The organism is Pelistega sp. MC2 (genome assembly GCF_900099475.1).
Classification (GTDB): Bacteria; Pseudomonadota; Gammaproteobacteria; order Burkholderiales; family Burkholderiaceae_B; genus Taylorella; species Taylorella indica.
This window is the reverse complement of the sequence record NZ_LT628275.1, coordinates 731,062-961,747: the sequence shown is the minus strand read 5'-3', so window position 1 is coordinate 961,747 and position 230,686 is coordinate 731,062. Positions and strand designations below refer to the sequence as shown.

At 38.7% G+C, this 230,686-nt stretch carries 240 protein-coding genes, 4 tRNA genes, 3 pseudogenes, 1 CRISPR repeat array and 1 riboswitch (1 of these 249 cut by a window edge); of the genes and pseudogenes, 68 read left to right on the top strand and 179 right to left on the bottom strand.

All coding sequences use genetic code 11. The annotated features are described in order from the left end of the window. Window positions 1-2,031: the 3' portion of a RelA/SpoT family protein gene (locus tag BQ4443_RS10190; protein WP_071058879.1), read on the top strand. Its footprint begins 237 nt before the window's first position; the window shows 2,031 of its 2,268 coding nt (coding positions 238-2,268); its start codon lies beyond the left edge, outside the window; its stop codon occupies window positions 2,029-2,031. Between the two features lie 171 nt (window positions 2,032-2,202). On the opposite strand, the gene BQ4443_RS10185 is transcribed toward BQ4443_RS10190, so the two are convergent. From BQ4443_RS10185 to rpmI, 6 genes are all read right to left on the bottom strand, one after another. Then, window positions 2,203-2,595 carry a MerR family transcriptional regulator gene (locus BQ4443_RS10185; RefSeq protein ID WP_071058877.1) on the bottom strand — a complete coding sequence of 131 codons (393 nt, stop codon included), beginning with the start codon at window positions 2,593-2,595 and terminating at the stop codon, window positions 2,203-2,205. Between the two features lie 58 nt (window positions 2,596-2,653). Further along, window positions 2,654-2,965 (bottom strand): integration host factor subunit alpha, encoded by a 312-nt coding sequence (locus BQ4443_RS10180; RefSeq protein WP_023952486.1) that lies wholly within the window; start codon window positions 2,963-2,965, stop codon window positions 2,654-2,656. A gap of 19 nt (window positions 2,966-2,984) precedes the next feature. Further along, on the bottom strand, window positions 2,985-5,393 hold the full coding sequence (gene pheT / locus BQ4443_RS10175; protein WP_071058875.1) for a phenylalanine--tRNA ligase subunit beta: 2,409 nt from the start codon (window positions 5,391-5,393) through the stop codon (window positions 2,985-2,987). A 30-nt stretch (window positions 5,394-5,423) separates the two neighbouring features. Beyond that, entirely contained in the window at window positions 5,424-6,446 is a 1,023-nt protein-coding gene (gene pheS / locus BQ4443_RS10170) for a phenylalanine--tRNA ligase subunit alpha (protein ID WP_071058988.1), read from the bottom strand. Window positions 6,447-6,541: 95 nt separating this feature from the next. Further along, on the bottom strand, window positions 6,542-6,901 hold the full coding sequence (gene rplT, locus BQ4443_RS10165) for a 50S ribosomal protein L20 (RefSeq protein ID WP_023952490.1): 360 nt from the start codon (window positions 6,899-6,901) through the stop codon (window positions 6,542-6,544). Between the two features lie 12 nt (window positions 6,902-6,913). Further along, a complete protein-coding gene (gene rpmI / locus BQ4443_RS10160; RefSeq protein WP_023952492.1) occupies window positions 6,914-7,111 on the bottom strand; it encodes a 50S ribosomal protein L35 in 198 nt (65 codons plus the stop codon). A 407-nt stretch (window positions 7,112-7,518) separates the two neighbouring features. Here rpmI and BQ4443_RS10155 point away from each other — a divergent pair, with 407 nt between their 5' ends. Next, the gene (locus tag BQ4443_RS10155) at window positions 7,519-8,682 is read left to right on the top strand and encodes an NAD(P)H-dependent flavin oxidoreductase (RefSeq protein ID WP_071058874.1); all 1,164 of its coding nucleotides are present in this window, start codon (window positions 7,519-7,521) and stop codon (window positions 8,680-8,682) included. A 159-nt stretch (window positions 8,683-8,841) separates the two neighbouring features. On the opposite strand, the gene BQ4443_RS10150 is transcribed toward BQ4443_RS10155, so the two are convergent. The 6 genes from BQ4443_RS10150 to BQ4443_RS10125 all read right to left on the bottom strand — a co-directional run bounded on the left by BQ4443_RS10150 (window position 8,842) and on the right by BQ4443_RS10125 (window position 13,407). Beyond that, window positions 8,842-9,543, bottom strand: coding sequence for a glutamine amidotransferase (locus BQ4443_RS10150; protein ID WP_071058872.1), 702 nt, complete (start codon window positions 9,541-9,543; stop codon window positions 8,842-8,844). 10 nt (window positions 9,544-9,553) lie between these two features. Beyond that, on the bottom strand, window positions 9,554-10,324 hold the full coding sequence (locus BQ4443_RS10145; protein WP_071058869.1) for a YggS family pyridoxal phosphate-dependent enzyme: 771 nt from the start codon (window positions 10,322-10,324) through the stop codon (window positions 9,554-9,556). A gap of 5 nt (window positions 10,325-10,329) precedes the next feature. Continuing rightward, window positions 10,330-10,770 carry a GNAT family N-acetyltransferase gene (locus tag BQ4443_RS10140; protein WP_071058867.1) on the bottom strand — a complete coding sequence of 147 codons (441 nt, stop codon included), beginning with the start codon at window positions 10,768-10,770 and terminating at the stop codon, window positions 10,330-10,332. A gap of 49 nt (window positions 10,771-10,819) precedes the next feature. Then, the gene (locus BQ4443_RS10135; protein ID WP_071058866.1) at window positions 10,820-11,674 is read right to left on the bottom strand and encodes a M23 family metallopeptidase; all 855 of its coding nucleotides are present in this window, start codon (window positions 11,672-11,674) and stop codon (window positions 10,820-10,822) included. 453 nt (window positions 11,675-12,127) lie between these two features. Beyond that, window positions 12,128-12,682, bottom strand: a complete 555-nt coding sequence (locus tag BQ4443_RS10130) for a hypothetical protein (protein WP_071058865.1) — start codon at window positions 12,680-12,682, stop codon at window positions 12,128-12,130. A gap of 386 nt (window positions 12,683-13,068) precedes the next feature. Then, the gene (locus tag BQ4443_RS10125) at window positions 13,069-13,407 is read right to left on the bottom strand and encodes a hypothetical protein (RefSeq protein WP_071058864.1); all 339 of its coding nucleotides are present in this window, start codon (window positions 13,405-13,407) and stop codon (window positions 13,069-13,071) included. Window positions 13,408-13,779: 372 nt separating this feature from the next. Between BQ4443_RS10125 and BQ4443_RS12475 the strand changes: the two genes are divergently transcribed. The 3 genes from BQ4443_RS12475 (at window position 13,780) to BQ4443_RS12340 (ending at window position 14,675) form a co-directional block, all read left to right on the top strand. After that, window positions 13,780-13,926 carry a hypothetical protein gene (locus tag BQ4443_RS12475; protein WP_155805784.1) on the top strand — a complete coding sequence of 49 codons (147 nt, stop codon included), beginning with the start codon at window positions 13,780-13,782 and terminating at the stop codon, window positions 13,924-13,926. A gap of 273 nt (window positions 13,927-14,199) precedes the next feature. Next, the gene (locus BQ4443_RS12695; protein ID WP_023949619.1) at window positions 14,200-14,331 is read left to right on the top strand and encodes a hypothetical protein; all 132 of its coding nucleotides are present in this window, start codon (window positions 14,200-14,202) and stop codon (window positions 14,329-14,331) included. Window positions 14,332-14,474: 143 nt separating this feature from the next. Beyond that, on the top strand, window positions 14,475-14,675 hold the full coding sequence (locus tag BQ4443_RS12340; protein ID WP_143000593.1) for a hypothetical protein: 201 nt from the start codon (window positions 14,475-14,477) through the stop codon (window positions 14,673-14,675). Window positions 14,676-15,026: 351 nt separating this feature from the next. Here the strand turns inward: BQ4443_RS12340 and BQ4443_RS10120 are convergent, their stop codons facing one another. Further along, on the bottom strand, window positions 15,027-15,356 hold the full coding sequence (locus BQ4443_RS10120) for a hypothetical protein (protein WP_071058863.1): 330 nt from the start codon (window positions 15,354-15,356) through the stop codon (window positions 15,027-15,029). Window positions 15,357-15,830: 474 nt separating this feature from the next. Beyond that, a complete protein-coding gene (locus BQ4443_RS10115; protein ID WP_083331914.1) occupies window positions 15,831-16,169 on the bottom strand; it encodes a hypothetical protein in 339 nt (112 codons plus the stop codon). A gap of 256 nt (window positions 16,170-16,425) precedes the next feature. On the opposite strand from BQ4443_RS10115, the gene BQ4443_RS10110 reads away from it, so the two are divergent. The 3 genes from BQ4443_RS10110 (at window position 16,426) to BQ4443_RS10095 (ending at window position 22,532) form a co-directional block, all read left to right on the top strand. Further along, window positions 16,426-18,669: an McrB family protein gene (locus BQ4443_RS10110; protein WP_071058862.1), complete on the top strand. Its 2,244-nt coding sequence runs from the start codon at window positions 16,426-16,428 to the stop codon at window positions 18,667-18,669. A gap of 11 nt (window positions 18,670-18,680) precedes the next feature. Continuing rightward, window positions 18,681-21,407, top strand: coding sequence for a nuclease domain-containing protein (locus tag BQ4443_RS10105; RefSeq protein ID WP_071058860.1), 2,727 nt, complete (start codon window positions 18,681-18,683; stop codon window positions 21,405-21,407). Between the two features lie 46 nt (window positions 21,408-21,453). Further along, window positions 21,454-22,532 (top strand): IS3 family transposase gene (locus BQ4443_RS10095; protein WP_176752467.1). Its coding sequence is split into 2 segments (ribosomal slippage): window positions 21,454-21,715 and window positions 21,715-22,532, totalling 1,080 coding nucleotides; the frame shifts between segments, so codons are not numbered across the junction. A gap of 319 nt (window positions 22,533-22,851) precedes the next feature. Here the strand turns inward: BQ4443_RS10095 and BQ4443_RS12240 are convergent. The 32 genes and pseudogenes from BQ4443_RS12240 to parE all read right to left on the bottom strand — a co-directional run. Further along, window positions 22,852-22,977 (bottom strand): annotated as a pseudogene (locus BQ4443_RS12240) (helix-turn-helix domain-containing protein); the annotation flags it as partial. A 126-nt stretch (window positions 22,978-23,103) separates the two neighbouring features. Further along, window positions 23,104-23,505: a hypothetical protein gene (locus tag BQ4443_RS10090; protein ID WP_071058856.1), complete on the bottom strand. Its 402-nt coding sequence runs from the start codon at window positions 23,503-23,505 to the stop codon at window positions 23,104-23,106. A 120-nt stretch (window positions 23,506-23,625) separates the two neighbouring features. Further along, a complete protein-coding gene (locus BQ4443_RS10085; RefSeq protein ID WP_071058854.1) occupies window positions 23,626-24,804 on the bottom strand; it encodes a Card1-like endonuclease domain-containing protein in 1,179 nt (392 codons plus the stop codon). A gap of 45 nt (window positions 24,805-24,849) precedes the next feature. Beyond that, window positions 24,850-25,143 carry a CRISPR-associated protein Csx16 gene (gene csx16 / locus BQ4443_RS10080; protein WP_071058852.1) on the bottom strand — a complete coding sequence of 98 codons (294 nt, stop codon included), beginning with the start codon at window positions 25,141-25,143 and terminating at the stop codon, window positions 24,850-24,852. Between the two features lie 30 nt (window positions 25,144-25,173). Next, window positions 25,174-26,286, bottom strand: a complete 1,113-nt coding sequence (csm6, locus tag BQ4443_RS10075) for a CRISPR-associated ring nuclease Csm6 (RefSeq protein ID WP_071058851.1) — start codon at window positions 26,284-26,286, stop codon at window positions 25,174-25,176. Window positions 26,287-26,535: 249 nt separating this feature from the next. Further along, window positions 26,536-26,955, bottom strand: a complete 420-nt coding sequence (locus BQ4443_RS10070) for a hypothetical protein (RefSeq protein WP_071058849.1) — start codon at window positions 26,953-26,955, stop codon at window positions 26,536-26,538. A 180-nt stretch (window positions 26,956-27,135) separates the two neighbouring features. Further along, entirely contained in the window at window positions 27,136-27,327 is a 192-nt protein-coding gene (locus BQ4443_RS10065) for a hypothetical protein (RefSeq protein WP_071058848.1), read from the bottom strand. A 556-nt stretch (window positions 27,328-27,883) separates the two neighbouring features. Then, window positions 27,884-29,323: a CRISPR direct-repeat array (repeat unit 36 nt; unit sequence GTCGTAATCCTCTTATGTTGAGGAATTTTCTTCCAC). Window positions 29,324-29,754: 431 nt separating this feature from the next. Next, the gene (gene cmr6, locus BQ4443_RS10060; RefSeq protein WP_071058846.1) at window positions 29,755-30,942 is read right to left on the bottom strand and encodes a type III-B CRISPR module RAMP protein Cmr6; all 1,188 of its coding nucleotides are present in this window, start codon (window positions 30,940-30,942) and stop codon (window positions 29,755-29,757) included. Then, on the bottom strand, window positions 30,935-31,324 hold the full coding sequence (gene cmr5 / locus BQ4443_RS10055) for a type III-B CRISPR module-associated protein Cmr5 (RefSeq protein WP_071058843.1): 390 nt from the start codon (window positions 31,322-31,324) through the stop codon (window positions 30,935-30,937). Before cmr5 ends, cmr6 begins: the two co-directional genes overlap by 8 nt. 10 nt (window positions 31,325-31,334) lie before the next feature. Next, window positions 31,335-32,198, bottom strand: coding sequence for a type III-B CRISPR module RAMP protein Cmr4 (cmr4, locus tag BQ4443_RS10050; protein ID WP_071058841.1), 864 nt, complete (start codon window positions 32,196-32,198; stop codon window positions 31,335-31,337). Between the two features lie 9 nt (window positions 32,199-32,207). Next, a complete protein-coding gene (locus tag BQ4443_RS10045) occupies window positions 32,208-33,365 on the bottom strand; it encodes a type III-B CRISPR module-associated Cmr3 family protein (RefSeq protein ID WP_071058840.1) in 1,158 nt (385 codons plus the stop codon). Window position 33,366: 1 nt separating this feature from the next. After that, entirely contained in the window at window positions 33,367-35,268 is a 1,902-nt protein-coding gene (cas10, locus tag BQ4443_RS10040) for a type III-B CRISPR-associated protein Cas10/Cmr2 (protein WP_071058838.1), read from the bottom strand. After that, complete coding sequence (cmr1, locus tag BQ4443_RS10035; RefSeq protein WP_071058836.1) at window positions 35,265-36,314, bottom strand: type III-B CRISPR module RAMP protein Cmr1; 1,050 nt, start codon at window positions 36,312-36,314, stop codon at window positions 35,265-35,267. Before cmr1 ends, cas10 begins: the two co-directional genes overlap by 4 nt. 470 nt (window positions 36,315-36,784) lie before the next feature. Beyond that, on the bottom strand, window positions 36,785-37,126 hold the full coding sequence (fdx, locus tag BQ4443_RS10030) for an ISC system 2Fe-2S type ferredoxin (RefSeq protein WP_071058833.1): 342 nt from the start codon (window positions 37,124-37,126) through the stop codon (window positions 36,785-36,787). 70 nt (window positions 37,127-37,196) lie between these two features. Beyond that, on the bottom strand, window positions 37,197-39,056 hold the full coding sequence (gene hscA, locus BQ4443_RS10025) for a Fe-S protein assembly chaperone HscA (protein WP_071058831.1): 1,860 nt from the start codon (window positions 39,054-39,056) through the stop codon (window positions 37,197-37,199). 42 nt (window positions 39,057-39,098) lie between these two features. Next, entirely contained in the window at window positions 39,099-39,608 is a 510-nt protein-coding gene (gene hscB, locus BQ4443_RS10020) for a Fe-S protein assembly co-chaperone HscB (RefSeq protein ID WP_071058829.1), read from the bottom strand. 9 nt (window positions 39,609-39,617) lie between these two features. Beyond that, on the bottom strand, window positions 39,618-39,941 hold the full coding sequence (gene iscA / locus BQ4443_RS10015; protein ID WP_023948921.1) for an iron-sulfur cluster assembly protein IscA: 324 nt from the start codon (window positions 39,939-39,941) through the stop codon (window positions 39,618-39,620). A gap of 12 nt (window positions 39,942-39,953) precedes the next feature. Then, the gene (iscU, locus tag BQ4443_RS10010; protein ID WP_023948923.1) at window positions 39,954-40,331 is read right to left on the bottom strand and encodes a Fe-S cluster assembly scaffold IscU; all 378 of its coding nucleotides are present in this window, start codon (window positions 40,329-40,331) and stop codon (window positions 39,954-39,956) included. Window positions 40,332-40,357: 26 nt separating this feature from the next. Continuing rightward, on the bottom strand, window positions 40,358-41,569 hold the full coding sequence (locus tag BQ4443_RS10005) for an IscS subfamily cysteine desulfurase (protein WP_071058827.1): 1,212 nt from the start codon (window positions 41,567-41,569) through the stop codon (window positions 40,358-40,360). Between the two features lie 18 nt (window positions 41,570-41,587). Further along, a complete protein-coding gene (locus BQ4443_RS10000; RefSeq protein WP_023948926.1) occupies window positions 41,588-42,091 on the bottom strand; it encodes a Fe-S cluster assembly transcription factor in 504 nt (167 codons plus the stop codon). Window positions 42,092-42,272: 181 nt separating this feature from the next. Beyond that, window positions 42,273-42,764 carry a low molecular weight protein-tyrosine-phosphatase gene (locus BQ4443_RS09995; RefSeq protein WP_031273978.1) on the bottom strand — a complete coding sequence of 164 codons (492 nt, stop codon included), beginning with the start codon at window positions 42,762-42,764 and terminating at the stop codon, window positions 42,273-42,275. A gap of 45 nt (window positions 42,765-42,809) precedes the next feature. Further along, the gene (trmD, locus tag BQ4443_RS09990) at window positions 42,810-43,583 is read right to left on the bottom strand and encodes a tRNA (guanosine(37)-N1)-methyltransferase TrmD (protein ID WP_071058825.1); all 774 of its coding nucleotides are present in this window, start codon (window positions 43,581-43,583) and stop codon (window positions 42,810-42,812) included. A 9-nt stretch (window positions 43,584-43,592) separates the two neighbouring features. Next, entirely contained in the window at window positions 43,593-44,189 is a 597-nt protein-coding gene (gene rimM / locus BQ4443_RS09985; protein WP_023948932.1) for a ribosome maturation factor RimM, read from the bottom strand. Between the two features lie 118 nt (window positions 44,190-44,307). Continuing rightward, window positions 44,308-44,553 (bottom strand): 30S ribosomal protein S16, encoded by a 246-nt coding sequence (rpsP, locus tag BQ4443_RS09980; protein WP_023948934.1) that lies wholly within the window; start codon window positions 44,551-44,553, stop codon window positions 44,308-44,310. Between the two features lie 128 nt (window positions 44,554-44,681). Next, window positions 44,682-44,924 carry a sulfurtransferase TusA family protein gene (locus BQ4443_RS09975; protein ID WP_023948936.1) on the bottom strand — a complete coding sequence of 81 codons (243 nt, stop codon included), beginning with the start codon at window positions 44,922-44,924 and terminating at the stop codon, window positions 44,682-44,684. 18 nt (window positions 44,925-44,942) lie between these two features. Beyond that, a complete protein-coding gene (gene alaS / locus BQ4443_RS09970; protein ID WP_071058823.1) occupies window positions 44,943-47,558 on the bottom strand; it encodes an alanine--tRNA ligase in 2,616 nt (871 codons plus the stop codon). 69 nt (window positions 47,559-47,627) lie between these two features. Beyond that, window positions 47,628-48,026 carry a TrbG/VirB9 family P-type conjugative transfer protein gene (locus BQ4443_RS09965; protein WP_071058821.1) on the bottom strand — a complete coding sequence of 133 codons (399 nt, stop codon included), beginning with the start codon at window positions 48,024-48,026 and terminating at the stop codon, window positions 47,628-47,630. A gap of 205 nt (window positions 48,027-48,231) precedes the next feature. Continuing rightward, the gene (locus BQ4443_RS09960; protein ID WP_031273980.1) at window positions 48,232-48,582 is read right to left on the bottom strand and encodes a helix-turn-helix domain-containing protein; all 351 of its coding nucleotides are present in this window, start codon (window positions 48,580-48,582) and stop codon (window positions 48,232-48,234) included. Next, window positions 48,572-48,874, bottom strand: coding sequence for a type II toxin-antitoxin system HigB family toxin (locus tag BQ4443_RS09955; RefSeq protein WP_023948942.1), 303 nt, complete (start codon window positions 48,872-48,874; stop codon window positions 48,572-48,574). Before BQ4443_RS09955 ends, BQ4443_RS09960 begins: the two co-directional genes overlap by 11 nt. A 175-nt stretch (window positions 48,875-49,049) precedes the next feature. Then, window positions 49,050-50,090 (bottom strand): CDP-6-deoxy-delta-3,4-glucoseen reductase, encoded by a 1,041-nt coding sequence (locus BQ4443_RS09950; RefSeq protein ID WP_071058819.1) that lies wholly within the window; start codon window positions 50,088-50,090, stop codon window positions 49,050-49,052. 125 nt (window positions 50,091-50,215) lie between these two features. Beyond that, window positions 50,216-52,519, bottom strand: coding sequence for a DNA topoisomerase IV subunit A (parC, locus tag BQ4443_RS09945; protein WP_071058817.1), 2,304 nt, complete (start codon window positions 52,517-52,519; stop codon window positions 50,216-50,218). After that, window positions 52,519-54,489: a DNA topoisomerase IV subunit B gene (parE, locus tag BQ4443_RS09940; RefSeq protein ID WP_071058815.1), complete on the bottom strand. Its 1,971-nt coding sequence runs from the start codon at window positions 54,487-54,489 to the stop codon at window positions 52,519-52,521. The genes parC and parE overlap by 1 nt, the downstream gene beginning before the upstream one ends. Before the next feature lie 343 nt (window positions 54,490-54,832). On the opposite strand from parE, the gene trxA reads away from it, so the two are divergent. Together trxA and rho are read left to right on the top strand one after the other, a co-directional pair. Continuing rightward, a complete protein-coding gene (gene trxA / locus BQ4443_RS09935; RefSeq protein ID WP_071058813.1) occupies window positions 54,833-55,159 on the top strand; it encodes a thioredoxin TrxA in 327 nt (108 codons plus the stop codon). A gap of 67 nt (window positions 55,160-55,226) precedes the next feature. Next, window positions 55,227-56,483, top strand: coding sequence for a transcription termination factor Rho (gene rho, locus BQ4443_RS09930; RefSeq protein WP_023951327.1), 1,257 nt, complete (start codon window positions 55,227-55,229; stop codon window positions 56,481-56,483). A 117-nt stretch (window positions 56,484-56,600) separates the two neighbouring features. Here rho and BQ4443_RS09925 read toward each other — a convergent pair. From BQ4443_RS09925 to BQ4443_RS09900, 6 genes and pseudogenes are all read right to left on the bottom strand, one after another. Then, a pseudogene (locus tag BQ4443_RS09925) lies at window positions 56,601-57,635 on the bottom strand (IS481 family transposase). 343 nt (window positions 57,636-57,978) lie between these two features. Further along, window positions 57,979-58,944, bottom strand: coding sequence for a Bug family tripartite tricarboxylate transporter substrate binding protein (locus tag BQ4443_RS09920; RefSeq protein WP_071058811.1), 966 nt, complete (start codon window positions 58,942-58,944; stop codon window positions 57,979-57,981). A gap of 114 nt (window positions 58,945-59,058) precedes the next feature. After that, on the bottom strand, window positions 59,059-59,982 hold the full coding sequence (locus BQ4443_RS09915) for a hydroxymethylglutaryl-CoA lyase (RefSeq protein WP_023951331.1): 924 nt from the start codon (window positions 59,980-59,982) through the stop codon (window positions 59,059-59,061). A gap of 30 nt (window positions 59,983-60,012) precedes the next feature. Next, the gene (locus tag BQ4443_RS09910; RefSeq protein ID WP_023951333.1) at window positions 60,013-61,203 is read right to left on the bottom strand and encodes a CaiB/BaiF CoA transferase family protein; all 1,191 of its coding nucleotides are present in this window, start codon (window positions 61,201-61,203) and stop codon (window positions 60,013-60,015) included. A 143-nt stretch (window positions 61,204-61,346) separates the two neighbouring features. Then, a complete protein-coding gene (locus BQ4443_RS09905; protein WP_071058809.1) occupies window positions 61,347-62,252 on the bottom strand; it encodes a LysR family transcriptional regulator in 906 nt (301 codons plus the stop codon). Between the two features lie 98 nt (window positions 62,253-62,350). Next, the gene (locus BQ4443_RS09900; RefSeq protein ID WP_071058808.1) at window positions 62,351-63,223 is read right to left on the bottom strand and encodes a DMT family transporter; all 873 of its coding nucleotides are present in this window, start codon (window positions 63,221-63,223) and stop codon (window positions 62,351-62,353) included. A 114-nt stretch (window positions 63,224-63,337) separates the two neighbouring features. Here BQ4443_RS09900 and BQ4443_RS09895 point away from each other — a divergent pair, with 114 nt between their 5' ends. After that, entirely contained in the window at window positions 63,338-63,820 is a 483-nt protein-coding gene (locus BQ4443_RS09895) for a YbaK/prolyl-tRNA synthetase associated domain-containing protein (RefSeq protein ID WP_071058806.1), read from the top strand. Between the two features lie 151 nt (window positions 63,821-63,971). On the opposite strand, the gene BQ4443_RS09890 is transcribed toward BQ4443_RS09895, so the two are convergent. Beyond that, window positions 63,972-64,214, bottom strand: coding sequence for an accessory factor UbiK family protein (locus tag BQ4443_RS09890; protein ID WP_023951339.1), 243 nt, complete (start codon window positions 64,212-64,214; stop codon window positions 63,972-63,974). Window positions 64,215-64,275: 61 nt separating this feature from the next. Beyond that, window positions 64,276-66,849, bottom strand: coding sequence for an ATP-dependent chaperone ClpB (gene clpB / locus BQ4443_RS09885; RefSeq protein ID WP_071058804.1), 2,574 nt, complete (start codon window positions 66,847-66,849; stop codon window positions 64,276-64,278). 168 nt (window positions 66,850-67,017) lie between these two features. Here clpB and BQ4443_RS09880 point away from each other — a divergent pair, with 168 nt between their 5' ends. Continuing rightward, entirely contained in the window at window positions 67,018-67,620 is a 603-nt protein-coding gene (locus tag BQ4443_RS09880; protein WP_071058801.1) for a PIN domain-containing protein, read from the top strand. Window positions 67,621-67,654: 34 nt separating this feature from the next. Here the strand turns inward: BQ4443_RS09880 and ftsB are convergent, their stop codons facing one another. The 8 genes from ftsB to BQ4443_RS09840 form a co-directional block, all read right to left on the bottom strand. Continuing rightward, window positions 67,655-68,095, bottom strand: coding sequence for a cell division protein FtsB (ftsB, locus tag BQ4443_RS09875; RefSeq protein ID WP_071058799.1), 441 nt, complete (start codon window positions 68,093-68,095; stop codon window positions 67,655-67,657). 3 nt (window positions 68,096-68,098) lie between these two features. After that, a complete protein-coding gene (eno, locus tag BQ4443_RS09870) occupies window positions 68,099-69,385 on the bottom strand; it encodes a phosphopyruvate hydratase (protein WP_071058797.1) in 1,287 nt (428 codons plus the stop codon). 46 nt (window positions 69,386-69,431) lie between these two features. Then, the gene (locus tag BQ4443_RS09865) at window positions 69,432-69,716 is read right to left on the bottom strand and encodes a DUF1330 domain-containing protein (RefSeq protein WP_023951350.1); all 285 of its coding nucleotides are present in this window, start codon (window positions 69,714-69,716) and stop codon (window positions 69,432-69,434) included. Window positions 69,717-69,742: 26 nt separating this feature from the next. Next, window positions 69,743-70,600 (bottom strand): 3-deoxy-8-phosphooctulonate synthase, encoded by an 858-nt coding sequence (gene kdsA, locus BQ4443_RS09860; RefSeq protein ID WP_071058795.1) that lies wholly within the window; start codon window positions 70,598-70,600, stop codon window positions 69,743-69,745. Next, window positions 70,600-72,243: a CTP synthase gene (locus BQ4443_RS09855; protein ID WP_071058793.1), complete on the bottom strand. Its 1,644-nt coding sequence runs from the start codon at window positions 72,241-72,243 to the stop codon at window positions 70,600-70,602. Before BQ4443_RS09855 ends, kdsA begins: the two co-directional genes overlap by 1 nt. Before the next feature lie 77 nt (window positions 72,244-72,320). Next, complete coding sequence (locus BQ4443_RS09850) at window positions 72,321-73,277, bottom strand: phosphatidate cytidylyltransferase (protein ID WP_023951354.1); 957 nt, start codon at window positions 73,275-73,277, stop codon at window positions 72,321-72,323. Beyond that, a complete protein-coding gene (locus tag BQ4443_RS12795; protein WP_023951356.1) occupies window positions 73,270-74,208 on the bottom strand; it encodes a lysophospholipid acyltransferase family protein in 939 nt (312 codons plus the stop codon). Before BQ4443_RS12795 ends, BQ4443_RS09850 begins: the two co-directional genes overlap by 8 nt. 3 nt (window positions 74,209-74,211) lie before the next feature. Next, window positions 74,212-74,862, bottom strand: coding sequence for a CDP-alcohol phosphatidyltransferase family protein (locus BQ4443_RS09840; protein WP_023951358.1), 651 nt, complete (start codon window positions 74,860-74,862; stop codon window positions 74,212-74,214). 151 nt (window positions 74,863-75,013) lie between these two features. On the opposite strand from BQ4443_RS09840, the gene BQ4443_RS09835 reads away from it, so the two are divergent. The 3 genes from BQ4443_RS09835 (at window position 75,014) to BQ4443_RS09825 (ending at window position 77,258) form a co-directional block, all read left to right on the top strand. Further along, entirely contained in the window at window positions 75,014-75,232 is a 219-nt protein-coding gene (locus BQ4443_RS09835) for an HP1242/YdcH family protein (protein WP_071058791.1), read from the top strand. Window positions 75,233-75,326: 94 nt separating this feature from the next. After that, complete coding sequence (locus tag BQ4443_RS09830; protein WP_071058790.1) at window positions 75,327-76,190, top strand: LysR family transcriptional regulator; 864 nt, start codon at window positions 75,327-75,329, stop codon at window positions 76,188-76,190. Window positions 76,191-76,199: 9 nt separating this feature from the next. Further along, window positions 76,200-77,258 (top strand): NAD(P)-dependent alcohol dehydrogenase, encoded by a 1,059-nt coding sequence (locus BQ4443_RS09825; protein ID WP_023951364.1) that lies wholly within the window; start codon window positions 76,200-76,202, stop codon window positions 77,256-77,258. A 57-nt stretch (window positions 77,259-77,315) separates the two neighbouring features. On the opposite strand, the gene BQ4443_RS09820 is transcribed toward BQ4443_RS09825, so the two are convergent. Continuing rightward, window positions 77,316-77,564, bottom strand: coding sequence for a DUF2798 domain-containing protein (locus BQ4443_RS09820; RefSeq protein WP_023951366.1), 249 nt, complete (start codon window positions 77,562-77,564; stop codon window positions 77,316-77,318). 168 nt (window positions 77,565-77,732) lie between these two features. Here BQ4443_RS09820 and BQ4443_RS09815 point away from each other — a divergent pair, with 168 nt between their 5' ends. After that, window positions 77,733-79,556 carry a monovalent cation:proton antiporter-2 (CPA2) family protein gene (locus tag BQ4443_RS09815; RefSeq protein ID WP_071058788.1) on the top strand — a complete coding sequence of 608 codons (1,824 nt, stop codon included), beginning with the start codon at window positions 77,733-77,735 and terminating at the stop codon, window positions 79,554-79,556. On the opposite strand, the gene BQ4443_RS09810 is transcribed toward BQ4443_RS09815, so the two are convergent. Further along, window positions 79,553-81,391 carry a Na/Pi cotransporter family protein gene (locus tag BQ4443_RS09810; protein WP_071058786.1) on the bottom strand — a complete coding sequence of 613 codons (1,839 nt, stop codon included), beginning with the start codon at window positions 81,389-81,391 and terminating at the stop codon, window positions 79,553-79,555. The two genes, BQ4443_RS09815 and BQ4443_RS09810, sit on opposite strands and share 4 nt — an antisense overlap. Before the next feature lie 111 nt (window positions 81,392-81,502). Here BQ4443_RS09810 and tnpB point away from each other — a divergent pair, with 111 nt between their 5' ends. Further along, a complete protein-coding gene (gene tnpB, locus BQ4443_RS09805; RefSeq protein ID WP_083331814.1) occupies window positions 81,503-81,895 on the top strand; it encodes an IS66 family insertion sequence element accessory protein TnpB in 393 nt (130 codons plus the stop codon). A gap of 86 nt (window positions 81,896-81,981) precedes the next feature. Continuing rightward, a complete protein-coding gene (locus tag BQ4443_RS09800) occupies window positions 81,982-83,595 on the top strand; it encodes an IS66 family transposase (RefSeq protein WP_143000591.1) in 1,614 nt (537 codons plus the stop codon). 154 nt (window positions 83,596-83,749) lie between these two features. Here the strand turns inward: BQ4443_RS09800 and BQ4443_RS09795 are convergent. The 12 genes from BQ4443_RS09795 to scpB form a co-directional block, all read right to left on the bottom strand. Beyond that, a tRNA-Asn gene (locus BQ4443_RS09795) sits at window positions 83,750-83,825 on the bottom strand. 21 nt (window positions 83,826-83,846) lie between these two features. Next, window positions 83,847-83,922: transfer RNA gene (locus tag BQ4443_RS09790), tRNA-Asn, on the bottom strand. A 169-nt stretch (window positions 83,923-84,091) separates the two neighbouring features. Beyond that, a complete protein-coding gene (locus BQ4443_RS09785; RefSeq protein WP_083331911.1) occupies window positions 84,092-85,201 on the bottom strand; it encodes a PPK2 family polyphosphate kinase in 1,110 nt (369 codons plus the stop codon). An 81-nt stretch (window positions 85,202-85,282) separates the two neighbouring features. Beyond that, window positions 85,283-85,822 (bottom strand): hypothetical protein, encoded by a 540-nt coding sequence (locus BQ4443_RS09780; protein WP_023951373.1) that lies wholly within the window; start codon window positions 85,820-85,822, stop codon window positions 85,283-85,285. A gap of 234 nt (window positions 85,823-86,056) precedes the next feature. Beyond that, a complete protein-coding gene (gene typA / locus BQ4443_RS09775) occupies window positions 86,057-87,880 on the bottom strand; it encodes a translational GTPase TypA (RefSeq protein ID WP_023951376.1) in 1,824 nt (607 codons plus the stop codon). Further along, window positions 87,877-88,629 (bottom strand): tRNA pseudouridine(55) synthase TruB, encoded by a 753-nt coding sequence (truB, locus tag BQ4443_RS09770; RefSeq protein ID WP_071058784.1) that lies wholly within the window; start codon window positions 88,627-88,629, stop codon window positions 87,877-87,879. Before truB ends, typA begins: the two co-directional genes overlap by 4 nt. Before the next feature lie 39 nt (window positions 88,630-88,668). Next, window positions 88,669-89,082 carry a 30S ribosome-binding factor RbfA gene (rbfA, locus tag BQ4443_RS09765; protein ID WP_023951380.1) on the bottom strand — a complete coding sequence of 138 codons (414 nt, stop codon included), beginning with the start codon at window positions 89,080-89,082 and terminating at the stop codon, window positions 88,669-88,671. A 7-nt stretch (window positions 89,083-89,089) separates the two neighbouring features. Beyond that, window positions 89,090-92,020 (bottom strand): translation initiation factor IF-2, encoded by a 2,931-nt coding sequence (infB, locus tag BQ4443_RS09760; RefSeq protein WP_083331910.1) that lies wholly within the window; start codon window positions 92,018-92,020, stop codon window positions 89,090-89,092. A 52-nt stretch (window positions 92,021-92,072) separates the two neighbouring features. Continuing rightward, on the bottom strand, window positions 92,073-93,545 hold the full coding sequence (nusA, locus tag BQ4443_RS09755; RefSeq protein WP_023951382.1) for a transcription termination factor NusA: 1,473 nt from the start codon (window positions 93,543-93,545) through the stop codon (window positions 92,073-92,075). Beyond that, window positions 93,542-94,012, bottom strand: a complete 471-nt coding sequence (rimP, locus tag BQ4443_RS09750; protein ID WP_023951384.1) for a ribosome maturation factor RimP — start codon at window positions 94,010-94,012, stop codon at window positions 93,542-93,544. The genes nusA and rimP overlap by 4 nt, the downstream gene beginning before the upstream one ends. A 239-nt stretch (window positions 94,013-94,251) precedes the next feature. After that, complete coding sequence (gene rluB, locus BQ4443_RS09745; protein WP_023951386.1) at window positions 94,252-95,880, bottom strand: 23S rRNA pseudouridine(2605) synthase RluB; 1,629 nt, start codon at window positions 95,878-95,880, stop codon at window positions 94,252-94,254. A 37-nt stretch (window positions 95,881-95,917) separates the two neighbouring features. Further along, window positions 95,918-96,700 (bottom strand): SMC-Scp complex subunit ScpB, encoded by a 783-nt coding sequence (gene scpB, locus BQ4443_RS09740; RefSeq protein WP_023951388.1) that lies wholly within the window; start codon window positions 96,698-96,700, stop codon window positions 95,918-95,920. Between the two features lie 75 nt (window positions 96,701-96,775). Between scpB and BQ4443_RS09735 the strand changes: the two genes are divergently transcribed. Continuing rightward, window positions 96,776-96,852: transfer RNA gene (locus BQ4443_RS09735), tRNA-Met, on the top strand. Here the strand turns inward: BQ4443_RS09735 and BQ4443_RS12230 are convergent. The 8 genes from BQ4443_RS12230 to BQ4443_RS12335 form a co-directional block, all read right to left on the bottom strand. After that, complete coding sequence (locus BQ4443_RS12230; protein ID WP_083331909.1) at window positions 96,831-98,408, bottom strand: recombinase family protein; 1,578 nt, start codon at window positions 98,406-98,408, stop codon at window positions 96,831-96,833. The genes BQ4443_RS09735 and BQ4443_RS12230 overlap by 22 nt on opposite strands. A 60-nt stretch (window positions 98,409-98,468) precedes the next feature. Continuing rightward, on the bottom strand, window positions 98,469-98,732 hold the full coding sequence (locus BQ4443_RS09725; RefSeq protein WP_071058780.1) for a hypothetical protein: 264 nt from the start codon (window positions 98,730-98,732) through the stop codon (window positions 98,469-98,471). 1 nt (window position 98,733) lies between these two features. Then, window positions 98,734-98,928 (bottom strand): hypothetical protein, encoded by a 195-nt coding sequence (locus BQ4443_RS09720; RefSeq protein WP_071058778.1) that lies wholly within the window; start codon window positions 98,926-98,928, stop codon window positions 98,734-98,736. 12 nt (window positions 98,929-98,940) lie between these two features. Beyond that, window positions 98,941-99,327: a single-stranded DNA-binding protein gene (gene ssb / locus BQ4443_RS09715; protein WP_071058775.1), complete on the bottom strand. Its 387-nt coding sequence runs from the start codon at window positions 99,325-99,327 to the stop codon at window positions 98,941-98,943. Between the two features lie 88 nt (window positions 99,328-99,415). Continuing rightward, window positions 99,416-102,103: a toprim domain-containing protein gene (locus BQ4443_RS09710; protein ID WP_071058773.1), complete on the bottom strand. Its 2,688-nt coding sequence runs from the start codon at window positions 102,101-102,103 to the stop codon at window positions 99,416-99,418. A 10-nt stretch (window positions 102,104-102,113) separates the two neighbouring features. Then, the gene (locus tag BQ4443_RS09705; RefSeq protein ID WP_071058771.1) at window positions 102,114-102,446 is read right to left on the bottom strand and encodes a hypothetical protein; all 333 of its coding nucleotides are present in this window, start codon (window positions 102,444-102,446) and stop codon (window positions 102,114-102,116) included. Beyond that, window positions 102,430-102,759, bottom strand: coding sequence for an Ogr/Delta-like zinc finger protein (locus BQ4443_RS12225; RefSeq protein WP_143000590.1), 330 nt, complete (start codon window positions 102,757-102,759; stop codon window positions 102,430-102,432). Before BQ4443_RS12225 ends, BQ4443_RS09705 begins: the two co-directional genes overlap by 17 nt. Next, the gene (locus tag BQ4443_RS12335) at window positions 102,752-102,925 is read right to left on the bottom strand and encodes a ribbon-helix-helix protein, CopG family (protein ID WP_143000589.1); all 174 of its coding nucleotides are present in this window, start codon (window positions 102,923-102,925) and stop codon (window positions 102,752-102,754) included. Before BQ4443_RS12335 ends, BQ4443_RS12225 begins: the two co-directional genes overlap by 8 nt. 107 nt (window positions 102,926-103,032) lie before the next feature. Here BQ4443_RS12335 and BQ4443_RS09695 point away from each other — a divergent pair, with 107 nt between their 5' ends. From BQ4443_RS09695 to BQ4443_RS09670, 7 genes are all read left to right on the top strand, one after another. Next, window positions 103,033-103,425, top strand: a complete 393-nt coding sequence (locus tag BQ4443_RS09695; protein WP_071058768.1) for a helix-turn-helix domain-containing protein — start codon at window positions 103,033-103,035, stop codon at window positions 103,423-103,425. 33 nt (window positions 103,426-103,458) lie between these two features. Next, on the top strand, window positions 103,459-103,647 hold the full coding sequence (locus BQ4443_RS09690; protein WP_071058765.1) for a YdcA family protein: 189 nt from the start codon (window positions 103,459-103,461) through the stop codon (window positions 103,645-103,647). Window positions 103,648-103,663: 16 nt separating this feature from the next. After that, window positions 103,664-103,801, top strand: coding sequence for a hypothetical protein (locus BQ4443_RS12470; RefSeq protein ID WP_176752465.1), 138 nt, complete (start codon window positions 103,664-103,666; stop codon window positions 103,799-103,801). Between the two features lie 39 nt (window positions 103,802-103,840). Continuing rightward, window positions 103,841-104,359 carry a BRCT domain-containing protein gene (locus BQ4443_RS09685; protein ID WP_071058763.1) on the top strand — a complete coding sequence of 173 codons (519 nt, stop codon included), beginning with the start codon at window positions 103,841-103,843 and terminating at the stop codon, window positions 104,357-104,359. 29 nt (window positions 104,360-104,388) lie between these two features. Then, window positions 104,389-105,372 carry a hypothetical protein gene (locus tag BQ4443_RS09680; RefSeq protein ID WP_071058762.1) on the top strand — a complete coding sequence of 328 codons (984 nt, stop codon included), beginning with the start codon at window positions 104,389-104,391 and terminating at the stop codon, window positions 105,370-105,372. Window positions 105,373-105,376: 4 nt separating this feature from the next. Further along, a complete protein-coding gene (locus BQ4443_RS09675; protein ID WP_071058761.1) occupies window positions 105,377-105,955 on the top strand; it encodes a hypothetical protein in 579 nt (192 codons plus the stop codon). A gap of 92 nt (window positions 105,956-106,047) precedes the next feature. Continuing rightward, window positions 106,048-106,269: a hypothetical protein gene (locus BQ4443_RS09670; protein ID WP_143000588.1), complete on the top strand. Its 222-nt coding sequence runs from the start codon at window positions 106,048-106,050 to the stop codon at window positions 106,267-106,269. Here the strand turns inward: BQ4443_RS09670 and BQ4443_RS09665 are convergent. Genes BQ4443_RS09665 through BQ4443_RS09640 form a run of 7 tightly spaced genes read right to left on the bottom strand, consistent with a single transcriptional unit; the run spans window position 106,266 to window position 112,772 of the window. Further along, the gene (locus BQ4443_RS09665; protein WP_071058757.1) at window positions 106,266-107,273 is read right to left on the bottom strand and encodes a contractile injection system protein, VgrG/Pvc8 family; all 1,008 of its coding nucleotides are present in this window, start codon (window positions 107,271-107,273) and stop codon (window positions 106,266-106,268) included. The genes BQ4443_RS09670 and BQ4443_RS09665 overlap by 4 nt on opposite strands. Further along, window positions 107,273-107,701: a phage tail protein gene (locus BQ4443_RS09660; protein ID WP_256331005.1), complete on the bottom strand. Its 429-nt coding sequence runs from the start codon at window positions 107,699-107,701 to the stop codon at window positions 107,273-107,275. Before BQ4443_RS09660 ends, BQ4443_RS09665 begins: the two co-directional genes overlap by 1 nt. An 11-nt stretch (window positions 107,702-107,712) precedes the next feature. Beyond that, entirely contained in the window at window positions 107,713-110,631 is a 2,919-nt protein-coding gene (locus tag BQ4443_RS09655; RefSeq protein ID WP_071058754.1) for a phage tail tape measure protein, read from the bottom strand. Continuing rightward, complete coding sequence (locus tag BQ4443_RS12220) at window positions 110,632-110,751, bottom strand: GpE family phage tail protein (protein WP_083331908.1); 120 nt, start codon at window positions 110,749-110,751, stop codon at window positions 110,632-110,634. Between the two features lie 14 nt (window positions 110,752-110,765). Then, window positions 110,766-111,068 (bottom strand): phage tail assembly protein, encoded by a 303-nt coding sequence (locus tag BQ4443_RS09650; RefSeq protein ID WP_071058752.1) that lies wholly within the window; start codon window positions 111,066-111,068, stop codon window positions 110,766-110,768. Between the two features lie 12 nt (window positions 111,069-111,080). Next, window positions 111,081-111,593 carry a phage major tail tube protein gene (locus BQ4443_RS09645; protein ID WP_256330983.1) on the bottom strand — a complete coding sequence of 171 codons (513 nt, stop codon included), beginning with the start codon at window positions 111,591-111,593 and terminating at the stop codon, window positions 111,081-111,083. Between the two features lie 6 nt (window positions 111,594-111,599). Next, complete coding sequence (locus tag BQ4443_RS09640; RefSeq protein WP_071058748.1) at window positions 111,600-112,772, bottom strand: phage tail sheath protein; 1,173 nt, start codon at window positions 112,770-112,772, stop codon at window positions 111,600-111,602. A 286-nt stretch (window positions 112,773-113,058) separates the two neighbouring features. On the opposite strand from BQ4443_RS09640, the gene BQ4443_RS12790 reads away from it, so the two are divergent. Next, the gene (locus BQ4443_RS12790) at window positions 113,059-113,949 is read left to right on the top strand and encodes a site-specific integrase (protein ID WP_083331907.1); all 891 of its coding nucleotides are present in this window, start codon (window positions 113,059-113,061) and stop codon (window positions 113,947-113,949) included. 179 nt (window positions 113,950-114,128) lie between these two features. Next, complete coding sequence (locus BQ4443_RS12330; RefSeq protein ID WP_143000587.1) at window positions 114,129-114,311, top strand: hypothetical protein; 183 nt, start codon at window positions 114,129-114,131, stop codon at window positions 114,309-114,311. Here the strand turns inward: BQ4443_RS12330 and BQ4443_RS09630 are convergent. The 27 genes from BQ4443_RS09630 to BQ4443_RS09500 all read right to left on the bottom strand — a co-directional run bounded on the left by BQ4443_RS09630 (window position 114,308) and on the right by BQ4443_RS09500 (window position 135,922). After that, window positions 114,308-115,309 (bottom strand): hypothetical protein, encoded by a 1,002-nt coding sequence (locus BQ4443_RS09630; RefSeq protein WP_083331906.1) that lies wholly within the window; start codon window positions 115,307-115,309, stop codon window positions 114,308-114,310. The genes BQ4443_RS12330 and BQ4443_RS09630 overlap by 4 nt on opposite strands. A gap of 2 nt (window positions 115,310-115,311) precedes the next feature. Next, window positions 115,312-115,995, bottom strand: coding sequence for a baseplate wedge 1 family protein (locus BQ4443_RS09625; RefSeq protein ID WP_071058746.1), 684 nt, complete (start codon window positions 115,993-115,995; stop codon window positions 115,312-115,314). Next, a complete protein-coding gene (locus BQ4443_RS09620; RefSeq protein ID WP_071058745.1) occupies window positions 115,995-117,137 on the bottom strand; it encodes a baseplate J/gp47 family protein in 1,143 nt (380 codons plus the stop codon). Before BQ4443_RS09620 ends, BQ4443_RS09625 begins: the two co-directional genes overlap by 1 nt. 39 nt (window positions 117,138-117,176) lie before the next feature. Continuing rightward, a complete protein-coding gene (locus BQ4443_RS09615) occupies window positions 117,177-117,524 on the bottom strand; it encodes a contractile injection system sheath initiator (RefSeq protein WP_071058743.1) in 348 nt (115 codons plus the stop codon). A 9-nt stretch (window positions 117,525-117,533) separates the two neighbouring features. Continuing rightward, on the bottom strand, window positions 117,534-118,151 hold the full coding sequence (locus BQ4443_RS09610) for a Gp138 family membrane-puncturing spike protein (protein ID WP_023949033.1): 618 nt from the start codon (window positions 118,149-118,151) through the stop codon (window positions 117,534-117,536). After that, window positions 118,148-118,990: a phage protein gene (locus BQ4443_RS09605; protein ID WP_071058741.1), complete on the bottom strand. Its 843-nt coding sequence runs from the start codon at window positions 118,988-118,990 to the stop codon at window positions 118,148-118,150. Before BQ4443_RS09605 ends, BQ4443_RS09610 begins: the two co-directional genes overlap by 4 nt. Further along, the gene (locus tag BQ4443_RS09600) at window positions 118,987-119,301 is read right to left on the bottom strand and encodes a phage baseplate plug family protein (RefSeq protein WP_071058739.1); all 315 of its coding nucleotides are present in this window, start codon (window positions 119,299-119,301) and stop codon (window positions 118,987-118,989) included. Before BQ4443_RS09600 ends, BQ4443_RS09605 begins: the two co-directional genes overlap by 4 nt. After that, window positions 119,301-120,107, bottom strand: a complete 807-nt coding sequence (locus BQ4443_RS09595) for a phage baseplate protein (protein WP_071058737.1) — start codon at window positions 120,105-120,107, stop codon at window positions 119,301-119,303. The genes BQ4443_RS09600 and BQ4443_RS09595 overlap by 1 nt, the downstream gene beginning before the upstream one ends. An 8-nt stretch (window positions 120,108-120,115) precedes the next feature. Further along, complete coding sequence (locus tag BQ4443_RS09590; protein ID WP_071058735.1) at window positions 120,116-122,650, bottom strand: phage tail protein; 2,535 nt, start codon at window positions 122,648-122,650, stop codon at window positions 120,116-120,118. Window positions 122,651-122,806: 156 nt separating this feature from the next. Then, window positions 122,807-123,271 (bottom strand): phage tail assembly chaperone, encoded by a 465-nt coding sequence (locus BQ4443_RS09585; protein ID WP_071058733.1) that lies wholly within the window; start codon window positions 123,269-123,271, stop codon window positions 122,807-122,809. Next, window positions 123,268-123,702: a phage structural protein gene (locus BQ4443_RS09580; RefSeq protein WP_071058731.1), complete on the bottom strand. Its 435-nt coding sequence runs from the start codon at window positions 123,700-123,702 to the stop codon at window positions 123,268-123,270. The genes BQ4443_RS09585 and BQ4443_RS09580 overlap by 4 nt, the downstream gene beginning before the upstream one ends. A 9-nt stretch (window positions 123,703-123,711) precedes the next feature. Then, window positions 123,712-125,220 (bottom strand): DUF3383 domain-containing protein, encoded by a 1,509-nt coding sequence (locus BQ4443_RS09575; RefSeq protein WP_071058729.1) that lies wholly within the window; start codon window positions 125,218-125,220, stop codon window positions 123,712-123,714. A 2-nt stretch (window positions 125,221-125,222) separates the two neighbouring features. After that, a complete protein-coding gene (locus BQ4443_RS09570; RefSeq protein ID WP_083331905.1) occupies window positions 125,223-125,669 on the bottom strand; it encodes a phage neck terminator protein in 447 nt (148 codons plus the stop codon). Next, window positions 125,656-126,027, bottom strand: coding sequence for a hypothetical protein (locus BQ4443_RS09565; protein ID WP_143000586.1), 372 nt, complete (start codon window positions 126,025-126,027; stop codon window positions 125,656-125,658). Before BQ4443_RS09565 ends, BQ4443_RS09570 begins: the two co-directional genes overlap by 14 nt. Continuing rightward, the gene (locus tag BQ4443_RS09560; protein ID WP_071058725.1) at window positions 126,014-126,442 is read right to left on the bottom strand and encodes a hypothetical protein; all 429 of its coding nucleotides are present in this window, start codon (window positions 126,440-126,442) and stop codon (window positions 126,014-126,016) included. Before BQ4443_RS09560 ends, BQ4443_RS09565 begins: the two co-directional genes overlap by 14 nt. Then, complete coding sequence (locus BQ4443_RS09555; RefSeq protein WP_071058723.1) at window positions 126,443-126,799, bottom strand: DUF4054 domain-containing protein; 357 nt, start codon at window positions 126,797-126,799, stop codon at window positions 126,443-126,445. It abuts the gene before it with no gap. A 10-nt stretch (window positions 126,800-126,809) separates the two neighbouring features. Then, window positions 126,810-127,721, bottom strand: coding sequence for a major capsid family protein (locus tag BQ4443_RS09550; protein WP_023949014.1), 912 nt, complete (start codon window positions 127,719-127,721; stop codon window positions 126,810-126,812). Between the two features lie 22 nt (window positions 127,722-127,743). After that, window positions 127,744-128,187, bottom strand: a complete 444-nt coding sequence (locus BQ4443_RS09545) for a structural cement protein Gp24 (RefSeq protein ID WP_071058721.1) — start codon at window positions 128,185-128,187, stop codon at window positions 127,744-127,746. Beyond that, window positions 128,187-129,308, bottom strand: a complete 1,122-nt coding sequence (locus BQ4443_RS09540) for a DUF2213 domain-containing protein (RefSeq protein WP_071058719.1) — start codon at window positions 129,306-129,308, stop codon at window positions 128,187-128,189. The genes BQ4443_RS09545 and BQ4443_RS09540 overlap by 1 nt, the downstream gene beginning before the upstream one ends. A gap of 95 nt (window positions 129,309-129,403) precedes the next feature. Next, entirely contained in the window at window positions 129,404-129,760 is a 357-nt protein-coding gene (locus BQ4443_RS09535; protein ID WP_023949008.1) for a DUF2513 domain-containing protein, read from the bottom strand. Between the two features lie 49 nt (window positions 129,761-129,809). Beyond that, window positions 129,810-130,109 (bottom strand): hypothetical protein, encoded by a 300-nt coding sequence (locus BQ4443_RS09530; RefSeq protein ID WP_071058717.1) that lies wholly within the window; start codon window positions 130,107-130,109, stop codon window positions 129,810-129,812. Beyond that, window positions 130,109-131,386: a phage minor head protein gene (locus tag BQ4443_RS12465; RefSeq protein WP_176752464.1), complete on the bottom strand. Its 1,278-nt coding sequence runs from the start codon at window positions 131,384-131,386 to the stop codon at window positions 130,109-130,111. The genes BQ4443_RS09530 and BQ4443_RS12465 overlap by 1 nt, the downstream gene beginning before the upstream one ends. A gap of 61 nt (window positions 131,387-131,447) precedes the next feature. Further along, window positions 131,448-132,791, bottom strand: a complete 1,344-nt coding sequence (locus tag BQ4443_RS09520) for an anti-CBASS protein Acb1 family protein (RefSeq protein WP_071058713.1) — start codon at window positions 132,789-132,791, stop codon at window positions 131,448-131,450. Between the two features lie 11 nt (window positions 132,792-132,802). After that, window positions 132,803-134,149, bottom strand: coding sequence for a PBSX family phage terminase large subunit (locus tag BQ4443_RS09515; protein ID WP_071058711.1), 1,347 nt, complete (start codon window positions 134,147-134,149; stop codon window positions 132,803-132,805). Then, window positions 134,136-134,576, bottom strand: a complete 441-nt coding sequence (locus BQ4443_RS09510; protein ID WP_256330978.1) for a terminase small subunit — start codon at window positions 134,574-134,576, stop codon at window positions 134,136-134,138. The genes BQ4443_RS09515 and BQ4443_RS09510 overlap by 14 nt, the downstream gene beginning before the upstream one ends. A gap of 86 nt (window positions 134,577-134,662) precedes the next feature. Next, complete coding sequence (locus tag BQ4443_RS09505; protein WP_071058709.1) at window positions 134,663-134,929, bottom strand: hypothetical protein; 267 nt, start codon at window positions 134,927-134,929, stop codon at window positions 134,663-134,665. Between the two features lie 192 nt (window positions 134,930-135,121). Continuing rightward, complete coding sequence (locus tag BQ4443_RS09500; protein WP_071058707.1) at window positions 135,122-135,922, bottom strand: OB-fold protein; 801 nt, start codon at window positions 135,920-135,922, stop codon at window positions 135,122-135,124. 85 nt (window positions 135,923-136,007) lie between these two features. Here BQ4443_RS09500 and BQ4443_RS12460 point away from each other — a divergent pair, with 85 nt between their 5' ends. Beyond that, window positions 136,008-136,148 carry a hypothetical protein gene (locus BQ4443_RS12460; protein WP_176752463.1) on the top strand — a complete coding sequence of 47 codons (141 nt, stop codon included), beginning with the start codon at window positions 136,008-136,010 and terminating at the stop codon, window positions 136,146-136,148. 140 nt (window positions 136,149-136,288) lie between these two features. Here BQ4443_RS12460 and BQ4443_RS12455 read toward each other — a convergent pair whose 3' ends face one another. From BQ4443_RS12455 to BQ4443_RS09460, 7 genes are all read right to left on the bottom strand, one after another. Further along, on the bottom strand, window positions 136,289-137,041 hold the full coding sequence (locus BQ4443_RS12455) for a BRO family protein (protein WP_071058705.1): 753 nt from the start codon (window positions 137,039-137,041) through the stop codon (window positions 136,289-136,291). Between the two features lie 276 nt (window positions 137,042-137,317). Further along, window positions 137,318-137,536 (bottom strand): hypothetical protein, encoded by a 219-nt coding sequence (locus tag BQ4443_RS09490; protein WP_071058703.1) that lies wholly within the window; start codon window positions 137,534-137,536, stop codon window positions 137,318-137,320. Next, window positions 137,533-137,967 carry a hypothetical protein gene (locus BQ4443_RS09485; protein ID WP_071058701.1) on the bottom strand — a complete coding sequence of 145 codons (435 nt, stop codon included), beginning with the start codon at window positions 137,965-137,967 and terminating at the stop codon, window positions 137,533-137,535. Before BQ4443_RS09485 ends, BQ4443_RS09490 begins: the two co-directional genes overlap by 4 nt. Continuing rightward, entirely contained in the window at window positions 137,954-138,319 is a 366-nt protein-coding gene (locus tag BQ4443_RS09480) for a RusA family crossover junction endodeoxyribonuclease (protein WP_071058699.1), read from the bottom strand. The genes BQ4443_RS09485 and BQ4443_RS09480 overlap by 14 nt, the downstream gene beginning before the upstream one ends. Continuing rightward, window positions 138,316-138,723, bottom strand: coding sequence for a replication protein P (locus tag BQ4443_RS09475; protein ID WP_071058697.1), 408 nt, complete (start codon window positions 138,721-138,723; stop codon window positions 138,316-138,318). The genes BQ4443_RS09480 and BQ4443_RS09475 overlap by 4 nt, the downstream gene beginning before the upstream one ends. After that, a complete protein-coding gene (locus tag BQ4443_RS09470; protein WP_083331904.1) occupies window positions 138,713-139,597 on the bottom strand; it encodes a YdaU family protein in 885 nt (294 codons plus the stop codon). Before BQ4443_RS09470 ends, BQ4443_RS09475 begins: the two co-directional genes overlap by 11 nt. 216 nt (window positions 139,598-139,813) lie before the next feature. Further along, entirely contained in the window at window positions 139,814-140,035 is a 222-nt protein-coding gene (locus BQ4443_RS09460) for a transcriptional regulator (protein ID WP_071058691.1), read from the bottom strand. 110 nt (window positions 140,036-140,145) lie between these two features. On the opposite strand from BQ4443_RS09460, the gene BQ4443_RS09455 reads away from it, so the two are divergent. From BQ4443_RS09455 to BQ4443_RS09445, 3 genes are all read left to right on the top strand, one after another. Then, window positions 140,146-140,832, top strand: coding sequence for a LexA family transcriptional regulator (locus BQ4443_RS09455; protein WP_071058689.1), 687 nt, complete (start codon window positions 140,146-140,148; stop codon window positions 140,830-140,832). 80 nt (window positions 140,833-140,912) lie between these two features. Continuing rightward, the gene (locus BQ4443_RS09450; protein WP_071058687.1) at window positions 140,913-142,550 is read left to right on the top strand and encodes an AAA family ATPase; all 1,638 of its coding nucleotides are present in this window, start codon (window positions 140,913-140,915) and stop codon (window positions 142,548-142,550) included. 5 nt (window positions 142,551-142,555) lie between these two features. Continuing rightward, window positions 142,556-143,413, top strand: coding sequence for a DNA adenine methylase (locus tag BQ4443_RS09445; RefSeq protein WP_071058684.1), 858 nt, complete (start codon window positions 142,556-142,558; stop codon window positions 143,411-143,413). 32 nt (window positions 143,414-143,445) lie between these two features. Here BQ4443_RS09445 and BQ4443_RS09440 read toward each other — a convergent pair whose 3' ends face one another. The 4 genes from BQ4443_RS09440 to BQ4443_RS09430 form a co-directional block, all read right to left on the bottom strand. Then, a complete protein-coding gene (locus tag BQ4443_RS09440; protein ID WP_071058683.1) occupies window positions 143,446-143,748 on the bottom strand; it encodes a HigA family addiction module antitoxin in 303 nt (100 codons plus the stop codon). 9 nt (window positions 143,749-143,757) lie between these two features. After that, the gene (locus BQ4443_RS09435; RefSeq protein ID WP_071058681.1) at window positions 143,758-144,036 is read right to left on the bottom strand and encodes a type II toxin-antitoxin system RelE/ParE family toxin; all 279 of its coding nucleotides are present in this window, start codon (window positions 144,034-144,036) and stop codon (window positions 143,758-143,760) included. 126 nt (window positions 144,037-144,162) lie between these two features. Beyond that, window positions 144,163-144,300 carry a YHYH domain-containing protein gene (locus BQ4443_RS12325; RefSeq protein WP_143000585.1) on the bottom strand — a complete coding sequence of 46 codons (138 nt, stop codon included), beginning with the start codon at window positions 144,298-144,300 and terminating at the stop codon, window positions 144,163-144,165. A 1-nt stretch (window position 144,301) separates the two neighbouring features. After that, a complete protein-coding gene (locus tag BQ4443_RS09430) occupies window positions 144,302-144,892 on the bottom strand; it encodes a hypothetical protein (protein ID WP_143000584.1) in 591 nt (196 codons plus the stop codon). Between the two features lie 328 nt (window positions 144,893-145,220). On the opposite strand from BQ4443_RS09430, the gene BQ4443_RS12450 reads away from it, so the two are divergent. From BQ4443_RS12450 to BQ4443_RS09380, 11 genes are all read left to right on the top strand, one after another. Continuing rightward, a complete protein-coding gene (locus BQ4443_RS12450) occupies window positions 145,221-145,532 on the top strand; it encodes a hypothetical protein (RefSeq protein ID WP_071058677.1) in 312 nt (103 codons plus the stop codon). 214 nt (window positions 145,533-145,746) lie between these two features. Next, the gene (locus tag BQ4443_RS09420; RefSeq protein WP_071058675.1) at window positions 145,747-146,115 is read left to right on the top strand and encodes a hypothetical protein; all 369 of its coding nucleotides are present in this window, start codon (window positions 145,747-145,749) and stop codon (window positions 146,113-146,115) included. After that, window positions 146,112-146,294 (top strand): hypothetical protein, encoded by a 183-nt coding sequence (locus BQ4443_RS09415; protein WP_071058673.1) that lies wholly within the window; start codon window positions 146,112-146,114, stop codon window positions 146,292-146,294. Before BQ4443_RS09420 ends, BQ4443_RS09415 begins: the two co-directional genes overlap by 4 nt. 6 nt (window positions 146,295-146,300) lie before the next feature. After that, complete coding sequence (locus BQ4443_RS09410) at window positions 146,301-147,281, top strand: YqaJ viral recombinase family nuclease (RefSeq protein WP_071058671.1); 981 nt, start codon at window positions 146,301-146,303, stop codon at window positions 147,279-147,281. Window positions 147,282-147,295: 14 nt separating this feature from the next. Next, window positions 147,296-148,180 carry a hypothetical protein gene (locus BQ4443_RS12445; protein ID WP_071058669.1) on the top strand — a complete coding sequence of 295 codons (885 nt, stop codon included), beginning with the start codon at window positions 147,296-147,298 and terminating at the stop codon, window positions 148,178-148,180. An 83-nt stretch (window positions 148,181-148,263) separates the two neighbouring features. Further along, window positions 148,264-149,193 (top strand): recombination-associated protein RdgC, encoded by a 930-nt coding sequence (locus BQ4443_RS09400; RefSeq protein ID WP_083331903.1) that lies wholly within the window; start codon window positions 148,264-148,266, stop codon window positions 149,191-149,193. Continuing rightward, window positions 149,193-149,669, top strand: coding sequence for a single-stranded DNA-binding protein (gene ssb / locus BQ4443_RS09395; RefSeq protein ID WP_071058666.1), 477 nt, complete (start codon window positions 149,193-149,195; stop codon window positions 149,667-149,669). Before BQ4443_RS09400 ends, ssb (BQ4443_RS09395) begins: the two co-directional genes overlap by 1 nt. A gap of 334 nt (window positions 149,670-150,003) precedes the next feature. Further along, complete coding sequence (locus BQ4443_RS09390) at window positions 150,004-151,029, top strand: RelA/SpoT domain-containing protein (protein WP_071058663.1); 1,026 nt, start codon at window positions 150,004-150,006, stop codon at window positions 151,027-151,029. Between the two features lie 161 nt (window positions 151,030-151,190). Then, a complete protein-coding gene (locus tag BQ4443_RS09385; protein ID WP_071058661.1) occupies window positions 151,191-151,385 on the top strand; it encodes a hypothetical protein in 195 nt (64 codons plus the stop codon). 52 nt (window positions 151,386-151,437) lie between these two features. Beyond that, window positions 151,438-151,701: a hypothetical protein gene (locus BQ4443_RS12205; RefSeq protein WP_083331902.1), complete on the top strand. Its 264-nt coding sequence runs from the start codon at window positions 151,438-151,440 to the stop codon at window positions 151,699-151,701. Next, on the top strand, window positions 151,590-152,729 hold the full coding sequence (locus BQ4443_RS09380) for an Arm DNA-binding domain-containing protein (protein WP_071058659.1): 1,140 nt from the start codon (window positions 151,590-151,592) through the stop codon (window positions 152,727-152,729). The genes BQ4443_RS12205 and BQ4443_RS09380 overlap by 112 nt, the downstream gene beginning before the upstream one ends. Window positions 152,730-152,831: 102 nt before the next feature. Here the strand turns inward: BQ4443_RS09380 and BQ4443_RS09375 are convergent, their stop codons facing one another. Then, complete coding sequence (locus BQ4443_RS09375) at window positions 152,832-153,950, bottom strand: Fic family protein (protein ID WP_071058658.1); 1,119 nt, start codon at window positions 153,948-153,950, stop codon at window positions 152,832-152,834. Window positions 153,951-154,313: 363 nt separating this feature from the next. Here BQ4443_RS09375 and BQ4443_RS09370 point away from each other — a divergent pair, with 363 nt between their 5' ends. After that, on the top strand, window positions 154,314-155,477 hold the full coding sequence (locus BQ4443_RS09370) for an alpha-hydroxy acid oxidase (protein WP_071058655.1): 1,164 nt from the start codon (window positions 154,314-154,316) through the stop codon (window positions 155,475-155,477). Between the two features lie 155 nt (window positions 155,478-155,632). Here BQ4443_RS09370 and phnP read toward each other — a convergent pair whose 3' ends face one another. The 15 genes and pseudogenes from phnP to BQ4443_RS09295 form a co-directional block, all read right to left on the bottom strand. Next, entirely contained in the window at window positions 155,633-156,391 is a 759-nt protein-coding gene (gene phnP, locus BQ4443_RS09365) for a phosphonate metabolism protein PhnP (protein ID WP_071058653.1), read from the bottom strand. Further along, window positions 156,388-156,948 carry a phosphonate metabolism protein/1,5-bisphosphokinase (PRPP-forming) PhnN gene (gene phnN / locus BQ4443_RS09360; protein ID WP_071058650.1) on the bottom strand — a complete coding sequence of 187 codons (561 nt, stop codon included), beginning with the start codon at window positions 156,946-156,948 and terminating at the stop codon, window positions 156,388-156,390. Before phnN ends, phnP begins: the two co-directional genes overlap by 4 nt. After that, window positions 156,948-158,093 carry an alpha-D-ribose 1-methylphosphonate 5-triphosphate diphosphatase gene (locus tag BQ4443_RS09355; protein WP_071058648.1) on the bottom strand — a complete coding sequence of 382 codons (1,146 nt, stop codon included), beginning with the start codon at window positions 158,091-158,093 and terminating at the stop codon, window positions 156,948-156,950. The genes phnN and BQ4443_RS09355 overlap by 1 nt, the downstream gene beginning before the upstream one ends. Continuing rightward, on the bottom strand, window positions 158,083-158,787 hold the full coding sequence (phnL, locus tag BQ4443_RS09350) for a phosphonate C-P lyase system protein PhnL (protein WP_071058647.1): 705 nt from the start codon (window positions 158,785-158,787) through the stop codon (window positions 158,083-158,085). Before phnL ends, BQ4443_RS09355 begins: the two co-directional genes overlap by 11 nt. A 21-nt stretch (window positions 158,788-158,808) precedes the next feature. Then, complete coding sequence (gene phnK, locus BQ4443_RS09345; protein WP_071058645.1) at window positions 158,809-159,594, bottom strand: phosphonate C-P lyase system protein PhnK; 786 nt, start codon at window positions 159,592-159,594, stop codon at window positions 158,809-158,811. Window positions 159,595-159,596: 2 nt separating this feature from the next. After that, window positions 159,597-160,478: an alpha-D-ribose 1-methylphosphonate 5-phosphate C-P-lyase PhnJ gene (locus BQ4443_RS09340; protein WP_023950121.1), complete on the bottom strand. Its 882-nt coding sequence runs from the start codon at window positions 160,476-160,478 to the stop codon at window positions 159,597-159,599. Then, complete coding sequence (locus tag BQ4443_RS09335) at window positions 160,471-161,562, bottom strand: carbon-phosphorus lyase complex subunit (RefSeq protein ID WP_071058644.1); 1,092 nt, start codon at window positions 161,560-161,562, stop codon at window positions 160,471-160,473. Before BQ4443_RS09335 ends, BQ4443_RS09340 begins: the two co-directional genes overlap by 8 nt. 2 nt (window positions 161,563-161,564) lie before the next feature. Then, on the bottom strand, window positions 161,565-162,161 hold the full coding sequence (gene phnH / locus BQ4443_RS09330; RefSeq protein ID WP_023950123.1) for a phosphonate C-P lyase system protein PhnH: 597 nt from the start codon (window positions 162,159-162,161) through the stop codon (window positions 161,565-161,567). After that, the gene (gene phnG / locus BQ4443_RS09325; protein WP_023950124.1) at window positions 162,158-162,604 is read right to left on the bottom strand and encodes a phosphonate C-P lyase system protein PhnG; all 447 of its coding nucleotides are present in this window, start codon (window positions 162,602-162,604) and stop codon (window positions 162,158-162,160) included. The genes phnH and phnG overlap by 4 nt, the downstream gene beginning before the upstream one ends. Next, window positions 162,601-163,353 (bottom strand): GntR family transcriptional regulator, encoded by a 753-nt coding sequence (locus BQ4443_RS09320; RefSeq protein ID WP_071058643.1) that lies wholly within the window; start codon window positions 163,351-163,353, stop codon window positions 162,601-162,603. Before BQ4443_RS09320 ends, phnG begins: the two co-directional genes overlap by 4 nt. Window positions 163,354-163,381: 28 nt before the next feature. Then, complete coding sequence (gene phnE, locus BQ4443_RS09315) at window positions 163,382-164,209, bottom strand: phosphonate ABC transporter, permease protein PhnE (RefSeq protein WP_371128783.1); 828 nt, start codon at window positions 164,207-164,209, stop codon at window positions 163,382-163,384. A 49-nt stretch (window positions 164,210-164,258) separates the two neighbouring features. Further along, the gene (phnD, locus tag BQ4443_RS09310; RefSeq protein ID WP_071058642.1) at window positions 164,259-165,233 is read right to left on the bottom strand and encodes a phosphonate ABC transporter substrate-binding protein; all 975 of its coding nucleotides are present in this window, start codon (window positions 165,231-165,233) and stop codon (window positions 164,259-164,261) included. A 25-nt stretch (window positions 165,234-165,258) separates the two neighbouring features. Beyond that, window positions 165,259-166,119: pseudogene (phnC, locus tag BQ4443_RS09305) on the bottom strand (phosphonate ABC transporter ATP-binding protein). Between the two features lie 301 nt (window positions 166,120-166,420). After that, entirely contained in the window at window positions 166,421-167,932 is a 1,512-nt protein-coding gene (locus BQ4443_RS09300) for a YifB family Mg chelatase-like AAA ATPase (RefSeq protein ID WP_023953294.1), read from the bottom strand. A 156-nt stretch (window positions 167,933-168,088) separates the two neighbouring features. Further along, on the bottom strand, window positions 168,089-168,505 hold the full coding sequence (locus tag BQ4443_RS09295) for a DUF805 domain-containing protein (RefSeq protein WP_071058641.1): 417 nt from the start codon (window positions 168,503-168,505) through the stop codon (window positions 168,089-168,091). Between the two features lie 241 nt (window positions 168,506-168,746). Between BQ4443_RS09295 and argE the strand changes: the two genes are divergently transcribed. Then, complete coding sequence (gene argE, locus BQ4443_RS09290; RefSeq protein ID WP_071058639.1) at window positions 168,747-169,898, top strand: acetylornithine deacetylase; 1,152 nt, start codon at window positions 168,747-168,749, stop codon at window positions 169,896-169,898. Between the two features lie 75 nt (window positions 169,899-169,973). Here argE and BQ4443_RS09285 read toward each other — a convergent pair whose 3' ends face one another. The 8 genes from BQ4443_RS09285 to BQ4443_RS09250 all read right to left on the bottom strand — a co-directional run bounded on the left by BQ4443_RS09285 (window position 169,974) and on the right by BQ4443_RS09250 (window position 180,600). Then, entirely contained in the window at window positions 169,974-171,017 is a 1,044-nt protein-coding gene (locus BQ4443_RS09285) for an MJ1255/VC2487 family glycosyltransferase (RefSeq protein ID WP_071058638.1), read from the bottom strand. Between the two features lie 13 nt (window positions 171,018-171,030). Continuing rightward, entirely contained in the window at window positions 171,031-171,555 is a 525-nt protein-coding gene (locus BQ4443_RS09280; protein ID WP_023950517.1) for a phosphatase PAP2 family protein, read from the bottom strand. A 151-nt stretch (window positions 171,556-171,706) separates the two neighbouring features. Then, the gene (ddpX, locus tag BQ4443_RS09275; RefSeq protein ID WP_071058635.1) at window positions 171,707-172,258 is read right to left on the bottom strand and encodes a D-alanyl-D-alanine dipeptidase; all 552 of its coding nucleotides are present in this window, start codon (window positions 172,256-172,258) and stop codon (window positions 171,707-171,709) included. 3 nt (window positions 172,259-172,261) lie between these two features. Further along, entirely contained in the window at window positions 172,262-173,623 is a 1,362-nt protein-coding gene (locus tag BQ4443_RS09270; RefSeq protein ID WP_071058634.1) for a tryptophan--tRNA ligase, read from the bottom strand. Window positions 173,624-173,633: 10 nt separating this feature from the next. Beyond that, entirely contained in the window at window positions 173,634-174,737 is a 1,104-nt protein-coding gene (zapE, locus tag BQ4443_RS09265; RefSeq protein ID WP_071058633.1) for a cell division protein ZapE, read from the bottom strand. Window positions 174,738-174,960: 223 nt separating this feature from the next. Next, the gene (gene lpdA / locus BQ4443_RS09260; RefSeq protein WP_071058632.1) at window positions 174,961-176,391 is read right to left on the bottom strand and encodes a dihydrolipoyl dehydrogenase; all 1,431 of its coding nucleotides are present in this window, start codon (window positions 176,389-176,391) and stop codon (window positions 174,961-174,963) included. A gap of 93 nt (window positions 176,392-176,484) precedes the next feature. After that, entirely contained in the window at window positions 176,485-177,711 is a 1,227-nt protein-coding gene (gene odhB, locus BQ4443_RS09255) for a 2-oxoglutarate dehydrogenase complex dihydrolipoyllysine-residue succinyltransferase (RefSeq protein WP_071058630.1), read from the bottom strand. A 27-nt stretch (window positions 177,712-177,738) separates the two neighbouring features. Continuing rightward, window positions 177,739-180,600 carry a 2-oxoglutarate dehydrogenase E1 component gene (locus BQ4443_RS09250; protein WP_071058628.1) on the bottom strand — a complete coding sequence of 954 codons (2,862 nt, stop codon included), beginning with the start codon at window positions 180,598-180,600 and terminating at the stop codon, window positions 177,739-177,741. A gap of 315 nt (window positions 180,601-180,915) precedes the next feature. Here BQ4443_RS09250 and BQ4443_RS09245 point away from each other — a divergent pair, with 315 nt between their 5' ends. After that, entirely contained in the window at window positions 180,916-183,192 is a 2,277-nt protein-coding gene (locus BQ4443_RS09245; RefSeq protein WP_071058626.1) for an NADP-dependent malic enzyme, read from the top strand. 93 nt (window positions 183,193-183,285) lie between these two features. Then, the gene (gene fic, locus BQ4443_RS09240; RefSeq protein WP_023950531.1) at window positions 183,286-183,846 is read left to right on the top strand and encodes a protein adenylyltransferase Fic; all 561 of its coding nucleotides are present in this window, start codon (window positions 183,286-183,288) and stop codon (window positions 183,844-183,846) included. Window positions 183,847-184,093: 247 nt separating this feature from the next. Here fic and BQ4443_RS09235 read toward each other — a convergent pair whose 3' ends face one another. The 7 genes from BQ4443_RS09235 to BQ4443_RS09205 form a co-directional block, all read right to left on the bottom strand. Continuing rightward, the gene (locus BQ4443_RS09235) at window positions 184,094-185,401 is read right to left on the bottom strand and encodes a citrate synthase (protein WP_023950533.1); all 1,308 of its coding nucleotides are present in this window, start codon (window positions 185,399-185,401) and stop codon (window positions 184,094-184,096) included. Between the two features lie 39 nt (window positions 185,402-185,440). Next, on the bottom strand, window positions 185,441-185,707 hold the full coding sequence (locus BQ4443_RS09230; protein ID WP_023950535.1) for an FAD assembly factor SdhE: 267 nt from the start codon (window positions 185,705-185,707) through the stop codon (window positions 185,441-185,443). A gap of 3 nt (window positions 185,708-185,710) precedes the next feature. After that, window positions 185,711-186,427, bottom strand: coding sequence for a succinate dehydrogenase iron-sulfur subunit (locus BQ4443_RS09225; RefSeq protein WP_031274432.1), 717 nt, complete (start codon window positions 186,425-186,427; stop codon window positions 185,711-185,713). Window positions 186,428-186,434: 7 nt separating this feature from the next. Then, window positions 186,435-188,219 (bottom strand): succinate dehydrogenase flavoprotein subunit, encoded by a 1,785-nt coding sequence (gene sdhA, locus BQ4443_RS09220; protein ID WP_023950538.1) that lies wholly within the window; start codon window positions 188,217-188,219, stop codon window positions 186,435-186,437. A gap of 2 nt (window positions 188,220-188,221) precedes the next feature. Then, a complete protein-coding gene (sdhD, locus tag BQ4443_RS09215; protein WP_162146567.1) occupies window positions 188,222-188,602 on the bottom strand; it encodes a succinate dehydrogenase, hydrophobic membrane anchor protein in 381 nt (126 codons plus the stop codon). Further along, entirely contained in the window at window positions 188,599-189,012 is a 414-nt protein-coding gene (sdhC, locus tag BQ4443_RS09210) for a succinate dehydrogenase, cytochrome b556 subunit (protein WP_023950542.1), read from the bottom strand. The genes sdhD and sdhC overlap by 4 nt, the downstream gene beginning before the upstream one ends. 101 nt (window positions 189,013-189,113) lie before the next feature. Next, complete coding sequence (locus BQ4443_RS09205) at window positions 189,114-189,878, bottom strand: GntR family transcriptional regulator (RefSeq protein WP_023950544.1); 765 nt, start codon at window positions 189,876-189,878, stop codon at window positions 189,114-189,116. 196 nt (window positions 189,879-190,074) lie between these two features. Here BQ4443_RS09205 and BQ4443_RS09200 point away from each other — a divergent pair, with 196 nt between their 5' ends. The 5 genes from BQ4443_RS09200 to BQ4443_RS09180 all read left to right on the top strand — a co-directional run bounded on the left by BQ4443_RS09200 (window position 190,075) and on the right by BQ4443_RS09180 (window position 194,262). After that, window positions 190,075-191,064, top strand: coding sequence for a malate dehydrogenase (locus BQ4443_RS09200; RefSeq protein WP_023950546.1), 990 nt, complete (start codon window positions 190,075-190,077; stop codon window positions 191,062-191,064). Window positions 191,065-191,327: 263 nt separating this feature from the next. After that, a complete protein-coding gene (gene prpB, locus BQ4443_RS09195; protein ID WP_023950548.1) occupies window positions 191,328-192,212 on the top strand; it encodes a methylisocitrate lyase in 885 nt (294 codons plus the stop codon). 32 nt (window positions 192,213-192,244) lie between these two features. Continuing rightward, window positions 192,245-193,396 (top strand): bifunctional 2-methylcitrate synthase/citrate synthase, encoded by a 1,152-nt coding sequence (gene prpC, locus BQ4443_RS09190; protein ID WP_023950550.1) that lies wholly within the window; start codon window positions 192,245-192,247, stop codon window positions 193,394-193,396. A gap of 197 nt (window positions 193,397-193,593) precedes the next feature. Then, a complete protein-coding gene (locus tag BQ4443_RS09185; protein WP_031274811.1) occupies window positions 193,594-193,980 on the top strand; it encodes a hypothetical protein in 387 nt (128 codons plus the stop codon). 9 nt (window positions 193,981-193,989) lie between these two features. After that, window positions 193,990-194,262: a GNAT family N-acetyltransferase gene (locus BQ4443_RS09180; protein WP_023952555.1), complete on the top strand. Its 273-nt coding sequence runs from the start codon at window positions 193,990-193,992 to the stop codon at window positions 194,260-194,262. 84 nt (window positions 194,263-194,346) lie between these two features. Here BQ4443_RS09180 and BQ4443_RS09175 read toward each other — a convergent pair whose 3' ends face one another. Further along, entirely contained in the window at window positions 194,347-195,252 is a 906-nt protein-coding gene (locus tag BQ4443_RS09175; protein WP_071058623.1) for a hypothetical protein, read from the bottom strand. Window positions 195,253-195,353: 101 nt separating this feature from the next. Next, complete coding sequence (gene thiC, locus BQ4443_RS09170) at window positions 195,354-197,225, bottom strand: phosphomethylpyrimidine synthase ThiC (RefSeq protein ID WP_071058621.1); 1,872 nt, start codon at window positions 197,223-197,225, stop codon at window positions 195,354-195,356. Between the two features lie 70 nt (window positions 197,226-197,295). Next, a riboswitch (TPP riboswitch) is annotated at window positions 197,296-197,401 on the bottom strand. Window positions 197,402-197,568: 167 nt separating this feature from the next. On the opposite strand from thiC, the gene acnB reads away from it, so the two are divergent. The 8 genes from acnB (at window position 197,569) to BQ4443_RS09130 (ending at window position 208,755) form a co-directional block, all read left to right on the top strand. Further along, the gene (acnB, locus tag BQ4443_RS09165; protein WP_023952549.1) at window positions 197,569-200,163 is read left to right on the top strand and encodes a bifunctional aconitate hydratase 2/2-methylisocitrate dehydratase; all 2,595 of its coding nucleotides are present in this window, start codon (window positions 197,569-197,571) and stop codon (window positions 200,161-200,163) included. A gap of 136 nt (window positions 200,164-200,299) precedes the next feature. Then, window positions 200,300-200,566: a BolA family protein gene (locus tag BQ4443_RS09160; RefSeq protein WP_023952547.1), complete on the top strand. Its 267-nt coding sequence runs from the start codon at window positions 200,300-200,302 to the stop codon at window positions 200,564-200,566. Between the two features lie 21 nt (window positions 200,567-200,587). Further along, window positions 200,588-201,373: a peptidylprolyl isomerase gene (locus BQ4443_RS09155; RefSeq protein WP_071058619.1), complete on the top strand. Its 786-nt coding sequence runs from the start codon at window positions 200,588-200,590 to the stop codon at window positions 201,371-201,373. A gap of 281 nt (window positions 201,374-201,654) precedes the next feature. Next, window positions 201,655-202,848 carry an aminotransferase-like domain-containing protein gene (locus tag BQ4443_RS09150; protein WP_071058617.1) on the top strand — a complete coding sequence of 398 codons (1,194 nt, stop codon included), beginning with the start codon at window positions 201,655-201,657 and terminating at the stop codon, window positions 202,846-202,848. Between the two features lie 568 nt (window positions 202,849-203,416). Continuing rightward, window positions 203,417-206,113: an aconitate hydratase AcnA gene (gene acnA, locus BQ4443_RS09145; protein WP_143000583.1), complete on the top strand. Its 2,697-nt coding sequence runs from the start codon at window positions 203,417-203,419 to the stop codon at window positions 206,111-206,113. Window positions 206,114-206,329: 216 nt separating this feature from the next. Beyond that, a complete protein-coding gene (locus BQ4443_RS09140) occupies window positions 206,330-207,613 on the top strand; it encodes an elongation factor P maturation arginine rhamnosyltransferase EarP (RefSeq protein ID WP_071058613.1) in 1,284 nt (427 codons plus the stop codon). Between the two features lie 134 nt (window positions 207,614-207,747). Then, a complete protein-coding gene (efp, locus tag BQ4443_RS09135; protein ID WP_023952284.1) occupies window positions 207,748-208,305 on the top strand; it encodes an elongation factor P in 558 nt (185 codons plus the stop codon). Between the two features lie 66 nt (window positions 208,306-208,371). After that, a complete protein-coding gene (locus BQ4443_RS09130) occupies window positions 208,372-208,755 on the top strand; it encodes a hypothetical protein (RefSeq protein ID WP_143000582.1) in 384 nt (127 codons plus the stop codon). 93 nt (window positions 208,756-208,848) lie between these two features. Here BQ4443_RS09130 and BQ4443_RS09125 read toward each other — a convergent pair whose 3' ends face one another. Next, on the bottom strand, window positions 208,849-209,427 hold the full coding sequence (locus BQ4443_RS09125; protein ID WP_071058612.1) for a DJ-1/PfpI family protein: 579 nt from the start codon (window positions 209,425-209,427) through the stop codon (window positions 208,849-208,851). A gap of 189 nt (window positions 209,428-209,616) precedes the next feature. Continuing rightward, a complete protein-coding gene (locus BQ4443_RS09120) occupies window positions 209,617-210,102 on the bottom strand; it encodes a YajQ family cyclic di-GMP-binding protein (RefSeq protein WP_023952280.1) in 486 nt (161 codons plus the stop codon). 374 nt (window positions 210,103-210,476) lie between these two features. On the opposite strand from BQ4443_RS09120, the gene BQ4443_RS09115 reads away from it, so the two are divergent. Continuing rightward, the gene (locus tag BQ4443_RS09115) at window positions 210,477-211,283 is read left to right on the top strand and encodes a tellurite resistance TerB family protein (RefSeq protein WP_256330969.1); all 807 of its coding nucleotides are present in this window, start codon (window positions 210,477-210,479) and stop codon (window positions 211,281-211,283) included. A gap of 152 nt (window positions 211,284-211,435) precedes the next feature. Here BQ4443_RS09115 and BQ4443_RS09110 read toward each other — a convergent pair whose 3' ends face one another. The 7 genes from BQ4443_RS09110 to mmsB form a co-directional block, all read right to left on the bottom strand. Beyond that, window positions 211,436-212,368, bottom strand: a complete 933-nt coding sequence (locus BQ4443_RS09110; RefSeq protein WP_023952448.1) for a hypothetical protein — start codon at window positions 212,366-212,368, stop codon at window positions 211,436-211,438. A 25-nt stretch (window positions 212,369-212,393) separates the two neighbouring features. Beyond that, window positions 212,394-214,250, bottom strand: coding sequence for a hypothetical protein (locus BQ4443_RS09105; protein WP_071058611.1), 1,857 nt, complete (start codon window positions 214,248-214,250; stop codon window positions 212,394-212,396). 69 nt (window positions 214,251-214,319) lie between these two features. Next, the gene (locus tag BQ4443_RS09100) at window positions 214,320-214,844 is read right to left on the bottom strand and encodes an SH3 domain-containing protein (RefSeq protein WP_071058610.1); all 525 of its coding nucleotides are present in this window, start codon (window positions 214,842-214,844) and stop codon (window positions 214,320-214,322) included. Window positions 214,845-215,047: 203 nt separating this feature from the next. After that, complete coding sequence (locus tag BQ4443_RS09095; RefSeq protein WP_023952455.1) at window positions 215,048-215,515, bottom strand: DUF1178 family protein; 468 nt, start codon at window positions 215,513-215,515, stop codon at window positions 215,048-215,050. A gap of 31 nt (window positions 215,516-215,546) precedes the next feature. Next, window positions 215,547-216,836 (bottom strand): CorA family divalent cation transporter, encoded by a 1,290-nt coding sequence (locus tag BQ4443_RS09090; RefSeq protein WP_371128782.1) that lies wholly within the window; start codon window positions 216,834-216,836, stop codon window positions 215,547-215,549. A gap of 284 nt (window positions 216,837-217,120) precedes the next feature. After that, the gene (locus BQ4443_RS09085) at window positions 217,121-218,272 is read right to left on the bottom strand and encodes an acyl-CoA dehydrogenase family protein (protein ID WP_071058609.1); all 1,152 of its coding nucleotides are present in this window, start codon (window positions 218,270-218,272) and stop codon (window positions 217,121-217,123) included. A 13-nt stretch (window positions 218,273-218,285) separates the two neighbouring features. Then, window positions 218,286-219,173, bottom strand: coding sequence for a 3-hydroxyisobutyrate dehydrogenase (mmsB, locus tag BQ4443_RS09080; RefSeq protein WP_023952459.1), 888 nt, complete (start codon window positions 219,171-219,173; stop codon window positions 218,286-218,288). Window positions 219,174-219,387: 214 nt separating this feature from the next. Here mmsB and BQ4443_RS09075 point away from each other — a divergent pair, with 214 nt between their 5' ends. Beyond that, the gene (locus BQ4443_RS09075; RefSeq protein ID WP_023952461.1) at window positions 219,388-219,906 is read left to right on the top strand and encodes a thermonuclease family protein; all 519 of its coding nucleotides are present in this window, start codon (window positions 219,388-219,390) and stop codon (window positions 219,904-219,906) included. Here BQ4443_RS09075 and BQ4443_RS09070 read toward each other — a convergent pair. Further along, on the bottom strand, window positions 219,890-220,831 hold the full coding sequence (locus BQ4443_RS09070) for a 2-hydroxyacid dehydrogenase (protein ID WP_023952463.1): 942 nt from the start codon (window positions 220,829-220,831) through the stop codon (window positions 219,890-219,892). The two genes, BQ4443_RS09075 and BQ4443_RS09070, sit on opposite strands and share 17 nt — an antisense overlap. 165 nt (window positions 220,832-220,996) lie before the next feature. Here BQ4443_RS09070 and BQ4443_RS09065 point away from each other — a divergent pair, with 165 nt between their 5' ends. The 3 genes from BQ4443_RS09065 (at window position 220,997) to BQ4443_RS09055 (ending at window position 223,644) form a co-directional block, all read left to right on the top strand. Next, complete coding sequence (locus tag BQ4443_RS09065) at window positions 220,997-222,262, top strand: aspartate kinase (protein WP_071058608.1); 1,266 nt, start codon at window positions 220,997-220,999, stop codon at window positions 222,260-222,262. Between the two features lie 149 nt (window positions 222,263-222,411). Then, window positions 222,412-222,505 (top strand) — tRNA-Ser (locus tag BQ4443_RS09060). A gap of 197 nt (window positions 222,506-222,702) precedes the next feature. Beyond that, window positions 222,703-223,644, top strand: a complete 942-nt coding sequence (locus BQ4443_RS09055; protein WP_023952465.1) for a tyrosine-type recombinase/integrase — start codon at window positions 222,703-222,705, stop codon at window positions 223,642-223,644. A gap of 58 nt (window positions 223,645-223,702) precedes the next feature. Here BQ4443_RS09055 and BQ4443_RS09050 read toward each other — a convergent pair whose 3' ends face one another. The 7 genes from BQ4443_RS09050 to BQ4443_RS09020 all read right to left on the bottom strand — a co-directional run bounded on the left by BQ4443_RS09050 (window position 223,703) and on the right by BQ4443_RS09020 (window position 228,078). Then, window positions 223,703-224,737, bottom strand: coding sequence for an IS481 family transposase (locus tag BQ4443_RS09050; RefSeq protein WP_071057811.1), 1,035 nt, complete (start codon window positions 224,735-224,737; stop codon window positions 223,703-223,705). A 145-nt stretch (window positions 224,738-224,882) separates the two neighbouring features. Continuing rightward, window positions 224,883-225,212 (bottom strand): hypothetical protein, encoded by a 330-nt coding sequence (locus BQ4443_RS09045; RefSeq protein ID WP_176752462.1) that lies wholly within the window; start codon window positions 225,210-225,212, stop codon window positions 224,883-224,885. A 51-nt stretch (window positions 225,213-225,263) separates the two neighbouring features. Beyond that, window positions 225,264-225,890 carry an ATPase gene (locus BQ4443_RS09040; RefSeq protein WP_023952753.1) on the bottom strand — a complete coding sequence of 209 codons (627 nt, stop codon included), beginning with the start codon at window positions 225,888-225,890 and terminating at the stop codon, window positions 225,264-225,266. After that, window positions 225,868-226,080: a hypothetical protein gene (locus BQ4443_RS09035; RefSeq protein WP_023952751.1), complete on the bottom strand. Its 213-nt coding sequence runs from the start codon at window positions 226,078-226,080 to the stop codon at window positions 225,868-225,870. The genes BQ4443_RS09040 and BQ4443_RS09035 overlap by 23 nt, the downstream gene beginning before the upstream one ends. A 58-nt stretch (window positions 226,081-226,138) precedes the next feature. Beyond that, window positions 226,139-226,888, bottom strand: coding sequence for a Fic family protein (locus BQ4443_RS09030; protein ID WP_023952749.1), 750 nt, complete (start codon window positions 226,886-226,888; stop codon window positions 226,139-226,141). Between the two features lie 49 nt (window positions 226,889-226,937). Continuing rightward, the gene (locus tag BQ4443_RS09025) at window positions 226,938-227,231 is read right to left on the bottom strand and encodes a nucleotidyltransferase family protein (RefSeq protein WP_071058606.1); all 294 of its coding nucleotides are present in this window, start codon (window positions 227,229-227,231) and stop codon (window positions 226,938-226,940) included. A gap of 499 nt (window positions 227,232-227,730) precedes the next feature. Further along, entirely contained in the window at window positions 227,731-228,078 is a 348-nt protein-coding gene (locus tag BQ4443_RS09020) for a hypothetical protein (protein ID WP_071058605.1), read from the bottom strand. Window positions 228,079-228,334: 256 nt separating this feature from the next. Here BQ4443_RS09020 and BQ4443_RS09015 point away from each other — a divergent pair, with 256 nt between their 5' ends. The 3 genes from BQ4443_RS09015 to BQ4443_RS09005 are packed head-to-tail and all read left to right on the top strand — an operon-like array spanning window position 228,335 to window position 230,570. Then, complete coding sequence (locus tag BQ4443_RS09015) at window positions 228,335-229,231, top strand: replication protein RepA (RefSeq protein ID WP_083331901.1); 897 nt, start codon at window positions 228,335-228,337, stop codon at window positions 229,229-229,231. 15 nt (window positions 229,232-229,246) lie between these two features. Next, window positions 229,247-229,828: a hypothetical protein gene (locus BQ4443_RS09010; protein ID WP_023952745.1), complete on the top strand. Its 582-nt coding sequence runs from the start codon at window positions 229,247-229,249 to the stop codon at window positions 229,826-229,828. 58 nt (window positions 229,829-229,886) lie between these two features. After that, window positions 229,887-230,570, top strand: coding sequence for a DUF6710 family protein (locus BQ4443_RS09005; RefSeq protein ID WP_023952743.1), 684 nt, complete (start codon window positions 229,887-229,889; stop codon window positions 230,568-230,570). The last annotated feature ends 116 nt before the right edge of the window (window positions 230,571-230,686 follow it).

Here is a 230,686-nt window from a genome sequence, read left to right as displayed (position 1 = left end):
ATGCGCTCTAGTGGTGATCCTTACATTACTCACCCTGTCGCCGTTACCGAAATTTGTGCCCATTGGAAACTAGACCCTAATGCGTTGATGGCAGCGCTATTGCATGATGTCATTGAAGATCAAGATATCAAAAAATCTGAAATAGCTGAACGTTTTAACGAAGATGTCGCTGATTTAGTCGATGGCTTAACCAAGTTAGAGCGTATTAATTTTGCGAGCAAAGCCGAGCAACAAGCCGAAAGCTTTCGCAAAATGTTGCTAGCCACAGCTAAAGATGTTCGTGTTATTTTGGTGAAATTAGCAGATCGCTTGCATAATATGCGCACGCTGGACGGCGTGGATGCTACTAAAGCAAGAAGGGTCGCTAATGAAACATTAGAGATTTATGCTCCTATCGCCAATCGTTTAGGTTTAAACAATCTCGTCCGTGAGTTTGAAGATTTAGCTTTCGCTGCGTATTATCCCAATCGTTATCGTGTACTAAAAAAAGCACTAGAAAATGCCCATGGCACTCGTCGTAATCTCTTAGGCAAGATTACCGATAATATCCGTGCAGCCCTCCCAGCCTATGGTATTGAGGGCAAAATTGCCAGCCGTGAAAAAACACTCTATAGCATCCATAAGAAAATGAAAGAACAAAAAAAATCATTTTCAGATGTATTGGATATTTATGGATTTAGAATTATTGTAAATACCCTCACAGAATGCTATATCGTGCTAGGTGTATTACATCAACTTTATCGCCCTGTTCCGGGAAAGTTCAAAGACTATATTGCTATACCAAAAATCAATGGTTACCAGTCTCTACATACAACACTTGTAGGTCCTTACGGTACGCCTATTGAGTTCCAAATTCGTACTATACATATGGACCATATTGCAGAAGAAGGTGTGGCTTCTCATTGGCTATATAAGAGCGATGATATGACCTTGAGTGATTTGCAAAAGCAAACTCATCGTTGGTTGCAATCATTATTGGATATCCAAAGTCAAACAGGTGACTCCTCAGAGTTCCTAGATAACGTCAAAGTGGATTTATTCCCTGACTCTGTTTATGTGCTTACACCAAGAGGAAAAATTATTTCTCTACCACGTGGAGCTACACCAATTGATTTTGCTTACTCAATTCATACCAAAATTGGTACACATGCCGTATCCGCTATTATTAATGGTCAAGCGGCACCACTCAAAACTACCTTAGTGAGTGGAGATACGGTCGAAATTATCACCTCAGACTCAGCCACACCTAACCTACAATGGCTCAATTATGCTCGTACAGGCAAGGCTCGTTCTGAGATTCGTCATTATCTCAAAACAGTTAATTTACAAGAATCCATTCTTTTTGGTGAAAAACTCTTAATTCAAGCGCTTAAAGATTTGAATATCACTATGCCATCTAGAGATGATCCTCTATGGGCAAAACTGGCTAAAGAATCTGGTGCTTCTAGTATTGATGACATTCTCACTGATATTGGCTTGGGTCGTCGCTTAGCGTCTGTAGTGGCTAGACGCTTTGTTATTGATTCTCCAATGATTGCTACGAGTGCAACTGACCTAGATGAATTAAATGCTGCTCACTCAACTCAAATCCTTATCCAAGGTAACGAGGGACAATCTGTAACCCTTTCTCGATGTTGCTCTCCTCTACCTGGCGATAGTCTAATCGCTGTTGTACGCCCTGGCTATGGACTTGTCGTTCATACAGATGACTGCCCTGTTGCACTTAATCAACGCAAAAAAGAACCAGAACGTTGGGTTTCTGTTGGTTGGGATGATGAACCAAGTAAATTACTCACTACTCGACTAACAATTACCTTTGATAATGAAAAAGGTGTTCTAGGTAAAATTGCTGCTCAAATTGCTGCAGCGGATTCAAATATTGTCTACCTTAGCATGAGTGATGAAGCGTCGAAAATCGCCACATTAAATATCACTTTACAAGCAGAAAATCGTAAGCATTTAGCGCAAATCATTCGCTCAATACGTCAAGTATCTCAAGTACGTAATATTGTACGTACAAAAGGCTTCTAATCAGTTACATAATTTATACATCCCGATACTTTCCAAAAGCCTGGCGATTTAGCCGTACCAATAAAAAAGCTCATCAAATACTGATGAGCTTTTTTTATTAACTAACTCTCTCTCATAGGCTAGTTTTTTAAAATGATATTGTGGCAATTTCAGGGCTTAATAATTAACGAATTAACGAAACGATAATGCACTATCTAAGTCTTCAAGAATTTGTGTCAAATCGCCACGCAACTGCTGAATTTCTTTAGCACTTAGTCGTACCGCACTATCCGTTCCTGCCGTATCTCTCACTTCTCCAAGGCGATTACGTGCACCACTAATAGTGAAACCTTGATCATAAAGTAACTCACGAATCTTACGAATTAATAACACTTCATGATGTTGATAGTACCGACGATTGCCACGACGTTTAACAGGGCTTAGCTGTGTAAACTCCTGTTCCCAATAACGTAAAACATGAGGTTTTACATTACAAAGTTCTGATACTTCACCAATTGTGAAATAACGCTTTGCCGGAATTGGTGGCAAACTTTCTGTAGATATCAATTCTGTCTGTATTGTCATAATTCTTTTCTAATACGGTTTGAAGTTCCCTTATTTTACACGATTTTAAACCAATATTTTAAAGTACAGTATTAGGGTCTTCGATAATCGCTTTTAGTTTCTGACTGGCATGAAATGTCACCACACGACGAGCTTCGATAGGAATCACTTCTCCTGTCTTGGGATTACGACCTGGTCGAGCAGGTTTATCACGCACCTGAAAGTTACCAAACCCAGACAGTTTAACTGAATCACCCTGAGCCAAAGACTCTTTGATTTGATCAAAAAACGTATCCACAATATCCTTTGCCTCACGTTTATTTAACCCTACAAAATCAAACAGCATTTCAGCTAAATCAGCTTTAGTTAGTGTTTTATTGTCAGCTTGCATTGTTTAACTTCCTTTTTTATTAACGTTGACGAACACCAAATTGTTCTATCCAAATAGCCAAAACCTTTGCCATACATTGCTCTACACGTGCATCTTCCAAAGTAACAGCAGGATCTTGTAAGGTAAAGCGGAATGCTAGACTACGCTCAGCAACCTCACTTTTAGCATCTTTCCAAATATCAAATAAATTAATATCTTGAATAATTGAGAGCTCAGGTACTTTACGACTTGCTTGCTGAATACTATCAATCAAAGACTGTACTGCGAGCGTATTTGGCGCCCATACAGCTAAGTCACGAATCACGATTGGTTGTTTTGATAGTTCTTTTGGCTGATACAATGCTTGTGCTTTTAACGATGAAACTGTCACCTCAAACACAACTGGCGCATGATTAAGCTCATATTTTTGTACCCATACAGGATGAAGCTCACCCACAAAACCAACTACTTTACCCTCTAACACAATCTCTGCACTACGCCCCGGGTGCAACGCAGGGTGATTAGTTAAAGGCACAAATGTTAATTGTGCAGCTGCACGACCATAAAGGTTTTCAACATCTTTTTTGACATCGAAGAAATCGACCTGACGAGCAGCCAGTCCCCATTGTTCGGGATATGCCAATCCCCAAGAAGCACCGGCAAGGTGTAAGGGTTGATCAACATTAGCCACGGTCAAATCACCGTCATGTACTGAAGCATTACGACTAAATATACGTCCCAACTCGAATACTTTCACTCTGTTTTGTTTGCGTTTAGCATTGTAAACAATATTCGCAATTAACCCTGCCGTCAAACCTGAACGCATCACAGCTAATTGGCTAGCAATTGGATTTAATAAGGCAATAGGATCTTTATTCCCCATAAAGTCCTCTTCCCAAGTTCGCTCCACAAAACTGAAATTCACCACTTCTTGATAACCTTGAGCAGCCATCACTTGGCGCATAGTATGTTCACTACGCACAGTTTCATCCGTTGGTAGCATGATTGCCGGAACAATTGGTGCTACATCAGGAATATTGTCAAAGCCATAGATACGCGCCACCTCTTCAATCAAGTCCTCTTCGATTTCAATATCGAAACGGTATGACGGAGGCGTTACCGTAAACACATCATTTGCTTCTGTAAATACCAAACCTAATTGAGTAAAAATACTAGCGACCTGCTCTTTGCTAACAGCAATACCTAGAATTTTTTGGCAACGTGCTAAACGTAATTGTACGGGTTTACGCTCAGGCAAATTTAAAATTTGGTCATCAATAGGACCAGCTTGACCACCACATAGCTCAAGTACTAAGCGAGTGATGTATTCCATATGCTCTGTGACATGATGAAAATCTACACCTCGTTCAAAACGATGGCTTGCCTCAGATGAGAATTTAAAGCGACGAGCACGACCAGCAATAGCATCAGGATACCAGAAAGCACCTTCTAGATAGACATTTTTTGTCTCATCTGAAACAGCAGTTGCCTCACCACCCATAATACCAGCAAGACCTTCGATCGTATTGCCTGCAACAATAACACCTACTTCAGCATCTAATTCCACTGTTTGACCATTGAGTAACTCCAAACTTTCGCCCTCTTTTGCCCAACGAACACTAATATCACCATTAATTTTATCCAAGTCGAACATATGTGTAGGACGACCTAACTCAAGCATTACATAGTTAGAGATATCAACTAGAATAGAAACTGAACGCTGTCCTGCCGCTTCCAAACGTGCTTTCATCCAATCAGGTGTGGCTGCCTTAGCATTCACCCCACGAATCACACGACCAGCAAAACGACCACATAAATCAGTCGCTTGTACATTAACTTTTAGCGTATCCTGAATTGTCACAGGGACAGGTGTAAAATCAAATGTTTTTAATGGTGCATCAGTTAATGCAGCTACTTCACGAGCAACACCATAAATAGATAAACAGTCTGCACGGTTAGGCGTTAATTTGATTTCAATAACATTGTCATCAAGTTTTAAGGCATCACGAATATTTTGTCCTACAGCTAATGTTTCATCTAACACTAATAGACCTGAGCTTTCTTCTGAAATACCTAATTCTTTGGCTGAGCAAAGCATACCAAAAGATTCTTCACCTCTTAGTTTGCCTTTGGAAATCTTAAAATTTCCTGGTAATACCGCACCAATCGTTGCTAAAGGAACTTTGATACCTTTGGCGGCATTCGGTGCACCACATACAATTTGTAAAAGCTCACCAGTACCTGCATCAACCTGACAAATACGTAATTTATCCGCATTTGGATGCTGTGCGATCTCTTTGATTTCAGCGACAACAACACCACTAAAAGGAGGAGCAATAGGCTCAACTCCCTCTACCTCAAGCCCAGCCATTGTTAGGCGATGAGTTAATTCTTCTGTGTTTAAATTTGGGTTAGCAACTTCACGTAACCAAGACTCTAAAACTAACATGATTAATTATCCAAATAAGAAGTTACACGGTTAAACATTGAATTGCTTTAAAAAACGCAAATCACCTTCGTAAAACTGGCGTAAATCATTAATGCCATAACGTAACATTGTCAAACGCTCAATACCCGAACCAAACGCAAAGCCTACATATTTTTCGGGATCTAATCCATAATGGCGAATAACCACAGGATGCACTTGACCAGAGCCAGAAATCTCTAACCAGCGACCTTTATTGGGACCTGACGTAAACATCATATCAATTTCGGCTGATGGCTCTGTAAAGGGGAAGAATGATGGACGGAAACGCACGCATAAATCATCTGTTTCAAAAAATGCGCGTAAGAAATTCGTATAAACACCTTTTAAGTCTGCAAAGGAAATGTTTTCATCAATCCATAACCCTTCAACTTGATGGAACATCGGTGAGTGAGTAGCATCAGAGTCTACACGATACGTGCGACCGGGTGCGATGACCTTAATAGGTGGTTTGTGCATACGTGCATAGCGCACCTGCATCGGACTTGTGTGGGTACGAAGCAATAAAGGCAAGCCTTTTGCATCTTTCATATCCACATAAAATGTATCTTGCATGGAACGTGCAGGATGGTTTTCTGGATTATTGAGGGCGGTAAAATTTGTCCAATCATCCTCAATCTCTGGACCATCTGCCACAGCAAAACCAATTGATTTAAAGATTTGTTCAATACGTTGCCATGTTTGAATCACTGGGTGAATACCACCCATGTCAATTCCTCTACCTTGTAGAGTCACATCAATCGTTTCTGCGGCTAGACGAGCATTTAATTCCGCTTGCGCAAACGCTTCGCGACGATCTTTTAGCAACTGTTCAATAGCCTGCTTAGCCTGATTAATACGTGCACCTTCTTCACGTTTTTCTTCTGGTGATAATTGGGCTAAACCTTTCATTAACGCCGTGATACTACCACTTTTACCTAGAAACTTGGCTTTTTCATTTTCCAAAGAAGCAGCATCAGGTGCATTTTCAAAACTGTGTTTTGCTTGTTGAATTAAATCATCGAGAGTCTGTGACATGACATTACCATACATTAAAAAAACAAACGGAGCCCAAATTTGAGCCCCGCCTGCAAGGGTTTTACAATCAATTTTTTAATAAATTAAAACACTGATTAAGCACCTAGGGCCGATTTAGCTTGTTTAACAATAGCAGCAAAACCTGCTTTGTCATTAACAGCCATATCAGCTAATACTTTGCGGTCTAACTCAATAGCTGCTTTTTTCAAGCCAGCGATAAATGCACTGTAAGTTAAACCTTGATCACGAACAGCAGCATTGATACGAGTAATCCATAAAGCACGGAAAGTGCGTTTTTTGTTGCGACGGTCACGGTAAGCATACTGACCGGCACGCATTACCGCTTGCTTAGCAACACGGAACACGTTACCGCGACGACCACGATAACCTTTAGCAGCATTAATAACTTTTTTGTGACGAGCACGTGCGGTTACACCGCGTTTTACGCGAGGCATAGTATTCTCCTATTAAGCAAAAGGCATCATCGCGCGAACTGAAGCCACGTTAGACTCGTGAACTGCAGCTGAACCGCGTAATTGACGTTTATTTTTTGTGGTTTTCTTAGTTAGAATGTGGCGTTTGAACGCTTGACCACGCTTAATTGAACCGCTACCGCGTACCTGAAAGCGCTTAGCAGCACTTTTCTTGGTTTTCATTTTAGGCATAATAAATAGTACTCTTAAAATGTTAACTTTAGGTGGTTAATCAAAAACACTAACTCTTGTAAGACCCAAGTTAATCGCTTGCCCCAAATTCGTTCGAACTTTAAAAAGCCTAAGATTGGAACAAGCTGATAATATTAACAGTTATTTCAAATTTTGTCTATAAACATAACAAAATCAATATTTTAACTGTTGTAATAATATCGTGCCATCAGCCTCTAAGTAATATGCTTACTAATAAAATCATATCCCCTTAATGGCAAAACCCTATCTCAATTCAATAGCAAAAATCATCTTATTTTGCACTAAGGATTAACAAACTCTATAGACCTTGTTTTTTACTGTGGTATTTCATACGATGTTTGAAATTAAGGTAAAATAGTCATGTTTATTTTCTGGGTGGAAGCATTATGCACACTATTTACGATCCTCTTGTTATTCGTTCCAAATCACTACTTCCTATCGTCCAAGGCGGTATGGGTGTAGGTATTTCTGCTAGCCAGCTTGCTAGTGCTGTCGCCAGAGAAAATGGTGTAGGAACTATTGCCAGTATTGATTTACGTCATTTACATCCTGATTTACTGGCTGAATCCAAAGCCAACCCCACCCAAGAAAATTACGATAGACTCAACCATATTGCCTTAGACCGTGAAATTAAAAAAGCCCTCGCTCAAGCTGATGGTAAGGGCATTATCGCAGTCAATGTCATGAAAGCGGTGACTGACTATCCTAATTTAGTAAAACAAGCCTGCGAATCAGGTGCTCAAGCTATTGTGATGGGCGCAGGTTTACCTCTTGAATTACCTGATTTGACTGCCGACCACCCCGATGTTGCACTATTACCTATTTTGTCTGAGTCACGAGGAATTCAAGTTGTCTTAAAACGGTGGATGAAAAAAAATCGCTTACCTGATGCAATCGTGATTGAACACCCTAATCATGCTGGCGGTCATCTCGGTGCTCAACAAATTTCAGATTTAAATAATGAACGTTTTAGCTTCCGTCGAGTGATTGAAGAAACGCAAGAAGTCTTTAAACAATTAGGACTAGAAAGCGAAAAAATTCCTCTTATTCTGGCTGGTGGTATGGCTCATGTTAAAAAAATCCGTACAGCTATCCAAGAATGGGGAGCAAATGCTGTTCAAATCGGCACCGCCTTTGCTGTAACTAAAGAAGGGGATGCACATATTAATTTTAAGAAAACACTGTCAGAAGCCAAGCCTGAAGATATTGTTGAATTTATGTCTGTTGCTGGTTTACCTGCACGAGGCGTGTTAACACCTTTCCTAAAAAAATACTTACAAACAGAAGCAAAGCTACAAGCCAATGCCAAAGCTGACCCACGTCGTTGCGTACAAGCATTAAATTGCTTACAAACGTGCGGGCTACGTGATGGGATTAGTAAAATTGGACAATTTTGCATTGACCAGCGCCTAACCGATGCTTTAAATGGCGATGTGAGAAAAGGTTTATTCTTCCGCGGTAAAGACCCTCTCCCATTTGGTGATCAAATTCGCTCTGTTTATGAAACAATGTACTATTTGCTTACAGGCAAAGAAGCAAGCGTTGCATAAGTGTTGAAGTAAGATGATGCGTATTATGAAGAGCACTACCTAGGTGCTTTATAACGCATCATTAAGTAATGCATTATTAAGGCTTATAAATATCTAATTTCTAGCCAACTAAACCATTAGCCAAATAGCAACAACACGACTATTTGGCTTTTTATTTTTTTAGAGCCCTACTTCTTGTTGCCATGCTCTAAATACAGCAATTCCAGCTTTTTTCAACGCTTCACCATATGTTTTCGCTTGCTCCCTGATTTCAGCAATATTGATTTTTGCCTGTGCTAACTCACATGCATGTCCAACTAGCCACAATTCAATTGCTTCAGCATCAGCCTCTAAATGAAATTGCAACCCTAATGCAAATTGTTGGTATTGAAATGCTTGATAATCACACACTGTCGTTTTTGCCAAATGCTGTGCCCCAGCAGGGATTTCAAATTGATCGCCATGCCAATGCAATACAGGCGTTTCATTCAATAACGAAAGCACACTTTTTTGTCCTTGCTCCGTCAAAATCAGCGGTGCATAACCAATTTCTTTTTTGCCTGTCGCATAGACCTTAGCACCCAAGACCCTTGCCATTAATTGAGCCCCCAAGCAAATACCTAAAATAGGTTTTTTACTCGCCAATCTTGTTTGGATAAACTGTAATTCTGATTGTAAAAAAGGATAGATAGCCTCTTCATGTACTCCAATCGGCCCACCTAAGACAATTAATAAATCTGGCTCAATAGCATCCAATTGCGAAAAATTAGCTAGAGGAGCTTCGACATACTCAATCGTATAGCCTTGATGTATCAACTCTTGTTCTAAAATACCTAAATTTTCAAACTGTAAATGACGTAATACTAAAACGGTTTTATTCATTACTTTCTACCTACACAGGCGTGTTATTTTCTGGCCAATAATGCGAGTCAGGAATATTTCTCGCGCCAAAAATAGCTTGACCAATCCGTACAATGGTGGCTCCCTCTTCAATAGCTATTTCAAAATCGCCTGACATACCCATTGAAAGTTCTTCCAGTGACATCCCCTCTGGTAAATTATCTCGTAGAGAATCTCTTAATTGGCGTAAAAGAATAAAGCAATCGCGTACCTTTTGTTGGTCCGCTGAAAATAATGCCAGTGTCATTAACCCTTTGACGTTTAACTGTTCAAAGGGTGCCAACTTTTTTATAAACGTAGCGACTTCCTGAGGTACTAGCCCATACTTGCTCTCTTCCCCTGACGTATTGACTTGAATCAATACATCAAGTGTACGATTGTGCTGTTGTAATCGTTCATTTAATTGCTCAGCCACTTTCAAACTATCCAATGCTTGGAACTCATCGGCAAAACGTGCTACATATTTAATTTTATTCGTCTGCAAATGACCAATGATTGACCATTTAATGGCTAGATCCTGCATCGCTTCATATTTGGCTAATGCCTCTTGAACCTTATTTTCTCCCATTGTCGTACAACCAAGTTGATACGCCATACGCAAGCGTTCTTCATCCACCGTCTTAGTCACTGGCAATAAACGTACAGATTGCTTATCTCGCCCCACACGCTCACAAGCAAGCGCTATTCGTGCTTGAATAGTCGCTAAGTTTTCTGCTAATTCTTCTATCGTATTGGCTTTACGGTATAGTGGTTTATTTAACATGTTGTTTACTCTACGACTTTTCGATACTGAATCATATCCATCTTAGTCGCTAATGTCGAATATAGCCCTTGTGCTTGGATGTTATTCGCCCCTGTCACCCAATACACTCGGTGGCATTGATGTTCTTTAGCGTATGCATAGACAGTTTCAATGAGTTGACGTGCAATACCTTGTCGGCGAGCAGAAGCTACGACAAATAAATCCTCAATATAGATACAATGCCTATCACTCCACGTATGTGGATGCTTCACAATATGAATAAACGCAAGTAACTCACCTGTATTACTAAACGCACCCCACGCCTTTAATACCTCACTTTGCGTTAAATTTTTCCAAGTATGTTGTGTAATAGATAGAGCCAATGTTTGATGATTAAATGCTAAATAATCCTGCCATAAGGACAACCACTGAGGATAATCCTCTTCACAGAGTAAACGAATCATCATGCTCCTACCACTTCCCTACAACTATCTAATAGACATAAGATTTTCTTCATTAAGGCTGAAACGCACCTACAAAAATAGCGGGATCCACTCGTACATTATTTAAACTAACATTCCAATGAAGATGTGGGCCAGTAGAACGTCCTGTAGAGCCAACCTTACCTAATGACTCACCTCTTTTTACGACTTGCCCTTTTTTCACATCAATGGCGGATAAATGACAATACATGGTTACCATACCCTGCCCATGATCGACAAAAACCGTTTTTCCATTAAAGAAATAATCTGCCACAATGGTTACCACCCCATCCGCAGCAGCCTTAACCGGTGTACCTTGAGGAACAGCAATATCCAAGCCAGAATGAGGATTACGCTCCTGTCCATTAAAAAAACGACGCAAGCCAAATGGACTAGAATAATGTCCACCATCAACAGGTCTATCTAGCACAATATTACTTGGTTTTACTTCACGAAAATTCTTATAAGCGGCTAATTGCTCATTGAGTTCACGCTTAAAACGCGCTTCATCTTCAGCAGAAGGATTAACATGCTTATTACTTGAAAGCTTAATATGTTGCTCTTTGTATTTCTTACTTCCAACATTAAAACTCACTTGCGACTCTTTACCCTGACTACTTACTACCAGTGTTTGAGCTCCAGCAGAGGTTTTTAACGGAATACCAACAATTGCCAAGATATTTTGATCCGATTTAACCACTAAAACACGATTACCTTGATAACGAACTGTAGGTAATACCCCACCTTGACTATATGCATCAAGATTAACTACCGCTACCCCACCCGGCACAGGCTTATTGAGTCGATTTTCAATATAAGTATTTGCCCATGCCAATTGACTAATCACTAAACCACTCAATGTAGAAAAAAGAAAACGAGAGAATTTCATATAACGACAATAAACCTTTGTATAAAATGAATAATACCTAAAGTAAAACTGGTATATGCTCACTACAGCCACCAAAAGATGGACAACTCGAATAGATAGAAGCTTATTGTAGCGTAGAAATGGAGGTGGTAAATTTATTCTATTCACTAAGATCTATTATTACCCCACTACTTCCACTAATCACAAACACACCACGATCAACACAAGGCACGTATTGAGCATAATCAGAAAAATTTTATCGAATAAATGCAGACTCAGTATAGGCTTCCAAAAACAATTAGCCCTCCAATCAAGGAGGGCTAACGATTGAATGCCCCATCCTCACGGTGCAGGCCTTACATCAATGAATTAAGTCTAACAAGCCAATGAAAAAATATCAACTCTTAAATCTTAGGCTACATTATTGAGTGATTTAATAGCTGATGTATAGCTTACATGAGTGATAATAATCCACTAATCCACGATAGAAAACATCCCTCCCTCTCTTCGTTTCATAATAGCTTTTTGTTTATCACGCACAGGTTTGAGTGTTGCCAATAAGTCATTTAACACAGCTGCTTGCGTTGGTAAGTGCTTCTTGACTTCAGTCATAGTTACCTCAGCGCCTTCAGGAACATCTTTAAATGTTAAGTACTTTTCCCATCCATAATATACAGGATAGTAGGTTGGTGTAACATGCGTTACAATCTTAGGTAACATAACATTAGCCATACGCAAGGCTCTTGCTGTTGGGTGTCCTTTGATTTTATGAATGGTGATTGAGTCATCAATCTCAGGCAAGAACTGCCCTTCATCAACGATGCCTGCTGGTATCAGCATCCATTTACGTCGCAGTTTATAGTCAGCCATAAACGCACCACCCATTAGCCTATTCACTATTTCGGCTAGCGTATTACGTTCAGCTACTAGTTTCCTCATCGATTCCTCAAGGTCATTCGTGTGTGCCAACAACTGGGTAATGGTGGCTCTTAACTTTTCTGGCGTTGCATCTGTTATATCAATAAGCATGATAAGTCCTTTTAATTTGTCATTAATATCTTTCTAATATCCCCTACTATTCGTATTCGGAGAGCTGCATGATTATCTGTATACCCAGAACTCATAGAGGCAGGCAGCACATCGCTGCATTAAGTTTTTTGACACAGACAATCGTACTGAGCGTATTTCTATTAATAAAAATACACATCAGTAAAATTCACTAATCATTGAATAATTTATATGGGTTTTATTTGGTGTTAATGCATGAGATAGAGATGGAAATCTTTCCTACATAATAGGAAACATACAACATGTGTATAGGTAATAAACATGTATAGGTGTAAATATAAATAAGTAAAAAATAAAGGCTGGTATTACCAGCCTCTCTGTATTACAGTTATCGTATCAGACGATACCTAGCAACTCGCATCAAGTAGCAAACTGCCATACTTGCCATCCTCAACGATATTGAAGTCAACTATCTGCGTATTGATAAACGTTTCCTCACTCACTACACCATCATAAAAGTCAAGATAAAGCTTGTTATCTTCCCCTGCATGGAAATACATCCAACACTCGTTATCTTTCTCATAAAACATTCCCGATACCCCTATGGAACTGTCAGGGATACCTGCCATCGAAAAGAATATATTGTACATCGCTTGCCCAAGTGCCCCTAGGTAGGGGCTTTGTGTAGAGCAAGGGTAAATAACTTCAGGCAGTTCGGGAACGTCTCGTATTTTTTCTTGTGTCATAAATTCTCCTCATTATTCTAATCAATTGTTGAGAAAATAGTCTGCACTTTTTATGGTTATATTATACTTCTTTCGATACCTATAGAGAGGCATTTTATATTATCCTCCATTCAAAATAACCCTTGCAGTTTGCCAAAGAATCTACTTGCCATTCATCTACATATAGACGTGACCATTAAACGCTTTTGGTTAAATTTTTTTGCTAAGATAAAGAAGGGAAATTCTCTAGGGTTTATAGATTATAGATTTTCTGTCCATTATAAAAACTAGAAACTTCTAGTTTTTGTCGTGGTCATTTCACTACCGAGACTGTTTCTAATAGTAACTTTAATCAGAAATAAAGGTAATAATAACGCTCTACCAATACTGGTTATGTTGTACCAACACGGTGTAAGCAGAGTAGGATTTGATACTTCTGCTACTACGCATACCCTGCCTACACCTGCGCGTCAGAGTATGGGAGCGTCTGATACACTGATTAATGTACGTCAAAACTCTGATGTTGTCAATAGTCTTTAAACCCTCTCACCTCTGCACAAAATTTTAAACAAACCTTACCACCTCATCTACTAGCATCTTGTAAGGCTCGTTAGTCCGTGGGGATAATGGCTCAGATGATACTACAACAGCGCTTAAAAATGGATCCTAGAAAAACAAGACAACTATTTTAGACAAAACTGATGTGAACCGATCAATGTACCGTCAAAACGTAGGTTGGGTAGACTTTGTTGGAGGAACATTGGTGGAAAAATACGTAGTGCTATAGAACTAGCAGATATTATCTCCAAGCGAATGTCTGTCGATAGTATGATATATGGTGATGTTATTGAAATATTTATCGAACGTACTGTTGCTACTATCGCCAAAGGTACTATAAATCAGCAAACAGATACTGCGAAAGTATCGTTTGAATATCAAGCATAAGAGACATTCTGTTCGTTTGCCCAAAACAAAGGCAGTAACAGCTAAGAGCTGTTTGCCTATGATGGGTGCCGGACGATGAATCAGGTGCGGGGTGCGACGCATTCTGACCTACGCATACTGACCCTATACGTTCTCGTGACAGTATGGGAGCGTCCAGTACGATTACTAATGTACGCCAAAACTCTGATGTTGTCAACGGACAGGTATCTCCTATCACCTCTGAACAGAAGTTCAAACAAGCACTACCACCTCAGCTACAAGTATCCTTTGATACTCGGGTAGCTCATAGTGCTAACGGTAAGGCAGGGAACACTCATGCGTTATGTGGAAAGACATTCCCTTAATGTAGCAAAAACTATCTACCGTACTGTAGCTAATTAATCATCCCCTACATCGGTGCTTTTTTCTACATTGCTTATCGCGATTTATATGTTTACGAAGGATTACAGGAAAAAGAAAAAACGAAATATATTGATCCTGACTACGTCTATTCTGCCGCTATTCATACTCAACAATACGATATGCGGGAAGTATGTGTCTTAACCGAAATAGAATTAACGGATAGACGTAAAATTCGTATTTATTTTAATAAGAAAATTTCTTCATACGAAGAGAATTTCTTAGTGAAATACGAATATTTAGATTAAAAATAAAAAAATAAGTTGTTACTAAAAACAGCTTATTTTTGTTGTCAATTAAAATAAGTCAAATGCATAAGGACCCATATCAATGTATTTATTATAATTAAGTATCACTATTTTATCATTACGATACTTAATAAATACGAGAGCAAATTCTGTTTTTTGTTCAATGATTTCCTTTACGGCTTGCTTTAAACCTTTTTCTTTGTCGTAATGATTGACAGGGTTATCAAATTTTTCGGCATCAATGTGAATATCGTTAAAGTATAACGAAAATATGTTGAATCGATAGTCTTCATATAAGTCGTTATCATAAACAGCAACAATATTATCTGATTGAAACTGATCTAATAAATCAAAATCAATATCATCGATCGTTGGCAATTGAGTATCGTATTCATTATGAAAGCGAATATAACTCCTAATTCGACCGTATTTTAAATTTGAAATGGCTCTTCCGAGTGAGAATAAGGGCGAACGTAATGCTTTTGTCCATTTTTAATAATACCCATAATAAGTTCCTTTTTAACTAATGACTGAAATAAAAAATAAATTCACAATAATTTATTTCTCACATCAGAATTAAGCAGCAAATATATCAACATCACTCATTTTATTTTTCTAAAACAGCAGATTACTTTTCTATCATACAACAACCTACGTTCTTCAATATTAAGCAAGGCTCATTTATCAGTGAGGTTTACGCTCAATAATACAATAATACCCCTACTATAAAGTAGGGGTATATAAACGTATAAAATTCTTAACAGAACCTGATAATCAATTGACGTAGCTAATTCTAATTAAATTTACTTACTATTAGCACTATTTAATTCTAATCAGATTACATTAGCGATATTAATAGCATTGCACTGTATTCCCCATTTGTGTGCAATAGGTGCCATTTGATCCATAGGTTGTATTACCACTTCGTTGATACATATTACCATCAGAATCTATTGTGAGATTCCCATGATGATAATACGATTGGCCTGTTGAACTAGTAGTCACATTTCCATGGTGATAATAAGTATCACCGTTTGAACCCATAGTAATATTCCCATGTCTCGTATAACTATCGCCATTGCTCATAAAAGTCGTACTAGAGCCCCCTCCTGTCTCTACCGGCACCCATGAATATGCCATAGCCGTTTGTGATACAACAATACTTGCTAATATAACTATCTTTTTACACATATAAACACTCCCTAAAAAATACTCTTAACTTGTAATAGATTTCTAACAATAAACAATACAAGAAACACAACATAATCGCATCTATAACAAATTTGTTAGCAACAAAAGAGAATTTGTTATCGTGATAAATAATGTAATATATGTAATAATATGTACGCCACAAATAGTCTAAAGAAAATATGTTGCCACCCATAATATACTTGCAGCAAAAAAGTAGACATTCTCTGATACACGACATAAGATTACTAGAGCTACCATGACTAACACCTTGTATTCTTATACTGACCTTATACAACGTAGTAATAGTGAGCTTCTGTCTTTATTAAAAGAGGCATGGGAATTACCACCTGACAAACCCTTTGAAATTATTGGTTGTTTGAGTACTCACGCCATCTCAATAAATAATGACAAGGATGCTTCCTTTTATGTTTTACATGATTTGAGGCATCCTAAAACAGGGGAACCCTTACTTTATCCTATTGATGCCAATAGCTTACCCAACAAAATCCGTAAGCATTATCGTGGCATATGGCATATTGTTTATCTAGGAAACAATCAATCTACCTTTTTAACTGATTTCAACGAACTATCAAAAGAAAAATCTGTTTGGCTCAAGGCTATTGTGAGATTATCTCCTCCTCATGAAAGAGAGAAACACGCAAATCCTTTTGCCTTAGAAGTAGTACCTGAAACATTACAACAATTAATTCGTCTACCTAACGACTTCAAGATACAAAATTTTTCACATGAGATTGAAAATAATCAATTTTTGGATGAATGGGTAGTTTCCATCATCACAGAAAAAAATACACAACAAATTCAAGAGCAGATAACACATATCCAAAAAAATCTACAAGATTTATCACAAGAAAAAGAATCTCTGACCCTTGACAATGCTAATTTAAATGACAAAGTCAGCAATAAAAAAAATCAACTCACCGACTTAGAAAATCATATCAAACAACAACAAAACTCCTTAAAAGAGCTTGAAGAACACTATATAGAGCAAGAACAATTTTTTAATCAAAAACTGCTTACCCTACAAAAAAACTTGGAGCAAGAATTGAAAAAACTAAATCAATTTATTGAAAGTAAAGCCAAACTCTTACTTGATTTAGAATTAATTGAACAAGACACTGTCAATGAAATTCTCGGGATTGTTCCTGAAACTGTTCAACAAATAGGACACAATCATGCTGACGTTTTCGATAAAAACCCTATTCGTACTGTTCAATATATCCAAGCCTATTTATACAATAAAAACATTATCTATCGCCAAGATGTTCTTGCTGATTACTATGCCTTGATAACCACTCATGATTTAATCGTCTTAGCTGGTGATTCTGGTTCGGGCAAAACTAATCTTGTTAAATCATTTGCTGAGGCTGTAGGCGGAAAAGCGATTATTATTCCAGTTAAACCAAATTGGACTAGTGCCGAAGATTTACTAGGGTATTACAATCCTATTGAGAAAAAATATCAATCTTCTCCTTTCTTAGAGGCTATTTTTGAAGCCTCCGTCAACCCCACTATTCCTTATTTTATTTGTTTAGATGAAATGAATTTGGCACGAGTGGAATATTATTTTGCTGATTTTCTTAGCTTAATGGAAGAGCGTAAACAACTCCCTACTCTGAGTCTTTATTCCGAGACAGAGGCTTCTGATGTGATTAAAGAGGCACAAAATTTCCTTGCTTTGGTTGAAGAAACAAAACAATCTTTTCCTAATAAAGAATTAACAAGTTTTCTAGATTTACTTAAAGACGAAGAATCTAATCAAAAACTACATGATTTATGTGGTTTTAAAGAAGGCGATTCATTACTAAAATATCATACTAATTTGCGTAAATTGATGAATAGTTATTTTCGTACTCGTGCAAAAATAGAACTCCCGTCAAATGTTCGCATCATTGGTGCTATCAATGTTGATGATACCACTCATTACTTATCACCTAAAATACTTGATAGAGCACATATTATGCGTTTCTCAAGTCCTCTACTCACTGATTGGGATAGTATAGAAACAGAGATTAATAATTTCTCTATTGATATTAGTTCACCTGTCCTTATTAAACCAGAAGATTTAGGTACCCGAAAAGACTATCCTGCCTTTGATAACGAACAACCATTAGTCCAACAACTTATTTTTATTGTGAGAAACTACTTGGATCCTTTAGGGATTGAATTTGGTTTGAGAACAGTACGTCAAGCATTGCAATACCAAGAATCTCTTAGTGTATTTAATTATTCACCTCAGCACTTACTCAACAATATTGTTCTGCATAAAATATTACCTAAACTTGTTTTTGATGGGGAAAAAACAGTTGGAAATACAGAACAAAAACGCAAAGATGTCTTACTACAGTTTAGAAATTATCTGGCTGAGGAGCTAGATACATTGGCAGTAGAAGATGCTCAACTAGATGCCTTAAAAGAGCTTGATAGAGTAATTGCAAATGCAGAAGTTAATGACTGGGTCGTTAATTACTGGTCTCGCTAAAGTAATAAATAATGTTAAATATTGACGTATCCTATTTAGAGCTAACTTGGCATCCGAACCGTACGCTGAAATCCATTTCAGTGAGTGATACATTAACTCTTAACCCCTCTGAGATAAAGAAGTCTGCCTTTGAGGTTGAGACAATGACGTTTAGAGGGGTTGATAACTACATTGGATTTCATATTAAGGATATCTCAATTGAGCATCCACCCTACTTTATTCGCCATAATCAACTACATCAGGAATTAATGCCTATTGAGGATCCTCACACTGGCAAAACATGGTGGATTGAATGCAATGCTTGGGATGATTCACCGACAAAAACAAGAGTGCTAAGTGAACTTATGCGTACCGCTGGGCGATATGAGCTTATCATTCAAAACAGTCATTTATATGTACTAAATCACAGTCATCATTTTAGCCTTGAAGATTTACAACATATGTTGGCAGATTTTCAACATAATTTATGGATGCTTGTTTTAGATAATAACAGTACAGCACAAACCAATGTATCCCAACAAGTCCCTTTCTTTAGCCATAAAACGCTTCATTATTTTAAGCATTTAATTGAGGATGCAGAAGAACTTATCCAAAAACCTCACATTGTATTAAGTGAAGTACAAACGACTAAACCATTACGAGAAGTCAGACCAACACCTAGAACCTTTAGAGAATATGCGATAGCTCCTTTTTCTCGTGAGTATACAAGCCGTGATTTCTATGAGAGTCTAAATACTCCTGAAAATCAATATATCCATTACTGTCTCAAACGAGCACTTGTTTTACTTGAACACTCAGAGTCTATACAACAGATACAACATCATAAATTCAATGAGATTATTAAGGATCAAGAATTATGGTTAACTCAAAATGAGGGTCGTAAAACAAAAACTATCGATAAAGTGGTATTGGAACAAGAGATTAATCGTTTAAAAGCACAGCAAGAACAAATTAATGACTTATTGATTAATGATGAGGATAATAAAGAAGTTTTACGCCGTCATCTACACTCCAGAACATATACGATTCAATTAAAAGGAGTATACGGCAAGAGAAAAAATGAATTCTTTTTTGAATTTAAAGAGAACTTTGACTATGATAAAAAAGACCAATTGAGTTATTTAGTCTTCAGGTTTTCTCCTTTAATTTGGGATAAGATTCAGGGGGCTCATGGTGTTTTTCCGTACTCAACATTTGAAATAGCAGGAGTATTTGATTGGAATACCAATCATTACTCATCTCAAAAGAAAAATTTTGCGGTTCTTACCTTAAAAGCTTTCGAACACATTACCTTTATTCAAAACACTATCATCCAATCTGTAGAAAGACGACAATCTTCCTATCAGCAATATGCCGAAAATAATTGGCAAGCACCTTTAAGCAGAGATGAATTAGACGATATTGCGATTGAAAGTAAAATGCTTAGGAATAATATTCAAAAGCACAGGGAAAACCAATCACTACTAAAAGAGTTTGAAAAAATCATCCCTCCTCTTATCAAACGCTTAAAAAAAGTATTGCAATACCTACAGCATCATAAAGTAGGAGTCAAAAATAGTTGTCCCAATAGCATGGTATTTATTCAAAATCCTCATTATGCGGGGATTAAGTCTGCGTATAGAAATATTCTGTTATCGGGTGGGCTTAATGAGCATATGCTAGATACGCTAACAAAAGTTGACTCTATTGGATTAATTAATACCGCCTCCCTGTATGAGTATTGGTGTTTACTAAAAATTATTGATGTCTTAAATCAACATTTTTACTTTGAATTAATCGGTGACTGGCAACAACGTCTAATTGATGCGGTTGCTAAAAAAGAAAAAAACATTTCTTTTGAGTTTTACAGCCAAGAAACCTGTCAGCGTATTACCCTGTATTTCCAAAAAGAATTAGCGAATGGTAATAGACCTGATTTTGTATTGTTCATAGAGAATCTTTTTGATGAGAAAACAATTCCATCAACAGAGCAAATCAATTTTGAGATTAATGAGAGTAGTCCTAGTCATCAATACTTAATTATGGATGCCAAATTTAAAACATCTACAAATGAAAACTTTTTCTATAATGAAATCGACAAGCTCCTCGATAAAGGATACCAACTTGAGCAAAATAACGCACGTGTGTTTATTCTCCACCCTAATATTGATTTACAAATTCATCATGATAAATCTCCACTAGAAGCTTGGGGTAATCACTGCCAATATGGGCAGTGGCATAATCATCGTACAGGTTTTATTCCTCTCAGCCCCACATCCCAGCAGCTACGTAATGATGAGCATCTACATAGATTAGTTGGCTTATTCCTACAATCTAATACCCATATTATTGGGGGAAACAATAAAATACTCTGGCACAATATCCATTGTATGAATTGTGGTAACCATGATAAAAACAAACTAACACTCTCTCATAATCAGACAAAAGGTGGGCATCCTAGAATTGTCAGCATTTGTCTACAATGTACATTAGAAAGTATTTATACCATTTGCTTTAGCTGCGATACACGTTTATATAAAAATAGTTCTCGCTGGACCTACCATCAAACACGACCAGAACAACTTACCAATATCGTTTGTCCAGCGTGTAACGAAATTCTTGATAAATTCTTTAACGCTTACAAAGAGTTTGATGATGAATATGATGAAAATATAAACAGGAAAAAAGGACACTACTTATTTAATAACCGTAATAAGCGTTCTTATGGTAATACTCCTCTAAAATCGAAACACCGATGAGTGGAAAATTTCGTTAAACTATTTGTTAAATTTAAAGGAATTTTTCATGCGTAGAAAACAATTTACCGAGCGACAAATCTTATCTATTCTTAAACAGCATGAGAGCGGCGTGAGCGTTGCTGATTTGTGTCGTGAGCACGGCATGAGCCAATCTGCTTTTTACAAATGGCGTAGCAAATATGCCGGCATGGACTCGTCAATGCTCAATGAGCTAAAACGCCTACAGGAAGAGAATGCGAAGCTTAAGAAGCTTTATGCTGAGGAGCGGCTAGTTTCCGAGGCGCGAAAGGAGCTACTTGAGGGAAAGTGGTAAAGCCATCGCTACGAAAAGCGATGACAAGAACACTTGTATCACGTCAAGGCTTTGCTGTCAGGTTAGCTTGCCGAACGGTGGGTATTAGCACATCAAGTTATTACTATCAAAGTAAAGGAAAGGCTGAGGACGAGCAGATTGCCGATTGCTTGATTAAACTTACCCAAGCCAATAAGCGTTGGGGCTTTAAGCTATGCTTTTTCTATCTTAGAAATGTCCAAGGCGCTGTTTGGAATCATAAGCGTGTTTACCGCATCTACAAGGAGTTAGCATTGAACTTACCTATTAAACCTCGTCTACGCCTTCAACGAAAGCAGCCAGCGCCACTGGCTGTGCCCACAGCTGCTAATCAGGTATGGTCAATGGATTTTATGAGTGATGCACTAGCCGATGGCCGTAGACTACGTTTATTGAACGTCATTGATGATTTCAACCGAGAAGCGTTAGCCATGGATGTTGCCTTATCTATTCCGAGCGAGCAGGTGATTCGATACCTAGAGCGCACAATTGAGCAGCGTGGAAAGCCTAAAGAGATACGAGTTGACAATGGTCCTGAGTATATCTCAGAACGACTGATCTCATGGACTGAAAGTCAAGGCATTCGTCTGAACTACATTCAGCCAGGCAAGCCCTATCAAAATGCCTATATTGAGCGATTTAACCGAACTGTCAGGGAGGAGCTTTTAAATATGTATATCTTTGACTCATTGGAGCAAGCTGAGTTGCTAGTCACCCAATGGCAATGGCAGTATAATAACGTACGGCCTAACATGGCTATAGGAGGTGTACCCCCGCGACTTAAAGCGGCTTAAAATCCATATCATTCCACTAAAAGGTGTTCCTAAAAATGGGGGTCATACATTTATTGTCGCAGCAATAATCAAATTCAGCATAGTTTGGATAATATAATTTGTTATATTGGGATAATAAAAAAGGACTGAGTTTTTTTAATACCTTTGGGCTTCAATTGCCCGCATATGTACTAAAAAATCAGTCCATTTCTGATAGTATTAGAATAGAATCGGACTTATGGCAATACCAAAAGCAAAAAAACACCCAATAATATAGGCAATAGTACAACTATCACCTCCGAAGAGGAGTTTAAACAAGCCTTATCACTTCACCTATANTATAGCGATAAAATGTATCCCTCGATACGCCCATAATTTTGCATGCTTGCGACACATTTTTTAATTGCTCTGCTAAATTAAGCAGTCCTGCTTTATGTTTAATCACATTATTGGTAGTATGTAACATGAGAGTTTCCTTTTGTTTGTTTAAAAGATTCGCACCTCTTATTCAAACGGGAAACTCTCTTTTTTGCAACTCATTTGTCAGATTTGGTCTGAACTTCTACACCTATAAGCTCTGGAATTTTTGTACTTACTCTGAGAGTGGCATATCCATAGGAGCGGTTTTAAAATCGGCAATTAATGAGTTAGGCTCAGATAACTCTATTTCCACGCTATCTGTTTTTCCTTGTTGTGCAAGGCGTAAGGAATTAGAAAATTTTCCATCACCTAAATACGGAATATCATAACTCCTATTAGCTCCTCTGTAGCAATCACTTAGACACCCTTTTAATTCTGCACGGCTTAAATGTTTACGCATAACTCTTTGGGATAATAAAACTTTGGTTTCAGGGGTTTCTTTGTTGTAAAGTAAAACACTAATTAATTTTTTATTTTTATAATGATTGCAAACAGTCATTCCCCAACCACATATTGTTAGCAGCATAATAATAAAAGCAAATACAATCGTAATCTTATCTAATATTTCTATCATTTATTCTTTATCCTTTAAAGCATTTACTCATTTATAACTCATTGTGCCAAAGCAAACCTAAGTTTTATATTTTTTATCATTCTACCGTTTAAAACTAATCACTAAAAACAAATCGTCAGACTATTTCCCATTAGCCCATTCCAACAGCATTTTGCTCAAATCATGGACATCTTTACCTGAAATAATTTTAATATTCAAGCTTTTTGCTCTTTCCAAAATAGATTCTCTGTCTATAGATCTAGCAGAGACTAACCAAGCTTCTCCATATAAGCCTTTTAAGCTATCACTAACACTATCAAGCTTATACAAAATATCGTTATCGCTATCGTCTTGGTTGCTAAATCGAATTGTTTTGCACTCAACAACTAACAAACGGTTATTATGTACCATAACCACGTCTAATTCATTATCCGTTTTTTGTAGACGAACTTTTTGTCCACATCGATAATCATTCAACTGGTGTTTACCGGCTAAATGATAGACTAATTCTTCTAGCCACATCCCTCCTAAATACAAAGCATCTTGAGGGGTATTAAACGTGATGCTTTTTTGACTCTCATCAAATGATAAAAGCTGATGTTTCTGGCAATCTTTTAAAAACTCTCGATTTTCAGGACTTAAATAGTCAAATACTTGAGTTGGTTTTACTAGAATGACTTTATATTCACCATTAGGCTGTAACTTATTATCTAGTGCTTGAGAACAACGATAATTTAACGCCCCTATGAATCCTCTTTTTCTCTCATCACTTGCAAATTTAGCTAGCTTCATCGTCAAAGCATGTCTATTCTTCACACGTTCTCGCCATGCTTCTCCTCCACTATTATGCCCACTTGTTTGTACACCATAAGCAGAAAGAGACTCATCAATGTTTAATAAACTTTCTAATTTAACCGCTGGCTGTTGATTATTTTCAAGAAACTCAATATTGCCCTGACTTGTATTTGTATAGATATAGGCTGAACATTCATCATGCAATTCATGATATGCCGATAAGGTCATCAACTTATTACCGCCTGTCAAATTGAGTGTGATATCCGTTTCCCCTAACTGACGAATATAGTCCTGACACTCCATAAAGAATAATTGAATATCCACATAGCTTTCTGTAGGAACATTGTGCGGGTAATCAATGCACTCCACACCCAGTTTTTCAACCATACGCTTAAATCGCTGATCTAGCTGATGCTTTCGAATGTAGCTAGTACTCAGCATCAAGACTTTTGACGGCTTAAATTGCTTAATAGGTAGGTAATTCGCTAATAATTGATCAGATAATAAACAAATATGTAAACTCATTTCCCCTTCCTCTATCCCTATATATCTAATATCTACTCTATATGATTATTCTACTTTGGTTGCTTGATATTCTTGCAAATAAGCATTGATTTGCTTCATTTCCTCTGGACTTAGTTCTTTACCTCGCATACTCTCAGGCATATTTAAAGTGAGATGTAAATAACGTACCCCCAACTCTGTTAATTCAGCCACTAAATTAATGGGTAATGTACCCACAACGGTATCACCTCTCTTTAAAATATTCATGTCTAGATGCGTTAGCATTTGATCAATCTCTAGTCCCTGCTCTTGGATCCAAGAGGCAGCCCCTTGATGGCGAGAAATAAAATAGCATGTCATTGTTATATGCCTTTCCTTTTTGTTATAAATCTATGTTGTCACGATTGAAATAGCGGAACTATCAAGTCCTAGCATATATAATTTTTGATGATTTTTCCCCTTACTTTCAATATAGTATTGCTCTGCACTTGTACCTAATGTCATATCTAATTTTTTATGGATTTTAGAACGACACTCTTGAAGAATACGCCAAATATCTGCTCGCATTCTTTTCTGAACAATTTCTATATCATCTTGACACTCTTGTCTGGCCTTTGCTGAGGAAAAATAGCATTTAATATATTGATTAGCAAGGATCTTTTCATCCTCTGGCATACTCACACTTTTAGTAATCTGTTTATTCTGTAATCGTAGTTCAGCCATTGCCCAATACACCGCAAATTGTTGCCAAGTTAATCTAATCTCCATCCCTGCACACATAATTTTTTGTTCTGATGGATAGATTTTTAACTCACTCACCGTCAAATCTTTTTGTGTCTGAGCAACAATATCACTAAAATGCCATAGTTTATCTTCAGACAAATTAGGCATCCCTTGACGGATACGCACAAAAGGAATATCCGCCAACATCACTTTTGCTGTTGATGCATCTCGGCAACCACTTCGTGCTGTATGGACTAATTGCTTTTCTACACTAGGATAAAAAAACTCTGGATTTTGCTCAAACGCCTCTTCTACTAACACATGGGATAAACTATCTTGTGGTCTACCAAATAAAGACAGTGCATAACCAATATAAAATCCCATGGATTTTCTGCCACCAGCAATAGAAACATGTATCTGAGTATTGGCTAACTTACATAAATTAAACATGAACTGCATAATCATATCCGCCGCTTCAGAATTTTGTTCAGGCGTACGAATATCCGCCAAAGGTTGTTGCTGATTATCCTTAATCACATGAATATGACTTTCATCAAAGACAATAGGTGACAAGTGATAATCCTTGATAAGCTTTTGTAAATATCCACCTTTACCTAGCAGAGTATCGCGAATATTTGCCGCTCCCATAGCAGTAGTCAAGACGTGAACTTCATCAGGTATCCATTGTTTATCTTTATATAACGCATAAATTGTTTCCGTTAATACCTGTGGAGACATGCCAGTGACAGCAACTAAAATTTTCTGATATTGTTGTTCCATAACTCTATGTAAAATTTTTGCATTTATTATTCATGTATCATCCCATATTTTATTTTGAATATAAACAATATGTGATTGATTTGAATAGCTTAAATGTATTTAAGCATTAAATAAAGCATAACAAATTTGTTGATTTTTAAACTTCTTGTTAACTTTCACGGTAATAGGATAAGCAATGATTGATTGTTAGGTGGTTTTGCTAGGTTATTTATCCTAAACAATCGTTGCGTGCAGAGGTCAGCCACCTGTTTAATTATCGAGAGAATTATCACTACATTGATTAATCTTTGTTGCCTTAAACCACATCGTTTCAGGCTCATATTGATTAAGGTCAAGGATTTCACTCTCAATGTAATTTTCTTTACACACCGTTTTATAATAAAAATCAAAATAAATTTTGTTATCGGAACCAAATTGAAAGTGAGCTATACGCCCTAGTTCCTCCATAAAAAATTCGCCTTTCATGCCAATACAGCTCTCTAAAATTTTCCCTAAAGAGAGGACTCCAGCAAGTATTTCTTTTGCCTCATTTCCTGTATAGGTAAAATCTTCGCTGTTCATATCATCACTTAGCCACGGTGTTGGGGAAGTATCAAGGTGATTTGAATCGTCATCACTCATTAAATCTGATAATTGAGAAAAATTAGCATCTGTCTCTTTATCTGACATCACAACATCTCCTATTTATATTGAATGATGTTATTATCACCCAAGAGCAGTCTTTTTAGGTAACTGACAAATTTGTTGCTGTGTTGTGCTTTGATCTATGCTATTTAAGATGCTATTAAGACTGAAGATATCCTACAAAACGTGCTGGTCATAATCAGCTAATAGTCTGTTTTTAAACTCTCATACTGTATGCAGCATATAGTGAAGATAATCATCCAACAATACTAGCCCTAGTACATCAAAAGGTAATGACATACTGCTAGCTAACAATGTAGACACTAAAACCAAAGTAGCAAAAACCAACATACAAAAAGAAAAGGGCTCAAAATGAGCCCTTTTATCCCAATGCAATCCGTCCAACACACGTGGCATATCAAGTATGCTCGCCCTGCTTTGTTCAAAGACAAAGCCGAATAGTACGGCAGAGCCTTACATGGGATACGCATAGTTTATCAAAATTTAGAATAAAAATTATTAGATAAAATAAAAAAGCCATTCAGTGCTTACAACAATGCAAGCCTTAGCATTTTTTTAAGCAAAGGCAATTGAGTTATTCTATCTCAAGGTAAGGTAAATAGTTGCCTCACATATAGGATTAATTCAGGTGAACAACCAAACCTCCATGCAGGATCCTAATCCCCTAATATTCGTGGTTTTTTTCCAACTTTATTTCAGTAGTTCTTTAATTTAGCTAGTTCTGGGTTTTCTTTATCAAAAATAGCTTTTTCTTCTTGTGTTAATTTTTCTGGATAATCGCTCCAAAAATTAAATTCTTTTTTCTTATCAAATGAGAAAATAAATACACCTATCGTATCTGGCGTATATTTCCACCAGACTTTGTCAGTTTCTTCTCATTTTTCCCAGTAATTTATTTTTCCCATCCGTCTATCCCTTTTAATTGTTTATTATTTTCCGTATTTAAATAACCGTCTGAATCCTCTTATGTTGAGGAATTTTCTTCCACAGTCAATTGGGGGCTTACCACTAAAAGAATCAAAGTCGTAATCCTCTTATGTTGAGGAATTTTCTTCCACGGAGGACATGTCCGACAATGACATAGATTTCTAGTCGTAATTCTCTTATGTTGAGGAATTTTCTTCCACAAATGATAGGGTCTTTATTCCCGATACCTTACCGGTCGTAATCCTCTTATGTTGAGGAATTTTCTTCCACAATCTTGACCAAGTACAAGCTAGCGTTGATTTCGTCGTAATCCTCTTATGTTGAGGAATTTTCTTCCACGCTTGCTCAGTTAAAAACTGAAGCAGCTAAACACAGTCGTAATCCTCTTATGTTGAGGAATTTTCTTCCACCACACAGTGGGCTTCTATCTTTTGGGTACGTCGACGTCGTAATCCTCTTATGTTGAGGAATTTTCTTCCACCATGCTAGTAGAAGCAAAGGTTGAGCAGGCTAAGAGTCGTAATCCTCTTATGTTGAGGAATTTTCTTCCACCTACCTGAAAAATTAGAATCTGGTGATTTTCGTAAAGTCGTAATCCTCTTATGTTGAGGAATTTTCTTCCACCTACCTGAAAAATTAGAATCTGGTGATTTTCGTAAAGTCGTAATCCTCTTATGTTGAGGAATTTTCTTCCACTTTTAGGAGAAGAGATAGTTGATATCTCTTCTGTCGTAATCCTCTTATGTTGAGGAATTTTCTTCCACGGTGAAGCATGGTTTGATGAAGACATCAACTCCAAGTCGTAATCCTCTTATGTTGAGGAATTTTCTTCCACAGTCAATTGGGGGCTTACCACTAAAAGAATCAAAGTCGTAATCCTCTTATGTTGAGGAATTTTCTTCCACGGAGGACATGTCCGACAATGACATAGATTTCTAGTCGTAATTCTCTTATGTTGAGGAATTTTCTTCCACAAATGATAGGGTCTTTATTCCCGATACCTTACCGGTCGTAATCCTCTTATGTTGAGGAATTTTCTTCCACCTCTCCAAACTTCCTGCAGGACGTCTACCCAGCTGTCGTAATCCTCTTATGTTGAGGAATTTTCTTCCACCAAGAATGGATTGAATGGGCAGAAACCAATGATATGTCGTAATCCTCTTATGTTGAGGAATTTTCTTCCACTTTTCTTAAAGAGTGGAGAATCACCAAGTTCTATGTCGTAATCCTCTTATGTTGAGGAATTTTCTTCCACAAGGATAGAGCCGCATATGAGCAGATTTATAGGTCGTAATCCTCTTATGTTGAGGAATTTTCTTCCACGGACATGCGGGCTACATGTGCATATCAGTCGCCAGTCGTAATCCTCTTATGTTGAGGAATTTTCTTCCACTTGTTATTCTAGATGTTATTGTATTCATATTAGCATGTCGTAATCCTCTTATGTTGAGGAATTTTCTTCCACTGCACTACCTATTTTTTTTATTTAAAATCAATAGGTTAAAAACAGGTCAGTAGAAAATTTTAAAAACCAAAAAGTTGACTATCTTTTTGACCTAATATGTCATCCAAATTGTTAAAAAACACATCAGACTAAACTATCAAGTATCGATATATTACTGTATTTTTCATTCACTAGCAATCACCGAATAATGTAGTCTTGACTGTTTACTATTCTTTGTAATGGTCAAGTGCGTTGACTATATATCGACCATGTCCAAAGACTGTTTGTTTACCTATATGTAACCATTGCCCTATATACAATCGATAGGAAGCTCTAAGGGTAGATTTAATGGATTCATAGAACAACTAAAAATTCGAAGGCATAGAGGTTTTTCTATAATTTACAATTATAGTGATAAGGGCAAATAGCACCCTTACCACCCTGCTATGCTATTACTTTAACCCATTGGTTAAGGATAACAATCTTTCTACCCAAACTTTTTGTTGGGCATTTTTAATTTTTTCCGGTTTTTTCAATCGATCTTTATAATGGATTTCTGCTATTTTTCTAAGATAGCGCAATACATCTTCATCCCTACTTTGCTCCATCTTGTTTAACCATTCAGAAATATATCCTGTAAAAGATCCTTTACTTTCATCGCCAGGTTCTTCCCAATGATTATCTCGTCCAAGTGTGAGTATTTCTCTATAAGCATCAGACTGATTTAATAAACTTTCCTCAAAATCCTTCATAGCTTGCTGGCTCTGGCGATTCTTTTCAATCTGTTCGAATAAGTCTTTATGGGATTTCTCATCAGGTACCATTAGCCCAAAACCTGATTGAGTTTTGGCACCTGCACGTACATAAACCAAAGCTTTTTCAAACATATCCCAAACAGTTTTTATATCATCTGGCGAGCTTTCTGCGGTTTGCCTAAAACCAAAGCTAAATAAAAATTTAGCACTTTTAACGGCTAAAAAGGGTACTGGCACTGGATCATGCCAATCAGCCGGAACAATTGTAGTATCTTCTTGAATGTTTTTTAGTCCTTGTCCCTTTGCATACCATTCTCCATAATGAGGAGTCATAATTTCTACATTAAGTGTCGGTGACTCAATAGGAAAAGCATCAAAACAAATTAAATCTCCCGCTTGCTGAGAGTCTAAATCTGTGGCTGTTTTAGCATGTTTAACCTGACTGCCAAACCATTTACGTAAAATAGTTGATTTATCTGACCCCTCATAATACTCTTCTATCAACGACCTAAGAATACCTTTGACTTGGCTGCCACTGATATAAGGAACTCCTAGAGTGTAATGCCACAGAAAACCATTCTCCACAGGATGTTCATTACCCATACCTGTTACAAAAGATTTACTAGCAAAAACCTTAGCATCACCTCTAAGACCTTGAACAAGTGCTACTTGCCTGCTCGCCATCGTATTTAATTGTGTCGTATCACCGCATTGATCACTTACAGAATTTAGAAATTTAGTTTTAGCATTCTCAGATACTTTTCCCCATGTCTTATCATAACCATTAAAAAACCGAGAAAATATAAGCCCCTTATTATTTTCTCTAGACAAAACAACAGCTGATGATGTATGTTCCTCACTTTTATAAAACGGGTAATTAGCCATTTTCATCTCCAAAAGACTTATAAAATGCTCTGCTGAATTTTTTTACCCATTTTAATAAAGCTTGTGTTTCTGCTTGAGCAACTTGGTATTGATGACGTGTTCCCGTGACTAAGTGATACATTAAATCATGACCATCTTTTGGATATACGCCGTGATCATTATTGCATAACCACTCACTCAATAACTCATATACTTTTTTATGCGTACCACCTTTTTGGATATAAAATGCTAAGGTCTGACCAATACCATTCATCTGAATCATAGCTGGAATCTCATTAGCACGACTTAACCACTCTTTTTTTTCTTCAGCAGTAAACTGATAAGTATTCAATTTTTTTAATGCAAATGCCGCTCTTTTTTGTTCTATTGTCTGTATACTCATGACACTCTCCTTATGCTGTGTGAATATTCACATAGCACCAGCCCATACCAACTGTTTCATTACCACCTATTTGCAGCCAGCTATGTTCAGCAAATAATCCTGCAAAAGATTCCCAATTTTTCTCTGCTGTAACAGGAGTATTTCTAACTCTTGCTTGATCAGCGGCAACACCTACATATAGAACGCTATCAGGTGGTAACGTTTCTTCGTACCATAAAGCACCTGCTTTGGCCGTTTTAGTCGCCGTTTCGATAGTAATATGAGGATTCACTGGCAATGTGTAACTCGCCAAATAAGCAAAGTCATCATTACCAACAATAACCAATTGATTTTCAAGTAACTGTTGGGCATTTGTATAATCAAGCGTCTTTGCTAATTGCTCGATTAATGCGTGTAAATCAGCCGATTGTGTTTTGAAAGCATATTCTTCCAAATAAATAGTGCTATTTTTCGCACCTTTATTAGAAACAATTAATGTTTCAGTAGGAATTTCTAATGGAATATCAAACTCCAGTGCTATACCGAAACGTTTAGCATCAGCTTGCCAACGTGCTAATACAGCAGGACTAGTGACCCATTTAAATTGTCCTGTTAATGATCGCACTGGTAACAACAATAATCTTGCATCTGAAATCAATAAACTGCCAGCATTACCTTGGTCATTTCCACCTTCTTTTCCAAACAAAATATCTGTTGCTTCACATTGCTTACTTTCAGCATTTGCACGTAATGCACCTTTGACACTAGAGCCAAAAACACAAGGAAAATTTGTATGTGCTTCTCGTTGTACAGGTAAGTCAATAACACTATCCGCAGATCCTGCACCTGCATGAATAGATGATTGTGCATGTAGACTCAATAAACCAAATTTCATTATATTCTCCTAAAACCCAACTAATTTTCCAAAAGCAACTTGTCCGTAGCCTAAAGCTCTTTCATTGCCTTGTGTTAAATACTTTAAATGCAATTTTTCTACTAATTGCTGTGCTTTTTCGATATTTTCTGTATTGATATACCAACAACTACCTGCCGGAGTGAAACTTCGCACGGGGACAGATTGATGCCCTAGCATATCCCATCCGCCAATACGCTCTGGCTTACCTAAAACTGCTGAAAAAATTTCAACATCAATTCCTTCTAAAATCCCCGCCCATACTGTTCTTCCCTCTTTTTTAATAGCCTTAAAGCTACTGTTTGGCAAAGGAGGTAAATGCTTATGCTCTATACCTCTCCAATCTGGTAAAGCAGTTAATAAATACATTACTAGTTGTTTAGTAAACCCTTGAGTCTGTTGAATCGGTAAAGTAGGAACATTAGAAAGTATTTCAACAGCCCCCATTCTTGCTTCGCCACCTAAACGAACAAGTGTATCTTTTAAAGGATAGTCTGTTTGGTCACTATGCAAGCCTAAATAAACATCCCAATCACCCAATAACCGAATATGGTTAGTCTGATATAGTTTGCCATCAATCACTTTACGTACTGCATGCTCTACAGCAATACCTAAACGACCATCAGAGCACCAAATCTCCTCTGGATAATAAACCTTTTGTGGTGGCTGACCATTAAGCACTTGAGTATAATCAGATGCACTAATATAACTTTCACTTAACGCAGACTGCCCATTTTGGTAATTAAGTGCTGGATAAACGATCTCCCCTAAATCGCTTTTTATCGCAGATTGATTTAATGAAAAGAAAGCATATGACGGCATATTTTGGTTCATTACACGCAGTACATTTAAAGGAGTTTTAAAATACAACTCACCTTGATGGTATAGCCATGGACCTTGTACTTTCAATGGTCCATACTCACGAGCATAACCAATATAATCTACAAGCTGATGCTGTGGATTAAAATCAGCCCATGTGGTCTGATGCTGTGCGTGGTACTGCGAACCAATAGCTGTACGCAATGCACCTAGTAGCGTTGCTGTTGGTGGAGGAAATTGGCTCATAATCATTGATGCACCACTACCATCCATACTTCTAGATTCTTTGAAAAACCAACTATCAATTTGATGAAAGATAATATGCTGCATCTTAGACTCCTCTTTCTTCTAAGCCTTTCTGTGCCAAAAATCTTACAAACAAAGCAAAATCAGCTGTAATCTGTTCTCCCTTTGATGCATCTTGACATTGTTCTAATAAAGGACGTGTAAACTGTCTAGCCGTGTCTTGTAAATTTACTCCAGTAAAAATATCTTTGAGTATTTTTAAATTATCCGCAGATTGAATAAACTGAGCACTTAATAAAGTCACCGCATCCTCAAAACTCAATAGACTATTTTTCTGCTGAGAAGAAGTTGTTACATCTTTTAAAACACTAAATTTTTCTCTAATTCCATAGAAAAATTTACTTGAAAAAAGCGGTAACTTATCAGACACTTGCTTAAATTGACTAACCAATTGTGAAATTACTAGCTGATTATTTACAAGCAATTTATCCCATTTCCTTGCCCATTCAATTACCTGACCACTACCTTTATATACAGTTACGGCTAAAGCATCACGCCCTGCACCATCTTTTGCTATTTCATCCAAAACACGATGAGCATCTAGCAACACGTTTTTGAGTGAATGATTAATATGGGTATACACTAACGCAGCTGAAATAGTAGTTTGTAATTTAGGAAATGCTTTAAAAGTATGCTGATAATGAGCTCTCACCTCTACAGCACATTCAATGGCAGTCTCCATTGGTAATAATGCTAATACATCATCACCACCAGCATAAATGAGAAAACCATTATGCTTTTCAATAATAGTTGGTACGTTAGCAATAAATTTTTGCAATCCTTGCGTAATATCCTTTTGTTTAGTTAAATCACTCATTTGCTTGCCTAATTGGTCTCCATCCATCATTAATACCGCATAAAATGGTGAAGCTTTACCAAACTTTTTCTGCAACTGTTTCAATGCTTGTTTAACTTTAATGGCTTGTGCTGTAGCCTGTGTTTTATTAGGATTATCCAAAGTAATCTCATGGAAAGTATTACCATCGATCCCAGTATAGGCTAGTCGGTTCTTTTGAGTAGCTACTTCGATGACTGATTTAATCTTAGTATCCCTTTCTGGTAACTTATTTAAGGCTTTTGCTGATTCAGCAAAGGCTGAAAATTCATCATCTGGAGCAGTGGCTAACACATTTGTCCACCATCTAACACCAGCAAGATATGCAACTGAGGGAACAGCAGGCTCTACATCCCAACCATGAACAGTCCATCCATTAAGTTCCGTTTTAAAATTTGCAAAATGAGCATAAAATCGTCTCTTAATGAAACTCAAAGCGCATAAGTGTTCTTTACCTTCGGACTGAAAATCAAGTTTTGTATCTATATGCTGACTAACTTTTTGCCAAAACGCTTCTCGCTGCTGACGATCCGTAGAACGCACTCCTTCGATACCCGATAACTCTTGCCAATCTGCCATTAATGTACATTTAATTCCAGGCTCTTGAGGCACAAATAAAGAACGTATATTTTTTCGTTGGTCTAGTGCTGCGCTATTACTCTCCTCTGCAACAATGACCCAGCTCATATCCCAAAAATTCTGAACCTGCCTATCCCAAATTAGTTTTGTATTAGGATTAGTTACTCTTTCAAGATCTTTTTGATATATCACTGCTGCTAATGCTTCCCAAGCTTGATTAACAGCAGAGACTACCCGTTCTGGCTCAAAAGTATCAGTAACTTTTGCTTTAAACCGATTTGGAATATTTCCTTGTGAGGGTCTAGTACTTCCACTGCTCCCCTTAATCGCTTCTAAAAATGCACTATCAGCTTCAGGAAATAAAATTACTCCTCCTTGTTGTTCTACCTCTTGCATAGCAATGCCTGCTAACCACGAAAGCAAAAAAGACCCCGACCAGAAATCTCTTGTTCTTCGTGCTTGCGCAACGAAAGATTGCACGGGCCCCAATGTAAAATGAAAATACTGGCTCATTTCTCTGCTCCCTGATTAGACCAAACACGTAATAAGTTTACTAATGTAGACTCATCCGATGGATTTTGCGTAATAGCATAATGGAAAATACTTGTTGGTAAGTATAATAATTGAGAAAGATATCTATCATTAATGGCGCTGGTATGGAAAAAGAAAGGACTTGCTCTACGTCTTGAGTCATTTCCTAGTGGTAATCCAAAACCTCTTTTTTTATTTTTATCATTAGTAAATATCTCGCTTCTAAAATCTTTATAGACACTCGTGAGCTTGGCATGTGATTGTCTAGCATCTTTGTAGAGACAACTTTCAGATAATGGGACTCCACATTGACTATCTTTTGAAAAAGCAGAAAAAGGAGCTCTGCGAGTTTGTTTGGCAAAAGCGATAAGTGTATTTAAATAGTTTTTTAACTCTAGTGAACTGTTAAACTGTATACTTTCATCATTTATCTTTTGAAGTTGAACAGAGCCAAAGCCTCTGCGAGAACGAGCACCCAATCCCCCAAAAGCTCCTAGCAGTTTTAATGTATGAATTAAATCTTGCTGCTGTTCTTGGCTTATATGATGTATGCCAGTTTTTCCTAGATGAAGCGTAATTGTAAACTTTTTACCTTCTTTAAAAGCTTCTCGATGCGGATCATTCCCACTGGCAGGAATCCCCATCGCTACATAGCCAGAAGGACTATTTAAATTACTAGGCCAGTCCTTAACTAATGAAGAGCTTAAGCTAATATTGTCCTCTTCAACAGCAATACTTACCATTCCTTTACCTGCTCTTTTAACAGAGGAATTAGCCACTTCTAATAACTCCACAGTTGTGCCAAATAATTGAGCTTCCTCTAAATGCAAGGCCTTTAACGCTGCTACATCATCGGAGTACCGATCAGCATATTTTGCCCAAACTAATGCTCGCCACCAAAATCTTATGGCACCTTTTACTGAGAGCGGGCTAATTTTAGTCGCCTTTTTATCTGCATCCCCCAAAAACATAGGAAGAATAGCAATATATTCTGCTGTTATCTTGTCCGGCAAGGAAAACTCTAACATAAACTCTCCTACAATATCTCATCAAAAAATGACTAGGTATTAATGTTTTTTATTTTTATAAAAATAAAAACGTAACTTCAATAATGTATTTTCTTATAAAAAGAGTTTGCTCTTCTCAAAAAGTCATTTATAACAATCCAACAACTTTTTACTCTCTTAAATCAATAACACTATTATCAAGTGTAGCAGAAAGTTGAATTTTGTCACGCTTAACAAATTTGTTAGGTAGAAGTCCTAATGTCACTATTCATGAGCTATTTGGGGCAAATAAAATTGATGAAATGTAACTATTTTGTCATCGATGAGCATAAAAAAATACCTAAATCAATGAACGTTGATTTAGGTATTAGGGGGAGGTTTCAAGGGGAAATAGTTTCTCGCACTGTCCAGCTTCGCTAGCTGATATATGAATACCGACCTCTAATCATAGAAGTACAGTGCTTACCAGACCACTAGTCTTGTTTTAATACTTAGTGATTCTCTTTGGCGTGATTAATTGTATATTTAGGAATTTCAATTACCACATCTTCGTCTGCCATTAGGGCTTGGCAAGATAGGCGTGAAGTGGGCTTGAGTCCCCATGCTTTATCCAATAGATCTTCTTCATCATCTGTAGCTTCTTCCAGTGAGTCAAAGCCCTCTTTGACGACCACATGACAGGTTGTACAGGCACATGACATTTCACAAGCATGCTCTATCTCAATGCCATTATCCAATAAGGCACGGATAATTGGCTCACCTTGTTTGACGTTTTCAATCACTTTACCTTCTGGTGCTAATGTTTCGTGAGGTAATACGGTAATTTTTGGCATTTTTCTCTCTTTATCTCTATTCAAGAATTCCCTTTCTACTTTTACATATAGGAAAGGGATTTTTCTTTTTTTATATCTGATCCACTGTTTTACCTGCAAGGGCTAGGCGTATGCTTCTATCCATACGTCGTGCGGCAAACTCGTCTGTTTGATGAGAAAATGCCGCCACTTTACTACGGATAAGATTTACGTCTTGTGACTGTGCTATCGTTTTCAATTCGGCTAAACCTTGTTCGATATCAGCCAATTCTTGAGGGTTTAATAAATCTTTATCCGCTGCCAATGCAGATTGTACTGACTCAATCAACTGTTGTGCATTGACTTGTTCTTCACGAAGCATTCGCTGTTGAGCATCGTAATCTGATTGTTGCATACCCTCTGCTAGCATCTGTGCAATGGCATCATCGCTTAAACCGTAGCTAGGTTTAACGGTAATAGATGCTTCTACACCCGTGCTCATTTCTCTTGCCGTGACACTAAGTAAACCATCGGCATCTACTTGGAATGTTACTCTAATTCTTGCCGCACCAGCTACCATGGGAGGAATGCCACGTAACTCAAATCTTGCCAAAGAACGGTTTGCATCGACTAACTCACGCTCTCCCTGCAACACATGAATGCTCATGGCAGTTTGTCCATCTTTGAACGTTGTAAATTCTTGCGCTCTAGAAACTGGAATCGTACTATTACGATCAATAATCCGTTCAACTAGCCCTCCCATTGTTTCAATGCCTAAAGACAAGGGAGTAACATCTAATAATAGCCAATCTTCATCACTACTTTGGTTACCCACTAGTTTATTTGCTTGTAGTGCTGCACCCAATGCCACTACTTGTTCAGGATCAAGATTAGTCAATGGTTTAGTCGCAAAGAACTCTTGGACACGCTGTTGTACAATCGGCATCCGTGTTGCACCACCGACCATAACCACACCTTTAATGTCTGTCGGTTTCAGTTGTGCATCTTTTAACGCTTGTTTTGCTCGCTCTAGCGTGCGATTCACTAAGTCAGTAGCAATATTATCGAAATGAGTTCTTGGATAATTTAAATCCAAATGTAAACCATCTGACAAGGTTACTTGGAAATAGGCTTTAGGCTGTGTACTTAAGCGCTCACGCACAGTTTTGGCAATTGACAATAATAAGCGCTTATCTTGGATACTCAAATGGCTAGTATCATGATGCTTCATCACATCATTAACGATTAATTCATCAAAGTCATCACCACCAAGTTGTGTATCGCCTCCAGTTGCAATAACTTCAAATACACCTTTGCTTAATTTCAAAATTGAAATATCAAATGTACCACCACCTAAATCATATACCGCATAAACACCCTCAGCAGCATTATCTAAGCCATACGCAATAGCCGCTGCTGTTGGCTCATTTAATAATCGTAAAACATTTAGACCAGCTAAACGTGCCGCATCTCTTGTCGCTTGGCGTTGTGCATCATCAAAATAAGCTGGCACGGTAATCACGGCACCATTAATATCTTGACCTAAAGCATCTTCAGCACGTTGGCGTAATTTCGCTAAAATTTGAGCAGAAACTTCTACAGGACTCACGTCCCCTTGAATAGTTTTGATAGCTACGCTACCTGCATTTTTTTCTAATCGATAGGGAACATTTAATGCAACCGCTTCCTCATAAGAGCGTCCCATCAAGCGTTTGATAGATAGCAAGGTATTGTAAGGATCACGGTTTTGTGCACGCACAGCAGGTAATCCAATATGGACAGTACCATCTTTGAGGTATCTAACTGCCGAGGGAAGTAATACCTTGCCCTCTTCATCTTTAATAATTTCGGCAATACTGCTACGTACAGTTGCTACCAAAGAATGTGTTGTACCAAGGTCAATCCCAATCGCCACTTTACGTTGATGTGGTGCGGGTGATGCGCCTGGTTCTGAAATTTGCAAAAGTGCCATAAATTCTTTATCGTTTTAGGTCTTATTACTTAGCACAGTGTACTAAGCAAGTAATGATTTAATTTCGTTCTGTATTTTAGCGACAAACATCAGCTGACGGACTTTTTCTGTGGCTAACGCAAAATCTTTTTTATGATCTAACAGCTCCGTTAAACATCCCTCTAGCGTCTGTGCTTCCTGTTCAATAGCATTCAACAACACTAGCATCTGTTCAGGTTTACCCCTCACTTCATCTAACTGCTCACGCCATTGCATTTGCTTGATTAAAAAAGCTGAATCCATGCGAGTATTATTCTCTGCATCTACCGTATGATCCGCTAACTCACACAAATAAGCAGCCCGTTTAACGGGATTCTTTAAGGTATCATATGCCTGATTGATGCGCGATGCCCATTGCATAGCCACCCTTTTTTCTGCTGCACTAGCTGTAGCAAAACGGTCAGGGTGTACTCTGGCAGAGGCTTGTCGCCATGCTTGTTCTAATTGCGTTAAGTCTAATGCAAAATTAGCTGGTAAACCTAACAAACTAAAATACGTATCCACGACAAGAATCCTTAGTGTTTAAACAGAGAAAGACTCACCACAACCGCAGCTGGCTTTTTCTTTAGGGTTAGCGAATTTAAATCCTTCATTTAACCCCTCTCGCACAAAGTCCAGCTGAGTACCGTCAATATACGGTAAGCTCTTTGGATCAACATAGACTTTGACGCCAAAGCTTTCATATACAATATCGTGCTGATCAGCTTCATCAACATATTCAAGTTTATATGCCATACCTGAACAACCTGAGGTACGTACACCAACTCGCAAACCCAAGCCTTTGCCACGCTTAGTGATATTGCGTTGAATATGCTGTGCAGCTTTTTCGGTTAATGTAACTGCCATAATAATGTCCAATTATGCCTTTTTGTTTTTATAATCCGCTACAGCGGCTTTAATTGCATCTTCTGCAAGAATAGAACAGTGAATTTTTACAGGAGGTAATGCTAACTCTTCAGCAATTTGAGAGTTACGAATCTCTAATGCTTGATCCAATGTCTTACCTTTTACCCATTCAGTCACTAATGAACTAGAGGCAATAGCAGAGCCACAGCCATAGGTTTTAAAACGTGCGTCTTCAATAACTCCGTTATCATTGACTTTAATTTGTAATTTCATCACGTCACCACAGGCAGGCGCACCAACCATACCTGTGCCAACAGTTTCATCATTTTCAAATGAACCAACGTTACGAGGATTTTCGTAATGATCCAATACTTTATCACTATATGCCATGATTGAATTCCTTTATAAATACGTAATTAGTGTGCTGCCCATTGAACGCTATTTAGGTCGATACCTGCTTGTGCCATTTCCCATAATGGCGACATATCCCGCAACTTACCTACACGTGCTTTAATTAACTCAACAGCAAAATCAATTTCTTCTTCTGTCGTAAAACGACCAATGGTAAAACGAATTGAGCTATGTGCTAACTCATCATTACGTCCTAACGCACGAAGCACATAAGAAGGCTCTAAACTCGCTGACGTACAGGCTGAACCACTAGAGACAGCTAATTCTTTAATTGCCATGATTAATGATTCACCTTCCACATAATTAAAACTAATATTTAGATTATGTGGCACGCGGTGCTCAATATCACCATTCACATATGTTTCATCAATTTCTGTAAGGCCAGCCAATAAACGGTCACGTAATGCCTTAATACGAACATTTTCTTCGTGCATGGTCGTTTTTGCTAAAGCAAAGGCCTTCCCCATTCCTACAATCTGGTGAGTGGGTAAGGTACCTGAACGGAAGCCACGCTCATGACCACCACCATGCATTTGCGCCTCAATACGTACACGAGGTTTGCGGCGGATATAAAGTGCACCGATACCTTTTGGACCATATGTTTTATGCGCAGAAAAAGACATTAAATCTACTTTTAATTTGCTTAGATCAATATCTACTTTGCCTGTTGCTTGAGCCGCATCACAATGGAAAAGAATGCCTTTTTCACGTGTGATATTACCAATCGCTTCAATATCCTGAATCACACCAATTTCATTATTTACCATCATCACTGATACTAATATTGTATCTGGACGAATCGCTGCTTTAAGAACATCTAAATCTAATAGACCATTTTCTTGCACATCAAGATAAGTTACTTCAAAACCTTGACGCTCTAACTCACGCATAGTGTCCAATACAGCTTTATGCTCTGTACGAACCGTGATTAAATGCTTACCCTTTTCTTGGTAAAAATGAGCTGCTCCCTTAAGAGCCAAGTTATTTGATTCTGTTGCGCCTGATGTCCACACAATTTCACGTGGGTCAGCATTCACAAGGTCAGCCACTTGTGCTCTTGCATTTTCTACTGCCTCTTCTGCTTCCCATCCAAAGGCATGGCTACGTGACGCTGGGTTACCAAATTTTTCGAATAACCATGGTACCATTGCATCAACGACCTGAGGATCAACAGGTGTGGTCGCTGAATAATCTAAATAAATAGGTTGAGTTGTCATGTCAAAAACTCCAAACTTCTACATTAATACTGAACTTAACGCGTCTGTCTTGCGTTGAATATGCACGGGATTAGTCTCGTTATTATGTTGGACTTGACGCATTCTTTGTTGGTCAACAAGTTCTTGCAAAGTGACTGAATCCAAATAATCGACCATACGACGATTTAAGTTACTCCAAAGATCATGTGTCATACAATGACCACTCTCTCTACCATCTCTACCTGTTGTACAGGGTGTTTTATTACCACATGCAGTGGCATCTAGTGGCTCATCTACCGCAAAAATAATATCCGCAATAGTGATATCACGCGCATACTTTGCTAAGGTATAACCACCACCCGGGCCACGCACGCTTTCTACAAGCTCGTGACGGCGAAGTTTACCAAACAACTGTTCGAGATATGAGAGAGAAATATTTTGACGCTGGCTAATAGCCGCTAATGTAACTGGGCCCGCATGATGACGCAAACCTAAATCAATCATTGCCGTGACCGCAAAACGACCTTTTGTAGTTAATCTCATAGCATTTTCCTTGCATAACCAAGTAATTTACTCAAGTATAACAAAAATCCGAGTAAATTACTAGGGATTTATGCAAAAATGCAATATGATTGAAATATAAAGACTTTTTACGCAGCCTTTACCTCTTTCTTAAGAGAGTTAATGAGGTAGGAGGAATATCAACAACAGTATAAGACTAGCCTTATGCTATTTGATATTGAGTCACGCGCTTACTCAAGACTTCAAACATCCCTTGACAGGCATCCTCTAAATAATCCAACATTTTAAAGAAGCCATCAACACCACCATAAAATGGATCTGGCACTGTCGCCTCTTCATAGTCATTCGCGTAACGCATCAATAGCATTAATTTATGATGCTCTTGACGAGGCGCTAACTGTTGAAGATATGACAAACACTCCCAATCCATAGCGAGAATAAGGTCATATTCTTTGATATCTTGGAGCGTAATCTGGCGTGCACGAATATCGCTAATATCATAGCCATGCTTGCGTGTCACAAACTGAGCTCTGCCGTCGGGAGCTTCACCAATGTGATAATCATGTGTTCCTGCTGAGTCTATTTGAATGCTATTTTGCAACCCAGCCTCTTGGACTAAATGACGCAAAACGCCCACTGCACTCGGTGAGCGACAAATATTACCCATGCAAACGAAAAGTACTTTTGTATCCATAGTGGTGATAGTTTGAACTAAAACGAGTTATTTATCAAGTTTTTCCTAAAATAAACTATTAGCTTTTTCAAGAACTGTTAAGAAATCTAAATCTTGTTTTGTTAATTGGTGGTTAGCCTTGGCTTTTTCAATCAAATCAGGGCGATATTTTATCGTTAAAGCAAGTGATTGTTCTCTTCGCCATTGAGCTATTTTTTTATGATGCCCTGACAACAATACCTCTGGCACAGGTATTTGTTGATAAATCTCAGGTCGTGTATAGTGAGGACTATCTAACAAGCCTGACTGTGACTCATGAAAAGAGTCTTGCAAAGCAGACTCATGCGTATTTAAGACACCCGGTAGCAATCTCACAATACTATCTACCACTGCTAATGCGGCAATTTCACCACCTGAAAGCACAAAATCACCAAGTGATAACTGAGCATCAACACAAGTATCAATAAAGCGCTGATCAATTCCTTCGTAACGTCCACAGATTAAAATAAACCCACTTGAGTTCATCATAACCTGTGCTTGGCTTTGTTTGAATACTGCACCAACAGGACTTAGTAAATACACGGGATGATTAAGACCTTGAGCTGATAAATCATGTTTTATTGCTTCTAGCGTTTTTTGCAAAGGTTCAGCCAGCATCACCATGCCCGGACCACCACCATAAGGTCTATCATCTACAGTATGATGAACATCATGTGTAAAATCACGAGGATTCCATGTCTTTAATTGCCAAAGACCCTTTTGATGCGCCCTTCCCGTTACCCCTAAATCTGTTACTGTCTTGAACATTTCAGGGAACAAGGTGATGATATCAACTCTCACCCTAGCCTCTTAAAAATCAACAGGCCAATCGGCAAAAATAGTACGCTTAGCCAAATCTACCTCAGGAACAGTTTGTTTAACAAAGGGAATTAATACTTCAATGGGTTTACCTTTGGCATTAAGCATAGGCTCATACTGTTGCCCTAATATTTGTTGCTGACGTTGTACATGTAAAACACCATGAGCACCATTATCAGAGACTTCGGTTACCACACCAATTAACCCAGCTGGATCTGTCTGCAAACTATATACACTACAACCGATTAAGTCTACCCAATAAAATTCATCATCATCGGTACTAGGAAAATCAGCACGCGAAATATAAACCGTTGTACCTTTTAGTGCTTGAGCTTGATCTCTATCTGCGATTCCTCGCAAACGTGCCACGACAGAACTACCTTGTGCACGACTACGTACAAGATTAGCATTACGCATAGACTCCAAAGGCTTACCCTTAAGATCTGCACGCATCAGCCACCATGTATCTACATCTAATAGAATCGTCTCTTGTTCAGAAAAAGGAATGACTTTAATCATACCTTGAACACCATAGGCATCACTAATTCTACCGACTTCAACTAAATCATCTGGTATTTGCTCACTCATGGGTACTCTTTTTTCGCTATGTTAAGTCACAAGAAAAACGACCGCTAGCACATCAATTGCCACCGGCCGCCATTACTAAACTGACAAGAGCAGTTTATACAAACACAAACCCAATAAATTAAGCTGGTTTGAATTCTTTTAATAAACGAGCAACTGCATCAGAAACCTGAGCACCGTTTGATTTCCAGTATTCAACACGATCAACAGCAATACGTAAATTTTCTGCTGACTCACTACCTACTGGGTTGTAAAAACCAACACGCTCAATAAAGCGACCGTCACGACGATTGCGTGAATCAGCTGCTACGATATTATAAAATGGACGTTTTTTAGAGCCACCACGGGCTAAACGAATCACCACCATGGGGGTTATTCCTCTTTAAAAAGTTAGTTAAATAATTCAATAAACGTATAATTTTATAAGTTTTTACTAAATAAATCAATACTTAGCGTAAAGAAATATAAAAAACACGCTATTTTACAACAATGCACTTAGCGCTTTTTAATAAAGTGCCAAGTGGTTTTATCATCAATCAATACTTGCAACAAGATCTCGTGCCCAGTTTGTTTTGCAAATGCTTTAAAGTCGCTAACCGCACTTTTATCTGTCGTGGCAACTTTTAACACCTGCGAACTTTCTAAACCTTGTAAGGCTTTTTTAGTTCGCAATAACGGCAAAGGACAAACCAATCCTGTTGCATCAATGGCTAAATCTTCCTGAGGAAAATCGCTCATCTTCTACACCTATACCATTTAAAGCTTAGCATCAATCCATGCAGGAACAGCTGCTAATGCATCAGGCAGTGCATCTAACTGGACACCACCACCCATTGCCATATCTGGACGACCGCCGCCTTTGCCCCCTAATTTTTCAGAGATAAAGGCAACTAACTCTCCCGCTTTAACTTGGGCTGTTTTATCATTAGTTACGCCAACAGCTACACTAGCCTTACCATCAACCTCAGCTGCTAATACCACAATGCCTGATTGCAAACGGTCTTTCAACTGAGGAACGATATCACGTAAGAATTTAGTATCGGCATCTTTCAAGCTAGTCACTAATACTTTAGTGCCTTTGATATCTTTAGCTTGAGAAGCCAAATCACTCGCTAATGCTACCGCTAATTTTTCTTTGGTATGCTCTAGCTCTTTTTCTAATTGACGTGTTTGTTCTTGTGCCAGTTTACTACGTTCATATAGATCAGCTGGAGGAGCTTTCAATAAAGCAGCCGTTTTGTTTACACTATCGTTAAGTTGATGAACCCACTGTAATGCATTCAATCCAGTTACCGCCTCTACACGACGAATACCAGAGGCAATACCTCCCTCTGATACTATCTTAAATAGGCCAATATCACCAGTACGTTTAACATGTACACCACCACAAAGCTCACGAGAGAAACCAATATCTAATACACGAACTTCATCGCCATACTTCTCACCAAACAATGCCATCGCTCCACCAGCAACAGCATCATCAAACGACATCATTTGTGCATGAACCTCTGTATTGGCTAATACTTCAGCATTCACAATTGCCTCAACTTCAGCAATTTGCGCTGGAGTCACAGGAGCATCATGAGAAAAGTCAAAACGTGTTTTTTCGGCATCAACCAATGAGCCTTTTTGTTGAACATGACCACCTAATACTTGACGTAATGCTTTATGCATCAAGTGAGTTGCTGAGTGGTTACGTGTAATACTTTGGCGACGTTGTACATTCACATGAGCTTGTACCTTATCACCTACTTTGATTTGACCTAAAGTTACTGTACCGTAGTGACCAAAAACATTAGCTGTAATCTTTTGTGTATCGTGCACCTCAACAGCATTACCATAGCCAGTTAACGCACCGGCATCACCCACTTGACCACCTGATTCAGCATAGAATGGTGTCTGATCAAGGACTAATACAACCTCTTGACCTTCGGCTGCTTCTGCAACAGATACCCCTTCTACATAGATAGCTAAAATTTTTGATTCTGTTTCTAAGCTAACATACCCTTGGAAGTCTGTATGCTGACCTGAGTAACTTAAGGATTGATGCGTTTTAAACTTACCACTTGCACGTGCTGTTTCACGTTGGTGTTCCATTGCCGCTTCAAATCCTTTCTCATCCACTTCAACTCCACGTTCACGACAAATATCAGCCGTTAAGTCAAATGGGAAACCATAAGTATCGTACAAAGTAAAGACTGTTTTACCATCAAGCACACCACCTTTTTTCAAACCCTCTAAGTTCTCTTCTAGGATTTTCATACCCTTTTCTAGTGTCGCTTGGAAGCGTTCTTCTTCTAGCTTAAGAACGGCAACGACACGCTCTTGTTGCTCAGCCAATTCTGGATAAGCCTCACCCATTTGAACAACAAGATCAGCCACTAATTTATTAAAGAAAGGTTTTGTCTGCCCTAACTGATAACCATGACGTAAAGCGCGACGAATAATACGGCGCAACACATAACCACGTCCTTCATTACCGGGAATCACACCATCCACTATCATAAAACTACATGCACGGATATGGTCTGCGATGACTTTTAGTGAGTTATTACTTAAATCACTCGTGCTTGTCTCACGTGCCGCTGCTTTAATAAGATTTTGGAATAAATCAATCTCATAGTTAGAATGAACATGCTGTAAAACAGCCGCAATTCGTTCTAATCCCATACCAGTATCTACACAAGGATGAGGCAATGGATGCAATACACCCTCTTTGTCTCGTTCAAATTGCATAAATACTAAGTTCCAAATCTCAATATAACGATCGCCATCCTCTTCAGGTGATCCTGGAGGGCCTCCCCAGACATCTGGACCATGATCATAGAAAATTTCAGAACAAGGACCACAAGGACCAGTATCAGCCATTTGCCAGAAATTGTCTGATGCATAACGTGCGCCTTTATTGTCACCAATACGAATAATTCTTTCGGCAGGCACGCCAATCTTATCTTTCCAAATGTTGTACGCTTCGTCATCTTCAAAGTACACAGTGACCCAAAGCTTCTCTTTCGGCAACATATATACAGTCGTCAATAACTCCCATGCATAACTAATTGCACTCTCTTTGAAATAATCACCAAAACTAAAGTTACCTAACATCTCAAAGAACGTATGGTGACGTGCTGTATAACCCACATTTTCTAAGTCATTGTGCTTACCACCCGCTCGCAACGAACGCTGCGCTGTTGTGGCACGTTTATATGGGCGAGTATCTTTGCCAGTAAAAACATCTTTGAATTGAACCATACCAGAGTTGGTAAACAATAGCGTAGGATCATTAGCTGGAATTAATGAAGATGATTTAACAATCGTATGATCTTTAGATTGGAAAAAGTTTAAAAACTTTGAGCGAATTTCTGCTGTTTTCATCGTTATTTAAGAGAAAGGAAAAATAAGATAACCGTTTATTATAAGCGAATTAGCCATAATAGATAAAAACTAAGGCTTGTGCCACAAAAATACCTCCTTATCTCCTCTCTTTAATAATAATTGTGCAAAGTGTCCCTTAACCACTACATAAGGATAATTGCGATAGACATTTTGCACGGTTTGTTGCTGCGTCTTAGGATCTATACTTAATATGGCTGGCACTGTTTGCGTAGGCCAAAGCTCAACCCATACTTCATCCTGTGTACTAAACACTTGCATAGGAAGCAGTGCTTCATCTCCCTGCATTTGCCATGCAAACGAATATTGATTAACCGAGCGAGGACTAAACTCCCAATCAGGGTATTGCCTTTTTTTAAGTAACCAGTCTGCTTGTGTCGTACAACCTACCATTACGGGGAAAACAATCATAGCAAAGACATTTTTTAAGCGATTAGGCAATAAAAACATATAAATTTCTCCTTATAAATAGTTGAGTTTTTAAATCAACCCAATTATTTTCAGAGAAAATACCATCCGATTTCTATTGACAAAACTACGGACGGATAACGTTGTCCACCCTTAATCAAGACAAAAAACTGCACGTCAAAATTACAGTTAAGAGATTACAGACTATCTGACCACCAGCTAGAAGTTAGTTTTCGGTATGCAGCTTTTATGCAATTAAACTCTCGTAAGGAATCTGTAAGCCGTGATGTAAGTTTTTAATCATCGTTAAACTTAAGGGGCGCTTTCCATTCAGAACTTCTGAAATTTTACTTTTGGCTCCTAGATACGGTGCTAAATCATCACGTGTTAGATTCTCTTGTTCCATTTTAAACTTAATGGCGTCTATAGGATTGGCATGAGCAATCACATAATGCTTTGACTCATAAGACTCAATGAGCGCTAATAAAATATCTCTTTCATCTGCTTCTGGTGTACCATTATCTGCTTGAAAAACTTTTTCAAGCGCCATAAATGCAAGAGTTAAATCATCATCATTACGAATTGGCTTAATATTCATTGATTTCCTCTACATTAATTTCGTTATAGTCCTTATGAGTACCGATAAATTTAACCCAAACCACACCAATCTGATAAGCAATTTCTACGACTAATCGATACTTATTACCCGCTATATTAAAAACTACTCGATTGTGTCTACAGATACTCGCATTCGCAAAAGTAGCCTTCACATCTTGTGGTGATTTCCAATCAACCTTTAAAACAATATCATGCCACGCTTCCAGCGGACGTTGAGCATCTTTATACAGTCCCCAAAAATGGACTAAAGTACGCTTGGCTATCACTCGCATAATCACTCTAAACTATTGAAATTATTTTAATTCCCTTTTTGGGAATTTACAAGTATCTTCTTTACTAATAAGAAAAAAGAAAATCATCTCAATATATTGCCCAAAATGCGAGTTCTTTTCTATTGCCAAAACTACGGATGGATAACGTTATCCATCCGCACGAGTTTTATAATAATTATCCTTGTAACTTAGCAATATCGGCTGCCGATGTAAATGAGTCAGCAAAGAATTCTTCAACAGGCAAACCCGCTGCGGCATAAGCGTCTCTTGCGCTCGAAATCACAATTGGCGCACCACACGCATAAACTTGATAGTCAGTTAAATCAGGAATATCTTCTAAGACAGCCGCATGTACAAAGCCTGTACGCCCCGTCCAATTATCTTCTGGTAAGGCATCAGAAACAACAGGAATGAATGTAAAGTTCGGCAATAACGCTTCCCATGAACGGCACAAGTCCATCATATAAATATCAGTAGGACGACGACCTCCCCAATATAGCACGATAGGACGCGTAATACCTACTGCAATAACCTCTTCCATTATCGCTTTTAGTGGGGCAAATCCAGTACCACTCGCCAACAATACAATAGGTTTTTCAGAGTTTTTGCGCAAAAAGAATGATCCTAACGGTCCTTCTAATCGCAAAATCTCTCGTACTTTCATCGCTGTACTAGCACCAAATACATGATCGGTAAAAAGACCGCCCGGCATATGACGAATATGTAATTCTAAAGCGGCTCCTTCTTGGGGTCTTGTCGCTAAAGAATATGCCCGACGACTGCCATCTTTTAAAATAAATTCTACATATTGTCCTGCTTCATAGCGAAACACATCTGAAGCTGGTGTTTGTAATTTAAGCAGCATTACATCGTCAGAGAGTTTTTCCATTTCACTTACACGCACAGGAATCTTTTTTACTTGAATATCTGAAGACATACGTACTTCACGTGCTTGAATGACTAAATCCGATTCAGGTTTAGTCTCACAAAATAAACACATCCCTTGTGCACGCTCTTCTTCTGAAATAAGACGCTCAGTCCCAATTCCCGGCTCATAATCACCAGAAACTACCTTACCCTTGCAACTGGTACAAGAGCCTGTACGACAGCTATAAGGCAATACAATATCGTGCTCAAGTGCGGCATCTAAGATAGTTTGCCCCTCCTTCGCCGTAAATGTATGCTGAGTAGATTCAATAGTAATTTTATAAGTCATGATGGTGATTACACTCCAAATAAACAGTCTAAAGGTGCTGGAATAGCAGCACCCTCAGACAAACTGAGCCATTAGTTTTCAATAATTAATCTGTGGTCAAGCTTTCTTTGACAACCGTATCATTATTATAATGGCAATAATGTTGCTTGTTTAATGCGCAAATTTAATGCCTTACCTTTGCGAGCACGTTTACCCACAAATTCCTGCAAATCGCCCAAGGCAATTAAATCCTCAACATCCTTGTTCCGATAAACGCCAGTTGCCATAATACCTTGTTCAGTCACAGCCAGAATTTGGGCAAATGTATCTTTGGCATCAAACGTCATCAAAATAGTACCACGCCCGCCACCACTTAAGGCTTTCACTTCATTGACATCAATCATTAAGAAACGATTAGTTTTTGTCAACATACCAATATATTGAGTATTATCGGGCAATAGCACAGGTCTTAATATCTTAGCTTTATCTTCTAAATTAATAAATGCTTTACCTGCTTTTTGACGAGTACTCATATCACTGATACGAGCACTAAAACCTAGACCATTATCTTGACACAGTAACCAACGACTATTTTCTGTGCCAGCAATAATATGAGCTATATGAGTACCGCTTTCTAAATCAATCATAGCAGTAATAGGCTGACCATCTCCTCGTCCAGAAGGAAGATGAGAAACTGGTACTGAATACACACGACCGTTTGAACCAATACCAATTAGCGTATCCACGCTACGGCACTCATAGGAAGCATAATATTTATCACCCGATTTAAAACCAACTGCTGACATATCATGACCATGACCATGGCGTGCACGCAACCAGCCTTTTTCAGACACAATCACAGTAACTGGCTCATCCACAACCTTATTTTCCACAGCAGCACGCTCTGCCACCTCAATAATGGTACGACGATCATCGCCAAATTTTTTCGCATCTTGTTCAATTTCTTTAATCATTAAACGTTTTAGCGAAGAAGGATTTTCCAATAAATCTTCTAATTTAGCTTGTTCTTGACGTTTTTCATCAAGCTCCTGCTCAATTTTAAAGCCTTCTAACTTGGCTAATTGACGCAAGCGCATTTCTAAAATATCTTCAGCCTGTAACTCAGATAACTGAAAACGTTGCATTAATGCTGGTTTTGGCTCATCTGATTCACGAATAGTCTGAATCACCTCATCCACATTAAGATAAACGATTTGACGTCCCTCTAGGATATGGATCCTAGCCATAATTTTATCTAAGCGATGCTGTGATCGACGAGTCATTGTGTCTGTTCTAAATGACAGCCATTCAACTAGAATTTCTCTTAATGAGCGCTGTTTTGGTCTACCATCAATACCGATACAAACTAGATTAATTGGAACGCTACATTCCATACTGGTACTAGCCAACAACGCATTTACAAACTCATGGCGGTCAACACGGGAGGACTTTGGCTCAAATACTAATCGTACATCCGCTTCCATTCCTGACTCATCTTTTTGGCTATCAAGCAAAGCTAACATTGCTGCTTTAGCTTGTTGTTGCTCCTGAGTTAGTGTTTTCTTACCTGCCTTAACTTTTGGATTCGTAATTTCTTCAATCTCTAACAACACTTTTTGGGCTGATGTATTAGGAGGTAATTCATTCACCACTAATTGCCATTGCCCTCTTGCTAATTCCTCAAACTCAAAACGAGCACGCATTTTTAGTGAACCACGACCTGTTGCATAAATTTGCTGAATCAGCTCTGGGGAAGAAATAATTTGTGCCCCACCACTAAAATCTGGGCCGGGAACCAATTGATAAAGTTCTTCATCACTAATTTGTGGCTTTTTCAATAAAGCAATACAAGCACTGGCGATTTCATTAAGGTTATGTGAGGGAATTTCAGTCGCCATCCCAACAGCAATGCCTGACGCACCATTTAATAACATCATCGGTAGCCGTGCAGGCAACATTTGAGGCTCTTGTTCACTACCGTCATAATTAGGAATAAACGAAACTGTCCCCTCATCTAACTCATCTAGCAAAAGACTAGCAATTGGCGTTAAACGAGCTTCGGTATAGCGCATTGCCGCCGCACTATCGCCATCGCGAGAACCAAAGTTACCTTGACCATCAATTAATGGATAGCGAAGCGTAAAGTCCTGAGCCATACGCACCATTGCTTCATAAGCGGCTTGGTCACCATGTGGATGGTATTTACCCAATACATCACCTACTACGCGCGCAGACTTCACATGCTTGGCACCAGAGCGTAAGCCCATCTTATCCATAGCATATAAAATACGACGTTGCACAGGTTTTTGACCGTCACCTACTTCAGGTAAAGCACGCCCTTTTACTACTGAAACAGCATAATCTAGATAAGCTTTTTCAGCGTACAATCCTAAGGTAAGACTTGGCTCACCATTTTCTTCTACTGTAAATAAATTATTTTGTTCGCTCATCACACATCCAAATCTGCTAAGTTACCTTTTTCTTCTATCCAAGAACGACGTTGGTTAGATTCATTTTTACCCATTAACATATCAAACATAGCTAGCGTTTGTTCCTGATCTAATTGACCAAAGCCCACTCGTAATAAACGTCGCGTATCTGGATTTAAAGTGGTTTCTCTTAATTGTTCTGCACTCATTTCACCTAGCCCTTTGAAACGACTCACTGTTAGCGCAGACTCACGAATATTTTCAGTATTAATTAATTTATCTTGAATACTCGCCAATTCTTCAGCATCCAAACAATAAAATTTGCGTGCAGGTCGTTTACCTTGAGCCGAGACATCCACTCTAAATAATGGTGGCTGTGCGACATAGACAAAACCATTTTCTACGAGTTTGGGAAAATGACGATAAAATAACGTCAATAACAATACCTGAATATGCGAGCCATCCACATCCGCATCCGATAAAATGCAAATACGGCGGTAACGCAACCCTGATAAATCTGGATTATCATTAGGGCCATGAGGATCTACACCAATCGCCACCGAAATATCATGAATTTCATTATTAGCAAATAGACGATCCTTATCCACCTCCCATGCATTAAGTACCTTACCTCGTAAAGGCAGGACGGCTTGGAACTCCTTATCACGTCCTTTTTTCGCTGATCCACCAGCAGAGTCTCCCTCAACAAGGAACACTTCGGTACGAGTGACATCATTTGACTCACAATCGGTTAACTTACCGGGTAAAACAGCCACCCCAGAGCTTTTTCTTTTTTCTACTTTTTGCGCTGACTTAGAACGAGCTTGAGCTTGTGCAATCGCAAACTCAGCCAGTTTCTTGCCGTAATCAACATGCGAATTTAACCATAACTCAAACGCAGACTTAACAAAACCACTGACTAATTTAACGGCATCACGACTATTTAAACGCTCTTTAACTTGCCCCTGAAACTGTGGATCAAGTACTTTAGCCGATAGAACAAAACTAGCACGTGAAAAAACATCCTCTGGTAACAGTTTAATGCCTTTCGGAAGTAAATTATGCATACCAGCAAACGCATTTAAGGCATGAAACAAACCCTCACGTAGCCCTGACTCATGTGTTCCGCCATTAACTGTTGGAATTAAGTTCACATAAGACTCTCGCACAACATTGCCTTCTGTTGTCCAAGCAACTACCCAAGCAGCACCTTCTCCCTCAGCAAATTGCTCATGATGGGCTCCTGCATATTCTTGACCATTGAACAAAGGGATTAACAAATCCACATCATTCAATTCTTCTTTAAGATACCCCGCCAAACCGTCTTCATAAACCCATTTACGCGTATCTCCCGTTTTTTCAATCGTCAAGCTAACTTGAACACCTGGCATTAACACAGCTTTACTACGCAGTAAATGAATCAACTCTTGTTGAGGAATAGTAGCTGAATCAAAATATTTAGCATCTGGCCAGACTCGAACACGCGTACCAGACTTACGCTTAGGTGCCGTATCAATCACATGCAATGGCGTTTGTACATTACCACCATCGGCAAAAATAAGCTCATTCACCTGTCCATCACGTGTTACGGCTACCTCTAATTTGGTGGATAAAGCATTTGTCACTGATACGCCTACACCATGTAAGCCACCAGAAAACGCATAGGCACCACCCGCTTTTTTATCAAATTTACCACCCGCATGGAGTCGAGTAAAGACAATTTCTACTACAGGCACTTTCTCTTCTGGATGCAATCCTACAGGAATACCACGACCATCATCCTCAACCGTAATACTTTGGTCTGTATTTAATGTGACTTGAATCTTTTTGGCAAAACCTGCTAATGCTTCGTCAGCTGCATTATCAATCACTTCTTGAATGATATGCAAGGGATTATCTGTACGGGTGTACATACCTGGACGCTCGCGCACAGGCTCTAAGCCTTTTAGAACCCGAATCGAGCTTTCATCGTAATTATCTTTACTCGCCACCTGAAAATCTCTACTGTGTAAAAAATCAGTATTTTATAGCCTTTTCCACTACCTCTGGGGAATAAGCTAGGTCTTAAGGAATTTTTTTAATATTTTTTATGGCTTTTAACCATCAGAAAAAAAAAGTTGTACAATACGGTACATCAGATAGATTAGACCACTAAGATTGATGACTATGAGAAAAATCTACCATCTGGTCTTATCCTCGTAACACTAATTCTAGTTCCCTCACTAATTTCCCAACAAGCTTTATTGGTGAATACTTATACGACTTATACAAAATATGTTGATAGGCAGGGACTTTCATATTTTATTTTTTTACTCTCACTATGAGGTAACAACAATGAGCGATTTAATTAAACATGCTACGACAGACAGCTTTGATGCTGATGTTTTACAGTCTGGTAAACCTGTATTAGTAGACTACTGGGCACCTTGGTGTGGTCCATGTAAAATGATTGCCCCTCTTCTAGATGAAGTGGCTAATGAGCTAGGTGATAAAGTTCAAGTCGTTAAAGTTGACGTTGAACAGCACCCTGAAATTGCCGCTAAATTTGGCATCCGCGGCATCCCAACACTGATGATTTTCAATGAAGGTAAAACAGTAGCGACTAAAGTCGGCGCTGTGAATAAATCTGATTTGACTAAATTTGTTGAAAGTAATATCTAATAAACTCTCGTCGCGTGGGCTATTTCTTTAGCCCACCACACTTTTAATCCTCCATATTCATAACATAATGCATTTAAACGAATTAAAAACATTGCATGTTTCGGCTCTGTTAGACATTGCTGCAGGCCTAGAAATCGAAAACGCTAACCGCTTCCGTAAACAGGAACTCATGTTTCAAATTATGAAGCGTCGTGCAAAATTAGGTGAACAAATCTTTGGTGATGGTGTACTTGAAGTATTACCTGATGGCTTTGGTTTTCTACGCTCTCCTGATTCATCCTATCTAGCAAGTACTGACGATATTTATATTTCTCCTTCTCAGATTCGCCGTTTTAATTTACATACAGGTGACTCTATTGAAGGTGAAGTCAGAGTCCCTAAAGATGGTGAACGTTACTTTGCTCTGGTCAAAGTAGAAAAAGTAAACGGCATTGCACCAGAAGCGATGAAACATCGCATTATGTTTGAAAACTTAACGCCTTTACACCCTGACCAACCACTTATTCTAGAACGTGATATCAAGAGTGAAGAAAACCGTACGGGACGCATTCTTGATATTTTTGCTCCTATTGGTAAAGGTCAACGTGCTCTTATCGTAGCAAGCCCTAAATCAGGTAAAACTGTTATGATGCAGCATATTGCTCATTCTTTAACTACTAATTATCCTGATGCCACGTTAATCGTATTACTCGTTGATGAGCGTCCTGAAGAAGTAACAGAAATGCAACGCACTGTCCGTGGTGAGGTGGTCGCATCCACCTTTGATGAACCAGCTACACGTCATGTACAAGTAGCGGAAATGGTGATTGAAAAGGCAAAACGTTTAGTTGAGCTAAAAAAAGATGTGATTATTCTGTTAGACTCTATTACTCGTTTAGCGCGGGCGTATAACACTGTTGTTCCATCATCAGGTAAAGTCCTAACCGGTGGTGTTGATGCAAATGCACTACAGCGCCCCAAACGTTTCTTTGGTGCCGCACGTAAAATTGAAGAAGGTGGATCATTAACCATTATCGGCACAGCACTGATTGAAACAGGTAGCCGTATGGATGATGTAATTTATGAAGAATTTAAAGGCACAGGTAACTGTGAGATCCATTTAGAACGTCGTTTAGCAGAAAAACGCTTATACCCTGCTATTAACCTTAACAAATCTGGCACTCGTCGAGAAGAACTGTTAATGAAACCTGAGACATTACAAAAAACGTGGGTACTTCGTAAGTTTATTCATGAAATGGATGAAGTGGAAGCGATGGAATTTATCTTAGATAAAATTCGCTCAACCAAAACCAATGACGAGTTCTTTGAACTGATGAAGCGATAACGCTAGATTAAGAATAAACAAAAACATCAATTGTTTAAATCTTAATGAATTATTTGTAGAAGTTCAGACTTCATCTGACAGTTCCCCGTTTGACAAGCGGTGTCTGTCAGATTAGATTTAGCTCAGCTTTTTGCTGTTCCAAATCTGTTTACCATCAATCAATGTTTCTATGGGTGTTCGCCCACAGCACATCTTTCCTTGATGAGTTCGTTCATTATTATAGAAATCAAGCCATTCGTCTAGGTCTTTTTGCAAACTATCTAAATCAGCATAGAGTTTTTTGCGGAACGTTACTTGATAAAACTCCTGCAAAATGGTCTTATGGAAGCGCTCGCAAATACCATTGGTTTGAGGTGATCGAGCCTTAGTCTTTGTATGCTCAATTTCATTAATAACTAGATAAAGCTCATAATCATGATGCTCTACCTTACCGCAGAACTCTGTTCCTCTATCTGTCAGAATGCGTAATACAGGTAAATCATGCTCTGCATAAAAAGGTAATACACGATCATTAAGTAAGTCTGCAGAAGTAATAGGGGTTTTAGAGGTGTATAGCTTACAATGCGCTACTTTACTGTAAGTATCGACATATGTTTGCTGATAAATACGTCCTACCCCTTTTAAATGCCCCACATAAAAGGTATCTTGTGAACCCAAATAGCCAGGATGCGCGGTTTCAATCTCACCCATGGCTTACTCTTCATCTTTCTTGCGTTCAAGAGCTTGTATTTGTTGCTCATTCAGAATAATTCCTTCTTGCTGTACTTTCGCCTCTAAGGCGTTTAGACGTTTGGTAAAGTTCTCCAAGTTGTGCCGCAACCAAACGGAACGAACACCACTAGGTGATACAAATATTCCCTGTTTACGCAACTCATTGCTAATTCTTAGTTGACCATAGGCAGGATAATGAATCGCCATCTCTATCACCGCTAACTCAGTGGCTTCGTCCACTCTATTTTTAAGGTTAGGCACCCGTCTATTACGATCAATGAGTGCCTCTATACCGCCTTCTTCAACCAATTCTTTATAGCGATAAAATGTATCCCTCGATACGCCCATAATTTTGCATGCTTGCGACACATTTTTTAATTGCTCTGCTAAATTAAGCAGTCCTGCTTTATGTTTAATCACATTATTGGTAGTATGTAACATGAGAGTTTCCTTTTGTTTGTTTAAAAGATTCGCACCTCTTATTCAAACGGGAAACTCTCTTTTTTGCAACTCATTTGTCAGATTTGGTCTGAACTTCTACATTTAATCACATTATTGGTAGTATGTAACATGAGAGTTTCCTTTTGTTTGTTTAAAAGATTCGCACCTCTTATTCAAACGGGAAACTCTCTTTTTTGCAACTCATTTGTCAGATTTGGTCTGAACTTCTACAAATTATTGCCTAAAAAACTCGGTAAAGCTATTAGCCTTACCGAGTTTTTTATTTTTGTATTAAAACAAGCCATTCTTTGTTAAGCTGGTCTGCCGTTTTCAATACAGGAAATTACTGCTGTTTAATTCCTGCTGCATCCACTACTTTTTTCCAACGATCAACTTCTTGTTGGGTATACTTGCCTAACTGTTCTGCATCCATATACTCTGCTGTTGCTCCTAAAGTTTGTGCTTTCGCTTTGTACTCTGGTGTTTCCATAATTTTATGAATTTCTGTGGTTAACTTTTCAACCACTTCTTTTGGCGTATTTTTTGGTGCATACATAGCAAACCAAGAAGATACCTGAAGATCTGGCAATCCTGCTTCAGCCGCTGTTGGTACTTCTGGCAAGCTATCTAATTTTGTATTACTCGTCACAACTAATGGTTTAATACTACCTGCCTTAATATGGGCTAATAGGGGTGGAGGTGTAGTCACGGTAAAGTCAATCAAACCACCTAACAAGTCTGTTAAAGCAGGACCTGTGCCATTATAAGGTACATGAGTTGTCTCAATTGAAGCCATTTGATTGAGTAATTCTGTGGTGACATGCTGCAAAGAACCATTACCTGAAGAGGCATAATTCAATTTGCCTGGATGAGCTTTTGCGTACTCAATTAAGTCTTTCATTGAATTTACGGGTAAGTCTTTTTTTACCACGAGCACTTGTGGCGCAGACAACACATTGGCAACAGGGGCAAAATCTTTTACCGGATCCCATTGTACTTTCATAACACTAGGAGTAATCACTTGGTAACCTGAGTATTGCAATAATAGCGTATAGCCGTCTGCTTTACTTTTAAGTAACTGTTGTGCAGCAATATTGCCTGCTGCACCTGGTTTATTTTCTACCACTACAGACTGGCCTAATGCTTTACTTAAGGGTTCAGCTACCATGCGTGCAGCAATATCGGTAGTACCTCCTGGCGCCGCCGATACAATTAACGTAATAGGTTTAGTTGGATACGTTTCTGCATAAGCAGAATGCATGGCTAAGGCACAAGTCAATGTAGATAAGGTCAATGTTTTTAATGTCATACTGCTGTCTCCATTTAAGTAGGTCTACTATGGTTATCTAAAAATAATTAAAATTTACTCATTGTTGTGATGATGATTCACTATTTTTTAATAAAATCTATTCTGTTTAAAAAATTAAATAGTCTGGATATAATCAGGTGCTGGATATAGCCTAGATCGAGGTCCAGCTTTACTCACTTGGCTTGAAATATCATGCTGAATCAATCGTGGTAATTGTTGGGCTAATGCACATATTTTGGATAAATTAACGCCCGTATCGTAACCATTTAATGCAAGCATATGGACTAAATCCTCCGTACTCACATTACCTGAAGCACCTGGAGCATAAGGGCATCCTCCTAACCCACCCAAGGAAGCATCAAACCGTATAATCCCCTCATCTAAAGCCGCCATAGTATTAGCAAGCGCCATTCCTCGTGTATTATGAAAATGAGCGGTAATATCCGTTTCTGGAAAATGTTTTTTTACTTGTGCAAACAGATCTTGCACTTGTTTAGGATAGGCCATCCCTGTCGTATCACATAAGGTAAATTTATTCACCCCAATATGGCTAAATTTCTCTATCCAGGCTAGTACATCACTAACGGCAATATCACCTTCCATGGGGCAACCAAATACAGTAGAAAATGATACATTAATCGATACTTTATCTTGATAAGTATCAATCACTGTTTTTAATTGTTCGAACGAGCCTTCTCGGCGCATGCGTAAATTGGCACGATTATGCGTTTCACTCAGTGACATCACCAAATTAAACTCTTGAACCTGTGAATCATACGCTCTTTCAGCCCCTCGTAAATTGGGTACTAGTGCCGTATACACAACGTCTGGATTTCGATGAATTTCATGCATCACCACTTCTGCATCTTTAAGTGCCGGTATCGCTTTTGGTGAGGTAAAGGACGTCACTTCTATCTTGGCGTAACCACTTTCTGATAGTGTATTAATAAACGAAATTTTTTCGTCTGTGGGAATAAATACTGCTTCATTCTGAAAACCATCTCTAGAAGCAACCTCATTAATATATACACGTGTCATTATTAATCACTCTCTTGTTCTTAACCGTTATTAAATGATGCCCTTCGCTTTCCAATCCGCCTGTGTTGTTTCTGAAATACCTAATGATTGCAAGACAGCATGTGTATCCTGTCCCAACGTAGGCGCTGCTCGCTCAACACTGCCCGGGGTTTCACTCAGCTTAGGCAAAATACCTGGCAATATTGCTGGTGTACCGTCTTCTAATTGGCCCTCAATCAACATATCACGTGCCTTATAATGCGGATCGTTAACAATATCTTCAATATCATAAATTCGACCTGCTGGAATGCGTTGTTCATTCAATGCCGTCAACACATCTTCTAATGAATGCTGTGCAGCCCAATCACCAATTACACCGTCAATGAAGGCGGCTTCCTTGGAACGACCGTCATTATGAGCAAAACGCTCCTCTTGTGCTAAATCTTCTCTTCCGATTAGCGTCATTAATCGTTTAAAAATACTATCGCCATTGCCTGCAATTAATGCATACTTGCCGTCTTTGCAGCGATAGGCATTACTCGGTGTAATACCAGGCAAACTACTACCTGCGGGTTGACGAATTTCGTTAAAAACTGAATATTCGGCGACCATACTCTCCATCATATTAAAGACTGATTCATAAAGCGCAACATCAATTACTTGACCACTACCATTTAAGGTTTCACGATTTCGCAAGGCTAATAACACCCCAATCACACCATGCAACGCCGATAAAGAATCACCGATAGAGACGCCTACACGTACTGGTGGACGACCAGGCTCACCACTTAAATGTCGTAATCCCCCCATAGCTTCACCAACCACACCAAATCCAGGTAAATCTTTATATGGTCCTGTTTGTCCATAACCAGACACGCGTAACATAATTAACTTAGGATTAATTTTTTTAAGCTCTTCCCAACCTAATCCCCATTTTTCTAAGGTTCCTGGACGAAAGTTCTCTACTAAAACATCTACTGTAGGAATAATTTTACGTATGACTTCCTGTCCTTCTGGCGTATGTAAATTTAAGGTGACTGATTGTTTATTCCGAGATTGAGAAGCCCACCACACTGATGTTCCATTATGCAATAGTCGCCATTTACGTAATGGATCGCCTGTTTCAGGTGGTTCAATTTTGATCACTTCCGCACCAAATTCAGCCAACATTTTGCAGGCAAATGGTCCTGCAATTAATTGACCTAATTCTAAAACTTTAATTCCATCTAATGGCTTTGCCATACTTCACCTCATTGCTATTGTTAATCTATATTGCAATAAGGTTACTGTGTTGTGAATCGGTAATTTTTGAATAACCCTTTCCTAATTTTCAAGGCTTAACTTTGTACATCCATACAAAAGCGGTAATCCATTGATAATTAACGTTATTTTATTGTGGGCGTATTTTTGAGAAACTGTAATAGACTGAGAGCATCTGGGGTAAGTCCCAATAGAGATCGAACACCTATCCAAAGTGTTCGCATTGCCCATGGCTCATTGAGTGGAATATAAATTAAACGCTTACCAAGTATTTCGGGAGGAACGGATTGTAAGGGTAAGATACCAATTCCTAAACCAGCTTCGATCATACGACAAATAGCATCAAAGCTATTAACTTGTACACGTAATTTTAACGGTGTTTGTGCTTGTAATGAGGCATCTTGTAAACGTTTTAATAGCGAAGCCCCCTCAGATAACCCCACCAAATCATAGGCTAGCACATCAATAAAGTTCAGCTGTTGCTTGAGTGATAATGGATGCTGAACGGGGACTAATACCACTAACTCGTCTTGACGATAAAGAAATTTCTCAATAGATGGGCTAGGTACATTATCGGCAAAAATACCTATATCTATTCTTCCTTGTGTTAAAGCAGTGATAATATCAATACTATTTCTTTCTTCTAAATTTAAATGAATATCTGGATGTTGTTGTGAAAATAATGCCAAGTCCTTGGGTAGAAATTGAATAATGGAAGACGTATTAGCCCATAATCTAACCTGACCTTTTAAACCCAAAGCATAGTCTTGCATATCGGCACTCAGCCGATTAATCGCAAATAACACTTTTTCTGCATGACTAATCAACCCTCTTCCTGCCGCCGTTAATTCTAATCCTCGTGCCTGCCTCACAAACAATGAGCAACCAAGCTCTTTTTCCAGCTCACTAATGCGTTTACTCACTGCTGACAATGTCATATGCATCTCAGCAGCCACTTTGGTCAAATTTAAGGTACTTGCTGCAGCTAGAAATAATCGAAGTGTTAAGGGATCAAACCGTGATAAATTCATAACGATCAACTATATTGATTTGCCAAGACAATACTGTCCATTAAGTGCTATTACACACCTTATTTTATACTTTCTCTATCGACTAAAAAGATTAATGTCTATTGTTGCTGTGAAGCTGGTTTTAAATACCTTGTTAAAAGACTAGACCCAATCGTTGAAAGCATAATAAGAGCAATCCCTGACCATGATAATAACGATACTTTTTCACCTAATAAAATCATGGCTAAAATCACACCAAAAATTGGCTCTAAAGCCGTTAAAATCCCTGCCACATTACTATCGGTCTGAGGCAAACCTTTGTTCCATAGTACATAAGCCAGCCAACTACATCCTATACCAAGATAAAGCAAACCAAATAAACCAGTCCAACTAAAATGGATAGTCCAACTCTGCGTTAATACTAGGCTGAATGGGATACAGGTAATCATGCCAAGTACAATAGAGATAGGCGTATAGGCTGCTGAACCTATTGTATTTAGCATTCGTTGTGTAATACGTAAACAAAAAGCAAACACAGAACACGATACAAACATTAACATACAACCCAGTAGTGAAATCTCTCCACCTGTTGTATCACCCTTAACCAATAAAGCTACCCCAATAAAGGCCACTAGTCCAAATAGCCAATGAAACCAGCGTGCTTTATCTTTATAAAAAAAGTGTCCTATAAAGACAACTAATAGTGGTTCAAGTCCAATAATCGTGATAGCACTAGAGGCTGAAGTAAAGCTCAACCCTAAATACTGTAATATCCCCACCAAAGGATAATTTAAAAAGCCTAACAACCATAACCTTGGTCGTAACGATTTATCGACTTTTCGCCAATGCTTAATAAAGACAGGCAATAAAATAATACTAATAATAATAAAGCGTGACTGTACCGTTAAGACAGGATCAAGCATTTCAAACGCCGCTTTACCTGCGACAAAAGAACTACTCCAGATGAGTAAGGCAAGAATAAGATACCACATAGATTTTTAAAGAATAATCATGCAAAATAGCACTAAATAGTTTGAACATCTTAAACTAATTACACGACTTATAGCTTATTTTCTTTTAATTTTTCAGATTTACCCTTTGCTTTTATGTCAGAACATACTTATCAACAATTAATTTCCCTTTTAGAACAACAACATGCTAGCTTTCAAGCCCTTGAACACCCCTCTGCTGGAAAGTCAGAAGAAGTGGCAAAAATCCGTGGTACAGAAGTCGGTCAAGGTGCTAAGGCACTGGTTTGCAAAATAAAAGGCAATGGTATCAAGCAATATGTGCTCGCCGTACTTCCTGCCGATCAACAAGCTAATTTACAAAAAGTAGCCCTTGCTTTAGGAGGAACTCGTGCTTCTCTCGCTAGTCCTGATGAAGTTACCCGCTTAACCGATTGTGTCTTTGGTGCAATCCCTCCTTTTAGTTTTCATCCTGAATTAATGCTAGTCGCCGATCCAAGCCTATTACAACGCTATCCTGAGCTAGCTTTTAATGCGGGAACATTAGAAAAATCCATTGTCTTGAAAACCACTGATTATGCAAAAATTGCCCAACCTAAATTAATAGAATTTATTAACTAGACAAAGAAAAACCCCAACCTAAAGTAGGATTAACCATAAAAAACCAGTTAATACATAATAGGATGGGGTATATTTTTAACACTAACTATTTTGTAGCAAGTGTAAAAACAAACAATACGGATATAGCCATTCTCACAACTGTTTGAATGAATTAAGCTTTATCTTTTTCCTCAAGTACAGCCACAGCAGCTTCTAACTGCTCTACTCGGTTACGTAAGCTATCCACTAATGCACGCTGGATATCAAACTCTTCTCGAGTAACCAAATCCATTTTAGCGAAACCTTGAGCCATAAATGCTTTGACATTTTTCTCAATATCCGCCGCTGGACTTTTGGCAATGAGTTCCTGAACATTTTTCTGAAACTCTTCAAACATTTCATTTGGTTTAAACATAAAGCATATCCTTAATAATTACTACCAATTTAATCATATTGTACTTGATTGTGGCGATCTCTTACGCACCTTTTTTAGTGAAGGTAAAATTATCACCATCCACACCCACAACAATCGTATCATTGGCACCAAAATCACCTTCTAAAATACGTTTAGATAAGGCATTTTCCAAATATTGTTGAATAGCACGTTTTAATGGACGCGCACCAAACACTGGATCAAAACCATTTTCAGCAATTTTCGCTAAAGCCTCTTCAGAAACTTCTAAATGCATTTCTTGAGAAGCTAATCGTTGCTCTAAACGTGATAATTGAATACGAGCAATATTGGCAATGTGTTTATTATCTAAGCCATGGAATACCACTACTTCATCAATACGGTTTAAGAACTCTGGACGGAAAGATTGTTTTAACTCTTCCCATACCACTGTTTTAATCGTTTCATAAGGTTCGCCACTCAAAGACTGAATTTGTTGTGAACCAATATTTGATGTCATGACAATCACTGTATTTCTAAAATCAACAGTACGACCTTGACCATCAGTTAAACGACCGTCATCTAGCACTTGTAGCAATACATTAAACACATCTGGATGTGCTTTCTCAATTTCATCCAATAGAATGACGCTATAAGGTTTACGACGTACAGCTTCTGTTAAATAACCACCTTCCTCATAACCTACATATCCAGGAGGCGCACCAATTAAACGAGCAACTGAGTGTTTTTCCATAAACTCACTCATATCAATTCGGACAAGATGATCTTCAGAATCAAATAAGAAGTTTGCTAATGCCTTAGTCAACTCTGTTTTACCTACCCCAGTAGGACCTAAAAACAAGAACGAACCATAAGGTTTGCTTGGATCAGATAAACCCGCTCTTGAACGACGAATCGCATCAGACACCAAACGTACCGCTTCGTCTTGACCAACCACTCGTTTGTGCAATTGCTCTTCCATGCTTAATAACTTAGCACGCTCGCCTTGCATCATTTTTGAAACAGGAATACCTGTCGCACGTGATACTACCTCTGCAATCTCTTCCGTACCTACTTCCGTACGTAATAAAGTATTTTGAGTTTCACTTGATTCTGCTGTTTTTAAACGAGCTTCTAATTCAGGCAATTTACCGTATTGCAATTCAGATAATTTTCCAAATTCACCTTTACGTTGATAATCTGCCATTTGAGCACGGATTTTGTCAATTTCTTCTTTGATAGATTGAGCACCTTGTACAGAGGCTTTTTCTGCTTTCCATACTTGTTCATAATCATCATATTCACGTTGAAGCTTACCTAACTCTTCTTCAATATGTTGTAGACGACGTTTAGATGCATCATCATCCTCTTTACGAACAGCTTCGCGTTCGATTTTTAGCTGAATAATACGACGATCTAATTTATCCATCACCTCTGGTTTAGAGTCAATTTCCATTCTGATACGGGCAGCGGCTTCATCAATCAAATCAATCGCTTTATCGGGTAAAAATCTATCTGTAATATAACGATTACTTAACTCAGCTGCTGCAACAATCGCAGGGTCAGTAATCTCTACGCCATGGTGAATCTCGTAACGTTCTTTTAACCCACGTAGAATCGCAATAGTCGCTTCAACATCAGGCTCATCCACTAAGACTTTTTGGAAACGACGCTCTAAGGCCGCATCTTTTTCTATATATTGACGATATTCGTCTAATGTTGTAGCACCAATACAATGTAATTCACCTCGTGATAAAGCTGGTTTTAGCATATTACCGGCATCAATCGCACCTTCTGCTTTACCTGCACCAACCATAGTATGAATTTCGTCAATAAAAACAATATTTTGTCCTTCATCTTGTGCAAGCTCTTTAAGCACGGCTTTTAGACGCTCTTCAAACTCACCACGGTATTTTGCACCTGCTAATAAAGAAGCCATATCTAATGATAAGACTCGTTTGCCACGCAAAGATTCTGGTACTTCGTCATTTACAATACGTTGTGCTAACCCTTCAACAATCGCTGTTTTACCTACACCAGGCTCACCAATTAATACTGGGTTATTTTTACTACGACGTTGTAAAATCTGAATAGCACGGCGAATTTCATCATCACGACCAATTACGGGATCCAACTTACCTTTACGAGCACGCTCAGTTAAATCAGTGGTAAATTTTTTTAATGCTTCACGATTTGATTCACTTTCTTGATCGGTCACAGGACTTCCTCCACGAACAGCTTCAACAGCGGCACTTAACGCTTGTTTTTGTAAACCAGAACTACGCAATAATTCACCAATATCAGTCGTATCTTCTGCCAATGCAATTAAAAATAATTCCGTAGCGATAAAGGTATCACCTCTCTTGGCGGCTTCTTTGTCTGTACGTAATAAAATCTGATTGAGTACTCGACTAATCTGTACTTCAGCTCCCCCCTCTACTTTTGGGAAACCGTCAATAGCTTTTTTTAGCTTAGCTTGTAAGGCGGGTACTTGCACACCAGCTCTTGATAATAAACTGGCTACACCTGACTCTGAGTCTGCTAGCATAACTGCCAACACATGATGAGGTTCAATATATTGATTATCATTGCGAGATGCCAAGCTTTGGGCATCACCTAAAGCAAGCTGAAATTTGGTTGTTAATTTATCCATTCTCATAATCTTAATCCTTTACACAACACCACATATAGAAGCTTATTGCCCTTCATTATGTGGATAATTTTCTATACTCACTATATTAGGGACAGATACTGATTTTCAAGAGATTTTTTTTGAATTTTTCTTTAAACTATGCTCTTTTAGTATAAAAAAGAAAAACAATTTTTTATGACACAGGCAAAGCCTACAACGTTACCTATTTCACTAATCACCTTAGATACATGCGTACTCATGCATAGCTTTACTCGCCGTCTATTACTCAGACTTTGTGCGAGTAATAATTGCAGCCCTGCATGGAGCGATAATATTGGTGAGGAATGGCTAAGAAATGCCCCTAGAATTTGGCGTGTTGCACACGATGTTGTACTAACAGAGTGGCTATCTATGCAAGCCCAATTCCCTCAATCGAATATGGGGTGTATTGAAGAAATTCCTGCCCTTTTTGGCAGAATTGATAAAAAAGATCGCCACGTAGCTTGGTGCGCCGTAAAAGCTCAACAACATTTTAATGTAACAGCTAGTATCTTATTAACGTGGAATACCAAGGATTTTCACAAAAGAGAACTACGTGAACAAGGTATCAGTTTATTTACTCCTGACCAATATTTAGTGCAATATTGGCAGCAAAGTCCAGACACTCTTTTACCCCAATTAGAGCAAGGATTGGTAGAGCATATTTCTTTAGGGCTACCTGAGTATTCACTTGTTGAACTATTAAAACGAGACAAATTATATCGCCTCGCCAAACTAGTATCGTCATTAAACGCCTAGCACATAAGCAAAAGCGACAACATTATTATTTCACTTATTGTGTGCGAAGTTTTGGCTGAGTGACAGGCTTAGCATTATTAGCATTGTTAGGGTCTTTCGTTTTGCTAGCGTCTGTTGTTGATGTAGTAGACACAGGAGCAACTGGTTTTGTCTCTTTTGACTCTTGTGCACCAATACGAATAGGCGCAACTGGCGCCTCTTCATTAGGGGGCAAGACACGAACAAATACTTCGTTACTAGCCACCATACTCATTTCCGAGCGAGCATAATCCTCTAGTGCTTGTGTCCCTGACTTCAGGTCTTCAATCTCCGCCTGCATAGCGTTATTACGCGCTGTCATCGCTTTATTTGTTTCACGCTGAGCTTGTAACTGTTGATTGAGTTCATCAACTCGTTTATAGCCAGATGCTCCCAAACGTAAGGGATATTGAATAGCGATACACGCAAACACAAGCACCAAAAGGATTAATTTCATTTTTTATACCAAGTTATAAAACGCATCACGGCCTGGGTATTGTGCTACTTCGGCTAATTCTTCTTCAATACGTAATAACTGGTTGTACTTAGCCATACGATCAGAACGAGATAACGAACCTGTTTTGATTTGCATTGCATTGGTAGCTACGGCAATATCAGCAATCGTTGAGTCCTCTGTTTCACCTGAACGATGAGAAATAACCGCTGTATAACCAGCACGTTTAGCCATTTCAATAGCGGCAAACGTTTCTGTTAATGTACCGATTTGATTAATTTTGATCAGGATTGAATTACCAATACCTTGTTGGATACCTTGTTTTAAAATTTTAGTGTTAGTCACAAATAAATCGTCACCTACTAATTGAACACGTTTACCCAATAAATCAGTCAGTATTTTCCAACCTTCCCAATCATTCTCAGCCATACCATCTTCAATACTAACAATAGGATATTTATCACACCAAGAGGCTAATAAGTTGGCAAACTCAGCTGATGTTAATGAAATACCACCCTCTCCAGCCAAATGATACTTACCATCTTTATAGAATTCAGAACTTGCACAATCAAGACCTAGAACAATATCTTGACCTGCTACATAGCCCGCATTTTCGATAGCACGTAAAATTAATTGAATCGCTGCTTCATGATTTTCAACATTTGGCGCAAAACCACCTTCATCACCAACAGCTGTTGACATCCCAGCATCGTTAATAATTTTCTTAAGTGCATGAAACACCTCTGCACCCATTCTTAATGCCTCACGGAAGCTAGCTGCACCTACAGGTAAAATCATGAATTCTTGTAAGTCTAAGGTGTTATTTGCATGAGCACCACCATTGATGACATTCATCATTGGTACTGGCATACTCATTGGACCACTACCACCGAAATAACGATAGAGTGATAAACCTGATTCTTCTGCCGCCGCTCTAGCGACAGCCATACTAACAGCTAAAATCGCATTAGCACCTAAACGTGCTTTATTTTCAGTGCCATCTAAATCAATCAGAATATTATCAATAAAGGTTTGCTCTTGAGCATCTAAGCCACGGATAGCCTCAGCAATTTCAGTATTAATATTCTCTACCGCTTTTAATACACCTTTGCCTAAATAACGGGCTTTATCGCCATCACGTAACTCAATGGCTTCACGAGAGCCTGTTGACGCACCTGACGGTACAGCTGCACGCCCCATGGCACCAGATTCTAATAATACATCACATTCTACCGTGGGATTACCACGTGAATCCAAGACTTCACGTCCAATAATATCAACAATTGCACTCATCTTTATTTCCTAATAGTAAAAAACTTGTTTACGTCGTAATGACTGATTAAATTCCTTGGATAATGCTCATATCCACAATGGCAGCACCTTCTCTCGCATTACGTGCACGACGATATTGTGGTGAATTATAAAAATTTTGAGCGGCTTTGACTGAAGGAAACTCCATGATAACAGTACGTTTCATACCTTTTCCTTCCAGAACAGTTTCTTCACCCCCACGCACTAATAACTTCACATCATGTGCTTTCATGGCAAGTGTGGATAATATTTTGTACTGTTCATACTGACTTGGGTTTGTTACATCAATATGAGCCACAATATATGCTTTCATCTTGTTTTCCTTAATAAAAAAACAACCTAATCGTTAAAAGTATTCTCTAAAAATGCTTGAGATTTCACGGTACTATCAATCGTCTTCAAGGTTTGCAATAACGCTTGCATATGATGAAGTGGTACAGCATTGGGGCCGTCAGATAATGCCTGAGAAGGATTAGGGTGCGTTTCCATAAATAATCCAGCTACACCCACAGCAACGGCTGCACGAGATAATACAGGGACAAACTCACGCTGCCCACCAGAAGACGTTCCTTGTCCTCCCGGTAATTGAACCGAATGAGTCGCATCAAATACAACAGGACATTGCGTTTCACGCATGATAGCTAAAGAACGCATATCTGATACTAAGTTGTTGTAGCCAAAAGAGGCTCCTCTTTCACATACCATGATATTTTGTCCATCACCACCCGCAGCAATGGCAGCCTCTTTAGCTTTATTCACTACTTGTAGCATATCATGAGGCGCTAAAAATTGTCCTTTTTTAATATTAACAGGCTTTAAGCTAGCTGCACATGCTTGAATAAAATCAGTTTGACGGCATAAAAACGCTGGCGTTTGCAAAACATCTACTACACTAGCCACATCCGCTACCTGAGAGGTCTCATGTACATCGGTTAGGACTGGCACTTTATAATGGTCCCTAACATCAGCCAGAATCTGTAATCCTTGCTCCATGCCTAATCCTCGGAAGGACTTGCTAGAACTACGATTAGCCTTATCAAAAGAGCTTTTATAAATAAAAGGAATATCTAATGCTTTGGTAATTTCTACCAAATGACCACACACATCAAATGCCATGTCACGTGACTCAATCACACACGTCCCTGCGATAAGGAAAAAAGGTTTGTCTAAGCCAATCTCAAAATGTGCTAACTTCATTATTTTTTATCCGCTTGATACGCAAGAGCAGCTTTTATATAACTATCAAATAGTGGATGACGTGATCTAGGAGTAGACGTAAACTCTGGGTGGAACTGTACGCCTAAGAACCAACGGTGATTTGGAATTTCCATAATTTCAGGTAAATTCTCTGTCGGTGTACGAGCACTAATCACCAAGCCAGCTTCTTCTAAACGACGGACATAAACATTATTCACCTCATAACGATGACGATGACGCTCAGTTACTTCATCACCATAGATAGCGTGTGCTAATGTACCTGGTTTGATAGGCACAGTTTGAGCACCTTTTCTCATCGTGCCACCTAAATCAGAACTCTCTGTACGAGTTTCCACTTTACCTTCTTTACCAATCCATTCTGTGATTAACGCTACCACAGGATGAGGTGTTGAAGGATCTAATTCTGTACTATTTGCTCCGCCTAATTGAGCGACATTACGTGCATACTCAATAGTGGCCAATTGCATACCTAAACAAATGCCTAAGTAAGGAACATTATTTTCACGGGCATAACGGATAGCCTTAATTTTACCCTCTGTTCCACGCTTACCAAAACCACCTGGCACCAGAATAGCATCCAAATCTTTGAGAATATCCGTACCATGTTTCTCAATTTCTTCTGAATCAATGTAATCAATTTGGACGTTTGTTTTGTTATGAATACCAGCATGATTTAATGCTTCAATCAACGATTTGTATGACTCGGTTAAATCCACATATTTACCTACCATACCAATCTTGATACTATGCTCTGGATGCTCCAAATCGTTAATGATTTTATCCCAAGCTGATAAGTCAGCTTCTGGTGGGTTGATACCTAAGGCATCACACACCAGCTGGTCTAAACCTTGCTCATGTAGCATCTTAGGAATTTTGTAAATCGTGTCCGCATCCCAAACAGAAATAACCGCATCTAACGGTACATTTGAGAATAGTGAAATTTTGGCTTTCTCATCCTCAGGAATTGGACGATCGGCACGGCATAATAAGGCATTTGGATAAATACCGATTTCACGTAATTTTTGTACTGAGTGTTGTGTAGGTTTGGTTTTTAACTCTCCAGCTGAAGCGATAAATGGTACCAATGTTAAATGGATAAATGCAGCCCCATTACGACCTAAGCGCAAACTCATTTGGCGCACAGCTTCGAGAAACGGTAATGATTCAATATCCCCTACGGTACCACCAATTTCCACAATCGCTACATCTGCCTGCCCATCATACGCTTGGCTAGCACCCTTAGCAATAAAGGCTTGAATTTCATTGGTAATATGAGGAATCACCTGAACTGTTTTGCCTAAATAATCACCACGGCGCTCTTTACGTAACACAGACTCATAAATCTGACCTGTGGTGAAATTATTGGACTTATGCATACGAGCAGAGATAAAGCGCTCATAATGACCTAAGTCTAAGTCTGTTTCTGCACCATCTTCGGTAACAAATACTTCACCATGTTGGAGTGGGCTCATCGTGCCAGGATCCACATTGATATAAGGATCTAGCTTCAACATTGTGACACGTAAACCGCGAGATTCTAAAATAGCAGCTAAAGACGCGGCAGCAATCCCTTTGCCTAAAGAAGATACAACACCGCCGGTAACGAAAACATATTTTGTCATGGAATTAATTGCCCTACACGGGCTCAGTAGGAAAGTAGAATTATAACAAAGTTTTTACCTATAGTTTAGCTTATCCATTAAAAATAGGTATAGCGAACGACGTGAAAAAAAACAGGTGCCGCAAACAACACAGAATCTATTCTATCCATAACTCCCCCATGGCCAGAAATCATATGCCCCCAATCCTTCGCTCCTAAACTTCTTTTCACGGCAGATAGCGATAAGCCGCCAAAGAAGCCACAGATAACAATAATAAAGGAGAATAATGCAGCATACCCCACACTAAATGGCGTAATCCACCATAAACTGGTCCCTACGGCAATAGCCATTAAACTGCCTCCAATAAAGCCTTCCACCGTTTTATTAGGGCTAACATTAGGAGCTATTTTCTTTTTACCCACTAATTTACCCACGATATATTGGAATACATCACTCAACTGTACGACCACTAGTAAATAGAGTAATAGCATCAGACCTTGCCCTTCATACTCTACATTAGTCAATAATAGCAGTGCGGGCGCATAACTTAGGCAGTAAATAGTCAGCATCATCCCCCATTGAATTTTGGCAGTACGCTCAAAGAATTGCTCAGTATTGCCTGATAGAGCAAGAATAGTAGGAATAATAATAAATCCATATACAGGGATGCCAATGACAAACATACCATACCAGTCTGTGCTAATTAGAATATATTGCAATGGAATAATCAAATAGAAACACAACACTAACGCCCAGTAATCTGAACGATCTGTAGGAGTCAGCGTCATAAACTCTCTCAAGGCAAGAAATGATAAAACAGCATATAGTATGAGTGTCGCTGTCTTACCAAAAATAAAACAGGCCACTAAGACAACTACCATTGCCCACCACGCATTGATGCGCTGATTCAAATTGACAATCACTTCTGAATTATTTTTGGCTAATAATCGTCTACCAATTAGCGTTGCAATAGACAAAATAACAGCTATACCTAAGAGAACCCACCAAAATTTATCCGGGACATTCACAAACAACTTTTGCCAAAAACTAAACATTTTCTTTCTCCGTTGCGTTGTCTTTCTCACTGATTAGATGAGAATCATCATGATGTTCAGCATGCTCTTTGCCTTTGATAATAGCAATTCCCTTATTAAGCAAATGCTCTAGCGATCCTTCTTGATCTGAGCCTTCTTTCGCTATATGTGCTACTTCTGGCGATAATACATTGCTATTTAAGACGATATTGCTCACACCATCTACTGGTGATTCGACTATATTTGTCCTAGCTTGCTCAGTTATTTCCTCGGCTGTCGCATTAAGCTCCTCAATCTGTGCATGATTTTGAATCTCAATGACATCCTCTTCATCCTGTTGCCCTAAAAGACTTTCAGGCTTGGATAAATTAATCACGGCCTCTCTGGCTCTAGACAAGAAACTCTCTTTGGATTCATTTAAATCAATGCTAAGAGGTGCACCAAAGGTCACTGTACACGTTACTGGCAATGGTACAAACACTCCCTTAGGCAGGCTCCGGCGAGTATTATCTAAATAAACGGGGACATACTCAACATTGGGGTATTTGCGTGATAAATGAAATAGACCTGATTTAAATGGGGCAGGCATTGCTTCGTAACGCCTTGTTCCTTCAGGAAAAATAATTAATGAATCCCCCTGATCTAATGCCTCATATAAAGGTTTTAAAGGATCATCTTCCCCACCTCCTGAGCGTTCAATCAATACAACATTTAATGCTTGATGAGCAATAATACCTTTAATCCCACCCTTTCCCCAATAATCTTTGGCAGCGACAGGACGGGTAATTTTTCTTAGTTCTGATCCTAATGCTGACCAAATAGCAAGCGTATCTAAATGACTTGAATGATTAGCAAAGTAAACTCGCTGTGTTGTACTTGGTATGGAATGGCGCCAATAAGGATAGGCACCTATCATTATTTTGGTTAGACTAGATAAAATTGTCGCTAACATATTTTATTTTCCAGATTGATTTAGAAGTGTAGCTATATCGATTAAACGCACGATACACGTGGCAATAGATCCTATCACCAATAAAATTAGTGCTAAATACAAACTATAATTTGTCTTAAACATATACCACTCAATAGCACCTATTATACAAACAGCCGTCATCACGGCCATACGATGCTGTTTCGCCATTGGACCTTTGAAAGACTGAGGTAACCCTAACGCCCCCCCTAAATTACGTATATAGGCTGTCATCATAGCAAGCAATGCTAAGAATAAACCCCATGATAACTCAGATAAAGCAAAACCAAGGGCAACAAATAAGACCGAGTCTGCTATCCTATCTGGAACCTCATTATAAAGTGCACCCAAAGGACTTAGCTTGTTTCCCTCAACAGCTACCATACCATCAAAAAGGTTACATAATAACCGTAGTTGGATACATACAGTGCATATGATTAACTTCCACTCTACATAGTCACCCGTAATAATCAGACTTAATGCAATGGCACCTAATACAGCAAAAAGTATACTAAATAATGAAATTTGATTAGGGGTTGGAAATGAACGCTTAGCTAACCAACGTGCTATTTTTTGTACTATTTTATTAGAACGCACAGCCAATGGTCGCCTATCCGTGCTTCGATAGTTTTGCATACCTGTCCTATAGTTATATTTTTTAACGTCTTGTTTATTCAGGGTTACATTCTATACTGAAAACCCTATTTTTATGACCAAATTTACAATCATCAGCTATAATAATAAGTAGAAAAAAGCTTATTTTTTACTATAACTAAAAGGAGTTGTTATGTTTCCAGAATATCGCGATTTAATCTCTCGTCTTAAAAATGAGGATTCTCATTTTGCTCGTTTATTTGACGAACACAACGATTTAGACCACCAAATTATTCGTTTAGAACAAAATCCAGTTACCAGCAATTCTACTGAAATTGAGACACTAAAAAAACAAAAATTAGCGTTAAAAGATCAGCTTTACGTTATCCTTAAAAAAGCTTCTGGCGAATAAGCAAAGCGATATTCCGCTTGAATCATTTGGGAGATTCAACTAAGCTTAAGCAGTTTAAGTAAAAACTTAGACTGCTTTTTTATTGAGGATTAAAATGGACTCTCTACAAAGTATTCGGGTATTCTGCCAAGTAGTGCGATTAGGTAGTTTTACTGCCGCCGCTGATTTTTTAAATATATCCACGGCTATGGCAAGTAAACACATCACCAGTTTAGAGCAAAAAGTTCAAGCCAAACTTTTACATCGCACTAGTCGTAAAATAAGCCTTACCGAATTAGGCGAACACTATTACCAACAATGTTTGAGTGCATTAGAAACACTGGATAATGCTCAACTAGAAGTTCAACAAGGCACTATCGCTCCTAAAGGTATTTTAAAAATTACCGTCCCCTTAATTTGTTGTACCCCCTATTTTGCCAATCTACTTCGTCTTTTTCGTGAAAAATACCCCGACATTCATTTGTCTATTTACCTTGAGAACAAACATACTAATTTGGTCGAAGAAGGCTTTGATTTAGCATTGCGTTCTACTGAAACATTAGAACCTGGTCTTATTGCTCGCCCACTTTGCAAAGTAAAATTTCGTTTTGTTGCCAGCCCTAACTACTTAAATAAGCATGGAAGACCAACTCAACTTGACGATTTAAAAAATCATGGTGGACTACTACCAAACTATACTAATCTTCCTATTAATATGCCAGCCGTCGCTGATTCCAATAACACACTATTACTGAAAGAAATGGCGCTAGCGGGCATGGGAATTGCTTATTTACCTGACTGGCTTACAGAGAGCTACTTAAAAAATGGTCAGCTTATTTCTCTGCTTGATGCTGAAAATACCTTAATGTTCCCAACAATTTATGCTGTCTATGTGGATAGAAAATTTTTAAGTGCCAAAGTACGTGCTTTTATTGATTTTCTTGTCGAAAAGACAGCGTCTAAAACCCTTCAATTCTAAAGGATACTTATGCCTATATTTAGTCGAGGTTATGCGGCTCGTGCTGCTAACCAACCTTTATCATTATTTTCATTTGAACGTCGAGATTTACGTGATGACGATATCGAATTTGACGTTCTTTATTGTGGTGTCTGCCACTCTGACTACCATCATGTGACGGGTGATTGGAAGACAAACTATCCTTGTGTGCCCGGACATGAGATTGTTGGTATAGTCAAAAATATTGGTAGCAAAGTCACTCGTTTTGCTATCGGCGATAAGGTCGCCGTAGGCTGTATGGTTGATTCCTGTCGCCATTGCCAACCTTGTTTAAATCAACTGCAACAATATTGTGAAGAAGGGTCAACACTTACCTATAACGATACTGATCGTATTGATGATCGTCCTATGTTTGGCGGGTATAGCGACAATATGGTGGTTAGTGAAGCATTTGCACTACGTGTTCCTGCTAATTTAGATTTAGCTGCCGCTGCTCCTCTACTGTGTGCAGGTATTACAACTTATTCCCCTTTACGTCACTGGAATGTAGGTAAAGGTAGTAAAGTTGGTGTGGTAGGACTTGGCGGTCTAGGTCATATGGCGATTAAATTTGCACACGCCATGGGAGCAGAAGTCACTCTTTTTACTCGCTCACCAGGCAAAGAGCAAGATGCACTTAAATTAGGCGCAGATCATGTTGTCATATCAACTGATAAACAACAAATGAGTGCTATTGCTAATACATTAGATGTCATCATTGATACCGTTCCCTATTCTCATGATTTACAGGGATATTTGCGTACATTAGGTATTGATGGCCACCTAGTTTTGGTGGGGTTGATTGATAAAATTGAACCAACAATTCATAGTGCACCTCTAGTTTTAGGACGTCGCTCTATTGCTGGCTCTTTGATTGGTGGTATTGAAGAGACTCAAGAAATGCTAGACTTTTGTGGTCAGCATAATATTGTTTCTGATATTGAGTTAATCGCTATTCAAGATATTAATCAAGCCTTTGAACGTATGTCTAGAAGTGATGTCAAATATCGCTTTGTCATTGATATGAGTTCCTTGAAAAAAGAAAGCTAAATAAACTAATCCACTTTATATCCATCATCCTTATTATGTGCCATGTGCTTTGTTTACTTACTGATGAGGATGATGGTGTGGATTTTTAATAAGTTTACTGGTTAACTTAAAAATTAAAGGAGACAAGACAAAGACTGCCACAAATGCAGCAGGCCATGCACTTAACCATGCTTTTAACCATTTACTTAAAAAACCTTCCGAAAAGCCCATATGTAACCAAGTGACCCAAAGTGTCATCAAAAACGATAAACACATTGACATCAGTGCAGTATTTAATAAGCGTAATTTAACTTGATAATTATCCATATGGTTTGGTGGTAAAAATAGATAGTTTATATATAAAAAAATGTTAACTTATAAATTATAAAGAAACTTCGTATTATACTTAAAACATTAGCTTAAAATAAACAAATTGGCGCATCAATTTATCTAAGCCGTTTTTTACCGACCCTCATAATTTTAAATCAATAATATATGGCAACCGTTTCCAGTAGTCTTCTTCAAGTTGTGCTTCTCTTAGCAGCAACTGTTATTGCTGTACCCCTTTTTAAACGTTTAGGTCTAGGCTCTGTGCTGGGGTATCTAATTGCAGGGATTGCCATCGGTCCTTATGGATTACAACTCTTTTCGAATATTAGTACGATTTTTCATATCTCCGAACTTGGCGTAGTCATGTTTCTATTCATTATAGGTCTAGAGATGAAGCCATCTTACCTATGGGCACTACGTAAACAAATCTTTGTTGTAGGTGGATTACAAGTGCTTACAGGAGGAACATTATTAACGTTTGTTGGCATTGGATTTGGCGCCAATTGGCAGGTGGCTTTTGTCTGTGCTGCTGGCTTTGTCCTCACTTCTACCGCCATGGTAACCTCTATTATTCGTGAAAGAAATGAGCTGAATACACCAAGTGGTCAAAAGATTATTAGCATCTTATTATTCCAAGACCTAATGATTGTTCCTCTATTATTCGTGATTTCTCAACTATCACCCACCAAGATAAAAAGCACGGTGCCTTTATGGGAAAGTATTGGGATTGGTATTGCCTGTATTGCCATCCTTATCGTTTCCGGCTTATGGCTTCTCAATCCCTTATTTAAAAAACTTGCTCGTTACCAAGCACGTGACATTATGACCGCTGCTGCTTTATTGGTGGTACTAGGGTCAGGTATGTTACTAGAATTTGGTGGTTTATCTATGGCAATGGGAGCCTTTTTGGCAGGTGTCTTATTGTCTGAATCTAGTTTTAGACATCAATTAGAAGCAGATATTGAACCGTTTAGAGGTTTATTACTAGACTTATTTTTTGTTAGTATAGGCATGTCGCTCAACCTAAACTTGGTCCAAAAATATTGGTATTTATTACTAACAGGTGTGTTAGCACTTATGTTTACTAATATGTTGGTTGTTTACTCAATCGCTCGCCTAACAAAATCATCTCATAAAGAAGCATTTAATCGAGCCTTTATTATGAACCAAGGAGGGGAATTTGCATTTGTACTTTATACCTCTGCCCTATCTTTTGGCATTATTAACGACCAAGAAAATGGATTAATGACGGCTGCTATCGTGATATCCATGGCATTTACGCCTATTTTCTTAAGACTTAAAACGTGGATTTTTGATAAAAAAGCCCCCAAACAGACTCAAGAAACACCGACCATTGATGAACAGCATGAGATTATTTTAGTTGGTGTAGGACGTTTTGGGCAAATTATTCGACAAATGCTTTGGACATCAGGGTATCAAAGAACCACTATTATTGATATAGACCAAGACTTAATCAATAGCCTTGCCCATTTTGGTGTGAAAACTTATTTTGGTGATGCGACACGACCTGAGCTTCTACGAATTGCAGGAATTGAAAAAGCACGTCTTTTGATCGTTGCTATCAACAACCCACAACATACTAATGCAATTGTCGCCTTTGCTAAGTCAGTCAATCCTAACCTTAAAATTGTAGCTCGTTCCTATGACAGAATTCACACTTATCATTTATATAATCTAGGTGTAGAAAAAATTGTCAGAGAAACATTTGATAGTGCAGTACTAAGTGGGCAACATGCACTAGAATTGTTGGGAACGGAGCTTGAAACAGCGCAGGAAATTAGCCAACTCTACAGTAAACTAAATCGACAAGGCATGAAAGCAACTGCTGCGTTATATGACTCCAGCATTAAAATGTTTAATAATAAAGCACTGAATGCAGAAGCCAAAGCACAAGAACAAAAAATGTTTGAAGCCATCCAGGAGCTTATTGCTAGTAAAAAATTGCTCAAAGAAGAAAACGAGGACTAGTCATTTTTTTCAGGCATTAAGGCATTTTGATCTAATAAATTTAACTGGTCAATTTCTACCAAGTTTTGGTGAATTTTTCTAACATGCACAAGAGTAGACATCAGCTCTAAGAAACTATGGTTATCAATAAGTTGCTCTCTTAAATGGCGTAAACTATCTTCTTGTAGTTTAAGTAATAAATCTTGCTCTTGTCGCAATAAATTATCAAATTTCACTTCTACTGATCGAGTCTGATACCCATCTGCATTAGCCCAAATAAAATGTTGTATGAGCAAAAACACATACTCTCTAATACTCATATAACTCTCTGACAATCGCTGCTGAATGACTGTTGATAATATTAATCCATCAGAAGTACTTGGAGATACAGACAAATTCTGAGCCATATTTTTTTGTGCTTTTTTTGCTTCTTTGCCGATATCAACAATTAATGATCCTAAAACATTCAATTGGAATAAATGATCTTCATCGCGAGGGTTATTCGTTTGCAATTGACTCGTAAAATATACTATCTGTGCATACAACTCTTTTACCTGAGTATCATAAAAAGCTTTAGCATCAGCAACTAATAACTGCTGATCTGTTAACGTGGAAACTTGAGGATTATCAAACTGATAAACTGTATCAGGTTTAATATAAAAAGCATGGCAAAGCTCCTCAATACAAACTCTCATTAAATGTTGGGTTTCCAAATGCACAGCTCGAACAGCTGAGTCTCCAGAACATAACATATTAGGGGTCAAATATTTAGCTTTGATCGATGTAAATTCTTTCCCGATGCGACTAGAAGGTTCTTTTTTCTCAGGTAACCATTGATATAACATTTCTGATAAACGAGACTGTATCGGCCAAAATAATGAGACCCCTAGCACATTAAATAGGGTATGAAATAAAGCCAATTGCAACAAAGAATTCATAGAAAACTCAGCGGCAATTGCTTTTACCACACTCACAAGTGGAATCCAAATCATCAATGCCAACAAGGCAGTAACAATATTGAACAGTACATGTACAATCGCCAAACGTTTACCATCTCTAGAGCTTTCCAATATTCCAACAAATGCTGTCACCACACTACTCCCTACATTAGAGCCAAGAGCAATAGCAAACGATTGATCTACATTGATTTGTCCTGCACTTAAAGAGGCTAACGTCAAAATCAACGCTGCATGTGTGGATTGTAAAAGAATCGTAATGATAAAACCAATTAAGCTAAAGGTAAGAATATTGAGTAAACCATCTGTCTGAACTCGGCTAAAGTCCATATCATTACCTAGCGTTCCAAAGCCTTTTTGCAGTGTCTCAATCCCAATAAAGATTAAAGCTATCCCAATAAAAACCCTGCCAATAGATTTTGTTTTACCTTTAAAAAAACTCGCTAATACACCTAATACAAAAATAGGTGTTGCAAAAACACTTAAGCTAATATTTTTACCTAATAAGGCTAATAACCAGATACCACTTGTAGCGCCTAAATTAGTTCCTAAAATAATACTGATACCACCTGCTAGCGTAATTAAACCAGTACCCAAAAAGGCTATCGTTAGCAAAGACACAAGTGTGCTTGATTGCAAAATAAATGTAGAGAACATCCCGAATAGCAATCCTTTAAATGGAGTTTTCGTACCACTTGCCATTAGGCGCTCTACTGTCCCTCCCGTACCAGCTTGCAAACCATCCTCAATACATTGCATACCAAATAAAAACAGTGCAATACCATAACTTAATTGAGCAAATGCATGACTATGCCCAAATCCAACTACCGTAGTGATAAGACATAGCACCATCACTAAATATTTAATAATAGTTTGAGTTTTCGGTGTGAAGACTTGCATAAGGTTTATACAGTTAATTGGGAAAGATATCTGTAAGCGTCCGGTGAACACATGTATTCATTCCTGCTAAATTGCGCGACACTATGGTTTTGTGTATGTTAGGAGAAATCAATGCCGTCTTTAATGCGTATCGAGACCGCCCAACGAGTGGGAATTCAAGAGCAAGCGTCTAGCCTACTGGCACTAGATAAAATCATCCTGGTGAGTGAGGCGACAGATTTACGAGCAGGGATGGATACCTTGCGCACTAAGGCAATTCAGCGCTTTGGTCAGGTGGCACCTCACGAAGCCTATGTGTTTATGAATCGCACGCACACGCTTCTTAAATTACTCATGCACGATGCGATGGGGTCGTGGCTATGTGTTCGTCGACTACATGAAGGACGCTTTCACGGTGCAGGCTCACGGATGAATCCGGCACTGTCGGCAGAACAACTGCAGGCCTTAGCCTTGGGGCTGCCTTGGCATCGTTTAGGTGAAGCCGGTATCTATCGTTATTGTTAGTTTGATCGTGAGCTAAGTGGGGCGATCTTGTCAATTAGGTATTCTCGGTATCGCTTATTTTATCGGCATAAGGCATACTACGTCTTATGCCGAATTCTTTTGCTTTTCTTTCCTCTGATTTGTCCCAGTTAACTGCTGAGCAGTTGCGCGAACTCGTGCTGCAACAACAAGCCTTAATTGCTCAACAAGACGCATTGATTGTAAAAAAAGCAGCACAGGTGGAAGAAAAGGATCTGGCCTATCGTCGTGTTCTGAGCGCTTACGAACAAGTGAAGATGGAGTTGGCGATCTTAAGACGTATCAACTTTGCTAAACGTAGCGAACAGCTCCCTGACCTACAAGCGAAACTTTTTGAAGATGACGCCCATGAGGATCTGGCTGAGCTAGAAACGATGTTAGACAACATCGGCCAGCAATTAACGTCCATGAGTGGTCAAGAGCACACACCTCGCACACCGTCTCGTATGCGTTTGCCGGCGGAATTGCCCTCGGTGGATATTCATTATACGTTGGAAAGCACGACCTGTGGTTGTGGTGCTGAGATGCGTCATCTTGGGGATGAGGTGAGTCAGAAACTGGATTATGTGCCCGGTACTTTTAGCGTGGAGAATCACATTCGTCCGAAATACGTGTGTGATTGTTGCAAGACCCTCAATCAAGCGCCGGTACCTCCTCACATCATTGATAAGGGGTTGGCAACGACCGGACTGCTGGCGACAGTACTGATCATGAAGTATGCTGACCATCTGCCGTTGCACCGTCAAGAAGCCATCTTTGAGCGCAGCGGTGTACGCATTGCCCGTTCTACGCTGGCGGATTGGGTAGGCACCTGTGGCGCACAGTTACAACCGCTCGTTGATGCTTTACGCCAAGAGGTGCTCTCGCATTCGGTATTGCATGCCGATGAGACACCCATCACTTACATGCACCATAAAAAGGGCAAAACGCAACGTGGTTATTTCTGGGTCTATGCCCCGGGTGCTTATGAGCAGATGAAAGCGGTGATTTATGACTTTAAGCCAGGTCGCTCAGGCGCTCATGCCCGCGAATTCTTAGGCGATTGGCGCGGTAGTCTGATGTGTGATGATTACGCCGGTTATAAAGCCCTCTTTGCCGATGAGCAAGTGATTGAGGGGGGATGTTGGGCGCATGCGCGTCGCAAATTCCACGATATTTACCAAGCCAACGGCAGCTCAGTGGCTGAACAGGCCTTACAACAAATCCAACGACTTTATCACTACGAGGCCGAGGCCAGGAACTTAAGTCCACCGGAGCGATTAGCCCATCGACAACGCCACATGGAGCCGGCACTTAAGCAATTAGAAAGGTGGTTGCGTAGTCAGTTTGAGCTGGTGCCGCCGAACTCGGCGATCGCCAAAGCCATTCGTTACAGCCTGAACAATTGGCTTGCCTTGACGCGCCTCTTGGAAGACGCTCAACTGCCGATGGATAATAATGCGGTAGAGAATTTGATACGTCCACTCGCGATTGGTCGCAAGAATTGGCTCTTTGTAGGTTCAGAGAAAGCGGGTCGACGTGCGGCTGCGGTGATGTCGTTAATTCAATCGGCTAAGCTCAATGGCCATGACCCTTATGCTTACCTTAAGGATGTGTTGGAACGATTGCCGACACAGAAAGCGAAGGACATTACTGAGCTTCTGCCTCATCGTTGGCAAGCGCCAAACGACACCAAGAATTAACACAATGCCCCGACAAAATCGGGGCATTGAACATTTAAAAACGGAAGTCAATCGGAGTTCACCGGACGCTTACAGATATCTAATCGCTAAGAATAGCATAAACGCTAAGAATAAACGTAAAAAAGCCACTTATATTCAATAAGTGGCTTTAACTTGGCTGCCCCAACTGGGTTCGAACCAGTGACCTGCGGATTAACAGTCCGTCGCTCTACCGACTGAGCTATGGGGCAAAATTCTATTGTTTTTGATGCTGGCTGCCCCAACTGGGTTCGAACCAGTGACCTGCGGATTAACAGTCCGTCGCTCTACCGACTGAGCTATGGGGCAACATCAAGAATGTAATTATGACAAAGTTTATTTAGTAATGCAAGAAATTATCAAGTATTCACGAATTTATTTTTATTTCGTCTTATAAATGCAACTAATAACTCTTGCATGTCTCATCACCATAAACCTCTCATCACATACTATGTAATCCTTATCGTTACACAAGAACTTATTCCTCGTTCTCCAATAATTTCCTACACTCTTCAAGATAACTCTGTTCAGTAGGATGCAGACTAGGATATTGTAGTTTGAGTGACTTTAGCGCCTGTAATACGGCATCAGCAACTACAATACGGGCATAAGGCTTACTATTACCAGGAATAACATACCAAGGAGCATATTCTGTCGCTGTATGTTTAATGGTTTCTTCATAAGCATGCATATAGTCATTCCAAAACTTACGTTCATATAAGTCATTTTTATCAAATTTCCAATTTTTATCAGGATCTTCAATTCTCGCAAGTAAACGCGATTTTTGCTCCTCTTTAGAAATATGCAGATAAAATTTTAATACCACTACACCATTACGACTAATATGTTTTTCAAAGTCTTTAATAGATTCTAAGCGTTCATCCCAAATATGCTTTGTGACTAATTTTTTAGGAATCGGCTCACTCTCAAGAATATCTGGGTGTACTCTCGCTATCAGAGTTTCCTCATAATAAGAACGATTAAAAACGCCAATATTCCCTCTTTCAGGCAAATCACAAGTTGTACGCCATAAGAAATCATGCGATAACTCTTTATAACTTGGTCGCTTAAATGAGAAAACCTCTATGCCTTGCGGGTTCACACCAGAAAGAATATTTTTAATAGTTGAGTCTTTGCCTGCCGCATCCATTGCTTGAAAGACGAGTAGCAATGACCATTTGTTATCCGCATATAAAACCATTTGTTGCTTAGCAATTTGCTTAACAATATCCTCTAAGATTTCAGCGGCTTCTTTCTCATCTACATCAAACCCTGGTGATACTGGGCACTCGGAAAGGTCAAATTTTTTGCCATTCTCAACACGATATTTAGCAGAAATATTTTCTTGATAAATATCAGACTGTTTTTTATCGTAAGAAGAGTCTTTTTCCTTTTGATCAGAATCTTTATTATTTTTGTCTTTACTATCTTTAGATGCTTTATCTTTGTGATTTTTATCTTTTAAATCTTCTTTTTTAGAAGATTTAGTAGGGTTTACCGCTAATAGAACATCATCTTCAGCGTAGTGTTGATGCTTTTTATGAGAATCTTTTTTAGATTTTTTCTTATCAGATTTATCTTTGCTCATGGTAGTTATCCTTAACTCTGTTAATCGTTTCTATAACATACCACAGAATGAGCTTTTAAGCGTTACAAAAAACAATCCGTATCAACTTTGGATATGGTGATAAGCAAGATTAGAGGAGAACGCAAATCTATCCAAACCGATACGGATTGTAGTGTCTGAATCACATAAGAGGCAAGATGATTCAGACAGTGCTTGGGGTGAAGTCAAGCTAACCCAAGCAGACATTGGAGGAGCTCTAGACCCTAAAGGTGGACCTAAATACTGTTTAGGAAAAATTTGACTATATTGTGCTAATACATCTGATAAGAAACTGCTATCTATCAATGCAAGAGGATTGTAACCCCATCCAGAGGCCATACCCATATGATTGATAGAAAAGAAGGCACACGTATAAACATCAGCCTTATCACTTGCCACAATCCCCTCTAAATCGGAAGACGTAGCATTAGTTAAATCCTGATTGGTAGAATTATCATTAAGATTAATCCATGTATAGGCTTTATGCCCACTTGGCAAACAAATCTCAAGACGAATTTGTTCATCATGAGAATTTTGGCTTGGCATAAAGCCAATCGGCACTAAGCTTCGAACTGAAAAAAGTACAAGCATAGCCCACAGCATAAAATGCTGCTGTTTAGGACTTAATTGAAACTTATACTTTATAGAATGCACTGTAATACTCAAAAACTTAGTTTTCGTTGAATTAGAGATATATTACCAAACTTTTACATAAAAACTAATGATAAAAATCAAATTCATTTTTTTAATTAAAAAAGACCTGATGGATACCATCAGGTCTTGACACTTTATAAGTATTACCTTAATAAAATGGCATATACATCTTAGCCGTGAAAATTACACAGCGGCTTCACGTGCTGCACGTTTACGCTCATGCTCAAGTAAATAACGCTTACGTAGACGAATGCTCTTAGGGGTTACTTCTACTAATTCATCGTCATCAATAAACTCAACCGCATATTCAAGTGTTAATTTGATAGGTGGAACTAAACGAACAGCCTCATCAGTACCTGACGCACGGATATTAGTTAATTGTTTACCTTTAATTGGGTTAACGACTAAGTCATTATCACGGCTATGGATACCAATAATCATTCCTTCATAAAGTGGTTCACCTGGCGATACAAACATACGACCACGATCTTGTAGTTTCCAAAGAGCATATGCCACCGCATCTCCATTATCTTGGCTAATAAGCACTCCGTTGCGACGCTCACCAATACTACCTTCACGGACTGGTGCATAATCATCAAAAATATGGCTCATTAAACCTGTACCACGTGTCATTGATAAGAAATCACCAGAAAAACCAATTAAACCACGTGCTGGAATACGGTACTCTAAACGGGTACGACCACGACCATCAGATTCCATATTAAGCAATTCGCCTTTACGACGACCTAACTCTTCCATCACGCCACCTTGGTGCTCGTCCTCAACGTCAATAGTTAACAATTCCATTGGTTCACAACGAACACCATCAATTTCTTTAAATACAACTCGTGGACGTGATACGGCTAATTCATACCCTTCACGGCGCATATTCTCAATTAAAATTGTTAGGTGTAATTCACCTCGACCATTCACTTCAAATACAGTATCATCATCAGTATCTTTTACACGTAAAGCCACGTTTGATTTTAATTCAAGATTTAAACGATCACGGATTTGGCGACTAGTTACGTATTTACCTTCACGTCCTGCTAATGGTGAAGTATTTACCATAAAGTTCATTGTTAAGGTTGGTTCATCAATCTTAAGCATTGGTAATGCTTCAGGAGTGGCTGGGTCACAAATTGTACAACCAATTCCAATCTCCTCAATACCATTAATCAATACAATGTCCCCTGCTTCTGCAGAATCAACAAGCTCTCGGTCTAATCCTTTGAATTTTAAGACTTGATTAATGCGGCCTTTAATTGGTTCTCCTTCTGGGCCAAACTTCACAATAACATCTTGACCTGGACGTACACGGCCACGATTAACACGACCTACACCAATTTTACCGACATAGCTGTTGTAGTCTAAAGAAATAATTTGTAATTGCAATGGCGCGTCTGCATTATCATTACGTTGTGGCACGTATTTTAAGACAGTATCAAATAAAGGACGCATATCTCCGCTACGAACGTCTTCAGTTAACCCAGCGAAACCATTTAAACCAGAAGCATAAACGATTGGGAAATCTAATTGTTCTTCTGTAGCACCTAATTTATCAAATAAATCAAATGTGGTATTCACTACATAATCTGGACGAGCACCAGGGCGATCAATTTTATTCACCACTACGATAGGCTTTAAACCTAGAGCTAATGCTTTTTTAGTCACAAAACGAGTTTGAGGCATAGGCCCCTCAACTGAGTCCACTAACAGTAATACACCATCAACCATCGATAGCACACGTTCTACTTCACCACCAAAGTCTGCGTGTCCTGGGGTATCCACAATATTAATATGTGTACCCTCATACTCTACGGCACAGTTTTTAGAAAGAATAGTAATACCACGCTCTTTTTCAATATCATTAGAGTCCATCACACGTTCAGCAACGTGTTGATTTTCACGGAAAGTACCTGATTGGCGAAGTAATTGGTCAACCAATGTTGTTTTACCATGGTCAACGTGGGCAATAATAGCAATGTTGCGGAGCGCACGGCTCATAATATTTCCTTTGTACGTAATTTTTCCGGTAATAAGTCCGGAGGTAAATCATTTAACGATAACAATATACGTTGAGGTTCTTCCAATGCTTGAAACGCCTCCAATGTAATCGCATCACTTAATTTAAATGGTCCGACTGAGGTTCTTCTCAACGCACGCAAATGTGCAAAACAACCTAAGGCACGACCTATATCCTGTGCAAGGGTACGAATATAAGTACCTTTGCTGCAAAAAATATCTAATACCACTTCTTTCTCAGAAAAAGTCACTATAGATATGCCATATATAACAACTTTTCGGGGCGCTCTTTCTAACTCAATGCCTTGACGAGCATACTCATAGAGTGGTTTACCATCTCGCTTTAACGCAGAATACATAGGGGGTATCTGCTCTATTTCACCTACAAACTGAGGAATAATAGTATTTAACTGCTCTTTCGTAATTCCTGTAAAAGTTGAACAGTGTTGTACAACCTCTCCAGTTAAGTCTCCTGAGTCAGTTTCACTTCCTAAGGTCAATGTGGCTCTATAACTTTTATCTACATTAAGCATCGCACCACAAATTTTAGTCGCTTTACCAAAACAACAAATTAAGAGACCTGTAGCAAACGGATCTAAGGTTCCAGTATGACCTGCTTTTTTTGCATCAAGTTTACGACGAGCTCGTTGAAGTGCAAAATTACTTGATCCACCCTCTGGTTTATCAAGTAATAGAACGCCATCAATATCTTGTCCTTTTCTTTTCCCCATACTACGTTGACACCTTAGTCTAGTCTAAGCATAAAATAGTTAGCCTCGAATTTTAGGGGGTTCAAAATTGGGAATATCACCCTCATCAGGAAAATCTTCTGGATGATTAGCACGATCAATCAGTCTACTCATCTCAATCCCATGTGCTAATTGATTATCATGATGAAAATGTAGGGTAGGTACAGTATGAATGTGCAACATTTTGAATAGCAATGAATGTAAATATCCTGCTTTTTCATTTAGTGCAGCAGTTGCTTCCTCAGGCTCTGCACCTAATACCGTAAAAAAGACTTTTGCATGGGCATAGTCCGGACTTAACTCTACTCCAGTCAGTGTAATTAACCCTGAGCGAGTTCCTAGCTCCCGTTGAATTAATTGGGCTAAATCTTTTTGAATTTGGTCAGCTAGTCGAATATTACGACTAGCTGGTGCTTTATTTTTATGTCGACTCATAACTTATCTATAAAGTACGGGCAATTTCACGAATTTCGAAGACTTCGAATTGGTCACCAATTTCAATATCATTTTGACCACGTAAAGAAATACCACAATCAAAGCCTGATTTGACTTCTTTAGCATCGTCTTTGAAACGTTTTAGTGAATCTAAAGATCCCGTCCAGATGACAACATTGTTACGTAATTGACGAACTTGAGCATCACGACGTACAAGTCCTTCTAGAACCATACATCCCGCAACGGTACCAATACGAGAAATACGATAAACCTCTCGCACATCTACTAAACCAATAATTTCTTCGCGTTTTTCTGGCGCTAACATGCCAGATAAAGCACTCTTCACTTCATCTACAGCATCATAAATAATATTATAGTAGCGAATATCAATACCATTGTGCTCTGCCAATTTCTTAGCATTTTGGTCGGCACGTACATTAAACCCAATAATAACTGCTTGAGAGGCAATCGCTAAGTTCACATCACTCTCTGAAATACCACCTACGGCTGCATGCACAACTTGTACACGCACCTCATCACCGGAAAGTTTCAATAAGGATTGAGCCAATGCTTCTTGAGAACCTTGTACATCGGTTTTGATAATCAAAGAAAGTGTTTTCACACCATCTGTCGCCGTACCATTTAGAATATTTTCTAAATTCTGTGCTTGTTGTTTAGCCAATTTCACATCACGGAATTTACCTTGACGGAACAAAGCGATTTCACGTGCTTTACGCTCATCTAGCAGAACTTGAACCTCATCACCAGCGGCAGGTACTTCTGTTAAACCTTGAATTTCAACTGGATACGAAGGACCTGCTTGATCAATATTGCGACCATGTTCATCTTGCATGGCACGAACACGACCAAAAGTAGCTCCTGCCAGTAATGCATCACCACGTTTTAAAGTACCACTTTGAACAAGAATTGTCGCTACTGGACCACGTCCTTTATCTAGACGTGCCTCAATCACAATTCCCTTGGCCGGGGCATCAACAGGCGCTTTTAGCTCAAGAATTTCAGCCTGTAATAATACATTTTCAAGTAAATCATCAATACCTTGGCCTGTTTTAGCTGAGACAGGAACGAATGGTACATCGCCACCATATTCCTCAGGAACAACCTCTTCTGCAACTAACTCTTGTTTGACACGTTCAGGGTTTGCTTCTGGTTTATCAATTTTGTTAATGGCAACTACAAGAGGCACTCCAGCTGCTTTGGCATGATGAATCGCCTCACGTGTTTGTGGCATAACACCGTCATCAGCTGCTACTACAAGAATAACAATATCAGTTGCCTTGGCACCACGTGCACGCATAGCCGTAAAGGCCTCATGTCCTGGCGTATCAAGGAATGTGACTACACCACCTTCTGTTTGTACTCGATAAGCACCAATATGTTGGGTAATACCACCTGCTTCCCCTGAAGCAACTTTAGCACGACGAATATAGTCTAAAAGTGATGTTTTACCATGGTCAACGTGTCCCATCACAGTAACAACTGGCGCACGTGGCAATGCTTCACTCTCTTGGACTGTGCCTTCATCGGCTAAGAAGGCTTCTGGGTCATCCAGTTTTGCTTGAACAGCTGTATGACCAAACTCTTCAACCACAATCATGGCTGTGTCTTGATCTAATACTTGGTTAATAGTCACCATCTGACCTAGCATCATCAATTTCTTGATAACTTCAGTCGCTTTAACAGACATCTTGTGTGCTAAGTCCGCCACAGTAATCGTTTCTGGCACATGAATTTCACGTGCAATAAATTCAATTACCTGTGGTTGTTGGCGTTGTTCTTGTTGCTGTTTATTTTTGTTTTTATTGCGACTACCACCTGCTCTCCAGCCGTCCTCATCACCACCTAAGCCATGACTACGTTTGTCATTATTGGCTGATTTTTTACTGCTACGAGCGCCATCATTCCAGTTCTTTTCAACATCCGTATTTTTCTTAGCTGATGCTTTAACATCTTTTTTGCCTAATTTTTTAGTTACGCCATCTGGATTAATCGCCTCAATAGGCTCTGCCTTAACAGTACGAGCTGGTTTACGTAATAAATCACGGATAGCAGCAGCCTCATGCTCAACTTTTTGACGAGCATTTTCACGATCAGCTGAAGAGTGCTGTGGTTTGTTGCTAGTTGATGATTTGTTATTTTGTTCGAATTTTGGTTTATCCGATTTTGGCTTATTAAATTGATTTTTATGCTCAGGCTTACGCTCTTGTCTATAACCAGATGTTTTATTTTCTGATTTAGCTGTTTGTGAGTTGGGCTTACGAGCCTGAGTATCATCAGCCACTTTAGCGCTTGTTTCTTTAACTGATTCTTTATTAGCATCAACTTTTGGAGCTTCTTTACTATCTTGTTTGGATGTTTCTGCCTTTGTCGGTTCTTGCTTTGGTGATTCAGTCTTTGATACATCAGCAACTGATGCGTTCTCTGTTTCTGCTATTGCCGCTACTTTTCCAGTAGATGCCATTACAGGTGCTGTTGACTCCTGTTCATTCACAATTGTCTCTGCTGCCTTAGTAGCAACATTAGTTTTTTCTATAGCAACTGTTTTTTCAGCCTCAACCACTGCTGAAGGTGGTTCAGCAGTAACTTTTGCTTCTTCTTTTTGAGCAGCAGCTTTAATTTGCTCTTTTGTAATTTCGGGAGAAACAACTACTCGTTTTTTGCGTACTTCTACCTGAACTTTTGATCCGTCAGCTTGACGAATTTCAGAGACTTTTTTACGCGTTAACGTAATTTTTTTCTTCTCTTTACTTTCACCGTGATCATTTTTAAGCATTTTATAGAGTTTCGCTTTATCTTCTTCCGTCACAACATCATCTGCCGACTTAATCTTTGAGCCAGCAAGACGTAGTTGCTCAAGCAATACGTCTGTGGATAGTTTAATTTCTTCAGCAAACTGTGAAACAGTGGTATTTGGCATTCGGTTCTCTTTTCTAACAACTAAAATAATTTATATAACTAATGAGTACATCTTACTCAAACCAATGAGCTCTGGCTTCGAGAATAATTTGTCCTGCATCATCTTCTGAAATAGACAATAACTCTGCCAGTTCATCACTTGCTAACTCAGCAAGATCATCTCTGGTTTTAATATTGGCTGCTACTAACTTAGCAATTTTCTCAGCATCTAAGCCTTTTAAGCCCACTAAGTCTTGAGCACTTTCAACAGCTTCTTCACGTGCAATAGCCTCTGTTAATAAAGCCGCACGTGCACGACTACGCAATTCAGCTACTAAATCCTCATCAAAGCCCTCAATGTCGAGTAACTCTTGTTCTGGAACATAAGCAACTTCTTCTAAGCCACTAAAGCCCTCTTCAATCAAAATAGATGCCACTTCTTCATCAACATCTAATTTTTCTTCGAACAATTTCAATAATTTTGAGTCTTCTTCGGCTTTACGATTTTTGCTTTCTTCTGGCGTCATGATATTAATTTGCCAGCCTGTTAACTCAGAGGCTAGACGTACATTTTGACCTCTAGTACCAATAGCTTTAGCTAGATTCTCATCATCAACGACAACATCCATCGTCTTTTTATCTTCTTCTACAACAATAGACTCTACTTGTGCAGGTGCTAACGCTGAAATAACAAACTCCGCAGGAACATCAGACCAAAGAACGATATCCACTTGTTCGCCACCTAACTCATTACGAACAGCACTTACACGTGAACCACGCATACCCACGCAAGTACCAATAGGGTCAATACGTTTATCATAAGCAACTACAGCAATTTTGGCACGAATACCGGGGTCACGAGCAGCCGCTTTAATTTCAAGCAAGCCTTGTTCAATTTCTGGTACTTCATTTTCAAATAATTCACGAATAAATTCAGGCGCAGTACGAGAAAGAATTACTTGTTGTCCACGTAAATTATGATCAACGGTTTCTACCCATGCGCGCACTCTATCACCTGTACGTAGATTCTCTTTTGGAATCATTGATGCACGAGGTAAACGAGCCTCAATTTTACCGATTTCAACAATCGCATCACCTTTATCCATGCGTTTAATCGTGCCAGAGACGATACTATCACCACGCTCCAAGAATTCATTTAATACTTGCTCACGCTCAGCATCACGAATGCGTTGTAAGATAGCTTGTTTTGCCACTTGTGCACCGATGCGTCCAAAATCCTCGATTTCTAGCTCTTCTTCAATGTATTCACCAACTTGAATACCCGGTTTGATTTCTTGCGCATCAGACAATAACTCTTGGCGCTCAGGCTCTTGTAAACCAGCCTCATCAGGAACAACTAACCAACGACGCACCCCAGTGTGGGCACCTGTCTGACGATTAATTGTTACAACAATGTCCACATCTTCTTTAAAACGCTTCTTCATTGCTGATGCTAATGCACCCTCTAAAGCCGTAAATACGATATCTGCTGGTACGTTTTTTTCGTGCGCTAATGCATCAACAAAATGGAGGATCTCACGACTCATTTCTTTTTACCTTTGAAATCTAATACAGGATCAAGCTTAGCTTTATCAACATCTTCATAAGCAAACTCAATCACTTTGGTTTCGTTCTTTTTTTCTTCAAACGTTAAATTAAACACATTTGCTTGCCCTTCTTTAAGGGATAAAATCCCATTAAATACCTTGCGATTATCAATGGGTGTATGCAATTTAACTTCTATTTTTTCTCCTGCAAATCGTTGAAAATCTGCAAGATGACGAAGTGGACGATCCACACCTGGCGATCCCACTTCTAAGCGTTTGTAGTCGATATTCTCAACTTCATAAACACGTGATAATAATCGCGACACTTGTTCGCAATCCTCAATATTGACTCCACCCTCTTTGTCTATCGTAATTCTCAATAGACCAAGAGCAGCTCTTTCCACATCAATTAGTTCAACACCAAGACCAGCAATTGCTTGCTCAGTTAATGTATATAAATCAGCCATAAAAATATTAAAAAAAAATGGGCTGAACAGCCCATCATTTTAAAAATGAGGTGAATGAATCACCTATCAAAGCACTTCAAAATTTCGCAACACTCTTTTGCAATGCAAAATTTTAATTTCTGGTAAATTGTACCCGAAATTTCTTTTATTTTCAAGCAATAAGCAAAATTCTCTATTAATGTGTTGGCATTCTTTGACACCCAACTACATTCAAAGAGGCAGCCAAGTATATTTAAAAATTACCTCATTTTTTTAGGTCGAGGCGACAAAAAGCCCAACTGAGACTCATGTGCATTTTGTCCCTTGGGTTGCCAATCATCTCTTGTACGAGAAGATTTTTTACCCCCTAAATAAGAGGAACGGGATGTTTTATTAGCTTTTTTAGCGGTACGCACACCATCTGTTGTTCTATCGTAGGTAGTAGAATTACCAGACAAACCACCTCTTCTTGTGCGAGACCCATTTCGCAATGGTTGACCACTACGACGAGTATAGACACTAAATTCTGATGCTACATCAACAGCATTTTCATACCCCGGAGGCATGGCATTATCGTGAGAAATACGACGAGGGGCGCGACCAACCCTTTTCCCTTTACCTGATTTTTCTTCGGTATCAACTGGTCTATTCAAACCTAGTTGCTCCATTAAGGCTAATACAATAGTCGCATCTAATTCCTCCCAACGTCCACGGCGAAGATTGCGAGGAAGTGATATATCACCAAAACGCGAACGAATCAGACGACTCACTAGCAAACCAACAGCCTCAAACATGCGACGGACTTCACGATTTCTACCCTCATTAATCGTTACTCTATACCAACGATTACTACCTTCACCACCAATAAAGTCCAGACAACCAAATGCCGCCATACCATCATCTAACTGAATACCTTGCAATAATTGTTGACGTTGCTCTTCAGTCATTTCACCCAAAACACGTACCGCATATTCACGTTCGCTACCGTAACGTGGATGCATTAAACGATTGGCTAAATCACCAGAAGTTGTAAAAATCAATAAGCCTTCGGTATTCAGGTCTAAACGCCCTACGGAAACCCATTTACCTGTTTTCATTTTAGGTAACCGTGAAAAAACAGTCGCCCTATTCTCTGGATCATCCATCGTAACAATTTCACCAGCAGGTTTATGATAAAGAATAACTCGAGGAGGACGATTTGCTTTAGGGCGAGCCACTAGACGTCCATTGACACGAACAACATCCTCAAGACTTACGCGCTGTCCAATATGAGCTGGCTCACCATTGACGGAAACACGGCCTTGCAAAATCAATTCTTCCATATCACGACGTGAACCCACACCAGCATCTGCCAACACCTTGTGTAATTTAGGCATCACTTGATCAGAGCCTAAGAATTTACCTAAGCGCTTTTCTAATGGGTCATGTTTTTTATCAAGATAAGAAAAAACTTGATTTTGTTCCTTTTCGGAAACTTCTTCGGCTAACAATAAATCAGCATTACTAATACTGTCGTCTTCAAATGAAGGGATAGTATCACTACTAAATTTATCTTTTTTACGGCTAGTTTTGCGAGGTGTTTTTCTTGTTCTAGCTGGTTTTTCTTCACTTGTCTCAACAGCGACTGATGCTTCTTGTGAAGATAATTTTCTGGAGGATCGAGGTGCTCGTTTAGGTTTACTAACTACTTCCGCTTGCTCAACAGAGACTATCTCTGTATTCAATTCTGCTATCACGCTTTCATTATCTGTATTTTTATCAGCAGGATTAACCCGACGTCGTCTGAACGGCGTGCGTAATTTACGCCCTTTTTTGCCTATTTGCTCTGTTTGCGTCTGGTCATTAGCGACACTTTCAATATTTGACGTTTCTTCGTTTTCGTCCATCATTCTCTACCGCCTCAAAATGAATTGAGGTCTTTGTTTGTTAGTCCAAGAAATTCTTGTTATCTTGATTGTCGTCATCATCAATAGGTTGCGTGGATTCATCATTCTTTAATGAATCATTTTCACCTTCTCTAGCAGTATTTTCACTAGCATCACCAGTAGGCTCAAGCGTTGGCTCTTTTACCATATCAGATATCACTTCGCCTTCTGTTGTGTCAGCCTCCTGTTCTTCATGGGGCAAAGACAATTGAGGTGATTGCTCTTGTAGTAATTGGGCTAACGTTGGATCATTTGAGAGCATATCTGGATTAGTTTCAAGCTCTGGCAATTGTGCCAAAGATTTTAATCCCATATCATCAAGAAAATGCTTTGTTGTCCCAAATAATGCAGGTCGGCCTGGTCCCTCTCGATGACCAATAACCTCAATCCAATCCCTATCTTCCAAGGTTTTTATAATCTGTGAAGAAACAGAAACACCACGAATATCCTCAATATCCCCTCTAGTAACAGGTTGACGCCAAGCAATAATTGCTAAGGTTTCCATTACAGCGCGTGAATATTTAGGAGGTTTTTCAGGATTTAGACGTTCAAGATACTTTTGCATATCTGGGCGACTTTGAAAACGCCACCCACTTGCAAGTTCCACTAATTCTAACCCTTTATTTTCCCATTGGCTCTGTAAATTTAATAATTGTTGTTTTATAGCATCATTTGAGACCGCATCCACCTCAGCAAAAAGCTTTGCTAACTCTGCCACTTTCATTGGCTCATTAGCACATAAAAGTGCTGTTTCAATGACTTTAGAGATTAAATCCTCTTCCATATTGGTCTCTTTTTAAAAATTTTCATAAAACACTTGCATAAAGTATATCATTAATTATATAATAATTCTTTCTGACGCGAGGTGGAGCAGTCTGGCAGCTCGTCGGGCTCATAACCCGAAGGTCGTAGGTTCAAATCCTGCCCTCGCAACCAAAATTAGAGACAGAAACGTTGTTTTTCTGTGAATTTAGGACAAGTTGTAAAACTTTTCCTCTATCTATTTTGGCTACAATAGCTCCGTCTTTATCCTCTAATTGGATAACACCGAAAAGCCCTTTCATAATGGAATGGGCTTTTTGTTTGTCTTCAGACAAAAAACTACCCAACTCACTCACAGCCTCTTTAAATATGGTTGCTATATCTATATCATCATGGTTATGCTGACTTAATGCTGTATCAAGGTCACGCTGTAACGCTGATTGCTCTTCTTCTAATGCGTTCAGTTTTTGTATTAGAGGCTTACTATGTCCTACTTCAGCTAAAATATCCACAAGCTTGGCCATACTGCTCTTAATTTCTTTAAGTTTCTCTTTTATGCTACTTATTGTGCTTTCGCTACGCTGAACATCAATCAAATTTCTAAATTTAATCTCAAACTCATTAATTGAGGCTTCACTTAATAATGTATCCTGGATATATGAGATTAGTCGTTTTTCCACAGCTGATTTTTTTAGTAAGACCCCTGTACACACAGATGTCCCCCTATCCTTTCTTTGAGCACAGCCATAAGACCGTTGATTAACAGCAATAACAGCTCCTCCACAATAAGGGCAACGTAATAAACCACCAAAAAGAGTTCTTGATGGTTTCTGATGTTTCTGTCTTGTACCATCTGGATTTTTACCATCAATACGAACCCTTACCTTATTCCAAAGATCATCATTCACTATACGCAACTCAGGTACTTCTGTAATAATCCATTCTGATTCCTTACGTTCGATCCGCTGACGCTTACCATTCTCTGGGTTTTTTATCCATTTACTACGATTCCAAACATTCAAACCTATATATAAACGGTTATTCAAGACACCAGACCATTTAGTTGGTGTGCCATATATCGCAGAAACAGACCAAGTATTATGTCTCGCAGAATGTACTCCTTGCTTATTTAGCTTATCTGCTATGCGCTGCACGCTTGAACCATTAGCATATTCACGAAATATAAAACGAACCCATTCAGCTTCTGTTTTATTAATCTCATAAATACTACCTTTTTCAGTTTTAACAATGTTATAACCATAGCTTCGTCCTGTTGCAGCATAACCACGCAGTACCTGCCCTGATAATCCACGGTGAGTTTTTATCCGTAAGTCATCCAGAAACATCTCATTAATCAGGCCTCTAACCCCACGTAAAATCTTACTAGCGGGCATTTCTGAGTCGTAACCATCGCATACACCAATGATACGTATACCTTTGTACTCTAACTTACGTACAAATAGCTCCTGCTCCACTTGATCTCGACTCAATCTATCAAGGCTCTCTACGAGAAGCACATCAAAACTTTTACGCTCTGCTTCGCTATAAAGCTTCAAACTGCCGTCACGAAATAATAATGGTGTACTACCTGATACTGCCATATCAGAAAAAATAGCAGGCTCTTTCCACCCTTGTTCTACTATTTTCTTTTGACAAATTCTGATCTGGTCTGTAATACTCATTTCGCTTTGGTTGCTTGAGCTGAATCGTGCGTAAATTGCTGTTCTCATTTTGTTGTTTCCATTGCTGTGCTTTTTTAATTGCTAAAAAACCAATAAGAAGATTGATGTTCATATGTTACTCCTTGCTGGTCTAATTTCTCTTCTGCTCCATTGTCTTTTTAATGGCTTTTTCATCAATCCTTTTTTACGAAGCGATGTAACGATTGTATAAATTGAATGTATCGTTCTCTCCAAAATAAATGAGCATTGTTCTGCCCCCATTATTTCGTAGTTTTCTATTAACCATTTTTGGTCACTCAATAGCATAGGCTTTCTGTGATTTTTGTGATATTCAGGGTGATATTGCATTCTTCCATATTTGTCAAAATTCATTTTAGATTTTCTCCCAATATAAAAAGCCTTTATCCAAAAACCAGCCGTTATAAGGCACTTTAAAACCATCTTCGCAGTCAATAAATTGTCCATCATCTAGTCGCTGAAAGAGTTTTGCGCCTGTTTCATCGGCATAGGTGGCAATAAATTTAGTTCCTCGTGCAGGTAAATCGTTGTAAAAATAATGTAGGTTCATCTAGTCCCTCCCTTAATACTGTACATCACCGTCATCAATCGCTGGTGGTTCTGGTGGTCGATTATTTCCCGCTCTCTCGAGTGACAACACATTGCTCCCAACCACTTCTGTTGTATATCGCTCTATCCCTTTAGAATCAGTCCATTTTCTAGTACGTATTCTTCCCTCCACATAGACTTTCATACTTTTTTTTAGATAGTTTTTGGCAAACTCTGCAGAGTGTCCCATTAAGACTATACGGTGCCATTCCACTTCTTCTCGCTTCTCACCTGTATTTTTATCCTTCCAGCTCGTGGACGTTGCAACAGACAATGTGACACTCATAAACCCGCTCTGTGAAGTATGTACTTCTGGATCTTGACCTAAATTACCGACGATAAATACTTTATTAACTGACATAAATAATCCTTTTTAGTAATTGATGAATTTGTTCATTTAAAAATCGTAATCAATGAAGATGATTACGCTGGTGATATGATTTTCATATTTATCCTTTCATTGGTGGTTTCTTAAAAATCCAACATCTGACGGATAAGCCCGTCATGCTATGTCGTGCTCGGATTATGCTATTAACATTTCGTTGATCGATATATTGATAGCGTTTACTTGTTTTAAGTAATTTTTTGATATCTCGTAGTACTGGTACTTGTTGGCGCTGCAAACTTGCTAGCTCTATAACTTCATTTAGATTAATGGCGATAACGTCATTGTCACGACTATGATTAAGCTTAGGTTCATATTCATCGCCATTCAAATAGTCGTATAGTTCCCAAAACTCTTGTACTACAGGATGGTCATCATTGAGTGCTTCTTGTCTGTGTACGGCCATCTGTTCAATAAATTCTGCCGTTTGTTTGTATTGTTCATCTGTCATTTTGACGACTAGACGTAAAGCATCAAGAAAGCACAGCATTTGTGCGTGGTTATGTGCTAACCGTCCTATATGAATTTTTGGGTTTGCCATCAAGGAATCTGTATGTTTGTCTTTATTCGTCTTGATGATATCCATAACTTCAGCTTCACGCTTAATAGAGGCGAGAATAAATCCTGATACATCCTCCATTTGAATACGGCCAAGTGCTACAGCTGCTTTACGTGTTTGTTCGCTATAGCCCTCTCCATCAAAATAAATATGGCAGATACGCTGCATCACTGCGTCCGAGGCGTTAACTACGTCATTTTGCGAAATAATAATCGTGCCTCTAAACGGTGACTCTACTGTATTATTACTACGGTCTTGTGCACCAACGGAACGTATTGAACGTCCGTTATAAGCTGTCTTTAGTTCATCCCAAGAAAAGCCTTTTTGATGGCTCTTCTTGTCATCATGATTGCGGTCTCCCTCAATAAAGACAACTGGCATATTTGCTACCTGTGCTAATGTACGTGCACGCCCCACAGGTGTAGTTTTCTGTGGGTCAATACCTTCTTCGTTATCCCGACCAAACAGCTTCCATAAAAAAGTCAATAAGGTACTCTTACCTGTCGCAGGTTCACCGACGACTTCTAAGAAAGGGAAACTGTCTTGCTCTGCTCTGACTTGTTCTGCAAACAAGGATCCAAAGAAAAATGTAAGGACGGCAAACCCTTTTTTACCAAAAGCCGTCCACAACACATCAGACCACTCCCGTGTATAGTCTGATGGTTCAGTATTAATATGCTGATTAATGCGTAATAGTGATTTAATAGATAGTTTTCCAAAGTCAAAATAATCCTCTTTGTTGAGGAGCTTCATCTCACCTTGACGCATAGCCACGTTATTAAATATATAGCATTTATGCTTGGCTGAATAACCAACATAATCAACTGTTTCTACCCTTTTAATGTTGTAAAGGGTTTTATTTAATGAACGCTCTAATATTTGGTTTGTCCCTGTATACATCCCTCCTGGCGCAATTGATAATAAGCGCTTTTTGAATTCACTTGAAGAGCTTAATTGTGCGGCAGTAAATGTATTTTTTATGGTTTCACCACCGTGAGGAAAGATGACAGAATAGTAGTACCATGACTCATCACTCACTTCTGATGTGAGGTAATATAATGGTTCGGGGTAGCAGTTTGCTATTTGTTTTAATGACTTTGCTTCAATCATTGCTTTTTCGCGACGCTCTTCGGCACTCAAGTCATCATTGGCAGCATCTTCTTCAATGCTATCTAATGCTTTTGAATATTTTTCAGGATCAAATTCAAACCACCACCAGCGTCCTCCATACTCAAAGTCAAATGACTTGATATCGTATAAATCCACCATCGCCACTGCTTTTTCTGTGGCTGAATTGGCTAAGATAATGCGTCCATGTAGCTTATAGTCTCTAATGGCACGCTCTGAGAACGGGTATTTAGGATCATCACATTTGATATTGATTGACATTAGATGGATATCATTCCAATCTTTGAGTTTTCCTTTTGGCAACTGTGCTGCTCCACATAACCAGCCATCTGCTCTAGCACGCTCTACGTGCTGTTTAGTGTAGCGAGTACCTCCATTATCGTTATCCAGTGCAAAAATAATAGTAGGACGTACGCCTAAGTTGCTTAACTCTTTTAGTGCCACGTCGGGATAATTATTGCACGACATGATTGACACGGCTTCTATACCGTGATGACGTAGAGCGATCGCATCAAAAATACCTTCGACAATCCAAAGCTCTTTGACCTTGGTGTAATCCATACGACTAGGACGCCACCATTGTCCTTTGTATTTGGTTCCTGGCATAAATTTAGCTTTACTATCAAACTTGTGAGCGTCATCAATAATGCGCTCCCAATAGCCATTTAACAAAGGAAATCTTACAGTCGCTGAGGCAAGTTTGCGTTTCTGATCGTAGTATGTCTCTTGTGTATAATCACCAGCGATTAAGGACAAGTCAAAGCCACGTCCCTTACTTAAATAAGCATCTGCTGCTGCATTTTTGTTGTAGTTATTCTCTGGTGTTGGTTGATATTTATCTGACCATCTCGTAAATAGTTCAGGATAGATATCTTTAACATGCTCTTGATAGCCACATTTATTAAGGCGATTACACTTTACCACCCAAGGCGTCTCGGCACTGGTAAAAAGCTCTCGCTTATGGCAGTTAGGACAACGTCCAGCAATAAGATAGCCTTTATCTTCTTTAAAGGAAAAATCAGCTATTAGTCGCTGACGGATGTCACTTAATAGGTCAATGTGCATAAACCGCCTCTTAGTATGCTTCTTGTTCTAAACGGCTTTGCTGAATACGACTATAAAGGCTGGCTAGACTTAAATAAATAGGATCTGGGTTACCTTGCTCTCTTAGGACAATACAAAATGTTGTGCAGTTATCAACATCTATGTAAGCAGGTATATTGACGGCTTGTACTTCACTGAATACTTTGCAGGCAATATCTATTGCTAAAGTACGAGGGATTTCATGTTTAGATTCAAGACGACGTGCAATGACATCTACTTTTTCTTGTGCATTAAATTCACTTAGCTCTAATTCTTGAACAAAGATACGTGCACTATTTAATAAGTAATCACTGATTATTTTCATTTTGTTGTTCCTCGTTGCCTTTAAAGATTTCAAAAATAGATCGTTGACCTGTTAGGTCTGATTTGAACTGGTCGTGTAGTAAATAGACGTCCTCATTTTTGACAATAGGCAAATTAATATGTGGATTTTTAAAGGCTGGGCTTGGTGGACTAATGGTACGAATGGCTTCCATCGACGCTACCCAACTGTGGCCACAGAACATTTCTGTGCAGTAAAAGTAGAGTTCACGCATTGTGGGTGATTTTTCTATTGAGGTACGGATACGCCCTCTGCTGCCACAATGGGGGCAATTCATGCCTATTAGGTTAGACATTAGCTTCCTCGGCCAGCAATACTCGAACCATTTGACTGATGGATCGTTTTTCTTTGCGTGCGCGCTTTAATACACGTTGATATTCCGCTGTGTTTAAGCGAAAGGTAATAACGTGCATCGTCTCTTTTTTGCTTGTGTTTATGGGTGGTTTTGTAGTATGTTTCATATGTAGGACCTTGTAACGGTTTTATTCGTTATGTTGTAAATTGATGTAAATGTAATTATGAGTAGTTTTCTACTCAAAGTCAATATATTGAGTGAAATATTTTTCAAATGAGTACTATTGCGTCTAGATTGAAAGAAATACGTAAAAGTCTTGGGCAGAATCAAGATGAATTTTGTGAATCAGTTGGAGTTTCAAGAAAGACTCAATCTGATTATGAGAATGGACGTGGTGCTCCAGATAGTGCCTATCTACTTTCTCTATATCAGAAGGGTATAGACATTGGCTATATCCTTACAGGTCAACGATCTGTGACACTAGATGATTTAGTCGAACTACAACGCTGCTTATTTGAAGTAGAGGATTGGCTTGAGCGTCATCAAAAAACACTCACCAAAGAGCAAACCCTCAATGTTGCCAAACAATTATTCAGAGCAAAACAAACGGATATAAACATTAACGAGGCAAAAGAATTAATTTTAAAAACAGCCGTAGGTTTCTAATCTAAATCTATTTCATATTTTTGGGAGAAGACAATGAAATTATTCGTGGTATTAGGTCTTTGTTTAGCTGTACTAAGTACAACAGCAGAGGCTCGTGGACGTGAGCCTTGCAGCGGTAAAAAAGGTGGTATTTCTCATTGCGAATCAGGTCGCTTTATCTGTAACGATGGGACAGTCAGCCAATCTAAAAAAGTCTGTAAAGGTAGGTCAAAATCTGATTAAAAAAAGGATGCTGAAAATGACAGGACGTATTATTGATTTTTATAAAGAAACGGGACGCCCTCGCCCTCAAACCACATTAGATAGCCTTATCTCTGTTATTTATACAGCAGAAATTGGTGTTTTAAAAAAAGATTCGCTGACGTTGACATTGTAGGTGTAAATAACTAATTATCACGACCCAAAGGGAGAAACTATGCATATTAACCCTTATACATCGCCTTTTAGATTCGTTTATAAAAATAGTAAGGGACATATTACAAAGCGCTCCCTTGTCCGCATCACACAACAATCCTCTGAGTATTTATCTGGCATCCAAGAGTTCGATCATGCTTATAGAACTTTTAGAAAAGCACAAATACTAGAAGTCCTAGACACTATACAGAAGTGGTGGGCTTGTGAAGCACCTGATCCTGAACCTGAAGTTAAAAGCAATAAACCCAAAGACCCTAACCGCCCTTCCTATATTAATTATGACAATAAATTAGAAATCTGCTTTACGGGTTTTGGTGAGGTTAAACGCGCTGAAATGGAAAAACGTAGTCTGGAAAATAATTTATTTGTCCGTAAGTCTGTGACAAAAAACTTAAGCTTTCTTTGTACTGGACCCAATGCAGGTCCTAAGAAAGTAGAAAAAGCACTAGAAATGGGACTAGTGCTGATGGATGAGCAAGCTTTTAATTGGCTAATTGAGACTGGTGAAATTCCTGTTTGATTTTTTATTAATTTAAATATTTAATTACTATGGATGCACTTTCAAGAAAAGTAAACTACTACGATTTAACCGTCCGACAATCAATTTTTCGAAAAAAGGACCTTACTCTTAAAGATTCTCACCTATTAAAAGACTTTCTTCTGGATTTAGAAACACATAAACATGTACTAGATAATGTTGAAATATCCGATACCAACGGATCTTTCAAATATCACTTTGATGATTTAGTGATTGAGGGAGACAAAGCTTGCCTGCTATTTACATTAACCAATGGTAAAGAGGCTGATTTAACACTAAAAAGTCTAAAACAAAGAAGAACCTCTCGTCAAACGCAAAGAAAGACAGACTCAAAAGGTAATTATATTGAAGGTAATTCATATTCTGGGCATTTTTGTATTAATTTATCGCCTATCAAAAAGGATACTTATGCTGTATTATTTGAGGATGTACCCAAATTACCCGTATCAATTGTAGATCGGTTATTAGCTCGTACTGCTAAAGAGCTCGCTAAACTAAAAACAAAGACCACATCGTTTTACTATGATATAGATGATAAAACATATGCAATCGCTTATAAATTTGAATCAAAAGGTCATCCAAACGAGACTTTAAAAAACATGCTAAAAAAAGGAGAAATCACCTCCTTAGAAATTATCGATGATATTCACACTCCAGAATACTGGGATGACGATAAACTGACTCAATCTAAACGCCACACAATAAAACTATCTGCAGAGTTGGAAAAAATCAATGCGTCCGCAATTCAACGACTTTCAGTTGTTCAGGGATTATGTAAAAAAGCTGTCGCTAAAAAATTAGACAAAATACGCATTGGTTATAAAAGTCAGAGTGGAGATAATTCTTCTTTTATCATTGACCCTAATACAGTCGAAATTAGCATAGAAAAACATTTAATAAAAAGAGAGATTATTCAAAATTTTAGTGCTCCTTTACCAACAGCTTTTGATAGTATAAATACAGATATTAAGGATAGGATGTTTGTGTTAATATAAACACATGTTACGTTACCAATTATCCAGACCATTCGCTTATATAACCATCCAACACCCATCAAAACGATGGGTGGATTTATGGTTCCCGCTATTCTTGGCTTTTATTATTTCTATCCTTAGTCTTCTAGCTAAACCATACTTAAAGGTATGGGATACTGGAGGCATGATTACTTCCATACAATCAGTGATTCAAATTCTACCTGGCTTTTATATCGCTGCATTTGCGGCTATTATCGCTGTGGGAAATAATCAGCAACTAGACGAATATATTAAGAATGGTCAATATATTCAAACTGTCAAAATGTATACTTCAATCTCTTACGAAAAACAAGATATGCCTCTCACTCGAAGGCATTTTCTTTGTCTTCTGTTTGCTTATTTAACAGCTGTTAGTTTGATTTTGTGCATAGTATCACCCATTATTATGAATTTTATCCCTGCAATTTTGTCATTAAACTTAAGTTTAGCAACCTTTGGTTTGCTCTCTTTTGTGGCAACAGGGTTATATTTCTTCTTTATTTTTCAGATTGTTTTTATCACCCTTTTCGGCTTATTTTATATTGCTGAAAAAATGCATGCTTAATCAAAAACCCTCTAAAAGCGAATAATTTGTAAGCGTTTTATTCACTTTTAGTGTATTATGGATACATGGTTATGTTTTTTAGGGAGGCTGTTATGTTAGATAGACACTACACAACGGATGAATTGGCAAGAGCTCTTAGAAAAGCATTGCGCCCTCAAAAAATTGAAGAGATGACAAAAGAACAATTTGAAGATTATATCCTTGAGTTAGAAGCTAACGAACTTTCTAAACAGGGCGACAGGTTCGCCATCTGGGCGTTTATTGCTTTAATCCTTATACCTGTACTCCTATCATATTATTTTTTCCCTGGTTAACTATCTTCTTCATCGCCCACAAGCTCTAGCTCTAATGACGTTGTTAATCCTGACTCATCTAGCTTGTGGGTTACGCTTTTTACCAGCCATTCAATCTCATTAATCGGTTGCTTCATTCTCGGAAACTGCACGATATACTGTGGTGATAGCACTGGATTACCAACGGCCATATCAAAACGCATTAAACTCTGCCCCCTTTTTAAGCGTTGATATTCGGCTTTGGCCGCTTCTAGTGCATCTTTTTCATTAGCAAAAGTTTCTCTAAGCTGTTTAGCATTCCCTATCGCACCATAAACAACTTTATTTCTCTTGGATTTTCTCGGTTCCATCCAAAATGCTGTCACGCCCGTATAGCTGTCCCGACTGACTTGAATAAATGAGTAATTATCGCCATCTGTCTTATCCAGTGATAATGTTGGCATTTTAGTACCGTCGGCTTTTTTGCCACCATGAGTAGGGATAAATAATAGTTTGCCCTCCTTAACCGTCACCACGACATCAAAGCGTTTTCCTAAGCGATTCAGAAACGTAATATCTGATTCGTTGGTCTGGTCGATATGGTCAATTTTTTTCGTACCTGCATATCTATCAATGATGGGTTCTAGGTTATTCGCCTTGGCAATAGTTTTGACAATATCTGCCACCGTCTTATTATGAAAGCTACGCTCGGTGCGTGTGCGGAGTGGTCCATCTAATTCTGCTGAACGCCCTTTAATCGTGATGGTATCAGGTGCGCCACGGTACTCGACTTCATCAATATTGAATTCGCCTTTATCTACCAAGCCTGTATGCTCAAAACCAATAGCGACCTTAATCTTAACCTCACGGGTTGGTATAGCTAATAAGCCATCAGCATCACTTAAGGTGATATCCAATTGGTCTGCTTCATCCGCTCGTGTTTCTGTAATACTTAACAACATTAAACGTGGTGATAAACGGCTAGAAATATCCTGTCCGTCCAATGTCACTCTGAAAATAGGTTTTAGATGATGGCTTACTAGCATTAGAATAGGCTCCCAATTTCTGGGATTTTTAAATCGCCAAGTAGTTTATCAATCAGGCTTTCATCTACTTTTTTAAGCTTGATGGTGAAGTCTATGCGGCGTGGGAAACCGTTACTAAAGAAAATGGTTCTGTCCTCTGTGATTTCCTCAATCACGTAAGCACCGTAAAACCATCCCATGCCAGAGATAAGTGTAAAGGCTTTACCTGTGTCGGCCATTTTTTCAAGCACGCTTAAAGACAGTGATGACCCTTTTAGCTCGGTCGCTATCCAGCCACTTAGTGTAATGCTCTCTTCGCCAACACCGACAAACTGATATGCTGGCCGTGCTCCCACACGACTATTGCTAGGATGTCGCCAATTGACGCTACGGCTCATGCTCTGGTATGCCAGTGTATGAATACTAAATATAAAAAAACCTAATGCCATCATCATAATTATTATGCTCCATAGTCTGTGTAACGGCTACGCATTGCACTACGTCGCTCTGACTCTCGACGCTCTAGTTCTTGCTTCACTGCCTTGGCAATGGCTTGTGGATCCATTGCTCCTCCATAAATATTGATAGTGATTTGCTCTGTGACGCTTTGGTTATTATGTGTATTAGTTTGTGCAGCAGGTGCTGTTGACGCTTGTTGCTGAGCCAGTGTAGTTAAACCAGGGCGACGATCAAATTTAATGTTAGCTGGCTCTACTACTGGTGCATTAACTACAGGAGGGGTAAACGCTGCTGTAGTTAATGCAGCTGCTCCTGCTAATGTTCCTGTGGCTAAGGCTTTAGATGCTTTCACCGCCATAGCTGCTGATGCGTTAATACCTTTTGCCAAGCCTTCACTAACAAAGCCACCTAACCCGACAAATACACGTGATGGGCTATGCATATCAAGTTTTTCTTTAAACCATCTGATTACCCCAGAACCGACATTAGCAATTGCCTCTTTTGCTGCTCCTGCCATGTTGCGAATCCCATTCACAAGACCGCTGATTAGGTTAGAACCGAACTCGGTAAACTGTGCTACATAGCCTGTGAATAGTCCTGTCACGCCAGACCACACGGTCTGAAATACGCTGGCGATATTCCAAGTGCTAATCTTATTACTGATATTGCTTATAAGTGTCGAGACGGCTCCTGTTAAGTTGGCTGGCAAGTCTAGCCCAAACCAGCTTAATACACCAGCAAAGGATTGATAAAACAGTCCTAATGGCGACCAGTTTACAATCAAGGCAGCAATACCTGCTAAGCCTCCACTCGCTGCTGTTTTAAGTTGAGTCCAAATGCCTGTAAAAAAACTTACTATGCTATTCCAAACAGCTGTGAAAGCTGCTTTTAATACTGAGCCAATAGTGTTAGTAAGGTTAGTTAAATATGTCCAACCCTCTGTAAACCGCTGTTTAATACTCGTCCAAATTTCAATTGCTTTGGCTTTTAGGTAGTCCCAGTTTCTATAAATAAGGTAAGCTGCACCTGCAATAGCTGCTAACACCAATACCAAAGGGTTGGTCAGTAATGCTTTGGCTATCCCAAATATAGCTGTCTTAACAAATCCAAAAGCTGTACCTAACTTACCTAAGATACCAATACCACTTGTCATAGAAATGCTTAAAAATTTCCATGACAAGGACATCATTGCCAAAGGGCCTATAATACCTGCTATAACAATTGCTAAACCTCCAAATGCTACCAATACACCACCTATTCCTGCAACAATTCTTACTAACCAACCAACAAGCACAGGATTCTGACGTACAAATTCAGAAATACTATTAGCGACTCTTCCAAAAAAATTAATAATTTCTTTCAATGGTTCTGCTACTGTTTTACCAATTTCAGCCATCGCATTAGTCCAACTACCTTCAGCTGCTTCCATAGTGTTTTTGAGGGTATTAAGCTGTGCATTAATGCGGTCATCTAAAGAGGCTTGGGCTGCCAATTTATTTGCCATCTCTTGATAACCCATTTTACCTTTAGACATCAGCGTGGTTATGACTTGATTCGTTTCTGCATCATCGCCAATTAAGTACTTTAGTACACTATTACGTTGTTGACTTGTTAGATTTTGCAACTTTTCTAACTCTTTAAATAAATGATCAACGCCTCCAAACTCTCCTTTACCATCAGTAAAATCTAATCTGAACTTAATACCTTGGTTTTTTAATTCCTCATTAGCATCAAATAAACGCTCATTATCAATACTTCTAGATAATACTTTTCTCAGTGCATTACCTGCAGCAGCCCCATCCATCCCTGATTGGTCAAACATTGCCAACATCGGTGCTAACTCTTGGAATGCATCATGTCCACTTTTACCTAATGTTTTTAAAGCTGGAGCTGCTTTTGAAAAGCCAGCAAGAATATTAGAGGCATCAACCCCTGCATAATACATTCGTTGCATACCATCAGTAATTTTTAACATTTCGGATTCAGGGGCTTGTAAAGCATCCTGCATCTTTGCCGCATACTCCGCCGCTTGTTCAACCTGAAGATTTAATAAGACCCCCATATGTGCTGCTGACTCACCCAATCCCCCTAGGATAGTGTCATCTGTCATCCCTTGACGTTTTAACATCGTCATCATATTTTGGAAATCAGCTGTTGTTCCTGGTAGTCTATCCCCCAACTTTGTTGCTAAATCAGTAACCTCTTGAAATCGAGTTGAAACCTCTCCTCCTGCTGTCATCATCGAAATCTTAAGCTGTGTTGATGATTCTTCTAATGAGGCAAAATCTCCCATCGCACTACCGATAGGGGCTAGAATTTTGTTGCCTGTTGCAAAGCTAGCTGCACCAGTAAGCGCTAACTTTGAGGCAATGTCTTGCTTAGCCTTAAACTTATCTTTTGCTTCTGCCAATTTAGTTTGAGCTGTTTGAACTTGTGCTAATTTTTGATGTTGCTGAGTCAATGCTTCATTTGTTCTTGTAATATTTTGACGCAGCCCAATCTCACCTTGAGATAGTGACTTAGTGCTAATACCTGCATTTGATAAGTTTGTACGTAATTTTTGAAGCTCTACTGATTGTGATGACAACTTATCTTTCAGTTGTGAAGCTTCATTTTTAGCTTTTTGAAATTGTGATTGCAGTTTACGACTTGGAGCATCTGTTTTGGACAATTCTTGTGCTAAAGCCTTTACTCGTGCCTGTGCTGTCTCAAATGCAGTTTTAGATGCATCCAAAGATGTTTTAAGATTTCTAAATTGTTCAATATTTTTTTGTGTTGAACTTAATTGTTTTAATTCTGTTTGAAGCTTTTCAAGCTCTTTTGCTGCTTGTAAAGAGGCACCACCGATACCTTTTAGTGGTGCACTCAGTTTGTCTTGTAATGACGTAATTACTTTAAGTTCTAACTTATTATCAGCCATTTAACTACTCTCAGATTCATATCGTTTACGTGCGTGTTCACGCCACTCCATGAGTTCTGTCAGCGTAAAGGACGCCATTACATCGGGAGACCAGTGAAAGACGACAGCAATATCTGCCATCGCTTCCTCTACTGCTACTGGATATCCTCTCGGGCTTTCTTCGTTACCAAAAAAAGTGCTACTTTACTTGCTACTTCAGTTAAATCTGCAGGATCCATGTTCTCAACTTCTTGTTTGGTTAGCGCGGGTTGAGTAACTCGAGGTAAAACAGTCACCAGCGACATTACGTCTAAGTTGGCTAAATCCACTAAACGAACTCCTCGTAATTCACCTGCTTTTGGTTTACGAATAGAAACTTCTTTAATAGTAGTTTGACCACGTTGTACTGGTACATCTAGCTCAACGACTACAACATCGTTATTTTTGATTTCTGACATAGTTATTCCTTATTAAACACCTAGTGCACGACGATATGGTTCTAATACATCTGAACCATTGACTTTTTTAACCATTGTTAATGCATCAATCTCAATTAACTCTTCACCATCCATCACTTCTTTGTAATACGACAATGATGCTGTTAATTTCACTTCTGTATCTTCACCTGCTTCTGCATCGCCTTTATCAATTTCAGTAAAGCGTCCACGCATGACGATTTCAACAGCAATCACTTCTCCAGAGTCATCGCGTTGTAATGCACCAGTAAAGCGTAATAACGTATCAGCAACACCAATCGCTGCGTACTGCTTCATCACCTGTGCATCATAGCCACCTAATGTAATTTCAACAGTAAGTTTTTCCATCCCCATATCGACATCAACAGGGATATCCATACCACCACCACGCCACTCTTCGGTCTTAGTGGTAAGCTTAGGTAATGTGACTGATTTGACGATACCCATATAGTTGTATCCGTCATTAAATAGGTTTAAGTTCTTAAGTTTTCGTGGTAAAGCCATCATTCACCTCTATGACTGTTGGATTTGCTGAGCAAAATCAGCTAAATATTGGTCAGTAATCCGCTGTTGGAATACGATATTCTCGGCAGGAGGAACTGGCGTATAGTCGTAATCGATATACACTTTGCCTGACTTCAGAACCTCTTTGGTATTGATATCTGGATCAAACCAGGCTTGACCATTAATGATTAGTCCTTGCGCTTTTAGCTCACGGAACTTAGCATTGATGCCTTCAATCATGTCTTTGATTAAAGACGGATGCATAGGCTGGTCTACTGCCCACATATGCGCCTCAGCGATGGTATCCGCTAAGATTTGAGCGGTACGAGTATAATTTTCGAAAGGATATAAACTTGATGGTCCTTCACATGTACGGCTACCCCAGAATCGTAAACCTTTGCTATTGATAAGGGTTGTCACGTCTTTTTGGTTTAAATAACCTGCATCTGTATCTGGATCTTGTAATGACCAAAAAACATCCTTAGTAATACCAGTGACACCATTCACTGGCATATTACTTAATGTCTTATGCCATCCAACTGTCTTATCGACTTTGGCACGGTGTCCCAATGCAATTGCTGATGCCCAGATCTCATCTTCTTTGTTAGACTCTGTATCCCAACGTTTAAATGCTGGCCATAGAATCATTAATTCACGTTGGCCAAATGTCTCACGGAATGTTGTGACCTCTTCTTTTGTCTTACTTACTAGGTCAGAAGCATAAACAAACCCACGTAATTTTTGTGCTACAGATACTAACTCAGCAATGGTTGTTGCATTTTCTAATCCTGGCGCACCTAAAATGCGTGGTTTAACACCAAAGGCTGTTTCAGCTGATAGTAATGCTTTAATGCCTGTATATTTACCATCCACAGTCGTTCCCACAACCGCTGATGTTGTTTGTTCAGGTGTTTCACCTTCTGCCACACGAACAGCTACAACAAATGTATTTGTTTGTGCCGCAATTGCACTCAGCACTTTAGATAATGTGCCTTGCTTGCCTGCTGTACCAATTGCTTTTTGTACATTGGTGATTAATACTGGCGTATCCAATGGATAAGCTTCTGCATCTGCATCCGATGCTGTTGCGACTAGTCCGATAACGGCTGTAGATACTGTACGAATAGGACGAGTGCCACCGTCAACTTCAAGCACTCGAACACCATGATGATAGTCAGTCATAACTAACCTCTTAGTTTATATAGATAATTAATTATGCTTGCTCTATCTTATTCAAAATACTCTTTATTTTTGTTATTTATGTTTTAACAAAAGTAGTAAGGTTAACTACTTAATATACAAAGCATAAAAACCTTGTTTACTATTTTCTTTCGCCAGAAATGGTATTTTTTCAAGGTTAAAAAATGAATAAAAAATTACGACTCACTAAAAATAGTCCAACATTATTATCGATGATTGATAGGTATTTAAATGAAATATCTATTAAAAAAAATCACATTATCAAGAAATATCTATTGCTCGTGCGTGGAAGCGTACAGCAATTATTAACAAACAGATCATTTCTATAAGATCATCTGACTTAATTAAAATACGAGACTTATGGTCAATATCACTTAAACCCGCAACAATTATTAGAAGATTCGCATTTCTCTCAAATATATATTCTGTCGCAAAGTATGAATGGCAACTATATTACATACCTGATAACCCAGTCAAATTAGTTAAAAAACCTAAAGTTAAAAACGATAGAAATAGACGAATTATTCAGAACATAACCATATTAGGATCAAACCCTATCGAAAGCCCAAAAAATGAATTAGACTGGATTATAAAAAGAACAAAATCTAAAGTACTACCAACGATTATTTGCATTGCTGTTGAAACAGCAATGCGGCGTAGTGAAATTATAAATATAAGACGTGAACATATTAATTTTGAAGATGGAACATTATTCATCCCAGACAGTAAAAATGGTGATAGTAGAACTATTCCTTTATCTCCCATAGCCAAGTACACATTGATTAATTATTTATCAAAAAATAATAGTAAAAATAAGCTATTTAATATATCAACATCCGCTGTAAGCAAGAGCTTTCATCGTGCTCTATTACTAGCAAGAGAAGACTATATTAAAACTTGTGAAAAATACCATCAAGAAGAAAATAAAGTTATTCTGACTGATTTAAGATTTCACGATTTGAGACATGAGGCAACAAGTAGATTAGCCAGCGTTTATTCTATGCATGAGCTTGCAAGAATAACTGGGCATAAAGATACTAGAATGCTATTGCGTTATTATCATCCTGATGTTATACAGTTAGGTCAAAAATTAGCACAAAGTCAACTAGGACAATTACAATTTAATGTAATTAATCAAATGCTACTACAGCTTTTATAATATTGATTTAATTGGTTTTATTTTGTGACTCACTACACTGTTAAAGATTAATAGGTGGTGAGTTTTTTTGTTATGTCAATAACAATGCAAATGCGACATTACTAGGGTCTTATAAAGCTGACAGCGTCAAACGACACTCACATAAATATAACGTTGCTGGTTTCGATGCAGACTTCACAATGAAACACCCAAGTTATACTGGATCTGGAAAATCGCCTATGCGAACAAATAATCCTGATGCTGGCGGTGATATCACTAATACACAATACGATGGCGCACATTGGGTGTATATTTCAGAAACAGGTTCAGCAGAAACAGCACCGAAAGCAACGCATTTAGCCCCTCGCATAATCGCATATTAAAAAGCTATGATTCGTGGTGCTAATGCAGTATTAATACCCCTGTTTTCTGTAGAAGTAGGTACAACACGTGATGCGTCAAAAGTCTGTTCTGTATCATGAATAGTATGTCCAGAATTGTCACGCAATAGAGTAACTGCTGATTCAACTTCTTTAGTTATAAAAAGACTGTTGCTCGGCTCTAATCCACCAACATCAGCACTTCTAAAAGTACCATAGATATTTCGAATAGCGTCACCTTGATAGCTACCAAGCTGTCTAACATTTGCATTGTCTGCGTCAGTACCTGTAAATCGCACAAACATATTACGTTCATCAGGTACTTTAAAATTATCACCACCCAAGTCCGCAAAGTAATACGTTCCAGCACTCCAACTACTTGACGGTACGACTAAGCCATTTTGCTGAGCAAACGCCCATAATCCTGGATATACAGTTTTACTAATAGTTTGTCCAATAGCATCAATTTCATTGGCACGTGGCACCCTAGTTGTACCAGCGACTAAACTACCAATCTGGTCGGATGCATAGCCAATCCAACTACCGATTGTCTGCCGTCTCATAAAGCAGGCTTTATCAATGACATAAATTATGTCACTAATTTTAGTAGAAGGCACACTAGCAACCACTCGAGGTGATGCATCTAACAGCATTTCCACATCTTTTAGGTAAGACTCCCAAAAATCGCTATTTGATACCGTCGCTGGGTCTCTATTGGTGTTGCTTTGTCTTGCAATGTAAACCTTACCACTACGCTTTACCAACGCATATTGTGGATAATCCATCGTAGATGACCAGTCAGGTATTCCCTGTTGCCAAAGATACATATCCTTTTCATCGATACGTTTCATGAGGTGATTGAACATTTCCATTGGAGGGATACCTTGGAACATTTCAAACATAACGCCAAAACCTCGTCCAATATCTGGATAATTTTCAACCTCTCCTAATTGAGCAGTACTAGCAAAAAGACTTTCATCTGGTTTTTGTATAATTGCCATTTCTAATTTCCTTTATTCATAATAAAAAACTTAGCGCCACCCTCACCACCTTGACTAAAACCAAGAGCATTAGCAGCATTTCTAAATCCAAAATATTTAGTGATAGGCACATCACCCCAAATTATGTTGTACTTAACCCCTGTGCCTCGGGGTAAAATATCTAACTCTTCCAAAGCAAACGCCTTAAATCTCGTTTTATAAACCTCTGGAATTTGTATTGTGACTGTCATATCGTAGTTATCGGTTACAATACAGTCACCTCCTAAAATAAAAGTCAGTGCACTAATAAGATTAGGTAGCGTTGCTGTCTGAAAGTTGCGGCTAATTCGTGCTCTAATCAGGAAACGATAATCTTCATCATTTAAACTGACTGATTGACGCAATGGGTCTCTGTATCTATACCATTGCCCGCCTCCTTTTCTCTCCTTACTAAAAGGCATTGCTCCAAACCCATCTTTAAAACCAAAAAATCCGATAGGTGCATAATTTTTTAGTGTTCTTGATTGCCCAACATGACGACCAACCATATCAAGATTGACCCCTTGTGCTGTTTCAATGTTCAGGACGTTCATTACATCAATAGCGTCTTGGAAACTCGCCGATAAGTAGCCATCTAATAACGTTGCTGTTGCCTTGGCTTTTGGCTTACCACGGTATTGCCAAATCAATAACTCAGCATATGCCATTACTCCACCTCAACTTGTACGTTACCCTCAAGTACCCGAGCCACTTCCCTGATACCAATAGACAAATTACTCGTCCCCAGACTCTCCGCTGTCTTGCCTACCTTAAGCTCTCGCACCCAAAATCCATCAATTTTGTTAATAGGTGAGTACAATCGACTTAATGCAACGTCTTGTCCAATATCAAACTTCAGGTTGGCCAACTCTGCTTTTAATTGATCCGTATCAACTTGAGTAAAGTCAGTTTCTCGTACAATGACAACTTTAATATAGATATCCATAACAGTGGCTCTATCAAACTTAATCAGTCTGTTGCCTTTTTCTGTGAGTAGATTAACTTCTACTGCACCTTGTAAGCCAGCTCCTGCACCTTTGTTTTCGTAAATGACCTCAGCGATGGCATTATCATCACCACCAATAATAATGGCATTGATGGAATGCCCCTCAACGCCTTGGCTATCTGTATCATTGCTGGTGTTTTCTAGAACAAGCACCTGTTCAACATCACGTAAGCCATGCAACTTTGCTCGGATAGCCTCGCAGCTGTTTACGGCATTTTGTGCATGCGATAAAAAAAGACGCTGTCTTAATTCAACATCCGTCTCTTCTTCTTGGCCTAATACCGCATTTTGAAACGCCACCGCTTTATTTAAACCAACGATTACCGTTTCAATTTCTAAGCTATCACCCTCTTTCACAAAGAATGCCCCCAGTTCTTCGCTACGAAAATCACCTCGTGCAGAACCTAAAGAATTAAGCTGTGTTGCTTTAACGAGCGTCCATCTATTCTTGTTTTCGTCAACCAAGACCAATCCAGCAGGGATATCCGTGTACGGATCCCCAGTCAAAATAACGGAGTACAAATAGCTATTCTTCGCTTCTCTTCGTACAATCCCAGAGTAAGCCGCACGTTGCTCCAACCAAACGCCTGTCGCTCGGTAGGGGTCAAGCTGTTTATAGACATTTTCTAAAAGTTCCTCAAAATCAACTTTAATTTGTGAAATTAATCCAATCATTTGACCATCTGGGCTGTCTGGGTCAATATTTATAGCTTGCCCATAAATTGCTCTAAAACCATCACTAAATTTTTGAATAATCTCATCAAGTCTTTCTGTGACAATTCCATACTTTGTTACTGTTGCCATATCACTCACCAAATAAAAAAACCGTTAGTATATTTATAACTAACGGTTATTAATTGAATTTTTTTCATCAAAAATATCTGTATAAGACACCTCTATCAATAATTTCCTGTTTTCACTATCGTGTGTCATGGTGAAACTATCTATTTGCTTAACGCCATCCGTCTCTAGAATATACGCCATCAATGGAACTTCTAAGCGTTTTAAATCCACCCTCTCCATCTGTTCAAACCAAGGAATTCCATGTTCTAAATCTAAAAACCAATCACCCTTAAATGACCAAAGGCGTGTTTTAACAGCTTGAGCAATAGCTTCTGAGTCTTGTGCATAATTTGAATAGCCTGAACCAAAAGTCCAATCATGATTACTGTCTAACCGTCTAACTCTCATGAAAACTCCCTATTGTGGACCTGATGTTTTAGAGCCACCAGATGACACCCCCCCATGAACATGGTTTGTTAAAGAAATGCCACTCGCTACTACGTCTGCACTACTTACAAAACCTCCGTTCTGTTCTATTTCCCCCTTGATAAGAATTTTTCCATTTGTAATCCTGATAAATGTGCTGCCATCTAATGTCTGTAATGACAACCCATCAGTAAAAAATCCTTTAATCGTATTAGGGCGTGAGCAAATACCTGGGATAAACATAGCATCAGATAAGTCACAAAAGCGGTAATCCAATGGTTCTGTAGCTTTACCTGAAGTATGCCATCCATCAATGCAGCGTTCACTAAAAATAGCAATACCTTCATCACCTGCTTGTAATGGAAAAGTTACTGCAAATCCACCTCCTCGAGGAAAGTTCACAGGCACATCCATCAATGGAGGGATTTGAACCGTTTTTCCATCTATCAAAATCTGCTTTACTTGTGCAGCTAAAGTGACTGTTTGTAAAGTAGAATTGAAATCAATTACCTTGGCAGGCAATGATGTATGGATATCTTTAATCGCTTTTTCAGTCTGTGCGTCAACCGCTGATTCAACTGTTGCATTGTGATAACTATAATCACTCATTTTTTCTTACTCCCTTTATCTTCCACTTTTTGGAACTTACCACCAACCACAGTCATCTTACTGTGCCACTCACTATCCATACTATTTCCTGTATGAGCCAGTTTAACAATCTTGTACTCACCATTAAAAAATTCGAGGATAGACTCTAACCGAACCATTCCGCCGATTTGTAATAATGGGTTAAGCAAACAGGTCAACTCTAAGCCATCATCCGTCTGTTCCAGTGAACCAATCAAACCAGTATCTTGCGATAAAAGAACAGCTTCGGTATCTAGCACCTTATCTCTAGGTAGAAAAATAAGCTCCCCATCTTGAATAGACCAGTCTGCTTTATTATTCACAGCAATCTTTCTTAAGATAGCTCGAGAGTCACCGTTAAGCACTCGACCTCGAGGAAGTTTTCGCTTGTTCGGAAAATCCAATGCCCCCCGCTTAACATTCGGCATAGTCTTTTGTACTTCTGCGATAATTTCTTCGTCAGTAGCGCCTGCTTTTAACGTTACACTAGACCTAGCTGTGGTGTAATCTTTAAAACCATCAGCACTCTCTATCTCAAGTACAAAGTCCACACCCTCGCGCATAACCTTTACTTTTGTAATGTCACCACTATAGATAGGACGTAATTCTTGATAGCCTGTCGACAAGACAATACGCGTATATTCCTTGTTTAATAACTGGTTAAGGTGGTCTCGATTTAAATTCCAAATTCGAATAAAAGCAGGATTAGGTTTTTCGTTAATGGTTTTATCCACCTCAAACCCTACCCGCAATTTATCTACTATCAAGGTATTATCATCACCGATGATTTCAACTTGCCAGCGTCTTCCGTATTGCTTCATAATCTTTCTTTTAAATCAATAAATAAAAGGTTTCTGGTGCCCAAGTCTGATAGTTCAATCGGATCTAGGTTCTCTCCTGACTCATCTGATACAAACATCTCGAATGACTGTAAGGTTCTATTCAACAGAGGAATACCACATACTAAACTTAGCCCTTGAGCAAACATTCGCTTTGACCTTACCTCAAAGACATCCATTGTCCAAAAGCGGCCTATGCTGTTATATTTAAGCGTGAGTCGGATTTTCATCCCTTCAAAGTCAAGAACTTGCTCTTGGTATGGCACACCAACTAAAACAGGAACTAAATACATTATTTCTGCCTCCTTCCACTAGAGCCTAATCCCCACTCACTTAAAATAGATTTACGAGTATTTGTCGCTTGAGTACTTCCAGCTTGTGTCTTACTAGCAGATTGAATTGCTGCTCGTCCACTTTTGCTACTTCCGCTAGGACCTTTATTTTTGCCCCCTTTGCTACCATTAGCACTCCCCTCTGTCTTTACGTAAGCCGTATCGACAATAAAGATTTCACGAGCGGTAATCGTAAACACTGCACTTCCGAGCTTATCTTGAGACACAGCCACTTTCTGAATGAGCATGTTCTTGTACAAACTCACACCAGTATTTATTTCAATAGGCTCACCAGACTTTTGAGACTGTACTAAATCGGCATAGCATTTTTGTACTCGGCTATCACCGCTCCCCCCCAATAAATCTTTCAAATTAAAGTCAGGCATCCATGGCGCCAATGCTCGCACTTGATTAAGAGTGTCTGCTACTGCACCAAAACGACCCGCTACCACTGCTAATTTACCTAATGCATTAGCAGTATAGTTAGCGACGTTCACAGGCAAGGGCAATTGATTGAGAAAATCCAATGCCCCCCGCAAAAAAGGGAAATTACCTAAAACACCCAAAGGTGATTGATGATTGTGGTCAACCATTGTTCCTATAATCGTCACTACCTTAGGGTTTAAATAAGCATGGTCTGCAATTTGTGCACCACTTTCAATAGGATTTTCTGTGATAACAAGTTCAGATTCATGCTCCTCACTTGTTATCACATCCAACACAATCTCACCAATAGCGTGATTAGAGACACTCACAAAATTAAACATTACTACTCCTAAGCTAATATAGAGCTTTGTACGTTACGGACTGCTGTTGCTGCTTCATTGCCTATCATTAAAGCATCCCCCTTGGTAGTATTGGTCGTTGTAAGATTAATATTTACACTAGTATCATTTTTTACTTGAGTATTGTTATTAGTCGTATTATTGACCGCTCCAGCCTTGGCGTTATCTGTAATAGGTATAGCCAATGACCCATCAGGTCGTGTAACTGTTTTACCTCCCTGTTGAATATGTTGCTCTACCGTTTTTCCCCCACCACCAAGCCAACTTGGCAACTCTATGCTTGAAATAGAATCAATAATTGGCTGAATATACTTGTTGTATTGTTCCTTAACCCATCCAAAAGCGGCATCAAATGGAGCGGTGATAACATCTATAACTTTACTAAATGTTTTGCTTAACTCATCAAAAGAAAATCCACTATCTGATAATACTTTCCATTCTTGCTTAACTAGATTCCAAGCATCTTCGAATGGTCTTGTAATAACCTCTATCACATAACTAAAAGCATTAGCCAGCCCCTCAAAAGAGAACCCTGATGCTGCAAAAATACCCCAAGCTCGTTTGACTGTATCAAACGCTTTTCTATAAGGCTCTGTAATCAAGTTCCAAACCTGATTAAAAGCAGACTTTAGCCAATTGAAAGTAAACGTTGATTTAAAGGCATTCCATTTTGATTTCACCCAGTCAAACGCTTTTCTATAAGGCTCTGTAATCAAGTTCCAAACCTGATTAAAAGCAGACTTTAGCCAATTGAAAGTAAACGTTGATTTAAAGGCATTCCATTTTGATTTCACCCAGTCAAACGCTTTACGATATGGTGCTGTAATAAAATCCCAGACCTTATCAAAAAGCTCACCAATACTTTCGACATTGAATAAAGCAAGAAAATCATCCCACCAAGACTCAATTTGTGCATAAATCAAATCAAAAATAGAAACAACTATCTCGCCCAAAAGCGAAAGTACATCAACAACAGTACTAATCAGTAGTTGTCCGAGCTTAGATAATCCCTCGCCTAACGAATCAGTAGAAAAAACTTCTTTCAGCTCATCCCATTGCTTAGAAATCCAAGCAAGCAGACGGTCAAATAATCCTGTAACGTAATTAGTAAAACGATCAAAGGGTTCTGCCAAACCTTCTGCGTCAAAGACAGAGCGAAGCTTACCCCACCAAAACTTAATGCCATCCAGTAAAAGCGCAAAAAAGCCTTGGATAAATGTCCATAATCCGTTAAAGATGTATGTCAGTCCTTCAAAGCCATTTGTAAATAACGAAACAATATTTGTTATCAGTCCCTGGATAGACTCTGAAATTACCTCACCGTTTAGTGTGAAAATCCCAACCAGTAAGTTAAATAGATTACCGATAATGTTAAAAGCTGTCTTGAGCTGCTCAACCATTAAGTCAACAATAGGCTTAAACCACTCCGCTATTTCAGCGATGATAGGTCTTAGCTCATCAATGATCTCGATAACCTTATCAACCCCTTTAGCCAAAGGCTCCCAAAAATCACCGAGTGCTGTTTCTCCTCCCTGCATATAAGCGATAAAATCATCAATCAGCAGGATTAATCCAACTATCGCTGCCACTACCCACGCAATAGGATTAGTTATAAAAGCCATGATCATGGCTTTTTTGACAATTGCAAAGACAGCCACTAGACCATAGAGTGCATTTTCCCAGCCAATAGTTCCTCCAATAATAGTATTGAGTACATTTGCTAATGCACTAATAACATCAATCGCTCCAGCCAAGATTCCTGCAAAAATACTTAATCCATTTCTGATTAACTGGTTATTTTCGATAAACCAATCGCGAAATAATCCGATAATTCGCATAAGTGCTGGAGCGAGTCGAAGAGAAAAATACTCTGCCACCCCTTTTGCAATTTGACCGACCTCTGCAAGAGAGTCTTGAAAAGCGGCTGCTGTTGCTGCATTCTCCTGTGTACCAACCCCTAGGCTTAAAGCTTCTGCGTTGGATAACGCCTCAGCCATTTCTTCATTGGTGAGACGTAAAGTCTGAATTAATGATGCATCAATACCAAGCTTCGCCAACATCGCAATTTGTTGTTGATCACTTAAGCCTTGCATCTTCTCTCGAATATCCTCTAAGACTTCAGAGGCATCACGTACTGATCCGTCTGCATTTTTAGCTTTAATACCAAAGTTCTCAAAAGCTTTAGCTCCAAGGCCGATACCGTTAGCCGCTTCACCAATCGCCTTAGATAAGCCTTTATAAGAGGTTTCTGCTGCTTCAACAGATGAGCCGTTAAGTTCTGCCACTTTGCCTAACAGATAAATTTTATCCGCCGCAACGCCTGTTTCATTTGATAGTTGGTGGATAGAATCAAGCGCATTTAAACTCATACTCACAAAAGCACTAAGCCCAGCAATAGAGGCAGCTGCTACTGCCCCCACCGCACCCGCAATGGCAGGTAAATTTTTAAGTGACAGTTCAAGTTTACTTAGCTCTCTTGTATCTGTCTTAACACCGACTTTAACGAGTAGTTCTTCTAGAATCATGGGCTTTTCGCTCCGTATGTAGAATTTCAATAATCACTTCATGAAATGACAGCAAATCCCCCAAGGAATAAACTGTCCTTAACTCATGCAGTGAGCAGTAATGTCTGATAATTGGCGTAAAAATAAACCAGTCAACATTACTGCTTGACTGGTTATCTACTTCACCATTGATGAGGGCAGAATATTGCTCAGTAATCCACCCCCACCTGAGAAAAAATCGCCAAACTGATATTTCAGTCCCGTAATAAGTACCGTAATCAGGTGACTGCGATATTTATTAAAATGACTATCTAGATCATTACTTAGACGATATGGTTTACCACCATCAATCTGAGCACTGGTGTGTCTCAACACAATATCCTCCATTTGCTTAACCGCAGGATGACCTAAGTTACTAGCTAATGAAGTAATAATAGTTAAGCCAAGACGTTGCTGATTAGCTTTTGCCTTATCCTCATCGTTCAACGACTCATCATCTTCAGACGCTACATTGGTGCTCGAAAAATCAACCGTACTCAATAAACCTAAAGCGATTTTAAGGGCTGACCACGATGCCATAGCATTAGCTGGTGTCATCGTATAAGTAACATTGTCTAGCTCAATTGCATGCGTTTCTGTCATGGATTAACTCCTTCTTCATGAGTAATGGTCATTTGCTCAAAGACAATTTCCCAAGTATGTGGGTTATGTGCATTACCACGAGTCATTTCTTTAGCTGTGGTGAAATAACCTTTAGTCGCTACTACTAAATCCTCATTAATTAAGTCTTTAACGGTTAAGGTAAAAGGCACAAACGTCTTGATTGAGCGTTTTTGCTGTTGGTGTAAACGGCTTAGATACTTGTTATCTGCTGAGTGCTGTTTAAGCTTGAGAGTTAGCGTGCCTGATTCGTCTGGATTAGCAATAAACACGCCTTTGCCGTTATTGCCAATCACCATCTGACCATTCGGCGAGTTATTCACCACCTTAATTTGGTCACCACCGTCACCCCAGTCGCTAATTTCTCGACCATTTAATAGCACCAGTACTTCTTTTGGGTCAAAAATCTTCATAATTTCCCTCTATCGATTAAAGTTAATGATTACGTCAGAGAAGTGGATTGCACCAGCTAACTTAACCGCCGTTTGAATGGGTGTCGCACGACGCTGTTCACGATCGGAATCACTAAGCGTATCCATTGGTGCTGCCCATACATAGTAGCCCTCGTCCAAGTGGTCTCCAGTCTCTAATTCACCGAAACTATTCCCAGTCCATTTTCCAGGAGCAAAAGCACCGTTATTAATACCCTCTAGACATACAGAAATAACAGCATCAATTAATACAGCATTACCTTTATCTGTGAGAGGTAATTTTGTTGGCGACTTATACAGACGAGCAAACACTTCTTTTTGGACAGCATCTTGGAACCAATCTAGAATTACGATTTCATCTGCAAACTTACCACCAATAACCGTCCCCTCAGCAATTAACGGTACATCATCAAAATAGGTGTACACGTTAATACCAAGTCGTTTTGCTTTTTGGTATTCCGTACCTGTTACCTGGTCAGCGGTAATCGTCGGTTGAGTTTTAAACTTCAGCGTTAATGTTGAGTTTTGCGCTGCAAAATTTACTGACAGTAAGCGAGCAATAGCAGAATGAGCTGCATATAGATCATCTTTGTCGTAAACAGCCAAAGTATGATCAAGCTGTGCGTCAAAGAGTTTCTTTATAATATTGCCTATTTCAAACTCTAGCTGAGTACTTTTAATAACATTTAGGGCAAATAATTTAACGTTTGTTTGTGCAAACTTAGCAACTTCCTCAATTTCTCCATCTGTCAACTGAGCAGCAAAACATAAGCCATACCATGCATTATTGATGTCAAGCAAATTAGTTAAGCTTTCTGCTGGCGTTTCTGCGCTAATATTGATTGAATCTACCCCTAATTGACGCGTTGCCTGCCCATCCTCTAACTTCAACATAGCGCCAATATAGTTACTATCGGCATTACCATATACATAGCCGACTATAGTGTCATCACTTACACCTGATTCGGCAGATGATACGATAAATCGATTACCCGTTTGGTCATAAGTTACTGTATAATTTTTTAACCCCTCTTCATTAATAGCAGTTTGTAACAAACTCGCAATACCATTGAAATCTTGAACCTCTGAGAAGTTAAGATTAGTTATTTTCTTTTCGACACCACCAAGACGTATTGAAAATTGTCCTTGAATAACTCGTTTAAAAACCTCTAAGGAGTCATTTAAACTAGCGCCTGTCAATTGGTTAGATGTTGCATTGATAGTGCGTTGTACTTTATTCCATGCACCAATAACCAACTGTTTTGCTCGTGGTTTTTGAGCAAAGAATGGTTGTGATGCTCGTGCTGTTTCAGAATGAGTACCAAATAACTGTTCTACCTCATTTTGGCTGTTAACATAAACATAACGTGTTTTAGAGTCAGTAAAAGCGTTACCAGACTCTGGGGTCATAAGCAATACCGTACCAAAATCACGTCTAGTAGCTGATTTAGGTACTGTTTGTAGCTGTACATTGACAATATTTGAAATGGATAAGGCCATAATCAATCCTTTGTAATATGTTGATGAATGCTGTTGTTTGTATAAATATCTACTAGTTCAATTGGTTCAAGTGATAGGGTTGTGACATGACTGTGAGTAATATAAACATCAAATTGCCCTCTCTCCTCAGCTGATGCTCCGAGAACATAGGTGAGATTGCGAACATCTGACATATTGATGATTGCTCCACCAATACCTCGTAATCTCTCTCTCACTCGGGTAGCTTGTAATATGCTTTTGAGCTTTAGGGTCATTTCTACCGCATTTTTCCCATAGCATGAAATTGACACCATCGAAATAAGACTAGATTTAACAGTTTCTTTTTCACCATCAAAGACTAGCCTTGATGCTCCAATTTCTTGTTGAGAAACAATATTGACCGTAATAAAGGCTTTACTCTTTAATTCTGGTTGATACTGAGGTACAACCGTGCCCTTAGGTAATGTCAAAACCTCCTGAATCAGGGTGCGCAGTTTCGCTATATCGAACCGCGAGGTAGTGGAAATATCCATAATCACTCCAATCTTCTTTCGTTTTAACTTTGTAATCGTGACCATTAAAAACCACGATATCCCCAATAGCTAAGCTGTCCTTAGTAAAAACCACAATCGTTGGTAGGTAACGCTCTTGTTCTGGCAAGACTTGCATATCGCTAGGTGAAGTCGGTGTGATAATGCCTGTAATTACTTCTGACACATATTCACCATCAAAACCCCATGCGCTATGCTCTCCATACAACCGCTTAACCTCAAACTGACGATTAAACTTACTGGAGTAAATTCGTCCGAGCTGATTAATTCTCATCACGTACTACTCCTGTAATCGATTGTCTGAGCTTGCCTGTGTCAATCAGCGGTTTTGTTGAACCTTTTCGCTTAATGGTTTCAGGAGCAAGTGCTTTGAAATCACCATTCACAATGTTTTCTTGCACGTCCCCTTTAGCCAATTCAGCAAGCTCGTTCAACGCTTTCTCTGAGTCATTGCTTGTAATCAGCCTATCCCCAAAGAATCTGAAATACTTCGCTTTGTTTTTTACAACGCTAGTCCTCAGAAATGAGCGTTCCGGAATATGTCCGTCTTCACTACCAAACTCATGCACCGCTGCTAAATCGCTCATGCTAAAATCACCGTCCACCTTAGGATTATTCTCCTTTGGTACTCCTACATAAACTGCTTTAGTCGCAAATGCTTCTAGCCTTTTGATTAAGTTTGATACACTCATTTACACCACCATAAAACCAATACCAACGAGTTTACGTAGCCGTAAGAACTCTTGACCATAGGCTGTTAGGTGATAGGTCGAGCCATCAGTTGGTGTAGCAGTCGGTGCATAGGCAACAGACAAAGAACCAGCAGTTTCTGATACGACATCTTTCGCTGCAGCTCCACCAGTCTCTTTCGCTTGATTAGCCAATTGAATCAAGTGAGCTGTTAGTGCAAACAGCCCTCGTTTAAATAGCTTTCCCCAACGAGCCTTATCTATTTCAGCATCAGCATCTTCCATAAAAAAACCGACTGCATTAGCGTCGGTATCTTTAAATTCAGGGTATCGCAGTTTAAATTCGTCAACTGTCTGCATAACTCACCTCTTAGTAATCTACATAAATCGCAGATTGTGGCTCTTTAAACGTCACACCACCAAAAGCCATTTGTAAACCAGATTGGAACGAGACTAAACCAACTTTTTCTGCTGTCAGGATAGTAGGCGATTGAGGAACATCAAAGACCACATGTTCAGCATCATTGATGTATGCAATCGCACGTTTTTTGCTCGAACCTGCTGTCGCCAACTTAGCAAAACCTCCAGGAAGTGGTTTAATGCTCACGGCCTTACCTGCAGCGCCAGATAAATGTTCTTGTAACCACTGTAACGCTGTTTTCTCTTTATGGTCTTTCTCCAAAAATGCTAAATAAGCATAGTCATCATACGATATAGCAATGGTATCTGGTGCAGCAATAAGATTCGTTTGGTCAAACACAGCTAAAAACATATCTTTGAACGTAGCAGTTGCCTCATCGTATGTCATTGTGTTAATAGCTTTTTTAATCTTAGCTTCCTGAATGGTAACATCAGGACTATTTAAAAGCCCTTTAACGCCATCTTTACGAGCATGACCGATAAAGGCTACTTTTTGCAATGTCTGTTGAGCATTCAAATTTAATGACTTGATTTTGCTTGTGTCAATAGCAACACCAAATTTAGCTGCTTTCTCAAGCTGATGTAACGTCCAACTTACTGTTTTTAACCAAGGGAATAACGGAGTAGTACGAGAACCAAATTTAATATCCACTTGGTCAAATACCGTTGTATTGATATCAATAATACCGTCGTCTAAATCCCCTGTCACATCACCTGTTAAATGTTGTCGGAAATCCATTAATCGATCAGCACTTGAATCTACGTACACGAATTGAGGAAATACAATCTCAGGGTATTTCGTCATTGAAATGTCTTTACTTACCTGAGTTAGGGCTGTTTGTAGAATATTTAAATGATCCATTCTTATCTCTCTTTATAAAGGGTTATAAACGAGTAATTTCGGCAATATTGCCTACGACTTTAATCACTGTAAAAGGTGTTTCGATAGTAACGCTTTCTTCGGTTGTGCCTTGAATGGTACCTGCGTGTTCACCTACCGCTGTAACATGTACAGTATTACCACACTGAACCGTTTTCTCTGGTGTTACTTCAACAAAAATGCTATCGGCCACACCAATATGCATCACATCTACTGTCTCGCCCTTTTTCTTTTCACCATAAACAATTGAGCGAACCACAACGCCTGCTACTTTATCAGTTAAAGCCGCCAATGCCTGAACACCTCCTTTTTCTGAAAGTGCGACAAAGAGACCTGGTCGCAATGCTGTTTCGCCATCATTTTTGTAAGCAACTGTTTTTGAGTTTGCTAAACCACCTTTGCCCACATCACCAGCTGAGGCCACTGCTGCCATTGTTGCATATGTCATTATTTAGACTCCTTAATGTTATATAAGCTATTAAAATCAATCATCGTGTTTGCTTCTGGCTTTGAATCTGTCACTATTGCTTTACCAACACCTGAATTCACATCCTTTACTGAGTGCTTTTTAGCCACCTCATAAACTGCCGTTACTGCCTCATCACTTAGTGTTTTAAGTGCTTGAGTCTCATATAAACCACTTTCAATAATGGCTTTTTCACGAATAGATCGAGCATTATCGCTATCAACAATTTTGATTGTAGGGAATGACGATTGCGCATCAGCTAAAACTGCACTACGCAATTTTTCCGCATGTCGCTCTGCTTTCTCATCGGCTAATTGTTTACGAAGAGCCGCAATCTCTGAGGCCATATCCGCATCTTTGACTGGTTTTTTCTTCTCTTCGTCACTCTCAGGGTCGTCTTCTGGTTTATCGTCAGACTTTTTCTCCTCAGGTGTACCGTCCTCTGGCTTACCCTCATCAGACGGTACACCAGCTTCTTTTTTCTCTTCCTCTTCAACCTTTTGCTTCTGTTCATCTGACAACTTAATGCCGAATGCACCTAATAAGGTATCTAGAAAGTTCACAGATTTACTCATGTTAATTTCCTTATCGGCCAGTTTTACAGATCCACCGCAACGACCCTTGGCCACAATCGCTACGTGGTTTCCCAACATTGGGGACATTTCAAAATCAGCACATGGATCCGTACTATCTAATAAATCACAATCGTAGCCGCAAGATAGTTCCTCCAGTTGCCCATCCTGAACTAGCTTGATAGCGTCCGCATCGTAAATCCACGCTTCAGCAGTCAGGATATCACCCTCTCGCTTGACATTACGGATGTTCCCTACTGAGAGTTGTTTCCAGTTCTCCGCACGTACACTGCCAGATGGGTGTCCAATCGTAATCGGCGCACCGTCAAAACTCTTAATCGTCTCATCGCTGAATAACGAGCGCTCTGTACGCGCTACCTTTTTAATTTCCTCTTTCGTGCCAACCGAAAGCTCGGTATCAAGGTAATCAAACACCCCAATGCGAGAAATTGACGCAGGTACAACTAAATAACCATCCCGTGTCATCTTTCGCTGGCTGATGCTTGAATTCGCTTTGTCGTTAAATCTCATCGTTTACCCTCTTACTGATTCTAAGTTGGAAATGACAAAACCCCGATAAAGCGACGAACTCTATCGGGGTTTGATTTTTTTATAAGGTTAAGTGTTTACTTTAGTACTTGAGCTACTAAACCAGACGCTGCAATCTTAATCACTTCAAATGACAGTTCTAATCGTTTGCTCTTAATCAATGTTTTCAGACTATTCCATGTCGAATCATTACGTATCTTATCTAGGAACTCGTGACCGTCCCACGTAAGCGACCGTGCGCCAAAGCATAACTCTCTCGCACTGGAATAATCTATCGCTTCTATCAGCCCTGCACTAAGCAAGAGTTTGAAGTGATATGAGACCATCTCAGCATGATAACCTCTGAATTCATCATCACTCAGGAAACTTTGTGCATCGGCTTTTTCCTCTAACTTCAAGAGTATTTTGCGGATTAAATCCCAGTCTCGTTGCATAGTGTTCTTCCAAAAAGAAAACCGACTATGGCTAGTCGGTTTAGTTATTTTAGTCAGCGGTTTCTAGACTTTCTAAGTGCTTGATTTGCTCTTCTACCGTTAAGTCGTAGTCCTGAGTAATGCGACGATAAAACTCAATCGCGTAAGGATTAGTTCGCAGATGGTAAATTTTTTCAGCAATTTCTGCCTTTGTTGGTTTGTAAGCCTCAGCCTCCGCTAATAACCTCTCATTTTCAGTGAACTGGTTACGCGTATCTTCTTGCCATCGCTCAATTGAAGAATATCCCTCTAGCTTTGCTAGCTCTCGTTGTCTCTCAATAGGTAAATCTAGAACACTTTCTATTGCCATTATTCAATCTCCATCAGCTCAATGGTAATCACGTTTTTAAAAGAAAACCAAGATGGTTTGTGAACCTTCTTCACAATGAATCGTTTCTCAGATTGGAACAGTACCTCTCGCTCCTGAGGGAACATAGATATTTTTTCAATATCCCTACCATTTTTCCCTCTGATTATAAAGCGAACATTTCCTTTAAAATCCTTAAGCGCATCTATTTTTGATGTACTAGTGAATTGTCTCTCTTCGATTATACTACCGATTTGATAGCTATCCAAGAAAGCTTTTAGCTCCTTTTTAGGAATACGAATATCCCTATAAGTTACACCTTGATATTTAGGCATTTTATCTAGAGCTTTATCCAGTTTACTTGCAACTAGTTTTTGTTGTGCAGTAGCGGTGCCTGTGCGTAACGCTATATTCAAATTCCTATGTAGCGTATTTGTATAAGCCACCAAATACTCCGTTTCAACGAATGATAATCCATACTCTTTCCTAGCAAAACCACTTAGTTGACGAGTATGACTTAAAATTGCAGCATATGCGCTTTTACTTACAAGAGCTGCTACTTCACTACTCCGTTCCCCTCTCACATCAGGCGTATCATTCACCCCATCGAATATAGCGATTGCTACACACCGACAGTTAATTTCATCTCCAGGATGTCCTGTTGGTGGTGGGTCATCGTACGAGAAAATTTTACCGTCATTGACCATATGCGATTCACGGACTCGCTCATCACCTGAGGTACTCCAGCGATACTTAGTAATACCTAGTTCTTCGTGACGTGCCTGTGTGAGTGCGCTATTCGCTTTTGAGGACTGGTCACGGGCGATTAACCTTGCTCGGCTATCCGTTACGCCACCAATCTCTTCAATCTCTGCGGCAATCTCTTTAGTTAACTTACCAGACGCTAACCCACGAGTCACCGCTGACTGCACTTTATCGAGATATTGCGTAGGAATAGACTTGATTAACTGTACATTAGCTAGTGTCAATCCCTCTAACCGCTGGGCTACCTTACCACCACCAAACACAAACTGTTCAATATCTACACCTGTCTGTCGCTTGATGTTATCTGCAACTTCTTGTTGATTCTGCTGGTTAGCTCGTGCAGCAAACTGTTGGGCTAGATTATTAGCTACCTTCTCCGTCCATTCTTGGTTTTCATACTGCTTTAGATAAGTCAAAAAAGTACGTACAGAAAACGCCTCTATGCCTTTGTCAGCACTATCCATAAAAAAAGCACCGCTAGATAGTTGCAGTGCTTTTTCAATGTCATCACGCATCTGTTTGACAAAGGATCTTAGTTGCGTGGTGTACCAAAGTTCCGTTCGTTTACTAACCTTTCTATACTTGAACTTCTTCGGTAAACGCTTCCCCATCTTCCTCTGGTTCAGCACCACCTCTTGTAAATTGATGTCCATCTGCATCCTCTTCTAGCATATTAAGGTCATCATCAGTAATCTTGCTAAATAATCCAGACTCTTTAAGCTCGCTCGCTACTTGATGCTCTGTAACAATACCTGCCTGTACTAATGCATTAGCAGCGATTGCAAAGGTATTAAGCACCGTAGCCTTTTGTTCTGCTGTCAGTTCTGAAAGTGGATTAAAATCAAACCACCAATCTGTAGGTACTTCACCTGATACTTGATAAAGAATCAGTGGATCTATCACCTCAAACACAGGACGTAAAATAGATTCCTGTAACGAATGAATGCCCTCATGGTAGTTTTGAATATCTTCGGCTCCGCTGGCGAAACCTGCCGCACTCTGTCCAAACAAAATCGTCAAAGGCATATCTGCTGCACCGGCAACTTCACTTCGAAACTCGACAAGCAAATCACGCAATCCACCAAAGGTTAATTCCTTTTGCTCATATTCATTCTCTTTATCAAGTAATAAACTATTGGTTGACGACTTAATCGCCTGAATATGACTCATGGCTTGAGCAATATCATTTTCACGACCAGAACTAAGGGCATTCGTTAATCCATCCATTTTAAAGACATCTACCTTACTCTCAGTAATCAAGTCACCAACATTAGCGCCCATCGTCTCGTAGCGCTTGAGGACAGTATAGACAGGCTCAATTGCCGATAATCCAAAAATCTTTTGTTCAGACAAGGGACGGTCAATCGCATTAATAATAATGAGTCGTGAGTGATGCACCCTTACTTTACCCTTAATGGTGTAATAGTCGTAATGCTTAAAATTACTTGATAACACATCATCATTAAGGCTCCCCTCTCCTGACACATCGGAAGGCATTAATATCACTAGTTTTTGGATAGCTTGCGACGCATCAAGAGGCAAGGCAGGATTACGCTCAGTAACAACCAGTAGTGCTACACCACCATAAAGAAGAGACCATGTTAATGCCTCATTCAGCGTAGTCTGTAATTTTAAGCGTCTTTCAATATCCTCAAAAGCCGTCATACTTTGTGCATCTAAATCATTAGACTGTGCCTTACGCCATTTACGTGTCATATCATTAGCTTTCTTGGAGCAAATTTTTTGGACAATCCAATTCTGTTCCCACAAATATTCCAGCTCTTTGATATTGTCCGTCAGCGAGCGAGTTTTTATAAACTTTGCCTCTTCAATACGCCCGCCAATTTGACGGTGTAGCATAGCAATACCATCATTTAAGTGCCTTGCGGGGATATGTCCCTTTTGTCGAGTATTTGCCATTTTTTTATATCCTATAAAACATCCCAGAGACTATTTCCGCCTACCGTAGGTGCAAAGCACATAATTAAAGCATCCGCTCTGTTTGGTGAGGGGATGCCTCGTTTTTTCATGTCCTTTTTACTTTCAACTTTTACTCTGCCATTATTGTCGTAATCAACTCGCGGCCTAGAAAGCTCTGCTTTTAAATAATCTAAATTAGGTATTGAACTATCTAAACTAATCAATTCATCCACTGGGTATGTATCCCCAAATCTAACAGCACGATAGGTTTTAAAAAAACGGTCTCTCACTGCCCACCACGCTTGCGCCTTGATGTTGCTGAACATATCACCATTCTTCTTGCCTGCCTCATACTCTGAGTCTTTGCGTAATACTTCACTGCCAGCATTAAACCCTATTACCTTCATTTTTGCTGTTCTAGCAAAACGTGCTTTGACACCAGCACCTACACCTATAGAGTCATAGGTCACTTGGTCTGCTCGCTTATCTAGGGCATATTGATGTGCTTTATCTGCACTGAAAATCACATCTCCCTGTGCCCATTCCTCTAAGTCCATCACCACTGACCCATGCGCAAAGCAAACCGCATTACTGTCTTTGCCCTCGTCTGCCACATCAAAGCCGACTACCTTTTTACCTTCAGCTGTAAAACCTAATTTGATATGAGCATTGACTGAAGCGTTAATCCACTGCGGTTTGATAATCGCTTGGTCGCTATCAGCGATTGGTTGCCCCTCGTAAACGTGTAAGTACAAATCGTAATCACGCTCACGCATTTGTCGCATATCTTCTAGTAGCTCAACGGGAAAATACGGGTTATCTTGCCAATTCACCATGACTGATGCACAACGCTCAGGCGGATTAACAACAAATCGTTGATAAGTATCATCCAAGATATTCTTAGGGTTGAAACTCACGATAATCTGTGAATCATCCTCCCGAATCGTCGGAATAAGTACATCCCAACTCTCTTTTGTTACGCTTTCCGCTTCCTCAACCCATACGTAGTTAATCCCCGTCATGGACTTAATTGAGGTAATATTGGATCGTAGACCTGAGAATGTAAAACGGCTCCCATTTCGCCCGACAATCTGTGTTTTTTGCACATCGAAAAAGGCTTGTAACCCTAACATCTCAATCTGATCTGCCAACATCTGAATTACCGAGTCGCCGATTGAGTTTTGGATTTCACGACAGCAAAGTACTCTCACTGGTTGGGTAAATGCTTTTAACACCAAAGCTCGTGCAATATTAAAGCTCTTGCCACTACCACGACCGCCATAAAACACAATAAACCGCCATAAGTCCTCAAAAAGAGGTTTAAATTTGGGCGGAAACTGAATATTAAGTTGACTCATTCCCAAAACTCACATAAATAGAGGTAGGCAAAGGCTTACCCCCACTTTGTAAGTCGATAACTTGCTTGTCTAATCCAAGCAGTTTTGCCTTGCCCATCGTTGCACTAACTGCCCCTGATGATTGTGGTGTCTCAGCCATCAGTGCTGCTTGTCGAGCTTCTTCTAATTCAGTAATAAGGTCATCAACTGTTAGCTTATGACGTTCTAGATGTTCTTGCTTGAGTGCATTGACCCTTACCGACACCTTACCGTTTTTTAAAAGTTCAGTCGCTTTTACATTAACAGTGTTTGCTCTCATTTTTGACGCATTATAAGCAAGCCTATAAGCTTCACTCGCATTACCAGTTTCGATATACGCTTGACAAAACTTTTCCTGTTTAGGCGTTAAACCACGACTAAGCATGGTCTTAACCTCACTTTTAGCCATGGTTAAACTCCTTTGTTTATAATCAATGTATGTGTGTTATCCATCCAGCAAAACAGCCAAACACTAACATAGGGGGTTATATGTCATCAATCGTTAACATCAAGTGCCGTTGCGGTTCTACAAAATTCCAATATCCCGACAACATTCAACGTCAAGACCAACTCAAAGGAAGTGATATCCTCACCTGCGCTTCTTGTGGTGCTAAAGGGACTTACAGCTCCGTCCTTGAACAAGCGAAGCAACAAGCTGTCGATGCGGTCAAGGCTAAGCTCAGGAAACTCTTTAAGTAATAATTCACGAGCCTGCTCAACGAGAAGATGAACATCACTCACTCGAATTTGTAGTTCATTCATGCTTACTCACCATAAAAAAACCTCGGAGGTGTGAGTTCCGAGGTTAAAACTATCTTTCAATTTTCGTAGAGCACACTGCTCCACCCGTATTGTCGCACTTTCTGTCGCGCTTTTGCAAGAAGCAAATGTCGCGCTTTTTTAATAACCTTTTGATTTTGAATTGATTTTTTATTTTAATCAGCTTCACTTTCGTCAATCCATTGGTGGGGTAATCTGTAAGTATTTAGCTAAATCATCCATTTCTTTTGCTATTTTTCTATGTTTTTCTTTTGTTAAAGATTTCGTAGACGCATTAAAACATTTCTCATTAACTTCTGTTTTACAAGCGTTCAACCCTCCTGTGGCTTTATAAAAAACTGCGCTTGCAAAAACCACTTCCCTTAGCTGTTCTGGAACATTACTTACGTCATCTTCTACGAGTTTATTAATCTGTTGCATATATTCATCAACAGCTTCTTTAATTAATTTTTCTTCATCTTTTTTATCAAAAAAATAACAATTTTTTAACACAGGGGAACCTGCTACTTCTCCACCCCCCACACACAAAAGCGAGATTTTTTGGCCTTTATTTAAATCAACTACTTTATCAAGTTCATCAGGTCTGAACGAGGCTTGCACCTTGTTAACAGTATATTTTTCTTTTGATTTGAATGATACAACGGGTTCATCTTTAAAATCGCTGCTTATCTTTTCAACAATGCCTGATACAAAAATATTTTTACCTTTATATTTTTTATCTCCTCGTATTTCATTCTGGTCGTAAGTTTTAAGAATTTCTTCAGCATCGGTCTCAAAAGAATAATCAAACCTTTTATCTTTCTTATAGAAATCTCCAAAAGCAGTTTCGCCACCATCCATATAACTTAATAAGTCATCACTCAATAAAAATTTAGTTAAAGCCAATTCACGTTCCGACGGCAGGTACTTAATTTCATCAGAAATAGCTTGGTTTGAAAACACGAGTAATAAAGTCGAAAGTAGTACTTTTTTCATAATATCGCTCTCCTCCTTAAATTAGTTAAAAATAAGACAGCTTCTATTCAAACATTAGCAGACCACTTTGGAGTAAGTTTAGAATATGCAGAACTTAGAAGAGTCAAAGCCCAAAGGAGATGAATCCTTTGAGCTCTTGGTAAATATTGATTATTGGCGTAATCAATATTTGGGGTTAGTTGTTCACCTACTAACTCAGGCAAACAATCTAGCTTTAAAACCTTAACCCTAGATTTTACAAGGTAAGTCTTTTAAAATCTACATTGTTCAGGAACAACTAATCAACGAGGACTCATCATTACCCGATTTTACGTCCTTTCTTCTTTCCCATACTGTATTGTTTGATTAGACTGCAAGACGTATAGTTCACACCACCACCAACACGCCTTGCGTCGTCTTCCCTGTTCCTAGTTTTAACGGATCAGATGGATTCAACGTAGCGCGCCATTGGTCGTCTTCTTTTAATCGTTTTTCCAATTCCTTGCGGAACTCTCGTGCGTGGATAGCCTCGGCTGCTGTATGAAAGTCACCCGGCGTAATGTCTGCCGCAAGAAACATCCGTGCGACGATGTCATAAAAGATCTCCATATTGACTTTGTAATGTACTCGAGCGTCATAGCAATGTGCGGCATAATTATTGGAGCCAATAGCACGTAGTGGTTTTTCGAGTAAGGCGAGTGTCTCGGACATGTTAAACGCCATTTTCTGCAAACTCGCCAAATCAAGGATATCTTCAACGGACACACTAATGTTGCGCATCGGGGTTGTATAGGTAATCTGTTGCGGTGATGGTTGTGTCTCTTGTGTGTGGTTTTCCAACACATCTAATACCCATTTACGAAATTCTTTGGCGACTTCGGTACGAGCAAACATGGCGATTAAGTGTGCGCCTCGTAGGCTAAAAATTCGGGTGGTGGTTTGATAATTTCCTGAGGTGGTCAATTTGACCACCTGAGCCATTTTGTCTGTAAATTCGTCTTGATTACGTGTATAAATCTTAGAAACAGAACGCTCGTCTGAATATCCCAACGCTTGGGCGAGTTGCGCTGATTTAACCCAGATTTGGTTGTCTTGGTCAATGATATCAAATGAAGTTTGATTGAATGTTAATGCTTGCATAAACAAGGCTCCGTGAAGTTTTTATTAAAACCTCGCCCCGTCTTCCGCCAAGAAGAGGGAGGGGCAAGAACGTACAGGTTGGCGGACTGCTCTCACGGAAAACAGCACATCTTACGATGTCCCATACGCTCGCCCCCATAAAGGAGCGCAAACAAAAACCACTTAAACGCAATGGATAAAGTGGCAGTGTCTGCCGTGAAAGTCAGTTCAGGCCGCCAAGCCCGACTACAGTTGTTTGGTGTAGTGGTTCCATCATAACCTCGTCATTAAAAAAAATCAACTCCATTTGTACTCTGCCCCGCCTCCAAGCTTATCTCGGGCTTTAACCTCAATATTGCCCGTCTCGGCTAGGCTCTCTAACACCCGCTGCACCTGACGTGTGGTACTACGTCGCTCTCGCTTTTTAGGATTGATATAGTTCACAATCGTTTTCACCCGAAAAGTTTTATGTGGATAAGCACTCAGTAATTCTATGACTTCATTGGCGTATTTCACACTTTACCTCGCATAAAAGCCGTTAAATCCTTTCTGACGTTCTCAATCATAAATTCAACAGTTCGTACTGGTACGCCTGTTTGTTTACTGATGGCTGTTCGACGTGCTGTTCGGTTTAGCCCACGATACGTTAAAAATCTATCCACCCACTCGCGACAAATAATGATTTTGACGACCCAATGCTGACGTTTAACAAAATCAGCCACAAGGTGATGATGTGACCAATTAACTGGTGTGTGAGATTGGTTTTCATCGTCTAGCTTGATTTCAGTTTCTACACCGTCCTCAAGCACCCCCTCCCACTCTTCTTTGGTAGGTCTGTAATAGCGCTCCGCAGACGCACAAAAGGAAGGCTCCTTTGGTCTTGGATCCTCACCGTTGATAAGCTCCCCTCGAGCCCAGTTAATGAGTAAATCGTCAGCTGTCAGCATCGATAATCACCTCTACAAAACCCTTTTTGTTTGGGTCTATGTCAATATCCAAAGTAATTGGTCGAAATAAACTATCATCAATTCCTAGCGCCCTCGACATACCATCAATGGATGGCTTCATTGCCGCAAGCAGATTATCAAGATCACGCTTTCTTTTATCTGGAGCGTAAAAAACGATTTTTAACGATTTTTTTGTATTGCCTATATCGACATATAGACCAGACGATTTAACGATACTATAGGCTCCAAAAATAGCCTCATTTTTGATTTTATTTGTTGTCGTCCAGTGCAATCCATTTTTTCTATTTGGAAATAACCGACTATCTGGCCAAGGTAGCGTTAAGAAAATCAAGCGGCTACTCCTTGGCTTTCAAGGACTGCTTTTTTTAAGGCAGCAAATCCGTTTTTCATTTCTGCTTTTGACAAAAACTTAGAATCATTAGGCAAGGCTTTAAATGTGCTTTGAGCTGGCTCATCACGTGACGGCATTTCACACGCTTTGATAAATTCGGTTAGGCTTGGTGGCCAAGCGTACATTTCCGAACAGTTTGCTAGTCCACGCTTGACTTGTTGAGGTGTGATGTGTCTAGCATGTAGCGCTTCAGCCCAAGCATTACGCCAGTTCCCGATACTGTTGGGATGTGTGAAAGATTGGCGCCATTTACCTGTGTACATTCCATCCAAGCGGTTGAATAAGTGATCAATGGCAGTTACTCCTAGCACAGGGATAATCTCAAACCACGGATTATTCAGCATTGCTCACCTCCCGAACGGGTACATCAATGAAATTTCCAATCGGTTGTAACCCATGTTGCTGATTGGCAGGGTTAGCCTTGACCCAGGCCACAGGGTCAAATTTTTGATTATATTTTTGTTCCGTTTTTGTAGAAGATTGAATATTTTTTTCGTCTTCAAGCAAACCTTTTACGGTGCCTAAAACGTAATCAAAGGAACTTTTATTTTTACTTTTTGCAATAGAAACAGCATCAACAAAGTGCTGCATTTTTGCACCTTTTTCGATTAAATTATCCGTCTTTTGGTTACTTGTTGCATTGATTCCCTGACTCCTGAGATAGGTCGTAATGGCGGCTCGTTCTTTGATTTCAGGCACATCAATGACAGTGTTTTCATCAGAAAAAACGGGAGGAGAAAAATTTTCTTCGCATGCAATACTCTCTATATATTCTCCTCTCTCTTTATTATTTATATTGGTTATTGGTTTATGGATAGTATTACTGCGTGTATTACTTGTAGTATTACTGCGTGTATTACTTGTAGTATTACTGCGTGTATTACTTGTAGTATTACTATTTTTTTTATTCCACCTTGCTTCAACCATTTTTCTAGCTTTATCAGACTTGTCAGATGCTTCTTCTAACGATTCATCCACTTGACGATTAATATATCCATCGTCAGTTTCCTCAAAAAACTCAGCTAAGACAAAACGCACAGCATCCATCTCTGCTTTTTTGACAACACGAACTAATCTACAAAGAACAGCAAAGTCTTTTGGAAGAGAGCCTTTGGCATAGTACATATCAACCAGACGCCTATAAGCCCCCTCTTCTATCATCGATAATCCTATCGTATTTAACAGATTGTCACCAATATGGTATTTATAATAATGCATTCTCCGCCCCTAGTTGTCCCTTACCGACCCTGCCAATAAGTCACGATTTGGATTAAGCTGACCATAAACGTGTTTTCGCAGGATCTTTCTTATGTATGTACTCAGAGCCTCTTCACCCTCTAAGGCAGCCAGCTCTTTTAAGTCCGCTTTAAGCTTTTCGCCCAAATGGATCTTTATGTCTTCTGTGCACTTCTCTCTTCTCGCCATGATCAACCTTTATTTAGTTGATGTACGAAGAATAGACCAGTCCACATCAGGTCTTAGATCTTCACAACGGACTAAGCCATTTGTGGCTTTTTCGATATCAGGACAACGCTCTGCTGGCACTTGGCGTTTACTAAGTGCCCATTGTGATATAAGAATAAAAGGCACACCAATTTGCTTGGCTAACTCAACTCTAATACCTCTTTTTTTATTTACATATTCAAGTAGACGCATGATTATTTTTTAATAAAGTTTAAATTTCTAAATATATTAAGCTAAATGCTTTGTATTGTAAAGCTAAAAGATTTATTTATTAATAAGCGTATTGCTTATAGAATAAAGCTATGAAACAAATTAACGACATCAGACTAAATAACCTTAGAGCCTTAATTAATGAGGCAGGTACTCAAGAAAAACTTGCTACGGCAGCGGGTATTTCACCTATATACTTGAATCAAATTATTAAGCAACGTATTGATAACGCGACTGGTAAATCTAGAAATATAGGGAATTCAACGGCTCGCAAGCTTGAGAGCGCAATGAATAAACCATTCGGATGGCTAGACCAAGATCATTCTTATGATGAATCTGTTAAAGATGGTTATATAGAACTTGAGTATTACGATATTCGCTCTAGCGCTGGTCCTGGTAGCGTGGTTGATTACGTCCCTGCGATTAGTAAAATGCTAGTACTGGAAGACTGGGCAAGAGAATATCTAAAAACTATCGAACCTAAAAATATCAGAATCATTAACAATAAAGGCGTTTCAATGTACCCAACGATTAACGATGGGGATTTATTGTTTGTTGATATTTCATGCAACCGATATGATGGTGATGGTATTTATGTAATTCTGGATGATGAAGAATTAAAAACCAAAAGACTAATTAAAGAGGACGGTATTATCCGTATCATCAGTGACAATCCTTCCCCTGCTTATAAAGAAAAAACCGTTAGTGCTAAAAACCAACATACGCTAATGATTTGTGGCAAAGTACGACGATATTTTGCGTTGAAAGATGCGACTTAAGGTTAAGAAATGAGAGAGAACACAAAGGTAGAGTTTCTTCTTTATATCCGTCATTGTACGTATTAAATTGAGTGAAACACATGAGCAAAAATATTAAGTTAAAGACACTATCGTTCAAGCAAAAAGCATTTCGCAAATTCGCAGACACAGAGATAACATTCGCTGACCGGATCACTTTAATCGCAGGACATAACGGAGTAGGAAAAACAACAATTTTAGGGCTTTTAGCAGGGACCTTTGGGTTAACAGATACTTCTTTTAAGACCTATACAGAAGAGCTTTTTTCCAAGAGTATTGAAAATATCCTACATATTGACTTAGCAGAAGTAGGGCAACACACAGGGGACGCTAGAGAGAATCCTAAGATTACAGCAAACATCGATGGCGAGACGATAGAGAAAAGGTGTTCACTAACCACGAGAGGTGATAAAAATAAAAATACTCGTCGAGCAAGACTTGTTGCTAGAAACACTTCGCCTGAATTCGATAACCTTGTGGGTGAAGCATCTAAAGTATCTTTACCAACCCTTTTCTTAGGAGTGAAAAGGCTCATCACTATCGGAGAGTCAGAAGAAAATAGCGTTTCTATAACCCCCCTTCAAGAGATGTGCCCAGACGATAAGAGGTTTATTAAAGAATTCGTAAGCAACATTATGTCTGGTAGTCCACTTACTGACGACATTTCATATCAAACCATAACAAAACATGAAAAAAGAAGTGCTCAACCTAAATATGAGAACTTCAGCGAGTTTAGCATTTCATTAGGTCAAGATAGCCTAGGCACTATAGCTACCGCGCTAGCCTCTTTTCAAAAACTTAAACGAGATATGGGCGAGGACTACCCCGGTGGGTTATTGCTCATTGATGAGATAGATGTCGGTTTCCACCCCCGCACCATCCGCAAACTAGCAAGTGGACTAAAAAATGCAGCAAAAAAGCTAAACCTCCAAATTGTTGCGACAACGCACTCCCCTGTTCTTATCGAAGAAATATTCACTAGCTCCGAGCAGGATAAAGTCATTTATTTCTTTGACAGTAACCACCCTCATATTAAAGACAATATTTCCCTCCAAGATATACAAAACGACTTAGAACTTAGGTTGACAGAGAAAGTCGAGAAGAAAGATATTCATGTTTATTTTGAAGACGAAGAAGGCAAAGAATTTTTTGATGCGATTTTTCCTGCTCGCTCCAGGACAGCAGCTACGTCTAATTTAAATGTGAAACTACATCTTATCCCTTTGCATGTTGGGGGGGATAATTTGCTAAAATTCCCAAAGACAGATGCACATTTTCGACAAAGGGTCATCGTTGTTGATGGGGATACTACGATACATAGACGTAATAATATATATAAAAATGTAGTCAGATTACCTATCCCTACCAATACACAAATAACCAACGCATCCCCTGAACGATTAATTAAAGATTTTTTAGCTGTTCTCGTCAACGACCGAGTCCTCCTTAAAAAACTTCCCAACAACATCACCTCAGACTATATTAATGACGTTTTGCTAGACTCGCACACCACTAACAATAGAACATCAGCTAAAAACTGGTGGAGAAAAAATTTTAAGAACCTGAAGGATTGGAAAATCATTAAACTATGGGCAGAAAGCTACCCAGAAGAGGTGGAAGTATTTAAAAACAACTTTGTCATTGCTCTAAAAAATGCCTTAAAAAATACTGGCCAAACAAAGCAAAAACAGATAAAATAAAGGGTATGAACACATTCCACACTCCCCTACGTTATCCTGGTGGCAAAGGTAAATTTGCCCCATTTATTGAGTCACTCATTGAACTCAACGGACGCCCATACACTCACTATTTAGAAGTATATGCGGGGGGTGCTGCTGTAGCCTTAGAACTTCTATATCAGGGTTTTGTTAAAGAAATCCACATCAATGATTTTGACTATGCTGTGTACGCCTTCTGGCAAGCTGCTGTGCATCATACAGATGACTTTATTGAAAAAATCCAGTCAGTAGATATCTCGATGGATAATTGGTATCACTACCGCACTATCCTAATGGACGAATCGCGAACCGATATTATGGAAAAAGGATTTGCGACCTTTTTCATGAATCGTTGCAACCGCTCTGGCATTTTGAAAGGTGGGGTAATAGGCGGTAAAGCTCAGTCTGGACAATGGAAACTTGATGCACGGTTTAACAAAGAGCACCTTATCGAACGTTTCCACCGTATCAAGAGATATCGATCTCAGATACATGTACATAACGAGGATGCAAAACAGCTTTTAGAGCAATGTGATGCATTTTTACCAGTAGATAAATCGCTTATCTATTTAGACCCACCCTATTTTGTTAAGGGCCAAGGGCTATATCGAAACTTCTACAATCAAAAAGATCATGAAGATATTCGAAAAACACTAGACAATCTTCAATATGATTGGATTGTCTCTTACGATAACGCCCCTGAGATTCGTGAAATCTACAAGGGCTATCCAACACGTGAGCATTTACTAAACTATAGCGCACAAGAGAAAAAGCTAGGCAATGAAATTGTTTTCTTTAGCCCTAGTCTACGTATTCCTCGTAAAAACCTTCGTAAAGCGGCATAATATTACCCTAACTCCACCGAGTGGGTGTTGTTTTATGCTGTAGCTGGCACTCCATAAAAAGGCGTCACTACAGACTTTTTATGTTTTTGTTCTGCTTGCCAGAGGTCATAATCCAATTGCATTTTTAGCCATGTTTCCGCTTTAAAAAGCTTAATGGCTTCATCTAATCGAAGAGCCATTTCAGGCGAAATCCCTGTCCTACCGTTAATAATACGAGACAATGCTGCACGAGTAATGCCGAGATTCTTTGCCGCTTCTGTTATCGTGATATTGCTATTGTCCAAATACTCTTTCACAAATAAACCGGGATGTGGAGGGTTGTGCATTCTAGCCATTTTAAGCTCCTAATGGTAATCCTGATAATTCACAATATAAACGTCTTCACCATCAAACATAAACGTTACTCGCCAATTCCCATTGACTTTTAATGACCAATGTCCTTTCAAGTCACGCTCTAATGAGTGTAGATTCCAACCGGGCATATCTATTTCATCAATACTCTTCATGACGTTTAACGCTTGAAGTTGCAATTGTAATCTTGTACTATGCTTGGCGTTAATTCCTTTCGTAGAACCTGTCTCAAAGAATATCTGCAAGCCTTTATGTTTGAAAGATTTAATCATGTTCGTTTGTATCGTATACCGTTACTATACATTATACATTAATCAACAAAAATATCATAATCTCACCTTCTCGCAATAAAAAAAACACTATCAAGTGCTTTTTTAACTTAATACATGTAGTGATGATTAATGGCAGTGCTTACCACCTCGTTTATGATCGTAATGGCATCCATTACTATCTGTTCTGCCACCATGTGCCTGTACCGGTGCGGCAATACTAAACGTTACTAAAGAAACTACTAAAATTGCAAATAATTTTTTCATACTATTTCCTTTTGAATCCGGCAGCTATCCAGTCAACAGCAAAAAAGATAGTCCAAAGCAATGCTATAGGAACAAGTAGAAATAAAAACGTTCGTTGAAGAGTTTCTTTTATAGATACGTGTTTAGCGTTTTTATAATGATAAAGCTCCTCTTCCAACTTAGATAGTCCTAGATTATGAAAAAACTCTTCTTGCGTTGACTCATCAAATTTACTAGCATAAAGACCTTTTGATTGTTTGTAGTTAACAAAAATATCAAAAACCTCCTCTACATTAGTAAACCCAAAAAGATAATAAAGAATCTCTTCATTGTTGTATTTATGTTTTTTTGCTGTTTCAACAGCTTTTTTTAGTATGTCATCATCCCATAAGACATTAGATTTTTTTAATGTAATTTTTTCATCATTCTGTGAGTGAGAAAATTTATTAGTACCATCTATTTCTTTTCTAATTAATTCATCAATTTCTGAAGCAGTAGAATAATTTATCGCGTCATTTATTTTTTTAGATGTATCGCTGTACAGCAAAACCACTGCAAATATTGTCCAAGCATAAGTAAGAACAACAAAAATCCTAAAAAAACCCATTTTCATATCTTCTTAGCATTCCTTTTAAATCAAATAGTTATCCATTATAACATCAAAATTTACATTTTTTAACAAAATAAATAAAGCATTTTGTTTTATTTTTGCTTTACTTTATTAAGCAATTAGCTTAATATAATATTTAACGAACGGCACAAGATTGTCGGACTATCGGAGCCACCCAGAACGGGACAATGATAGGGCTGAAAACAGGAATGTGATTAGGCAGTGTAGGTTAGAAGCGTGGTTAAGTCTCACGGAGTAGCTAACCGTTAACACTTAAGAGCTTTCTGGCGAGAGCTTTTAAGTGTTTTTAGATAAACCTAGGTGATGCGAAATGATTAATAAAAAACCAAAAACATTAACAGTCTTTGTTTGGGATGATGCTTTTGGAGCACCAGCGGGATGGGTATTTGAAGATGAAATTGAAAAAACTGTTAGTCAAGTATGTTCTAGTGGATTCTTGATAGATGAGACAGACGATACCCTGACTATAGCCCCCCATATAGGCGGCAATAATCAGGATAGACAGCAATATGCAGGGACGCTGACAATCCCTAAGCGTCAAATTACTTACCGCGCTTCAATGGAACTGAGCGATTTGGCGCCTGAGTTAGCACTGAGCCTGCAAGACGTTTTGCCGCAGTAGTAGAACTCTTTTGCTGCAAAACCTTGCCAGCTAGAGATGCTAACTTAGCAGAAGATTGCTCACATTTAGCCATATAGACCTCCGTGAAAAGTTAAAAATTTTTCAAGCTTCACACTATGTGAAACCATTTTATAAATGGCGATTAACCCTATTCTTTTCAATAGGTTACATTAAATTTATTTCAATTAACTAGTTAATTGTTCTGGATATAAAAATGGACGCAGAAACAAGATATTACGATGATCTACTAGAAAAGCACTTAAACGGCTGTGGTTACACCATTGATATTCAATACGATGAAATATTCGAAGCTCTGGCCGAAGCTATTGAGGATGATGAGAAAGAATTTTTAGGTGTCTCAATTAATGATTGGATAGATATTATTCTGAACGACGCATCAGAAAAACGATCAGATCAATTCTGTGATTTATGGAACTTATCAACCAAAGACGCTCACTACTTTGTGGCCCATGTCGTCTTACCTGAAATTCAAAATGACCTATACAGTTTTATCGAAAAACTATTCGATGACGACCTAACCCCTGAGATGGAATATTTCGTTAAAAAGGAATATTTAAAATGAAAAAATTTTGGAACTGGCTAACGTCAGATTTTGATAATGGCTACGACAACGACCCAATGTGGCCCACGTCATTTAAAGACTTCTTAATTTTAGTAGCTGGTGGTTTGATTACTATCAGCTTTTTTTATGGCATTTATGCTGCACTGTTTTTATTTGAATGTTTTATTTATGGAGCTTAAATACTTATGTTAAGTAGAGAAGAATGGCTACAAGCTAGAAAAAAAGGGATTGGTGGCTCAGATATCGCTTGTTTAGTCGGACAGAACCCATACAAAACAGCCTTTGAACTTTGGCACGATAAGATGTCTACTGAACAAAAAGAGTTTGATGAAGACTCTCAAGAGCGTATGTATTGGGGGATTGAGTTTGAGAACCTAGTCGCACAACGTTATGCCAAGGACAAAGGCGTTAAAGTACAGCGTATTAATACGATGATGCAGCATAAAGATGTACCAATCGCTTTAGCTAATATCGACAGGGCTATCGTTAAACCAGGATCTAGAGTACGTTGGTGTGATAAAACTCATCAATTGATTGGCGCAGATAAGCTACTCGAAGTTAAAACAGCCCATGCCTTATCAATTAATAGTGATGATTGGGGTGAGGAAAATACCGATGAAGTACCTATTAATTACTGGTATCAATGCATGTGGTATATGGGTATAACTGGTGTACATACTTGTGACCTTGCTGTGTTATTTGGTGGCCAGCGTTTTAAAGTCTATACGATTGAATATGATGATGAGATTTTTAACGCATTGCTTAAACGAGCAAAAGAATGGTGGGATAAGCATATTCTCACCGGTATTGCGCCAGATCCACACGATGAAGCAGAAGCTAAATTAAAGTGGGCTAAATCATCACCTGGGAAAGAAACTATTGTAGGTACAGATGTTGTGGAATTAGTTAATCAGCTAAAAGAAGTTAATAGTAAGTTAGCAATTTTAGAGGACGAAAAACAATCTATTAGAGACAAACTCGTTCCTATGTTAGAAGATGCTGAAATCATCACGTATCAAGGCGAAAAAATCGCTACTTACAAATCAAACAAAGACAGTACCGTGACAAATTGGAAAGAGGCTTACTTGTCACTTCACCCTACCCCTATACACATTGAGCAATTCCAAAGTATCAAACATGGTGCTCGTGTCTTACGTATCAATTAATGAAAGGATAGACTATGTCAGAATTAATTCTAACTGGAAGCAAAGGCTTACAACCTACAAATATCAATGAAGCAATGCAATTGGCTGATATGTTGGCCAAATCATCCATTGTCCCTAAAGAATATCAAGGTAATCCTGGTAACGTCTTTGTAGCTATGCAATGGGGGGCTGAAATTGGACTAGCTCCCATGCAAGCCGTGCAAAATATCGCTGTCATCCATGGACGGCCTAGCATCTGGGGAGATGCAATGCTTGCTTTAGTTCGTGGTAGTGGTTTACTGGAATATATTCACGAAAATCCAACAGACACTGGATGTACAGTTAAAGTAAAACGAAAAAATGAAGATGAAGTCGTCAGAAGTTTTACTCAAGAAGATGCTAAAAAAGCAGGCTTATTAAGTAAACAAGGCCCATGGACAGCCTACCCTAAACGAATGATGCAAATGAGAGCAAGATCCATTGCTTTACGTGATGTATTTACAGATGTTTTAAAAGGCATTCATTCAGCAGAAGAAGCAATGGATATGCCTAGCGAACGTGATATGGGTGAAGTTGACGAGGTTAAATCCGAAGAAAAGCCTACTAAAAAATCACGTAAAGCATCTGCAGCTGCCGCTTTAGCTATTGAAGATAAGACTCAAGAACAATCCGATAACACGATCCCTGTTGTTGATTTTCAGGCGTTGATGACTCAATTCCAAACAGCTAGTACTGTCGAAGAATTAAATGCTATTGCGGATAATGCTAAGCACTTAAAAGATGAAGGCCATAAAGAAATATTAAGAGGTAAATACAAAGAGCGTCTTGCTGAACTAAAAAACCCTCCTCCAGTAATTGATGAGGATGGTGTGATCCATCAATCAGAAGAATCACTTGTAGATGAAGATATTCAGTATTGATTAATACGAACTGACAGGGGCTTAAATCCCTTTTGGGCATCATTCGTTATTACTAAACCGACTATATTCTAGTCGGTTTTTTTATGGATAAAAACATGTGGTTTAAAAACTTAAAAATATTTAGATTATTTTCTAACTTTCATATCACTTCAAGTGAATTAGAAACCTTACTATCTAAAAGAGCTTTACATACTAATCAACATTTAGCTAAAAACGCAGGGTTTATACCGTTTTTTGAAGAGGAAGGAACACTTGTACACAAAGTAGAAAATTACTTAATGTTCAAGCTAAGAATCGAGAAAAAGCTACTGCCCTCTTCTGTTATTAATCAAGCTTTGAAAGAAAGGGTTAAAGAAACAGAAGAAATGCAAGGCTATAAAGTCGGTAAAAAACAAACCAAAGAAATTAAAGAAAACGTTACGGCTGAACTTTTACCAATAGCGTTTAGTGTTCATAACGATATATCTATCGGGTGGGACTTAGTTAATAAATGGATGTTTATTGATACTTCTTCAAACGCAGTTTCTGATGAAGTAACAGGGAATTTAGTTCAACTATTTGAAGAAGAAATCCCTTTTCTTAGCTATATGACTAATGAAAGCCCTACTAGTTGTATGACCAGTTGGCTAATCAATAATTTTGCACCTGAAAACTTCACGATTGATAAAAACACAGAACTGAAAGCTTTTTCTAATGCTCGTATTAGGGTTAGATACGATAATGAATCGCCCGAACATGAAGAGATAAGTAAACATATTACATCAGGTAAAAAATGCACAAAATTAGCTATGACGTGGAATGACCGTATTTCATTCGTACTTAATGAACATGGTGATATTAAAAATATTTCGCCTTTAAATATTCAAAAAGAAAGCAATCAAAACATAGATTGTGAAAAATTCATAGAACGTTTTGACGCAGATATGACGCTGATGTTTGGTGAATTTAATGAGTTACTAAAAGACTTATCAGAAGCAATGGGCGGTGAAAAAGAAGTGGCTGGAGTGAAATAATGGCATCAGTAAATAAAGTGATTTTAGTCGGTAATTTGGGTGCCGATCCTACCTTACGTAGTATGCCTGACGGAGGGCAAGTGGCTAACATTAGCGTGGCGACTACATCTACTTGGAATGATAGGAATACAGGGGAGCGCCGCGAAGAAACTGAGTGGCATAGAGTAGTGTTTTACAGTCGTTTAGCAGAAATCGTTAGTCAATATTTGCGTAAGGGTAGCAGTATCTACCTAGAGGGTCGTCTAAAAACGCGTAAGTACACAGGACAAGATAACGTAGAGCGTTATACAACTGAAATTATTGCAGATAGCCTGCAAATGCTAGGCTCTCGTACTGATAACGAACAAAGTAATCAACAATCACAAGCACCCACTAAAAAAACAGGTGCCAGTGCTAGCGATTATGCAAAAGCATCTGGTGGCTCTGTGAAACAATCTCAATCAGTCGAAGATATGGATGATGACATACCATTTTAGGAGAGATGAATGATTTTACCAACAAACATTACACAACTATCACTATATGACATGTATAGGGACGCTTTTGATGACAATAGGTATTTTTTCAATTTAAGTATTAAAGAAAAGGATTTTTTTGAAACATTGGCTGAGTACATAAATGAACTAGAAAAAATGATTGACTTATCGGAGAGTACTTAAAAATGAAACCTTTTAATTTAGAAAAAGCTTTACAGGGCGAACCTGTACGATTACGTGATGGGAAAAAACGTTTGTAAAACAGACCTCTTTTTACTTACAAAAGACATATATTAGTGTTAGTATTTAGATAATTAATTTAAATGTAGTCATTATGGAAATACCGAGTAAAAAACAGGTTAAGAAAGCTGGTGATACGCTAGTAAAAAATCCAAAAGATGCCAAAGCTATGGAAATTTTATCGCAATGGCGTTCTTTGCATGCTCACCCTGTTAATACATTCCAAGCACTTTTACGAAAAAAAGCATTAAAAATTAAAGATGCCGTCATTGCTCAGCGACTAAAACGCACTCCTTCCATTATTAGGAAATTACAGCGATTTCCTAATATGGATTTATCGCGTATGCAAGACATTGGGGGGGTTCGTATTATTGTGCCTAAAATTGCTGATGTTTATGAATTACACCAAAGCCTAATAACAGGTAGACATCAACATAAACCTGTATTGCCGCCTAAGGATTACATCAAAAACCCTAAAGAAGATGGTTATCGTAGCCTTCACCAGGTTTTCAAGTATGCGAGTATCAACAAACCTGAACTTAATGGTTTACAAATTGAACTCCAAATTAGAACACACTTGCAGCACTATTGGGCTACTGCGGTTGAAACTTTAGGAATTATTGAAAAGTCTTCCTTTAAAACCGGTGAAGGAAACGAAGAATTTAAACACTTCTTTAAACTAGTTAGTGTCTTATTTGCACATAGTGAGAAAAAAACTGTCTTAGATAGATATCGTGATACTCCTATCAAGGATATTATTAGTGAAATAGTCACTTTAGAAAGAAAATTACAGATATTCACCAAGCTAAAAGGCTTAATTATCACTGGTAAACACATTACGGCAACGCAACCAAAAGGGGTGTATTATTACCTAATGCAATTAGACACCAGTAGCGATACCGCTACTTTGAGTTTAATTCCTTTCTCAGAAGAACAGTTGCCGTTCGCTGAAAAAACGTACCGCCTATTAGAGATAGATAATATTGACAATCCATCAATCGAATTAGTATTGATGTCTGTGAATAGTTTCAAAGATGTCAAAAAAGCATATCCGAACTACTTCTTAGACACTCAAAAATTTATTGATCATTTGCAACGTCTTATTGCTAAGTCAGCATAAGAATAAAAGCTTTAATTAACCCCTTCTGACAAGACCGCCTTATAGGCGGTTTTTTATTGGAGATTTCAAATGAAGATAATGCCTAACAATGGGATGAAAATCCTGATACCAATAAACGAACCTTGTACACACTTTCTTCAGATTAATAAGGAGTCTTAATTATGACCAAACAACTATACTACTTTCATGAACGTCTACCCCCTGCAGACGTTTTTTTTCGAGCATGGACAGCAGACGAAACACAAACAGGACTGTACTGTAGAAATCAATCTGACAATTACACTTCTGCAGACAAGCTAGTAACTATACCAGGAAGCCTGTTTACTCGTATTTTCTATTTTTGGGAGCTTTCGTGATGAAAGAGAGAATTAAACAGATTTTAGAGACGACGAAAAAGGACTGGAAACTATGAAATACATCACTATTCGTGCCTTTGCACAGCAAACAGGCTACACAGAAAAAGCTATCTACAAAAAGAAAGCAGAACACTGGACAGAGGGAGTGCATTACATCAAAGCCCCTGACGGAAGGATTTTAATTAATGTTGAGGAGTATGAAAAATGGGTCGAGGGGTCAGCAGTCGCTCAAAAAGCACCATCCAAATCACATTCCAATATCAGGGCAAGCGTTGCCGTGAGACGCTCCCACTTGAGCCCACGCCTAGCAACTTAAGAAAGGCAGAACAATTTCGTGCAGCCATTCTTGAAGCTATCATGCGTGGCACATTTGACTATGCTGTATCATTCCCTAACTCTAAAAATGCACCCACTTATGCTATTTTTAAGGGTCAGGTACAAAACGTCAAGTATTACTTCCACGAATGGATTACAGGTAAAAAACTAAAAATCAAAGCCTCTACGGCGGCCAGTTACCAGAAACTCATTAATAAAATTACTGATAACTTCGGTGACATTTTGCTAATTGATTTTGTGCCTGAACAACTTGAAGAATGGTTTGATACGCTAGATGTAAAAAACAAAACTTTTAAAAGTTACATCAGTCTAATTCGCACAGCTCTAAATGATGCAGTCCGCAAGAAAATCATCCCTATCAATCCATTTTTAGATTTCGAATATAAGCGTACAGAAAGCCCTCTTGATGATGATCACATCGAACCTTTTACTGTTGATGAGCAAAAAAAGCTCATTGATGCTTGCAATAATGAGATGGAACGTAATCAACTCATCACATTCTTATGGACTGGGTTGAGAACAAGTGAGCTGATTGCTTTAACTTGGAAAGATATTGATTTTCATAAAGGTTACATCCGAGTCAATAAAGCCATTACAAAGGCAAGTAAGGGTAAAGCAGAACTTCCAAAAACAAAATCAGGTAAACGTTTTATTAAGATACTAAAGCCTACTCTTGACGCTCTCAAGAGTCAGTACATCTTGACTCAACATAGACAGACCGTGTTTATTAATCCCCATACAAACGAATCATGGAATGGGGATAGTCCTATCCGCAAACGTTGGGTTCGTTTATTAAAAAGAGCCAAGGTGAGATATAGAAATCCTTACCAAACAAGACACACCTATGCTAGCATGATGTTATCGGCTGGTGAGCCTGTTATGTGGGTCGCACAGCAAATGGGGCATGCAGACTGGACCATGGTCGCTAGAGTCTATGGCAAATGGATTCCTGACACTAATTTATCCGCAGGAGATAAAGCGGTGGCGTTATTCAATGGCACAAATTAGGCACAGCAGTGCATTAAGCCATTGAATTTTAATCATTGTTTGTTGGTTCGAATCCCGCCGCTCCGACCAACAAATTCAAGGACTTATGTTCAGCGTACTGATTTAAATATTGATATTTAGTGTATAAAAAACACTTCTTCCCCCACTCTCTGACTTCTTCAAAATCCCTTTATCTAGCAAATCTGTGATATCACGCAATGCCGTATCACGAGAACAGCCTGTCATTGCTACCCATTTACGGTTATTCAGTTGCCCGTCAAAACCATCAAGCAAACGATTTAATACTTTTATTTGACGCTCATTTAGAGAAACAGCACGCCATTGTTGCCAAGATTTGGCTTTGAATAATACGTCATTCAACTGTAGTTGTGCTGCCTGCATGGCTGAGATTAGGCTTTGTAAGAACCATATTAGCCACTCAGTAATATCATTATTGCCTTTTTGTGTTTGTTCTAATATAAAGTAATATTCATTTCGTGTTTTTTGAATTTGAGCAGACAAGCTGTAAAAACGTTGTGCTGTACCATCTGCTCGCGTGAGCAATAAATCGCCTAATGCTCGGGCAATTCTGCCATTGCCATCTTCAAAGGGGTGTAAGGTCAAAAACCATAGGTGAGCAATCGCTGCTTTAATAAATTTATCATGTTGCGTATTGTGATTAATCCAATCTAGAAATTCAACCATTTCAGACGATAAATTTTCAGCTGGTGGTGCCTGATAATGGATTTTTTCTTTACCATACGCACCTGAAATCACTTGCATAGCACCATGTGAATCATCACGATACTGGGCGACGGCTATCTTACTCAAACCGCTATATCCTGTCGGAAATAATGCCGCATGCCATGAGAATAGGCGTTCATCCGTGACGGATTGTCTAAAATGTATAGTAGCGTCTAGCATCATTTCAACGACGCCTTCAACGTATCGTTCTACAGGGCTTAATGCACCAATATCCATACCAAGTTTTCTAGCAATAGAGGAACGCACTGATTGAACGCTCAATTTTTCACCTTCAATTTCGCTACTTTTAACTACATCTTGTGTGAGTATCGTTAAACTGGCTTGCTGGCGTAAATCCCAGCCTAATTCTTGCATTCGCCCTAACAACAAACCTTGCTGGTGATAAACCTGATTGAGCAAGTCGATTAATTCATGGCGCTGATATTGCCATGTTTTCCAATTATCTTGCTGCCATATATAAAGGGTTTTAGACGCCATCAGTCAAATTCCTTATTTATTTGCCTTATAATTTAAGGTAAATAATAACATTATTTGCTGAAATTTTCAGGTAGCATAAAGAGAATTTTCGAATTCCACTGCTTCCACCATTAATACCATTAATTGCTGTGAAGACTATACCAGACTAACCTAACACTATTCCCCTACTCAACCGTGAACTGCACCCCATAAGTTGGATACTACTTATAGAGGTAGTTCAACGGGAATCAGTTCACCGAGTAGGTTTTATTTTAACTAAACAGTTTTTGATGCTTGTTATCAAATTAACGCCATATAAACCGTCATCACGTCTCTTTTCAAAAAACTTCGGGTTAAAATATACCTTTATAGGTAGGAAAAAAAATGGCTGACTTAAGCAAAATCACATGTATCGAAGACTTACGCAAAATTGCAAAATTCAAAGTCCCTAAAATGTTTTATGATTATGCTGATTGTGGTTCCTATACAGAATCCACTTATCAAGCCAATGAATCGGATTTGCAAAAAATCAAATTCCGTCAAAAAGTCGCTGTCAATATTGAAAATCGCTCCACCAAAACAACCATGCTTGGTGAGTCTGTTTCTATGCCTGTCGCTCTCGCGCCTACTGGTATTGCGGGTATGCAACGTGCTGACGGTGAAATTTTAGCGGCAAAAGCGGCTGAACATTTTGGTGTACCATTCACATTATCTACCATGAGTTGTTGCTCTATTGAGGATGTGGCAAGCCATACTTCTCGTCCATTTTGGTTCCAGCTATACATGATGAAAGATCGTGATTTTATGGCTGACTTAATTAAACGCGCTCGAGAGGCTAGATGCTCTGCGCTCATGGTAACGCTAGATTTACAAGTCTTAGGGCAACGTCATTTAGATATTAAAAATGGACTTTCTACGCCCCCTAAACCTACACTTAAAAACCTGCTAAATTTGGCCCTGAAACCCGAATGGTGCTGGCATATGTTGCAAACAAAGCGCCGTAGTTTTGGCAATATTGTAGGTCATGTCAAAGATGCCGATGATATGAAAATTCTAGCGATGTGGACAGCAGAACAATTTGATGCTACCTTAAATTGGAATGATTTAGCTTGGATTAAAGAGCAATGGGGTGGCAAAATTATCCTTAAAGGTATTATGGATGCCTCTGATGCAGAAATGGCGGTGAAATGTGGTGCTGATGCTATTGTTGTATCCAATCACGGTGGACGTCAATTAGACGGTGCTCCTTCTACTATTCATGCCTTACCTGATATTGTAGAAGCTGTTAATCGTTTAAACAGTTCGATGGAAGTTTGGATGGATGGCGGTATTCGTGGTGGGCAAGATGTGTTACGTGCTTATGCCCTAGGTGCTAAGGGGACGTTAATTGGTCGCTCTTTCCTCTATGGGTTAGGCGCTTATGGTCAAGAAGGTGTTTATAAAGCACTTGATATTATTCAAAAAGAGTTAGATGTCTCAATGGCTTTCTGCGGTCATACAGATATTAACAATGTGACTAAAGATATTTTATTCACCCCTAAAGCCTAAAGCTATCCACCCTCTCACTTAGCACAGCTATCCTATTTTGCTATTGTGAATTGGGATTAAGCCTCTACGAGGTTAAATGCTCAGCGTTAATGCTAATGCGTTAGTCTATCGACACGCAAACGGTCTGTCATACATTCATGTATACAGACCATTTTTTATACCAATGTTAACGATAAATTATCTCTTGCGACTTGTACATTGTCAGGTAACGCACAAGAGTTTTGCATAAGATAAGCATCAACCTTATGATCAATGTGGGTAAGATAAGAGTTTGTTGCCTCAATAGTATTTAAGCATTCTAATGCTAGTGTTAAATCATTATGGTTTTTAGGGTTAGCTATTGGTGGATAAGAACAATCAATAACCGCATAGTCTAACGATACTGACCTCAAAAATTGTGTTACCTCTTCACTCAAGCCTTTCGTATCAGTCAAATAAGCTAGATTAGTTCCTTGTGTCGTTGATACCAGATAACCATAAGTTAGCTTAGAATGCTCCATCCGTAATGCCGTCATATAAAAGCCGGAAAATGCTTTAGTCTCAAAGGCTTCAAAAGTAGGGCTAAAATCTAAAATACCTGGATGTTTATATAAATCAGCTAAACCATCTGGATCAGCGGGACCATACACAGGGATGGTTAAATCCTTGCCCCAACGTAAATGTAATAATCCTTGCGCATGATCCGCATGATAATGTGTTTGAAAAATACCTTTTAATTTATCTGGTGCAAAACGTTCTGTTAAGTCTGTTAAACCACTATCAAGCAACCACTTACCGTCAGGCATTTCTATTAACGCACTACAAGGGCGACGTTTATACTCAGGCTGTAAACGCGCCCTTTCGCATGCGATACATTGACAGTTATAGACAGGCACTAAAGAAGAGCTTCCTGTACCCAAAAAGGTAAATATCATGATTGAATTAGCTGTAAAAATTGTTGAATAGTCTCTGATAATGTACCAGAATTATCCAACAATTTTACATCAGCTCCTTGTTGCTGCAATCGGCTATATAAGGATTCGTCAATCTCATGATTGCGTCTGATTCTCTGTTCGATCTGTTGTTGACTTTCTCGACCACGTGTTTGCAGTCTATGCCGTAGTACATCTAGTGATGCAATAACATTAATGACCAACACATTGGGATACCGTTGCAATACCTCTGGGCTGTATTGACGCGAACCATTTACAATCACTGTTTTTCCTTGTGATAACAAATCATCAAGTTCTTTGTCAATACCGTAATATAAGCCATGAGCCTGCCAACATAAGGCAAAATTACCCTGCTCTTTTTTATCCAGAAAATCGGCTTCGGTTAGGTAAAATGCACTTTCCGCACTTGTTTGATCTTGACGCGTTATCCACCTTTTCATGATATGAAAACGGTCATCTAAACTAGTGCGAATACCATTGAGCAAACTATCTTTACCAACACCAGAAGCTCCCATCAGATAAACCAAACGCCCTGGCATTAGAATACCCTATTACCTTTCTTATACACTTCTTTGACAATAAACTGGCTTTGACTACGACGGATTCGCATAATATCCGCCAATAGCCCTATCGCAATTTGTCCTCTATCCGGCAAGTTAGCTGCTCGAGCAGGTGCACCAGCAACCATATCCACTGCCTTGGGTAATGATACACCAATATCTGCATCCATTAAAATACGCACTGCCTGCAATAAACTCGCTGGATAGTAATCACTAGATAAAATATCTAAAATACCTTTTTTGGCCAAATCAATCGCCGCAATATTGCCTGAATGAGATCCACCACGAACCACATTTGGCGCCCCCATTAAGACCGCTAGACCTAATTTATGGCTTAGTTCTGCTGCCTCATGAGTAGTAGGAAACTCAGCAATTGTCATACCACATTCAGCAGACTCTTTTACATGCTCTTCTGTTGCATCATCATGGCTTGCCAACGATAAATTTCTAGCACGACATAATTCCACTATTTGCTTTCTAAAAGGATCGCTATATAGCTCTGCACAACGAGTTTGCTTTTCGATAAAGGCATCCATTGCCTCATCGCTTAAATGATATTTACCTTGGTAATACTCACGATATTTTTCGATTTTGACGAACTGACGTTGCCCCGGTGTATGATCCATGATAGACACAAGATGAACGCGTTTGTAATCGACCAATTCTTTAAAAATATCTAATGTTTTTTCGTGACTAACTTCACATCTCAAATGTAAGAAGTGATCTGCTCTGGTATGTCCATAATCACTCTCATGTTCAATGGCTTCAAGCATTCTTGGAAGCTGGGCTAAACGCATTCCTTTAGGATTCACATCACCGATTGAGAGCGCATCAAACACAGTGGTAATACCTGCCCCAACGATTTGTGCATCATGGGCAAGCACAGCATTGTGTGACGGCCAATCCACACCGGGTCTGGGATTCATATAACGCTCTAAGTTATCTGTATGTAATTCAATAAATCCTGGCATTAGATAATCTTGTTCCCAATCTACTGCCTGTGGTAATGATGAATTTCCCTGTTGAATTTCTTTGATAAGACCATTTTCAACAACAACAGACCCACGAATGACTTCGTCTGCTAAAACGATGTGTGCATTCTTAATCAACATATTAGACGACATCTTCATACTCCTGAGTTAGCATATTATAATAACGTGTTGCAACGGTTTCTCTGGCTTGCTTATCGTGAAAAATACCCACAATAGTTGTACCCTCTTTTTTCACTTCATCAATCATTTCTAAAACCACGGCTCTATTCATTTCATCCAAAGAGGCTGTAGGTTCATCCAATAGCAACACAGGCCAATGAACCATAAATCCTCTAGCAATATTCACGCGCTGTTGCTCCCCACCAGAGAATGTATTTGGTGCCAAATGCCACAATCGTTCTGGAATATTTAATCGAGAGAGTAAAGCACGGGCTTTACTGTCTGCCTCTTGCTCTGAATGTCCTCTCGCCAACGCAGGCTCTTTCACTACATCCAAACAAGTTACCCTAGGAATCACACGTAAAAACTGACTTACATAACCTAAAGTAGTCCGTCTTACTGCCAATACTTGATGTGGGTCTGCACCTACCATTTCACAAAAATCACCGTTATGACGAATACGTATCGATCCTCCTGCGGGTAAATAATTACCATATAAGGTTCTCAATAAAGTAGATTTACCTACCCCTGACGGTCCATGTAACACAAGACATTCACCTTGGTTTACCTCGAATCCTGTATTCGCAAGAACAGACAATACAACACCTTGTTGCTGATGCAGCGTGAAAGTTTTTGATAACTGTTTAACATCTAACATTAATGTCATTTTTTCTTTGCTCCTTAGACATTAAGGCTGTAACACCGAAGACACCAATAATTGGCTATACGGGTGCTGAGGATCATCCAATATTTGATCGGTTAATCCCGTTTCCACTATACGTGAACGTCTCATAACCACCAAACGATCCGCTAATAAGCGCGCTACCGCTAGGTCATGCGTCACGATAATAACTGACAAGCCTAGATCCCTTACCAACATCCGCATTAAATCAAGAAGCTTTGCTTGCACTGATACATCTAACCCGGCGGTTGGTTCATCCATAAACACGAGTCTAGGTTTGGAAACTAGGTTACGGGCAATTTGTAAGCGTTGCTGCATCCCACCAGAAAAAGTGCTAGGCAAATCATCAATACGTTTAGTATCTAACTCTACTTGTGTCATCCAATGCAATGCTGCTTTACGTAACTCTGCATAATGCCGTTCGCCTTGTGCCATCAAGCGTTCACCAATATTGGCGCCTGCTGACACTCCAATACGCAAACCATCACGAGGATTTTGTTCAACAAATCCCCACTCTGTTCTGAGTAAGGTCCGTCGTTGCGCCTCTGTAGAAGCGTATAAATCTGTCCGTTCATTTTTTGCATTAAGATACGTAATAGAGCCAGAATCAGGTGAGCGTCTACCTGACAACACACTTAATAAGGTTGATTTTCCTGAACCTGATTCTCCAACAATTCCTAACACTTCACCCGGATATAAATCAAAACTAATCTCTTGGCATCCTTTTTCTGGTCCAAACAAATGAGTGACATTCGTCACCTGCAATAATGGTTGTGAGCAAATACTAGCCATGACTATTTATCCTCCTGCTGTTCTACACTTTTTTTAGCTACTTGTTCGGCACAATAATCAGTATCAGAACACACATAACTACGCCCACCTTGGTCATCGGTAATCAGTTCATCTAGGAAAGAATGACGAGAACCACAAATATCACATGCATGATCCCATTGTTGAACAGTAAACGGATGATCCTCAAAATCTAGACTTTGTACCTCAGTAAACGGGGGGACAGCATATAGACGCTTTTCACGACCAGCACCAAAAAGCATTAAGGCAGGACTTTTATCTAGCTTAGGATTATCAAATTTAGGAATGGGTGATGGATCCATCACATAGCGATCATTCACTAGTACGGGATAAGCATAGGCTGTTGCAATATGTCCAAAACGAGCAATATCCTCATACAGTTTTACATGCATCACACCATAATCATTTAATGCATGCATCGTTTTGGTTTCGGTTTCCGATGGTTCAATAAAACGCAAAGGTTCAGGAATTGGCACTTGAAAAACCATAATTTGATCTTCTTTTAACGCCTTTTCAGGAATACGGTGACGTGTTTGAATAATCGTCGCAAGCTCAGTTTTTTCCGTTGTGTTAACACCAGCTGTTCGTTCAAAAAAATGTCGAATAGACACGGCATTAGTCGTATCATCTGCCCCTTGGTCTATTACTTTTAAAACATCATCTTGACCTAAAATAGCCGCTGTCACTTGCATACCACCTGTCCCCCATCCATACGGCAAAGGCATTTCACGTCCACCAAAAGGCACTTGATACCCCGGAATAGCCACCGCTTTCAGTAGGCAACGTCTGAGCATACGCTTGGTCTGCTCATCCAAATAAGCAAAGTTATACGCATTATCTATTGGCTTTGTTTGAGTACTAGACATTGTCATCCCCTTGTGTAGCCTTATCTTGTAAAGGTTTACGCATTTTTCTAATCAACTCTAATTCTGATTGGAAATCCACATAGTGAGGCAATTTCAAATGTGACACAAAACCAGCCGCTTCGACATTATCACAATGCATCATCACAAATTCCTCTTGTTGGGCAGGAGAGGTAATTTCCTCTCCATACTCTTTCGCTCTTAGGGCTCTATCAACCAATGCCATACCCATCACTTTACGTTCGTTATAACCAAATGCTAAGCCGTATCCTCTGGTAAACTGAGCAGGCTCTGTTAGCGATCCTACAAACTGATTAATCATTTCGCACTCAGTCACTTCTATATCACCAACAGGTACAGCAAAATCTAATTCTTCTGGCTCAATCCACACTTCCACAAAACCAATACGAATTTCACCGGCAAAAGGATGATTTCGTCCATAGCCTCGCTGTGTTGAATAACCTAGTGCTAATAAAAAGCCCTCATCACCACGTGCTAAGGCTTGCAACCGTTGCGCACGATTTGTCGGAAAATCAACCGGCTCACGCGTAATATCTGCTACAGGTTGGTTAGAAGACTCTTCACTTCTCATCAAACCCTCATCTTCAAGCATTTGTAATACCCTTGGATACTCAGTATCTTCCACTGTTTTCTTTTCAATGCTCACTTGATGATCTTGCTCTGCGGCTAATACAAAATCTAATAATCGGTGTGTATAGTCAAATGTAGGACCTAATACCTGCCCTCCAGGTAAATCCTTATAAGCTGCCGAAATACGTCTTTCCACTTGCATATCACTAGTCTCTAATGGACATGAATGACAAAAGCGGCTTAGGGTGGTTCGATAGGCTCTTAATAAAAATATGGCTTCTAGTAAATCACCTGCTGACTGCTTAATCGCCAATGCCGCCAAGGCAGGATCATATAAGGACCCTTCACTCATCACACGCGCAATAGCTAAAGGCATTTGCTGTTGAATTTGCTCGACACTCAACTCAGGATATTGGGTATCACCTCTGCGTTTATGGGCTAAAAGTTTATGTGCATGACTAATTGCCTTTTCACCACCTTTTACTGCCACGTACATAATTACTCTCCTACTTTCTTCATGCTGACTTTCGTGGTTCTAGGAATACCTAACATTGCTTTTGCATCAAACATAAAAAAGTCTAAACCACGTGGAAATTGATTCAATTGCTGTCTAAGCTCCCATAATTGAGCAGACACCTGAGGATTAATTATTTTTTCAGTTTCAATACCAGGTCCTGTCAAGCAATAACTGTCCCCTCCTTGTAAAGAGGTCACTTGCAAAAGTACGGTTGCCCCTTTTTCTGGATCTCTATCTGTTCCTAACCGGCATGAGGACAAAAGGTTAATCTCTTGCTCTGTGATAAGTACAAAATCTGCTTGGTCAATATCCGTGACGATTTGACAGCCACAATGAAATGAAAGGTTGTGCTTAATCTGCTCATTATCAAATGGCTTGCCTAGATAGACACGACTATCACTATCACAAAGTGTGAGAATCAACGCAACACCGACACCAGACAATGAGGCTAATGGAGCAACTGAGGCAGCTTGGCAATAAGTCCCCGGCTCTGATAAAGCTTTTAATGCTGCACGGAAAGTTAATTGTGCATCTTGCACCTCATCATTAAAGCCCTTTTGTAAAACTGCTTCTATCATGCTTCACCCCGAATTAATGTAAAGAACTCTACTTTGGAGCCTGCTACCTCAGCAGCACGTTGTTCTCGTTGTGTTTGTTGTGCTTGTGCTAATACATCAATAAGTTGAGCCTTGATGTCAGCATGTTCTTTTCCTTGCAAAAGTGCATCAGCAATAGCAGCTAACTCGGCTTGTTTCTGATGTCGTCCAGCAACATAGCTATAACCTGTGCGTCCATCATTTAATTGCACAACACAACGTGTGACGGTCATTTCACCTAAGTTAAATGCCTGACCCGTCCCGCCCGCTCGTCCTCTGACCATCACCATGCCGCTTTGTGCGGGTCTGATTACTTGATAGGGTTGTTGTGTCAATATATCTTCAAACTGAAGCAACGCTGTTCCTGCTCTTGCTAAAATTTGCATCCATTGCTGACGTTCCGTCAACTGTCTTGTCTTATTCATTCATTATCCCCATTCATCGTGACGTGGTAATTTACTCTATCGGCACGATTAATTGAAAAGGTGAGTTCCATTGGATTACCTAAAATATCTCTTGACACAGTCAGCACCGTTATAATTGGCGTTATTTGTGTCACACCTAACAAACTTGCTTCTAACGTAGTAGGCAATCGAGCACCTATTACGCTGGAATCTCTTTTTAGAAAAATACCTTGTTGCTTTAAAAAATGTCTAATTGAGCCGCCTTTATACGCTGAGAATACTTTTTCCAATTCTTGACTATAAATATGCTTCATCAGACTAATCACTTCATCATTAATCCATCGAATGGTTTGGATCTCAATGACGCGTGAGTGTTCATCTAAACCAAGTTGACGTAGTTCATCCTGATGCCCCTCACGAGTCATCCGTTTATGCAATCGACTATCTACGCTGATACCCTTTTGAGCAAATTGTTCACTAAAGGCTTTATTGGTTTTCAAAAAATACATGTAGGGACGGCTTAATACTTGTGTCCCTTTCCCTTGTACACGTAGGACAGCTCCCTCCTGAACCAACACATCTAAGGCTCGACGAATCGTATGACGATTCACTTCAAAGCGCTCTGCCAATACCCACTCACCTGGCAAAAAATCACCTGCTTGATATTGAACTAATTCTGATCGTAGTGTCCCTGCTATAGACTGATAAAGCGGCTGAACTTGTCTAGACAAGTTTTCACCCTTTGAAGATGAACGGTTAAGCTTTTCCATAAATCTCTTGACTCACCAAATGAGAAAACTAGATAAACATTTTACGCAAACGTTGAGAGGTCGTATCAATCACTGTAACACTGACAATAATAATCAACAAAATTGCACTTGTTTGAGTGAAATTAAATCCTCTAATGGCTTCCCAAAGCATCACACCAATGCCTCCTGCACCAACCATACCGACAACAGTAGCTGAGCGAACGTTTGACTCAAAGCGATAAAGTGCATATGAAATCCATAATGGCAATACTTGTGGAATAACACCAAAAATAATTTCTTGTAATTTACTCGCACCAGTTACCCGAACCCCCTCGACTGGACCGGGGTCAATGGACTCTACTGCCTCTGCAAACAATTTTGCTAATACGCCTGTCGTTCCTACAAATAAAGCCAGCACCCCAGCAAAAGGACCTAAGCCAACCGCCACGACAAACAACATGGCAAACACCATTTCATTAATAAATCTAAACGCATCCATTAGACGTCGTATTGGCTGATACACCCACCAAGGCACAATATTATTCGATGACATCAAACCAAATGGTATACCTAATAAAATAGCTAATACGGTTCCCCAAATAGCAATCTGTACGGTAATAATCATCTCTCTAAAATACAATTTCCAATCAGAAAAATCTGGTGGAAAAAAGTCTTTAGCAAATGTCAGCATATTGCCTGAATCCTTAATAAGCGTTAAGGGCTTCATCTCAGCTCCTTCCCAAGCCCATGCCAAGACAAAGGCAATCCCCACCCAGACAAATAGCTTAGCTAAGGTAAATGATTTAGGTGCTTGTGGTAATGAAGTTAATGTAGTATCTGACATAGTAATGATATAAATAGAAAAATTTACCGTCATCAAGCACTATTTAGCATAGTGCTTGATGATAAGGCACAGCAATAATCAATTATTTTTTCGTTTTTGCAATTGCTTCTTCAAGCTCTTTTAATTTGCTATCTAATTCAGCTAATTGCTTAGTTTTTTCAGCCTCTGGTAAGTCTTTTTTGTCCTCTACTTGAGCACGTTTCTTAAAGGCTTCTAATTGACGGATTGGTAATAATTGATCATTTGATGAAGGTTGGAATTTAGTCCAACCTAATTTTTTCAATGTTTCTAGCTCTTCTGGTTTATCGCCATAAGTATCAAAAAACACTTTAATTTTTTGTTTTGTCTCTGCATCTAATGTTGTACGCCATACAATTGGGTCACCAGGAATTAATGGAGAGCGCCAGATTTCTTTCAATAAGGCAGCCTTTTCTGGTTGCGTTTGTTTTAAACGATCCATACCTTCAGTATTAAAAGTACCTGCATCCACTTGTTTATTAGCGACTGATAACGCATTGACTTCATGGCTACCATTTACTACTCGTTTAAATGCACTTACAGGATCAACTTTATTCTTAGCAAATACATAGTAACCGGGTACTAAGAAACCAGAAGTAGAGTTCGGATCACCATTCGCAAAATTTAAGTTTTTAGCATTTTTTAATAGGTCATCTACATTATTTAATGGGCTATCTTTATGAGCAACAATCAAACTCCAATAGCCTGGAGAACCATCTGATGCTACCGTTTGATAAATCACTTCACCATTAGCACGATCAACCGCTTCAATCGCTGATTTATTACCATACCAAGCAATATCAACCTTATCAAAACGCATCCCTTGAATAATGCCTGCATAGTCAGGAGCAAAGAATGCTTTAACGTTATAACCTGTTTTTTTAGACATATCCGCCAAGAACGGATTCCATAATTGTCGTAAGTTTTGTGCTGATTCAGTAGAAATAATACCAAAATTCAAATCTTTTGCTTGCACAGTTGTTTGTGCAAAAAGTGTAGCTGCTGTTAAGCTGACTGTACATAATAACGATTTAAACATTATTGCTGTTCCTTATAAAACAAAATTAAGCCAATTTAAATTGTGGCGATTGATGGTGGATAGAACTAGAGGGTGAGTCCTCTGCAGAAATCTCTTCTGAAGATGATCCAAATAACAAAGCTGTCCCTGCTTCGGCCCCATATAATTTGATGAGGAAATCATTGCTTAATTGTTGACTAGAGCCTTGGAAAATAATTTCACCATTTTTAAGTGCTATAGCTTCAGGGCAATATTTAACGGCATAATCAACTTGGTGTAATGTCACAATGACAGTCTTTCCGTCTTCTTTATTAATTGACTCCAATGTGGACATAACGCGGCGTGCTGATTCAGGATCTAGTGACGCAATTGGCTCATCGGCTAAAATAATATCTGCCTCTTGGCAAAGTGCTCTAGCAATAGCTACTCGTTGTTGCTGTCCACCTGATAGCGTAGACGCTCGGCTATAAGCAAATTCAAGTAACCCTACTCTTTCCAAAGCACGTAAGGCTAATTGCTTTTCTTCTTTAGTAAAAATACCTAACGTTCCACGCCAACGAGGCATACGCCCTAATCAACCAATTAATACATTTTTAAGTACTGATAATCGTCCAACTAAATTAAATTGTTGAAAAATATAGCCAACATTTGCACGTAGCCGACGTACATTACTATCCAAACGACCGTTTTCTTGAACGATTTGGTCTAATAAACGAATTGTTCCACCTTGCTTATCATTTGCTGTCGCTAGACCAACCATATGACGCATCAAGGTAGACTTACCTGATCCAGATGCGCCAATTAACGCTGTCATCGTTCCTTTAGCAATTGTGGTATTTATATTCTTAAGCACATGCTTTTTGCCAAAATGCTTATTTAAGCCTTTTACTAAAATAGCATTACTCATTATTCACCCTTTTAACTCTCAAAGAATTTTTAAAAATTTCTTGCATTGAGAGCATCCTAATGGGCAAATAAGACAGTACTGTGAATTTTTTTTGACAATATTGAAATATTTCTATGCTTACGTTAGACAAGTTCCCTTTTTCTTCACTCTATATTTGTAACAAAATCTGAAAAGCATTATGAATTCAAGGTGATAGTCCGTACCTAAGCTTAAATAACTTGTATAACTATTAGGCTTTTTATAGACAAGTTAATGTTCTTTGAATTTGTAAAAATTCACGTTATTACCACTAAAACAACACTTAATGTTCACAGCGACACATAATAGCTTGTGTTAGATCCTCTTTTTCTATCGAGGAATGACCTGCCATATCAGCAATGGTGCGAGCTACTTTTAATACTCGCTGATTTACCCTTGCCGACCAAGAAAACTTATTCATAGCTTGAGTCAAAAGATGTTGACTAGCCTTATCTAACCGACAAAACTCCTCTATCTGTGCATTGCTTAAATAAGCGTTTAATCCTCCTTGACGCTGATATTGCCTTTCTCTACAGTCGACAACTCGCTCTCTAACCCTTGCCGAAGTTTCTGCGGTTTCCGCTGTCAACCAATCCTTCTTAATCGCTTGAACCTGTAGATGAATATCAATTCTCTCTAGCAAAGGACCTGATAATTTACTTTGATAACGTTCGACCTTTTCAGGTGTACATCGACATAATTTAGTTGCATGCCCTAAGTACCCACAAGGGCATGGGTTATAAGCCGCCACTAATTGAAAACGTGCAGGATAACTTTGTGAACGTTTTGCTCTAGAAATATGAATTTCTCCCGTATCTAAGGGCTCTCGCAATGCTTCCAAGGCTTTTCTATCAAACTCAGGTAATTCATCCAAAAATAAGACTCCATGATTCGCTAAACTAATTTCACCTGGTAATGCCGCTGCACCTCCCCCAACCAAAGCTACCATTGAACAAGAGTGATGTGGGGCACGGAAAGGTGGTAATTGCGGATCTGGTGGCTCTAATGAATGCACCAAACTATAAATAGCGATTAAATCCAATTGTTGTGCCATCGTTAAACTTGGTAATAACGTAGGTAGCCTATGTGCAAGCATGCTCTTACCGACACCTGGAGAACCCGATAGAATTAATCCATGCCCTCCACTGGCAGCAATCTCTAACACATGACAAGCATAGGGTTGCCCACGTATATCTGATAAACAGAGTGGCTTATCCTGATACCTAGGCTCTGGCTGCTGATAATAGCTTTTATCCAACTCCAAACGACCAGAAAGATAATCAGCCACGTCATTAAGTGTTTTGGCACCAATAACCGTTAATCCTTCTACTCTAGCTGCAATTTTGGCATCCTCTTCGGGCAATATTAAAATCGCTTTCGGATTTTGTTTATAAATTGATAAAGCAATAATTAAGGGGGCTTGAATAGAAATTAATGCGCCAGTTAATGATAACTCTGCCATAAAATACATATTTTCTAAATTTGCCTGTTGCTGTTCAGAGAGAACCACTTGTCCTGTCGCCATCAATACACCGATCGCTATCGGCAAATCAAATCGCCCTGATTCCTTAGGTAAGGCTGTCGGTGATAAATTCACCGTAAACCTACCTGGTGGAAAATCCCATCCTCCCGAGTCAATTGCCGATCGTACCCGCTCTTTACTCTCCCTCACCCCTGTATCAGGCAAACCGACAATGGTGAAGTTAGGTAACCCAGCCGATAGATGAACCTCTACACATACTATTGGCGCCTGCATCCCTGACAATGCACAACTATATAAAACCGCTAAACTCATTCCCCCTCCTTTTTCAGCACAGTATGCCTACAAAGCAGAGAAAAAAAAAGAGAGGGGGGATAAGAATATCCACCCTCTTTTTCTTTAAGCTTAAAATTGCACTCTACATTACACCCTATATTGCACCATAGTAAATGAGATTTCTATCTTAAAACATTACTGACAATGCTCAAAAACAACTTCCTCATTGTTTGGATTAACCCCATACCGATTAGTCGCATCACTACCCTTACACATATAGTAGATAAATAATAGCAAGCCAAAAAATGGTATCAACAATAGCACAAGCCACACGGCACTTTTACCAATATCATGCAAGCGTCGAATCGTAATAGTCAGGTTCGGAATAAGAATTGCGATAAGATAAATTGAATTAATAATCCCAAACGGCTCTTCTGCTTGCCCTGCTACTGCCGTGGGTGATAGAATCAATGTGCCAAGAAAAAAATCTGCGTAATACGTTAGTATAAACACAAGAACAGCCATCACGGTAAAAAACCAATAGTCTCTTCGACTCGTTCTTCCTGAGATATTAAAGTACTTTCGCCATCCCTCAATATAGGCTTCCCACATTCTCACTCTCCATTGAAAATACTATCAATCTCTTCTCTTTATTGTAACGTTGAGGATAAGTTAGCACTCTAAAATTAATTTTTATCAATTTAATCATCTTGCCATTTCTTTTTTTAAATCAGTTCATAATAGAAGAACCTATGGCAATATGCATTAGCTAATAGCCATATAGAGAATTGTTTGTACCTGTCTATTCTCTCTACTTAGTACTGTTTTATGATTAACTATTTAGGTTGTTTTTATGAATGCTCAACAATGGTTAGAAAAGCTTGTCTCTTTTGATACGACCAGTCGTTACTCCAATTTAGCCCTTATCCAAGAAGTTCAGCAGTTTTTGACTAGCTTTGGTTACCAATGCTCTCTTTCACACAATGCTGATAATACTAAGGCTAATTTATTTGCAACACTTCCATCCTCTACTGGTGAAACGCAGGGAGGAATTGCTTTATCTGGACACACAGATGTAGTACCAGTAGATAAACAAATTTGGGAGACCTCTCCATTTGAACTAACAGAAAAAGGCTCTCGCCTCTATGGGCGTGGTACTTGCGATATGAAAGGGTTTATTGCATGTTGTTTAGCTATTGTGCCAAAACTAGTTGAACTAGAACGTCGTAAACCAATTCATTTTGCTTTTTCTTATGATGAAGAAATTGGCTGCCTAGGTGCACCTGTCATGCTTGAAGCACTCAAAGAAAAGGGACAACAGATTGATGGTTGTGTGGTGGGTGAGCCTACTAATATGCGTGTTGTCGTTGCACATAAAGGCATTAATGTTTTCTCTTGTACCGTTCATGGTAAAGCAGCACATTCCTCCTTAACACCAAGAGGCTGTAATGCTATTGAACATGCGGCTCGCCTTATTTGTCATATCCGTGATTTAGCCGATATTTACCGTCAGCAAGGTCCTTTTGATAATGATTATGATGTACCGTACACCACGATGACAAGTAATATGATTCAAGGTGGTATTGCTGTTAATACTATCCCTGAATTATGCCAATTTAATTATGAATTCCGTAATCTACCCGGTATCCCCAAAGAAGAAATTCAAGCCAAGATTGATGCCTATGTCAAAGATGAATTAATTCCTCGCATGAAAAAAGAATTCCCAGATGCTAATATTGAAATTTCAGAGGTTTCTAGTTCACCTGGTTTAGAAGCGTCTGAGGAAGCCGCAATTACCACCCTAGCGAGAGAACTATTACGTGATAGTGATACCACTAAAGTAGCCTATGGAACAGAAGCTGGACTATTCCAAAAAGCCGGTATTCCCACCATTGTTTGTGGCCCGGGTCATATTGAACAAGCTCATAAGGCAAATGAGTTTATTGAAAAAGACCAATTACAGGCATGTGAAGACTTTTTACTTAAACTATTAAAAGTAAATTAAGCGTAGTTTTCATAGTTAAGCGTTTAGATGGCGTGGCTGATATATCTGATACAAACTATGTATCAGATAGTCAGTTTAGCGACTTAGCTGAATATCTTTAGTTTGTTCCCATAGAGAATCAACCAGATTTTTTCTTTGATCAAGCTCCCCTTTTGCTAACCATTTTGCGACTTCTGTTGCCACATCTGGAAGTTGTGCCTTAGGAACTGAGGGTTGTTTAAGCCATTGCTGTAATATATTGACATCATAATCATCAATTACCGTTGCACGATTAAGTTGCTTCAACACCTCTGCATTTGAGCGTTGCTCTATCTGCCCTTTAATCGGAAATGTTAGTATCTTTTTCCCTAATACCATCGCTTCGCTACAAAGACCAAAGCCTGTATTGGAAATGACGCCTTGGCAATTTGCAAAATCTACAGGAAAAGTCTCTCTACTTAATGGCTTTACCACAATATTAGGCGATATTTGTTCCGTGACTATTGATTTACTATAAACCACAAACCGCTGATTAGGCACTTGCCCCAACCATTGAAATAAGCCTTTCTCTGCTTCAAATGGCAAGTACACTAAAATAACATCATCCTCTCTGGTCGGCGTTTCATGATTTAAATGTATCAGTGGTGGGATAATCGTTTGACCAAAATGATCCCAATGGACACCTATAGGATATTTGGCTGGAGCAAAGGTATGTAAAATATGACCAATACCCGGGGTGAATTTTAATCCCGGCAAACCAAACGCCAAAGCATATTGATGAGCTAAACCAACAGAGGGGATTTTTTTGATTTTAGCCGCCCATGCACTGACAGGCTCAAAGTCAGTTATCACCAAATCGTATTTCGTTAATGCTAGTGATTGAACATCATGATAGAAATTAAGAATTTCGGCTTGTTGAATCGTTTTTAACCAATTAATAGAACAATGACTACCTGCAAAGGTAAAACCTTTCCTAATTTGATAGTGACCAAAAATGTCCATATCAAAATAAGCATCCAAAGAACGACCACTAAATAAAAAATCTACCTCAAAGCCTTGCGCTTTTAAGGCGGGTAACATTACCCTTGCTCTAGTAATATGACCATTCCCCGTTGCTTGTACACCATATAATATACGCATAGTATCCTTAAGCTTATACAATAGCCAAGGCAGTCAAGGCACATGTCAGACCAACTACCATACCCGCTAAAATATCAGTAGGATAATGCACGCCTAGTAATACTCTAGATAAACCAACTAAACTTGCCAATAAATAAGCAGGTATTAGTAACACAGGATAAAAACTAGTTAAGACTGTTGCAAAAACAAAGGCTGCTGCTGTATGACCCGATGGAAAACTAAATTTATCAGACGGTTCAATCAACGCTTCAAATCCCGTCATTTTATGGCAAGGACGATCTCTTTTAATACTATTTTTGAGTACCCAATACAGTGGCAACTCTAAAGCATATGCCACTAAGCCTGTATAAAAAAATAGTTGTCCAGAAACTGGCTCAAACAACCATAAACCAAGACCAATCAATGCATATAAAGGGCCATCACCCATGCGAGAAATTTGACGACTTAAAAAAGCAATCGTTCTTTTCTCATTATGCGCTACTAACCAAAAGAAAAATCTAACTTCTTGCGCACCTAATGCCATTAAGCGAGTTTTCATTTGCCTATCCTCTCTGAAAGCACAAAAATTTATGAATTCTTTTATGCTATCTTAAGAAGAAAAGGTGGCAATTACATGACGAGATTATGAAGATTTTGTGAATAGCGCACAAATACCATCATATTAACCAACTAGAGTAAAGCAATTAATCCTATACCACTTCCACCAAATCACTATCTAATAACGGATAATCAAACGCATTGGGTAATTGATAATGCCACCATTCATATTTAATTTCTTTAAACCCAGCATGTAGCATAATACCTAATAAAATAGCTCTATTCTGAACGATATGAGGAGGTAACTCTGTATTATCTGTATGTGATAAATTGGTCATATCATCAAATCCAGTACCCATATCTAGCACATTACCGTGTTGATCTATCAGACCTAAGTCAATAGCGACACCTCGTGTATGAGCTGACCCCTTTTCTGGAGGAGTAACATAGTGATCATCCGGCAAAAAGTCCCACAGCTTCTGTTGTGCCTTACCTGGACGATAGGCATCATAAATAACGATAGTTAAGCCTGCTCTTTTGGCATGCTCAACAGCTTTTTTTAAACAAACTTCCGCATCTTGATGTAATACGCAGGTAGCATGTTTATAGATTAACTTTCCCGTAAAATTATTCTCAGTAGCATAAGCTAACTCAATTTTTACACCATGAGTTTGTTCAGTAATAACAACTAAGGGACTACTCATAAACTACTCTGCTTTTAATTGGTTAAGACTTTCTTCTAAAAGAGCAAGAACATGTGTTCTACTTTCTGGGTTTGTCGCATTGACACTAGAAGCGATCACTTCACCATTCAGTAATACATCAAATCCTTCATCCGCACGAACCTGAATATCATGAGTCATATCAATATTCACAATGGCCTTACTACTAATACCTGCTTCTTTTGGATTGGCAAATGCTTTAGATAATAAAATTTCCTGACCATTAGCTGCCAACAATCTAAACATAAATTTGCCATCTGAATCTCTAAAGCTGACAAATCGTGCTGATTTCGCTTTTTTGCTAGTTTCTTTATTGGCGCTAACAGTGATAGCTGTATTACGTAAACCAACTGCCTCACGAATTTCCTTGATAAATGGGGCTGCATATTGACGTGCTTTGCTAGCGCCCACTTGTAAGATATCCTCAATTTCTTGTGGTTTAGCCATTAATGACTCATAGCGTTCACGCATAGGACTAAGTAAGCCATCTAATAAGGTAAATAACTCTTCTTTTGCTTGACCCCAAGCGAGACCCTCTTCTAATGCTTGTTTAAACGCTTGCGTTTGTTCAGTTGTCGCAAAGGCTTTATATAAGGAAAAGAGATGTGAACCTTCTGTTTCTTTAGGCTCACCTGGCAATTTTGAATCTGTCTGAATACGGGCAATCGCAGCTTTTAATTCTTTACGACCACCTTCAAATAAAGGGATTGTATTACCATAACTCTTAGACATTTTACGACCATCTAAGCCCGGTAATGTCGCCACATCTTCATCAACTTGAACATCTGGTAAAACAAAATACTCTCTACCATGCCCATAATGATGGTTAAAGCGCTGTGCAATATCACGTGCCATTTCTAAATGTTGTACTTGATCTTTTCCTACAGGAACAATATTCGCATTGAACATCAAAATATCCGCTGCCATCAAAATGGGATACGAATAAAGCCCCATGGTAATACCGTCATCAGGCTCCGTATTTTTGGCAACATTCTGATCGACTGAAGCTTTATAAGCATGTGCACGATTCATCAAACCTTTGGGTGTCATACACGTCAAAATCCATGATAGTTCAGGGATTTCAGGAATATCAGATTGGCGGTAAAAAGTCACTCTGTCATAATCTAAGCCTGCTGCTAACCAAGTCGCCGCAATTTCTAAACGTGATCTAGCAACTCTAGTAGGATCATCACATTTAATCAAAGCATGATAATCAGCCAAAAAGAAAAAAGCATCCACATCTTCGCGCTGACTCGCTTCAATAGCAGGACGTAAAGCACCGGCATAATTACCTAAATGGGGGGTTCCTGTTGTTGTAATCCCTGTCAATACACGTGTTCTTTGCATAATTACTCTCTTATAACTTAACGGAATGACGAGTTTCCGCTTCCATATATTCTTTCGATTGCATTTCTACCATTCTGGAGACTGTTCGATGAAATTCGCTTGCTTGTACACCTTGAACATAAATTTGCTCTGGAGACGTTTGTGCCGACATAATCAATTTCACTTTATGGTCATACAACACATCAATTAACCACGTAAATCGACGTGCTTCAGAAGCATCTTTAGCTTCTAATTTTGGCACATCAGATAAAATTAATGTGTGATAACGGTTCGCAATATCTAAATAATCATTTTGCGACCGTGCTGTTCCACAAAGTATTTCAAAACTAAACCATACTACACCATTCCCTTCTGCGATAACAGGAATTTCACGATGTTCAACGATAATACTTTTAGTCTCATGCCGTTGACTTGTTAAACAATCAAATTCTTCTTGTAACTCTTGATTAGTTTCTGGCGTAATCGGGGTGAAATATAGTTTTAACTGTTCTAAGGTGCGACGACGGTAATCCACTCCCGTATCCACGTTGATAATATCCATTTTTTCTTTAATTAAAGCAATCGCGGGTAATATACGATCACGATGCAAACCATCTGGATACAAAGTAGATGGCTCATAATTTGAGGTCATCACAAAACTGGTGCCATTATCAAATAGCTTTTGCAATAAGCGATATAAAATCATCGCATCAGCAATATCGGAAACATGAAACTCATCAAAACAAATCAATTGATATTTTTCAGAGATCTGCTTAGCCACAATATCCAGTGGATCACTTTCTTTACTAATTGCCTGTAAATGATCATGGACACTGCGCATAAACTCATGAAAATGAATTCTGGTTTTACATTTAATCGGCACAGTTTCGTAAAACGAATCCATTAAAAAACTTTTTCCTCGACCAACTCCTCCCCACATATACACGCCTCGAGGAGCGACTATTGGCTCTGGTTTAGAAAAAATTTTTTTAAAGAAAGAAGGCTCTGATGGTGTCGGAAGATTTACCCAATCATCATAAAATTTCTGCAAACGTTCAATAGCTGCTTGCTGGGCTTTATCTGCTTTATATCCTTTATCCGCTAACATCTTTTGATAATACTGGATAACATTCATGAACTAAAGAGCCTTAATAACAAAATGGGACTAGTATAAGTCCGTCACAATATAAAAAAACAATAAAAAAGCCCCCAATTCAAATTTCGTCACTCACTAATACTAATACGGCAAGCCTTTGCATGCACCTTGATTAGCCGTGTATACACGAATTCCTTCATGGGAGGCTATTAAAGCATCCAGGGGCAACAGATAAGCTATTGCTCTTGCGTATTAAATCTCATTAGAAATTTAACGTACGTTTGTCTACACCTAGTGCAGCTTCTTTCACTGCTTCAGATAATGTTGGGTGAGCATGACAAATACGAGCGATATCTTCCGCTGCACCTTTAAACTCCATAATTGTCACAAGTTCAGAAATTAATTCTGATGCCATAGGGCCAATGATATGAGCACCTAGTACTTCATCTGTTTTTGCATCAGCGATAATTTTCACAAAACCTGTGGTATCACCTAAAGCACGTGCACGACCGTTAGCCAAGAATGGGAATGAACCGACTTTGATATCACGACCTTCTTGTTTAAGCTGTTGCTCTGTTTTACCTACCCAAGCGATTTCTGGCGAAGTATAAATAACAGACGGAATTGTATCAAAGTTTACATGACCATGTTTACCTGCGATACGCTCTGCAACAGCCACACCCTCTTCTTCCGCTTTATGCGCAAGCATAGGACCACGAACAACGTCCCCAACAGCCCATACGTTAGCCACATTGGTTTTGCAATCACCATCAACTTCAATAAAGCCACGTTCGTTTAACTTTAAACCAATCGCTTCAGTATTTAAGCCATCTGTATAAGGTACACGACCAATTGAAACGATTAATTTTTCAACTTCTAGTGTTTGTTCTTCACCTTTTGCGGTAGTGTAAGGAATTTTGATAGCTTTGGCTGTTTTTTTGATTTCACCAATTTTTACGCCAACTTCAATTTTTAAGCCTTGTTTATCAAACGCTTTTTTAGCTTCTTTGGCTACTTGCTCATCCGCTACAGCTAAAAAGCTTGGTGCTGCCTCTAAAATAGTCACTTCAGCACCTAAACGGCGCCATACGCTACCCATTTCTAAACCAATCACACCTGCACCAATCACCCCTAATTTTTTAGGTACTGATGGAATACGCAATGCGCCGTCATTTGATAATACCTGCTCTTCATCAAAGTCTAAACCTGGTAAGGCACGTGGAGCAGAGCCAGTGGCAATAATAACGTGAGCTGCGGTCAATTCTTCATCTTTTTTGCCTTTAACAGCAATTTTGTAGCTACCATCAGCTTCTTTGCCAACAAAAGAACCTTTACCTACATAGAAAGTCACTTTGTTTTTCTTAAATAAGTATTGGATACCGTCATTGTTTTGTTTCACAACATCATCTTTACGACCAATTAACTTATCTAATTTCAAACCGATTTTGCCTACTTCGATACCATGATCAGCGAAGTGATGCTGAGCTTGCTCATAGTGCTCAGAAGATTGCAATAATGCTTTTGAAGGAATACATCCAACATTCGTACATGTACCACCAGGTTTGGCATTACCTTTTTCATCTACCCAAGCATCGATACATGCGACTTTTTTACCCAATTGTGCGGCACGAATAGCAGCTATATAACCACCAGGTCCGGCACCAATTACTACTACATCAAACTGTGTTGCCATAATAAAAATCTCTTCGTTTATATTTAAAATATTCAATGACAAGTGCCCCATTTAATCACTAAGGATTAGGGGCACCGTTGTTATGCGCTTAAATTAGATATCTAATAATAAACGTTGTGGATCTTCTAGTGCTTCTTTCATCGCTACTAATCCTAATACTGCTTCACGACCATCAATGATACGGTGATCATAAGACATCGCTAAGTAGTTAATCGGACGAATAACGATTTGACCGTTTTCAACAACTGGACGATCTTTAGTGGCATGAACGCCTAAAATCGCCGATTGTGGTGGGTTGATGATCGGTGTTGACATCATAGAGCCAAATACACCACCATTAGAGATAGAGAAAGTACCACCAGTTAAATCATCTAAGCCTAATTTACCATCACGAGCACGAGCACCGAAATCAGCAATAGCTTTTTCAATGTCAGCTAAACTTAATTGATCTGCATTACGTAGGATAGGTACTACTAAACCACGAGGGCTACTTACAGCAATACCAATATCAAAGTAACCATGATAAATAATATCTGTGCCATCAACTGATGCATTTAAAATTGGGTAGCGTTTTAATGCTGCAACTGCCGCTTTCACAAAGAAAGACATGAAGCCTAATTTAACACCATGCTCTTTCTCAAATTTTTCTTTGTATTGATTACGTAAATCAATAACAGCTTTCATATTAACTTCGTTGAACGTCGTTAAGATAGCATTCTCTTGTTGAGATTGTAATAAACGCTCAGCCACACGTGCACGTAGACGAGTCATTGGTACACGTTGCTCTGGACGACCATCTAAGTTTAATGGTACTGCTACTGGAGCTGCAGCTTTTGCTGGTTTCGCTGAAGCAGCTTGAGCATCAGCTTTAGTCACACGACCATCACGTCCCGAACCCTGTACATCAGTCGCTGATAAACCTTTTTCAGCAAGAATCACACTAGCTGCTGGAGAAGCTACATTACCTTTTGTTGCTGATGTATCTTTAGCAATCACTTGCTGTGGTGCTGGTGCAGCCGCTGCCGCCTCTGCAGTTGCTTCTTTTGGCGCTTCCGTACCAGCTGTGGCTGATGCTTGAGCTGCTGTATCAATTTTTGCTAATAATTGACCTGAAGTAACAGTACTACCGTCTCCCTCAACAATTTCTACTAATACACCACTTGCTGGCGATGGTACTTCTAATACTACTTTGTCTGTCTCTACTTCAATTAATGTAGCATCTTGAGAAACGGCTTCCCCTACTTTGAATTTCCACTCTAAGAGTGTTGCTTCAGAAATTGACTCTGATAATTGAGGTACAACTACGTCAATAATTGCCATTGTTAAATCCTTTAATCTATTAAAAACTTATTTTGATAAAACTGGTTTGATACGTGCAGCAAAAGCTTGTTCAATTAATGCTTTTTGCTGCTCTATGTGTTTTGCTAAATAGCCCACTGCTGGAGAAGATGAGGCAGCACGACCTGCATAAGCAAGTTTTTGACCTTTTTTCATGTTCTCATAAATATGGTGTTGAACGTAGAACCAAGGACCTTGGTTTTGTGGTTCATCTTGTACCCATACCACTTCTTTTACATGAGGATATTTTTCAAACTCAGCTTCAAAATCTTTGTGCGCAAATGGATAAAGTTGTTCGATACGGATAATCGCCACATCACTCGCTTCACGCTCTTTACGTGCATTAACTAAATCGTAATAAACTTTACCTGAACACACTAATAAACGAGTTACTTTGTCTGCATTAATTGCGGTATCTACTTCCCCAATAACTGTTTTAAATGAGCCTTCAGAAAGCTCAGTTAATGGCACGCTAGCATCTTTATTACGTAGAAGTGATTTTGGTGTAAAGATGACGAGTGGTTTACGGAAGTTACGAATCATTTGACGGCGTAACAAGTGGAAAATTTGTGCACCATTAGTTGGTTGAACCACTTGCATATTATTGTCAGCACATAATTGTAAGAAACGTTCGATACGTGCTGATGAGTGTTCTGGACCTTGACCTTCATAACCATGTGGCAACATTAGCGCTAGACCACATTGACGTCCCCATTTAGCTTCACCAGATGCAATAAATTGGTCGATCACTACTTGAGCACCATTGGCAAAGTCACCAAACTGTGCTTCCCAAATCGTTAATGTATTAGGTTCAGAGCAAGCAAAACCATATTCAAACCCTAGTACAGCTTCTTCAGATAACACTGAGTCAATCACTAAAAATTTAGCTTGGTTTTCAGAGATGTTTTGTAAAGGAATATAAGTACCGTCATCCCAACGTTCACGTTTTTGGTCATGCAATACAGCATGACGGTGTGTAAATGTACCGCGACCTGCGTCTTGACCAGTAATACGGATATTAAAGCCAGCATTTACTAATGATGCAAAAGCTAAGTGCTCACCCATACCCCAGTCTAAATTCATTTCACCATTTGCCATCGCACGACGATCGGCTAGTAATTTTTCAACCAATTTATGCGGTGTAAATGTTTCAGGGATAGTAGTGATACGTTCACCTAAACGTTTTAACTCAGCAGTAGGCACAGCTGTATCCGCTTTATCCGTCCATTTTGCACCGATAAATGGTTTCCAATCAATCGCAAATTGATTTTTAACGTCTGTTAATACTGGCTCTGCTGTCTCACCACCTGCATCCATAACAGCACGATACTCTTTAACTAAATCATCTGGCTCATTTGCTTGTAATACACCTTGAGCAACTAATTTGTCTGCATAAAGCTGACGTGTACCTGGGTGCTTACTAATAGATTTGTACATTAACGGTTGAGTTAATGCTGGTGTATCTTGTTCATTGTGACCTAGCTTACGATAGCAAACAATATCAATCACGACATCATGAGCGAATTCTGCACGATAATCCATTGCTAAACGAGTCACAAAAGCAACCGCCTCTGGATCATCACCATTCACATGGAATACTGGTGCTTCAATCATTTTAACCACATCAGTACAATAGAGCGTAGAGCGTGCATCTCGCGGATCTGATGTAGTGAAACCAATTTGGTTATTAATCACTACGTGTAAAGTACCACCTGTACCATAACCACGTGTTTGGGCAAGGTTAAGCGTTTCCATCACCACCCCTTGACCGGCAAATGCTGCGTCACCATGAACAAGTACTGGTAATACTTGTTTTTTATTTTGACGACGATCTTGGCGTGCACGGGCACTTCCTTCTACCACTGGATTCACAATCTCTAAGTGAGAAGGGTTAAACGCCAATGATAGATGTACAGGACCACCTGCTGTGGAAATATCGCTAGAGAAACCGTTATGGTATTTAACGTCACCGTCAGTAAGACCTTCTGCGTGTTTGCCCTCGAACTCTGCAAACAAATCGCCAGGACGTTTACCCATAATATTAATAAGCATATTCAAACGACCACGGTGAGCCATACCCACCACCATTTCTTGAACACCAATTTTACCGCCATGATTGACTACTTCGTCCATACATGCGATAAAGCTCTCACCACCTTCAAGTGAGAAACGTTTTTGACCTACATATTTAGTATGCAAGAAACGCTCTAGACCTTCAGCTTCTGTCACTTGTTTTAAAAGATTTTTCTTCTCAGCAACTGTAAGCGCAGCAGTAGACAATGTTGATTCTAAGCGTTCTTGAATCCAACGTTTTGCTTTTGGATCAGAGATATGCATAAACTCACTACCCACTGAACGGCAGTAAGTATCACGTAAAGAATTAAGAATTTCACGCAAAGTCATTGTTGAATTTGTGGTGAAATAAGTATTTGTTGCTGAGTAGACCTCATCTAAATCAGCATCTGTTAGACCATAAAATGCAGGATCTAACTCAGGAATTTCTGGGCGTTCAGAACGTTTTAGGGGGTCAAGAATAGCGTGACGCACACCTAAGCTACGATACGCTGCAATCAACGACTGAACTTTTAGTTGCTTACCAGCTACTTCCAAACTAGCAGGTGCCGCTTGCACTAATAAAGTATTAGCCTTGGCACGTTGAGCGAAAGAAGCGATAATTGAGGAGTGATTTTGATCACGTGTTGTTTCGCTACCATCAACCGCAGGTAAATGGCTAAGTTTATCGAAATAATCTCGCCACTCTGGCGTGACTGATTCGGGATTTTCTAAGTAAGCCTCGTATTGCTCTTCAACATACGAAACATTACTACCAAATAAGTATGAGTTATTACTCTTTTCAATAGCTGTAGTCATAATAGACGCTTCACCTTTCTATGAGTGTTTCACCATAATGGATGCAGGATAACCTTCCGATTCACGGCTTAACCGACTTACGGACAGCGAAAAAGAAGGCGAACTAACCTTTATATTTTATAAAATTAATTCGTTAAAGCATAGTATAACCTGAATTAAAGATAAATATAGGTAAACCCTAAAATTAGTTTCAATGATTAACAATCTCTACCAGATTTACTCTTATAGCTGTTTTTTGTATAAAAAGTAGGTAATATTTTACCTATAATTAATTTCATATAACATACCAACAATAATACTAATTTAGGAAAAATTATGTCTGTTGATTCCAAAAAACTCGCACTGGACTACCATGAATATCCTCGCCCAGGGAAAATCTCAGTGGTCCCCACAAAATCTATGGCAAACCAAGATGACTTATCTCTTGCCTATTCACCCGGTGTTGCTCATGCATGTATGGCTATTTATGACGAGGGGCAATCAGCTGCCGCTCGCTTCACCTCACGTGGTAATTTAGTCGGTGTGATTACCAATGGTACTGCTGTACTAGGATTAGGCAATATCGGTCCTTTAGCCGCTAAGCCTGTGATGGAAGGTAAAGGCTGCCTATTTAAGAAATTCGCTGGTGTTGATGTTTTTGATATTGAATTAGCCGAAAATGATCCCGATAAAATTGTCGATATCGTTTGCGCGCTAGAGCCTACATTAGGTGGTGTGAACTTAGAAGATATTAAAGCACCAGAATGTTTTTATATTGAGAAAAAATTACGCGAACGCATGAAAATTCCTGTTTTCCATGATGACCAACATGGAACAGCAATTATTTCTTCAGCCGCTATTTTAAATGGCCTTAAATTAGTCAATAAAGATCCAGCAAAAGTGAAATTAGTATGTTCAGGTGCTGGTGCAGCAGCGATTGCTTGTTTGGATCTATTAGTTCGCTGTGGTATTAGCCATGAAAATATCTACGTATCAGATTCTCGTGGCGTGATTTATAAAGATCGTGATGCTAATATGGAAGCTAATAAGGCACGTTATGCACAAGTAACAAATGCGCGCACATTAGCCGATATTGTCAAAGATGCTGACGTTTTCTTGGGTTGCTCTACAAAAGGTGTTTTAACAGGTGATATGGTTAAAACAATGGCTGCTAATCCATTAATCCTTGCCTTAGCTAATCCTGACCCTGAAATTCTTCCTGAAGAGGCTAAAGCTGCTCGTCCTGATGTTATTATTGCGACAGGTCGCTCGGACTACCCTAACCAAGTTAATAACGTATTATGCTTCCCATTTATCTTCCGTGGTGCACTTGACGTTGGCGCTACAACCATTAATGAAGAAATGAAAATGGCTTGCGTTCATGCTATTGCTGAACTTGCTCAAGCTGAACAAAATGATGAAGTAGCTAAAGCTTATGCGGGCCAAACATTAGAGTTTGGGCCAGAATACATTATTCCTAAGCCATTTGACCCACGATTAATTGCCAAAATTGCTCCTGCTATTGCACAAGCAGCTATGGATACTGGCGTAGCCACTAAACCTATTACGGATATGTCAGCGTACCGTACGCAATTAATGAATTTTGTGTATCACTCTGGTCACTTGATGCGTCCATTATTCTTACAAGCGAAATCTGACGTTAAGCGTGTTGTCTATGCTGACGGTGAAGATGAACGTGTATTACGTGCTGTTCAAACAATCGTTGACGAGGGTATTGCTTTACCTGTTCTAATCGGTCGCCCTGCAGTTATTGAAATGCGCGTTAAAAAACTTGGTTTGCGTCTAGAGGCAGGTAAAAATATCACTGTCGTCAATCCTGAGGACGATGCTCGTTTCACAGAAGCATGGCAACATTATTATAAATTGCGTTGCCGTAAAGGTGTAACACCAGAGATTGCAAAAACCATGGTACGCAAACACAATACGCTAATTGGTGCCATCCTATTAGAGCGTGGTGATGTAGATGCAATGATTTGCGGAACAAGTACTCGCTGGGAAAACCAATTAGAATACGTTTCACAGGTTATTGGTTTAAAACCTGGTGTGAAAACATTTGCATCAATGAACGTTATTATCATGCCTGAAGATACGCTATTTATCGCCGATACTCATGTTAATGAAAATCCTGATGCAGAAACCATTGCAGAGATTACCTTATTAGCCGCTGAAGAGATGCAACGTTTTGGTGTTGTTCCTAAAGTTGCCCTACTCTCTAACTCTAATTTTGGCAGTCGTCCAAATAAGAGTTCAAACAAAATGGCTGAAGCTCGCAAACTTATTGTTGAGCGTGCGCCAAATCTTGAGATTGACGGTGAAATGCAGGCTGACGCAGCACTTAGCGAACGTATTCGTTTAGAAGCATGCCCTGAAAGCACTTTACGCGGCTCTGCAAACCTATTGGTGATGCCAAGCCTAGAGTCAGGTAATATTTCTTATAATTTACTCAAAATGACTAGCGGTAATGGCATTACGTTAGGACCTATTCTTTTAGGTGCAGCAAAACCAGTGCACATTCTAACCACAAGTTCAACTACTCGTCGTATTGTCAATATGACAGCATTAGCTGTTATTGATGCTCAACAACGTAGTTAGATTCATCTCTTAGAATAGTACAGAAAGGGGCTCTTTAGCCCCTTTTGCATTATGATAAAATGACTATTATCTCTTACTAATATATAAATAACGATGATGAAGAATATTGATAAAAAAAGCCTAGAAAATGCTTATCGCTTATTCGAAAGTGGTGATATTAATCAAATAGAAATAGGAACAAGCAAAGGTCTTCAACATATTCATCATTACTTATTCAACGGTTTGTATGACTTTGCAGGAGAAATCAGGTCACTGAATATTTCAAAAGGTAGTTTTAGATTTGCTACAGCTCTTTATCTAAATGATATTCTGCCTAAAATAGAACAAATGTCTGAAGACTCTTTTGAGGCAATCATTGCTAAATATGTAGAAATGAACATTGCCCATCCTTTTATGGAAGGTAATGGGAGAAGCATGAGAATTTGGCTAGACCTTATTTTGAAAAAAAACCTAAAAAAGGTAGTCAATTGGCAATTCGTGGATAAAACACTTTACTTGCAGGCAATGGAAAGAAGTCCTATTAACGATCTTGAATTAAGAACATTACTAGCGCAACATTTGAGTGATGATATTGATAATCGAGAAATCATTTTCAAGGGGATTGAACAATCATACTATTACGAAGGATATGACAAAACTCTTGATGAAGAGTGATTTTACTAACTATTTTCTCATCAAATATTACCCCTACCCCTACTCCGCATAATAAGTCTATATACAAAAATTTGGACTGGTATGAATTTTTTGGACAGATTTTAGTTAATAAAAAAACCGCCCTATTCATCATAGGACGGTTTATAAGCTTTTCAGCGAATCTAGCCTTAAGGTCTTGTTGCCTTACTTGATATCAAACAAGTGCGTAAATTCTCAGCCAAGCAACAAGACTATCTAACGACGTAGATTAACGTTTATCTAATGACGGTACATCACGACGAGCACTACCCACATACAGTTGACGTGGGCGACCAATTTTGTAGTTAGCATCAGATAACATTTCGTTCCATTGAGCAATCCAACCCACTGTACGAGCTAATGCAAAAATTGCTGTGAATAGCTGTGTTGGGATACCGATAGCACGTTGAACAATACCTGAGTAGAAGTCAACGTTAGGATAAAGTTTACGATCAACAAAATATTGGTCTTCTAATGCAATGCGCTCTAATTCCATCGCTAGTTTGAACAATGGATCGTTTTCTAAACCTAAAGCAGTCAATACTTCTTTACATGTTTCTTGCATTAATTTAGCACGTGGGTCATAGTTTTTGTACACGCGGTGACCAAAGCCCATTAGACGTACGCCAGAGTTTTTGTCTTTCACTTTTTCCATGAACTCGCCAACTTTAGCAATACCACCATTTGCTTGGATATTTTCAAGCATATTTAAGCAAGCTTCGTTAGCACCACCGTGAGCAGGACCCCACAAGCAAGCAACACCCGCTGCAATAGCGGCAAATGGGTTAGTACCTGATGAACCACATAAACGTACAGTTGATGTAGACGCATTTTGTTCATGGTCAGCGTGTAACGTTAAGATACGGTCAAAAGCACGTTCTACTACTTCATTTACTTGATAATCTTCACATGGAGTAGCAAACATTTGGCGTAAGAAGTTGCCTGAATAAGATAAACCATTACGTGGGTAAACATAAGGTTCACCGCAAGAGTATTTATATGCCATTGCAACTAATGTTGGCATTTTAGCAATTAAACGAATCGCAGAAATTTCACGGTGATGTGGGTTTGAAATATCCGTTGAATCGTGATAAAAAGCCGACATAGCACCCACTAAACCAGTTAAGATAGCCATTGGGTGTGCATCGCGACGGAAACCACGTAAGAAGAAATGCATTTGTTCATGCACTAAATTATGGTGGTTAATAGAGTATTCAAACTCTGCTTTTTGTTGCGCATTTGGTAATTCGCCATTTAGCAATAAATAACAAACTTCTAAATAATCACAATTTACAGCAAGTTGCTCAATTGGGTAACCACGGTATAAAAGCTCGCCTTTATCGCCATCAATGTATGTAATGGCAGATTCGCAAGCCGCTGTCGACATAAAACCGGGGTCAAAAGTGAACATATCACTTTGACCATAAAGTTTACGAATATCTAATACTTCCGGACCAATCGAGCCTGTATATACAGGTAGTTCGATTGGCGCTTTACCATCGATATTTAAGGTCGCTTTTTTATCAGATAAATTCATGTGGATTTTCCTTTCAACACAATACCAGACAACTCAGTGTCAATGCTTTAACTCACGAATAAGCTTAACGATACGGTTAATATTAGGCGTATTATAGTCACCCGTAGGTTCTGCTCTTCCTAGTAAGACATCAAGCAAAGAATTATCATCCATTTCAAAAAGAAGAGTCAAACTCTGCACATCATCATCATTTAACTCTGTTTCATAGCGGTCTAGAAATTGCGTAATCATTAAATCATTTTCTAGTAAACCGCGACGTGCACGCCATCTTAGACGCGCACGTTGTAGTTCTGTCAAACTTGTCATAGATTAAATAGTACGACGTACCAACATTTCTTTAATCTTACCAATTGCTTTACTTGGATTTAAACCTTTTGGACATACATCCACGCAATTCATAATGGTATGACAACGGAATAATCGATACGGATCTTCTAAGTTATCTAAACGTTCTGCTGTCGCTTCATCACGGCTATCCGCTAAGAAACGATAAGCTTGCAACAGACCAGCAGGACCCACGAATTTATCTGGGTTCCACCAGAATGATGGACAAGAAGTAGAACAGCACGCACATAAGATACATTCATAAAGACCATCTAACTCTTCACGAGCTTCAGGACTTTGTAAACGCTCTTTTTCTGGTGCTGGTGTATTATTAATCAAGTATGGCTTAACTGAGTGATATTGATTAAAGAAATGAGTCATATCAACAATTAAGTCACGAATGACTGGTAAACCTGGTAATGGACGTAACACGATAGGCTCTTGTAAATCACGTAAGTTAGTGATACAAGCCAAACCATTTTTACCATTAATATTCATGGCATCTGAACCACAAACACCTTCACGGCAAGAACGACGAATAGAAAGACTATCATCAACATCATTTTTAATGCGAACAATAGCATCTAACAACATTTTGTCATTAGGTCCTAACTCTACGTCAAGTTTTTGCATGTATGGACGCTCGTCCTTATCAGGATCATAGCGATAAATTTCAAATTTTACGATACGTTTAGTCATAATATCCTGCCTAGAATGTGCGTGCTTTTGGTGGAATTGTTTCAACAGTTAATGGTTTCATTTGTACTGGCTTATATTCAACACGACCATCATTTGAATACCATAGCGTATGTTTTAGCCAATTCACATCATCACGTTCTGGGTGATCATTTAATGCATGTGCACCACGGCTTTCTGTACGTAGTGATGCTGATTTAATTGTTGCACGCGCAACCTCAATCATGTTTTCAATCTCAAGTGCTTCTTGGCGAGCCATATTGAACACTTTAGATTTATCTTTGAAGTAAATATTTTTAGCTTGCTCTGCCACTTCGTCGATTTTTGCAACACCTTTGTTCAATAAATCTAGTGTACGGAATACACCGCAATGTTGTTGCATTGCAATACGCATAGCATTACCAACATCTTGAACTTTTTCACCAGAAGCACGAGTTTCTAGTGCATTAACACGATCAAGCGATTTAGTTACTGATTCAACCGCTAAATCTTTATGCTCTCTTTGACGCTCTAAGTGAGTATCAACGATATGGTTACCAGTTGCACGACCAAATACGACTAAGTCTAGTAATGAGTTTGTACCTAAACGGTTAGCACCGTGAACAGATACCGCTGCACATTCACCAATAGCATATAAGCCATTAACAACTTTATTTGATTGTGACGCTGCATCCCATTGCAATACTTGACCATGATAGTTAGCAGGAATACCACCCATTTGATAGTGAATAGTTGGTACCACTGGAATAGGCTCTTTGATTGGATCCACATTACCGAAACGAATCGCAATTTCACGGATAGATGGTAAGCGTTTGTTGATTACATCAGCACCTAGATGGTCTAGTTTTAGAACCACATAATTACCGTCAGGACCACAACCACGACCTTCTTTAATTTCTTGGTCCATAGAACGAGAGACGAAATCACGAGGCGCTAAGTCTTTTAGGTTTGGTGCATAACGTTCCATGAAACGTTCGCCATCTTTATTTAAAAGAATACCACCTTCACCGCGTACCCCTTCTGTAATCAATACACCCGCACCAGCTACACCAGTTGGGTGGAATTGCCAGAATTCCATATCTTGTAATGGGATACCTGCGCGAGCAACCATACCCAAACCGTCACCCGTATTGATGAATGCGTTGGTCGAGGCAGCCCAAATACGACCAGCACCACCAGTCGCTAATACCGTTGTTTTTGCTTCTAAAATATAGATATCACCCGTTTCCATTTCAAGTGCAGTCACACCTAAAACATCACCGTCATCGTTACGGATTAAATCAAGTGCCATCCACTCAACGAAGAAATGCGTACGAGAAGCAACATTTCGTTGATATAAAGTATGCAATAACGCATGACCAGTACGGTCAGCTGCTGCACAGGCACGTTGAACAGGTTTTTCACCGAAATGAGACGTATGACCACCAAAAGGACGTTGGTAAATAGTACCGTCAGGGTTACGGTCAAAAGGCATACCAAAATGCTCTAATTCGTACACAGCATTTGGTGCTTCGCGACACAAGAATTCAATCGCATCTTGGTCACCTAACCAGTCAGACCCTTTGACTGTATCGTACATATGCCATTGCCAATGGTCTTCAGACATATTCCCCAAAGAAGCACTAATACCACCTTGTGCGGCAACAGTATGTGAACGAGTTGGGAAAACTTTTGATAAAACGGCAACAGATAGACCAGCTTGAGCTAGCTGTAATGAACAGCGCATACCAGCACCACCCGCACCTATAACTACCACGTCAAATTTACGGCGAGGTAAAGAAGAAAGAATTGCTGTCATTATTATAGACTCCAAATGATTGAAGCAAAGTAAGCAACACTGCCTACCAACCAAAGAACTGTTAGTACGAATAGAGCTAAGCGAAGACCTGCTGATTTAACATAGTCCATCCAAATATCACGTACTCCAATCCAAGCGTGCCATGCTAATGATAAAAAAGCTAATGTTGCAGCGATTTTACCCAAAGGTAAGCCAAAACAGGTAAAGGTAAAGAAACCAATCCAGCTATGGTAGTCAATAGAGGTAAAAAGAGCTGAAATCAAAAATAGTACTGAGTAAACAGCTAGAATGACCGCTGTTACGCGTTGAACGATAAAATCTTTAGTACCGTAGTGTGCACCTACTACACGGCGCGTTCTTCCATATTGTTCTGTAGACATTATAGTGCTCCGAATAGTTTAATCGCAAAAATAAAGGTTAACGCTAAGCTTACACACAAGACAATCTTGGCACTTTTTTGTGCAGTTTGCTTATCCATACCAATATGCAAATCCAAGGTTAGATAACGAATACCAGCACATAAATGGTGCATAAAACCCCATAAACCGACTAATAAAATAAGCTTAAGTAAGAAACCACCAAAGCCACTACCTAAATCAGCAAAACTTGCTGGGCTTGTTACAGATTCCTTGAATACTGTAATTAATAATGGAAGACTTAAGAATAAAAGTGCGCCACTAACACGATGCAAAATAGATACCTTGCCCGCAAACGGCAGACGGTACTTTTGTGTGATTAGTTGAAAATCGACGTTGCGAAATTCACGGCGAGGTTTTGATGTAGACTCTGACATATTGCCCTCTAAAATTTACAACAATAATTAAAAAAACTTTTCTATTATAGTACTCTTATTACAAAATACCTAAAAGAAAACCCTTAAATGTGCATAAACTTCTAGTTTAAACTATTTCTGTAGTAATAATGCTCAGTTACGTAAAATCCAGTGCGAATTTCTACGGCTTTTTCTCCAAACGTGTAAGCTATCCTTTCAATGGAAAGTAATGGCGACCCTACAGCTACGTGCAAAAGCTTTGCTATACTATCTGGTGCGGAGACAGCTCTTAATTTTTCATCACATCTTAATAACTGCACCCCAAAATGACTCTCAAATAATCCATATAATGGCATCTTTTCATGCGTCAATAAATCAAAAGTCAATCCCTTAAAAAGTACAGCGGGTAGATAAATTTCCTCATAAACCGTTGGACGATTAGAAAAATTCATTACTCGTTTAATACAAACTACTTCATCACTACTCGACAATTCAAATATTTTTTGTTGTTCTTCCGTAGGAGATAATCGCTCACAGGATAAAATCGTACTATGCGTACGCTTAACTTCAACCTGCCCATCCGCTGATAAACGTAGAAAACGATATCTAACTGACGGTTCATGATGCGTCGCTACAAAAGTACCCTTTCCTTGACGTCTAAGTAAAACATTCTCAGCAGCCAATTCATCAATTGCTTTGCGTACCGTCCCCTGACTGACTTGAAATCTATCTGCCAAGTCATGCTCACTAGGAATCATTGTGCCAGGTTTGAACTCTCCAGTTTCCAAACTTTGCAACAATAATTCTTTAATCTGTTTATACAATGGGCTAAATGAAGCAGATACTTTCTGCTTACTATTAGTCTTTGACTTTGGTTTCAGAGCCATAATCCTACAAAAGTTTAAATGACGTCCAAATTATTCCACAACTACCCCTTTCTTGTCCACTCATATATAAGATATAAGACTTATTGACGAAATGACATTTTAGGGCTAAGATTTAAAAGATTACATTTATAACTTTTCTAAGGCATTAAATTAGGAAAGCGTATTATTTTTTAAAATTTTTATTGGAGCATTTAATATGTCTAAACCAGCTGTACGCGTTGCCGTTACAGGTGCTGCCGGTCAAATCGGTTACGCCTTACTATTTCGTATTGCTTCAGGTGAAATGTTAGGTAAAGACCAACCTGTTATCCTTCAACTTCTTGAAATCCCAGACGAAAAAGCTCAAAAAGCACTACATGGCGTAATGATGGAACTTGATGACTGCGCATTCCCATTATTGCAAGAAGTAACTGCCCATAGCGATCCTATGACAGCATTCAAAGACGTTGATATTGCTCTTTTAGTTGGTGCTCGTCCTCGTGGTCCTGGTATGGAACGCAAAGACTTATTACAAGCCAACGCTCAAATCTTCACTGTTCAAGGTAAAGCATTAAATGCTGTTGCTAGTCGCAATGTTAAAGTATTAGTTGTAGGTAACCCTGCAAATACTAATGCCTATATCGCGATGAAATCTGCTCCTGATTTACCAGCTAAAAACTTCACTGCTATGTTACGTTTAGACCATAACCGTGCATTGACTCAATTAGCTCAAAAATCAGGTACTGCTGTAAAAGACATTGAGAAATTAATTGTCTGGGGTAACCACTCTCCTACCATGTACCCAGATATCCGTTTTGCCACAGTAAATGGCGAAAGTCTAGAGAAAAAAATCAATGACGATGTATGGAACAAAGACACCTTTATTCCTACAGTAGGTAAACGCGGGGCCGCTATTATTGAAGCACGTGGCTTATCATCTGCTGCTTCTGCTGCTAACGCCGCTATTGATCATGTCCGTGACTGGGTTTTAGGCTCTAACGGTAAATGGGTAACAATGGGTGTTCCTTCTGACGGTTCATATGGTATCCCTGAAGGCGTTATCTACGGTTTCCCTGTAACAACTGAAAACGGTGAATACACTATCGTTCAAGGTTTAGATATCAATGACTTCTCTCGTGAGCGCATGAACAAAACGCTTGCTGAGTTAGAAGAAGAACGCAATGGCGTTGCTGACTTATTAAAATAATGAGATATCCGGTGTGTAAATTTATCCAAAATCATTTATACACCTTATCTTGCTATTTCTCTTTATTGTTATGAATTGCAACTAGCGAAGCCACGTTCTTTATAACGTGGCTTTTTATTATTTGACTTGTTAAGCAATCTTTTTTTGATTTAACAATTTATTTATCAATAGATTAAAACTAGCGATTTTCCCTTATTTATATTTCCCTAGTTTTACCTAATACTATATTGATAATATTCTAATAAACGGGAGATTTAACGATTATGGCAATTCAATCTGCAGGATTAAAATTTCGCCAAGCTTTAGCCGAAGAAAATCCACTACAAATCATTGGTGCTATCAATGCTAACCATGCTTTATTAGCTAAACGTGCTGGTTTCAGAGCAATTTATTTATCTGGCGGTGGTGTTGCTGCTGGTTCTCTAGGTCTTCCTGACTTAGGTATCAATACGCTAGAAGATGTTCTTATTGATACTCGTCGTATTACGGATGTATGTGACCTACCACTATTAGTTGATATTGATACAGGTTTAGGTCCTTCTGCGTTTAATATTGCTCGCACTGTCCAAAGCTTAATCAAAGCAGGTGCAGCTGCCTGTCATATCGAAGATCAAGTAGGTGCTAAACGTTGTGGCCATCGTCCAGGCAAAGAGATTGTTTCTACTGAAGAAATGGTTGATCGTGTTAAAGCCGCCGCAGATGCACGCACAGACGAAAACTTCTTTATTATTGCACGCACAGATGCTATTCAAGCCCATGGTGTTGATGCCGCTATTGAACGTGCTATCAAATGCGTAGAAGCTGGTGCTGACGGTATTTTCGCTGAAGCAGCTTACGACTTACCAACATACGAAAAATTTGCTAAGGCCATCAATGTACCACTATTAGCAAATATCACAGAATTTGGTGCAACACCATTATTTAGCGTAGAAGAATTAAAAGGTGCTGGCGTAGGGATGGTTCTTTATCCTCTATCCGCTTTCCGCGCCATGAATAAAGCCGCTGAAACTGTTTATCAAACAATCCGTAAAGACGGTCACCAACGCAATGTAGTCGACATGATGCAAACTCGTGAAGAATTATACGATCGCATTGGTTACCATGCTTTTGAACAAAAACTTGATGCTTTATTTGCCAAAAACAAATAAGCCGAGACTATTTTCATTGAAAGGAGTTCCTAATGAGCACTGAAGAAGTAAAACCAAAAGTCAAAAAATCCGTTGCCTTATCCGGTGTTGTTGCTGGTAACACTGCACTTTGTACCGTTGGTCGTACTGGTAATGATTTGAGCTATCGAGGTTATGATATTTTGGACTTGGCTGAAGTTAGCGAATTTGAAGAAATTGCTCACTTACTAGTTCACGGAAAATTACCAAATAAAACTGAACTAGCTGCCTACAAAGCTAAATTACGCCGTCTACGTGGTTTACCAGCGAACTTACAAACAGTATTAGAATCATTACCTGCTGCTAGCCACCCAATGGATGTGATGCGTACTGCCGTTTCTGTATTAGGTTGTACTCTGCCAGAAAAAGACGACCACAATGCAGCTGACGCACGTGACATTGCCGATCGCTTGATGGCATGCTTAGGTTCTGCCCTACTTTACTGGTATCACTTTAGCCATAATGGTCGCGTCATTGATGTACAAACAGATGATGACAGTATCGGTGGTCATTTCTTACACCTATTACACGGTGAAGAACCCCCAGAAAATTGGGTACGTGCAATGCATACATCATTAATCTTATATGCTGAGCATGAGTTTAATGCATCTACCTTTACTAGCCGCGTCATTTCTGGTACAGGCTCTGATATGTACTCTGCTATTACTGGTGCTATTGGTGCTTTACGTGGTCCAAAACATGGTGGTGCGAATGAAGTAGCATTTGAAGTACAAAAACGCTATGAGACACCTGATGAAGCTGAAGCAGATATTCGTAAACGTGTAGAAAACAAGGAAGTCATTATTGGTTTCGGTCACCCTGTTTATACTATCTCTGACCCTCGTAACGTTGTCATCAAAAAAGTAGCTAAACAGTTATCAGATGACGCTGGCAATACCAAAATGTATGATATCGCCGAACGCCTAGAGTCAGTCATGTGGGAAATCAAAAAAATGTTCCCTAACCTTGACTGGTTCTCTGCTGTGTCATATCACATGATGGGTGTTCCAACAGCCATGTTTACGCCATTATTCGTGATTGCACGTACAGCAGGTTGGTCTGCTCATATCCTAGAGCAACGTGCTGACAACAAAATTATTCGTCCTACTGCCAATTACACTGGCCCAGACGATATTCCTTTTGTGCCATTAGATCAACGTAAATAATTCATCCCTAGGGTTAACAGGCTACTTCATTAAATCATCTCCATACCCTTGGAGAGTTTATGAGAAGTAGCCTTTTTTCTTATCTAAATAACACTTTCAGAACAAGCTCATTAGACACTGACCTATAATGATACGCTTTACACTTAATTTGCTCTTATAAACAAATTTGTTTAGATTATCAAAGGATTATCTCAAAAATGCTTAATTTATTAAGTATCGCCCTTTTTTTATTACTCGCCTGCATGCTCTGTACTGTTTTTGCATTGTTGTTTATTTTTATGCATCAAATAAAGCGTATCAATGATGTTATGCAACACCCTTATTTACAAACGCTTCCTTGGCATAGACTCACACTCGGTAATAAAACAGGTATTTTATTAGACTATTTCTTCCGTCTTTTCTTTCCAAATGCAAAAAAAGGAATAAGAGGCAATGCCAATCAACTTCTGGCTCATGTGAACCCTAGTGAAGTACCTACTTCCGTTAAATTGCCAATTTTAGCCTTGTGGGGAAGCTGTTTTTTAGGTATTCTAATGATGATTATCCTATGGGTACTGATCTTATTCATTTATAACAAAAATTAGGAGACCATTATGCAATTTAATCATGATGAAGACGCTCAAGTCTTTACAACAGAAGTCGATGGACATATCGCCCATATTGATTATCATCTGTCAGGAGATACAGCAGCTTTTCTACACACAATCGTACCTGATGCCATTGGTGGACGAGGCATTGCAGGAAAACTCACTGAATTTGCTTTAAATACCGCCAAAGGAAAAGGTTGGAAAGTGATCCCTAGTTGTTCTTATACGGCAGCTTATGTCGCACGTCATCCAGAATATAACGACTTACTCGCTAAATAAAACAAACCTTAGCCTAAAAAAGCTCTCCATAAAAAAAACAGTGACTTTAAGCCACTGTTTTTTATATCTCAATTTACTTTAGCACTAATTACTAACGTTGATATTTAACTCTTTAAAGACCTGTTTTAGCTGCTCAGGAGATTGTGTTAAATTAATCAAATTCCCTAAAGGATAAGGTTCTTTAGGGTCTAATGAGATTTTTAGATTTTTCTTTTCAGCACGGAAAAAGTTGTCCGCACTTTTACAAAACTCTTGATGCTTCTCAATGCCCATCATGACAAGCTGATTCTCACATTCCTGCATATAGTTATCAGGGACCTTATTTTGCTTGGCGCTTTTTTCTACCAATCCCTTATCATAAAAAGCGACGGAAAGGTCATCTAAACGAACCGTAGATAACGCCGCAAATGCTTGGAAAGGATTACGCTCTAATTCAGCTCTCTTATCTTTGGCTAATGCAATAAAACCACTTGCATCTTTAATATCAAGAGCAAACTCCATATCCACTGCTTTTTCCTGATTTAACATCACAGAAAAATCTACATTACCTTTTTCTATTTCGTGTTCTAATTTTAATGTACCATTAAGTAATGGCAGCTCTTTTAAGTCTAATTCCTGTAAATCTGGTGTCTCTGCAATGAACGTTGCCACAGGAGATTTACCTGACTCATCACTTACCCCGTTAAACGTTATATCAAGTTTAAATTCTTTATCGCTATCCTCGAAATTTTTAACATCTAATTGTTGAATAAACAATTTTTTACCCGTTTCTGGGACTGTAATTTCGACCTTATTTAAGGTAGCGGTATTATCCAAACGTGCACTTAACTTTTCCCACATCACAGAATTCTCTAACTTATGTTTAGCTAAATAAGCACGAGCCTTCTCTTCTGCTTTTTGAGTAGCAAAATAATTACCTCCAAACCATACCCCTGCACCAATAACTGCTACCGCCATAACACCTACTAGCGTCTTTTTAGCTAACGTCATTCCACACTCCTTTAAAAATGTAGTTAAATACTCAATTACTGTCGCCATTTTACATAAAAACACAGTAAGAAGTATCTAACCACATATTACGCATTAATAATTTACTGATAAATATTGGCGCCTTTTCTTAAAAACTCAATGGATTTTTCTTGCATCCCTTTATTTCTTTCTGCATAGTCCCTAACTTCTTGCGTAATTTTCATAGAGCAGAATTTAGGACCACACATAGAACAAAAATGGGCAATTTTAGCACCTTCTGCTGGTAATGTCTGATCATGATAACTTTCAGCACGCTCTGGGTCTAAGCCTAGTCTAAATTGATCACGCCACCTAAATTCAAACCGTGCTTTAGATAAAGCATTATCACGTAATTGCGCCCCTGGCCACCCTTTCGCCAAATCTGCGGCATGTGCTGCTAGCTTATACGTAATAATGCCAGTACGTACATCCTCTTTATCAGGCAACCCTAAATGTTCCTTTGGCGTCACATAACACAGCATCGCCGTACCATACCAAGCAATATTAGTCGCGCCTATACCTGAGGTAATATGGTCGTAGCCAGGTGCAATATCTGTGACCAATGGTCCAAGAGTATAAAATGGCGCTTCAAAACAATGCTTAAGCTCTTCTGTCATATTCTGTTGTACACGTTGTAAAGGAACATGACCCGGTCCCTCAATCATCACCTGAACATCATGCTTCCATGCTTTTGCTGTTAACTCACCCAGCGTATGTAGCTCTCCAAACTGCGCCTCATCATTAGCATCCGCAATACAACCCGGTCTTAATCCATCACCTAATGAAAAGGACACATCATATGCTTTCATAATCTCGCAAATTTCATCAAAATGCATATAAAGAAAGTTCTCTTGATGATGAGCTAAACACCATTTCGCCATGATAGAGCCCCCTCTTGATACAATACCGGTCAAACGGCTAGCTGTCAGTGGCACATATCGCAAGAGTACTCCTGCATGAATAGTAAAATAATCTACACCCTGCTCAGCCTGCTCAATTAAGGTATCCCTAAATAGCTCCCATGTTAAGTCTTCTGCAATTCCCCCTGTTTTTTCCAATGCTTGATAAATAGGTACAGTCCCTATTGGTACAGGAGCATTACGAATAATCCACTCACGTGTTTCATGAATATGCTCACCTGTCGATAAATCCATAATTGTATCTGCCCCCCACCTAAGCGCCCAGACCATTTTTTCGACTTCTTCCGTCAGTGATGAGGTAACAGCTGAATTGCCTAAATTACCATTGATTTTGACGCGAAAATTACGTCCAATAATCATAGGCTCAATTTCAGGGTGATTAATATTGGCAGGAATAATCGCTCGACCAGCAGCAACTTCTTGTCGCACAAACTCTGGGGTGATTTGATCAGGATGTTGCGGAATATTTGCACCAAAATGCTGTCCTGAATGCTGTTTTAATAATTTGGTATAACGAGGGTCACGCAATAGCTCATCCAACTTCAACCGCTCACGAATTGCCACAAACTCCATTTCTGGTGTGATGATGCCTTTGCGTGCATAATGCATCTGTGTCACATTATGCCCTGCCTTAGCACGTCTTGGCTGAGTAATTTGATTAAACCGTAAATGGGCAGTAGTCGGATCATGTGCTCGTTCTTGCCCATATTGACTAGACAACGTAGGCAAAATTTCTGTGTCTTGCCGCTCTTCTAGCCACGCATGGCGGATAGGTGGCAAGCCTTTTTTTAAGTCAATACCCACATCTGCTTGACCATAAACTCCACTCGTATCATAGACAGGGATAGGTGGATTTTCTTCAATACCTGCTGATGTAATAGTATCGTCTTGATAAATTTCTCGGCATGGTACTTGAATATCAGGACGACTACCTTGAAGGTACACTTTTGCAGAATTAGGATAAGCGAATTGAACACCTAAAGAGGCACTCAGTTGCTCCAATGCATGAGCTTCATTTCCCTTAGATTTAGCCATTAAAACACTCCTTTTGGTAAAAAAGAAACAGGAGTGTGACTGCAATTACCCCTAGAAAAATCACCTAGGCTAGTTGTAGTTAGAAACTCCCCACGCAAGTATTATCTTGATCGGGTATAAAGGGTAATTCTCAGCCATATTAATCATTATGAAATATAGCACCCCTGTTTCGGCTGACATAAATATAGCCTAGTTTGCTAAAAATAACAACTCTACCTCAAATAACAACTCGATTCCCTTGCCAAATTTGTTTTTCCAAGTCTTATATAAGACTTACCGAAAATGCTTTTTTACTTTATAATAGAGAGAATATTTATTCTTAACCGACTTCAGGAAAATAACTATGTTGGAAGCATATCGTAAACATGAAGCAGAACGTGCTGCTTTAGGCATTCCTGCCCTCCCCCTCTCAGCAAAACAAACAGCTGACTTAATTGAACTACTCAAAAATCCTCCAGCAGGTGAAGAGAAGTTTTTATTAGATTTATTAACTCATCGTGTTCCTGCGGGCGTTGATGATGCAGCAAAAGTAAAAGCATCTTATTTAGCAGCGATTGCTTTCGGTTCTGAAAAAAATGCCTTAATCAGTCCTGCACTTGCAACTGAGCTATTGGGTACAATGCTTGGTGGTTATAACATCAGCCCATTAATTGACTTATTAGACAATGCTGAACTTGGTCAAATCGCTGCCAATGGTTTGAAAAAAACATTGTTAATGTTTGACTCTTTCCATGATGTGAAAGAAAAAGCCGACAAAGGCAATGCGTTTGCTAAAGAAGTTCTTCAAAGCTGGGCAGATGCAGAATGGTTCACAAGCCGTCCTGAAGTACCAGAAAGCTTAAAAATCACTGTATTTAAAGTACCCGGTGAAACCAATACAGATGACTTATCACCTGCTCCAGATGCAACAACACGCCCTGATATCCCTATGCACGCTTTAGCGATGCTAAAAAACAAACGCGAAGGCGCACCTTTCACGCCAGAAGAAGATGGTAAACGTGGTCCTGTTGCGTTTATCCAATCACTAAAAGAAAAAGGTAACTTAGTTGCTTATGTAGGTGACGTTGTTGGTACTGGTTCTTCTCGTAAATCAGCTACTAACTCCGTATTGTGGTTCACTGGTGAAGATATTCCTTTTATTCCTAACAAACGCTTTGGTGGCGTATGCTTAGGTGGCAAAATTGCACCTATTTTCTACAATACTATGGAAGATGCTGGTGCATTACCAATTGAATTAGACGTTAGCCAAATGAATATGGGAGACGTTGTTGAATTACGCCCATACGAAGGTAAAGCGCTAAAAGACGGTAAAGTAATTTCTGAATTCCAAGTGAAGTCAGATGTACTATTTGACGAAGTTCGTGCTGGTGGTCGTATTCCATTAATTATCGGTCGTGGTCTAACAGCCAAAGCTCGTGAAGCGTTAGGTCTACCACCATCAACCCTATTCCGTTTACCAAAAGACCCTGCAGATACTGGCAAAGGCTTTACATTAGCTCAAAAAATGGTTGGTCGTGCCTGTGGTCTTCCAGAAGGTAAAGGCGTACGTCCTGGCACATACTGTGAGCCTCGTATGACATCTGTTGGTAGCCAAGATACAACAGGTCCAATGACTCGTGATGAGTTAAAAGACTTAGCATGTTTAGGCTTCTCTGCTGATTTGGTCATGCAATCTTTCTGCCATACAGCCGCTTATCCAAAACCAGTAGACGTGAAAACACATCACGAGTTACCAGAGTTTATTTCTAGCCGTGGTGGTATTTCTCTACGTCCAGGTGACGGTGTTATTCACTCATGGTTAAACCGTATGTTATTACCTGATACTGTAGGTACAGGTGGTGACTCTCATACTCGTTTCCCTGTTGGTATTAGTTTCCCTGCGGGCTCTGGTTTAGTTGCTTTCGCCGCAGCTACTGGTGTAATGCCTCTAGATATGCCTGAATCTGTGCTTGTACGCTTCAAAGGTCAAATGCAACCGGGCGTAACATTGCGTGACCTCGTTAATGCTATTCCTTACTATGCCATTAAACAAGGTTTACTCACTGTCGCTAAACAAGGTAAGAAAAATATTTTCTCTGGCCGTATCTTAGAGATTGAAGGATTACCTGATCTTAAAGTTGAACAAGCCTTTGAATTAACAGATGCTTCTGCTGAACGCTCTGCTGCTGGTTGTACTGTTCATTTAAATAAAGAACCAATCATTGAATACATCAAATCTAATATCACACTATTAAAAGTGATGATTGCAGAAGGCTATCAAGATGCTCGTTCATTAGCACGTCGTATCAAAGCAATGGAAGCATGGTTAGCAAATCCACAACTGTTAAAAGCAGATGAGGATGCTGAGTACGCTGCGGTAATCGAAATTGATTTGAATGAAATTCATGAGCCTATCGTTGCCTGCCCTAACGATCCAGATGACGTGAAAACATTATCTGATGTGGCTGGCGTGAAGATTGATGAAGTGTTTATCGGTAGTTGTATGACTAATATTGGTCACTTCCGTGCCGCGTCTAAATTGCTCGAAGGCAAACGTGATATCCCTGTTCGCTTATGGGTAGCCCCTCCAACCAAAATGGATGCTGAACAGCTTTCTGAAGAAGGTCATTACGGCGTTTTAGGTGTTGCTGGTGCTCGTACAGAAATGCCTGGTTGTTCTCTATGTATGGGCAACCAAGCACAGGTCCGTACAGGAGCAACTGTGATGTCTACTAGTACTCGTAACTTCCCTAACCGTTTAGGTAAAGATACTAATGTTTACTTAGGCTCTGCGGAGTTAGCGGCTATCTGCTCACGTCTAGGTCGCATTCCTACTCGTGAAGAGTACTTAGCTGATATCGGTGTGATTAATGAAAATGGCGATAAAATTTATCGTTACATGAACTTTGATCAAATCGAAAGCTATGCAGAAAAAGCTGAGAGCGTTACACTAGACTAAATAGTGTTACTCCTCGTTTCAGTGAGGACAAAAACTATCTAGTTTTGTTAATATAATCGCTACACTTAAAGCCAATCTTGATATAAAGTCAGGGTTGGCTTTTACCATAAGTCATTTTTATAGGATTAAGCTGTTTATGACATCTAACCCTCGTGCAGACCTTCTCAAAGAGCGTTTACAACAACTCGACCCTTTGGAATTAATTATTGAGGATGAGTCACATCTGCATGCTGGTCATGCAGGAAGCCGTAACGGAGCAAGTCATTTCCGAGTGACTATTTGTTCTGAACAGTTTCGAGGATTAACTCGCGTGGCTCAGCAACGTTTAGTTTTTGATACGCTTAACGATTTACTTCCTTATCCTATTCATGCCTTAGCTCTTATTACCAAAATACCTTCTTAATTTTTTTAAGGAATAACAACAATGACTCTTTCTATCAAACCACTTATTATTGCAATCGCTTTAGGTGCAAGCTTCCCTGCTATGGCACAAGATGCAGCTATTGTAAACGGTAAAACAATTACACAAGCAGAAGTAAATGCTACAGCAGAAGCCATGGGTATGAAAGATGCTGATGCAGAGACTAAAAAGAAAGTGCTAGAAAACTTAATTACTCAAACGGCACTAGAGCAAGAAGCTGAAAAACTTGGGGTGGATAAAGATAAAGACTTTCAAATGGCACTAGAAAATGCACGCGCTAATCTCTTAATCTCTGCTCTAGTTAAGCAATGGGAAGAAAAAAATCCAGTAAAAGACGCAGATGTAAAAGCGAAATACGATGAACTATCAGTAAAAGTAGGTTCACGCCAAGAATACAATGTACGCCATATCTTAGTTAAAGATGAAGCAACAGCTAAAAAGCTTATCGCTGACATTAAAGCGAAAAAAATTAGTTTTGCTGACGCCGCTAAAAAATCTTCTGAAGACAAAGGTTCTGGTGCTGAAGGTGGTGAATTAGGTTGGGCACCTGCTAGCCGTTATGTCCCAGAATTTGCTAAAGCTGTAGAAGCAGGCAAAAAAGGTGAGCTTATCGCTGAACCTGTTAAATCTGAATTTGGTTATCACGTGATTGAAGTCGTAGACACTCGTCCTATTAAGGCACCTGCTTTTGAAGAAGTAAAAGCCCAATTAACTGATCAAGTGCGCCAAGAAGCTATGTTGAAATACGCTAAAGAAATTCGTGACAAAGCTAAAGTTGAAATTAAATAAGTGAATCATCACGACTAGTATCATCAACTACTACTAGTAAAGTCCAACCTCTTATTGTGATAAACAATAAGAGGTTTTTTACGCATTTATATTCATAATCATCTAAATAATTCACCTCGTAATAATCCACAGAGAGTTAATTATGTGCATTAATTTATATGCTCTAATTGCCTTTAAATTAGGATTTACACGACAATTTCAATGCTTTTTAGACTAAGTCTAGCCATGACCGTAAAAAAGGGATAATATAGTTCATTAAATCTAATTTGAACGAAGCAATCATGACTACATTTAATTTCTCATTATCCAAAAGAGCTAGTACTGCCACTAGCTCAGTTATCCGTGAAATCCTCAAAGTAACAGAGCGTCCAGATGTTATTTCATTTGCAGGTGGTTTACCATCACCTGAGGGCTTCCCCGTCGAAAAACTTAGACAAGCCTATGATACGGTCATGAGTAACCATCCCAAAGTCGCTTTACAATATGGACCCACAGAAGGCTATCGCCCTTTACGTGAATGGGTGGTTAGCGACTTCAAGGCTCGTGGCGTAGATATCACCGTTGATAATGTTCTTGTCGTATCAGGATCTCAACAAGCACTTGATTTAATTGGTAAATTATTTATTGATGAAGGCTCAAAAGTAGTTCTTGAATCACCGTCATACTTAGGTGCCATCCAATCATTTAATCAATTTGGTCCTACTTATGCTGCTGTACCTACTGATGAATTAGGTCTTGTTCCAGAAGGTTTGACTGATGAGATTGCTAAAGATGCTCGTTTCCTTTATGCCTTACCTAACTTCCAAAACCCTACAGGTCGTACATTAAACCTTGAGCGTCGTATTGCCTTAGTTAAACGCTGTGCTGAGCTTAACCTTCCTTTAATCGAAGATGATCCTTATGGTGAGTTACGCTTTGAGGGCGAAGCTCTACCAGGATTATTCGCTTTATCTCAGCAATATGGTGGTACCGTGATTCGCATGGGATCATTCTCTAAAGTATTAGCACCAGGTATGCGTATTGGCTTTGTAATTGCTCCAGAAGCGATTATTGCCAAGATGGTTCAATTAAAACAAGCTACCGATCTTCATACCGCCTCTATCACTCAAATGGCTGTTTATGAAGCTGTTAAAGATGGTTTTTTAACTGAACATTTACCCAAAGTTCGAGAGCTTTACAAACGTCAATGTGGTTATATGCTAGAAGCACTAGAAGAAAACTTCAAGGGTATTGATGTTACATGGACTCATCCATCTGGTGGTATGTTCCTATGGTTGACGTTTAACGAAAGTATCAATACGACTGAGTTATTACCACGTGCAGTTGATGAGCAAAAAGTAGCTTATGTTCCTGGTCAACCTTTCTATCCATTGGCAGACAAGCCTGTGACTAATAACTTACGTCTAAGCTTTGTCACTGTACCAGAAGATAAAATCCGTACAGGTATTGCTAATCTAGCAAAGCTTTTTAACTAAAAATCAGGCTTCCCTTCTTGGGATTTTGACGTGCAGGGTTTCCAAAAGTTTAGCTTTCAAAAAGCATTACTTATCCCCACAAAACCCTGCACGCCGAAAGTACTTACATTACCTTAACCTGTTTTTTTAACTAAAAATCAGGCTTCCCTTCTTGGGACAATCAATCACCCAGAAGCCTGCATTTTTAACTAAAAATCAAGCTTTCCTTCTTGGGATTTTGACGCGCAGGGTTTCCAAAAGTTTAGCTTTCAAAAAGCATTACTTATCCCCACAAAACCCTGCACGCCGAAAGTACTTACATTACCTTAACCTGTTTTTTTAACTAAAAATCAGGCTTCCCTTCTTGGGATTTTGACGTGCAGGGTTTCCAAAAGTTTAGCTTTCAAAAAGCATTACTTATCCCCACAAAACCCTGCACGCCGAAAGTACTTACATTACCTTAACCTGTTTTTTTAACTAAAAATCAGGCTTCCCTTTTGTCCGATTTTAACCAAAAGACGTATTAGCTTTTTTTTCTATTTTGAGGTATAAATAAAGATATATTTCATAACCCAAAATGGAGAAAGCTATGCTTGCTCAGCAGACTTTAAAACAGTTTTCTATTGGCGATAAAACCGGCCAATTATATTCACTCCCCACCCTAGCCAAACAACTCAATATCTCTCTATCTCACCTACCTGTCTCAATCCGTATTGTTCTTGAGACCTTACTACGTCATCAAGATAATGTCAAAATTACCGATGAACATATCAAGGCTTTAGCTACTTGGGAACCTAATGCCAAACGTACGGAAGAGATTCCATTTATTGTGGCACGTGTTGTTTTACAAGATTTTACTGGCGTTCCCTTGCTAGCTGACCTAGCTGCTATGCGCACTGTTGCTGAAAATATGGGTAAAGATCCAAAAAGAATTGAACCACTAGTACCAGTTGACTTAGTAGTAGATCACTCTGTAATGATTGACTATTACGGCACCAAAGAATCATTAGATTTAAACATGAAACTTGAGTTTCAACGCAATAAAGAGCGTTATCAATTTATGAAATGGGGTATGCAAGCCTTTGATACCTTTGGTGTAGTTCCTCCGGGGTTTGGTATTGTTCACCAAGTTAACCTTGAATATCTTGCTCCAGGCGTTCACAAAACTAAAGATGGTATTTACTATCCTGACTCACTAGTGGGTACTGACTCTCATACAACCATGATTAACGGTGTAGGTGTTGTTGGTTGGGGTGTTGGTGGTATTGAAGCTGAAGCAGGTATGTTGGGACAACCAGTCTATTTCCTCACTCCTGATGTTGTTGGTGTAGAGCTAACAGGTCAATTAAAACCAGGCGTAACCGCTACAGACTTAGTACTTACGTTAACAGAATTACTACGCCGCGAAAAAGTAGTGGGTAAATTTGTAGAGTTCTGTGGTGAGGGTACAGCCAGTATTAACGTACCTAATCGTGCGACCATTGCGAACATGGCGCCTGAATATGGTGCGACTATGGGCTTTTTCCCTGTTGATGACAAAACTATCGAATACTTCAAAGGCACAGGTCGCTCTGATGAAGCTATCGAAGCCTTTAAAGCTTATTTCCAAGCTCAAGAGCTTTATGGTATTCCACGTGCCAATGACATCAACTATACCAAATTACTACACTTAGACCTATCAAGTATTGAGCCATCAGTCGCAGGTCCTAAACGCCCTCAAGATCGTATTGTTTTACCAAATATTAAATCGACTTTTGAACAATTGTTTACAGCACCTATTCAAAACAATGGGTTTAACCAAGATGTGGCTGCATTAGACAAAACATACACAGCGCAAAATGGCATTGAGATCAAACAAGGAGATATTCTAATTGCGGCTATCACCTCATGCACCAATACCTCTAACCCTAGTGTATTACTCGCAGCAGGTCTATTAGCCAAAAAAGCGGTAGAGGCTGGCTTACAGATTAAACCTCATATCAAAACTTCTTTAGCCCCTGGATCACGTGTAGTGACAGAGTATTTAGAAAAAACAGGTCTACTGCCTTATCTAGAACAGCTTGGTTTTGATATTTCTGCTTATGGTTGTACTACCTGTATTGGTAATGCTGGTGATTTATTACCTGAGTTCAATCAGCTCATTACTGAAAATAATTTAGTCTGCTCAGCTATTTTATCGGGTAACCGTAACTTTGAGGCACGCATCCATCCAAATATTAAAGCAAACTTCTTAGCCTCACCGCCTCTAGTAGTGGCGTATGCATTAGCTGGCAATATTCGTAAAAATCTAACTGTCGAGCCAATTGCCATAAACAAAGAAGGCAAAGCTATCTATCTACAAGATATTTGGCCAAGCAATGAAGAAATTCAAGCCCTTCTTCCTCAAGCAATGGAACCAACCGTTTATCGCCAAAATTACGAACAAATCAAGACTAATCCCGGAGAGCTATGGAAACGTATTGAAGGCGTCACTGGTAACGTATATAACTGGCCTGAATCAACTTATATTGCTAAGCCACCATTCTTTGATCAATTCAGTATGACTCCTGGATCAATACCTAGTATCAAGCAAGCACGAATCTTAGGTATTTTTGGTGACTCAGTAACGACTGACCATATCTCTCCTGCAGGCTCAATCAAAGAAACATCACCTGCTGGTCAATGGTTAATCCAGCACGATATTTCCAAAGGTGACTTCAACAGCTACGGCTCTCGCCGTGGTAACCATGAAGTAATGATTCGTGGTACGTTTGCCAATGTCCGCATCAAAAACTTAATGATTCCACCCAAAGCAGATGGCTCACTCGTTGAAGGTGGTGAAACTATCTATCAACCAACAGGAGAACAAGTCTCTATCTTTGATGCCGCAATGCGCTATATTAGTCACAATACCCCAACTGTTATCTTTGCAGGTGAAGAATATGGTACAGGTTCATCTCGAGACTGGGCTGCCAAAGGTACTCAATTGCTAGGTGTTAAAGCCGTAATTGCACGAAGCTTTGAGCGTATTCATCGCAATAACCTAGTAGGTATGGGTGTTCTACCATTACAATTTAAAGGTGATGATAGTATTAGTAAACTTGGCATTACGGGTAATGAAGTCATTGATATATCAGGTCTAGAAAATGGTATTCAAGCACAACAAGATGTTGTCCTAACTATCCATCGTGCTGATGGTACTAGCACACAGGTCACCGTATTGTTACGTATTGATACGCCAATTGAAGTAGAATACTACCAACATGGAGGCATTCTACCATTCGTCTTACGTCAATTGCTTGCCTAATAAATCTGTTATTGCCGTAAGAAATTACTACCAGTAATAGTAATTTAATAAAGTAGTTTTAATGTGGGCTTTGAGATGAACTCATAAGAGTAAATCCGAGCCCACTGTGCTTTTAATTGAGTTATTATTCCCCATATCTTAAAAATAACGGTTAAATAGCTCACCAAACATACTTTACTAAAGGCTATACCCTCTCTTATTTGTGGATAAATATTAATGTCAACACACCAACCTTCGTTATCTCATGAGAATAATCCAATTTTAGAAAAAGACTTTTACCCTTTCCCCATTATTGATATCTTTTGTCGAGTGATTGATAACTATGGTGATATTGGTGTTTGCTGGCGTTTGGCTAATAATTTATATGAGTTAGTCATACGTTATCAACTTGGACAATTACAGGTGAGAGAAAACAGTGTTATTGCCCAAGTATGTCGTCACCTTGGTTCTTCAACATTCATCCGAACTCCTATACGTCTTTGGGTGGATGATTTACATAGTTTTGCTAAAATTGCTCCCAATCTCAACCCATCTCTCAATCAACAAATACTCGCTAATATCCATATTCATCAGTGGAATACAGAGACTATTCAGCAAGCCGTGCCAACAGCTATTGTTATTGAAGCATTTGCAACAGATTTAGATGATTGTTATCAAGCTGCTATGACTGGTAAAACACAATACTGGTTCAACTTAGAGTATCTAAGTGCTGAGCCATGGGTAGAAGATTTTCATGCACAACCCTCTATACAAAAAAATAAAGTACCAAAATATTTTTTCTTCCCAGGATTTACGGATAAAACTGGAGGATTATTACGCGAGCCAAACCTAATTAAATCACTCACCGCATTTGAACAGAATCAGTCCGCACAAGTAGACTTTCTTTCTACCTATGTTCATCCTAATGCTGCCCATGCACTAGTGCGTAAAGAGCGTTTAATTAGCCTTTTTTGCTATCCACATGCACCTGTAAAAGCCCTTCTTACATCAATCGCACAAGTAGGAATACCCACTACTATTTTAATTCCCGATGGTGTTGCCACCAATACAGAACGCATATTAAACACATTATCAATACATAATAAACATATTTTAAATACTATTAACATTCAACGATTTAACTTTATTCCTCAAGAGCAGTTTGACTATTTGCTTGCTATTTGTGATATCAATTTTGTGCGTGGTGAAGATAGTTTTGTTCGAGCTATTTGGTCAGGTAAGCCTTTTATCTGGCATATTTACCACCAACAAGAAGATGCTCATTTAGAAAAACTTAATGCATGGTTAAGTAATCGACAACAACAATGCCCTGAAGAAAATTCTCTTATCAGCTTGGATTCACTTCATCAATTATGGAATCAACCAGGAGAGAATTTAGCGGATCTATTGACTCACATTTTACAACCCAACATGCTTGAGTTATCTCATCAGTATCATCAAAAATATCGAGAAAAATTACTCAAAAATCCAACTTTGTCTTTTTCTCTGCTTAATTTTTAGACAAACAGCTAATAAACAAGATAAAATAGCAGTCTATACAGGAAACGAAACTCTTTCTTTATTGTTTCCTTTTTAACACTAAGCTCTTCATAGGCTTTTATTTATCGTTTATTTATTCCACTCGGAGTTTTTTAATGAAAACCGCTCAAGAATTGCGCGTAGGTAACGTAGTGATGGTTGATGGCAACCCACTAGTGGTACAAAAAGCAGAATATAACAAATCAGGTCGTAACGCTGCTGTTGTTAAAATCAAATTCAAAAACTTATTAACTGCATCAGGTTCTGAAACTGTTTACAAAGCAGATGAAAAATTTGACGTTGTCGTGTTAGACAAAAAAGAATGTACGTATTCTTACTTTGCTGATCCAATGTATGTTTTTATGGATGAAGAATACAATCAACATGATGTTGAAGCAGATAATATGGGTGATGCACTTAACTTCTTAGAAGAAGGTATGACTGTTGAAGTAGTATTCTACGAAGGTCGCGCTATCTCTGTAGAACTACCAACAATTATCGTTCGTGAAATCACTTACACAGAACCAGCTGTAAAAGGTGATACTTCAGGCAAAGTAATGAAACCAGCAAAAATCAATACTGGTTTTGAACTTGCTGTACCTCTATTCTGCAATATTGGTGACAAAATCGAAATCGATACCCGTACTAACGAATATCGTAGCCGAGTAATGTAATTGTTAAGTCTAAGCAAAACTATCGCTTGTTTTGTTTTGGCACTTTTTTTAGTAGCTCTCATTATCTTGGGAGCTACTTTAATTAGTACCATGGGCATAGGACAAGCTCTCAGTGTTGAACTTGCATGGCAAATCCTTTTACAATATGTCTTAGCGACAGCACATAAATTAGGTGTCGTAGCCATAATACTAGCTCTGATTTATCACTATACCCCACCCTCTCTGCCTCGTTTTGTATTAACAGTGGCTTTAGCATTTCCTATCGGTGCCTTATATAACTACATCCAGTTAGTCCTAATGGAAAGCTCTGCCAATGAGCAACTAGCCACAATGAGTACAGGACAAATTTTTCAAGCCTTTTTAATTTACTACGGCATGATGGCTGCTCTCTTAGCATTTATCGGTGGCCTTTTATGTAAATACCTTGAAAAACGCCAACTCAAAAAATAAAAAATCCCATCTCTAGTCAAAAAACAAGAAATGGGATTTATGGCATAAAACGGTTATCTTGAACATAACCATCATAGATAAACTTACTCAACACTATAACGTAATTTTCGCTCCCAGTACGTCGACAAATTGACGTATCCATGCTGGATGAGCAGGCCATGCTGGTGCTGTTACCAAATGACCGTCCGTAACCGCTTCAGTCACTTTAATATCTGCATAAGTACCACCTGCCAATTTCACCTCTGCCGCACAAGCGGGATAAGCCGAACATAGCTTACCCTGCAAGATTCCCGCTGCCGCTAAAATTTGTGCTCCATGACATACAGCCGCTATTGGTTTTTTGTTATCATCAAAGTACTTAACAATAGCTAAAACCTTATCATTCATACGTAAGTATTCTGGTGCTCGACCGCCGGGAATCAATAAACCAGCATAATCCTCAACCTTGACAGCATCAAAATCATAGTTGATAGCAAAATTATGCCCTCTTTTTTCACTATATGTTTGATCACCTTCAAAATCATGAATAGCCGTAGCGACAGTATCTCCTGATTTTTTGTTTGGGCAAACAGCATGTACTTCATAACCTAATGCCAATAGACACTGAAAAGGAACCATCGTCTCATAATCTTCAGCATAGTCACCGACAAGCATTAAAATCTTCTTACTCATAAAACCTCCTACATTAATTGTCATCACAACATAATATCGCTATTCTCTGTGAGTGTTTACACTCATCTCTCGCGGTGTTTACCACATATTTACATTAATTAGATGTTTTAGTGTAATACTTCCTTGAACTTTCAAATATTAGGTTTATTTTGCATTTGCAAGTATTTAAAAATCCATTAGAACAAAAAGCTAGTCCCTAAAATTATTAAAACTTAATGGTGCATCACTCACCTCTTTTTTCAGCAAAGCAATTACTTCTTGTAGCGTATCCCTTTTTGCGCCACTAACTCGTACCGTATCACCCTGAATACTCGCTTGAACTTTTAATTTACTATCTTTGATTTGCTTAACAATACGTTTTGCCAAATCACCTGTCACACCTTTTTTAATCGTGGCATACTGCTTTAATTTATCACCTGATATTTTCTCTTGCTTACCATATTCCAAAAAACGTAAATCCACATTGCGTTTGGCTAATTTATTAATCAATACATCTTTGACCTGATTCACTTTGAAATCATCATCAGCATAAATTGTCAATTCCAATTCTTTTTGTTCAATACGAGCATCAGATCCCTTAAAGTCAAATCGTGTAGAAATTTCTTTATTTGCTTGATCTACCGCATTACGGACTTCAATCATATCTGCTTCACTTACGACATCAAATGACGGCATAGTTATATCCCTTATAAAAATTATCATCTTATTAACAATTATTTTACCGTTTTAAGATTGAAATTCCATCAAATTGCACTATTTAACAAAAGTCACTGTCATTAAGTCGTTATGATAGCGTGCTAGTATCTGTTTGCTATAGATTTATGCTTTTTACCAGAGAGATGAAGGTACTAACACGTTATTTAGCTATTTATTTGTGACACAAAGAAATAAACTAAATAATTCTTAACTATTAAGTTTAAGATAAATCTATACAATAGAAGATTGTAGAGTTGTCATAAAAAGACATCAATTTAACCATTGGTTCAACTTGAGTTCATTTTTTAAAGCAACTAACAATTTTTATATATTATTCATTTCTTAAAGGATAGATGATGAGTGCATTTAATATTTTGGAACAATTATTTGGCAAAGGTGCTGGTAATATTCTTGACGGTTTACAACAACAAGCGCGTGATACCTATGAACAAGCTCGTCAGTCTGAGAGTTTGAATAAAATCCAAAGCCAAGGTACAGATATTTTTAATCAAATCAAAGATGCCACAACTGGTGACAAATCAGTCTTAACTGATGGTGATAAAACTAGCTTAGCCGCTGGTGCATTAGCTGTTTTATTAGGACAAAAAACAGATAGTAATTTAGCAAAAATTGGTGGCTTAGCAGCATTAGGTACTGTTGCTTTCAAAGCATTCCAACGCTGGCAGGCGCAACAAGCACAAAGCTCATCATCTGATATTTTTGCGCAAGGAGGTTCAATTCCTGCGTCTAATCCAGTAACTGAAAGTGACTCTATCGCTTCTACTGAAAACAATACTGCTGTCGCTCCAGTGGTAGAGCAGGCTAGCCGTGCACTTATTATTGCGATGATTTCTGCTGCTAAAGCTGACGGTCATATCCAAGAAGATGAAAAAGCCCAATTGGATGGACATCTTGCACAATTAAGCAATCCACAAGATCGAGCTTGGTTCCAAGCTGAACTTGATCGCCCTGTAGATCCTGCTTACGTTGCTAGTTATGCAACTGACCCACACTTAGCTGCTCAAATTTATGCCATGAGTTTAGCGATGTGCAATCAACAAAACTTTATGGAAAAAGCCTATTTAGATGAGCTAGCTAGACAATTAAATTTAGACGCTTCTCTAAAAGCTGAACTTGAAGCACAAGTTAAGAATATCTAGGCTTGATAATTCTCACCAACCTCTACTGTAAAACAATTTTAAAAGTGAGCCTTAAAAATCTAATTACTAAGGAAGAAGGACAAATAACGTAGAGGTAAAACCAGAATGCATGCTTCTAAAAGCAATGCCTTCTGGTTTTTAGTAATCCTTAATTAGTCTATTTCTAACCGTATGGAATTTGATTTTCCATTATTTAATCCTTTCATCAAGAACTCTCCAAGACTGATAGATTTAACACATTTAATACTACCTTTTAAACTACTTTTTTCACCTTTCAATACTTCAACAATTTTTACGCAAGCTTCTCGATCATTTTGCACAATAGGAGCTTGAGCACATTCATTGACAGCTTTATCCATCTTTTGCTGATAAGCTTTTAACATCGCTTCATCATCTTGATTACTTGGTAAAGGCACACCATCATACCGTTGTTTCAGCACAATATATCTCCTTAACATACCTAAGTCTTTAAAATCAATATCTAATTGATTAAACTGAATGTTTTCAATAGATCCTAATAGACCAAAAATACCAAAAGTGTTGTTCTTGAAACCACTATTTTCTACAGCCTGTAACAACGTTTTGAGTGAATAAATATTGCTAATAGAAAGAGAGCCATTACCTTGTAGAAAATCCTTTGCCGCAAACTCTACATTGATTAATCCATTACCGGTACTATAGTTAAGGTCTGCTTTGAAATTCAAATCTGCTGGTGCAGTATTTATCATACCTGACTTTGCCCCCCAACCAAACAATAACCAATCAGGAGCATAACCACGTTGATCTTTAATACCAATTGCACGTAAATCAATCCGTTGTTGATTAGATTCATTTTCAAAATCTTTGATTTGTAGCTCATCAACAAATAATTGATCTGCTATTTCTAGACCTGAAATGTTTACTGTTTTTAATGGTGTCGCAGATACTTTATTCCAAGATACTTTATCTGCTAGCCCTTTCTCATCTACAAATCGCTGTAATCTCTCTTCTGCTGTCTGAGTAGCATACCACGATCCACCAAACCAAGCACCCAGCAACAGGATTAAAATTGTAACGATAATAATAGTAAGTTTTTTACTGTTCATCTTAAATCTTCTTCCTTTCTTCTCATTACTTTCTTGCATCTATTATTAATTGCTGTGCTTTCTCTGGGGACCAGTCTGGAATACCGAACTGGATACGAGCAATAGTTTGAGGATTTTGTAAATCAGCACACATTTCTTGCTGGCATTTAAATACTGCTGTGTCATCTATCGTTACCTCTGTCAAAGGCAAACCAACCTTATCTAACTGAGTAGTGCTGAAAGATTGTTGGCCTCTAATCCAATACCAACCCTTTTCCAAAGGTAGGGACAATACCATGCTATATGGCCATACTACCTGAGCCTTACCATTTTGAATACTATCAACTCTGACTAAGCTAGACAATGTTTTCTGTTTTCCTTCAAGCATATCAACGTAATTTCTTGTGCCTGCTTGAATATTTTGATAAATATTCTGTTGTACCTTATCTGATGTACTCCAATCTAATGCTTGAAGCTCCCTATACTTATTAAGCTGTTTTTCTGCCTCATACGCCTTTTCACGACGCAAACGCTTTGCTTCTAATGCTTTTTCATGAGCTAATCGTTGCTCTCTTTCAAACAAATAATTTGTTGTTCCAAAACCTTTCTCTTGCTTCCATTCACCTTTAGCGTAAGCTTGCCAATTTTTCCCATAAGCTCTATTACGGGAAAATTCAGTCCTATACAATTTCTGTTCCATTGAATACTCATCTAGTCCTTTCTGTAATCCCTCAACAAAAGTCAATCTTAAGTGAAAAGATTGATTATGTGTTCTATGGTTAAAGTACTGAAATGCTGTTTCTAATTGTTTTTTAATTGTGCTAGCTTGTCTAAAATCTTCAGCACGATTAGTCAGAATAAGCCCATCACTGCCCTCTTCAAATGCACCAAAACCCGCATAATCTTTCTTATATGCGACCAAGAAATAATGAGCATTTAATTCTTGGCTAGAACCAATACCAAAAAACAATTTATGCTGATTAAAAATCGAACCTTCAGGTGTATAGAATATTTCCAACTCTTGAGGTCCTGAAATTTTCGTATAGCCAGTAAAAGGTAAACCATGCTTAAATACAAATTCTCTTTCTCTAAGAAGAACCTCCCCATCAGAGCGCTCCACACGGACAGTCCCTTCACCATCTAGAAAACCATTCTGATCACAACCTACTCCCTTAGTGATAATCTGAACATAATTTTCTTGACCTTTAAAATCAAAAAAACTCAATACCTTACAGCCATCTTGATTTTTCATTGTTTGAAAATTAGCGATAAGTTTTTGACGTTCTTCTTCTAATAAAGGTCTCCATCCTGAAACTGGGAAGGATTGCATCTTGTCTACAGACTCTATCTTTTCTACTGTATCAGTGACCACTGTTTGCTCTGATGATATTTCTGTCGACGATTGAACAGGCGCATTTTCCACTACTGCAGTAGTTTGAGGTACCTCTTTAGTCGACTCTTCGGTTCTTTTATCAGTTATTGTTGTTTGAGTAACGACATCAGACTTTGATGATTCTTCCTCTTTCTCCGCAGTAACTTTCTGCTTACTTGCTACATTATTTTCCAATACAAAAGCCCATTCTTGGCTCTTATTTGTATTTCCTTTCAAAACAACATTATGCTGAACGTCAACATAAGACCACGTAAGAGTTTCTGCTTTTGGACATAACTTATTGAAAAGGTTACCTAATTTTGGAAACAATGCCTTTACACTTTCTTCAGAGGCATTCGATCCCGCCTGAAAACGCAATTGCAAATCTGTTTTACACCAATTTGATTCATTTGCATTATCTGCAATAATAACCAAATCTTCTTTCTTTGAATAACCAACTTGATACGATTCCTCAGCCCAAGCTAAGGTGGTCGATAAGCTCATAAGAGCAATCGTTATATTTTTATACATAACTATCCTTTAAGCCATCAAGACAATAAATGATTTCTGATTCTAATCGTAATAGAAATACTTCCAATACTACAATTCGTCTAAATTTACACCATGAGATTTGGACTGCTCAACTGAACCTGATGATTTACTAGGTATATCATCTAAATTTACACCTGAAGAAGTTAAGTTTTCAGTGTTATTTGCTGTTTTTTGCGACGATTTAACTACCGTTTGCATAGTTTTTTTTGTTTTTTTCTTGCCGGTTGATGACACTTTAGATCCTGCTTTTTGTACCAAACTAGCATGAACATATCCTAATCTTTTTCCACTAGTATCACTAATAGCAATCCAGTTATTTTCTGTACGACCTAAAGCAAAAAAACGTTGACCTGCGTTTAATGTACCTAAACTCATAGCAGTATCGCTAGGAGCAATTCGTACATTGCCCGTTTTGATGAAAACATAATTTGCATTGATAGGAGTAATAGAGACCTGCGCTACTTTATCCGTATTCTTTAATCCTAAATTTTCCAGAAAACCATCAATAGATGCACATCCAGCTAAAATACTTCCCCCTAACATAGATATCATAAACAGTTTTTTATAATTCATTACCTATCCTTTGTACACAACATCGTAATAGCTAAAAGCCCCCTCAACATACTACTTCTTATTGATGAGTTTTTACTATTCTAACAACTTCATGATATAAAATATAAAAGCAATATCTTACAATTGTAGCATTATGGACGCATTTTGTTTCAATTTAACTAAAATCAAAATAAACAATATACATAATACAAATTAAAGGAAATTTAATGCTGTTTCTTTGGATCCAGATCATCAGGAATACTAAAAACGTCAATCCCTTCATCCAGTAATTGCTCTCTCTGCTCTGCCGTAGCTTGCCCTCGAATTGAACGCTCTTCGGTTTCACCATGATGAATTTTAATCGCTTCTTCAGTAAACCTATCACCCACATCCTCTGCTTTATTAATGATATTTCTAAACTCTTTCATCAGCAATGCACGTACTTGTTCAATATTGGCGCTACTTTGAAAATCCTGCAATTGACTTTCTTTAGAAGATGAGTTTGTCTGAGGTACTGAAGAAGAACCTTTTACATAAGGTGCTGATAATTCCTTTTTAACTTGTGTCTCACCACAATAAGGGCAACTAATCAATCCCCTTTTGGTTTGATCATCCAATGCTTCAGCAGAAGGAAACCACCCTTCAAACATATGATGGTTAGTACAACTAAGATTAAAAACTTTAAAACCCATTCTTATTCACATAACCAATAGCAAATATAGTTTATAACCAATCTGCCTTTTTAAATTTATAGTATAGGAAACCACAGATACCCCCCATCAACCCCAGAGCCAATGGATAGCCATACTGCCATTCTAACTCAGGCATAAATTTAAAATTCATTCCATAAATACCTGCTATTGCCGTAGGTACAGCCAAAATCGCCGCCCATGCAGCTAATTTTTTAGTAATATCTGTTTGATGTGACTGACCAATCATCAAACTTGCTTCAAAAGCAAATGCTAAAGCTTCATGTAAGGCATTGATTTGCTCATCAATCCTCGCAATACGATCCGAAACTACGGTGAAATAAGAACGTGAATCAGGCTCAATAATGGGACTATTCATAACGGCAATTTTGCGACAAATCTCTACCATCGGTGTAATGGATGTACGAATTCTTAATAAATCTCGTCTTTGTTTATACAATTTACGGATATCAGTTTCTCTAAATCCTCTTAGCATCATTTTTTGTTCGACCTGATTGACTTCCACCTCTAGGCGTGATGCTAATGCCGCAAAACTATCTACAAATACATCTAAAATCTCTGCCACTACAAAGTCCGAGCCACGCGCAATTAATTCAGGGCAAGACTCCATACGCTCTCGCAAGGAGGAATTAGTCATTGCTCCACCTCGTCTTACGGTGAGAACAAACCCTACTCCGAAAATCATCTGCATTTCACCAAATACAAGTTTTTTGTTTTCGCGAGTAATTGTAACGGCTACCAACTGAATATAATTACCGTAATCAATAATTTTAGGTTTTCGATGCTGTTGGATAATTTCTTGTGCTGCCTCATCAATAATTGATAAATCTCTACATACCTTAAGCAGTTCTTCTTCCGTAGGATCTTTTAATCCCACCCATAGTAAACGCGATGAATCTTTTTTATAACCAGCAAGTTTACTTAAAGGAATATGTTCACGCTTTTTACCATGAACATATTCCACAGAAGCAACCAATCCTGTTTCTTTCTTCGCTTTTTTAGCTACAGGAACTTCTTTTCCTGCATCTGCCTCAGCCTCAGCAATAGCAGCACTAATAGCCGTTTGAGCATCACCTGTATCATCACTATTGCCTTCTTCAAAAGACTTTTCGATGTTTTCATCAATGATGTCATCTAATTCTTCAGAACCATGTGCTTCAGTAAACTCATCAACAGCCTGTTGCAACTGCTCATGAGCTTGTTCAAGCTCATACTCTGCTTCCTTGATACGATCCTGTGCTTCATGCATTTCTTTGAGTCGTTCAAGTTTTTGACGGTCTACACCCTCTTGATTATCATGCATGATAAGACTCCTCTCTCATATTTAAATAGAATAAAAAACAGCACCGTTGTTAGCATAATGACTAACGAAAGGTATTATAAAACGAATTTAACGTATAAACGTAACATAGCACAAAGCAATGAAATGATATGATGATATGAAAACAGCTAAATCACCCTACTTACAGATACTAACTATTTAGTGAAAAAACCTCTATGATGAAAAATACGATAAAAGATAAGTCATTAAAAACCTACCCTTTATCGTAAAAAATAATTAGTGTCCTAATTTAAGCCTGAGCAATATTAAGCGTGATAGTCCTGTAATCCACGAGCAATCACAATCTTTTGAACTTCACTCGTTCCCTCATAAATCTGTGTAATGCGTGCATCACGATAATAACGTTGGACGGCATAATCCTCTAGGAAGCCATACCCTCCATGAATTTGAATAGCCATACTACATACTTTTTCACACATTTCCGACGCAAATAATTTCGCTTGAGAAGCCTGTGATAAGCTCGGAATACCACGGTCTTTTAAAGACGCCGCATTTAATACTAATAATCGAGCTGCTTCAATCTGAGTATGCATTTCAGCGAGCATATTGGCAATACTTTGATGCTGTATCAATGGTTTATTAAATTGAGTACGCTCATTAGCATATTTTAGAGCCGTTTCAAAAGCAGAACGAGCAATACCAACTGATTGTGCGGCAATACCAATTCGACCATTTTCCAAGTTTGCTAATGCAATCGCTAGACCCTTTCCTCGCTCCCCAAGTAAATTCGCTTCTGGAATACGACAATTTTCCAACGTAATCGCACAAGTATCAGACGCTCTTATACCTAACTTATGCTCTACACGGCTAACAATATAGCCGGGATTATCGGTTGGCACCAAGAAGGCCGAAATTCCTTTTTTGCCTAACTCTGGATCAGTCACAGCAAAAATAATAGCTAAACCTGCACGTTTGCCATTAGTCACAAACTGCTTTGAACCATTTAATACCCATTCGCCATTTTCTAATGTAGCACGGCATTTTAAGGCACTCGCATCTGATCCAGCCTGTGGCTCTGTTAAACAAAAACTACCAATGACTTTACCTGCACACATATCGGCTAACCATTGTTTTTTCTGTTCTTCATTACCTGATTTAAGCAAAGTACCGCAACAAACTGAGCTATGTACACTCATCATCGTAGACATCGCAGCATCTCCTACCGCAATCTCTTCTACAGCCAATGCATAAGACACATAATCAATAAAAGAACCACCTTCAGTATCTGGGACAGTCATACCTAGCAAACCGAGCTCGCCCATTTGCGCAATAGCCTCATCACCCAACCATCCATCTTTTTCCCATTGTTCTGCATGTGGCGCAATTTCATTTTTCGCAAAATCACGTGCCATATCACGGATCATTTGCTGTTCTTCACTTAACTGTGTTGTAAACATTCACCTACCTCTTTTATTGTTTAGACAGCATTTTAATAATCGCTGAAAAGTCTAAACCACCATAACCTAAATTGCTAAACGTTTGATAAAGTTGCTGCGCTGTAGCACCCATCGTTACTGGCGCTTTGACAGACTTTGCTGCCTCTGTAGCAAGACCTAAATCTTTTAACATTAAATCTGTCCCAAAACCACCCACATAATCTCTAGAAGCAGGTGCTGTTTCAACCACTCCTGGATACGGATTATTTACTTCTGTACTCCAACAACGGCCAGAAGAAGTGTTAATAATACCGGCAAGAATCTTGGCATCCATACCTAATGAAACGCCCAAATTCATCGCTTCAGCAGCACCTACCATACTAATACCTAACAGCATATTATTAGCAATTTTAGCCACCTGACCGTTTCCTGTACCCCCGCAATAAACAATATTCTTACCCATGTTTTGTAAGACAGATTTTGCCCGCTCATAAGCAGCTTCCGTACCACCAACCATAAACGTTAACGTCCCCGCTTGCGCTCCTCCTGTACCACCTGACACTGGGGCATCCACCATCAAGTTACCTTGTTTAGCCGCTGCTGCTGACACATCACGTGCTGTTTGCGGATCAATCGTTGATGAATCGACTAATAATACCTCAGGCTTAACAGTTGATAAAATACCTTGCTCACCCAAATATACCGAGCGTACATGTGCAGACGCTGGGAGCATGGTCACTAATACATCAATCTCTTGTGCAGCCAAATCAGCTGGACTAGCAAACGCTTTTGCCCCCGCTTCCGTTAGCTTTTGAACCAATGCTGGGACTAAATCAAATACAGACACTTCATGACCTGCTTTTAGTAAATTGAGCGCCATAGGCCCACCCATATTACCTAAACCGATAAAGCCAATTTTCATTATTGTCTCCTAGAATAAATTGTATTTATACGCTTACCTTAAAATAATACGCATCAAAAGAATGTCACTTTTGGGATATTTTTACATCATTTGATTATTTCGGCTATTAGGAAAAGTGCTATGTTTCTTCGCTTTTAGTTTAATCATTTCCACAATAATTACTATAATAGAGAGTATCTTAATCCCTTTTTTACTCCTTGCTGCTTTCTAAGTAATGCTTCGTTTTATCTTCATCACACTTTTTATCCTATTTTCGACCCCTAGTGAATTACTGGCAAAAACTTATCCTTGGCTACTCTGCCGTGTTGTTAATGTCGCTGATGGGGATACGATTACCTGCTTGGAAAATCGCACGACATATAAAATTCGTTTAAACGAAATAGATGCACCAGAAAAGGGGCAAGCTTTTGGACAAAAAAGTCGTCAAACACTTAGGGATAAAATCATTCAACAGACCGTTAATATTGAAATCATCGGTAAAGATCGTTATCACCGTTATATTGGTAATATTTATTTAAATAACGAAAATATTAACTTATTTATGGTACGTGAAGGCTATGCGTGGGCTTATCGTAAATACCTTAAACATCATTATTATCTTGAAGCAGAAGCACTAGCTAAGGCTGAAAAAAAAGGTTTATGGTTAGACGGCGATCTTGCTATTTACCCAGAAACCTTTCGTAAAAATCAGCGTGAAAAAAATAGAAAATCTTGGTTTACACTACCTTGGTAATCACATCGCCTTTTTGATAAAAATTCTCTAAATTATCAATCACTAATTGTGCCATTTGGTCTCGTGCTTCAATCGAACCACTACCCACATGAGGCATCAAGACGACATTCTTTAATTGTTTCAAACTTTCTGGTACAAATGGTTCATTATCAAAAACATCCAAGCCTGCGCCAGCAATAGTATTGTTTTGTAACGCTTGAATCAATGCTTCTTGGTCAATCACTGAGCCTCTAGCAATATTAATCAGATATCCCTCTCGCCCTAAGGCTACCAATACATCGTGATTGATTAGATGACGGGTATCTGGACCACCCACGGTCGCAATAATCAAAAAGTCTGACCATTGTGCTAACTCAATCACAGATGCCTTATAAACAAAATCAACATCATCACGCTGACGACGATTATGGTAGGCAATTTCACAATCAAACCCACTTAAGCGTTTTGCAATCACTTTACCAATACTACCCAAACCAACAATACCCACTTTTTTGCCTGATACATTAGGAGTTAATGTAAAACTTCCCTTTTCCCATAAACCATTACGTACAAATGTATCTGCTTGGCATACTTGGCGCACTAGTGCTAATAGCAATGCCATAGCTGTATCAGCAACAGCATCATTAAGTACTTCAGGTGTATTACTAAATGGAATACCTCGTGCTTTTAGTGCTTGAATATCCGTACTGTCATACCCTACCCCAAAATTACATACCACTTCTAAGTTTGGCATTAGATCAATCCATTCTTTTTTCAACCCAACATAAGCACTGCTGATAACTATTTGGATGGATGCGCCTATTTGTGCTAATTGTTCGGTAAGGCCTGCTAAATCATTGACATATATCACCTGATAATGTTGCTCTAAATATTGCTTAATTTTTTCATGTGGACTATTGAGAACAAGAACATTTTTTTGTGACATATTACCTCCTTTATAAGCTTAATCGACGAAATATATATAGCTGTACCGCAAAAATAACACAAAACCATTGATTTAGCTTGAAATATTTCATTTTTTTGACTTATTTATCTAAAACAATAGTAGAATAATAGGTTAATTTTTACTCCTTTCTGTACGTTAAAAAAGATGTCCTTAATCGTCCATAAATATGGTGGAACCTCTATGGGTTCTATCGAACGCATCCAAAATGTTGCCAAACGTGTCGCTAAGTGGCACGCTGCTGGTCACCAAGTCGTCGTAGTTCCATCTGCCATGTCTGGGGAAACCAACCGTTTACTCGGCTTAGCAAAAGAAATTAATGAGTTAGCTGATCGTCGTGAATTAGATATGCTTGCCTCTACAGGCGAACAAGCCAGTAGTGCTTTATTAGCTATTGCATTACAAACACTAGGCGTATCAGCACGTAGTTATACTGGTTGGCAGTTACCGATTAAAACAGACAAATCCTATACCAAAGCACGCATTACCTCTATTGACGGTGATCGTATCAAAAAAGACTTAGCTTTAGGTAAAGTAGTCGTCGTGACAGGCTTCCAAGGTGTAGATGATGAAGGCAATATTACAACTCTTGGACGTGGTGGATCTGATACATCAGCCGTAGCAATTGCTGCAGCTATCCAAGCAGATGAATGCTTAATCTATACTGACGTGGATGGTGTATATACAACAGACCCTCGTGTTGAGCCAGATGCTCGCCGTTTATCTGTTATTTCATTTGAAGAGATGCTCGAAATGGCCTCTTTAGGCTCTAAAGTTCTACAAATTCGCTCTGTTGAGTTTGCAGGCAAATACCGAGTTCCCCTACGTGTACTCTCATCACTAACCGACCCTAATATTGACCTTGAAGTTGAAAAAAATTCAGGCACCCTAATTACTCTTGAGGAAAATTCAAAAATGGAAGCTGCTGTTGTCTCTGGTATTGCGTTTAGTCGCGATGAAGCAAAAATTACTGTGTTAGGTGTACCTGATAAACCGGGGGTTGCTTTCAACATTCTTGACCCTATCGCTCAAGCCAACATTGACGTGGATATGATTATCCAAAACCAATCTGTGGATGGAACAACAGACTTCTCATTTACCGTTAATCGTAATGATTTCAAACGTGCTATTGAAGTTATCAATACGACTGTAGTACCTGCCGTTGGTGCTCGTCAAGTTATCTCTGATGAAAAAATCGCCAAAGTGTCTATTGTCGGTATCGGCATGCACTCTCACGCTGGTGTTGCAAGTAAAATGTTCCGCACCTTATCTGAAGAAGGCGTGAATATCCAAATGATTAGTACTAGTGAGATCAAAACTTCTGTTGCTATCGAAGATAAATATATGGAATTGGCTGTACGTGCTTTGCATAAAGCCTTTGGTTTAGATAAAGAGAAAGTACAAGCTGAGTAATGGAGTGATTGTTTACTTAAACTTGAGACAACATATACAATTATTTTTTATTAATATGCTGTTTTAGGTAAATTTTACGCAAAAAAAGTAATTTTTTTTCTTAAGTATTGATTTTTTATTTAAAGTACTGCTATAATCAATCTTTCTCTGGAAACGTGGCCGAGAGGCTGAAGGCACTTCCCTGCTAAGGAAGCATGTGGGCTTAAACCTGCATCGAGGGTTCGAATCCCTCCGTTTCCGCCAGAGAATTTATGCTTAGAATAACTAAGCAACGTAAGAAACCCATATAAACTTATGATTTTTATGGGTTTTTTTTGAATTTTTCATTTTTGAATGTTCTTTGTGTTGCTTATATAGTTATATATACAACTGTTTTTTACGGTATTTTTTTACGGTATTTTAATAATTCCTACTTTTTAAACAAGGAAATACCGTAAATTATGTTAACCGTAAAAGAAATCAATAACTCAAAACCCCGTACTAAAAATTACAAGCTTACTGATAGTAAAGGCTTATATCTTTTTATTACACCATCAGGCTCAAAGCATTGGCGACTAGATTATAGTTACCATCTTAAACGAAAAACCATTTCACTAGGAAGTTACCCCACCCTGTCTCTTGCTCAAGCAAGACGACAACAAGCTGAAATTAAAGATCTTCTTGCACAAGGTATTTGCCCATTAGAACAACGAAAACAAGAAAAACTACTTCAAAAGGCTGAACAACAAACTTTTGAGGATGTAGCTATGCAATGGTTTAAACAGTGGTCACACGACAAACACCCTAAAACAACCCAGCAAACATGGACACGCTTAGAAACTTTTGTCTTTCCTTTTTTTGGGAAAAAACCTATTAGTCGTATTTTATTAGCGGACTTTATTACATGTTTTAAAGCCATGAGAGCTAGTGGTGCATTGGAAGTTGCTAAACGCAACATGCAAAAAGTCAAAAGTATCATGAAGTTTGCTTATTTAGATGGACTTATTACTCATAATCCCATTAGCGATATTACTCCGAAAGATTTTTTGCCTAGCAGGAAAAGACGGCATCACGCACGAATCGAAGAAAAAGATTTAGCAAAACTTCTTTTAGATATTCATAACTATTACGGAAGTGAGATTACTGTTATTGCATTAAAACTCATGTTACTCACCTTTGTTAGAACATCCGAGTTAATTAAAGCAGAATGGGAAGAAATAGATTTTGATAAAGAAATATGGGTAATTCCTGCGGAACGGATGAAAATGCGGAGAAAACATATTGTTCCGTTATCAACCCAATCCATTCAATTATTAAAGCAATTACAAACACTTAGTGCGAATACACCTTATTTATTCCCTGATGATCTAGGACGACAACATCACATGAGTAATAATATGTAGAAGTTCAGACTTCATCTGACAGTTCCCCGTTTGACAAGCGGTGTCTGTCAGATTAGATTTAGCTCAGCTTTTTGCTGTTCCAAATCTGTTTACCATCAATCAATGTTTCTATGGGTGTTCGCCCACAGCACATCTTTCCTTGATGAGTTCGTTCATTATTATAGAAATCAAGCCATTCGTCTAGGTCTTTTTGCAAACTATCTAAATCAGCATAGAGTTTTTTGCGGAACGTTACTTGATAAAACTCCTGCAAAATGGTCTTATGGAAGCGCTCGCAAATACCATTGGTTTGAGGTGATCGAGCCTTAGTCTTTGTATGCTCAATTTCATTAATAACTAGATAAAGCTCATAATCATGATGCTCTACCTTACCGCAGAACTCTGTTCCTCTATCTGTCAGAATGCGTAATACAGGTAAATCATGCTCTGCATAAAAAGGTAATACACGATCATTAAGTAAGTCTGCAGAAGTAATAGGGGTTTTAGAGGTGTATAGCTTACAATGCGCTACTTTACTGTAAGTATCGACATATGTTTGCTGATAAATACGTCCTACCCCTTTTAAATGCCCCACATAAAAGGTATCTTGTGAACCCAAATAGCCAGGATGCGCGGTTTCAATCTCACCCATGGCTTGCTCTTCATCTTTCTTGCGTTCAAGAGCTTGTATTTGTTGCTCATTCAGAATAATTCCTTCTTGCTGTACTTTCGCCTCTAAGGCGTTTAGACGTTTGGTAAAGTTCTCCAAGTTGTGCCGCAACCAAACGGAACGAACACCACTAGGTGATACAAATATTCCCTGTTTACGCAACTCATTGCTAATTCTTAGTTGACCATAGGCAGGATAATGAATCGCCATCTCTATCACCGCTAACTCAGTGGCTTCGTCCACTCTATTTTTAAGGTTAGGCACCCGTCTATTACGATCAATGAGTGCCTCTATACCGCCTTCTTCAACCAATTCTTTATAGCGATAAAATGTATCCCTCGATACGCCCATAATTTTGCATGCTTGCGACACATTTTTTAATTGCTCTGCTAAATTAAGCAGTCCTGCTTTATGTTTAATCACATTATTGGTAGTATGTAACATGAGAGTTTCCTTTTGTTTGTTTAAAAGATTCGCACCTCTTATTCAAACGGGAAACTCTCTTTTTTGCAACTCATTTGTCAGATTTGGTCTGAACTTCTACATATCATCCCTCTTAATAGCATGTTTTCCATTTCCATATACCCCCCTACAGCTGCTTACTCAAAGACCACTTTCCCTTAGTTTTCAAGAAAACTAAGGTTAAATCATAAGAATTTTCAGGGGCTAATTCATTACTACGTTTATATTGTATGTGTAATTCTTTGCCTGAATGAAGTTTTTGCTTCAGTTCTTCTGGGCTTCCTACCATGATGTCACCGTACCAATTAACCTTAAAAAGCTCAGTTACTTCTTCATTCCCAATAAAGACCCTTTCTGAGTATTCTGTATAGTGTGTAGCCTTAAACTCAAGACTACGATCATTTAAAGCAGAGATTGCTCTCTTTGATAAATCTAGTGTACTAATCATTTCTTTCACACTCCCAATAAAAAACCGCCATTTAAGGCGGTTAAGTGTTTAATAATAAAATTACATCTCCAGCTCAGGTTCTGGAGGATTTAGTGATTTCTCAAATTCATTTAATATATCTTTAATTTTTTCAGGCAATATATTGTCAGCTACTCTCTCACGAATAGAACCGTATTCATAAGCATAGATAAGTGCATGAGAGTCTAAGCTATTATCAAAAATATAAATATTATCTGCTAGTAACATTGCTTTTGATAAATTACTTATGCTTTTATCATAACGGCGTTCTAGAACATCTTCTTGAATATTATGTCCTCCTTGTTGCACTCTATGAGCCACCCGAATTTTTGAAAGATCAATACTATCAAGATAAACATAATTAAGAGTGACCTCAAAGCCATTTTCTTTGACCTGTTTCATTAAATTCAAGGATTGTTTGCTTGTGAGTGTAGTTTCAAAAATAAAAGATTGTTTATTTTTAACAGCCTCTTTTATTTTTTCTAAAGCCAACCTACCAGCCAGAATTGATGCGGCTGCACTATCCTTATTATTTAACGTTTTAGCAATATTATCCGCATTGATAAATATAAAATGTTCTTCTTCTAAATAAAGGTTAAATAAAGTACTCTTCCCTGAACCATTTACACCAGCCAGAATGATAAATTTAGCTTTTTTCTCTCTTTCCATAAGGCTCTTTTTCTACTATATCTCCATTGACTATTTCTACTCTAAATCGTGTTCCATCAGGATACTCTACAATATTCACTCCTCCAATAGAGTAGTACGCTTTCTTACCCTGACTCAGTAATCGTTTAACGATATTTACTGGATTTTTAGTAACACGTTCATAAAATTGTTGAGAAACGCCTGTTGTCATATCAACTCCTTAGCTTTAATCTATATTCTAGTATAACCTACCAGCTTATTATATGAGACTACATCTCCAACTCAGGTTCTGGTGGTTCTTGCTGTTGTGATAAATAGCTATCAATTCTTTTTTCAATGAATGAGATTGTTTTATTAATGGAATATTCAATAAACCTTGTTAAAGGTTCTATATTCCTATTACCAGTCTGAGCAATTTCTAATGTACGGTAATATTCAGGACGGTCATCTTTCTCTATAATCGTAATTGGATAACCGCCTTTTAATAACTCCAAATTCATTAATAATCGTCCTGTTCGACCATTTCCATCAACAAAAGGATGTATTTCTTCAAAATCAGCATGAAAACGAGCAACCGCAGGAATCAACCCTAATGTTTCTTTATTTTTACCAAAATCCTTTAAAATGCCATCCAATCTTGAGGGAATCATGGACGGTAACGCTGTTGTGGTTTCAGACCCCTCAATAAATACCGACGATGTTCTGTAAACTCCTCTATTTTCTTCGTCATGATTCAATACATAATAATGCAACTCACGAATAAAATATTGAGATAATGGCTCATGTTGCTTTACGGCGTTCTCTAAAAATTGTAATGCTTGAGCCTGATTAATCGCTTCCAAATGCTCAGAAAGCTTTTTACCTCCAACAGTAATACCATCAGAAATAATAATCTTTGTTTCAATCAATGAAAGAGAATTACCTTCTATCGCATTCGTATGATAGATATAGCGTAACCGTAAGTCTTTTAATAATGAGGGATGTTCAATTGCCCATACAGGATCAAGTGTTTTGACCATATTTTTCCCTACCTTCGCTAAATTCTAAAAAATTGAAAAGCTGCTTTTTTCATAATTCCACCGGCATCTCAAGTACTTTCTGCCTGAACTTTTCAGGCAATCCACGTGGTGTGGCAATATCTACTTTTAAGCCAAACTGTTCCTGTAACTCGTACATCATAGTCCCAATATCTAAGTAGCTTAGATGAGGAGTTGGATAGATAATAATAATATCAAGATCACTATCTTCCGTATCTTCTCCACGAGCTACTGATCCAAAAATTCTAGGGGATAAGCCATTATTAGCTAGAATAATTCGTTTAATATCATTTCTATGATTTTTAAGAATTTCTGAGGGTTTCATATTACCTTCGCTTTAATCTGCATTCTCATTATAACTTAACAAGAATACTTACCAAAGCCCACTGCTTAGTCATTTGCTAGCAGTGGCTTTTCGACCGTCTGTTATCCGATCTATCAGAAGATTATTGATGTTTCACTAGTTTTTAATCCCCTTTGGGGTTCTAGTCATTTCATCACATGAATATTCACGTTCATTACTTTCATAGCGTGCGGATTCGTCAATCCTGTGGTCGAAGCGGATATTAATCAGCTCCACTGTTTACAGTGCGGTTATTTCATTAAGGCTACCCGACTTTACACCTTTGCATCACATCAACTAAAGTCAATATGACACCAAACCACTTACGTCCAGCGGTTTTATGTAGTTAAATTTTTAAAGAACTATAGAGCAATGCTCCATAGTTCAAAGTTTAGTAAAAACTAAAACAATACGTCAATGATTTTCTTGACGTTAATTTAGAAAAAAACTAAATTATATGATTTGTGTTGTTTTTAAATCTCTATTTTTTAGTATTAAACTTTAAAGACATAAGAACATCTAATTCTTTTTTATCTTGTTCAGATAAGCTCATATATTGTTCATATGTAATAGAAAATGGCCAACTTGTTATAGGTATATGACCTATTTCTTGATCCAGAGTCAAGGGCTCTAAATCTAAAGCTTTCTCCAATGTCCTAGCAGCTCGATCACCTATACTTTTACCATTATTATAATTTTCAGACAAAAACTGTCCTATACGTGAACGAGTGTACCCGTATTTTTCAGCAAATTGAGCATCAATACCGTTAGCTAATTTATCTATTAATCGTCGTAGGTTTTCCCTGCGAATAACATATCTTTTATCCATTCGTTAATTAAACACAATTTTTAATAATAATTGGTTTAGTATTTTCTTGATATTATGTTTAGAATATTCTAAACTTTAATTTATTGTTTATATTTTTATTTATGAAATGAACAGAGAATTACAAAAAGCAATTGATATGCTACTGCAACGGAGCTATCACAACCTTCTGTTTCATTAATAAAAAATGGAAAACGGACTCAAGTCAAGTTCTCAACATACAAAGCTCTCGTAACATTTTTTGAAAAGGTAAAAGAAAATGGCTAGATTATCTAAAGCAGAAATTGCTCGTATCCAAGCTGAACGTGCTGAGTTGACTCAAAAAATTGATAGCTTAGAGCTAGGCTTTATGTCTCGTTCATTAGCACAAATAGGTTTGCCTCATTCCAACCTTGATACGGACTATTTTGAACGTACAAGTGGATTGATTACTTTTTCAGTCCAAGCTCACAAAAAAAATGGATTACCTTACGGAATGTATCCACGCCTATTGCTTGCGTGGATATGCACGGAAGCAGTAAAGACCCAAAATCCTGTATTACATTTAGGCACAAACCAGACAGAATTTCTTAAAAAATTAGACTTACAGAACGATGGACGTTATATCTCTGCGTTAAAAGAACAAAGTAATCGGTTGCTATCCAGTCTTTTTAGGCTAGATTTTGCAGATAAGAAAATCCGTGGCTTTAAAAATTTAATTTTAGCCAGTGAAGGCTTTGAGTTCTGGACGCCCCATGCTGGAGCATGGGAAACTCAATTTAAACTATCACAAGAGTTTTTTGAGGATGTTGTGAGTAATCCAGTACCTCTTGATTTAAACGTGCTTCATGCAATCCGTAAATCACCCTTAGCAATGGATGTGTATACGTGGTTAGCATACCGAACCTATCTTGTATATACTCACGGAGGTCACCCTGTAAAGATTAGCTGGGCGGATTTACAAGCTCAATTTGGTTCTAATTACGGATCAGATTATCTAAATATTGAACTACCAGCTGATGTTCTCATCAAAAAACAGCAACAAGGATTACGTGATTTTAAAAAATTCTTTCTTAAAGCGACAAAAGCAGTATCTGAACATTATCCTGAACTTAATCACATTATTTCAGCAGATAGCCAATTTTTAACGGTTGGTGGGGCTAAATTAATCAAATAATTAGATGTATATAAAATGATTAAAGAATTATTGAAATTGCTTGATTATATTCATATCCAGCAGTTAACACATTATATGCCTAATAACCTCAGAGGACTCAAGTCTTTAGATTTAGTTCGTGAGGTGACAGAAGAGCTTAATAAGCATACATCACTATTTGATAGTGATCCTTGGGTATATGGCACAATGCTCCGCCTTGATATATTTTTTCAGAAAATAGTTTTATTCAATTACATTTCTCAATTTACTATTTTAGAGAAAACCTATCATCAAAATAATTCTATACTTAATTTAGAAAAACACTTTGAACAAACAGTAAATGACGGTATATTACGTAACTTTCTCCATTTTCACAATAAATTCACCATCCAACAACTAACTTTACCCTCAAGAAAGCTAGATAAAAAGTTAGCTACTTATGGCTTTGTTAAAAAATCTATTGTTTTAGATATTAATGAATTAAATAGCCTAAAGGTTTCTTTGTATCAAATTCCACTATTAATTGCGAGTAAGACAAACTTATTTGAACAACTCCCTTGGGTTCAAGATCATTTGTGGTTTCTATCGCAAGAAATAGAAAGGTTTATTCATTTATAGCTATAAAACTCTCAAAAATAATATACTTAAAGCTATCTTAAATGTTTAGTATAGCCTTATGTCTATTTTAAAAAATATATGGGATCAATTATCCTCACATAATCAAAATGAAGAACAAGCCTTCCATAGCTTTATGGCACACGTTCAGAAAGCATCATCCTACTATAAGAAAGAGCCTAAACGGCACCATGCCTTAGAAGATTTAATACGTATCATTTTAAAACCTATACAATGCAAACATATTGCTCATAGTTATACTGTACAACCCCATTTTGCAATTAAAGCTATTGAAGTAAGTGACTTCTTCCCCTTCTGCTTACCCGATACTACCTTACACGCTTATCACAAAGACTTACATGGTGTTCTGCATTTAAGGCGTGATATTGTTTTTCCTACTACATGGCATCCTTCTAGCCTAATTTCTTCATTAGCACTCATTCAAGATACTCAAAATAACTTTGAGCAAAGTACTAATCACCTAGTAACACTATTACTACCGTTTAGAATAGGCTTTGTCACTAACGGAAATCATTCTATAGCTCAAGGTATTTTAAAAGGAAATGGAGTTATTCAACCAAGCTCGGTAATTGATGTACATAATTTATTGCCCAAAATCACTTTTGATGGTAGATATTGGTTAAAAAATGAAAATGGTAACGTATTAGGTCAACCTCGGTATAAAGAATTTGGTTGGGTTTGGGAAGCCTATAAATGCTTTTATCCCGTAGATTTTCAGACTTAAATCAGCAACTTAAAAATATTAAATCCACGTGAAATCACTCCCGCTTTTACGTGAAATCACTCCCGCAAAAATTTTGGAAAACTCAAATTTTATTAAAAAAATCAAAAAATTAAAAT

Excerpts from the sequence above, each read along its gene's own strand:
- BQ4443_RS10185 (WP_071058877.1), bottom strand. The coding sequence starts at position 2,595 with ATGACAATACAGACAGAATTGATATCTACAGAAAGTTTGCCACCAATT.
- BQ4443_RS10180 (WP_023952486.1), bottom strand. The coding sequence starts at position 2,965 with ATGCAAGCTGACAATAAAACACTAACTAAAGCTGATTTAGCTGAAATG.
- pheT (WP_071058875.1), bottom strand. The coding sequence starts at position 5,393 with ATGTTAGTTTTAGAGTCTTGGTTACGTGAAGTTGCTAACCCAAATTTA.
- pheS (WP_071058988.1), bottom strand. The coding sequence starts at position 6,446 with ATGTCACAGACTCTCGATGATTTAATTCAACAAGCAAAACACAGTTTT.
- rplT (WP_023952490.1), bottom strand. The coding sequence starts at position 6,901 with ATGCCTCGCGTAAAACGCGGTGTAACCGCACGTGCTCGTCACAAAAAA.
- rpmI (WP_023952492.1), bottom strand. The coding sequence starts at position 7,111 with ATGCCTAAAATGAAAACCAAGAAAAGTGCTGCTAAGCGCTTTCAGGTA.
- BQ4443_RS10155 (WP_071058874.1), top strand. The coding sequence starts at position 7,519 with ATGCACACTATTTACGATCCTCTTGTTATTCGTTCCAAATCACTACTT.
- BQ4443_RS10150 (WP_071058872.1), bottom strand. The coding sequence starts at position 9,543 with ATGAATAAAACCGTTTTAGTATTACGTCATTTACAGTTTGAAAATTTA.
- BQ4443_RS10145 (WP_071058869.1), bottom strand. The coding sequence starts at position 10,324 with ATGTTAAATAAACCACTATACCGTAAAGCCAATACGATAGAAGAATTA.
- BQ4443_RS10140 (WP_071058867.1), bottom strand. The coding sequence starts at position 10,770 with ATGATGATTCGTTTACTCTGTGAAGAGGATTATCCTCAGTGGTTGTCC.
- BQ4443_RS10135 (WP_071058866.1), bottom strand. The coding sequence starts at position 11,674 with ATGAAATTCTCTCGTTTTCTTTTTTCTACATTGAGTGGTTTAGTGATT.
- BQ4443_RS10130 (WP_071058865.1), bottom strand. The coding sequence starts at position 12,682 with ATGCTTATTGATATAACAGATGCAACGCCAGAAAAGTTAAGAGCCACC.
- BQ4443_RS10125 (WP_071058864.1), bottom strand. The coding sequence starts at position 13,407 with ATGACACAAGAAAAAATACGAGACGTTCCCGAACTGCCTGAAGTTATT.
- BQ4443_RS12475 (WP_155805784.1), top strand. The coding sequence starts at position 13,780 with ATGTTGTACCAACACGGTGTAAGCAGAGTAGGATTTGATACTTCTGCT.
- BQ4443_RS12695 (WP_023949619.1), top strand. The coding sequence starts at position 14,200 with ATGTCTGTCGATAGTATGATATATGGTGATGTTATTGAAATATTTATC.
- BQ4443_RS12340 (WP_143000593.1), top strand. The coding sequence starts at position 14,475 with ATGGGAGCGTCCAGTACGATTACTAATGTACGCCAAAACTCTGATGTT.
- BQ4443_RS10115 (WP_083331914.1), bottom strand. The coding sequence starts at position 16,169 with ATGTGTAAAAAGATAGTTATATTAGCAAGTATTGTTGTATCACAAACG.
- BQ4443_RS10110 (WP_071058862.1), top strand. The coding sequence starts at position 16,426 with ATGACTAACACCTTGTATTCTTATACTGACCTTATACAACGTAGTAAT.
- BQ4443_RS10105 (WP_071058860.1), top strand. The coding sequence starts at position 18,681 with ATGTTAAATATTGACGTATCCTATTTAGAGCTAACTTGGCATCCGAAC.
- BQ4443_RS10090 (WP_071058856.1), bottom strand. The coding sequence starts at position 23,505 with ATGATAGAAATATTAGATAAGATTACGATTGTATTTGCTTTTATTATT.
- BQ4443_RS10085 (WP_071058854.1), bottom strand. The coding sequence starts at position 24,804 with ATGAGTTTACATATTTGTTTATTATCTGATCAATTATTAGCGAATTAC.
- csx16 (WP_071058852.1), bottom strand. The coding sequence starts at position 25,143 with ATGACATGCTATTTTATTTCTCGCCATCAAGGGGCTGCCTCTTGGATC.
- csm6 (WP_071058851.1), bottom strand. The coding sequence starts at position 26,286 with ATGGAACAACAATATCAGAAAATTTTAGTTGCTGTCACTGGCATGTCT.
- BQ4443_RS10070 (WP_071058849.1), bottom strand. The coding sequence starts at position 26,955 with ATGTCAGATAAAGAGACAGATGCTAATTTTTCTCAATTATCAGATTTA.
- BQ4443_RS10065 (WP_071058848.1), bottom strand. The coding sequence starts at position 27,327 with ATGCCACGTGTGTTGGACGGATTGCATTGGGATAAAAGGGCTCATTTT.
- cmr6 (WP_071058846.1), bottom strand. The coding sequence starts at position 30,942 with ATGGCTAATTACCCGTTTTATAAAAGTGAGGAACATACATCATCAGCT.
- cmr5 (WP_071058843.1), bottom strand. The coding sequence starts at position 31,324 with ATGAGTATACAGACAATAGAACAAAAAAGAGCGGCATTTGCATTAAAA.
- cmr4 (WP_071058841.1), bottom strand. The coding sequence starts at position 32,198 with ATGAAATTTGGTTTATTGAGTCTACATGCACAATCATCTATTCATGCA.
- BQ4443_RS10045 (WP_071058840.1), bottom strand. The coding sequence starts at position 33,365 with ATGCAGCATATTATCTTTCATCAAATTGATAGTTGGTTTTTCAAAGAA.
- cas10 (WP_071058838.1), bottom strand. The coding sequence starts at position 35,268 with ATGAGCCAGTATTTTCATTTTACATTGGGGCCCGTGCAATCTTTCGTT.
- cmr1 (WP_071058836.1), bottom strand. The coding sequence starts at position 36,314 with ATGTTAGAGTTTTCCTTGCCGGACAAGATAACAGCAGAATATATTGCT.
- fdx (WP_071058833.1), bottom strand. The coding sequence starts at position 37,126 with ATGCCAAAAATTACCGTATTACCTCACGAAACATTAGCACCAGAAGGT.
- hscA (WP_071058831.1), bottom strand. The coding sequence starts at position 39,056 with ATGGCACTTTTGCAAATTTCAGAACCAGGCGCATCACCCGCACCACAT.
- iscA (WP_023948921.1), bottom strand. The coding sequence starts at position 39,941 with ATGGCAGTTACATTAACCGAAAAAGCTGCACAGCATATTCAACGCAAT.
- iscU (WP_023948923.1), bottom strand. The coding sequence starts at position 40,331 with ATGGCATATAGTGATAAAGTATTGGATCATTACGAAAATCCTCGTAAC.
- BQ4443_RS10005 (WP_071058827.1), bottom strand. The coding sequence starts at position 41,569 with ATGACAACTCAACCTATTTATTTAGATTATTCAGCGACCACACCTGTT.
- BQ4443_RS10000 (WP_023948926.1), bottom strand. The coding sequence starts at position 42,091 with ATGAGATTAACTACAAAAGGTCGTTTTGCGGTCACGGCAATGATTGAT.
- BQ4443_RS09995 (WP_031273978.1), bottom strand. The coding sequence starts at position 42,764 with ATGGATACAAAAGTACTTTTCGTTTGCATGGGTAATATTTGTCGCTCA.
- rimM (WP_023948932.1), bottom strand. The coding sequence starts at position 44,189 with ATGAGTGAGCAAATACCAGATGATTTAGTTGAAGTCGGTAGAATTAGT.
- rpsP (WP_023948934.1), bottom strand. The coding sequence starts at position 44,553 with ATGGTGGTGATTCGTTTAGCCCGTGGTGGCTCTAAAAAACGTCCATTT.
- BQ4443_RS09975 (WP_023948936.1), bottom strand. The coding sequence starts at position 44,924 with ATGAGCGATTTTCCTCAGGAAGATTTAGCCATTGATGCAACAGGATTG.
- alaS (WP_071058823.1), bottom strand. The coding sequence starts at position 47,558 with ATGAAAACAGCAGAAATTCGCTCAAAGTTTTTAAACTTTTTCCAATCT.
- BQ4443_RS09965 (WP_071058821.1), bottom strand. The coding sequence starts at position 48,026 with ATGTTTTTATTGCCTAATCGCTTAAAAAATGTCTTTGCTATGATTGTT.
- BQ4443_RS09960 (WP_031273980.1), bottom strand. The coding sequence starts at position 48,582 with ATGAATATTAAGCCAATTCGTAATGATGATGATTTAACTCTTGCATTT.
- BQ4443_RS09955 (WP_023948942.1), bottom strand. The coding sequence starts at position 48,874 with ATGCGAGTGATAGCCAAGCGTACTTTAGTCCATTTTTGGGGACTGTAT.
- BQ4443_RS09950 (WP_071058819.1), bottom strand. The coding sequence starts at position 50,090 with ATGACTTATAAAATTACTATTGAATCTACTCAGCATACATTTACGGCG.
- parC (WP_071058817.1), bottom strand. The coding sequence starts at position 52,519 with ATGAGCGAACAAAATAATTTATTTACAGTAGAAGAAAATGGTGAGCCA.
- trxA (WP_071058813.1), top strand. The coding sequence starts at position 54,833 with ATGAGCGATTTAATTAAACATGCTACGACAGACAGCTTTGATGCTGAT.
- rho (WP_023951327.1), top strand. The coding sequence starts at position 55,227 with ATGCATTTAAACGAATTAAAAACATTGCATGTTTCGGCTCTGTTAGAC.
- BQ4443_RS09920 (WP_071058811.1), bottom strand. The coding sequence starts at position 58,944 with ATGACATTAAAAACATTGACCTTATCTACATTGACTTGTGCCTTAGCC.
- BQ4443_RS09915 (WP_023951331.1), bottom strand. The coding sequence starts at position 59,982 with ATGACACGTGTATATATTAATGAGGTTGCTTCTAGAGATGGTTTTCAG.
- BQ4443_RS09910 (WP_023951333.1), bottom strand. The coding sequence starts at position 61,203 with ATGGCAAAGCCATTAGATGGAATTAAAGTTTTAGAATTAGGTCAATTA.
- BQ4443_RS09905 (WP_071058809.1), bottom strand. The coding sequence starts at position 62,252 with ATGAATTTATCACGGTTTGATCCCTTAACACTTCGATTATTTCTAGCT.
- BQ4443_RS09900 (WP_071058808.1), bottom strand. The coding sequence starts at position 63,223 with ATGTGGTATCTTATTCTTGCCTTACTCATCTGGAGTAGTTCTTTTGTC.
- BQ4443_RS09895 (WP_071058806.1), top strand. The coding sequence starts at position 63,338 with ATGTCAGAACATACTTATCAACAATTAATTTCCCTTTTAGAACAACAA.
- BQ4443_RS09890 (WP_023951339.1), bottom strand. The coding sequence starts at position 64,214 with ATGTTTAAACCAAATGAAATGTTTGAAGAGTTTCAGAAAAATGTTCAG.
- clpB (WP_071058804.1), bottom strand. The coding sequence starts at position 66,849 with ATGAGAATGGATAAATTAACAACCAAATTTCAGCTTGCTTTAGGTGAT.
- BQ4443_RS09880 (WP_071058801.1), top strand. The coding sequence starts at position 67,018 with ATGACACAGGCAAAGCCTACAACGTTACCTATTTCACTAATCACCTTA.
- ftsB (WP_071058799.1), bottom strand. The coding sequence starts at position 68,095 with ATGAAATTAATCCTTTTGGTGCTTGTGTTTGCGTGTATCGCTATTCAA.
- eno (WP_071058797.1), bottom strand. The coding sequence starts at position 69,385 with ATGAGTGCAATTGTTGATATTATTGGACGTGAAGTCTTGGATTCACGT.
- BQ4443_RS09865 (WP_023951350.1), bottom strand. The coding sequence starts at position 69,716 with ATGAAAGCATATATTGTGGCTCATATTGATGTAACAAACCCAAGTCAG.
- kdsA (WP_071058795.1), bottom strand. The coding sequence starts at position 70,600 with ATGAAGTTAGCACATTTTGAGATTGGCTTAGACAAACCTTTTTTCCTT.
- BQ4443_RS09855 (WP_071058793.1), bottom strand. The coding sequence starts at position 72,243 with ATGACAAAATATGTTTTCGTTACCGGCGGTGTTGTATCTTCTTTAGGC.
- BQ4443_RS09850 (WP_023951354.1), bottom strand. The coding sequence starts at position 73,277 with ATGTTTAGTTTTTGGCAAAAGTTGTTTGTGAATGTCCCGGATAAATTT.
- BQ4443_RS12795 (WP_023951356.1), bottom strand. The coding sequence starts at position 74,208 with ATGTTAGCGACAATTTTATCTAGTCTAACCAAAATAATGATAGGTGCC.
- BQ4443_RS09840 (WP_023951358.1), bottom strand. The coding sequence starts at position 74,862 with ATGCAAAACTATCGAAGCACGGATAGGCGACCATTGGCTGTGCGTTCT.
- BQ4443_RS09835 (WP_071058791.1), top strand. The coding sequence starts at position 75,014 with ATGTTTCCAGAATATCGCGATTTAATCTCTCGTCTTAAAAATGAGGAT.
- BQ4443_RS09830 (WP_071058790.1), top strand. The coding sequence starts at position 75,327 with ATGGACTCTCTACAAAGTATTCGGGTATTCTGCCAAGTAGTGCGATTA.
- BQ4443_RS09825 (WP_023951364.1), top strand. The coding sequence starts at position 76,200 with ATGCCTATATTTAGTCGAGGTTATGCGGCTCGTGCTGCTAACCAACCT.
- BQ4443_RS09820 (WP_023951366.1), bottom strand. The coding sequence starts at position 77,564 with ATGGATAATTATCAAGTTAAATTACGCTTATTAAATACTGCACTGATG.
- BQ4443_RS09815 (WP_071058788.1), top strand. The coding sequence starts at position 77,733 with ATGGCAACCGTTTCCAGTAGTCTTCTTCAAGTTGTGCTTCTCTTAGCA.
- BQ4443_RS09810 (WP_071058786.1), bottom strand. The coding sequence starts at position 81,391 with ATGCAAGTCTTCACACCGAAAACTCAAACTATTATTAAATATTTAGTG.
- tnpB (WP_083331814.1), top strand. The coding sequence starts at position 81,503 with ATGCCGTCTTTAATGCGTATCGAGACCGCCCAACGAGTGGGAATTCAA.
- BQ4443_RS09800 (WP_143000591.1), top strand. The coding sequence starts at position 81,982 with ATGCCGAATTCTTTTGCTTTTCTTTCCTCTGATTTGTCCCAGTTAACT.
- BQ4443_RS09785 (WP_083331911.1), bottom strand. The coding sequence starts at position 85,201 with ATGAGCAAAGATAAATCTGATAAGAAAAAATCTAAAAAAGATTCTCAT.
- BQ4443_RS09780 (WP_023951373.1), bottom strand. The coding sequence starts at position 85,822 with ATGCTGTGGGCTATGCTTGTACTTTTTTCAGTTCGAAGCTTAGTGCCG.
- typA (WP_023951376.1), bottom strand. The coding sequence starts at position 87,880 with ATGAGCCGTGCGCTCCGCAACATTGCTATTATTGCCCACGTTGACCAT.
- truB (WP_071058784.1), bottom strand. The coding sequence starts at position 88,629 with ATGGGGAAAAGAAAAGGACAAGATATTGATGGCGTTCTATTACTTGAT.
- rbfA (WP_023951380.1), bottom strand. The coding sequence starts at position 89,082 with ATGAGTCGACATAAAAATAAAGCACCAGCTAGTCGTAATATTCGACTA.
- infB (WP_083331910.1), bottom strand. The coding sequence starts at position 92,020 with ATGCCAAATACCACTGTTTCACAGTTTGCTGAAGAAATTAAACTATCC.
- nusA (WP_023951382.1), bottom strand. The coding sequence starts at position 93,545 with ATGAGTCGTGAGATCCTCCATTTTGTTGATGCATTAGCGCACGAAAAA.
- rimP (WP_023951384.1), bottom strand. The coding sequence starts at position 94,012 with ATGGCTGATTTATATACATTAACTGAGCAAGCAATTGCTGGTCTTGGT.
- rluB (WP_023951386.1), bottom strand. The coding sequence starts at position 95,880 with ATGATGGACGAAAACGAAGAAACGTCAAATATTGAAAGTGTCGCTAAT.
- scpB (WP_023951388.1), bottom strand. The coding sequence starts at position 96,700 with ATGGAAGAGGATTTAATCTCTAAAGTCATTGAAACAGCACTTTTATGT.
- BQ4443_RS12230 (WP_083331909.1), bottom strand. The coding sequence starts at position 98,408 with ATGAGAACAGCAATTTACGCACGATTCAGCTCAAGCAACCAAAGCGAA.
- BQ4443_RS09725 (WP_071058780.1), bottom strand. The coding sequence starts at position 98,732 with ATGAATTTTGACAAATATGGAAGAATGCAATATCACCCTGAATATCAC.
- BQ4443_RS09720 (WP_071058778.1), bottom strand. The coding sequence starts at position 98,928 with ATGAACCTACATTATTTTTACAACGATTTACCTGCACGAGGAACTAAA.
- ssb (WP_071058775.1), bottom strand. The coding sequence starts at position 99,327 with ATGTCAGTTAATAAAGTATTTATCGTCGGTAATTTAGGTCAAGATCCA.
- BQ4443_RS09710 (WP_071058773.1), bottom strand. The coding sequence starts at position 102,103 with ATGCACATTGACCTATTAAGTGACATCCGTCAGCGACTAATAGCTGAT.
- BQ4443_RS09705 (WP_071058771.1), bottom strand. The coding sequence starts at position 102,446 with ATGAAAATAATCAGTGATTACTTATTAAATAGTGCACGTATCTTTGTT.
- BQ4443_RS12225 (WP_143000590.1), bottom strand. The coding sequence starts at position 102,759 with ATGTCTAACCTAATAGGCATGAATTGCCCCCATTGTGGCAGCAGAGGG.
- BQ4443_RS12335 (WP_143000589.1), bottom strand. The coding sequence starts at position 102,925 with ATGAAACATACTACAAAACCACCCATAAACACAAGCAAAAAAGAGACG.
- BQ4443_RS09695 (WP_071058768.1), top strand. The coding sequence starts at position 103,033 with ATGAGTACTATTGCGTCTAGATTGAAAGAAATACGTAAAAGTCTTGGG.
- BQ4443_RS09690 (WP_071058765.1), top strand. The coding sequence starts at position 103,459 with ATGAAATTATTCGTGGTATTAGGTCTTTGTTTAGCTGTACTAAGTACA.
- BQ4443_RS12470 (WP_176752465.1), top strand. The coding sequence starts at position 103,664 with ATGACAGGACGTATTATTGATTTTTATAAAGAAACGGGACGCCCTCGC.
- BQ4443_RS09685 (WP_071058763.1), top strand. The coding sequence starts at position 103,841 with ATGCATATTAACCCTTATACATCGCCTTTTAGATTCGTTTATAAAAAT.
- BQ4443_RS09680 (WP_071058762.1), top strand. The coding sequence starts at position 104,389 with ATGGATGCACTTTCAAGAAAAGTAAACTACTACGATTTAACCGTCCGA.
- BQ4443_RS09675 (WP_071058761.1), top strand. The coding sequence starts at position 105,377 with ATGTTACGTTACCAATTATCCAGACCATTCGCTTATATAACCATCCAA.
- BQ4443_RS09670 (WP_143000588.1), top strand. The coding sequence starts at position 106,048 with ATGTTAGATAGACACTACACAACGGATGAATTGGCAAGAGCTCTTAGA.
- BQ4443_RS09665 (WP_071058757.1), bottom strand. The coding sequence starts at position 107,273 with ATGCTAGTAAGCCATCATCTAAAACCTATTTTCAGAGTGACATTGGAC.
- BQ4443_RS09660 (WP_256331005.1), bottom strand. The coding sequence starts at position 107,701 with ATGGCATTAGGTTTTTTTATATTTAGTATTCATACACTGGCATACCAG.
- BQ4443_RS09655 (WP_071058754.1), bottom strand. The coding sequence starts at position 110,631 with ATGGCTGATAATAAGTTAGAACTTAAAGTAATTACGTCATTACAAGAC.
- BQ4443_RS12220 (WP_083331908.1), bottom strand. The coding sequence starts at position 110,751 with ATGGCAGATATTGCTGTCGTCTTTCACTGGTCTCCCGATGTAATGGCG.
- BQ4443_RS09650 (WP_071058752.1), bottom strand. The coding sequence starts at position 111,068 with ATGTCAGAAATCAAAAATAACGATGTTGTAGTCGTTGAGCTAGATGTA.
- BQ4443_RS09645 (WP_256330983.1), bottom strand. The coding sequence starts at position 111,593 with ATGATGGCTTTACCACGAAAACTTAAGAACTTAAACCTATTTAATGAC.
- BQ4443_RS09640 (WP_071058748.1), bottom strand. The coding sequence starts at position 112,772 with ATGACTGACTATCATCATGGTGTTCGAGTGCTTGAAGTTGACGGTGGC.
- BQ4443_RS12330 (WP_143000587.1), top strand. The coding sequence starts at position 114,129 with ATGAAACACCCAAGTTATACTGGATCTGGAAAATCGCCTATGCGAACA.
- BQ4443_RS09630 (WP_083331906.1), bottom strand. The coding sequence starts at position 115,309 with ATGGCAATTATACAAAAACCAGATGAAAGTCTTTTTGCTAGTACTGCT.
- BQ4443_RS09625 (WP_071058746.1), bottom strand. The coding sequence starts at position 115,995 with ATGGCATATGCTGAGTTATTGATTTGGCAATACCGTGGTAAGCCAAAA.
- BQ4443_RS09620 (WP_071058745.1), bottom strand. The coding sequence starts at position 117,137 with ATGGCAACAGTAACAAAGTATGGAATTGTCACAGAAAGACTTGATGAG.
- BQ4443_RS09615 (WP_071058743.1), bottom strand. The coding sequence starts at position 117,524 with ATGAGAGTTAGACGGTTAGACAGTAATCATGATTGGACTTTTGGTTCA.
- BQ4443_RS09610 (WP_023949033.1), bottom strand. The coding sequence starts at position 118,151 with ATGAGTGATTATAGTTATCACAATGCAACAGTTGAATCAGCGGTTGAC.
- BQ4443_RS09605 (WP_071058741.1), bottom strand. The coding sequence starts at position 118,990 with ATGAAGCAATACGGAAGACGCTGGCAAGTTGAAATCATCGGTGATGAT.
- BQ4443_RS09600 (WP_071058739.1), bottom strand. The coding sequence starts at position 119,301 with ATGTATTTAGTTCCTGTTTTAGTTGGTGTGCCATACCAAGAGCAAGTT.
- BQ4443_RS09595 (WP_071058737.1), bottom strand. The coding sequence starts at position 120,107 with ATGTTTAATTTTGTGAGTGTCTCTAATCACGCTATTGGTGAGATTGTG.
- BQ4443_RS09590 (WP_071058735.1), bottom strand. The coding sequence starts at position 122,650 with ATGATTCTAGAAGAACTACTCGTTAAAGTCGGTGTTAAGACAGATACA.
- BQ4443_RS09585 (WP_071058733.1), bottom strand. The coding sequence starts at position 123,271 with ATGACAGAAACGCATGCAATTGAGCTAGACAATGTTACTTATACGATG.
- BQ4443_RS09580 (WP_071058731.1), bottom strand. The coding sequence starts at position 123,702 with ATGAAGATTTTTGACCCAAAAGAAGTACTGGTGCTATTAAATGGTCGA.
- BQ4443_RS09575 (WP_071058729.1), bottom strand. The coding sequence starts at position 125,220 with ATGGCCTTATCCATTTCAAATATTGTCAATGTACAGCTACAAACAGTA.
- BQ4443_RS09560 (WP_071058725.1), bottom strand. The coding sequence starts at position 126,442 with ATGAGTGTATCAAACTTAATCAAAAGGCTAGAAGCATTTGCGACTAAA.
- BQ4443_RS09555 (WP_071058723.1), bottom strand. The coding sequence starts at position 126,799 with ATGCAGACAGTTGACGAATTTAAACTGCGATACCCTGAATTTAAAGAT.
- BQ4443_RS09550 (WP_023949014.1), bottom strand. The coding sequence starts at position 127,721 with ATGGATCATTTAAATATTCTACAAACAGCCCTAACTCAGGTAAGTAAA.
- BQ4443_RS09545 (WP_071058721.1), bottom strand. The coding sequence starts at position 128,187 with ATGACATATGCAACAATGGCAGCAGTGGCCTCAGCTGGTGATGTGGGC.
- BQ4443_RS09540 (WP_071058719.1), bottom strand. The coding sequence starts at position 129,308 with ATGAGATTTAACGACAAAGCGAATTCAAGCATCAGCCAGCGAAAGATG.
- BQ4443_RS09535 (WP_023949008.1), bottom strand. The coding sequence starts at position 129,760 with ATGCAACGAGACTGGGATTTAATCCGCAAAATACTCTTGAAGTTAGAG.
- BQ4443_RS09530 (WP_071058717.1), bottom strand. The coding sequence starts at position 130,109 with ATGGCAATAGAAAGTGTTCTAGATTTACCTATTGAGAGACAACGAGAG.
- BQ4443_RS12465 (WP_176752464.1), bottom strand. The coding sequence starts at position 131,386 with ATGCGTGATGACATTGAAAAAGCACTGCAACTATCTAGCGGTGCTTTT.
- BQ4443_RS09520 (WP_071058713.1), bottom strand. The coding sequence starts at position 132,791 with ATGGCAAATACTCGACAAAAGGGACATATCCCCGCAAGGCACTTAAAT.
- BQ4443_RS09515 (WP_071058711.1), bottom strand. The coding sequence starts at position 134,149 with ATGAGTCAACTTAATATTCAGTTTCCGCCCAAATTTAAACCTCTTTTT.
- BQ4443_RS09510 (WP_256330978.1), bottom strand. The coding sequence starts at position 134,576 with ATGGCTAAAAGTGAGGTTAAGACCATGCTTAGTCGTGGTTTAACGCCT.
- BQ4443_RS09505 (WP_071058709.1), bottom strand. The coding sequence starts at position 134,929 with ATGAATGAACTACAAATTCGAGTGAGTGATGTTCATCTTCTCGTTGAG.
- BQ4443_RS09500 (WP_071058707.1), bottom strand. The coding sequence starts at position 135,922 with ATGAAAAAAGTACTACTTTCGACTTTATTACTCGTGTTTTCAAACCAA.
- BQ4443_RS12460 (WP_176752463.1), top strand. The coding sequence starts at position 136,008 with ATGCAGAACTTAGAAGAGTCAAAGCCCAAAGGAGATGAATCCTTTGAG.
- BQ4443_RS12455 (WP_071058705.1), bottom strand. The coding sequence starts at position 137,041 with ATGCAAGCATTAACATTCAATCAAACTTCATTTGATATCATTGACCAA.
- BQ4443_RS09485 (WP_071058701.1), bottom strand. The coding sequence starts at position 137,967 with ATGCTGACAGCTGACGATTTACTCATTAACTGGGCTCGAGGGGAGCTT.
- BQ4443_RS09475 (WP_071058697.1), bottom strand. The coding sequence starts at position 138,723 with ATGCTGAATAATCCGTGGTTTGAGATTATCCCTGTGCTAGGAGTAACT.
- BQ4443_RS09470 (WP_083331904.1), bottom strand. The coding sequence starts at position 139,597 with ATGCATTATTATAAATACCATATTGGTGACAATCTGTTAAATACGATA.
- BQ4443_RS09460 (WP_071058691.1), bottom strand. The coding sequence starts at position 140,035 with ATGCGTCTACTTGAATATGTAAATAAAAAAAGAGGTATTAGAGTTGAG.
- BQ4443_RS09455 (WP_071058689.1), top strand. The coding sequence starts at position 140,146 with ATGAAACAAATTAACGACATCAGACTAAATAACCTTAGAGCCTTAATT.
- BQ4443_RS09450 (WP_071058687.1), top strand. The coding sequence starts at position 140,913 with ATGAGCAAAAATATTAAGTTAAAGACACTATCGTTCAAGCAAAAAGCA.
- BQ4443_RS09445 (WP_071058684.1), top strand. The coding sequence starts at position 142,556 with ATGAACACATTCCACACTCCCCTACGTTATCCTGGTGGCAAAGGTAAA.
- BQ4443_RS09440 (WP_071058683.1), bottom strand. The coding sequence starts at position 143,748 with ATGGCTAGAATGCACAACCCTCCACATCCCGGTTTATTTGTGAAAGAG.
- BQ4443_RS09435 (WP_071058681.1), bottom strand. The coding sequence starts at position 144,036 with ATGATTAAATCTTTCAAACATAAAGGCTTGCAGATATTCTTTGAGACA.
- BQ4443_RS12325 (WP_143000585.1), bottom strand. The coding sequence starts at position 144,300 with ATGAAAAAATTATTTGCAATTTTAGTAGTTTCTTTAGTAACGTTTAGT.
- BQ4443_RS09430 (WP_143000584.1), bottom strand. The coding sequence starts at position 144,892 with ATGAAAATGGGTTTTTTTAGGATTTTTGTTGTTCTTACTTATGCTTGG.
- BQ4443_RS12450 (WP_071058677.1), top strand. The coding sequence starts at position 145,221 with ATGATTAATAAAAAACCAAAAACATTAACAGTCTTTGTTTGGGATGAT.
- BQ4443_RS09420 (WP_071058675.1), top strand. The coding sequence starts at position 145,747 with ATGGACGCAGAAACAAGATATTACGATGATCTACTAGAAAAGCACTTA.
- BQ4443_RS09415 (WP_071058673.1), top strand. The coding sequence starts at position 146,112 with ATGAAAAAATTTTGGAACTGGCTAACGTCAGATTTTGATAATGGCTAC.
- BQ4443_RS09410 (WP_071058671.1), top strand. The coding sequence starts at position 146,301 with ATGTTAAGTAGAGAAGAATGGCTACAAGCTAGAAAAAAAGGGATTGGT.
- BQ4443_RS12445 (WP_071058669.1), top strand. The coding sequence starts at position 147,296 with ATGTCAGAATTAATTCTAACTGGAAGCAAAGGCTTACAACCTACAAAT.
- BQ4443_RS09400 (WP_083331903.1), top strand. The coding sequence starts at position 148,264 with ATGGATAAAAACATGTGGTTTAAAAACTTAAAAATATTTAGATTATTT.
- ssb (WP_071058666.1), top strand. The coding sequence starts at position 149,193 with ATGGCATCAGTAAATAAAGTGATTTTAGTCGGTAATTTGGGTGCCGAT.
- BQ4443_RS09390 (WP_071058663.1), top strand. The coding sequence starts at position 150,004 with ATGGAAATACCGAGTAAAAAACAGGTTAAGAAAGCTGGTGATACGCTA.
- BQ4443_RS09385 (WP_071058661.1), top strand. The coding sequence starts at position 151,191 with ATGACCAAACAACTATACTACTTTCATGAACGTCTACCCCCTGCAGAC.
- BQ4443_RS12205 (WP_083331902.1), top strand. The coding sequence starts at position 151,438 with ATGAAATACATCACTATTCGTGCCTTTGCACAGCAAACAGGCTACACA.
- BQ4443_RS09380 (WP_071058659.1), top strand. The coding sequence starts at position 151,590 with ATGGGTCGAGGGGTCAGCAGTCGCTCAAAAAGCACCATCCAAATCACA.
- BQ4443_RS09375 (WP_071058658.1), bottom strand. The coding sequence starts at position 153,950 with ATGGCGTCTAAAACCCTTTATATATGGCAGCAAGATAATTGGAAAACA.
- BQ4443_RS09370 (WP_071058655.1), top strand. The coding sequence starts at position 154,314 with ATGGCTGACTTAAGCAAAATCACATGTATCGAAGACTTACGCAAAATT.
- phnP (WP_071058653.1), bottom strand. The coding sequence starts at position 156,391 with ATGATATTTACCTTTTTGGGTACAGGAAGCTCTTCTTTAGTGCCTGTC.
- phnN (WP_071058650.1), bottom strand. The coding sequence starts at position 156,948 with ATGCCAGGGCGTTTGGTTTATCTGATGGGAGCTTCTGGTGTTGGTAAA.
- BQ4443_RS09355 (WP_071058648.1), bottom strand. The coding sequence starts at position 158,093 with ATGTCGTCTAATATGTTGATTAAGAATGCACACATCGTTTTAGCAGAC.
- phnL (WP_071058647.1), bottom strand. The coding sequence starts at position 158,787 with ATGACATTAATGTTAGATGTTAAACAGTTATCAAAAACTTTCACGCTG.
- phnK (WP_071058645.1), bottom strand. The coding sequence starts at position 159,594 with ATGGCTAGTATTTGCTCACAACCATTATTGCAGGTGACGAATGTCACT.
- BQ4443_RS09340 (WP_023950121.1), bottom strand. The coding sequence starts at position 160,478 with ATGTCTAGTACTCAAACAAAGCCAATAGATAATGCGTATAACTTTGCT.
- BQ4443_RS09335 (WP_071058644.1), bottom strand. The coding sequence starts at position 161,562 with ATGTACGTGGCAGTAAAAGGTGGTGAAAAGGCAATTAGTCATGCACAT.
- phnH (WP_023950123.1), bottom strand. The coding sequence starts at position 162,161 with ATGATAGAAGCAGTTTTACAAAAGGGCTTTAATGATGAGGTGCAAGAT.
- phnG (WP_023950124.1), bottom strand. The coding sequence starts at position 162,604 with ATGAATAAGACAAGACAGTTGACGGAACGTCAGCAATGGATGCAAATT.
- BQ4443_RS09320 (WP_071058643.1), bottom strand. The coding sequence starts at position 163,353 with ATGGAAAAGCTTAACCGTTCATCTTCAAAGGGTGAAAACTTGTCTAGA.
- phnE (WP_371128783.1), bottom strand. The coding sequence starts at position 164,209 with ATGACGGTAAATTTTTCTATTTATATCATTACTATGTCAGATACTACA.
- phnD (WP_071058642.1), bottom strand. The coding sequence starts at position 165,233 with ATGTTTAAATCGTTATTATGTACAGTCAGCTTAACAGCAGCTACACTT.
- BQ4443_RS09300 (WP_023953294.1), bottom strand. The coding sequence starts at position 167,932 with ATGAGTTTAGCGGTTTTATATAGTTGTGCATTGTCAGGGATGCAGGCG.
- BQ4443_RS09295 (WP_071058641.1), bottom strand. The coding sequence starts at position 168,505 with ATGTGGGAAGCCTATATTGAGGGATGGCGAAAGTACTTTAATATCTCA.
- argE (WP_071058639.1), top strand. The coding sequence starts at position 168,747 with ATGAATGCTCAACAATGGTTAGAAAAGCTTGTCTCTTTTGATACGACC.
- BQ4443_RS09285 (WP_071058638.1), bottom strand. The coding sequence starts at position 171,017 with ATGCGTATATTATATGGTGTACAAGCAACGGGGAATGGTCATATTACT.
- BQ4443_RS09280 (WP_023950517.1), bottom strand. The coding sequence starts at position 171,555 with ATGAAAACTCGCTTAATGGCATTAGGTGCGCAAGAAGTTAGATTTTTC.
- ddpX (WP_071058635.1), bottom strand. The coding sequence starts at position 172,258 with ATGAGTAGTCCCTTAGTTGTTATTACTGAACAAACTCATGGTGTAAAA.
- BQ4443_RS09270 (WP_071058634.1), bottom strand. The coding sequence starts at position 173,623 with ATGCAAAGAACACGTGTATTGACAGGGATTACAACAACAGGAACCCCC.
- zapE (WP_071058633.1), bottom strand. The coding sequence starts at position 174,737 with ATGAATGTTATCCAGTATTATCAAAAGATGTTAGCGGATAAAGGATAT.
- lpdA (WP_071058632.1), bottom strand. The coding sequence starts at position 176,391 with ATGGCAACACAGTTTGATGTAGTAGTAATTGGTGCCGGACCTGGTGGT.
- odhB (WP_071058630.1), bottom strand. The coding sequence starts at position 177,711 with ATGGCAATTATTGACGTAGTTGTACCTCAATTATCAGAGTCAATTTCT.
- BQ4443_RS09250 (WP_071058628.1), bottom strand. The coding sequence starts at position 180,600 with ATGACTACAGCTATTGAAAAGAGTAATAACTCATACTTATTTGGTAGT.
- BQ4443_RS09245 (WP_071058626.1), top strand. The coding sequence starts at position 180,916 with ATGTCTGTTGATTCCAAAAAACTCGCACTGGACTACCATGAATATCCT.
- fic (WP_023950531.1), top strand. The coding sequence starts at position 183,286 with ATGATGAAGAATATTGATAAAAAAAGCCTAGAAAATGCTTATCGCTTA.
- BQ4443_RS09235 (WP_023950533.1), bottom strand. The coding sequence starts at position 185,401 with ATGAATTTATCTGATAAAAAAGCGACCTTAAATATCGATGGTAAAGCG.
- BQ4443_RS09230 (WP_023950535.1), bottom strand. The coding sequence starts at position 185,707 with ATGACAAGTTTGACAGAACTACAACGTGCGCGTCTAAGATGGCGTGCA.
- sdhA (WP_023950538.1), bottom strand. The coding sequence starts at position 188,219 with ATGACAGCAATTCTTTCTTCTTTACCTCGCCGTAAATTTGACGTGGTA.
- sdhC (WP_023950542.1), bottom strand. The coding sequence starts at position 189,012 with ATGTCAGAGTCTACATCAAAACCTCGCCGTGAATTTCGCAACGTCGAT.
- BQ4443_RS09205 (WP_023950544.1), bottom strand. The coding sequence starts at position 189,878 with ATGGCTCTGAAACCAAAGTCAAAGACTAATAGTAAGCAGAAAGTATCT.
- BQ4443_RS09200 (WP_023950546.1), top strand. The coding sequence starts at position 190,075 with ATGTCTAAACCAGCTGTACGCGTTGCCGTTACAGGTGCTGCCGGTCAA.
- prpB (WP_023950548.1), top strand. The coding sequence starts at position 191,328 with ATGGCAATTCAATCTGCAGGATTAAAATTTCGCCAAGCTTTAGCCGAA.
- prpC (WP_023950550.1), top strand. The coding sequence starts at position 192,245 with ATGAGCACTGAAGAAGTAAAACCAAAAGTCAAAAAATCCGTTGCCTTA.
- BQ4443_RS09185 (WP_031274811.1), top strand. The coding sequence starts at position 193,594 with ATGCTTAATTTATTAAGTATCGCCCTTTTTTTATTACTCGCCTGCATG.
- BQ4443_RS09180 (WP_023952555.1), top strand. The coding sequence starts at position 193,990 with ATGCAATTTAATCATGATGAAGACGCTCAAGTCTTTACAACAGAAGTC.
- BQ4443_RS09175 (WP_071058623.1), bottom strand. The coding sequence starts at position 195,252 with ATGACGTTAGCTAAAAAGACGCTAGTAGGTGTTATGGCGGTAGCAGTT.
- thiC (WP_071058621.1), bottom strand. The coding sequence starts at position 197,225 with ATGGCTAAATCTAAGGGAAATGAAGCTCATGCATTGGAGCAACTGAGT.
- acnB (WP_023952549.1), top strand. The coding sequence starts at position 197,569 with ATGTTGGAAGCATATCGTAAACATGAAGCAGAACGTGCTGCTTTAGGC.
- BQ4443_RS09160 (WP_023952547.1), top strand. The coding sequence starts at position 200,300 with ATGACATCTAACCCTCGTGCAGACCTTCTCAAAGAGCGTTTACAACAA.
- BQ4443_RS09155 (WP_071058619.1), top strand. The coding sequence starts at position 200,588 with ATGACTCTTTCTATCAAACCACTTATTATTGCAATCGCTTTAGGTGCA.
- BQ4443_RS09150 (WP_071058617.1), top strand. The coding sequence starts at position 201,655 with ATGACTACATTTAATTTCTCATTATCCAAAAGAGCTAGTACTGCCACT.
- acnA (WP_143000583.1), top strand. The coding sequence starts at position 203,417 with ATGCTTGCTCAGCAGACTTTAAAACAGTTTTCTATTGGCGATAAAACC.
- BQ4443_RS09140 (WP_071058613.1), top strand. The coding sequence starts at position 206,330 with ATGTCAACACACCAACCTTCGTTATCTCATGAGAATAATCCAATTTTA.
- efp (WP_023952284.1), top strand. The coding sequence starts at position 207,748 with ATGAAAACCGCTCAAGAATTGCGCGTAGGTAACGTAGTGATGGTTGAT.
- BQ4443_RS09125 (WP_071058612.1), bottom strand. The coding sequence starts at position 209,427 with ATGAGTAAGAAGATTTTAATGCTTGTCGGTGACTATGCTGAAGATTAT.
- BQ4443_RS09120 (WP_023952280.1), bottom strand. The coding sequence starts at position 210,102 with ATGCCGTCATTTGATGTCGTAAGTGAAGCAGATATGATTGAAGTCCGT.
- BQ4443_RS09115 (WP_256330969.1), top strand. The coding sequence starts at position 210,477 with ATGATGAGTGCATTTAATATTTTGGAACAATTATTTGGCAAAGGTGCT.
- BQ4443_RS09110 (WP_023952448.1), bottom strand. The coding sequence starts at position 212,368 with ATGAACAGTAAAAAACTTACTATTATTATCGTTACAATTTTAATCCTG.
- BQ4443_RS09105 (WP_071058611.1), bottom strand. The coding sequence starts at position 214,250 with ATGTATAAAAATATAACGATTGCTCTTATGAGCTTATCGACCACCTTA.
- BQ4443_RS09100 (WP_071058610.1), bottom strand. The coding sequence starts at position 214,844 with ATGAATTATAAAAAACTGTTTATGATATCTATGTTAGGGGGAAGTATT.
- BQ4443_RS09095 (WP_023952455.1), bottom strand. The coding sequence starts at position 215,515 with ATGGGTTTTAAAGTTTTTAATCTTAGTTGTACTAACCATCATATGTTT.
- BQ4443_RS09090 (WP_371128782.1), bottom strand. The coding sequence starts at position 216,836 with ATGCATGATAATCAAGAGGGTGTAGACCGTCAAAAACTTGAACGACTC.
- BQ4443_RS09085 (WP_071058609.1), bottom strand. The coding sequence starts at position 218,272 with ATGTTTACAACACAGTTAAGTGAAGAACAGCAAATGATCCGTGATATG.
- mmsB (WP_023952459.1), bottom strand. The coding sequence starts at position 219,173 with ATGAAAATTGGCTTTATCGGTTTAGGTAATATGGGTGGGCCTATGGCG.
- BQ4443_RS09075 (WP_023952461.1), top strand. The coding sequence starts at position 219,388 with ATGCTTCGTTTTATCTTCATCACACTTTTTATCCTATTTTCGACCCCT.
- BQ4443_RS09070 (WP_023952463.1), bottom strand. The coding sequence starts at position 220,831 with ATGTCACAAAAAAATGTTCTTGTTCTCAATAGTCCACATGAAAAAATT.
- BQ4443_RS09065 (WP_071058608.1), top strand. The coding sequence starts at position 220,997 with ATGTCCTTAATCGTCCATAAATATGGTGGAACCTCTATGGGTTCTATC.
- BQ4443_RS09055 (WP_023952465.1), top strand. The coding sequence starts at position 222,703 with ATGTTAACCGTAAAAGAAATCAATAACTCAAAACCCCGTACTAAAAAT.
- BQ4443_RS09050 (WP_071057811.1), bottom strand. The coding sequence starts at position 224,737 with ATGTTACATACTACCAATAATGTGATTAAACATAAAGCAGGACTGCTT.
- BQ4443_RS09040 (WP_023952753.1), bottom strand. The coding sequence starts at position 225,890 with ATGGAAAGAGAGAAAAAAGCTAAATTTATCATTCTGGCTGGTGTAAAT.
- BQ4443_RS09035 (WP_023952751.1), bottom strand. The coding sequence starts at position 226,080 with ATGACAACAGGCGTTTCTCAACAATTTTATGAACGTGTTACTAAAAAT.
- BQ4443_RS09030 (WP_023952749.1), bottom strand. The coding sequence starts at position 226,888 with ATGGTCAAAACACTTGATCCTGTATGGGCAATTGAACATCCCTCATTA.
- BQ4443_RS09025 (WP_071058606.1), bottom strand. The coding sequence starts at position 227,231 with ATGAAACCCTCAGAAATTCTTAAAAATCATAGAAATGATATTAAACGA.
- BQ4443_RS09020 (WP_071058605.1), bottom strand. The coding sequence starts at position 228,078 with ATGGATAAAAGATATGTTATTCGCAGGGAAAACCTACGACGATTAATA.
- BQ4443_RS09015 (WP_083331901.1), top strand. The coding sequence starts at position 228,335 with ATGGCTAGATTATCTAAAGCAGAAATTGCTCGTATCCAAGCTGAACGT.
- BQ4443_RS09010 (WP_023952745.1), top strand. The coding sequence starts at position 229,247 with ATGATTAAAGAATTATTGAAATTGCTTGATTATATTCATATCCAGCAG.
- BQ4443_RS09005 (WP_023952743.1), top strand. The coding sequence starts at position 229,887 with ATGTCTATTTTAAAAAATATATGGGATCAATTATCCTCACATAATCAA.